178 protein-coding genes, 8 pseudogenes, 2 riboswitches and 1 other annotated feature (1 of these 189 running past the window's edge) are annotated in these 183,655 nt (G+C 34.9%); of the genes and pseudogenes, 103 read left to right on the plus strand and 83 right to left on the minus strand.

Features of this window, described 5'->3' with window-relative positions:
* From LZ480_RS11885 to LZ480_RS11905, 5 genes are all read left to right on the plus strand, one after another.
* Window positions 1–570: the 3' portion of a YpjP family protein gene (locus LZ480_RS11885; RefSeq protein ID WP_241369661.1), read on the plus strand. 27 nt of this gene lie to the left of the window's left edge; 570 of the gene's 597 nt are visible here — the last part of the coding sequence; the start codon falls outside the window, past its left edge; its stop codon occupies window positions 568–570.
* Window positions 571–885: 315 nt separating this feature from the next.
* Complete coding sequence (locus LZ480_RS11890; RefSeq protein WP_241369662.1) at window positions 886–1,077, plus strand: ABC transporter permease; 192 nt, start codon at window positions 886–888, stop codon at window positions 1,075–1,077.
* A 170-nt stretch (window positions 1,078–1,247) separates the two neighbouring features.
* A complete protein-coding gene (locus LZ480_RS11895; RefSeq protein ID WP_241369663.1) occupies window positions 1,248–1,964 on the plus strand; it encodes a class I SAM-dependent methyltransferase in 717 nt (238 codons plus the stop codon).
* A 149-nt stretch (window positions 1,965–2,113) separates the two neighbouring features.
* Window positions 2,114–3,094 carry a thymidylate synthase gene (locus LZ480_RS11900; RefSeq protein ID WP_241369664.1) on the plus strand — a complete coding sequence of 327 codons (981 nt, stop codon included), beginning with the start codon at window positions 2,114–2,116 and terminating at the stop codon, window positions 3,092–3,094.
* A 13-nt stretch (window positions 3,095–3,107) separates the two neighbouring features.
* Entirely contained in the window at window positions 3,108–3,578 is a 471-nt protein-coding gene (locus LZ480_RS11905; protein WP_241369665.1) for a dihydrofolate reductase, read from the plus strand.
* A 192-nt stretch (window positions 3,579–3,770) separates the two neighbouring features.
* Here LZ480_RS11905 and trhA read toward each other — a convergent pair whose 3' ends face one another.
* Window positions 3,771–4,412 (minus strand): PAQR family membrane homeostasis protein TrhA, encoded by a 642-nt coding sequence (gene trhA, locus LZ480_RS11910; RefSeq protein WP_241369666.1) that lies wholly within the window; start codon window positions 4,410–4,412, stop codon window positions 3,771–3,773.
* A 199-nt stretch (window positions 4,413–4,611) separates the two neighbouring features.
* Here trhA and LZ480_RS11915 point away from each other — a divergent pair, with 199 nt between their 5' ends.
* The 5 genes from LZ480_RS11915 to msrB all read left to right on the plus strand — a co-directional run bounded on the left by LZ480_RS11915 (window position 4,612) and on the right by msrB (window position 8,505).
* Entirely contained in the window at window positions 4,612–5,457 is an 846-nt protein-coding gene (locus LZ480_RS11915) for a DegV family protein (RefSeq protein WP_241369667.1), read from the plus strand.
* 586 nt (window positions 5,458–6,043) lie between these two features.
* Entirely contained in the window at window positions 6,044–6,958 is a 915-nt protein-coding gene (locus tag LZ480_RS11920) for a GDSL-type esterase/lipase family protein (protein ID WP_241369668.1), read from the plus strand.
* A 5-nt stretch (window positions 6,959–6,963) separates the two neighbouring features.
* Entirely contained in the window at window positions 6,964–7,536 is a 573-nt protein-coding gene (locus LZ480_RS11925) for a YpmS family protein (RefSeq protein ID WP_241369669.1), read from the plus strand.
* Window positions 7,537–7,546: 10 nt separating this feature from the next.
* A complete protein-coding gene (gene msrA / locus LZ480_RS11930; RefSeq protein ID WP_255731411.1) occupies window positions 7,547–8,077 on the plus strand; it encodes a peptide-methionine (S)-S-oxide reductase MsrA in 531 nt (176 codons plus the stop codon).
* Window positions 8,077–8,505 carry a peptide-methionine (R)-S-oxide reductase MsrB gene (gene msrB / locus LZ480_RS11935; RefSeq protein WP_241369670.1) on the plus strand — a complete coding sequence of 143 codons (429 nt, stop codon included), beginning with the start codon at window positions 8,077–8,079 and terminating at the stop codon, window positions 8,503–8,505. The genes msrA (LZ480_RS11930) and msrB overlap by 1 nt, the downstream gene beginning before the upstream one ends.
* A gap of 46 nt (window positions 8,506–8,551) precedes the next feature.
* Here the strand turns inward: msrB and LZ480_RS11940 are convergent, their stop codons facing one another.
* Window positions 8,552–10,204 carry a methyl-accepting chemotaxis protein gene (locus LZ480_RS11940; protein ID WP_241369835.1) on the minus strand — a complete coding sequence of 551 codons (1,653 nt, stop codon included), beginning with the start codon at window positions 10,202–10,204 and terminating at the stop codon, window positions 8,552–8,554.
* Between the two features lie 229 nt (window positions 10,205–10,433).
* Here LZ480_RS11940 and LZ480_RS11945 point away from each other — a divergent pair, with 229 nt between their 5' ends.
* Both LZ480_RS11945 and deoD read left to right on the plus strand, forming a co-directional pair.
* Window positions 10,434–10,658 carry a YozE family protein gene (locus LZ480_RS11945; protein ID WP_241369671.1) on the plus strand — a complete coding sequence of 75 codons (225 nt, stop codon included), beginning with the start codon at window positions 10,434–10,436 and terminating at the stop codon, window positions 10,656–10,658.
* A gap of 195 nt (window positions 10,659–10,853) precedes the next feature.
* Window positions 10,854–11,561, plus strand: coding sequence for a purine-nucleoside phosphorylase (gene deoD / locus LZ480_RS11950; protein WP_241369672.1), 708 nt, complete (start codon window positions 10,854–10,856; stop codon window positions 11,559–11,561).
* Between the two features lie 446 nt (window positions 11,562–12,007).
* Here deoD and LZ480_RS11955 read toward each other — a convergent pair whose 3' ends face one another.
* Window positions 12,008–12,556, minus strand: a complete 549-nt coding sequence (locus tag LZ480_RS11955) for a DinB family protein (protein ID WP_241369673.1) — start codon at window positions 12,554–12,556, stop codon at window positions 12,008–12,010.
* A gap of 165 nt (window positions 12,557–12,721) precedes the next feature.
* On the opposite strand from LZ480_RS11955, the pseudogene LZ480_RS11960 reads away from it, so the two are divergent.
* The 4 genes and pseudogenes from LZ480_RS11960 to LZ480_RS11975 all read left to right on the plus strand — a co-directional run.
* Window positions 12,722–12,847 (plus strand): annotated as a pseudogene (locus LZ480_RS11960) (purine-nucleoside phosphorylase); the annotation flags it as partial.
* 588 nt (window positions 12,848–13,435) lie between these two features.
* The gene (locus LZ480_RS11965) at window positions 13,436–14,953 is read left to right on the plus strand and encodes an SH3 domain-containing protein (RefSeq protein WP_241369674.1); all 1,518 of its coding nucleotides are present in this window, start codon (window positions 13,436–13,438) and stop codon (window positions 14,951–14,953) included.
* A 506-nt stretch (window positions 14,954–15,459) separates the two neighbouring features.
* Window positions 15,460–15,879: a pyridoxamine 5'-phosphate oxidase family protein gene (locus LZ480_RS11970; RefSeq protein ID WP_241369675.1), complete on the plus strand. Its 420-nt coding sequence runs from the start codon at window positions 15,460–15,462 to the stop codon at window positions 15,877–15,879.
* 376 nt (window positions 15,880–16,255) lie between these two features.
* Window positions 16,256–16,744 (plus strand): metal-dependent hydrolase, encoded by a 489-nt coding sequence (locus LZ480_RS11975; protein ID WP_241369676.1) that lies wholly within the window; start codon window positions 16,256–16,258, stop codon window positions 16,742–16,744.
* A gap of 170 nt (window positions 16,745–16,914) precedes the next feature.
* Here the strand turns inward: LZ480_RS11975 and LZ480_RS11980 are convergent, their stop codons facing one another.
* The 4 genes from LZ480_RS11980 to LZ480_RS11995 all read right to left on the minus strand — a co-directional run bounded on the left by LZ480_RS11980 (window position 16,915) and on the right by LZ480_RS11995 (window position 18,939).
* Complete coding sequence (locus LZ480_RS11980; protein ID WP_241369677.1) at window positions 16,915–17,529, minus strand: kinase; 615 nt, start codon at window positions 17,527–17,529, stop codon at window positions 16,915–16,917.
* A gap of 147 nt (window positions 17,530–17,676) precedes the next feature.
* Complete coding sequence (locus LZ480_RS11985) at window positions 17,677–17,982, minus strand: hypothetical protein (protein ID WP_241369836.1); 306 nt, start codon at window positions 17,980–17,982, stop codon at window positions 17,677–17,679.
* A 214-nt stretch (window positions 17,983–18,196) separates the two neighbouring features.
* Window positions 18,197–18,529, minus strand: a complete 333-nt coding sequence (locus LZ480_RS11990) for a hypothetical protein (RefSeq protein WP_241369678.1) — start codon at window positions 18,527–18,529, stop codon at window positions 18,197–18,199.
* Between the two features lie 206 nt (window positions 18,530–18,735).
* The gene (locus LZ480_RS11995) at window positions 18,736–18,939 is read right to left on the minus strand and encodes a DUF4083 family protein (protein ID WP_241369679.1); all 204 of its coding nucleotides are present in this window, start codon (window positions 18,937–18,939) and stop codon (window positions 18,736–18,738) included.
* Window positions 18,940–19,240: 301 nt separating this feature from the next.
* On the opposite strand from LZ480_RS11995, the gene LZ480_RS12000 reads away from it, so the two are divergent.
* The 8 genes from LZ480_RS12000 (at window position 19,241) to LZ480_RS12035 (ending at window position 27,828) form a co-directional block, all read left to right on the plus strand.
* Window positions 19,241–19,870 (plus strand): GNAT family N-acetyltransferase, encoded by a 630-nt coding sequence (locus LZ480_RS12000; RefSeq protein ID WP_241369680.1) that lies wholly within the window; start codon window positions 19,241–19,243, stop codon window positions 19,868–19,870.
* A 335-nt stretch (window positions 19,871–20,205) separates the two neighbouring features.
* A complete protein-coding gene (locus tag LZ480_RS12005; RefSeq protein WP_241369681.1) occupies window positions 20,206–20,532 on the plus strand; it encodes a nucleoside triphosphate pyrophosphohydrolase in 327 nt (108 codons plus the stop codon).
* A gap of 376 nt (window positions 20,533–20,908) precedes the next feature.
* Window positions 20,909–21,373: an RND transporter gene (locus LZ480_RS12010; RefSeq protein WP_241369682.1), complete on the plus strand. Its 465-nt coding sequence runs from the start codon at window positions 20,909–20,911 to the stop codon at window positions 21,371–21,373.
* A gap of 411 nt (window positions 21,374–21,784) precedes the next feature.
* On the plus strand, window positions 21,785–22,627 hold the full coding sequence (locus tag LZ480_RS12015) for a DUF6612 family protein (RefSeq protein WP_241369683.1): 843 nt from the start codon (window positions 21,785–21,787) through the stop codon (window positions 22,625–22,627).
* Between the two features lie 171 nt (window positions 22,628–22,798).
* On the plus strand, window positions 22,799–24,298 hold the full coding sequence (locus LZ480_RS12020; protein WP_241369684.1) for a lmo1851 family serine protease: 1,500 nt from the start codon (window positions 22,799–22,801) through the stop codon (window positions 24,296–24,298).
* 61 nt (window positions 24,299–24,359) lie between these two features.
* Entirely contained in the window at window positions 24,360–25,259 is a 900-nt protein-coding gene (locus LZ480_RS12025) for a CobW family GTP-binding protein (RefSeq protein ID WP_241369685.1), read from the plus strand.
* A gap of 178 nt (window positions 25,260–25,437) precedes the next feature.
* A complete protein-coding gene (locus tag LZ480_RS12030) occupies window positions 25,438–26,337 on the plus strand; it encodes a CAP domain-containing protein (RefSeq protein WP_241369686.1) in 900 nt (299 codons plus the stop codon).
* A 414-nt stretch (window positions 26,338–26,751) separates the two neighbouring features.
* Window positions 26,752–27,828, plus strand: a complete 1,077-nt coding sequence (locus LZ480_RS12035) for an undecaprenyldiphospho-muramoylpentapeptide beta-N-acetylglucosaminyltransferase (RefSeq protein WP_241369687.1) — start codon at window positions 26,752–26,754, stop codon at window positions 27,826–27,828.
* A 32-nt stretch (window positions 27,829–27,860) separates the two neighbouring features.
* Here LZ480_RS12035 and LZ480_RS12040 read toward each other — a convergent pair whose 3' ends face one another.
* Window positions 27,861–28,409 (minus strand): GNAT family N-acetyltransferase, encoded by a 549-nt coding sequence (locus tag LZ480_RS12040; protein WP_241369688.1) that lies wholly within the window; start codon window positions 28,407–28,409, stop codon window positions 27,861–27,863.
* Window positions 28,410–28,805: 396 nt separating this feature from the next.
* On the opposite strand from LZ480_RS12040, the gene dapF reads away from it, so the two are divergent.
* The 6 genes from dapF (at window position 28,806) to odhB (ending at window position 38,484) form a co-directional block, all read left to right on the plus strand.
* Window positions 28,806–29,762, plus strand: a complete 957-nt coding sequence (gene dapF / locus LZ480_RS12045) for a diaminopimelate epimerase (protein ID WP_241369689.1) — start codon at window positions 28,806–28,808, stop codon at window positions 29,760–29,762.
* Between the two features lie 26 nt (window positions 29,763–29,788).
* Window positions 29,789–31,831, plus strand: coding sequence for a sensor domain-containing diguanylate cyclase (locus LZ480_RS12050; protein WP_241369690.1), 2,043 nt, complete (start codon window positions 29,789–29,791; stop codon window positions 31,829–31,831).
* Window positions 31,832–31,938: 107 nt separating this feature from the next.
* Window positions 31,939–32,610, plus strand: coding sequence for a response regulator transcription factor (locus LZ480_RS12055; RefSeq protein WP_241369691.1), 672 nt, complete (start codon window positions 31,939–31,941; stop codon window positions 32,608–32,610).
* A complete protein-coding gene (locus tag LZ480_RS12060) occupies window positions 32,607–34,004 on the plus strand; it encodes a HAMP domain-containing sensor histidine kinase (protein WP_241369692.1) in 1,398 nt (465 codons plus the stop codon). Before LZ480_RS12055 ends, LZ480_RS12060 begins: the two co-directional genes overlap by 4 nt.
* A gap of 321 nt (window positions 34,005–34,325) precedes the next feature.
* Window positions 34,326–37,139, plus strand: coding sequence for a 2-oxoglutarate dehydrogenase E1 component (locus LZ480_RS12065; protein ID WP_241369693.1), 2,814 nt, complete (start codon window positions 34,326–34,328; stop codon window positions 37,137–37,139).
* Between the two features lie 91 nt (window positions 37,140–37,230).
* Window positions 37,231–38,484 carry a 2-oxoglutarate dehydrogenase complex dihydrolipoyllysine-residue succinyltransferase gene (gene odhB / locus LZ480_RS12070; RefSeq protein ID WP_241369694.1) on the plus strand — a complete coding sequence of 418 codons (1,254 nt, stop codon included), beginning with the start codon at window positions 37,231–37,233 and terminating at the stop codon, window positions 38,482–38,484.
* A 95-nt stretch (window positions 38,485–38,579) separates the two neighbouring features.
* On the opposite strand, the gene LZ480_RS12075 is transcribed toward odhB, so the two are convergent.
* Window positions 38,580–39,125, minus strand: coding sequence for a DUF7010 family protein (locus tag LZ480_RS12075; protein ID WP_241369695.1), 546 nt, complete (start codon window positions 39,123–39,125; stop codon window positions 38,580–38,582).
* 762 nt (window positions 39,126–39,887) lie between these two features.
* A riboswitch (Lysine riboswitch) is annotated at window positions 39,888–40,073 on the plus strand.
* Between the two features lie 114 nt (window positions 40,074–40,187).
* Between LZ480_RS12075 and LZ480_RS12080 the strand changes: the two genes are divergently transcribed.
* The 5 genes from LZ480_RS12080 to LZ480_RS12100 all read left to right on the plus strand — a co-directional run bounded on the left by LZ480_RS12080 (window position 40,188) and on the right by LZ480_RS12100 (window position 43,761).
* Window positions 40,188–41,018: a transporter substrate-binding domain-containing protein gene (locus LZ480_RS12080; protein ID WP_241369696.1), complete on the plus strand. Its 831-nt coding sequence runs from the start codon at window positions 40,188–40,190 to the stop codon at window positions 41,016–41,018.
* A gap of 109 nt (window positions 41,019–41,127) precedes the next feature.
* Window positions 41,128–41,874 carry an amino acid ABC transporter permease gene (locus tag LZ480_RS12085; RefSeq protein WP_241369697.1) on the plus strand — a complete coding sequence of 249 codons (747 nt, stop codon included), beginning with the start codon at window positions 41,128–41,130 and terminating at the stop codon, window positions 41,872–41,874.
* Between the two features lies 1 nt (window position 41,875).
* On the plus strand, window positions 41,876–42,610 hold the full coding sequence (locus tag LZ480_RS12090) for an amino acid ABC transporter ATP-binding protein (RefSeq protein ID WP_241369698.1): 735 nt from the start codon (window positions 41,876–41,878) through the stop codon (window positions 42,608–42,610).
* A 294-nt stretch (window positions 42,611–42,904) separates the two neighbouring features.
* Window positions 42,905–43,102, plus strand: a complete 198-nt coding sequence (locus tag LZ480_RS12095) for a DUF6501 family protein (RefSeq protein ID WP_241369699.1) — start codon at window positions 42,905–42,907, stop codon at window positions 43,100–43,102.
* Between the two features lie 296 nt (window positions 43,103–43,398).
* A complete protein-coding gene (locus LZ480_RS12100) occupies window positions 43,399–43,761 on the plus strand; it encodes a nuclear transport factor 2 family protein (RefSeq protein ID WP_241369700.1) in 363 nt (120 codons plus the stop codon).
* A 95-nt stretch (window positions 43,762–43,856) separates the two neighbouring features.
* Here LZ480_RS12100 and LZ480_RS12105 read toward each other — a convergent pair whose 3' ends face one another.
* From LZ480_RS12105 to LZ480_RS12115, 3 genes are all read right to left on the minus strand, one after another.
* Window positions 43,857–44,966 (minus strand): toxic anion resistance protein, encoded by a 1,110-nt coding sequence (locus LZ480_RS12105; protein WP_241369701.1) that lies wholly within the window; start codon window positions 44,964–44,966, stop codon window positions 43,857–43,859.
* Between the two features lie 3 nt (window positions 44,967–44,969).
* Entirely contained in the window at window positions 44,970–45,617 is a 648-nt protein-coding gene (locus LZ480_RS12110; protein WP_241369702.1) for a 5-bromo-4-chloroindolyl phosphate hydrolysis family protein, read from the minus strand.
* 252 nt (window positions 45,618–45,869) lie between these two features.
* Complete coding sequence (locus LZ480_RS12115; RefSeq protein WP_241369703.1) at window positions 45,870–47,597, minus strand: methyl-accepting chemotaxis protein; 1,728 nt, start codon at window positions 47,595–47,597, stop codon at window positions 45,870–45,872.
* A gap of 117 nt (window positions 47,598–47,714) precedes the next feature.
* Between LZ480_RS12115 and LZ480_RS12120 the strand changes: the two genes are divergently transcribed.
* The 3 genes from LZ480_RS12120 to LZ480_RS12130 all read left to right on the plus strand — a co-directional run bounded on the left by LZ480_RS12120 (window position 47,715) and on the right by LZ480_RS12130 (window position 50,452).
* Window positions 47,715–48,005, plus strand: a complete 291-nt coding sequence (locus LZ480_RS12120; RefSeq protein WP_241369704.1) for a DUF1033 family protein — start codon at window positions 47,715–47,717, stop codon at window positions 48,003–48,005.
* A gap of 347 nt (window positions 48,006–48,352) precedes the next feature.
* Entirely contained in the window at window positions 48,353–48,553 is a 201-nt protein-coding gene (locus LZ480_RS12125; protein ID WP_241369705.1) for a cold-shock protein, read from the plus strand.
* 99 nt (window positions 48,554–48,652) lie between these two features.
* Entirely contained in the window at window positions 48,653–50,452 is a 1,800-nt protein-coding gene (locus LZ480_RS12130) for a hypothetical protein (protein ID WP_241369706.1), read from the plus strand.
* 294 nt (window positions 50,453–50,746) lie between these two features.
* Here the strand turns inward: LZ480_RS12130 and LZ480_RS12135 are convergent, their stop codons facing one another.
* Window positions 50,747–52,351 (minus strand): ABC-F family ATP-binding cassette domain-containing protein, encoded by a 1,605-nt coding sequence (locus LZ480_RS12135; RefSeq protein WP_241369707.1) that lies wholly within the window; start codon window positions 52,349–52,351, stop codon window positions 50,747–50,749.
* A 487-nt stretch (window positions 52,352–52,838) separates the two neighbouring features.
* Entirely contained in the window at window positions 52,839–53,417 is a 579-nt protein-coding gene (locus LZ480_RS12140; protein WP_241369708.1) for a copper resistance CopC family protein, read from the minus strand.
* A 424-nt stretch (window positions 53,418–53,841) separates the two neighbouring features.
* On the opposite strand from LZ480_RS12140, the gene LZ480_RS12145 reads away from it, so the two are divergent.
* The 9 genes from LZ480_RS12145 (at window position 53,842) to LZ480_RS12185 (ending at window position 64,687) form a co-directional block, all read left to right on the plus strand.
* Entirely contained in the window at window positions 53,842–55,023 is a 1,182-nt protein-coding gene (locus LZ480_RS12145; RefSeq protein WP_241369709.1) for an MFS transporter, read from the plus strand.
* Window positions 55,024–55,106: 83 nt separating this feature from the next.
* Complete coding sequence (locus LZ480_RS12150; protein ID WP_241369710.1) at window positions 55,107–56,231, plus strand: hypothetical protein; 1,125 nt, start codon at window positions 55,107–55,109, stop codon at window positions 56,229–56,231.
* Window positions 56,232–56,435: 204 nt separating this feature from the next.
* Window positions 56,436–57,092 (plus strand): HAD hydrolase-like protein, encoded by a 657-nt coding sequence (locus LZ480_RS12155; protein WP_241369711.1) that lies wholly within the window; start codon window positions 56,436–56,438, stop codon window positions 57,090–57,092.
* 127 nt (window positions 57,093–57,219) lie between these two features.
* Window positions 57,220–58,212: a serine hydrolase domain-containing protein gene (locus LZ480_RS12160; RefSeq protein ID WP_241369712.1), complete on the plus strand. Its 993-nt coding sequence runs from the start codon at window positions 57,220–57,222 to the stop codon at window positions 58,210–58,212.
* 104 nt (window positions 58,213–58,316) lie between these two features.
* On the plus strand, window positions 58,317–58,736 hold the full coding sequence (locus LZ480_RS12165; protein WP_241369837.1) for an SRPBCC family protein: 420 nt from the start codon (window positions 58,317–58,319) through the stop codon (window positions 58,734–58,736).
* Window positions 58,737–59,111 (plus strand): ArsR/SmtB family transcription factor, encoded by a 375-nt coding sequence (locus LZ480_RS12170; protein WP_241369713.1) that lies wholly within the window; start codon window positions 58,737–58,739, stop codon window positions 59,109–59,111.
* A 325-nt stretch (window positions 59,112–59,436) separates the two neighbouring features.
* Entirely contained in the window at window positions 59,437–61,305 is a 1,869-nt protein-coding gene (locus LZ480_RS12175) for an FAD-dependent oxidoreductase (protein ID WP_241369714.1), read from the plus strand.
* A gap of 131 nt (window positions 61,306–61,436) precedes the next feature.
* Complete coding sequence (gene recQ / locus LZ480_RS12180) at window positions 61,437–63,200, plus strand: DNA helicase RecQ (protein WP_241369715.1); 1,764 nt, start codon at window positions 61,437–61,439, stop codon at window positions 63,198–63,200.
* A gap of 239 nt (window positions 63,201–63,439) precedes the next feature.
* Window positions 63,440–64,687: a helix-turn-helix domain-containing protein gene (locus LZ480_RS12185; protein ID WP_241369716.1), complete on the plus strand. Its 1,248-nt coding sequence runs from the start codon at window positions 63,440–63,442 to the stop codon at window positions 64,685–64,687.
* 43 nt (window positions 64,688–64,730) lie between these two features.
* Here the strand turns inward: LZ480_RS12185 and msrA (LZ480_RS12190) are convergent, their stop codons facing one another.
* Entirely contained in the window at window positions 64,731–65,246 is a 516-nt protein-coding gene (gene msrA / locus LZ480_RS12190; protein ID WP_241369717.1) for a peptide-methionine (S)-S-oxide reductase MsrA, read from the minus strand.
* 182 nt (window positions 65,247–65,428) lie between these two features.
* Between msrA (LZ480_RS12190) and LZ480_RS12195 the strand changes: the two genes are divergently transcribed.
* From LZ480_RS12195 to LZ480_RS12205, 3 genes are all read left to right on the plus strand, one after another.
* Window positions 65,429–66,367, plus strand: coding sequence for an LCP family protein (locus LZ480_RS12195; protein ID WP_241369718.1), 939 nt, complete (start codon window positions 65,429–65,431; stop codon window positions 66,365–66,367).
* 76 nt (window positions 66,368–66,443) lie between these two features.
* Window positions 66,444–67,673 (plus strand): AI-2E family transporter, encoded by a 1,230-nt coding sequence (locus LZ480_RS12200; protein ID WP_241369719.1) that lies wholly within the window; start codon window positions 66,444–66,446, stop codon window positions 67,671–67,673.
* Between the two features lie 203 nt (window positions 67,674–67,876).
* A complete protein-coding gene (locus LZ480_RS12205; RefSeq protein ID WP_241369720.1) occupies window positions 67,877–68,266 on the plus strand; it encodes a cysteine synthase in 390 nt (129 codons plus the stop codon).
* Between the two features lie 155 nt (window positions 68,267–68,421).
* Here LZ480_RS12205 and LZ480_RS12210 read toward each other — a convergent pair whose 3' ends face one another.
* On the minus strand, window positions 68,422–69,579 hold the full coding sequence (locus LZ480_RS12210) for an aminotransferase class I/II-fold pyridoxal phosphate-dependent enzyme (RefSeq protein ID WP_241369721.1): 1,158 nt from the start codon (window positions 69,577–69,579) through the stop codon (window positions 68,422–68,424).
* Window positions 69,580–69,736: 157 nt separating this feature from the next.
* Here LZ480_RS12210 and LZ480_RS12215 point away from each other — a divergent pair, with 157 nt between their 5' ends.
* The 3 genes from LZ480_RS12215 (at window position 69,737) to LZ480_RS12225 (ending at window position 72,648) form a co-directional block, all read left to right on the plus strand.
* On the plus strand, window positions 69,737–70,555 hold the full coding sequence (locus LZ480_RS12215) for a nucleoside/nucleotide kinase family protein (protein WP_241369722.1): 819 nt from the start codon (window positions 69,737–69,739) through the stop codon (window positions 70,553–70,555).
* Between the two features lie 90 nt (window positions 70,556–70,645).
* Window positions 70,646–72,115, plus strand: a complete 1,470-nt coding sequence (locus tag LZ480_RS12220; RefSeq protein ID WP_241369723.1) for an FAD-binding oxidoreductase — start codon at window positions 70,646–70,648, stop codon at window positions 72,113–72,115.
* Between the two features lie 11 nt (window positions 72,116–72,126).
* On the plus strand, window positions 72,127–72,648 hold the full coding sequence (locus LZ480_RS12225; protein WP_241369724.1) for a hypothetical protein: 522 nt from the start codon (window positions 72,127–72,129) through the stop codon (window positions 72,646–72,648).
* A 260-nt stretch (window positions 72,649–72,908) separates the two neighbouring features.
* On the opposite strand, the gene LZ480_RS12230 is transcribed toward LZ480_RS12225, so the two are convergent.
* Window positions 72,909–73,706: an enoyl-CoA hydratase/isomerase family protein gene (locus LZ480_RS12230; RefSeq protein WP_241369725.1), complete on the minus strand. Its 798-nt coding sequence runs from the start codon at window positions 73,704–73,706 to the stop codon at window positions 72,909–72,911.
* 325 nt (window positions 73,707–74,031) lie between these two features.
* Here LZ480_RS12230 and LZ480_RS12235 point away from each other — a divergent pair, with 325 nt between their 5' ends.
* The 6 genes from LZ480_RS12235 to LZ480_RS12260 all read left to right on the plus strand — a co-directional run bounded on the left by LZ480_RS12235 (window position 74,032) and on the right by LZ480_RS12260 (window position 81,137).
* Window positions 74,032–74,901, plus strand: coding sequence for a tyrosine-type recombinase/integrase (locus LZ480_RS12235; protein ID WP_241369726.1), 870 nt, complete (start codon window positions 74,032–74,034; stop codon window positions 74,899–74,901).
* A gap of 41 nt (window positions 74,902–74,942) precedes the next feature.
* Entirely contained in the window at window positions 74,943–75,344 is a 402-nt protein-coding gene (locus LZ480_RS12240) for a hypothetical protein (RefSeq protein WP_241369727.1), read from the plus strand.
* A 640-nt stretch (window positions 75,345–75,984) separates the two neighbouring features.
* Entirely contained in the window at window positions 75,985–76,929 is a 945-nt protein-coding gene (locus LZ480_RS12245) for a tyrosine recombinase XerC (RefSeq protein ID WP_241369728.1), read from the plus strand.
* A gap of 156 nt (window positions 76,930–77,085) precedes the next feature.
* Window positions 77,086–77,247, plus strand: coding sequence for a transcriptional regulator (locus tag LZ480_RS12250; protein ID WP_241369729.1), 162 nt, complete (start codon window positions 77,086–77,088; stop codon window positions 77,245–77,247).
* Between the two features lie 369 nt (window positions 77,248–77,616).
* Window positions 77,617–79,140 carry a methyl-accepting chemotaxis protein gene (locus LZ480_RS12255; protein ID WP_241369730.1) on the plus strand — a complete coding sequence of 508 codons (1,524 nt, stop codon included), beginning with the start codon at window positions 77,617–77,619 and terminating at the stop codon, window positions 79,138–79,140.
* Between the two features lie 290 nt (window positions 79,141–79,430).
* Window positions 79,431–81,137, plus strand: a complete 1,707-nt coding sequence (locus LZ480_RS12260) for a putative bifunctional diguanylate cyclase/phosphodiesterase (protein WP_241369731.1) — start codon at window positions 79,431–79,433, stop codon at window positions 81,135–81,137.
* A gap of 174 nt (window positions 81,138–81,311) precedes the next feature.
* Here LZ480_RS12260 and LZ480_RS12265 read toward each other — a convergent pair whose 3' ends face one another.
* Window positions 81,312–82,685: a nucleoside-diphosphate sugar epimerase gene (locus LZ480_RS12265; protein ID WP_241369732.1), complete on the minus strand. Its 1,374-nt coding sequence runs from the start codon at window positions 82,683–82,685 to the stop codon at window positions 81,312–81,314.
* A 232-nt stretch (window positions 82,686–82,917) separates the two neighbouring features.
* Between LZ480_RS12265 and LZ480_RS12270 the strand changes: the two genes are divergently transcribed.
* Entirely contained in the window at window positions 82,918–83,292 is a 375-nt protein-coding gene (locus LZ480_RS12270) for an rRNA methyltransferase (protein WP_241369733.1), read from the plus strand.
* A gap of 179 nt (window positions 83,293–83,471) precedes the next feature.
* Complete coding sequence (locus LZ480_RS12275; protein WP_241369734.1) at window positions 83,472–83,927, plus strand: GNAT family N-acetyltransferase; 456 nt, start codon at window positions 83,472–83,474, stop codon at window positions 83,925–83,927.
* Between the two features lie 335 nt (window positions 83,928–84,262).
* Here the strand turns inward: LZ480_RS12275 and LZ480_RS12280 are convergent, their stop codons facing one another.
* Window positions 84,263–84,403, minus strand: a complete 141-nt coding sequence (locus LZ480_RS12280; RefSeq protein ID WP_241369735.1) for a hypothetical protein — start codon at window positions 84,401–84,403, stop codon at window positions 84,263–84,265.
* Between the two features lie 379 nt (window positions 84,404–84,782).
* On the opposite strand from LZ480_RS12280, the gene LZ480_RS12285 reads away from it, so the two are divergent.
* The 6 genes from LZ480_RS12285 to LZ480_RS12310 all read left to right on the plus strand — a co-directional run bounded on the left by LZ480_RS12285 (window position 84,783) and on the right by LZ480_RS12310 (window position 91,360).
* On the plus strand, window positions 84,783–85,709 hold the full coding sequence (locus LZ480_RS12285) for an ABC transporter ATP-binding protein (RefSeq protein ID WP_241369736.1): 927 nt from the start codon (window positions 84,783–84,785) through the stop codon (window positions 85,707–85,709).
* Complete coding sequence (locus LZ480_RS12290) at window positions 85,700–86,596, plus strand: ABC transporter ATP-binding protein (protein ID WP_241369737.1); 897 nt, start codon at window positions 85,700–85,702, stop codon at window positions 86,594–86,596. The genes LZ480_RS12285 and LZ480_RS12290 overlap by 10 nt, the downstream gene beginning before the upstream one ends.
* A complete protein-coding gene (locus LZ480_RS12295; RefSeq protein WP_241369738.1) occupies window positions 86,589–87,374 on the plus strand; it encodes an ABC transporter permease subunit in 786 nt (261 codons plus the stop codon). Before LZ480_RS12290 ends, LZ480_RS12295 begins: the two co-directional genes overlap by 8 nt.
* A 395-nt stretch (window positions 87,375–87,769) precedes the next feature.
* Entirely contained in the window at window positions 87,770–88,963 is a 1,194-nt protein-coding gene (locus tag LZ480_RS12300) for an HD-GYP domain-containing protein (protein WP_241369739.1), read from the plus strand.
* Window positions 88,964–89,075: 112 nt separating this feature from the next.
* Complete coding sequence (locus LZ480_RS12305) at window positions 89,076–90,269, plus strand: PqqD family protein (protein WP_241369740.1); 1,194 nt, start codon at window positions 89,076–89,078, stop codon at window positions 90,267–90,269.
* 311 nt (window positions 90,270–90,580) lie between these two features.
* Window positions 90,581–91,360 (plus strand): alpha/beta fold hydrolase, encoded by a 780-nt coding sequence (locus LZ480_RS12310; protein ID WP_241369741.1) that lies wholly within the window; start codon window positions 90,581–90,583, stop codon window positions 91,358–91,360.
* Window positions 91,361–91,623: 263 nt separating this feature from the next.
* Here LZ480_RS12310 and LZ480_RS12315 read toward each other — a convergent pair.
* Together LZ480_RS12315 and LZ480_RS20095 are read right to left on the minus strand one after the other, a co-directional pair.
* A pseudogene (locus LZ480_RS12315) lies at window positions 91,624–92,152 on the minus strand (GyrI-like domain-containing protein); the annotation flags it as partial.
* Between the two features lie 459 nt (window positions 92,153–92,611).
* Window positions 92,612–92,733: pseudogene (locus LZ480_RS20095) on the minus strand (glutamate synthase); the annotation flags it as partial.
* Between the two features lie 105 nt (window positions 92,734–92,838).
* Here LZ480_RS20095 and LZ480_RS12320 point away from each other — a divergent pair.
* From LZ480_RS12320 to LZ480_RS12330, 3 genes are all read left to right on the plus strand, one after another.
* Window positions 92,839–93,552 carry a ZIP family metal transporter gene (locus LZ480_RS12320; RefSeq protein WP_241369742.1) on the plus strand — a complete coding sequence of 238 codons (714 nt, stop codon included), beginning with the start codon at window positions 92,839–92,841 and terminating at the stop codon, window positions 93,550–93,552.
* Between the two features lie 174 nt (window positions 93,553–93,726).
* Complete coding sequence (locus LZ480_RS12325) at window positions 93,727–94,068, plus strand: hypothetical protein (RefSeq protein WP_241369743.1); 342 nt, start codon at window positions 93,727–93,729, stop codon at window positions 94,066–94,068.
* A gap of 296 nt (window positions 94,069–94,364) precedes the next feature.
* Window positions 94,365–94,910 (plus strand): GNAT family N-acetyltransferase, encoded by a 546-nt coding sequence (locus LZ480_RS12330; protein ID WP_241369744.1) that lies wholly within the window; start codon window positions 94,365–94,367, stop codon window positions 94,908–94,910.
* Between the two features lie 74 nt (window positions 94,911–94,984).
* Here the strand turns inward: LZ480_RS12330 and LZ480_RS12335 are convergent, their stop codons facing one another.
* Window positions 94,985–96,409, minus strand: a complete 1,425-nt coding sequence (locus LZ480_RS12335; RefSeq protein WP_241369745.1) for an anion permease — start codon at window positions 96,407–96,409, stop codon at window positions 94,985–94,987.
* Between the two features lie 728 nt (window positions 96,410–97,137).
* Here LZ480_RS12335 and LZ480_RS12340 point away from each other — a divergent pair.
* The 3 genes from LZ480_RS12340 to LZ480_RS12350 all read left to right on the plus strand — a co-directional run bounded on the left by LZ480_RS12340 (window position 97,138) and on the right by LZ480_RS12350 (window position 98,662).
* Window positions 97,138–97,701, plus strand: coding sequence for a GNAT family N-acetyltransferase (locus LZ480_RS12340; protein WP_241369746.1), 564 nt, complete (start codon window positions 97,138–97,140; stop codon window positions 97,699–97,701).
* A 196-nt stretch (window positions 97,702–97,897) separates the two neighbouring features.
* The gene (locus LZ480_RS12345; RefSeq protein ID WP_241369747.1) at window positions 97,898–98,260 is read left to right on the plus strand and encodes a hypothetical protein; all 363 of its coding nucleotides are present in this window, start codon (window positions 97,898–97,900) and stop codon (window positions 98,258–98,260) included.
* A 183-nt stretch (window positions 98,261–98,443) separates the two neighbouring features.
* The gene (locus LZ480_RS12350) at window positions 98,444–98,662 is read left to right on the plus strand and encodes a hypothetical protein (RefSeq protein ID WP_099424292.1); all 219 of its coding nucleotides are present in this window, start codon (window positions 98,444–98,446) and stop codon (window positions 98,660–98,662) included.
* Between the two features lie 428 nt (window positions 98,663–99,090).
* Here the strand turns inward: LZ480_RS12350 and LZ480_RS12355 are convergent.
* Window positions 99,091–99,417, minus strand: a pseudogene (locus LZ480_RS12355) (flavoprotein); the annotation flags it as partial.
* Window positions 99,418–99,680: 263 nt separating this feature from the next.
* On the opposite strand from LZ480_RS12355, the gene LZ480_RS12360 reads away from it, so the two are divergent.
* The 5 genes from LZ480_RS12360 to LZ480_RS12380 all read left to right on the plus strand — a co-directional run bounded on the left by LZ480_RS12360 (window position 99,681) and on the right by LZ480_RS12380 (window position 104,046).
* Window positions 99,681–99,824, plus strand: a complete 144-nt coding sequence (locus tag LZ480_RS12360; RefSeq protein WP_241369748.1) for a hypothetical protein — start codon at window positions 99,681–99,683, stop codon at window positions 99,822–99,824.
* A 64-nt stretch (window positions 99,825–99,888) separates the two neighbouring features.
* Entirely contained in the window at window positions 99,889–100,647 is a 759-nt protein-coding gene (locus LZ480_RS12365; RefSeq protein ID WP_241369749.1) for a MerR family transcriptional regulator, read from the plus strand.
* 11 nt (window positions 100,648–100,658) lie between these two features.
* Window positions 100,659–101,315, plus strand: coding sequence for a GAP family protein (locus LZ480_RS12370; RefSeq protein ID WP_241369750.1), 657 nt, complete (start codon window positions 100,659–100,661; stop codon window positions 101,313–101,315).
* Window positions 101,316–101,391: 76 nt separating this feature from the next.
* Window positions 101,392–101,592, plus strand: coding sequence for a hypothetical protein (locus tag LZ480_RS12375; protein WP_241369751.1), 201 nt, complete (start codon window positions 101,392–101,394; stop codon window positions 101,590–101,592).
* A 345-nt stretch (window positions 101,593–101,937) separates the two neighbouring features.
* The gene (locus tag LZ480_RS12380) at window positions 101,938–104,046 is read left to right on the plus strand and encodes a transglycosylase domain-containing protein (RefSeq protein ID WP_241369838.1); all 2,109 of its coding nucleotides are present in this window, start codon (window positions 101,938–101,940) and stop codon (window positions 104,044–104,046) included.
* 168 nt (window positions 104,047–104,214) lie between these two features.
* Here LZ480_RS12380 and LZ480_RS12385 read toward each other — a convergent pair.
* The 5 genes and pseudogenes from LZ480_RS12385 to LZ480_RS12405 all read right to left on the minus strand — a co-directional run.
* Window positions 104,215–104,412, minus strand: a pseudogene (locus tag LZ480_RS12385) (flavoprotein); the annotation flags it as partial.
* Between the two features lie 324 nt (window positions 104,413–104,736).
* Window positions 104,737–106,254, minus strand: a complete 1,518-nt coding sequence (locus tag LZ480_RS12390; protein WP_241369752.1) for a transglutaminase domain-containing protein — start codon at window positions 106,252–106,254, stop codon at window positions 104,737–104,739.
* Window positions 106,255–106,399: 145 nt separating this feature from the next.
* Window positions 106,400–106,561, minus strand: a complete 162-nt coding sequence (locus LZ480_RS12395; protein WP_241369753.1) for a hypothetical protein — start codon at window positions 106,559–106,561, stop codon at window positions 106,400–106,402.
* 73 nt (window positions 106,562–106,634) lie between these two features.
* Window positions 106,635–107,828, minus strand: a complete 1,194-nt coding sequence (locus LZ480_RS12400; protein WP_241369754.1) for a chromate transporter — start codon at window positions 107,826–107,828, stop codon at window positions 106,635–106,637.
* A gap of 87 nt (window positions 107,829–107,915) precedes the next feature.
* Window positions 107,916–108,458, minus strand: coding sequence for a GNAT family N-acetyltransferase (locus LZ480_RS12405; protein WP_241369755.1), 543 nt, complete (start codon window positions 108,456–108,458; stop codon window positions 107,916–107,918).
* Window positions 108,459–108,999: 541 nt separating this feature from the next.
* Between LZ480_RS12405 and LZ480_RS12410 the strand changes: the two genes are divergently transcribed.
* The 6 genes from LZ480_RS12410 (at window position 109,000) to LZ480_RS12435 (ending at window position 114,674) form a co-directional block, all read left to right on the plus strand.
* Complete coding sequence (locus tag LZ480_RS12410; RefSeq protein ID WP_241369756.1) at window positions 109,000–109,338, plus strand: DUF485 domain-containing protein; 339 nt, start codon at window positions 109,000–109,002, stop codon at window positions 109,336–109,338.
* A 3-nt stretch (window positions 109,339–109,341) separates the two neighbouring features.
* Window positions 109,342–110,892 carry a solute symporter family protein gene (locus LZ480_RS12415; protein WP_241369757.1) on the plus strand — a complete coding sequence of 517 codons (1,551 nt, stop codon included), beginning with the start codon at window positions 109,342–109,344 and terminating at the stop codon, window positions 110,890–110,892.
* Window positions 110,893–111,325: 433 nt separating this feature from the next.
* Window positions 111,326–111,652 (plus strand): DUF485 domain-containing protein, encoded by a 327-nt coding sequence (locus tag LZ480_RS12420; RefSeq protein WP_241369758.1) that lies wholly within the window; start codon window positions 111,326–111,328, stop codon window positions 111,650–111,652.
* Window positions 111,649–113,193 carry a solute symporter family protein gene (locus tag LZ480_RS12425; protein WP_241369759.1) on the plus strand — a complete coding sequence of 515 codons (1,545 nt, stop codon included), beginning with the start codon at window positions 111,649–111,651 and terminating at the stop codon, window positions 113,191–113,193. Before LZ480_RS12420 ends, LZ480_RS12425 begins: the two co-directional genes overlap by 4 nt.
* A 118-nt stretch (window positions 113,194–113,311) precedes the next feature.
* Window positions 113,312–113,788: a hypothetical protein gene (locus LZ480_RS12430; RefSeq protein ID WP_241369760.1), complete on the plus strand. Its 477-nt coding sequence runs from the start codon at window positions 113,312–113,314 to the stop codon at window positions 113,786–113,788.
* A gap of 376 nt (window positions 113,789–114,164) precedes the next feature.
* Window positions 114,165–114,674: a hypothetical protein gene (locus LZ480_RS12435; protein ID WP_241369761.1), complete on the plus strand. Its 510-nt coding sequence runs from the start codon at window positions 114,165–114,167 to the stop codon at window positions 114,672–114,674.
* A 334-nt stretch (window positions 114,675–115,008) separates the two neighbouring features.
* On the opposite strand, the gene LZ480_RS12440 is transcribed toward LZ480_RS12435, so the two are convergent.
* From LZ480_RS12440 to parE, 4 genes are all read right to left on the minus strand, one after another.
* Window positions 115,009–115,695, minus strand: coding sequence for a DUF3600 domain-containing protein (locus LZ480_RS12440; protein ID WP_241369762.1), 687 nt, complete (start codon window positions 115,693–115,695; stop codon window positions 115,009–115,011).
* Window positions 115,688–116,212 (minus strand): sigma-70 family RNA polymerase sigma factor, encoded by a 525-nt coding sequence (locus tag LZ480_RS12445; RefSeq protein ID WP_241369763.1) that lies wholly within the window; start codon window positions 116,210–116,212, stop codon window positions 115,688–115,690. The genes LZ480_RS12440 and LZ480_RS12445 overlap by 8 nt, the downstream gene beginning before the upstream one ends.
* 396 nt (window positions 116,213–116,608) lie before the next feature.
* Window positions 116,609–119,038, minus strand: a complete 2,430-nt coding sequence (gene parC, locus LZ480_RS12450) for a DNA topoisomerase IV subunit A (RefSeq protein ID WP_241369764.1) — start codon at window positions 119,036–119,038, stop codon at window positions 116,609–116,611.
* Window positions 119,035–121,011, minus strand: a complete 1,977-nt coding sequence (gene parE, locus LZ480_RS12455; RefSeq protein ID WP_241369765.1) for a DNA topoisomerase IV subunit B — start codon at window positions 121,009–121,011, stop codon at window positions 119,035–119,037. The genes parC and parE overlap by 4 nt, the downstream gene beginning before the upstream one ends.
* A gap of 423 nt (window positions 121,012–121,434) precedes the next feature.
* On the opposite strand from parE, the gene plsY reads away from it, so the two are divergent.
* The 4 genes from plsY (at window position 121,435) to LZ480_RS12475 (ending at window position 124,147) form a co-directional block, all read left to right on the plus strand.
* Complete coding sequence (gene plsY / locus LZ480_RS12460; RefSeq protein WP_241369766.1) at window positions 121,435–122,037, plus strand: glycerol-3-phosphate 1-O-acyltransferase PlsY; 603 nt, start codon at window positions 121,435–121,437, stop codon at window positions 122,035–122,037.
* A gap of 102 nt (window positions 122,038–122,139) precedes the next feature.
* Complete coding sequence (locus LZ480_RS12465) at window positions 122,140–122,430, plus strand: HesB/YadR/YfhF family protein (protein ID WP_241369767.1); 291 nt, start codon at window positions 122,140–122,142, stop codon at window positions 122,428–122,430.
* A 72-nt stretch (window positions 122,431–122,502) separates the two neighbouring features.
* Window positions 122,503–123,156 carry a YczE/YyaS/YitT family protein gene (locus LZ480_RS12470; protein WP_408641616.1) on the plus strand — a complete coding sequence of 218 codons (654 nt, stop codon included), beginning with the start codon at window positions 122,503–122,505 and terminating at the stop codon, window positions 123,154–123,156.
* A gap of 220 nt (window positions 123,157–123,376) precedes the next feature.
* The gene (locus LZ480_RS12475; protein WP_241369769.1) at window positions 123,377–124,147 is read left to right on the plus strand and encodes an ABC transporter ATP-binding protein; all 771 of its coding nucleotides are present in this window, start codon (window positions 123,377–123,379) and stop codon (window positions 124,145–124,147) included.
* Window positions 124,148–124,548: 401 nt separating this feature from the next.
* On the opposite strand, the gene metA is transcribed toward LZ480_RS12475, so the two are convergent.
* From metA to LZ480_RS12510, 7 genes are all read right to left on the minus strand, one after another.
* On the minus strand, window positions 124,549–125,490 hold the full coding sequence (gene metA / locus LZ480_RS12480; RefSeq protein WP_241369770.1) for a homoserine O-acetyltransferase MetA: 942 nt from the start codon (window positions 125,488–125,490) through the stop codon (window positions 124,549–124,551).
* Between the two features lie 90 nt (window positions 125,491–125,580).
* Window positions 125,581–125,688: riboswitch (SAM riboswitch) on the minus strand.
* 60 nt (window positions 125,689–125,748) lie between these two features.
* Window positions 125,749–126,489, minus strand: coding sequence for a nucleoside-diphosphate sugar epimerase (locus LZ480_RS12485; protein ID WP_241369771.1), 741 nt, complete (start codon window positions 126,487–126,489; stop codon window positions 125,749–125,751).
* 257 nt (window positions 126,490–126,746) lie between these two features.
* The gene (locus LZ480_RS12490) at window positions 126,747–130,493 is read right to left on the minus strand and encodes an AAA domain-containing protein (protein ID WP_241369772.1); all 3,747 of its coding nucleotides are present in this window, start codon (window positions 130,491–130,493) and stop codon (window positions 126,747–126,749) included.
* A gap of 108 nt (window positions 130,494–130,601) precedes the next feature.
* Window positions 130,602–131,021 carry an acyl-CoA thioesterase gene (locus LZ480_RS12495; RefSeq protein WP_241369773.1) on the minus strand — a complete coding sequence of 140 codons (420 nt, stop codon included), beginning with the start codon at window positions 131,019–131,021 and terminating at the stop codon, window positions 130,602–130,604.
* A 1,170-nt stretch (window positions 131,022–132,191) separates the two neighbouring features.
* Entirely contained in the window at window positions 132,192–132,737 is a 546-nt protein-coding gene (locus tag LZ480_RS12500) for a hypothetical protein (RefSeq protein WP_241369774.1), read from the minus strand.
* A gap of 20 nt (window positions 132,738–132,757) precedes the next feature.
* Window positions 132,758–133,675, minus strand: coding sequence for a Kiwa anti-phage protein KwaB-like domain-containing protein (locus LZ480_RS12505; protein WP_241369775.1), 918 nt, complete (start codon window positions 133,673–133,675; stop codon window positions 132,758–132,760).
* 239 nt (window positions 133,676–133,914) lie between these two features.
* The gene (locus LZ480_RS12510) at window positions 133,915–134,064 is read right to left on the minus strand and encodes a hypothetical protein (RefSeq protein WP_241369776.1); all 150 of its coding nucleotides are present in this window, start codon (window positions 134,062–134,064) and stop codon (window positions 133,915–133,917) included.
* A 442-nt stretch (window positions 134,065–134,506) separates the two neighbouring features.
* Here LZ480_RS12510 and LZ480_RS12515 point away from each other — a divergent pair, with 442 nt between their 5' ends.
* A complete protein-coding gene (locus tag LZ480_RS12515; protein ID WP_241369777.1) occupies window positions 134,507–134,731 on the plus strand; it encodes a hypothetical protein in 225 nt (74 codons plus the stop codon).
* A gap of 143 nt (window positions 134,732–134,874) precedes the next feature.
* On the opposite strand, the pseudogene LZ480_RS20100 reads toward LZ480_RS12515, so the two are convergent.
* The 3 genes and pseudogenes from LZ480_RS20100 to LZ480_RS12525 form a co-directional block, all read right to left on the minus strand.
* Window positions 134,875–135,015, minus strand: a pseudogene (locus LZ480_RS20100) (RusA family crossover junction endodeoxyribonuclease); the annotation flags it as partial.
* A 439-nt stretch (window positions 135,016–135,454) separates the two neighbouring features.
* The gene (locus LZ480_RS12520) at window positions 135,455–135,673 is read right to left on the minus strand and encodes a DUF3955 domain-containing protein (protein ID WP_241369778.1); all 219 of its coding nucleotides are present in this window, start codon (window positions 135,671–135,673) and stop codon (window positions 135,455–135,457) included.
* Window positions 135,594–135,854 (minus strand): helix-turn-helix domain-containing protein, encoded by a 261-nt coding sequence (locus LZ480_RS12525; protein ID WP_241369779.1) that lies wholly within the window; start codon window positions 135,852–135,854, stop codon window positions 135,594–135,596. Before LZ480_RS12525 ends, LZ480_RS12520 begins: the two co-directional genes overlap by 80 nt.
* 708 nt (window positions 135,855–136,562) lie before the next feature.
* On the opposite strand from LZ480_RS12525, the gene LZ480_RS12530 reads away from it, so the two are divergent.
* Window positions 136,563–137,036, plus strand: a complete 474-nt coding sequence (locus LZ480_RS12530; RefSeq protein WP_241369780.1) for an NUDIX domain-containing protein — start codon at window positions 136,563–136,565, stop codon at window positions 137,034–137,036.
* Between the two features lie 208 nt (window positions 137,037–137,244).
* Window positions 137,245–137,775: a GNAT family N-acetyltransferase gene (locus tag LZ480_RS12535; RefSeq protein WP_241369781.1), complete on the plus strand. Its 531-nt coding sequence runs from the start codon at window positions 137,245–137,247 to the stop codon at window positions 137,773–137,775.
* Window positions 137,776–138,072: 297 nt separating this feature from the next.
* Here LZ480_RS12535 and LZ480_RS12540 read toward each other — a convergent pair whose 3' ends face one another.
* Window positions 138,073–138,564, minus strand: a complete 492-nt coding sequence (locus LZ480_RS12540; RefSeq protein ID WP_241369782.1) for an RrF2 family transcriptional regulator — start codon at window positions 138,562–138,564, stop codon at window positions 138,073–138,075.
* Window positions 138,565–138,760: 196 nt separating this feature from the next.
* Here LZ480_RS12540 and LZ480_RS12545 point away from each other — a divergent pair, with 196 nt between their 5' ends.
* The 4 genes and pseudogenes from LZ480_RS12545 (at window position 138,761) to LZ480_RS12560 (ending at window position 140,932) form a co-directional block, all read left to right on the plus strand.
* Entirely contained in the window at window positions 138,761–139,438 is a 678-nt protein-coding gene (locus LZ480_RS12545; protein ID WP_241369783.1) for an NAD(P)H-dependent oxidoreductase, read from the plus strand.
* Window positions 139,439–139,523: 85 nt separating this feature from the next.
* Window positions 139,524–139,968 (plus strand): annotated as a pseudogene (locus LZ480_RS12550) (carboxymuconolactone decarboxylase family protein).
* A 473-nt stretch (window positions 139,969–140,441) separates the two neighbouring features.
* Entirely contained in the window at window positions 140,442–140,609 is a 168-nt protein-coding gene (locus LZ480_RS12555; RefSeq protein WP_241369784.1) for a hypothetical protein, read from the plus strand.
* Entirely contained in the window at window positions 140,582–140,932 is a 351-nt protein-coding gene (locus tag LZ480_RS12560) for a GNAT family N-acetyltransferase (protein WP_241369785.1), read from the plus strand. Before LZ480_RS12555 ends, LZ480_RS12560 begins: the two co-directional genes overlap by 28 nt.
* A 587-nt stretch (window positions 140,933–141,519) precedes the next feature.
* Here LZ480_RS12560 and LZ480_RS12565 read toward each other — a convergent pair.
* The 8 genes from LZ480_RS12565 to LZ480_RS12600 form a co-directional block, all read right to left on the minus strand.
* A complete protein-coding gene (locus LZ480_RS12565; protein WP_241369786.1) occupies window positions 141,520–141,990 on the minus strand; it encodes a peptide-methionine (S)-S-oxide reductase in 471 nt (156 codons plus the stop codon).
* Window positions 141,991–142,260: 270 nt separating this feature from the next.
* On the minus strand, window positions 142,261–142,623 hold the full coding sequence (locus LZ480_RS12570; RefSeq protein ID WP_241369787.1) for a hypothetical protein: 363 nt from the start codon (window positions 142,621–142,623) through the stop codon (window positions 142,261–142,263).
* A gap of 270 nt (window positions 142,624–142,893) precedes the next feature.
* On the minus strand, window positions 142,894–143,646 hold the full coding sequence (locus LZ480_RS12575; protein ID WP_241369788.1) for a WecB/TagA/CpsF family glycosyltransferase: 753 nt from the start codon (window positions 143,644–143,646) through the stop codon (window positions 142,894–142,896).
* A gap of 365 nt (window positions 143,647–144,011) precedes the next feature.
* On the minus strand, window positions 144,012–144,350 hold the full coding sequence (locus LZ480_RS12580; RefSeq protein ID WP_241369789.1) for a hypothetical protein: 339 nt from the start codon (window positions 144,348–144,350) through the stop codon (window positions 144,012–144,014).
* Window positions 144,351–144,581: 231 nt separating this feature from the next.
* Entirely contained in the window at window positions 144,582–145,025 is a 444-nt protein-coding gene (locus LZ480_RS12585) for a GNAT family N-acetyltransferase (protein ID WP_241369790.1), read from the minus strand.
* Window positions 145,026–145,594: 569 nt separating this feature from the next.
* Complete coding sequence (locus tag LZ480_RS12590; RefSeq protein WP_241369791.1) at window positions 145,595–146,422, minus strand: DUF3888 domain-containing protein; 828 nt, start codon at window positions 146,420–146,422, stop codon at window positions 145,595–145,597.
* A 253-nt stretch (window positions 146,423–146,675) separates the two neighbouring features.
* On the minus strand, window positions 146,676–147,041 hold the full coding sequence (locus tag LZ480_RS12595) for a DUF5412 family protein (RefSeq protein ID WP_241369792.1): 366 nt from the start codon (window positions 147,039–147,041) through the stop codon (window positions 146,676–146,678).
* A gap of 229 nt (window positions 147,042–147,270) precedes the next feature.
* Window positions 147,271–147,498 carry a hypothetical protein gene (locus LZ480_RS12600; RefSeq protein ID WP_241369793.1) on the minus strand — a complete coding sequence of 76 codons (228 nt, stop codon included), beginning with the start codon at window positions 147,496–147,498 and terminating at the stop codon, window positions 147,271–147,273.
* A 426-nt stretch (window positions 147,499–147,924) separates the two neighbouring features.
* Between LZ480_RS12600 and LZ480_RS12605 the strand changes: the two genes are divergently transcribed.
* Complete coding sequence (locus LZ480_RS12605) at window positions 147,925–148,404, plus strand: hypothetical protein (RefSeq protein WP_241369794.1); 480 nt, start codon at window positions 147,925–147,927, stop codon at window positions 148,402–148,404.
* Between the two features lie 203 nt (window positions 148,405–148,607).
* On the opposite strand, the gene LZ480_RS12610 is transcribed toward LZ480_RS12605, so the two are convergent.
* The 16 genes from LZ480_RS12610 to LZ480_RS12685 form a co-directional block, all read right to left on the minus strand.
* Window positions 148,608–148,841, minus strand: a complete 234-nt coding sequence (locus LZ480_RS12610) for a hypothetical protein (RefSeq protein WP_241369795.1) — start codon at window positions 148,839–148,841, stop codon at window positions 148,608–148,610.
* A gap of 275 nt (window positions 148,842–149,116) precedes the next feature.
* Window positions 149,117–149,779 (minus strand): zf-HC2 domain-containing protein, encoded by a 663-nt coding sequence (locus LZ480_RS12615; RefSeq protein ID WP_241369796.1) that lies wholly within the window; start codon window positions 149,777–149,779, stop codon window positions 149,117–149,119.
* Window positions 149,780–149,783: 4 nt separating this feature from the next.
* Window positions 149,784–150,266: an RNA polymerase sigma factor gene (locus tag LZ480_RS12620; RefSeq protein ID WP_241369797.1), complete on the minus strand. Its 483-nt coding sequence runs from the start codon at window positions 150,264–150,266 to the stop codon at window positions 149,784–149,786.
* 249 nt (window positions 150,267–150,515) lie between these two features.
* On the minus strand, window positions 150,516–151,046 hold the full coding sequence (locus LZ480_RS12625) for a GNAT family N-acetyltransferase (RefSeq protein WP_408641619.1): 531 nt from the start codon (window positions 151,044–151,046) through the stop codon (window positions 150,516–150,518).
* 258 nt (window positions 151,047–151,304) lie between these two features.
* Window positions 151,305–151,535 carry a hypothetical protein gene (locus LZ480_RS12630; protein ID WP_241369799.1) on the minus strand — a complete coding sequence of 77 codons (231 nt, stop codon included), beginning with the start codon at window positions 151,533–151,535 and terminating at the stop codon, window positions 151,305–151,307.
* A 109-nt stretch (window positions 151,536–151,644) separates the two neighbouring features.
* Window positions 151,645–152,256 (minus strand): histidine phosphatase family protein, encoded by a 612-nt coding sequence (locus LZ480_RS12635; RefSeq protein ID WP_099424300.1) that lies wholly within the window; start codon window positions 152,254–152,256, stop codon window positions 151,645–151,647.
* 255 nt (window positions 152,257–152,511) lie between these two features.
* Window positions 152,512–153,066, minus strand: coding sequence for a hypothetical protein (locus LZ480_RS12640; RefSeq protein WP_241369800.1), 555 nt, complete (start codon window positions 153,064–153,066; stop codon window positions 152,512–152,514).
* Between the two features lie 153 nt (window positions 153,067–153,219).
* Window positions 153,220–153,504 carry a hypothetical protein gene (locus LZ480_RS12645; RefSeq protein WP_241369801.1) on the minus strand — a complete coding sequence of 95 codons (285 nt, stop codon included), beginning with the start codon at window positions 153,502–153,504 and terminating at the stop codon, window positions 153,220–153,222.
* Window positions 153,505–153,597: 93 nt separating this feature from the next.
* Window positions 153,598–154,188 (minus strand): histidine phosphatase family protein, encoded by a 591-nt coding sequence (locus tag LZ480_RS12650; protein ID WP_241369802.1) that lies wholly within the window; start codon window positions 154,186–154,188, stop codon window positions 153,598–153,600.
* 462 nt (window positions 154,189–154,650) lie between these two features.
* On the minus strand, window positions 154,651–155,376 hold the full coding sequence (locus tag LZ480_RS12655) for a hypothetical protein (protein WP_241369803.1): 726 nt from the start codon (window positions 155,374–155,376) through the stop codon (window positions 154,651–154,653).
* A gap of 77 nt (window positions 155,377–155,453) precedes the next feature.
* Window positions 155,454–156,542, minus strand: coding sequence for a P-loop NTPase fold protein (locus LZ480_RS12660; protein ID WP_241369804.1), 1,089 nt, complete (start codon window positions 156,540–156,542; stop codon window positions 155,454–155,456).
* A gap of 717 nt (window positions 156,543–157,259) precedes the next feature.
* Window positions 157,260–157,709 (minus strand): GNAT family N-acetyltransferase, encoded by a 450-nt coding sequence (locus tag LZ480_RS12665; protein ID WP_241369805.1) that lies wholly within the window; start codon window positions 157,707–157,709, stop codon window positions 157,260–157,262.
* Window positions 157,710–158,006: 297 nt separating this feature from the next.
* Window positions 158,007–158,624: a hypothetical protein gene (locus LZ480_RS12670; protein WP_241369806.1), complete on the minus strand. Its 618-nt coding sequence runs from the start codon at window positions 158,622–158,624 to the stop codon at window positions 158,007–158,009.
* A gap of 488 nt (window positions 158,625–159,112) precedes the next feature.
* Window positions 159,113–159,673: an AAA family ATPase gene (locus LZ480_RS12675; RefSeq protein WP_241369807.1), complete on the minus strand. Its 561-nt coding sequence runs from the start codon at window positions 159,671–159,673 to the stop codon at window positions 159,113–159,115.
* 350 nt (window positions 159,674–160,023) lie between these two features.
* On the minus strand, window positions 160,024–160,953 hold the full coding sequence (gene epsC / locus LZ480_RS12680) for a serine O-acetyltransferase EpsC (protein ID WP_241369808.1): 930 nt from the start codon (window positions 160,951–160,953) through the stop codon (window positions 160,024–160,026).
* Window positions 160,954–161,039: 86 nt separating this feature from the next.
* Window positions 161,040–161,486 (minus strand): Rrf2 family transcriptional regulator, encoded by a 447-nt coding sequence (locus tag LZ480_RS12685; RefSeq protein WP_241369809.1) that lies wholly within the window; start codon window positions 161,484–161,486, stop codon window positions 161,040–161,042.
* Window positions 161,487–161,643: 157 nt separating this feature from the next.
* Here LZ480_RS12685 and LZ480_RS12690 point away from each other — a divergent pair, with 157 nt between their 5' ends.
* Entirely contained in the window at window positions 161,644–162,279 is a 636-nt protein-coding gene (locus LZ480_RS12690; protein WP_241369810.1) for an NAD(P)-dependent oxidoreductase, read from the plus strand.
* Between the two features lie 122 nt (window positions 162,280–162,401).
* Here LZ480_RS12690 and LZ480_RS12695 read toward each other — a convergent pair whose 3' ends face one another.
* The 8 genes from LZ480_RS12695 to LZ480_RS12730 form a co-directional block, all read right to left on the minus strand.
* On the minus strand, window positions 162,402–163,247 hold the full coding sequence (locus tag LZ480_RS12695; RefSeq protein WP_241369811.1) for a MetQ/NlpA family ABC transporter substrate-binding protein: 846 nt from the start codon (window positions 163,245–163,247) through the stop codon (window positions 162,402–162,404).
* 10 nt (window positions 163,248–163,257) lie between these two features.
* On the minus strand, window positions 163,258–163,920 hold the full coding sequence (locus LZ480_RS12700) for a methionine ABC transporter permease (RefSeq protein ID WP_241369812.1): 663 nt from the start codon (window positions 163,918–163,920) through the stop codon (window positions 163,258–163,260).
* Window positions 163,921–164,658: a methionine ABC transporter ATP-binding protein gene (locus LZ480_RS12705; protein WP_241369813.1), complete on the minus strand. Its 738-nt coding sequence runs from the start codon at window positions 164,656–164,658 to the stop codon at window positions 163,921–163,923.
* 180 nt (window positions 164,659–164,838) lie between these two features.
* A complete protein-coding gene (locus tag LZ480_RS12710; RefSeq protein ID WP_241369814.1) occupies window positions 164,839–165,693 on the minus strand; it encodes a glycine betaine ABC transporter substrate-binding protein in 855 nt (284 codons plus the stop codon).
* 16 nt (window positions 165,694–165,709) lie between these two features.
* Entirely contained in the window at window positions 165,710–166,564 is an 855-nt protein-coding gene (locus LZ480_RS12715) for an ABC transporter permease (protein WP_241369815.1), read from the minus strand.
* Window positions 166,557–167,753 (minus strand): quaternary amine ABC transporter ATP-binding protein, encoded by a 1,197-nt coding sequence (locus LZ480_RS12720; protein WP_241369816.1) that lies wholly within the window; start codon window positions 167,751–167,753, stop codon window positions 166,557–166,559. Before LZ480_RS12720 ends, LZ480_RS12715 begins: the two co-directional genes overlap by 8 nt.
* A gap of 297 nt (window positions 167,754–168,050) precedes the next feature.
* Window positions 168,051–168,677, minus strand: coding sequence for a TrkA C-terminal domain-containing protein (locus tag LZ480_RS12725; RefSeq protein WP_241369817.1), 627 nt, complete (start codon window positions 168,675–168,677; stop codon window positions 168,051–168,053).
* A 655-nt stretch (window positions 168,678–169,332) separates the two neighbouring features.
* Window positions 169,333–169,470, minus strand: coding sequence for a hypothetical protein (locus LZ480_RS12730; protein ID WP_241369818.1), 138 nt, complete (start codon window positions 169,468–169,470; stop codon window positions 169,333–169,335).
* A 161-nt stretch (window positions 169,471–169,631) separates the two neighbouring features.
* Here LZ480_RS12730 and LZ480_RS12735 point away from each other — a divergent pair, with 161 nt between their 5' ends.
* Window positions 169,632–170,066, plus strand: a complete 435-nt coding sequence (locus LZ480_RS12735; protein WP_241369819.1) for a DUF4275 family protein — start codon at window positions 169,632–169,634, stop codon at window positions 170,064–170,066.
* Window positions 170,067–170,253: 187 nt separating this feature from the next.
* Here the strand turns inward: LZ480_RS12735 and LZ480_RS12740 are convergent, their stop codons facing one another.
* The gene (locus LZ480_RS12740) at window positions 170,254–170,571 is read right to left on the minus strand and encodes an RNHCP domain-containing protein (protein WP_241369821.1); all 318 of its coding nucleotides are present in this window, start codon (window positions 170,569–170,571) and stop codon (window positions 170,254–170,256) included.
* Window positions 170,572–171,014: 443 nt separating this feature from the next.
* Window positions 171,015–171,170: pseudogene (locus tag LZ480_RS12745) on the minus strand (HAD hydrolase family protein); the annotation flags it as partial.
* Between the two features lie 66 nt (window positions 171,171–171,236).
* Between LZ480_RS12745 and LZ480_RS12750 the strand changes: the two are divergent.
* On the plus strand, window positions 171,237–171,707 hold the full coding sequence (locus LZ480_RS12750; protein ID WP_241369823.1) for a DinB family protein: 471 nt from the start codon (window positions 171,237–171,239) through the stop codon (window positions 171,705–171,707).
* Between the two features lie 76 nt (window positions 171,708–171,783).
* Window positions 171,784–172,635 (plus strand): hypothetical protein, encoded by an 852-nt coding sequence (locus LZ480_RS12755; protein WP_241369824.1) that lies wholly within the window; start codon window positions 171,784–171,786, stop codon window positions 172,633–172,635.
* A 246-nt stretch (window positions 172,636–172,881) separates the two neighbouring features.
* Here the strand turns inward: LZ480_RS12755 and LZ480_RS12760 are convergent, their stop codons facing one another.
* The gene (locus LZ480_RS12760; protein WP_241369825.1) at window positions 172,882–173,655 is read right to left on the minus strand and encodes an alpha/beta fold hydrolase; all 774 of its coding nucleotides are present in this window, start codon (window positions 173,653–173,655) and stop codon (window positions 172,882–172,884) included.
* A gap of 480 nt (window positions 173,656–174,135) precedes the next feature.
* Here LZ480_RS12760 and LZ480_RS12765 point away from each other — a divergent pair, with 480 nt between their 5' ends.
* Both LZ480_RS12765 and LZ480_RS12770 read left to right on the plus strand, forming a co-directional pair.
* Window positions 174,136–174,690: a TVP38/TMEM64 family protein gene (locus LZ480_RS12765; protein ID WP_241369826.1), complete on the plus strand. Its 555-nt coding sequence runs from the start codon at window positions 174,136–174,138 to the stop codon at window positions 174,688–174,690.
* 158 nt (window positions 174,691–174,848) lie between these two features.
* Window positions 174,849–175,523 carry a serine/threonine protein kinase gene (locus LZ480_RS12770; protein ID WP_241369827.1) on the plus strand — a complete coding sequence of 225 codons (675 nt, stop codon included), beginning with the start codon at window positions 174,849–174,851 and terminating at the stop codon, window positions 175,521–175,523.
* 331 nt (window positions 175,524–175,854) lie between these two features.
* Here LZ480_RS12770 and LZ480_RS12775 read toward each other — a convergent pair whose 3' ends face one another.
* The 5 genes from LZ480_RS12775 to LZ480_RS12795 all read right to left on the minus strand — a co-directional run bounded on the left by LZ480_RS12775 (window position 175,855) and on the right by LZ480_RS12795 (window position 179,923).
* Window positions 175,855–176,463 (minus strand): CPBP family intramembrane glutamic endopeptidase, encoded by a 609-nt coding sequence (locus tag LZ480_RS12775; protein WP_241369828.1) that lies wholly within the window; start codon window positions 176,461–176,463, stop codon window positions 175,855–175,857.
* A 320-nt stretch (window positions 176,464–176,783) separates the two neighbouring features.
* Window positions 176,784–177,383: a rhomboid family intramembrane serine protease gene (locus LZ480_RS12780; protein WP_241369829.1), complete on the minus strand. Its 600-nt coding sequence runs from the start codon at window positions 177,381–177,383 to the stop codon at window positions 176,784–176,786.
* Between the two features lie 300 nt (window positions 177,384–177,683).
* Window positions 177,684–178,622, minus strand: a complete 939-nt coding sequence (locus tag LZ480_RS12785) for an anti sigma factor C-terminal domain-containing protein (protein ID WP_241369830.1) — start codon at window positions 178,620–178,622, stop codon at window positions 177,684–177,686.
* Window positions 178,615–179,121, minus strand: a complete 507-nt coding sequence (locus LZ480_RS12790) for an RNA polymerase sigma factor (protein ID WP_241369831.1) — start codon at window positions 179,119–179,121, stop codon at window positions 178,615–178,617. The genes LZ480_RS12785 and LZ480_RS12790 overlap by 8 nt, the downstream gene beginning before the upstream one ends.
* Before the next feature lie 280 nt (window positions 179,122–179,401).
* Window positions 179,402–179,923: a GNAT family N-acetyltransferase gene (locus LZ480_RS12795; protein ID WP_241369832.1), complete on the minus strand. Its 522-nt coding sequence runs from the start codon at window positions 179,921–179,923 to the stop codon at window positions 179,402–179,404.
* 236 nt (window positions 179,924–180,159) lie between these two features.
* Window positions 180,160–180,397 (plus strand) — a binding site (T-box leader).
* Between the two features lie 61 nt (window positions 180,398–180,458).
* On the opposite strand from LZ480_RS12795, the gene ileS reads away from it, so the two are divergent.
* The gene (gene ileS / locus LZ480_RS12800) at window positions 180,459–183,530 is read left to right on the plus strand and encodes an isoleucine--tRNA ligase (protein WP_305037325.1); all 3,072 of its coding nucleotides are present in this window, start codon (window positions 180,459–180,461) and stop codon (window positions 183,528–183,530) included.
* Window positions 183,531–183,655 lie beyond the last annotated feature (125 nt).

The raw sequence follows: 183,655 nt of genomic DNA on the forward strand, positions 1-183,655 counted from the left end.
GTAGCATCCGTTGCATTTTTAACATTAGGTCTGATAACGCCAAATCATGAAATTTGGGCAAATTTTGACGAAGACCGTGGTAATAACAAACCCATTATTGACCGCCAAACAGATAACCAAATTTCAGCAGCTTATCAGCTAGATGAAATCATTGTTGCCCAACAGCAATTACCGACTGTTGATACATTCATTGATGCAGCGAAAGAACAGTCATACATAAAATTTGGTACACGCATTGGGCCAGTAATTGAAGATGAATTTGAGACGAATATTTTCCCTAAAATCGAAGAAGCTATTGCTATGACAGTGGATCGACTTGGTGTAGAATCTCTATCCAACTTAAGTATTTCTGAAAAACCGAGTGGCGAGTATTCAGAGAAAATTTTCCACATTGTCAATAACGATTCAAAAAAGGATGTCATTCGCTTCCACGTGCGTACAGAAAACCGCCCGTTCGAAGGCTATTACTATAATTTCCATTACCACACAATTGAAGATAATTATCAAACGCACTACACCCTAGGGGATATATACTGGAGCAAAAACACTCCGCCTAAGTGGTTGTCATAATATTGATAGGTACTTTTATAAATAGTAAGTCGTATTATTACTAGAGAATCTGAAAAACAGACTAATTCACACGTTGAATGTAGTCTGTTTTTTCTTGTCTCAAAAATTAATGTATGGTGATTTTACTTAACAATGTGATGTCCCATCCATTCCCAAAGTGTATTTATAGAGCCAAAGTGTAAAAAATTTTTTTATCAAAAAGGAGGTTTTAGTAGTGAATTTTTTTGTGCAACGATGTAAAATAAGTGTATACACATTTTTGCAGTCGATTAATTATGCTGCAAAATGTAAAATTATACCAAAGGGGGACTGCCGATGATAACCGGTCAGTTAGAGCGAGCATTCCAATTAGCGGAAAAACATAAGCTCGACGTAAATACAATTTTAGAATTAAACAAAGTAATTGCAAAGGAAGTAAACAATTCAGTAAAAGTGGAGGAGAAGATTTTACTTCAAATCATTCAATTACTTGAAAACAACAAAACCATTCTTAGGGAGGCAACATAAAAATTGGAAAAAACAATTGAGCTATATGATGATTTAGACACATTTGATTAAAGGCGCTACTCAACCCATGTAAAACGAGTAGCGCCTTTAATTATGCAATTTTTTATACATATTGTATAAATTGTGGTAAAATATAACAAAAAATGTAGTACAAGAGAGTAGGTATTTAGATGATTCCATTAGTGTACGATCAAGTGAATAGCAGGGGGATAGATGAAGATTTCTATCTAGTTTTATTAAATAAAATTGATGTAAAAACGATTGCAGATTTGGGTTGTGGCACAGGAAGGTTGACTACAAAATTTGCGAAACAAGGCTATCAAATTACCGCAATTGACCCAAATGAAGAAGCGATTTCGTATGCAAAAAGTAAACCAAATGTAGGGAGTATTACGTGGATTGTTGGAGATAGCTCAAATTTACATACAGCAGCATATGACGCAGTGATCATGACGGCTAATGTTGCGCAAGTATTTCTTACAGATGAAAGTTGGCAACATGTAATTTCAGATGCATACCACGCATTAAAGCCTGGCGGACACTTCATTTTTGATACACGTAATCCACTAGCAAAAGCGTGGGAAGAGTGGCAGCTAGATGATACCCCTGATAGAGCAATAGACCCGTTGACTGGTAATCCACTTGAAATTTGGACGTCTTATGAAGGATTCACGGATGATGTTTTTACATATTATGAAACGGTGAAAAATGCACATACGAATAAAGAGATTATCCATCTAAAAATGCAACTAATATTTAGAGCGAAAGAAACAATCGAATCCTCGTTACAAAAAGTAGGCTTTAAAACAACGAATGTCTATGCAGATTGGGCATTGAAGCAAGCCACTTCAACAGCAAACTCTTTTATTTTCCACTGTATCAAGTAATTAGGCTTTAATTGATGAACTGTAGTGAAAGCATAGATGTTTTTTGCTATAGTTTTTTTCTGTTGAGAGATTCCCGACATAACTGCCTATACAAATTTGGGTACCATACTTATATAATAGAACGATACAGTTATCAAGGAGTGAACATTTTGACAAACCAAGCAGACCAAGAATATTTAAAGCTTCTTCAACACATTTTAGACAATGGCACAGACAAATCCGACCGCACAGGAACAGGTACGAGAAGCGTATTTGGCTATCAAATGCGTTTTGATTTATCTAAAGGCTTCCCGCTTTTAACAACAAAGCGTGTAGGTTTTAAGACTGTGGCAAGCGAACTATTATGGTTTATTAAAGGAGACACAAATATTCGCTATTTACTTCAAAATAAAAACCACATTTGGGACGAATGGGCATTCAAAAAATGGGTGGAATCAGATGAATATCAAGGTCCAGAGATGACAGATTTCGGCCGCCGTGCAATAGTCGACGAAGCATTTAACACTGAGTATCAAAAGGAGTTAGCTTCATTTTGCGAGCGCGTATTAAACGATGATGAATTCGCACGTAAATACGGTGATTTAGGAAATGTCTATGGTAAACAATGGCGCAATTGGACAACCTCAGAGGGGGAATCACTAGATCAGCTGCAAGATGCCATCAATCAAATTAAAAATAATCCTGATTCTCGCCGCATCATTGTCAATGCATGGAACCCAGAGGACGTAATTGATGCTGGGGCAAAGGGAAGTAAGGCAGCATTACCACCTTGTCATGCGATGTTCCAGTTTTATGTAACAAATGGCAAACTAAGCTGTATGTTAACACAACGTAGTGGTGATACTTTTTTAGGGATTCCATTTAATATTGCTAGCTACGCATTATTAACGCATTTAATCGCACATGAATGCGGCCTTGAAGTAGGGGAATTTGTTCACAGTATTGGAGATGCACATATTTACGCAAACCACTTTGAGCAAGTAAAAGAACAGCTAGCACGTGCACCTAAAACATTGCCAACATTAAAGCTAAACACAAACAAGCAATCGATTTTTGATTTTGAGTTAGAGGATGTTTCAGTGGAAGGTTATGACCCACATCCATCAATTAAAGCACCGATTGCCGTGTAAAGGAGGAAAAGCAATGATTTCATTAATCGTGGCACATGATAAAAACTATGTTATCGGCTATGAAAACGATATGCCTTGGCATTTACCGGGTGATTTACAGTACTTTAAAGAAATGACAATGGGGAAGCCAATCATTATGGGGCGTAAAACGTTTGAATCCATTGGTCGTGCATTACCTGGTCGTCGTAATATCGTGATTACGCGCAACGAAAATTACACTTCTGAAGGTATTGAAACAGTATCAAGTTTAAATGCCGCGTTGGAATTAGTACAAGATGCTTCAGAAATTATGATCATCGGCGGGGCACAAATTTTTGAGCAAGCAATGTCTATAGCTGAAAAATTATACATTACGCTAATTGACCATGAATTCAACGGGGATACATACTTCCCACGCTACGATGCCTGGCGCTTAACGTCTAGCCAAGAAGCAGTTGATTCTGGCAAAGGTTATACATTCCGTTATTGTATATTTGAGAAATAAGTAAAAGGCTGAACAAAAAGTGAATACTTTTTGTTCAGTCTTTTCACATGTATAAATAATCCGCAATAGACAGTGTTTCAATGGTTGCCTGCAATAGAATAGAAAATCACTACTTCCTGTGACAACGCATTGATACTTAGCGTCGAGCTAACCTCCATCCTTAGTGTAATATTGCCGTTATGTTTTCTTCATCTATAAATAAAAATACACACATCCAACCATGCAACCACAGCCCGCAATAACAAACAAATGCCAAATCGCATGATTATACGGTAGCTTTGTCCACATATAAAAAATCGAGCCAAACGTGAACAACACACCACCGGCAAGTAACAACATAAAGCCATCAAATGTTAAATAACTATAGAGAGGACGAATTAAAAAAATAATCAACCATCCCATCACTATGTACAATGCTAATGAAAACCTCTCAAAACGGTGGATAAACAAAAATTTAAATACAACACCCAAAATTGCTATTGTCCAAATCACACAAAGCATTACGATACCTAACACACCATCAATTGCAATTAGTAAAAAGGGCGTATACGTTCCAGCGATTAATATATAAATAGACGAATGATCTAAAATAGAGAAAACGCGTTTATATTTCTCTGGCATGCTATGTAAAAGTGTAGACATTAAGAATAATAAAATGAGTGACGCACCAAATATAGAAAAGGCCGTAATTTGTTTAGCCGAACCATTTTGTGCAGCATAAATAATAAGCAATATACAGATGGGAATATACAGTAATAGCCCAATTCCGTGTGTTATCGCATTCCAGCGCTCTTCTTTTAATGTTTTATAGTCAAATGCTTCAATTGTTTGCATATTTTTTCACACTCCTTACTTTCTTACAATAATTTAAATAGTGATTGTTTGCGAATGTGCATTGTCATTATGTTATACTGCAATATGTCATACATACAATATGATAATTAGAGTTTCGAAAGAATGACAAACGTCATATTGGTAAAAAAATAGTAATTCTTTATAATAGTAAAGAAGATTTAAAAAGGAAGTGTTTACTTTGACTCAAATCCATATTGTAACGGATTCTACATGTGATTTAACAGATGCAGAAATTAAAAAACACGACATTCATATGGTCCCATTATCAGTGCAAATTGATGACAAGACGTATACAGATCGTGTGAACTTACAGCCGGATACCTTTATTGAATTAATGAACAAAGCAGAAAATTTACCTAAAAGCTCTCAGCCAGCTCCAGGTGTATTTAAGGAAATTTATGATGAGCTAGGTAAGGACGGATCACAAATCATTTCTATTCACATGACTGGTGGTATGAGTGGTACATATCAATCAGCATGTCAAGCTGCGGAAATGTCTGATTCAAATGTGACGGTTGTAGACTCTCGTTATATTGCGTTTGGACTAGCATTCCAAATTCGTGAAGCGATTCGTTTACGTGATGCAGGTGCGAGCGTAGAGGAAATCGTAGCAAGTCTAAATCAAATTCGTGAAAATACACGCCTTTTCGTAGTGTTAGACACATTAGAAAACATGGTAAAAGGTGGGCGTATTGGTAAAGGGAAAGCAGTTGTCAGCTCATTACTAAACATTAAGCCAATTGGACATTTAGATATTGGCGAAGTGACAATTTGCGCTAAGCCTCGTAGCCACAAGCAAGTTGTGAAATTTTTAATCAGTGAATTTGAAAAAGATACAAAAGGTAAAGTAGTAAAATCTGTAGGTATTTCTCATGCCAATTCGTTGGATACGCTAGCAAATCCTTTAATTGAGCAACTACGTGCAACTGGCTATAATGGCGATGTTGAAATGGCTTTCACTTCACCTGTAATTAGTACACATACAGGTGAAGGTGCAATGGGCTTTGTCTATTTTACCGAGTAATTTCTATCGTGTACTGAGCTTAGTTTCAGCGCGCTTCTGTAATGTTGTTACAGTAAGATTGTTTGAAAAAAGTATAAATTAACAAAAGGGCTTGTTCAGAAAGTAATTTCCGGACAAGCCCTTCATTTGTCAACAATGTAAATTGTAGCGCACCCTTGAGCATTTCATAAAGGAAGTTTCTACAGCGTTTGTAATAGTCATTGTAATAGAGTGAACGAAAATATTAACTGTAACGCTTATTTTACGTTTCTTATTTCTTCGTTTTTTGTCACCGCACAACTCCATAGTTTAATGCATCGCTGTAAGCAACTTGAATCGTTTGGTGCTGTGGTGGTGATTTTGCTTCAAATTGAAATACAGTTGAATAAAAAGCATCTGAAATGGCGATGAAATAGATGAAGAATAAAAAATATTTGGTTCAATGTAACAAAAAAATCGTTTCTCCTTTTAAATAACAAAATGTACTAATACATACGATATAAAGTAAAAAAAAGATTCGTCTTTTAATAAATTTCTAGGCAAACAATTCCATTCTTTTTCACAAATATCTTATAATAGTATAATAAAGAACTAAAGGGGAGATTGTATGTGGCGTATATTACTAACGATTTGTCTCATCACGCTACTATCAGCATGTTCGGTATCAATTGACCCGGAAACTGAAGAAAAGCTACCTGTTGATCAATCCTCACAAAATGGGGTTACAATCATTTCAGACATTGCACCAAAAATAGAGGATGAAATATCGAGGACCGAGCGTATTAAAGAAATAATTAGTGATGTGTTTCATTTAGATTGGGAGGATCTAAAAGATGAATACGCACAAGATATTTTTTACTTAGCGCTTGGTGATTCTTTAACGCGCGGTGTAGGGGATGAAAAACAGGATTATGGCTATACTGTTCGATTACAGAAGCAATTAGAACAATGGTCAATGATCAAATCCGTAGAGCTAGATAATCGTGGCAAAAACGGCCGCCGCAGTAATCAGCTATTAGCATTATTGAAAAAAGGGCATTATGATGAGGAACTGGCAAAAGCCAATCTTGTTACAATAACCCTTGGTGGGAATGATGTCATGAAAATAGTGAAGAATAACTTGTTTACAATGGAACAATCGATGTTTGATAAAGAATTGCCTAAATTTATTAATCGTTATGATGAAATACTTCAAGAAATTCGTCTTCGTAATGCAGATGTACCGATCATTTTAATAGGCTTTTATAATCCGATGTCAATTGTGGTTGATGAAGTGACGCCATTTGAGTCCATCATATCAGAATGGAACACAGAAATAGATAACCTAAGCTTGGCATATAACAATGTATGTTTTGTGCCAGTAGAGGATTTATTTGTATCGAATGAAGATATGGTATATCATGTAGATTTCTTCCATCCGAATAGTACGGGTTATGATCGGATGGCAGAACGCGTAATTGAAACGATGCAATCCTGTGATATTGAGTCTATGTCGAATGGTTTATTAGGTTTTGGAGAGTGAGCAGCATGAATAAATGGAAAGTAGCATTTTTTGTTTTAGCAGGCGCGATAATTATGGTACTTGTTAGTATAGTGTATTTAGCAACTTCGGACGTTGAGCAATCCAGTTTGAGAGAGCCGACTGCGCTTGAGGGCAATATATTAACCGTTGAAACAACAGCGAAAGAATTCGAAGCAATCGCCAAGCAATATTTAATGGAGGCGATGAATAATTCACCGGTTCCAGTGGAGCTCGCTATCGAAGAAAAGATTTATTTATATAGTACGTTAACAGTATTTAATTTTGAACTTCCAATTCAAATGGATTTCAATCCCGTTGTAAGTGATGGGAATATTATTTTAAAACAGGATGCCGTCCATGTCGGCAAGATTAACATTCAACCGAAACAAGTGTTAAAGCTAATGAAGGATGCAGTAGAATTCCCATCTTGGATTACCGTGCAGCCAAACGATGAGCAAATTTATGTAGACTTATCACGCATTAACATTGCAAGCGGATCCCGTGTACGAGCACAAGAAATTGATTTAGAAAATGACAAGATTGTCTTACAAGTGGTCATTCCAAACGAAACAAAATAAGGGGCGAAATATGGTGGCATTACAAAAAGCAACATTTGCAGGTGGCTGTTTCTGGTGTATGGTTAAGCCGTTTGATACGCAGCCTGGCATTATTGAAGTTGTATCGGGCTATACAGGTGGACATGTTGATAAACCAACATATGAGCAAGTATGTAGTGAAACAACAGGCCATTTAGAAGCCGTACAAATTACGTTTGACCCAAGTATTTATCCATACGAAAAATTAGTAGAGCTGTACTGGACATTGATTGACCCTACCGATGCGGGTGGGCAGTTTTATGATCGAGGAGAATCGTACACAACAGCGATTTTTTATCATGACGAGGTTCAAAAGCAAATTGCAGAGTTATCAAAGGCAAAGCTAGAGGCATGCGGTAAATTCCGTGCACCAATCGCCGTGAAATTATTACCAGCAAAACCATTTTATGAAGCAGAGGACTATCATCAGCATTATTATAAGAAAAATCCTGCCCATTATGAGCGCTATTCTATAGGCTCAGGACGCACTGGATTTATCGAACAGCATTGGGGGAAACGTTAATGGATAAAAATGAACGCTTAAAACAGTTAACAGATATGCAATTGCATGTGACACAAAATCAAGGAACAGAACCACCGTTTCGCAATGAGTATTATGATGTTTTTGAAGACGGGATTTATGTTGATATCATATCAGGCAAAGCACTGTTTAGCTCAACAGACAAATTTGATGCTGGCTGCGGTTGGCCTTCATTTTCAAAACCTATTGATGTTCCAGAGGTAACTGAACATTTTGATACTTCACATGGAATGCGTCGCGTGGAAGTACGCAGTAAAACAGCGGATTCGCATTTGGGACATGTATTTCCAGATGGCCCGCGTGAATTAGGTGGCTTACGATACTGCATTAACTCAGCATCGTTACGCTTTGTGCCAATTGCAGATTTAGAAAAAGAGGGCTACGGAGAATATCTTTCATTATTCAAATAAAAAACTCGCTCTTGTTGTGAAATTCACAATGAGAGCGAGTTTTTGCTTATGTTTTAAATTCAGCGACGACACTGCGTAAATCATCTGCCTGTGCTGCGAGTTCAACCGCAGAAGCATTGATTTCTTGCATGGAGGCCGAACCTTGCGTAGCAGCTGTAGCACTAAGCTCGGTATTTGCTGCAGTATTCTCAGCTATGGCTGAAACATAGATGAACGAAGAAGTGACATCTTGAGAATGTTTTAATGTTTGTTCGATTTGAATGCCCATATAACTTAAAATTTCCGATGTTTTCTCCGTTTGTTGCAAGATGTTGTGTAAAGATTCGGTTGTTTCATTCGTTACTTCCACACCGCGAATTACTTTTTGAACTCCGGTTTCATTTTGCGTGATAATAGAGTTAACCTCAGTTTGAATAGATCGAACTATTGATGAAACTTCACTAGCAGCCTGTTGTGATTGTTCGGCTAACTTTCGAACTTCTTTTGCGACTACAGCAAAGCCTCGCCCATGTTCACCAGCGCGTGCAGCTTCAATTGCCGCGTTTAGGGCTAACAGGTTCGTTTGTTCAGCAATTGCTGTAATTGTGCTGATAATAGACGTAATATCATCCGATTTACGCCCTAATTTTTCAACGGTTGCCGAAGTAGAAGCCATTGTTTCCTCGATTTCAAGCATTACATTGGAAGATTGCGTGACTGAATTGCTTCCTAATTGTGCCGATTGTTGCATCGCAGTAGCTGCTAGTTGTACTTCAAATGCTTTGTTGTTTAATTCGTGAATCGAAATTTCAAGCTTATTCATTTCGTTTGCTGATTTACTAATGCTTGTCAAAATTTCGTTGCTGTCATTGGCGATATCTAGTGTTGAGTTTGCTATTGAGTCGATTGTGCGAGCATTTTCTTCTGCTAATCCCATTAACCCTTGAGAGCTGCTAGATACGTTTTCCGCTAGGTTCGACACACGTTTCACAAGCTTTGATATCGATTCGATTAAAATATTTGTAGAATATGCGATATGTGCGAATTCATCTTTCGTCTTTACTTCAACGCGACGTGTTAAATCACCACCGGCTTGTGCAATATCTAAAATCGAGTGATTAATAGCATTTGTATTACGGAGAATAGATTTCCATAAAATATAGCCTAAAGTCACGGAAATAAACAATGCGATCCCTGAAAGTACGAAAAATGAAATTTTCGAAGCAAGTGCAAACTGCTCAAGATCAGACAAAGTTTCCTCGTTACGCTGTTGTAGCATTTTAATAAGCTTAGATGTATTTTCATCGATATAGTTTTTAAAGCTTTGACTTCCACTTGTTTTAAACATGATTGCCGCGTTTTCATAGCCATACTTTTGACGGACTTCTATCGTCGATTTAGAATAAGATAAGTAATTGTCATAAAATTGCTGAATAAGCACTACTAACTTTATTTCCTCCTCTTGATTTTCAAGGGAGCTTTGTATGGTAGATAAATTTGCATTGATTGTTTCCTTCAAGTCTTCGTAGGATGTTAAATGATAATTATCACCAGTAATGATATACCCTTGTTCATGGCTAGAAAGCTTGGCGATATCAGTGACTAAGGTATTAATGAGCATTTGCTGTTCTAAATTTTCATCTGAAAACTCCCGTAGGTTATTTTGCAAATTCGTAATATTGATGTACGATAAAATTTGCATAGCAATTATAATAGTCATCAAAACTGAAAATGCGAGGACAATTCTTCCTCTAATGAGATGAATAAATTTGAAATTGGATTTTTTGCTTTTTTTCTCTTTTGCTTTTTTAGCTTCTATAGGTATTGAATTACTTCTTTTAAGCAAAATAATCACCAACTTTCTGAAAAATCAATTTTTTAATATTTTACTACATTGAGGATATTATTACACTATTAAATGGAAAATTTATAAAATAGGGGGAATTTTATTGAAAAAGTCATTTTATCATTATGCTTTGACGTTTAGAGGGGGAGATTGGAATGACAATAAAGTACGTTTTGCGGAAAGTATGTTTATAGATCATGGGTTTCCGAAAATGTCTGAAGATTTTCAAGAACTATCTGACTATATAGAAATGCAATCTGATGAGTATTTGACAACAGAAGCATTCGATTCGCTGTGGGCACTGTACGAGCTGAAATTCCAATGTTAATTTAGTATTTGCAGGATTTAATGAACAGTGGGTATAGTAGAATTAATATAATTCGTTCGAATAAATCAAAGTGAAATTAAGAAGTAGTGAACAAAAATGTTCGATTTTTTCAGTGAAGAAAGACGTCTAACGATTGAATATTTATACGAAACCGTTTACAATTAAATAGAATGATGATGAAAAGAGGTTATTTAAATGAGTGTTCATATTAGTGCCAAACAAGGCGAAATCGCAGAAATCGTATTATTACCAGGAGATCCCCTACGTGCAAAGTATATTGCTGAAACGTTTTTAGAAGACGTAGTACAATACAACGAAGTACGTAATATCTTAGGCTACACAGGTACTTACAAGGGCAAACGCATTTCAGTTCAAGGTACGGGAATGGGTGTACCTTCTATTTCAATTTACGCTACAGAGCTTATGCAAGAATACGGTGTACAAAAATTAATCCGTGTTGGTACTTGTGGTGCGATTCAAAAGGATGTAAAGGTTCGTGACGTAATCATCGCACAAACTTCATCTACTGACTCGAATTTAAACCGCGTAATTTTCGGCGGAAACATTGACTATGCACCAACTGCAGACTTTGATTTATTATTAAAAGCTTACAACGCTGCAAAAGAAGCAGAATTAAATGTACGTGTAGGTAACATCTTCACGGCAGATATGTTCTATTCAGATGAAGAACAAAACGAAAAATTAGCACAATACGGAGTACTAGCTGTTGAGATGGAAACAGCTGCGCTATATACTCTTGCTGCAAAGTTTGGACGTAAAGCATTAACTGTTCTAACAGTATCTGACCACATCATTACAGGTGAGGTAACAACTTCTGAAGAACGTCAAACGACTTTCAATGACATGATGCTAATTGCACTAGAAGCGGCGATCCAAGACTAGTCATAGCAATGGTTTGTGAGATGGGTATTTTAAACAAGTTTCCAAAAGTGCCCAAAACCTATTTTAGAAGTGCCTAACAAGTGAAAAAAACTTGTTAGGTGCTTTTTATTTTAGTGTGTCTAACAAGGTGCTTGCTAGTTCCTTTTGCTCCATTATCACATGCGAAAACATGTTTATATTTCTTAAGGTTAATAATGGTTTGAAGGCATACTTGTTTAAGTGTGCTATTTTTATTTCCAAAAGCTCAGTGCAAAACACATGAACCGTACTGAGGTGCAAGATATGGATGATTGGTTACGTGGATTAATCTCACAGAGCGATTCTAAGTAGCGTTCCTGTGAGTGTGTGAAGGGGAGCATAACAAAAGGACTTGCATATATGGAGTTTAATCATAAACACAAGTCCTGCACTTATTAGGCTAGTAATATCTTTATTATAAGTCAATATTAATGTAAATTATAATATTTTTTGCATAATAAAAAATGTTGTTTTTCATGTATACCTAATATGTTAATACATTGAATTAAATTTGGATAATGTGCTATTGGGTCGGGGTAACGTATATGTCCAGCTACGTTATCGCTAATATTAGAAAGCATTTTTTCTAAATACCTAGTTTCAATATCTAGCTCGTTTACTAACCATTTAAATGAAATTTTCTCTTTAATATTCTTTGGTGGCACTAAAACAAAAGGTGCTTTCATAGGTTTATTATGTTTTTCTTTATATTCAGTAAATATATCGTCACTCTTAATGTTGTACGGCTTTCCACTTCTTATAGTAGCAATAGGCTTAGAAATCGGTAAATATGATTTGTTTAACTGTCTAAATAGTCTAATCATTAAATATAAATGATAATAGGTTTCTCCAAAAGACCACTTATCATCTTGAGGACGTTCCCATTCTTTATCTTTAAAATCTTTTAGCACATTAGCAAATTCTTCTCGTTGCTCATATATGATGGTGAAATGATTTTTCATGTAACTACTTTCCATAACGTCACCTCTGAATATTATCTAATGTTTATTTATCATTAGTATAGTGTAACACATTTACAAATATTAGGGTATATCGGTGTGTATTACTAGTAAAAAAGATTGACTGTTCCCACAGACGATACGACAACGCCTAATCCGCTCTTTATTAATCTACTGTCATATCAAGCATTAACTGTTCTAACAGTATCTGACCACATCATTACAGGTGAGGTAACAACCTCTGAAGAACGTCAAACGACTTTCAATGACATGATGCTAATTGCACTAGAAGCGGCGATTCAAGACTAGCCATAGCAAAGGTTTGTGAGACTCCAAATTTTACAAAGGGACTAAAAAGGGGTTTTAACCTTTGAAATGTACATTTGATGCCTACTAAACGAGCAATTGTTTAGTAGGTTTTTTTAGTATAATGAATCAAATAAAGAGGTCGCATTTTGCTTCTGTTCTATTGTGACATGAGAATAAGTGTTAAGGTTGTTTAAACCATAATTTATAAGCATTGGAAAAGAACCAACTTTTAGTTGAAATTAAGTGTGTAGTAAAGCTCAACCGCTTCAATTTTTGAACAACAATCATAGCAAGCTCACAGAGCCATTTAACGAGCCTAAGAGTTGATAGATTTGGCTTGGGCTTTTTTCAATGGACTTTAGGAAACTTACTTATTTCACAAAAAGGTAAAAATCCAACAATCACTATTTACAACCCTTTAACCGAATCAATATTAAACAATATATGTGAGAAATATAATTTTTCACTCAATTCTGTTAAATTAAAGAAACATTGGATATTACCCCTATCTCAAATATTTGGTTTATGTTAACATATATCTGAATATCTAAAATTTAGGAGATATGAAAAGGAGTGTAATAATCAGATATGAAAAAGATATTGAAACCATTGATTAGTGTTATTGCGATTGGTGCCATCTCTCTATCTGTCAATACAGATAAAAATATATCTGCTAATAATATTGCAAATACATGTGAGTATGATTCGGCATCGAAAGGAAACCCTGATTATTCCACAATGAACTGTTTGTTAACCGAAACAGCATTGATTTATGATGTTCCTCCTGAAATTGTGAAGGCAATAGCGGAAGGTGAAAGTGGAAATTGGCGTCATTTCGATAAGAATGGTGAGGCGATTGTGACAGCTGATAATGGAATTGGCATTATGCAAATTACAAATCAAGCAGGCTACAATCAAGATAGACTAAAAAGTGATCTTGTCTATAATATTCAAGCTGGTGTAGAGACTCTAGATAAAATGTTTAAGCGGAAGGATTTGCCTAGCATCAACGGTGGGGAAAGAGATATACTGGAACATTGGTACTTCGCTGTCATGGCTTATAACGGTACTAAGCCAGTCAACAGTCCAATTGTCCAGGCAACTGGTGAAAGAAATGCAAATGCCTATCAAGAGAGAATTTTCAGGATTATCGAGGAAATGGGGCTAATTGACTTAACAGTGCTGCCATTTTCACGCGAACATTTTCAATATGACTCTAACAACAAGGAAAATATTAAATTTTCAGCGATGAACTATGATTTTGATTTACCAGTAAAAAAATCAAAGCACTTATTTGAAACAAATCAAAAAGTTAATACCACTACGAATGCAAATTTAAGGACAAGACCTACTACGGATAGTCCTTCTATGGGTACTTTACGTGAAGGTGAAACGATTACCATTACGGGTCCTTTTGAATATGATGAAGCGGCAACGAGGAAAAACCATTTTGTTTGGTATCCTGTGAAAAGAAGTGATGGGACAAAGGGGTATGTAGCATCAAGTTATTTAAACTACGCCGCTTCAACGCAAACACCTCCAGTTTCCACTACACCAGACTACTCAGCTTACGCTAAAAAGTTTGCTGACTTTAGTAGTACAGAATGGTGGGCAAATGATATGATTTGGGCAATCGAACGAGGTTTAATTAATGGTTATAGTGATGTATGGAATGCAAAAACAAAGAAATACGAAACACAATTACAACCGAACACACAATTAACTGAAGCTCACTTCCTAACAATCTTCTTCCGTTTCGCACAAAAAGATGAATTAGCAAATGTAAAAAACACAACGTCTTGGAACAAAAGTGGTTTATACAACATGGCGAAGAAATACAACATGCCTGTACTAGCAAATGAAGAATCCACAGCTTCTAAAGGTCTTGCGGATAAAGGCATTAGACGTGGTAAATTGGCACAACTGATGGCATCTTACTACTATGAGAAAACAGTAAGTGAAAACGAATCTATTCAATTTTTCATAGATAATGGGATTACCACAGCTACATCAATCGGTGGCTATACTCCTGATAAAATTTTAACTCGTTCTGAAATATCAGCGTTTATTCAAAGGTATGAATCATTGGAGTTAAAGCAAAATTAAATGAACTTAGAAAAGGGAGTGTCCGAGTTTTTCTGGGACACTCCCTTTGCGCCGAGGATGGTGAGAATTTATTCTGACCACCGCAGAAGCACCGCCTAAAGCGGATTATTACTACACGAGGTTTGCACTGTCCAAAAAGTTTTGACTTTTTGGACAGCCCCTTTTCTGATTTTACGGCTGAGGCAATTCAATAAAAGCTAAGTTGAATTAGCTTACCGTAATAATTGTTACAAGCTCACAGAGCCATTTATAGAGATTGTGAGCGTTAGACAGATTGTTACGAGCGATTATTTAGTGGGTTTTTTTAGTTAAAGGACTCGAATAATGAAGGTGGCATTTTCCTACTGCAACGGTTGCACAAGCTATCAAGTATGTATACCAAACCTTATTATCATAAAAATACATGTTTCATTTTTATTACATTCAGCTCTTATTTATCAAACAAAACTGTTTAATATGGAGAAGGAAGGGCAAGTTAATAGTGTAACTTGAAAGGATGGGGTGAAATGACTTCTGTACGTGATGAAATACTAGAGGTATTAAATCGTGAAAAAATTGGTACTATGGCAACTGTTCGGAATGGAAAACCGTATTCTCGTTATATGACATTTCAACATGAGGACTTCGTGTTATATACGGTAACAAGCAAACATTCTGAAAAAGTAGAAGAACTGCAACAAAATCCGTATACACATATTTTATATGGCTACGAAAATAATGGATTTGGTGATGCTTATGTAGAAATCGAAGGCAAAGTGACAGCGTTTGAAGATGAGAGCATAAAAAACAAGTTAGCGGAAATTTTTTCGGGTATTTTTACCGGATCAAAAGATGAAATGGTAACGCTGAAAATTGAGCCGATTCGCATGCGATTGATGAATAAAAAAGGCGAGCCACCGAAAGAATTAGAATTTACAGCTAAGTAGTTTAAACGAATTAATTTATGCGATGCTTTGACATAGTGAGAGAGGTGCTTGCATAACTTTAACTATCTCAGTAAATTTTTCTATAGTTTCATCTATTATAAAACATGCTACATTGCTTTTAATAAGAGTCATTTTAACCTTAAACTGGGGAAATGCTTTTATTAGGAATGTCGTATGTTTTTTTCTGTTTCTGTCATACGTTTTGAGCATTATGTCCACCGTATGTTTAACAAATCTTACTGTCATTTAAAGTGTACGATGTAAAATATTGATTTGCTTGTGAACATACGTTTGGAATGTATGTTCTCTTTTTGTTTAAATTATGATAAATTTAAAGTGTAATATTTATTTTATAGGCAAGGAGAATTAAAGACGAATGCTAGGGAACACACACATCGTAGGAGGCATCACAGCAAGTCTTGCTTTTGCACAAATTTCAAATGAAAATCCCCTCATATTGCTAGGGGCAGGCATTGTCGGTGCACTATTGCCGGACATATGCCACGGTGGGAGTAAAATGGGGAGGACGTTTCCCATTAGTTCGAAAATTGTCAATAAACTTTTTGGGCATCGGTCTTTCACTCATAGTTTGCTCTTTTTATTTTGTATAGCGGTACTGATGAATGCTTTCGTACCCTATAAGGCATTCACAATAGGGCTGCTCTTAGGAATGGTTAGTCATTTTATTCTTGATATGGGAACGAGACAGGGAATTAAGTTGTTTTTTCCGATAAATTTTAAAGTACGTTTCCCCCTCACAATCAAAACGGGTGGCAAAGTGGAAAAGTATATTTTCGCTGGGCTATGTTTGTTATCGTTGTATTTTGGTTTTGAAATTATTATTGGAATTGTGAATATTACGTAAAATCAACCCTGCATGTGGATAAATTCATGCAGGGATTTTTGTTATTCAAAATTAAAAAATTCTTTACCAAGGTGTACTGCTAATATTGAATATAGCTACATTGGGTTGGAATATTTGCCTAATGGGACATTAATATAAAAGGAGCTATAAAATTGCCTTTTTTAATGCTTCTAACAGTAGTGCATGATTGTATGAGCAAGCTTAAAAGGATTTTGCATTTTTAAATAATAGTCTTCTGCTACCCAATATCTATTTTGGTATTTCATTAATCGTTCTTCTAAATTACCGATGTATGTGTCACGGTGAAGTACACGCTCATATCTTACTTCTTTAGGGCAATCAAGGAAAATTATATAATCGTAAAATGCTTTCCATTCCTCTCTCAAAAGAAATATCCCCTCGATGATTACTATGCTTTTAGGTGGTATTTGAATTGATTTGCTTATATGGATATCTTTTTCTTTGTCGTAAAACGGCAAGTGTAACTGCTTTTCGTTTTGATGAAGTTTTTTATACAAACGTTCTTTTAGATAATTGGTATCCCATTGTAATTGATAATATTCAAACCACTCATCATGACCTGTGTTATATCTCATTTCTCTTTTAACAATATGGTCGTCAATATGAAGAATCACTACATTTTCAATTTCATTTACAAGTTGGTTTACAATCGTAGTTTTTCCTGCACCACTTAGTCCGTCGATAGCTACAATAAAAGGTCTATCTAAGTAATGCTTATTATATTCTTCTTCTATTTTTTGCTTTAAAGTACGGATCATTTCCATGTAAATTACCTTTCGTATATTGAATAAATTTCTATAAATGTAGCATGCAGTAGGACGAAATAAAAGGACTTGTGATTATGTATATGAAACAAAATCATAAGGCTATTTCTTATCGAATAAAAGCTACCTATAATGGAATAGAGGTTTTTATAAATAGCTATTCTTTTTATTTCCATAAATTTCATAAGCGAAATATCCAATTAATAAGCCAATCCCTGAACTGAAACTTAATGTGGATAATAATGAAATTGAGAAAAACATGCTAAGAAGCAAGCCTACTGTACAACCAAAAAGCATTCCAAGTGGTATTAAACTGTCTAATAAATTTTGAGCTGCTTTTGATTTTTTCTTACCTAATTTCCCTTGCTTATGTTTATGTTCGAGCCTTTTAACAATGAAGATCGCAATGCCTCCATTGAATCCAAGGGGGAGTATAATACCTACAAGTTCCATGAAAAACTCCAAGCTGTAATCTCCTTTCGTTTACATCCTATTACATTAATTACGTAATATTCAGTTATTTAGTGAAGTGTATCATAATTTTATTTTATAGCGCGGTATGTGTGTATATGAGATGCAGAACAAAAGGACTTACATACATGAAAAAAATTCATACATGCAAGTCCTATTTTAAATAATCATTAATACCGATCCTTCAATAAGCCATTTATTTCTTATGCACTTTTACATAAACACTTCCAAATAATCTATCTCCAATGTAAGCATCTAACCTCCACATTCCACTTTTAGACAACATCATATTTGTTGGAATGTGATGATTTGCTCCATTATTAGGGCTAAGAAAAGAAATTTCAACTTTTGGAACAATTATTATTTCCTCGTTACTGTTTTCATGAGTTCCTAAAACTTCAAAGTTACCAGTCAACTCGTCTTCTTTTCCCCAAAAATGCCACATGTACTTTTGTATTTTATTTGGATAGAATCTACTTTCTTCATTATCATCGTAAAGAAAGCCTAAATGCCCTTCTTCTCCAATCATTGTATAACCATCTGATTTAAAAAGGGGACTTTCATGCCATTTGTTTTGAAATAAGCAATTGAGATTTGACTTGATGGATAGTTGGTCACATGAAACGCTCTCAGGTCGGTTTGAGAACATAACAAAAGGACTTTCATATATGAAACCCAATCATACACGCAAGTCCTATTCTTATTAAACAAAATTGTACGTTATTTATATAGAAACTACTTTTTCTCTTTTAATAGTGAAATAATCTTTTCATTTTGTTCTATTAACATATCGAGTTTTTTTCCAATCTCATTAGCATTATTAGTTCTTGCTGAAGAATTTATTAGTAACTTTTTTATAAAGTGAGTAAAAGAAATAAAAAATAAAATAATAAGCCCAAATACAGCGATTATGGGGATTAGTTGTAGAATTGCTTCCATTGTATTCCCTCCTCATGATTCATATTAACCTGCATAATTGATTTAATGACTGAGTAATCAATCGTTTAGTTCAGTGTAACATATTTCCAAATATTGACGGTAGGTGAATGTGTAAGGCAAATGGGGCAGGATAGATGTGCGAAATGTTTCTAGCTTAAATAGAAATGGTCACATTACTAAGGTAAGGGCTAGAAAGTATTGTTGGAACTGAACAATCAGATTTAAGAATGAAGGGGATTCAGAAACCTTTATTGAATTAGTATTACAGGAATACATATTCTTAAAAAAGGATGAGACTCTTATGAAAATACAAAAGTATACACCAAAATATGAAGATAGCTGGCTCCGTTGTAGAGTGTTAGCGTATTTGTATACATCTATGTACGAAGATGTTGAAACTTCAAAACCAACATTTGAAGGGCGTCCTTCCATTGAGTTGATAGCAATAGAAGATGGGATTGTTGTCGGGCTGCTAGATATGGTACTTGATACAGAAGAATTAAAAACATCATTTTTAGCAAAAGGCTTAGGTGCGTTTTTAAAAGTCATTGCTGTTCATCCAGATTACCAATCTAAAGGAATTGGGCGTAAATTATATGAAACGGCTTTAAATGAACTCGAAAGTACTCCTATTGAATTCATAGAATTGTACACACGGGGAGATGAACAAGCTAATAATTTTTATAAAAAATTAGGGTTTGAATTATTAGCAGAAACATATGACGTATTTGGAGTGGAAAAAAGTTTAAGTAAACCTATTTCTATAAATGGAATAGAAAATAAAATGCTTAAGGCAACATATGAAAACGGTGAGCCGTGTGATTATATCCTAGTCGATGGTGTATATGAAGTATACGATTTAAAAGCATTAGATAATATTGAATATGACCGTTATTATCCAGCACGAGGATATTACAAAAAAGTAAAATAATTTATTTGATTTAAGTTTCATAAAACAATTCATTTGGCAATCTGAAACTGCAAATTACAGTGAATTGTCCGTAAAAGAATTTCATTTAATTAAGGAATATCACTCAAATAATCCTACTGTGTATTATAATTACTTTCCTAAATTTAAAAGATTAATGCTTGATACATAAGGTTTTATGGCAAGTTCAATACTTCTGATATAAGATATAAAATCATTTTTCATCAATCATTAATTAGTGATTTCAAAAATTTAATTAAATAAAAGCATGAAAACGAGTAATTATGGAGCTGTGAAAGATACATGCTATGAAAAGCTTGTTAAAGGAGCTAAAGGAAATGCCAGTGTATAATAAGTTAGTAAGAGATAAGATTTTAGAAATTATCGAAGCAGATGAGTTAGCTTATAACGCTCGAAAATTGGAGCATAATGAACTTTTATATGAAGTTAAGGCGAAAATGATTGAAGAAGCTAAAGAGTTTCATACGGCAAATACTACTCATGAGAGCGTTGAAGAATTAGCTGATGTATTAGAGTTAGTACATACAGCTCTTAGTGCATTAGGTGTGACCTTTGAAGAACTAGAAGTAGTGCGGCAGCAAAAAAAGGAAAAACGTGGAGGTTTTGAAAAAGCAATTTACTTGGTTGATGTAGAAGACAAGTAATTTGTGTCAAAGAGAAGTGTATATGAATAGTTACTTGGATAATGATAATTCTTAAGAATTTAGTTTCCATTGGAGATACTTGTTTAGTAGGAATGTTGCTATTCAAGTGTAGTCATAGCAAGGGTTTAAGCATTACATAATTTCAAAAGGGACATAAACTTATTTTATTGACCGTCCAAGCGCTCTAGACAAGAATTTGTTAAGTGTGCTTTTTTATGAATGGAAAAAATATAAGTTTTTAATGTAATCTATAAAATAATAACGGACTTGAAAAAAATCGGCAACTTCTATTGTATACGCGCCAAAAAATATTATTAATTAGATGTTATGGATTCTCCCTCTTCATCAAATAATGATGGAGAAGGAGATGAAAAAAATGAGTAAAGAAGTAGGGAAAATATTTGTAGAAAGATTAACGACGAATAGCGACCCATTATCAAATATTGTGACCGTGCACCTTTTTTGTGAAAATGCGATTAACTGCTTAATAAAAGCAAGGGCAATCGGTGTAGAAGATTATTCTAAAAGAAATAGAGGCGAAACCTACATCCCCATATTAGATTCAAATTATTCTACAAAATTATATTTCGTATTCTCGATGGGGTTCATTGATCAAAAACTGTATGATAATTTACGGTTGCTCAATCATTGGAGAAATAAAGCAGCCCACAATATACATGAAGAAATAAAAAAGCTACCCATGGATTTTCATATTTCGAGCGATAATGAGAAGAAAATTGCTCCGGAATCTACTGAAAATGAAATAGTGATTGGTGTCGCTTTTGCAACTTATGTTGAATTACATAAGTTTATTGAAGAAAACTATGATATCAAATTATAGATGTTTGTTAAAATATGCAAACAATTTTCTTTGCCAAGGTGACAACCTAAGACTCCCATACCATTAGAAAGCCCTCTACATTCATGTAAGAAGGGCTTTTCGTGTGCCGAAATATTGTGAATATACAATATTAGAATGGTATAAATTGCATCAACACCGTAACTGAATCACTTTGTGAGTGGATATTTGTGAATTTTAAAAGATAATTGCGAATACCCAAAAATATCCTTTTGTTAATGTGAATGTTCATGTACTTTCGCTCATGAAATATAATTGTATCTCTATTATATAATGACGAAACAGTAAAATATTAACCTACATAAAACTGTAATAAATTACACGCTTCTATAATACGATAATAATCTACGAAACCGCGTATTTTTATTTACTGATTAAAAGGAGTTGGCGTTTTTGAAGAAACGGTACACTCTCGCTATATTGGCGTTGGTTGTGTTTGTACTAGCTGCATTTGGTTATTTTGCGACATCACTTATTGACACGCAAGGAGAATCAAACTTAACACTCCATCAGGTTTTTAAAAAAGCAATTAAGCGTCAACAAACATTGAAAAATGTACATGCTGATGTTGATATGGAACAACAAACGGAAATGATTGTAGACGGGGTAATAGTTCAATTTTCAACTTCTTCTGATTTAGCAATGGAAATTCAGCAAAAACCAATGGCGATGTATACGAAGGGAACGGTCGCGATGGAGATGGAAGGCGAATCGATGGAAATGCCAATGGAAATGTATATGAGCGAATCTGATGGCTTTTATTTGTTAACTGGTGAAGAAAATCAATGGGCCAAAATTCCAGATAACGAATATGAACAAGTACTTGCGCAAACAGGAGCAAAAGCAGATGCGACAGCCCAGCTTAAAAAATTGAAGCGGTTCATTAATGATTTTGAGTTCAAACAAGACGATACGAGCTATTTATTAACACTGAATATTGAAGGGGATAAATTAAAAGAATTTATTGTCGGTCAACTTGGTTCGGTAATTGAGGGAACAGTTGAAATGACGAGTGAGACAGTAAAAGCTATGTCGTTCGAGGACTCGAAATATGAGCTTGTTATTAACAAAGAAACCTTTGATACAAACGAGATTAATATGGATATCACCATATTAATGGACATTGAAGACCAGCAAGCGCAAATTAAAAATGATGCATCTATTAAATACTCGAAATTTGATGAATTAGATGAAATTACTGTACCAAAAGAAGTAAAGGATAACGCGGTTTTTTAATAAGATAAGCAGTGCAGCAGTAGAAATTTACTAAAATGCACTGCTTTTTCCTTTGAAATGAAAAACTAAATAAAAAAGTTGGCGTCTATTCTTTTCTAGTGGCTTGGAAACTGCTATTATTGGTATATGTGTGAATCAGTCACGGCAAATATGAGAGTGGTGAAAATTTAAATGGATGATCAAAATCAAAATGGGCTACAACCCGAAAACAACGAGCAGCAAGTAAAAGTAAAACCTGCGGGGAAATATTTACGCATGAAGCCATTTGCGTTCATTATGCTCATTTTTTTAACAATTTTACTTACGGCAGCTTTAACAATCTTTGCGCTAACGTTTGGTGAGCAAAAGGTTGTTGAAGTAAAAGTTCCAGTGGAACGTACAGAGTTTAAACAGCTTTATGAAGCGTATGACGCATTAAAGGAAAAGTACTATGAAGATATTGATGAAGATCAAGTAATTCACGGTGCTATCAATGGATTATTCGATTCATTAGGCGACCCATATTCTGATTATATGGACAAAGAAGAAGCAACATCGTTCAACGATAGCTTATCATCAAGCTTCCAAGGCATTGGTGCTGAGATTTCGGCGCGAAACGGCTATATAATGATTGTTTCACCGATCAAAAACACACCTGCTGAAAAAGCAGGATTACAGCCTAAAGATATGGTACTTTCAGTAGACGGCAAAAGCGTAAAAGGCTTGAGCTCTACAGAAGCGGTATTATTAATTCGTGGTGAAAAAGGTACTGAGGTAACCTTATCTATTCAACGTGGGGAAGCAGAAGCGTTTGATGTAACAATCGAACGTGATGATATTCCAGTTGAAACGGTATATGGTGATATTGACGAAAATGGTATCGCACACTTCCAAATTACATCATTTAGCGAAAATACAGCTAAAGAGCTTGAGAAGCTACTTGAGGAATTTGAAAAACAAGGCATGACTTCTATCATTTTAGATGTGCGTCAAAATCCAGGTGGTTATTTAAAAGCTGCGATTGATATTTCAAACTTGTTTGTTGAATCTGGCAAACCAATTGTCCAAATTCAAGAAAAAGGTCAAGAACCATCAATTGTTGCGGCGGATAACCGTACAAAATACAACTTGCCGATAACAGTATTAATCGATGAAGGTAGTGCGTCAGCTTCGGAAATTTTAGCGGGTGCGTTAAAAGAATCAGTTGGTGCAAAACTTATTGGTTTAACATCATTCGGTAAAGGCACAATGCAAGAAGTTGTTTATATGGAAGATGGTGCAAACCTAAAATTCACAACAGGTAAATGGTTAACGCCAAATGGTAACTGGGTGAACGAAAAAGGAATTAAACCAGACGTTGAGGTAAAATACCCTGATTATGCGTCATTACCATATATAGATCCTTCACAAACATTTGAAGTTGGGGCAACAAATCCAATGATTCAAACAGCAGAACGTATATTAGAAGTGCTTGGCTACACTCCTGGTACAGTTGATACAACGTTCACGGAAGAATCAGCGGACGCGTTAAAACAATACCAACAAGATAATAAATTTGAAGTAACAGGTGTTTTAACGGGTGAAACAACGTTTGCATTAATGGATGCAATTAGCGAAAAGCTAAAAACGGATGATCCACAAATTTTAAAGGCAAAAGAATTATTAGGTACTACAGAAGCAACAAAAGAATAAAACTATTGGGCTGGTCTTGGGTATATCCTAAGCCAGCCCATTGTGTTAAGGACGTGACGATATGAAAGATGTATATTTATTTAGCGGATTTTTAGGGAGTGGCAAAACGTCGATGTTAACGGATGTCATTCGTCAATTGAAAGAAGCTGGTTTAAAGCCAGCTGTTATTATGAACGAGCTAGGTAAACTGCCATTTGATTCGCAAGCAGTAGAAGAAGACGTACCATTAAAAGAAATGTTGGAGGGCTGTATTTGTTGTAGCGGCGCTGAAAAAACAGAGGCTCAGATTCAATCATTATTACATGACCAAGAATTTGATGTATTAATTATTGAAACAACGGGCGCAGCTCACCCAGTTGAAGCATTAGATGCCGTGTATTCACCGTTATTTGCCGATAAATTAAATATTAAAGGCATTGTCACTGTAGCGGATAGTAAACTATGGCTAGACCGCGCAAGCTTAACTCCACAAGTGCGCTCATTATTTATGGAGCAAATTCGCCACGCACATTTACTATTAGCAAACAAATCTGATCTATTATCAGAATCAGAGCAAGCGCAAGTAGTATATGAATTACAAGGTTTTAACGCAAAAGCATTCATTTTACAAACGACGAACGGGCGCGTGCCATTAAAGCTTTTACAAAACATGCAGTCAACTGCGCAAATTTCTAAAGATGATATCGTGTCAGCACGCATTGGCGACAGCTTTAACTTAGGCTCACGTTTAATTGCGTTTCAAACAAGCTTCACCCAAGAGCAGTTCGAAAACTGGGTGCGCGACTTACCAGAAACAGTGTATCGTATGAAGGGCTATGTGCCGATTGAAGGAATTAAAAACCCGATGCTTTTCCAATATGCGTATGGAATGGTGCAATGGCTGCCAGAGTACGTGAAAATGGCACCGAATTTAGTGATGATTGGAGAAAATATTAAAGACGTTACGGTAATTGGTGAATAGTCGTCAATAGCTTTTTACATGAAAGTGTTGCGTAAGTTGGATAAATTTACGTAAATTATGTTCGAATAAACCCCTAATACAAGGCTTATAGATTGGTAGTTGGACAACTTACCAAATTATAGGCCGTTTTTTTGTGATTTTTTCATGTACGATGAAATCACGAAAGGAGATGTACCAAATGAAAAAATCAGTATTAACATTTTGTACAGTATTACTTTTAGCAACGCAAGCACCCGTTGCAAATGCAGAGGGGGGCAATACTGAAGCTAAAGCGAAATACTTCCAATCGGCTTCTGAATATCAATTGCAAATTAATGCAGCTAATTTTAAAATTCAATGGCCATTCGAAAATATTAAAATCGGGGATATAGAAACGATCATCAAGACATTCCCAAAACCAGAAGTTAAACCAGTGCCAAAGCCAGAAACAAAACCGGAAGTAAAACCAGTACCGAAACCGGAAACAAAACCAGAAGTTAAACCAGTGCCAAAGCCAGAAACAAAACCGGAAGTAAAACCAGTACCGAAACCGGAAACAAAGCCAGAAGTAAAACCAGTACCGAAACCGGAAACAAAACCGGAAGTAAAACCAGTACCAAAACCGGAAACAAAACCAGAGCAAAAACCAACAACGCCACCAAATCAAGTGACAGACTCAGAAAAACCAAATCAGCCAGGTAATAATACAAATGATGCTGATGTTGCTGCGATCGAAAAGCAAGTAGTTGAATTAACGAATAAAGAACGTGCGAAATTTGGTTTAGCAGCACTTGAAATGGATCAACCATTAATGGCTGCTGCTCGTGAAAAATCTCAAGATATGAAAAATAACAATTACTTCTCTCATACTTCGCCAACATTCGGTAGTCCATTCGATCGTATGAAAGCGTTAGGTATTTCTTATAAATCAGCTGGTGAAAATATTGCAAAAGGTCAAACAAGTGCGGCACAAGTTGTCGAAGCATGGATGAACTCAGAAGGCCACCGAGCTAATATTTTAAATAAAGACTTTACGCATATTGGTGTTGGTTATGTGAAGTCAGGTAATATTTGGACACAACAATTTATTAAAAAATAATGATATTACCTACCCTCTATTTAGGGTAGGTTTTTTATATGAATAAAGAACTCAATAAATAATATTATCCATATAATAATTTTTTTCTTTATTAGATAATAAGAAGATATGGATATCAAGTTTACAGTTGTGATTTTTAGATGAAATGTTTTCTAAGTTCATGAAATATGCTACAATAAACAGAGTAGTTCATATGTTTAAAATGAAATATTGTTTGATTTCACTAGGAGCTTATGTTTATACATAACTAATTCCTAAATTTAAAGAAAACATTACTATCATAAAAACATATCCTTACTTGATAAATTAATTATATAAATATAGTAAGTGACATTATGACAATAAAAGAAAATGCATGAAATGCAATGATGTTGCATAAAATGGAATACTCATATTGTTTGTTAGGAGAAACTTATGAAAGCAAAATCAATTATTTTAACCGGTGGGGGTACGGCTGGGCACGTCTCGTTAAATGAAGCGATTATCCCATCATTAATCGATGCAGACTATGATGTGCATTATATCGGATCACATGATGGCATCGAAAAAGAGTTAATCGGCAACGCATTCCCTGAGTTACCGTATCATAGTATTTCAAGTGGGAAATTACGTCGTTACTTTTCGATACAAAATTTTACGGATCCATTTAAAGTGTTAGTCGGCATAGGGCAAGCATTTTCAACTATTAAAAAGGTAAAGCCAAGCGTTATTTTTTCTAAAGGCGGCTTTGTTTCAGTACCGGTAGTGATTGCTGCAAAATTAGCAAATATTCCCGTTGTTGTTCATGAATCAGATGTAACGCCCGGATTAGCAAATAAAATTGCCCTGCCATTTGCATCACATATTTTTACGGTATTCAAGGAAACGGTCAAACATTTGCCAAGTGACAAAGCGACTTGTACCGGCTCGATTATTCGCCAGCAGTTATTTGAAGGCAATCGCGAACAAGGACTTGCCTGCTGCGACTTTACAACAGATAAAAAAGTGCTACTAATAATGGGCGGAAGCTTAGGGTCTGTTGTTGTAAACGATGCTGTGCGAGAGAACCTAACGAAATTACGTGAAAAATATCAAATTATCCATTTATGTGGTAAAGGGAATATAGATTCATCTTTGCTAAATTTAGAGGGCTATCGACAGTTTGAATATGTAACAGATGAATTACCTGATTTGCTATATGCAGCCGATTTCATTGTTTCACGTGCGGGTTCGAATTCAATTTTTGAATTTTTAGCGCTTCATAAACCGATGCTATTAATTCCATTATCAGCTGCAAAAAGTCGTGGTGACCAAATTTTAAACGCTCGTTTATTTAAGCAGCAGGGCTTTGCGCATGTACTTGATGAAGATACGATGACAAAAGAGTCATTTTACAGGGCGGTCGAAACACTAGCAGCTAATGCCGATGAAATGATCGACAAAATGCTAGATGTAGAACAGCCAAAGACACCGTCAGAAATGGTTTCATTAATCACACAATACGAAAAATAAAAATCGCCGAGGCAAAATGCCTTGGCGATTTTTTACATTGCTTGCTCTTCGTCTTCGCTTTGCGTATACGCAGTTGTTAAGTAGAACAAGTCTCTTGGGATTTTAAATAGAAGAAATTTCGTTTCACCTTGATTGATTTCATTAAATAATGATGGATTTGAGTGCTCAGCATCGACCACATAAGGTAATTTTAGCGCGGCAGCTTGAGAGCGAGCGTTTTCTTTGCGAATTCGTAAAAATACCGTACTAAAATTATAGTCATAAAACAACTCATTTAAAAAAGCTAACTTTGCTTTTTGGTTATAGCCAATGCCTTGGAAAGGTTGACCGATCCAAGTGCCTAAAAAGCCGGCACCATCTTGAATATCGAAAATACTAATTGTACCGATTGGCGTACCCCATTCATCGATAATCGTTCGTGATATTGTTAAGCCGTTTTGCTCTTCTTCCATTAACTGCTTCGTCATAAATAAATATTCTTCGGCAGATGTTGCTTTTTGACGTACATAAGGAAACACAGACGGATGACGTAGTAACTCGTACAGTTCTGCAGTTTCGTGAAGTTCTCTTTGTTTTAACATGAGAAACGCCTCCTTTTAAGAAGAAAATGGTAGAGCCTAATGTGAAAATTAAAAAACCTTATTCAAAAGGAAATGAAAAAGGTTTTATATCCAAAGGCAGCGGTCATTTCGAACTTGATTCAACCTAAAAGAATCTGACGTTAAACTATTTGTACGTTAGTCGTATGTCTCGCTCTAAACTAGACTATGAAAAGCAATATCGAAATAAATTTATTATCTACATTTTATTATAATAACTTCTATTTATGCAACATTCAAGCACGAAAAAAACATATTTTTCTCATTAATTGCATATTAATTCTGAACAATCTTAATATTCTCTTCTTTATTGTCAGAAGTAATTTTAGCGAAGTATAATAAACTAATCGATAGAGTAAAGAGGGAGCGTTTAAAACGATGAAACTACTAAAAGTACATGGCTCAAGCAATACATTTTATTTATTCGAAGCATTATATGATAATGAAGTAAATTATGTGCAATTAACAAAGTGGCTATGTGATAAATCCAATGAAGGTGGTGCAGATGGATTATTGTTAGTCCTTCCATCTCAAATAGCGGATGCAAAAATGCGGGTTATTAATGCAGATGGTTCAGAAGCATCTATGTGTGGCAATGGCCTTCGATGTGTTGCCCGTTATATTTGTGAAAAACTTGATATTGAAGAGGCGGTAATTGAAACGATGCATGCCAACTTACATGTGAAAAAAGCACAATCGATTTTTGAAGAGCTGCCAACCTATGCAGTCGAAATTTCACCCGTATCATTTGATTTAAATACATTGCCGATGCACTATGATGACAAAAACCAAATTCGACATGAAAATTTAGCGAAGTTTTCAGACGATATTTTATTTACAGCTGTATCAGTGCCGAACCCACATTTAGTAGGGATTGTGCAGTCTTCTCATATTATGGATACAACTCATCAACAACAACTGGCTTCATATTTGAACGGCAAAAATGATATTTGTCCGGATGGGGTAAATGTGTCCTATGTTTATCCGATTTCTGAGCATGAAATTTTCGTTCGTACATATGAACGAGGTGTAGGCTTTACAAATGCATGTGGTACAGCAATGACAGCATCTGCGTTAATTGCCAATGTTGAGAATTATGTAAGTAACCAGGTTGTGACGGTATACAATCCTGGTGGCTTCGTTCAATGCAGCGTTCAAATGTGTGAAAATCAATATGAATTATTATTAATCGGCAATGCGACAATTATCGGATATTATGAAGTTGAATCTAAAGCGGATAAATTTGAATTTATAAATTGTTTTTTAACAATAGAACCGTTACAATATGAAAAATGTAATATTTATGTAAAAGAAAAGTTAGGACAATATAATTAGCGTTAAATGCTATAGGGAGGGATTTCATGAGCTCGGTATTTTCCGTTGAGCAATTCGAGTTATTATTTGGCAAAAGTCATGATGCCGTGTTCTTTATGGAAAAAGTTAATGAGGATTATCGCTATGTCCATGTAAATGAAGTAGCGAAAAAACTAATTAACATGGAACCTACAGGGAAATTCGTTGGGCAAGTTGTGTCACCGCATATAGCGAAGAACATTTTACAGAATTATAACTTAACACTTCAAAACTGTGAGCAAGTGGATTTTGAGGATTATACCTATGCTGAAATGGAAGTACGAAAACAGCGCACATCAACAATTCCGATAATTGAAGCGGACAAGCAATATATTTTGGCCATTACAAAAGAAGTGCACTTGAGTCGAGATATGGAAGACAAATATTTGTTTATGCGCTCAGTATTTTTAAAATCGTTTTTATCGACGATTTTAATTTCAAATGAAATGTGTCTAATTGAGGCCGATCCGAAATTTGCTGATGATTTCAATTTAAGGCCAGAAATCATGAAGGGTAAAACCATTTTTGATATTCCATTTGTGGATGAAAAGACTGCACCACATTTGCGAGAATACTTACAGCTTGCGCAAAAAGGTGAAAATATTACATCAAAAATGTTGCATTTAATCGATAAAAATGGACAAACCCGCCATTATAGCGCTACTTTTTCTTCACTGACGAGCAATGATGAAATATTTGCGGTCTTTATTATTTTGCAAGAAATTACAAGTTTAATTAAACAAGGTCAGGCTTTAAAAACTGCATCGCACGGCTTAGAAACGTTTAAGAATGCGATTAGTTCGGTTGCAGATGTATTATTTACGAGTATAGATGGAACAATTTTGGATGTGAATGAGCGAGTTTTAAAAAATACTGGTTACCAACGTGAGGAACTAATTGGACATAATCACCGTATTTTCAACTCGGGGCATCATGAACCAGAATTTTTTGTGAAGCTTTGGGATACCATTAAAAACGGTTATATTTGGCGTAATGATGTATGTAATCGTAAAAAGAATGGTGATATTTACTGGATGGATATGACAATTATTCCGTTGAAAAATATAAAAGGTGAAATTGAACAATTTTTATCGATACACTACAACATTTCTTCAGAAAAACGTTTGATGTCTGAGCTTTATAAAATTGAACAGACATTCCGTGCGATTACAGAAAATACCAATGATTTTATTGTCATAACCAATCAATCTGGTGAAATCAAATATGCATCCCCATCCTATATGCGTAAGCTTGGTTACAGGTCCGACGAATTAATCGGATTGCCATATGAGTGCTTGCTAACTTCTGATAGTATTGATACTTGGCGTGATGTAATTGAACAGCCTCAACACAGTGCGATACAAGAACAAAAAATTGAATTACAACTGCGCTCAAAATTCAGTGGAGACATCTGGACAGAGGGCAACTACACAATTTCTTTAGAGCTGATGGAACAGGAAGTAGCTGAAATTGTCATGGTTTCGCGTGAAATTACAGAACGTAAGGAGTTAGAAACTCGCCTTACGTATTTAGCGTATCACGACAGTTTAACGCAATTGGGAAATAGACGTAAGCTATATAAAGAATTTCCAAAAATTGAAGAACGGGCAAAAGTTTCACAAACAAGCATAGCGATCTTCTATTTAGATGGTGACAATTTCAAGCGAATTAACGATCAGTATGGGCATGATGTAGGTGATGAATTTTTAAAGTGCTTTGGCCAATCTATAGTAAGTAGTGTGCGTCATGATGATTTAGTCATTCGATTAGGTGGCGATGAGTTTTTAATTGTTGTGACGGGCTTGTCTTTAGAGGAATTTGAGAGAATGGAACAAATCCAACACATTATTGACCGTATAAAAACCCAGTTAGCAATTGGTTGGAAAATTAATAACGTTCACTTTTCACCGACAATAACGATTGGTATATCGATTTTTCCAGATCATAGCTCGAGTTTAGATGAACTAATCGATTTAGCTGACCAAGCTTTATATGAAGCCAAACAAAAATCGAGAAATTCATTTCGACTATGCCAAGAATCTCAATTCTAATAAATTTCACGGATGCGATTATTTCGCATCCCTTTTTCGTGGGTTAATAGTAGCCCTCATGGTACACTGTAAATAAGTTTCATGTACAAAAGAAAGAAGGAGTTTTTTTGAAGCAAAAAATTTTAATTGTTGAAGATGAAAAAAGCATCGCTCGTTTTTTAGAGTTAGAATTGCAACATGAACAATTTGAAACGGCTCAGGCACATGATGGTCGAAGTGGGCTTGATGTTGCACTTTCACAAAATTTTGATTGTATTTTACTGGATGTAATGCTGCCAGAACTAAATGGAATCGAGGTTTGTCGACGTATTCGCAAAGTAAGCGATGTCCCAATTTTGCTATTGACAGCTCGTGATGCAGTCATGGATCGTGTGGCAGGTCTTGATGCAGGGGCAGATGATTACATCGTAAAACCATTTGCAATTGAGGAGCTTTTAGCGAGAATTCGTTCAATTTTGCGTCGTGTTAAACCAATAGAGCAAAAGGATATTCTTAAAATCCGAAATTTAGAAATGGATGTCAATGCCTATGAAGTCGTATTTGAAGGAAGAAAGCTGGAACTTACAAGAACAGAGTATGATTTACTAAAGCTACTTGTAGAAAATAATAACCACGTTTGCACGCGTGAATCGATTTTAGAACGTGTATGGGGCTTTGAAACGGAAGTTGAAACGAATGTTGTTGATGTGTATATTCGCCATTTACGGTCTAAACTACAAACTGACGATGAGCCATACATAGAGACGGTACGTGGGGTTGGCTATGTGGTACGTGTATGAAACGATTGGAGGAAAGCTTCTTAAAGACATCGTTAAAATCAAAGTGGATACTTGCAGTTGGTGCTACAATATTTATTAGCTACGCCATCATTTCGGTTGTACTCTATATTGCACTGCAAACGTGGCTATTAAACAATGAAGAAAAAAATGCAATGCGTACAGTAGATGATATGACGAGTTTTTTTTACGCGCAGGAAAGATCTGTTACAATACAGAATTTGCAAAATAATAGTGCACTGATGAAGGCGATTTTAACACAAGAACAAACGGTACGAATTTTTAATATGGACGGTATTGAAGTATTAAGCATTAATGACATTACGTCGGTTGCGGATTTTCCTAATAACGCTAATATCAATGAAACGAATATTAGTGAACAAACAGTAGATGGGAAAGATTCCTTTGTTGTCCATCAACTTGTACAAATTGGTCCATTCCAAGGGATTATGCAGCTTATTCATCCATTAACGACCTTCCATTCGATGATGAAGTATATATTAACTACTATTATTATTGTTGGGATAGGTGCGTTATTATTTTCGGTTTCAATTAGTTATTATTTGGCAAATCTATTAATGAAGCCGCTTGTGCAACTTCGAGATGCCATGAATTTAGTGCGTAATGACGGCTTCAAGGCACAACCAGAGTTTCAATATAAAGCCGACGATGAAATAGGAGACTTGCTTCATATGTATAGGACGTTAATGAATGAGCTCGAAATTTCGTTTACAAAGCAACAGCAATTTGTTGCCGATGCTTCACATGAGCTACGAACGCCAATCCAAGTAATTGAAGGTCATTTATCGCTTCTTTCGCGTTGGGGAAAGAATGACCCACAGGTGTTGGAAGAATCGTTACATACATCCCTTGCAGAAATTACACGTATGAAAAAAATGATTGAAGAGCTACTACAGCTTGCACGGAATGAAGAAGCAGATGAAACCAAAAGCGCGGATGTCGAAGTCGTCTATAACCAAGTAAGCAAAGAGTTGAAGCAACTTTATCCAAATGCAAATTTTGAATTAACTGTTATAGGGCAGATAGGAAATGCGGTTATAACTGAACATGCACTAACGCAAATCTTTAGAAATATTATGAGTAATGGAATTCGATATAACATTAACGAACCAATATTACAAACAACGATACAATATACAAAAAGCGCTATTTTTGTGACGATAGAGGATAACGGGATCGGCATCGCACAGGAGCATTTACCACATATCTTTGATCGTTTTTACCGTATTGACGCATCGCGAACAAACGCAATTTCGGGTACAGGGTTAGGATTGAGCATTACAAAAATGCTCCTAGAAAAATACCAAGGGGAGATTAATGTCGAAAGTACACTAAATAATGGCACGGCATTTGTAATTAAGTTATTTAAAAAATAGAGTGAATTTAGTGCATATTCGTGTAATTTTGATGGTTCAAGAAAAAAATTGCTTATTTTTATAAAAATAGTTGTATTTTTTGTGAAGAGTAGTAAGATTGAGATGGAAAAAATGTTCTTTAGCGCGCTCAAACAATGTGCTTTCAGTCTGCGATAAAGAATGGTAAAATATTATTTGATTTATTTTGGTAGATAAATAAAGAAATTCTTTATTATCGTCAGCAGATAAAACAACATTTGGGATAGTATTAATATTATTCAAATATGTTTTTCAAAGTAAATTATTGGAACAGCCATAAGGCGAAATTTGGAGGTTATTTTCATGTCGAACAATGTATTACCTGCAGGTTCTCCATGGTCAGCATTCTCTGGTCCTAACTTAGGTTACGTATTAGAGCAATATGACTTATTCCTGCAGTCTCCTGAAGAAGTTGAACCGGAATTAGTACAATTATTCCAAGCTTACGGTGGTCCTGTATTTGTGAATGGTCAAGCGCCAGTTGCAACGACTACTGCTGCAGTAGCAGGTTCTGGAGACTACAAAAAAGTATTAGCTGCAGTTAAACTAGCAGCGTCAATTCGTGAAAACGGTCACTTAGCTGCGGATTTATATCCACTTAAAAACCGAAAATTAGACACTACTCGCATTGAAGAAAGCGTATTCAATTTAACAGATGCAGACCTTGCTGCTATTCCTGCTGAAGTATTCTTTGCTACAGTACCAGCAGGTGTTACAAATGGTAAGCAAGCAATCGATTACTTAAAATCAGTTTATGCTGATAAAGTTGGTGTTGAAGTAGCTCACTTACAAAATGCTGAAGAGCGAGCTTGGATTGAAGCACAAGTTGAATCAGGTGCCTTTAAACAAACATTAGCTGCTGACCAAAAGAAAGCGGTTTTAGAGCGTTTAACTCGTATCGAAAACTTTGAAAAGTTTATTCACAAAACATTTGTAGGTCAAAAACGTTTCTCAGGTGAAGGTTTAGACTCTCAAATTATTTTATTAGATGAAATCATTAAGGGTTCAGAACAACAAGGCGTTAAAAATGTACGTATCGGTATGGCTCACCGTGGCCGTTTAAATGTATTAACACACGTATTAAACAAACCATATGACATGATGTTCTCTGACTTTGCACATGTTTCTAATGATCTTTTCTTACCAGAAGACGGTAAATTAGAAATTACAAAAGGTTGGACTGGCGACGTTAAATACCACATGGGTGCATCTTACACGTACGATTCTGGTTTAAACGTTAAATTAGCATACAACCCATCTCACTTAGAAGTGGGTAACCCATTAGTAATCGGTGGCGTTCGTGCTGCTCAAGATGATACTTCGGCACCAGGCTTTGCAAAACATGATGATTCTAAAGCTATGGGTATCTTATTACATGGTGATGCTGCTTTCGCAGGTCAAGGTATCGTAACTGAAGGCTTCAACTTCTCACAAGTTAATGGCTTCAAAACAGGTGGTACTGTACAAATTATCGCCAACAACATGATTGGTTTCACAACGGAATTATTCGATTCACGTTCTTCTAACTACGCATCTGACCCTGCAAAAGGTTATGATATCCCAGTAGTTCACGTGAATGCGGATAGCCCTGAAACTGTTGCTGCTGTTGGTCGCTTCGTAGCGGCATACCGTGCGAAGTTCAAAAAAGATATCGTAATCGACCTTATTGGTTACCGTCGTTATGGTCACAATGAAACAGATGATCCGACAGTAACAAACCCAGAAACATATAAATTAGTTTCTAAACACGAACCAATTCGTGCTTTATACGGTGCTGAGTTAGCAGCAGCAGGTGTATTATCAGCGGAGGAAGTAAAAGCTATAGATACTAAAATCTATGCTGAAATGCAAGCTTCTTACGATTACGTAAAAGCGATGGCAGAAAAAGACGAGCACAAATCGCTTGAAATGCCAGAAGAATTAAAAGTTGAATTCCCAGCAATCGACACGACTGTTACTGCTGAGCGTTTAGCAAAAGTGAATGAAGATTTACTTGTATTTGCTGATGGTTTCGAGCCACAAAACAAATTAGGTAAAATTTTAGAAAAACGTCGCGATGCATTTGCAACTGCGAAAATTGACTGGGGTCATGCTGAAACATTAGCATACGCTACAATTACGCAAGACGGCACACCAGTTCGTTTCACTGGTCAAGATGCACAACGTGGTACGTTCTCTCAACGACACTTAGTATTACATGACAAAAACAACGGTTCTGAGTTCACACCATTACACCATGTAGATGGCGTAAAAGCTTCATTCACAGTTTACAACTCGCCACTTACAGAAGCAGGGGTTGTAGGTTATGAATATGGCTACAACTTAGAAAACGAAAATATTTTATCTGTATGGGAAGCACAATTCGGTGACTTCGCGAACATGGCACAAGTAATGTTCGATAACTTTATCTCAAGTGCTCGTTCTAAGTGGGGTCAAAAATCTGGTTTCGTTCTTCTTTTACCACATGGTTATGAAGGTCAAGGCCCAGAACACTCATCTAGCCGTATGGAACGTTTCTTACAATTATCAGCTGAAAACAACTGGTTCGTAGCAAACTGTTCAAACGCAGGTAACTATTACCACTTATTACGTCGTCAAGCAGGTCTACTTTGTACTGAAGGCGTTCGTCCATTAGTAGTTGTTTCACCTAAATCGTTATTACGTCACCCATTAGCTGCAGCATCTGCTGAGCAACTTGCAACTGGTCGCTTCCAAGAAGTAATCGAGCAAGAAGGCTTAGGTAAAAACGTAAAAGCAGTAGAAAAAGTAGTACTTGGTTCAGGTAAAGTAATGATCGACCTTGCTGAACGTGTAAAAGATGGAGAAGGTTTGGACCACTTACACATCGTTCGTGTTGAACAAATCTATCCATTCCCAGCAGAGCAAGTGAAAGAAATCATCGCTCGTTTCCCTAACGTAAAAGAAATCGTTTGGGTACAAGAAGAGCCGAAAAACCAAGGTTCTTGGACATATGTTCTTGAAACATTATATGATATCGCTGAAGGTAAAAAAGTTCGCTATGTAGGTCGTCCTGCAATGAGCTCAACTTCTGAAGGTGATGGAGATTCACATAAAGCAGCTCAAGCTAAATTAGTGAATGAAGCACTTGAAAAATAATTCGTAATTACTTAATTGAAATACGGCTACTTCAAAAAAAGGAGTAGCCGGCTATACGAAATGTATAGCGTTATTAAAGGAGGATATTAACGTGGCTGATATTAAAGTCCCTGAGTTAGCAGAATCAATTACTGAAGGTACAATTGCCCAGTGGGTGAAAAAAGTTGGAGATCGCGTAGAAAAAGGCGAATTCATCGTAGAATTAGAAACAGATAAAGTAAACGCTGAAATTATCTCTGAAGAAGCAGGCGTATTAACACAAATTTTAGCTGAAGAAGGCGACACTGTACTTGTAGGTCAAGTAATCGCAGTAGTTGAAGCTGGCGAAGGCGCAGCACCTGCTCCAGCAGCACCAGCTAAAGAAGAAGCGGCTGCCCCAGCTCCAGCACAAGAAGCTCCAAAAGCAGCAGCACCTGCTCCAGTAGTAGTTGAAGAAACTTCTGGTGAGCGCGTAATCGCATCTCCAGCAGCTCGTAAATTAGCTCGTGAAAAAGGAATCGACTTAGCTGCGATCTCTCCAGTAGATCCACAAGGTCGCGTACGTGTACAAGATGTTGCAGCTCACGGTACAGCTCCAGTTGTACAAGCAGCTGCACCAGTAGCAGCTACAGCGGGTCCAATGATCTTCACGCCAGCTGGTGAAACTGACCGCGTAACAGTTGAAAAAATGTCTCGTCGTCGTCAAACAATTGCAAAACGTTTATTAGAAGTTAAACAATCAACTGCAATGTTAACTACATTCAACGAAATCGACATGACGAACATCATGGCATTACGTAAACGTAAACAAGACCAATTCGTGAAAGCAAACGACATCAAATTAGGTTTCATGTCATTCTTCACTAAAGCTGTAGTTGCAGCACTTAAAAAATATCCATACGTTAACGCTCAAATCAATGGTGATGAAATTCACTTAAACAACTTCTTCGATATCGGTATTGCGGTATCAACTGAAGAAGGTTTAGTAGTACCAGTGGTTCGTGATGCTAACGCTAAGAACTTCGCTGAAATCGAGAAAAACATTGCTGAATTAGCAGGTAAAGCTCGCGACAAAAAATTAGGCTTAAACGACATGGCTGGTGGATCATTCACTATCACAAACGGTGGTGTATTCGGTTCATTAATGTCTACACCAATCATGAACGGTACACAAGCTGGTATTTTAGGAATGCACTCAATCGTTAACCGCCCTGTAGCTGTAAACGGTGAAGTACAAATCCGTCCAATGATGTACGTGGCATTATCTTATGACCACCGTATTATCGATGGTAAAGATTCTGTAGGCTTCTTAAAAACAGTTAAAGAAATGATCGAAAACCCAGAAGATTTATTATTAAACTCATAATTAACACGGAACCCCACAAACACTGTAATATAAGTGTTTGTGGGGTTTTTTTGTTTGTTTTATAAAGGGGGAAAAAATCACCTAATAATAGGTGATTAAACAAGATTGATTTTAAGTTCTCTTTTAATTAAAAGCACTCCAGTACCATACACAATAGATATTGCAAAAGGTACAAGTATGAAAGCATGATCAACAAAGAAGCCACCTAATATTAGAGCAGAGAAACAGGTTCCTAAAGTAACAAATAAGTAAGATTTACTTTTATAAATCCATATATAAGGTAGAAAATGAGAGCCTGCAAGCAAACCAATTGTGAATGGAAGGTATTCAGGTATGTTCATATACACAATTATAAATACAGGTATATAAAAAGCTTGAGGAGCTGCAACTATTCCCCCTAAAGTGCCTAAAGGATTGTTAGTAGCGTTTAAATTAACGCCAAGAATTTTACTGATGAAAATGCCAAGAGGAAAAATGACACCTAAACCAAATATCCAAATTAAATGTACAATTTCTATTGGGAAAACAAAGTACATTAGCATGAAAATTAAAAAGACGACAGCTCCAGATAGCAAAATTGGGAATCCTTTTTTTGCTTCAAAAATAATTTCTTGTTGTAAACTATCAAGTGTTTTACTCATATACACATCACCTTTCTAAAAATTAGTAGATTGTCTAAATAATATAACTATTAACTAATATTACCATATATAAACGATTGATGGTAATTAATGTATTATCTTTTTTCGAAGGTTAAGAGGAATTTACAATAGAAGGGATATTTATGATTCATATAACTAATGTATTTCCAGATTCATTTTGCAGAATATTTAGAAAATATTGCGCGGGAAATAAGTATAGAAATTTCAAAATATTCTGTGCGAAAAATAAAATTCAATTTATTAAAGATAGCTACTACGGAACCGTAATGTGTACTTTATGTAAAAGACATTTAATAAAAGAATAGGTAAGATGATGAAGCAACAGTCTGTATTTTGCATGCAGTAGCTTTTTTTATGGTTAAAAACAGAATATTGAATTTCGCATAAAAATCTATTTCGATAGGAAATCGAAGTCGAACAATCATTGAATTCGATTCACGTAAAGCCTCGCAACAATGAGTGTCAGCACTTATTTTCGTATGACATTAGTATTGTCCGCAGTCAACACGCGATAATTTCGACTTTTGGCGTAATGCAATCGGGACATTTTTTTAAGTAGAGAAGCATAATGTATTAGAAGAAATATCGATTTCAAATGTAAGTGTTCATGAGCGCCGTATATTTAGTTGGGAAAATTGCGTATTCTTAGAAAATCGTTAACTATCTGAAAATTGCTTATTGACGGATATATAACATTAATGTAATATAAACATATCAATTTCATATCAAAACCTCACAAACTCGTGAGGTAGAGGCGCGATATTTATTAGTTTTTTATGGAGCCATTGAGCTGGCTAAGAAGTTTGAAAGAAGGAAATGTCGCCGAAGTGTTGTTAACGCTCGAATTAATAATGCTGGGTCTGTAGTGAATAATTGCAGAACTGTCTCAATCATCATCCCGGATGATTGAGTTGTGCTATCTCAAAATGGGAATGTAGAGGATTTGGGCTAACTGTACACGTATAACGACCTAAAGACTTCTTTTAGGTCGTTTTTAGTATCTGTAAAACCCAAAAATTATAAAAAAAGGAGAGATTTGCTATGAAAAAGAAATTATTAATTTTCCTAACAGCGATGATGACAATGCTAGTATTAGCAGCTTGTGGATCAGGTGATGAAAAAACAGGCGAATCAGGTAAAAAGGTTTTAAAAGTAGGGATGGAGGCAGCATATGCACCATTCAACTGGTCACAAAAAGATGATTCAAACGGCGGCGTAGCAATTAAAGACTCTAAAGAATATGCAGCAGGTTATGACGTAGAATTCGCGAAAAAAATCGCGGAAGGTTTAGATATGGAATTACAAATTGTTAAAACAGACTGGGACGGTTTAATCCCATCATTACAATCAGGTGCGATTGATGTAGTAATTGCAGGTATGTCACCAACAGCTGAACGTAAAGATACAATTGATTTTTCGGAAAACTATTATACCAGTGATTATGTAATCGTTGTAAAAGCAGATGGACCATATGCAAACGCCACATCATTAGCAGACTTCTCAGGTGCAAAAATTACAGGTCAGCAAGCTACAACACACTATGATGTAATTGACCAAATTCCTGGCGTAAAAAAACAAGTGGCAGGTACTGACTTTGGTGCAATGCGCGTACAATTACAATCAGGTGCAATTGATGCCTATGTATCAGAGCGTCCTGAAGGGATCTCTGCTGAAATGGCTCTTAAAAACATTAAATACATCGTACCAGAGCCAAACTTCGAAGCTGACCCATCTGCAACAGCTGTAGCAGTAGGTCTAAAAAAAGGCTCAGATTTAACGGAACAAATCAACAAAGTTTTAGCTGAAATTTCGGAAGAAGAGCGTCAAAAGATAATGGAAGACGCTATTGCAAACCAACCAGCAGCCGAGTAAGCTGCTAAACAAATAGGTTGTCTTGCCGGCAAACGAGCGAGACAGCCTTTTGTGATTTTTAGGTAAAATTTAATCATGTGAAGTGTGAAAGTATAAGGAGGACTACTCGATGGTATTTTTAGAGTCAGTATGGAGCTTGTTTACTAACAACTGGGATTTATTCCTACGCGGTGCATGGACAGCATTACTACTTGCAATTATCGGGACAATTTGTGGTACGTTGATCGGATTTTTCATTGGCATTATGCATACAATTCCACAGCGTAAACGCAATGCAAAAACAGTTATTATAAAAATCTTTAACTTTATTTTGACAGCGTATGTAGAAATTTTCCGTGGAACGCCAATGATGGTTCAAGCAATGGTAGTATTCTATGGTTTAGTATATTTAGGTGTTGATATTGACCGATTCTTAGCAGCGTCAATTGTAATTAGTTTAAACACAGGTGCCTATATGGCAGAGTATGTGCGCGGTGGGATTGTGTCAATCGACAAGGGGCAATTTGAAGCAGCACAAGCAATTGGTATGAATCACTTACAAACAATGATTCACATCGTTATTCCACAAGTTGCACGAAATATTTTACCGGCAACAGGGAACCAATTCGTAATGAATATTAAAGATTCCTCTGTATTAAGTGTTATCTCGGTTGTAGAGCTATTCTTCACAGCGAACTCAGTAGCCGGCAGTAACTACCGCTATATCGAATCATTTTTCATCGCAACGGTGCTATACTTCATTATGACGTTTGCTGTAACGCGTATTTTACTAATGTTCGAGAAGAAAATGGACGGTCCAGAGAGCTACAAAGTGGAGCTTATTACTGGGAACAAGCTAGAAAAGGGTGGTGAATAACATGTCAGTCGTTATTGATATTCAACATTTGAACAAAAAATTTGGTACAAACGAAGTATTAAAAGATATGAATTTCCAAGTAAACAAAGGTGAGGTAGTAACGTTAATTGGTTCATCAGGCTCTGGTAAATCAACACTTTTACGCTGCATTAACTTACTAGAAACTCCATCAGCTGGTTCGATTATTTACAATGGTGAAAACATCTTAAATGAAGGCCACAATATCGAAAATTACCGTACACATTTAGGCATGGTATTCCAGCAGTTCAACTTATTTAACAACTTAGATGTGTTAAACAACTGCATGGTTGGCCAAATGAAAGTATTAAAGCGTTCAAAAGAACAAGCTCAGCAAAATGCGATGAAATATCTTGAATTAGTGGGTATGTCTGCTTATAAAAATGCCAAGCCAAAGCATTTATCTGGTGGACAGAAGCAGCGTGTTGCAATCGCTCGTGCGCTTGCAATGGATCCAGATGTCATGTTGTTCGACGAGCCAACTTCAGCTCTTGACCCAGAAATGGTAGGGGAAGTATTAAAAGTAATGCGTCATTTAGCGGATCAGGGGAACACAATGTTAATTGTAACGCATGAAATGGAATTCGCAAAAGAAGTTTCAGACCGAATTGTTTTCATGGATAAGGGTGTAATTGTTGAAGAAGGTCATCCATATGACGTACTTGTAAACCCACAGCATGACCGTACAAAAGAATTCTTAAAACGAACATTACGGTAAAGTAATTCTAGCTAATATATTAATATAAATAAGCTCGCAAAATTGCGAGCTTATTTTCGTGAGTTGTATTCGCTTATAAGTATAAAAACAATTGCAAAGGCAATCGCAATGGCGAAAAACCACATCGGAAGGCTACCAAATGCCATTTAATATCCACCTCTCGCTTGTGAGTGTAACACGGAGTATAGAGCCAAATCAAACTTCCAAAAGTAAATTTGACTCTAGACTTTCATCTAGTATGAAAATCGTATAAAATAAGATAGAATTCATTTACGTAAAAGTGAGGTATTTTTAATGTTACATTTAAAATGGAAAGATGCACCGACAATCCGCACAGTAAAATGTGTCCACACGAACGCATCAAAATATTTAGTATCAAATGTATTAACAGTTGGTAAAGAGTATGCAGTAAAAAACGAAACAGAAGAGTTCGTATTCGTCATCGATAACACAGGCGAAGTTGGCGGTTATTACAAAGAATACTTCGCATAATGAAACGAAAAATAACACCATTTCTCAAATTTGAGGATTGGTGTTTTTTTAAATTCACTCTGTAGTTTTCCTTTAAAGTGAGTCTTGTCACGCACGCGTTGTGATATTTTTAGCATTCGTACTATTATTGCCTAGGTACAGCTCCAACATTTTCCTCGTACAGACACTTTTTATTGGATATTTATGTTAATGTTGTATTAAAGATTGTGAAGAAATTCCCTTAAACAAATCCAAGTAGGCTAGTTGCATTGAAGAGGACTAATATCAAAAATATTAACTGAAAAAGGTGACTATAAATGGCGTATAAATCTTTAAAAGAACAGTTATTACAACTAGAGGAAAAATTATTGAAACCAGAAATCAGGACATCAAAAGAAGAGCTATCTAATCTACTAGCAGACAATTTTTTTGAATTCGGAAGCTCAGGAAAAGTATTATACAAAGACGAAAACATTGGAGAGATGAGTCTTAGCGTAGTACAAATGAAGTTGAGTGATTTTGAAATTCATCCAATGTCAGAAGAAATCGTTTTAACAACCTATCGAATTTATAACGAAATGAATAACGAACATTCATTACGCAGTTCGATATGGAAATTAATTGACGGACATTGGAAGATGCATTTTCACCAAGGGACAAAAATTACTTCTTCGCTCTAATTAAAATAAGAGTTTAAAAAAGCCGAAACCTTGATAAATCAACATTTCGGCTTTTAGTAAAATTCAGGCTCAAACACCCTTTTTGGAGCATTCCCTTAATTGTGTTCCAAAATCGTATGCTCAATCTCGTTGCGTTTTTCGTCGGTGCTTACCTGCATGCGTAGGGTATCCTCAATATCTTGTAACAGTTGCATTTGGGTTGCTTTGAAGCGGTCTACGTCTGTATGTGATAGGGTAGGGCGCTTGCTGTTTTTTTGTACTTCAAGCATTTTTCCACCTTTGCGCATCATTTGTTCTGAAGCGTTCATTAAACGTTCTTGAGACTGCATAGCACGGCGTTGGTTGTTCATGCTAAGAAGCATACTAATTTGCTGCTGCCAGAGCGGGATAGTGGTCATAATCGACGTTTGAATCTTTTCAATAAGCATTTGATTGGTCTGCTGAATTAACCGGATTTGAGGAGCATATTGAATGGCCACCTCTCGTGATAATTCTAAATCATACATACGGCGGTCAAGCCATTCGATTTGCATTTGAATATCTTTTAATTCATGTTGCTTAAACGGATCAGCATCTTCAGAAATAGCTTTTTCAATAGATGGCAATACGACATCGGAAATATGCTGTTTTTTTATTTCTAATGTGGCGATGAAAACGTTGATTTCTTGAAAGTAGTCTTCGTTCATCGCATAAAGCTCATTTAGAAATTGGTAATCGCTTAGTAAGGCATGTTGGTTATGCTCGAGTTGGATGCTTAAACGGTCAATACGCTTAGAAAGCTTATTATATTGTGTCATCACTTCTTGAATCGATTGCTTTGGTCTACTGAAAATCTTTGCAAAAAAGCCCTTTTTCTGCTCAATTAACGCATCCGGATCAATGAGCTCTAAGTGGTGCAGTAAATCGTTTAACACATCGCCAACTTTGCGCACATCTTTTCGCTGTATGTAATTGAGCATTTGTGAGGTGAATTTTTTTAGCGCTTCTTGTGATGGTAGACCAAAAGCAAGCACATCTTCATATTGTTTAGGTTCTAAATGGAGTGCCAGCTTTAATGAACGCTGCTTCATATCGTTTGAAAGTGACGCGAAAAGCGGTGATGTTGCATTGTTCGCAACATTCACCGCAAAATGATCTTTACTAACTTGAATATCCACATTGTCACTTGTTGTGAACGCTTCAAATGGATTATGGTTATTTGTCATAGCTTATTCACCGCCGATTTTTAATCGATCTTTTCGCTTTTCGTTCGACATTTTTGCAAAATCTAACTCGATTTTTAAATTTTCAATGTCTGAAGATAGAGCGCTTTTTAAATCATCTTCTATTGTTACTTGTAGCTCTTTTAATGTTCTACGTGTATCTTCTAGTGCTAAATGAATATCTGTACCAGGAATTTGTTCTTTTGTAAGTAACGTATATTTATCAGAAAGCTGCACCGCTGATGGTAGGTGAGCATAGAAGAAATCTTCTACCGCATAAAATTTTTGCGGATTTGATTGTACGATATTGATGATGCGCTTTGCTAGTTTGGACATTTCGTTAATTTGTTTGAACGAACGAACTGAACGTACTCGTACATATTGTTGGTTCAGTGCTTGTACATGTGATTTTGCTTGTTTCAATTGGGCCTCGATTAACTTATACTCTGATTTCGAAAAGCCGATTTTTTTACTTTGGCTTGATTTTTGGATGAACAATGTAATTTTGTTACTTGCGTAGTATGCTACAATAGCAAGAGGTAGCGATAATAGGCTAGCCATGCTAGGTATATTAATAATCGCAACAACAAGTGCAGTAGTAGCTACTAAAAAGTTGAGTATGTGTCTTGTTAAAAAATTGGTAGGACCAAGCATTTTCGTACCTCCTTTACTGGTTACTAATTTTACGAATGAAACTGAAAAAGGTTTCGTTTTCCTATATCTATCGTAACAATTTTTTTCATGCGAAAAAAGTAAAAGGCTTAGGCCAACACGATGTTGGTCATCAGGCGTTGCCGCACGATGCGGCGTTCTTAGCCTGAGTTCCCCTATTCAGTCGGGGTTTGAACCCCACTGAATCAAGTTAAAAAGAAGCAAAACTATCCTGCTTTGCTTCTTTCATGAGTATTAATGCATTAAACGCTCTTTTTCAATTGCGGCAATTAAATCATTAATATAGCTAATTACTTGTTTTGAAGCAGCTTCAATATTATGTAGATGCTGTTCGGCCTTTCCTAAATTACCGGCGTTATACGCTTCAACTGCTGCTCTAGCAGAAATATGTACCTGTTCATGGTGATGATCTAATTCGTGGTAAGCATGGTGGTCGCTAAAGCGCAATTTCGTTTTTTCTGATGAATACCATTTACCTAGACGACAATCACGATGTGAAGAAACATCAGATGGTGAAAGCTTTTCTAAACCTAAGAACATGTTGTATACTCGCCATTTCCATAAAATATGGTCGGCTTTTGATAATAATAATAAAGAAATGCTAGATAGCTGTACGTTGGTCGATGTTGTTACTTCATTTCGGAAGCGTGTTATTTCTTGACCTAATTTATGAATGTCACGGGATGTGTCATTTCCGAAACCTCGAATATCTTCCTGTAAGTTAGAAATTTGTACCATGCGTACTGAAATTTCATCGATGGAAGCGGCTTGTTCTTGCGAAGCAGCGGCAGTTGTCGTGACATCCATATTGATGCTTTCAATAATTTCAACGATGGAATTGAGCAAAGGTAAAGATTCCTTTGCTTCACCTGTCGCTTCACGAATAATCGTTGTTGTTTCAGAAATGGATGATGCAACATTGTTTGAATACGATTTTAATGATTGAACATTCGCTGATACTTTAGTTAATGCTGAAACAGTGTTTTCTGCAAGCTTACGTACTTCCTGTGCTACAACCGCGAAGCCTTTACCATGATCACCTGCTCGGGCAGCCTCGATCGAAGCATTTAAAGCTAATAAATTTGTTTGATCTGCAATTTGGTTAATAAGTGTTACTACACTTTCAATATCGTCTACATGTTTTTGTAATTCTTTGAAGCTATGTACAATTTCAGTGAATGTTTCTTCGGTTGTGAAGATTTCCTGAAGGGCATGTTCGATGGCATGCTTACCTAGCGCGGCATTATTAACGGATTCATTTGTTTTTTCGGCAATATTCGATGAAGTACGGGCAATTTCTGCAATAGAAGCAGCTAGTTGTTGGGACGCTGCAGTCGAGCTAGCAATATCATCAGACTGTCTATCTAAGCGTTGAACTAAATCCTTCATATACATAATATTAGCGTTTGCATCGGTTAAGGAAGCTAATTCTTCAATGATATTTTCAAGTAAACGCTCTTGCATGACTTCAATTAATATTTCCTGCTCGATATTGACTGCTGCTGATACAGATTTCATATATTGGAATGCAACATGTGGCTTCATACCAAAATGATGCAGTACTAGCGTTGTAATGTAAAATGAAAATTGATTGAAGACAACAATTAATTTACCAGATTCAAATTTATTTTCACGTAGTAAATTGAAAAATTTTATTGTTTGGTCAACGTATTCATGGTTTCGCTCAGCTAAGAAGAAATTCTGTAAATAACGATCTATTTGACTATTTGAGATATTATTTTGGCCATTAGGTGAAATCTCGATTAAATACTTGTTGAATATTTCTTGCATTGTTGGTGATACATCCGCAACACGCTCAAATAAATTTTTTAAGTCTTCTTGATTTTTTAATTTGAAATTATTGAATGCTAATGTTTCTTTAAAACGGCCAGTAGCAGTTATATCTGTACCACGTTCAAATAAGTCATGTAATTCAGCTTTTGGTTTTAATGCAGAAAACATTGTAAATATCCTCCTTAGATTTGACACTCCCATAATTTTATCATACACAAATGTTCAATAATAGACATAATTGTTCGGGTTGTTTTAATATATAGGGAAGAAGAGGTGTTAGAAATTATGTATAAAATTATCTATATGAAAGCAGATTACGAGCCCTGGTGGCAGTTTGAGGGCTGGGAAGAGTTCATTGTTTCAGAGCAATTTTTTGAAACCGACGAACAGCTCCAAGCAACTTTACAGTCCACATTACAAAAGTTTCGTGCAAATTATGAAAATGAAACATGCAAAAATGAGCTCTTTTATGCCTTTTGGTCAGAAGATGAATGTGAATTTTGCGAGGCGTGTGATGAGGAAGCGCAAATTTATCATGGCATTATTGTACTTACACCGGAAAATATACAAATCTAAAATGATTTACGTTAAAATTGGTAGAATTCAAAATAATGTAATTGACATCCATAAAATTGGATTTTATACTTAATTTAACAATTTAAATTGCAATGCCGAACAAGTAGATTCACATATTACAAAAAGTAATCGATTTAGTTGAACGGTACTTTCTGTAATATGTGAATTTTTTATTTGCTTTTTAACTTGATTCAGCGGGGGGTCAAACCCCGGCTGAATCAAGTTAAGCCCCGGCGGATGTCACAGATTTTTTAGGTGAATTTTTCAAGCGAGCTTGAAAAAATCTGGACGCAATTACGCTGAGGCGTATTTGAATTGTTCACTTTTATTTTTGGGGGTTTTCACAAATGAAACAAGGTAAAGTAAAATGGTTTAACTCAGAAAAAGGTTTTGGCTTCATCGAAATTGAAGGAGAAAACGATGTATTCGTACATTTCTCAGCAATCCAAGGTGAAGGTTTCAAAACATTAGAAGAAGCACAACAAGTGGAATTCGAAGTGGTTGAAGGCAATCGTGGACCTCAAGCTGCTAACGTTACGAAATTATAATCCATATTAATTCAAAAGCCACACAAAAATGATTGTGTGGCTTTTTATAATATTGTAAAAAGTGTTTATAAATGCATTGGGGTGGGGGTATTGAATAATTTGAATAACAATGATCTTTTTTCAAAGGGGACATCGAAGCGAAATAAGCCTTTCATTTATATGGGCGTTATTGTGGTGTGTATTGTATTAGTGACTTTAACAATTACAAGGCAATCACAAGTAGTAAAACAAAATATTGAATCTGAACCAACGAAAGACGCTCAACCAGTCGTTGAAAATCCAATCAGCGAAATTTATTTAAATATTGCCCAATATGAATACTTTTATCGAAATTGGGTAATAGAGTCAAAAGAATCGGCTACATTCAATGCACTCAGTCAGGGAATTCGGATGTATTCACTATTCGATTACCTTAAACAGCAAGGTATTGAACTATCCTCAGAAAAAGAGCAATTACAGCGAAAACTTATAGCAGAACAGCTATCCTATGATTTACAAGATCCGCAATTTAAAGCATATTTCGATACAATGCTTGCAAAATTAAAAATAAAAGAACAGGATTACATAGATCATTACTTGTTTATTGATAAAAAGTATGAAATTTTAGAACGTGAAATGTTTGAAACAGGGAAAGGTCTAACTGATGATGGTTCAGGATTTATGAGCTATCCAAGTGGCGAGCAAGAAGAAAAATTCAAAAATAAAGTAGGCATATCCATTGATTATTTAGAATATTTAGTGCTACAAAAACCAATCCGCCTTCAGCCTATGGAGCCACAACCAGCACTTATGTCTGGCGGACATCGATTTGAGTTTGCAAGAGGTAAGAATGGTGAACTTATTTTTACGACAGAGGAATTTCCTCCGATGAATTTTCCTGATGCACAAAGAGATTTGTTATTAGAACTGAAATATCAGCATTCATTAACGGATTTATCGAGATATAATTATAAGCAGTATCAAGAACTGCTAGAACAAATAGCCGAAACAAATGATCAGCAATCAGTAATTGCCAAAGATATACTTGTTTTATTTGATATTGCGCATGATATATTAGAGATGGATTTTGGTCAGCCTGTAACATATCATTTCGATGAAATTCCTACATTTGATAAAAATACATTGAGAAAGCATAAAGAAATAACGCTCAAAATCTATGAACATGAATATTTATTCCGAACGGAAGGTATTCCTCAGCAATTTTATGCTTACCGAATGGCCAATGAGCAAATGGTTGAGATATATGGTTTATTTAATTATTTGGAACAAAATTTTGACGTCACATTAGATGAAGAAACGGTAGATGCGCTTCGTGTAAAGGCAAATGAAACTCTACAACAGCAAATGCAAAATGCATATTTTAAAAAGTATATCGAGGCATTACTAACTAAGTTTGACATAACTATTGATACTTATATTGATGATTACTTATTAGTTCTGGCAGAATACGAAACACTTAAAGAAAAGATGTATGAGCAACATATTGGTCTTGATATAAAGGGGCGTTACAATATTGGGGAAGTATATGCTAGTTACCGGAATGCAGCGAACTTTTCTTGGAAAGAGCTGTATTCAACAATGGATACGCTCAATAACGCTGAATTGATTGAAGCACTCGATCCACAGCCTGAACTGCCATTTGACTTACCTGAATATCCATTACAAGTAGGGATTAATGCAAAAGGGGATTATGTATTTATTGGCGTAGATACACTAGAAATGTGGTTAACAGAGCAGCAGCTACAATTTTTAAAAGAGCTTGTTACAAACAACTCACTACCACCTTTATCACGCTACTCAATCCAGCAATATCAAGATGTATTAAAACAAATGGATCCAAACAATACGATGAGAAATCAACTTATAGAAATTTTGGGTATCTATAGTAATTCGATATAAGATGCCTAATACTAAAAGGATTTTTAGAAATAGGTTTGGAAACTTGTTAATGCTGCTGTCTGTAACTTGCAGGCAGCAGCTTTTTTAGATTTATGAAGAAGATAAACAATGAATGAAGCATGGTGTTCGAGTGTTTAAAATAGCTAACTATCCTAATAAAAGTTAGTTTACCATTCGTAGTTCGTACCGTAAAGATGTGCTATTTTTGATTCGGGTTTTACTTACCTTTGAACGAAATAAAAATCCCCCAAATATCCCTAAAATTAGGGCATTTGGAGGATTTGAGAGCAGTGATTATTTTAAGCCTTGCTCATCTTTCCAGTCTAGGAATTCATCGTAAGTTAATTGCTTATCTAAAATTGAACCGTCTTCACGGATTTCAATTACGCGGTTTGCAATTGTTTGAATGAATTGGTGGTCATGAGATGTGAAAATCATCGCACCTTTGAAACGGATTAAGCCTTCATTTAGCGCTTGAATTGATTCAAGGTCTAAGTGGTTCGTAGGCTCATCTAATAATAATACGTTCGAGTTCGATAACATCATTTTAGAAAGCATGCATCGTACTTTTTCGCCTCCTGAAAGAACTGCAGGTGACTTTTTCACTTCTTCACCAGAGAATAACATACGACCTAAGAAGCCACGTAAGAAGCTTTCTGTTTCGTCTTCAGGTGAATATGGGCGTAACCAGTCTACTAATGATTTCTCGCTTCCAGTGAAGTATTGGTCATGATCCATTTCGAAGTAGCTTTGAGAAGTCGTAACACCCCATTTGAATGTACCAGCTTCAGCTTGTTGGTTTTCTGTTAAGATGTCCATTAATGTAGACTTCGCAATTGTGTTACCTATTAAAATGATTTTGTCATCTTTGTTCAATGAGAAACGAATGTCTTTGAATAACGTTGCGCCTTCGTGTGAAGCAGTTAAACCATCAACTGTTAATACGTCGTTACCGATTTCACGACCGATTTGGAAGTTGATGAATGGATATTTACGGCTTGATGGTTGGATATCATCTAGTTCAATTTTATCTAACATCTTTTTACGAGATGTTGCTTGAGAAGATTTTGATGCGTTTGCAGAGAAACGTGCAACGAATTCTTTTAACTCTTTAATTTTTTCTTCTTTTTTCGCATTTTGGTCAGCCATTAACTTTTGTGCTAATTGAGAAGACTCATACCAAAAGTCATAGTTACCAACATATAGCTTAATTTTACCGAAGTCTAAGTCAGCGATATGTGTACATACTTTGTTTAAGAAGTGACGGTCATGCGAAACAACGATTACAGTGTTTTCGAAGTTCATTAAGAACTCTTCTAACCATTTGATTGCCTTAATGTCTAAGTGGTTGGTAGGCTCATCCAGTAAAAGAACATCTGGTTGACCAAATAAAGCTTGAGCAAGTAATATTTTTACTTTGTCAGAACCTTCTAAGTCAGCCATTTGCATATAGTGTAACTCATCGCCAATACCTAAACCGTTTAATAATGAAGCTGCATCTGATTCAGCTTCCCAACCGTTCATGTCTGCGAATTCGCCTTCAAGTTCAGCAGCACGCATCCCATCTTCATCTGTCATTTCTGGCAGCATGTAGATGGCATCTTTTTCTGCTTTTACTTTCCATAGACGTTTGTTACCCATAACAACAGTATCAAGTACTGTGAACTCATCGTACTCGAAGTGGTTTTGGCGTAATACAGATAAACGCTCATCTTTACCCATTGATACGTTACCTTCTTGCGCCTCGATATCACCAGCTAAGATTTTTAAGAATGTTGATTTACCAGCACCGTTTGCTCCGATTAAGCCGTAACAGTTCCCTGGATTAAATTTAATATTTACATCGTCAAATAATTTACGGTCACCATATCGTAGACCAACGCCTGATACTTGAATCATGTAAGTACCTCCCAATAATTTTCGTTTAAATTTTAGATTGCTTTCAAAAGGAGATTTCTCTTTTGCACACAATGTTTCTATTATAGCACGTCCACTTGCTAAATTAAATAACAGTTGCTAGTTAAAAGTGGTGAAATGTTAATGAAAGGATTGACTTTTTAGTTATCTGAGGTAAAAGAATGTGAAAGAATGAACTGTTTAAATGGTATAAAGGTGAGTGAGGGTAAGAGAAGGCTCATTTCATCATATATTGTAAGATAGTGCTATTGATTGCTAAATAAATATCACTATTATTCTCCTCCTCCTATAGGGACATATTAGTTATTGCAACGCTTGTAGGATTTGTAATTAAAAAAAGGAAGATCGACAAATAGAAAAAGGGAATACCATCAGTTAAAAAAGGCATTCCGCAATTAGATTAATTGAAAAACTTGATGAAATAATATAGGCAAAGATATAGAAAAAATTGGCTTATTTCGAAAAAAGATTATTTATTTTTCTTGCGCTTTACATAAGTTCTCTTATAGCTATAGATAGTTACAACAGTTATTATAAGTAAAATAATAGTTATGACAATTATTAGTGACCATATAGAATTTCCATCTTCAGAATCGGTTTCAGTTTTTAATGTATCTACAATTTTTGTTACATCTGATGCTATTTGCTTACTGGTATCTGCTCCTGGAACCGTTTCGTTATTAGTATCAGAAGCAACCGCATTTATTGTAAATGAAAATGAACCTGATAATGGGTGTCCGTCTTCACTAATACTATCCCATTCAACCTTATAGGTGTCATTAGGAAGGGGAGAAGCTAATGTACCAGTTAATACACTATCATTTATAATAAATGATTCCATTGCCATTTCGGCCCCATCACTTGCAAGTACTTTAAAGATACTGCCTTCTTCAATTTTACCTGAATAGTTTAAATCAATCTTTTGTATTTCCTCTGTTATTGTCGCGCCATCTGTAGGATTTGTTGAATCTAAGTACGTGTGTGCGTAAGTCTTAGGAACAAAGAATAAAAATGCAGCAACAAGCGTAAATAATAGTTGTTTCAACATTCGAATAACTTCCCTTCATAATCATTTTTACTCACTCCTAAATGTAGAGATAATGCCACTTTTACACATTTGGAAAAATAATTTCTTGTGAAGGAGTGATAATTTTAGTATGACCCAAAATATGTAGAAATATTTGGGGACACTATTCTATGAACGGAAGTGGTTTTTATCTTTAAAGTTAAGAAAAATCTAAATCAATTTTTTATCCCTTTTTTGTATCCTTACTTCAAGCACCCCAAAAAGTAACCTGTTTCATACCAACTTTTTTAAAGCTGTGTTGCTATAATGGCAACATAGCTTTATTTATGTATGCGGTATGAAGCCATGCTAAAAGAGGTGTTCTTTAAATAATCTTTTTAATTGTCAGACATCTAAGGGTTATGTTTTACTAACTAACATAGGAATAAGAGAAAGAGGATATACGATGAATCAGAAAAATATAAGAAGTATACTACTTATTTTAATAGCAATCTTTCTGGTATCTATAAACTTGCGACCTTCTGTAACATCTGTTGGACCAATTTTATCTACAATTAGTGAGGCACTTAATGTTTCAAGCACACAAATAAGCTTATTAACGTCAATCCCAGTTTTCTGCATGGGGTTATTTGCACCACTTGCTGTACCATTTCAAAAAAAATTCGGTTATAAATGGTCGATTACACTATTATTAGCGTTGATCGGTGTTGCAACGTCAGCACGTATCTTTTTTTCAAGCTATAGCGCACTGGTAATTACAAGCTTTTTAGCTGGTTTTGCAATTGCGATAATTAGTCCGATGATCAATGCTTTCATAAAAGAAAAATTTCCAACAAAAATAGCGCCGGTAATTGGGCTATATTCATTTGCGATTGGCTTTGGTGCGACATTAAGCTCAGGCTTTACCGGAATTTTTTACGAAAGTTTTGAAGGTAACTGGGCATTAGCGCTTGGAGTATGGGGCGTACTTGCAGTTGTCGCAATGATTAGCTGGTTACTTACGGTCGATTCAGGACAAGCGAAACTGGCGCAAGAAGCTTCTACAGAGCCTGCACGTAATCCATGGAAAAACGGGCTTGCCTGGACAATATTAATATACTTTGGTTTTCAAACGTCGCTGTTCTTTAGCTTAACGACATGGTTAGTATCGATTGCAGAAGAGCAGGGGATGAGCTTACTTACAGCAGGTTCTGTATTAACATTAATGACGATAGTGCAATTAGTTGGTAATATTGTAATTCCATCAATGATTAACAAATTCCCAAATCGTATTGCGTGGCTATTTGGATTAGTCTTTATGGGATTAATTGGCTCAGTATTCTTCTTTATCGATGTTAATTGGGCGATTTGGGTTGGCACGGTTATTTACGGGGCAGTTTTAAGTGGATTATTTCCAATTGGCTTAATGCTGCCACTTGATGAAGCGAAAAATAATCAAGAGGCAAATGAATGGAGTTCAATGGTGCTTTCAGGCGGCTTTATGATGAGCGCGGTTATACCTCTTGTCATTGGCTATGTATTCGACATAACTGGAAATCACTTTATAACTAAGCTAATTTTCGTAACTTTATTCATTCTGATGTCAATTTCGATTTTCGTAATGCAAAAAATGAAGAAATCCTTATAATGAGTAAGTAGTCGAGTATTCGGCTACTTTTTATTTGAATAGAGTTAAGTTTACATAATCTTATTATTGTAAAGGAGTACATTGTGAAAAAATTCATATTAATTTGTATTGTGTTGCTTCTTGCTGCCTGTTCGGATTCAACTGAAAAGGCAACATGGGTAGCACAAAATATCCCGAACGAAAAAAAGGACCTTGCACCGACGTATCCAGATGAAGTAGCTGTCTATTCACCAAATGTAAACACAACTGGACAGGTCATTAAGCAAAAAGAGCGCGAAAAATGGATTTTAGTAAATGCACAAGAGGTTGCAGGGCATCCAAATGTTCTTGTACATAATAAAATGCTTACACTTGGAGAAGTTGTAGCGGTTGATGCGGTCAACAATATTTCACTCATCCATATCCGAAATAGTACTAAATATGAAGTTGCAGAAATTGTGCCATTTACAACAACAAGAAAAGGTGAGCAAGTTACGGCAACCTCTCAGCAAATTGAAGCACTCCTTCAACAAGCAATAGATGAGCCGATTGACTGGCAACAGCGCTATGAGAAAAACCGCACTCTGCTTGAAGGATTAGAGCGGAAGACGCATGAGAATTTTACAACGTACTATAGCAAAAACTTATTTACGTATAATAGCGATGAACTAAAGTATGCCGCAATGCAGCTTATCGACACGCTTAATAAAGCTATTAATCAACATCATTTTGATGAGCTTAATCTACTTATTAGTTCAGATGATGTGAAAGAGGAAATGACGTATGTAACAAACCCAATTAATGGTTTTAAAATTAAAGAAGCGAAAAGAGATGGTGTCTATTATTTTGTAAATGGAGTGGATGAAAACAAAGAAGATGTTCGATTAACTTTTATTCTTGAAGACCAATTATACAAACTAATTGGCGCGAATATTATCAACACAGATGACATAATAGATGAAAAAATTGTTACGATTGACGTTATCGAACAAAAAAAGCTGAGTGAAGTACCAGCACTTGAAATGTTTGCAAACAAACATCTTACAAATATCAAAATTAAAACACCAGACTTAACTTGGCAACTTTCGTATAAAGATAACAAAATTGCAGTTCAAAAAGATGGCAAAGCAAGCTATAGCTGTAGTGAGGCCAAAATTCAGAACAATGTACTCACTTTAATCGGCTGTGGACCACAAAATGTGAGCGTACCGCTTGTGAAATTGAAGTAAAACCAGGAGAGATTTGCTACATTGCAAGTCTCTTTAATCATTTGTAACATATTATCAGACACTATATATTATTGATTAATAAATTATAATAAGCCAACAAGGCAATAACAAATCAACATGAACTAATCAAATATATGGAACTTTATTTGGAAATTTTAGTTACACTATATAGATACAAGAAAAAACAAAAGGGGCGTATACAAATTGAACATTGCTATCATTTTTGATATGGACGGAACATTATTTCAAACAAATCGAATTTTAGAACCTGCACTTGAAGTCACTTTTCAGCAATTACGTGAAATGGAATTATGGGAAGGCATTACTCCAATAGAAAAATATCGTGACATTATGGGCGTGCCACTAACAGTCGTGTGGGAAACTTTATGTCCACAGCACACAGATGAAATGCGTGAAAATACTAATCGTATTTTCCAAAGTGCACTTATTAAACTGATTGAAAATGGAAATGGCGCATTGTATGAAGGTATCGAATATACACTAGAAAAATTAGAGCAAGACTATCCATTATTCATTGCTAGCAATGGACAAACAGCTTATTTACAAGCAATTGTCGAATACTACCAATTATCACGTTGGATTAAAGGGGTTTATAGTATTGATCGTATCGCATCAGGTAACAAATCTGAGCTTGTAGCGCTTGTCATAAAAGAACATAGTATCAAACAAGGATTTGTAATTGGAGACCGAGCATCTGATATTAAAGCTGCTGCAGACAATCAACTAACATCAATTGGCGTAGATTTTGATTTTGCCCAGGAAAATGAACTGCAAAAGGCTGACTTTGTAGTGAAACGATTTGAAGAAATTAATACTATCGTAAAAGATAAAACAAGCTAAGATTAATATAAAAAAGTAGATATCAAATGTTAAATAAAGAGTTGAGAAGGATATCGAAGTAAATGGCTTACCAAGTTCATTTGATCTAGGAGGGTCATTTTTATCGGGAATCGGGAGGATGAGCGATTTGGTTAAAGAAATAATAAAGGCAGTTGAAAATACATACAAAACATTAAATTGTACTGGTGCAGCACTAATTCTATATCAAAATAATGAATTGAAAATAGAAAAATATTGGGGCTATCAAAGTGCAAAAGAGGATGCGAGAGCGGTTCAAGCAGATACGAAATTCCATCTTGCATCATGCCGTAAAAGTTATGTAGCTTTTGCTGTGGCCTATGCGTTACATGGAGGTTTTATCCGTTCTCTAGATGATGAAATACTTCAATATCTACCATCTAATCAACAGCTTACCGTGTATAAGGGAACAACGATTCGCCATCTTGTTACACATTCACATGGTTTAAATGACAATACTGGAGAAGTAATAAGAGAGTTCAATTCAGGTACTAGCTGGGCTTATCGCGGTATAAACGTTGAGTTAATCTCACAAATTATTCAACATTCGACTAAACGCACGATAGCTGAAATCCTGCAAACAGAAGTATTTTTGCCATTAAGTTTAAAAGAAACAAATTGGCACAACACATATGACAAAACATTTGTCGAAGTAATCGGAATAGATACAAATCCACATTGGTCAGCATCTCAAAATGTAGATGGTAGTAAAATGAATATGTATGCCTCTGCTAGGGATTTTGCACAGTGGGGCTTACTGCATATTAACGAGGGAAGTTACGACGGACAAGCTATTATAAATCCAGAATTATTAAAGCTCGCGACAACGATACAAAGCCCGAGGTTTTCAAACAAGGAACTACCAGAGAATGGAATCTTCTGGTTTGTAAAAGGTTCTCAAGTAGCTGCATCTGAAATCGGTGAAAATGTTCCAAATGATGCTTATCAAATACTTGGTTATACAACCGTTACGCTACTAGTAATTCCAAGCGAAAATATTGTAGCAGTACGTGCGTTTAATAGCTTTGGTAATCCAAAAGGCTATGATTATCTACGTGATGTGAAAGACTTTGGAAACGTAATTGTACAATGTTTTCAATAGATAGGTGGAGGCAAATTATTATTGACATGAAACCAAATGGTTTTATATAATGTGGGAAGTGAAACCAAATGGTTTTATATTCGAAGAGAAAAGTAGGGGAATTAATGGAAAAAACATTACAAGATATAAAACAGACTGTTGTCATTGAAGCACAGATTCAAAAGGTATGGGAACAAGTATCTACTGCTGAGGGCATTGCAGCATGGTTCATGCCTAATGATTTTCTAGCACAAGTAGGACATGAATTCCATTTTCAATCACCTTTTGGACCTTCTCCTTGTAAAGTGATAGAAATCCAGCCGCCAAATCGTCTTTCTTTTTCATGGGATGTGGAAGGATGGTTTGTTACCTTTATTTTAAAAGAGCTGGGAGAAAAGACTGAGTTCACACTTATTCATGGAGGTTGGAAACAGTCAGATGAACTAATAGGGAAAGCGAACGAAAAGGCTTCGGTTATTCACGATAGAATGTCTGGTGGCTGGATTAACATTATCGGAAATCTTCGTAAGTCATTGGAGAGCTAAATGTCCGCATCTCAACAAAAGTATGATGTATTTCAAGCGATTGCTGACCCAACGCGAAGAGAAGTTCTAAGATTACTTGCAGTTAAAGAATTACCTATTTCAGAAATTACATCCCATTTTCCAATCAGTCGTACCGCAATCGCCAAACATCTCCGCATCCTTTCAGAAGCTGAACTAGTAAGTGGACATAAGGTAGGAAGAGAAAAAATATTCCGACTGCATCCTGAGCCGTTAACGGAACTAAAGCAATGGCTTGCTTTTTACGAGCAATTTTGGGAAAACAAACTTTCTATATTGAAGCATATTGTGGAAGGTCACGGGGAAAATAGGCTAAAAGTGATAAAATCTGAATCTACAGGAGACCGTCATATTTAATTGCCGGTCTTCTTTATGTATCAAATAGAAGAATGGGTTTCCGCCGAAAATAAGTAACACTGAGTAAATTCATCTTTTGTAACGGATTTCCTCAGAGTTGGATATTAATAAAATTAAGTTTACATAATCTTATTATGGATTATTCTCATTCTTATTCTTGATGGCTATCATTATGAAATGGCAGCAACGATATGAAAAGATTGGTTATTACTTGAAGTTGTCAAATCAATTTACTTATACAAAAGTAACTTTCTCAACATATCCATAGAATTTCTTCTGTACTAATGTATAATTTGAAAAGAGATAACATTCAACAGGGGGCATCATGAAAAATAAAAAACTACTCTTATCTATCGCTATTATAGCCGTAATCATCACAGCAATATATGTTATTTATGTCATTACCAAACCAAAAATATTAAAACAATCATACGAAACGCCGATCACACTTCAAACATTTGATAACGAATATGATGTCATTGTTATTGGGGGGGAACCAGAGGGCGTTGCTGCAGCGGTAATGGCTGCCCGTAGTGGTTCGAAGACATTGCTCATCGAAAAGCGCGAAGATTTAGGCGGCCTGTTTACATTTGGTATGCTCAATTTTTTAGATATTCCCAAAAGCAAAAACGAAAGAAACATAAGCAGAGGCGTATTTGAGGATTGGCATGAATTAGTTGGGAACGGTAACGGATTTGATATTCAAGATGCAAAGGCAGCTTTTAAACAACTCGTTTATGCTGAAGAAAATTTAACATTAGCAGTTAATACAACTGTTAATAATGCAATGATGCACAATAATACCGTAACCGGGGTCGAAGTTGAAAATCAATATGGAGCTTTTCCAATTAAAGGCAAGGTGTTTATCGATGCCACTCAAGATGCAGATTTTGCAGTAATGGCACAGGCACCATACTTTGTAGGTGGTAGAGATATTGGCATAGAAGATAAAAAAATGGCTGTCACTTTAATGCTTCATTTGAAAAATATTGAATGGCGTGGCGTTAAAAAGGCCGCGAAATCTGAAAAGTTTGGTCCTGCAACGGTAACACGTTCTGTTGCTTGGGGGTTTTCGGATCTACATAGTATGTATCAGCCTGTAGAAAGCAATACACGCTTACGGGGATTGAATTTAGTAAAACAAGGCGAGGATTATTATATTAATGCATTACAAATTTTTGATGTCGATGGGCTGGATGAAGCAGCTAAAGTAGCAGCGATTGAAAAAGGAAAACGCGAGACGCTACATATTGTCGATTATTTGCGCAAAGAATTTAGTGGATTTGAAAATGCTGAAATTGTCAGTAATCCAACTGAGTTATACGTTCGTGAAACGAGACATATTTTAGCAGAATACCAACTTCAGATGTCAGATATTTGGACAAACATGGATCATTGGGACAATATAGGGTATGGTGCTTATCCAGTAGATGTCCAAGCACAAACTCCACAGGATTATGGCTATGTCTTATCAACACCAGAGCAATATGCGATTCCGTTTCGTTCGCTAGTGCCATTAGAAATTGATGGACTACTTGTTGTAGGACGTTCTTCAGGCTATTCGTCTCTAGCAGCGGGGAGTGCACGAATTGTCCCAACTGGAATGGTGACAGGCGATGCAGCTGGTATTGCAGCTTCACTTGCTATTCATGAAGGGATTACGGTCAGAGAATTAAGTAAGGATGAAGAGTTAATTGAACAGTTGCGCACCAATTTGAAGCAGCAAGGTGCATTTGTCGATCATATAACTTCTACTTACCCTTATCAGGATGAATGGTTCGATCAATCTATTCAATTGTTAATGGATTATGGATTAGTAGTTGCAGGCTATCAAAATGAATTGCCCATTGAAAAAGAAGTAACCATGCATAATTTTATGAATATGCTGATGAGCGCATCGAAACGAATGGCATTAGAAAATTCAGCAGCTTTCAGTGACCAGCTACAAATAAGCTATGATGTCATGTATAGTAAAGAAAATAGAGTGCTTGATTTACAGGAAGCAAGTGACGTAATAGCATTTATTTTTCTAAATGAATCAACGTCAAAAGACAATTGGGCTAGCCTAATTGATGCCGAAATAATTAGTGAAAAAACCGCAAAACATATCGAATTAACAAAGCATCCTTTAACTATGAAGGAGCTTTACGCAATTTGTGCAGATGTAATGCGCTACATGGAATCTCACGAGTAAAAACTTATACGAAATGCCACAAACATTGATTTAACTTGATTAAAGTTTGTGGCTTTTTTATTGTTTCTGAACGCTTTTACGAACAAGTATTTCCATGTATAATAAGCTAACAGCACTATTCGGGAGGTATTATGAATACACAAGCATTGCTACATTTAAAAACATATTTTGGTTATGACTCATTTCGACCTGGCCAAACACAAATAATTGAAAACGTACTAGAAAGCAAAGATACGCTCGTGATCATGCCTACTGGTGGTGGGAAATCATTATGCTATCAAATCCCAGCACTATGTCTAGATGGGACAACACTTGTTATTTCTCCACTTATTTCACTTATGAAAGACCAAGTAGATATGCTTACGAATAGTGGAATTCCAGCAGCATTTATTAATAGCTCGCTAAGCTTTGATGAAGTACAAGACGTTTTATACGCGGTACGTAGCGGCAAAATTAAGCTATTATATATTGCACCAGAGCGTTTAGAAAATGAGCGCTTTTGTATGGAATTATCGCAAATAAAAGTACCACTATTAGCCATTGATGAAGCGCATTGTATTTCGCAATGGGGACATGATTTCCGCCCAAGCTATCGAACGATTCAAGGATTAGCAAATTTATGGGAGCAAAAGCCAACTGTGATTGCACTTACAGCAACGGCTACTGAAGAGGTAAGTGCGGATATACAACAACTGCTGTCAATTGACAAAGAAAATACCTTCATTACAGGCTTTGCACGTGAAAATTTAGCGTTTTCGGTATTGCTTGGTGAAAATAAAGAAGCCTATGTGAAGCAATATGTAAAAGCAAATTCCAATGAAGCCGGTATCATTTACGCAGCTACGCGAAAATCAGTAGAAGCCGTTTATGAAATGCTATCACGTGCAGGAGTTGCTGTTGCAAAATATCATGGAGGGATGTTTGAGGAAGACCGCACATATGAACAAAATCGCTTTTTAAACGATGAAGTACAAGTAATGGTCGCAACAAACGCCTTTGGAATGGGTATTAATAAAACGAACGTGCGTTATGTGCTTCACTACAATATGCCACGCAATATGGAAAGCTATTATCAAGAGGCTGGTCGTGCAGGGCGAGATGGTTTAGAAAGTGAATGTATACTGCTTTATGCATCATCTGATGAGCAAACGCAGCGCTTTTTAATCGATCAAGCGCAGGACCGTTCCCGCATTCCGTTAGAGCTAGAGAAGCTACATAAGATGATTGATTATTGTCATACTGAGCGTTGTTTACAAAGCTATATTATCGATTATTTTAGTGATCCAACGAGCTCAAATTGCGGTAAATGTGGCAACTGTACGGATGATCGGCCACAGCAAGATGTCACAACTGATGCACAAAAGGTTTTATCGTGTATTGTCCGCATGGGGCAAAAATTTGGTAAGCAGCTAACTGCCTCTGTTTTAGCTGGTTCACGAAGTAAGAAGGTAACAGACTTCAATTTTCACAAGCTACCGACATACGGTATTTTAAAAACGATGAATGCAAAGGAAATTGCCAACTTTATTGAATTTTTGATTGCAGAAAAGTTAATTATTGTTCATAACGGTCAATTTCCGACACTTGCAATATCAGATTTAGGGAAGGATGTATTACTTGGCAAACACGCCGTACTCCGAAAACAGGCGCGTATTATTAAAGCACAAGTAGATACTAATGATCCACTATTTGAAGTGCTACGCCAAATCCGTAAAGAAATCGCTGACCGTGAAAAAGTACCTCCTTTTGTTGTATTCTCGGATAAATCACTTAAAGATATGTGTATGCGCCGTCCAAAAAACAGCTCGCAATTTTTAGAAGTGAGCGGCGTTGGGGAAAGTAAACTCGAAAAATACGGGAAAACATTTATCGACGCTATTATTGCAAATTCGTAACACTATATTAAACATTTTATTGAACGATTAAACTTATATATATACTTCTAAATTTTTGTAGAAAAAGAAAATATACCCTTATTCATAAAGCCATCTTATTTTAATATTATTTTACAATACCAATTCGTAAATACTTCACCGAGTTTTCTGTATATTCATTAAACTTTAAGTTAAGCTATTGTAAAAAAGTTGCATTCATAGTTTAATTAAAATATTCAGAAAAGAAGTGTGGTGTGGATTTGGAGACTTTAGGTACTCGTATCAAAAGGCTTAGAAAACAAAAGAAATTAACGCAAACTGAGCTAGCAAAAGACCGTTTAACAAAGGGAATGCTTAGTTTAATTGAAAATGATAAAGCAAAGCCTTCGATGGAAAGCCTACGCTTCATTGCCCAACAGTTAAATGTTGAGGTAAGCTACTTAATAGACGATGGAACTTTAGCTCGGCTGCGAGAATTGTACTTAGATATAGAAGAAGATATGGAACGTAGAAAGATCATTCGTGATCCAGATGAGCTACAGTCTTTAACGGTTAAGATGATTGAAAAAATCGAACCGCACTTAGCGCAAATTCAAGGGACTAATTATGAGCAAATTCGTTTACGAGAAGTCTACTTTTTAATGAACCGTACGATTAATAATGCAAAATCACTTGATGAATATTGGAAGTTTATTGATCAATATGAGGCGATACATGTATATAGTAGAATGTTGCGTTGTTATTTCTATTTATGTTCAGCCGCAATAGAACAGCGAAATTATGCAAAAACACTAGCTATTCTAAAACAGGGCGAGGAACGTATTATGCCCTATGAGCTAATTATTGACCCGATTGTTCGTTTAGATTTGTATTACAATTTGACGATTTCTTATTCGGCTGTAGATGATGTTAAAATGTCGAATTATTATTTGCAAAAAGCTTTAGAACTGGCTCAGAAAAAACAAATCTTATATCGTATGGACCGCTTTTACGAAATTTTATTTGTACAATCTGTTGCAAATGAAGAGTATGAGAAGAGCAAGCTATATATCGAAAAGCTGAGCTTATTATCGCAATTTGCGGATGAACCGTCCATTACTATTCATTATGTGTATAATTACTTACATTATTTAAACAATGTCGAATTACAGTTCGAAACAGTTGAGCCAATGATTGAGCGTACAAAAGAAAAATTTAAGGCAAGCTTATTTTTATTTAAAAACCCTATTTTTCTTGGTGAACAAATGTACGCTCAATATCAAATGCAAAACTTTGAGAAAGTGATCGAAATTGGTACTAATTTTGAAATTCCTTCTTATTTACATCATCCAATTGACTTAGCGAAATATTATCGTTATTTTGCAATACGCGCTTTAACATATTTCCATTTACACGATGAAGTAGCTGCAAAACGAGATATAATTTTTGCAAAAAATGGGGTAGAAGATTACCCTGAAACCATTTACAAAAAATTTATTTACGAAGCATTCCATACTATTTTCAAATAAAAAGATAGCAGCGCCCTGGAGGGAACGTTGCTATCCGATTTAATTATTTCCAATGTGTATCAATAAACGAATCTCGGCCCGATTTTTCACGATCTTCTTTATAATGCGCTTGTTCTTTTTTATAATAATCTTGGTGATAGTCTTCAGCTGGCCAAAATGTAGCCGCCTCCTGAATTTCTGTAACAATTGGCTTTTTAAAACGACCACTATCAGCTAGTTGCTGCTTGGACTTATGAGCAGCCTCATGTTGCTGATTACTATGTGTAAAAATTACAGTTTTATAAGATTCACCGCGGTCGTGGAATTGACCACCTGCATCAGTTGGATCAATTTGCATCCAATAAATTTCAAGCAAACGCTCATAACTAAATATTGTTGGCTCAAATTCAATTTGAACAACCTCAGCATGGCCGGAATCACCGCGCTTTACATCTTCATATGTTGGGTTTTCAATATGGCCACCCATATAACCACTTGTTACTTTATTTATACCATCCCACTCTACAAATGGCTTAACCATACACCAAAAACAGCCACCAGCAAATGTTGCTTTTTTCATCTAAACACACTCCCAGTTGCTAATAAATATAGTTATTGTATCCTGTTCAAGTCATTCAAGCAATGAATTTTTTGAAAGTAATACAAGTGAATTCATAATAATTGTTGCCATTCATAGAGATTTGCAACTAATTCCATCATTATTCGTCTATACTTCATGTAAATAGAAAGGAAGTTTTTTTTATGGAAGAGCAACCACGTCAAGCGCGCTATCAAAAGAAACGGTTAAGGAAAGGGCGAACACTGTTTGTTGCCTTATTAATTATTATTATCGGTTTATCAACCTATAGTTATTTCCAATACAAAAGCGGTTATAATTTAGCATCTGAAACTAAAATTCCCGTAGAGCAATTTGAACCCGATGAAAACCATCGAACAGTTGAAAATTACCTTATTGCTGGGGTAGATAGTCGTGGGGAAGAGCATTCTCGATCAGATACGATGATGTTATTGTCATGGAACCGTGATACGAACGATATGAAACTCGTTTCATTCATGCGTGATATTTATGCAGATATTCCAGAATACAAATCATATAAGCTAAATACAGCATATTATTTAGGTGGCATCTCCTTATTAAAGGAAACGTTAAACAATATGTTCGATGTACCAATCCATCATTATGCAATTATTGACTTTAAAAGCTTCGAAACATTAATCGATATTTTAGCGCCAAACGGTATCGAAATGGATGTTGAAAAGGACATGAGTGGGGACATTAAAGTCGAATTAGAAAAAGGATTGCAACATCTAAACGGGAAAGAATTACTTGGCTATGCCCGTTTCCGTTCAGATGCTGAAGGGGACTTTGGGCGTGTAGCACGTCAACAAAAAGTCATTGAAGCATTGAAGGAGGAACTAATATCTCCGAAAAACATCTTGAACATGCCAAAATTCGTCGGTGCAGCTGAGGGTTATATCACAACAGATTTAACAAGTAAAGAGCAATTATCAACGGTTTTAAAAGCTGTTTCTGGTGGAACAATGAATATAGAGAAGATGACAATACCAGCTGAGGGGACATACAGCTTTGGAAGTTATCGACATGCAGGTTCTGTATTAGAAATTGATGTTGACCAAAATAAACAATTATTACACGATTTTTTAAATTTAACCGAGTAACCATTAGTTCATAAGTTAATATTCATGCTAAAATAATGGATATAGTTTAATTTTGTCGATATATTGGGGTGGTCTTTTGGAAAAAGAAAGAGAAATAGACAGAGCTAATAAATTACCGCAAGAAAAATCAAACTTTTTTGCATCACATTTTATACGTTTTTTAGGTGGGAAAAATTTATTATTCTTGCTTGTGATCATCCTACTCGTTGGATGTATCATCTTTATGTACGATAAAATTTCTTTCATTTTTGAACCATTAAACGTCTTATTTGAAATGATTATTTTACCTGGTGTTCTCGGCGTCATATTATTTTATTTATTGCGTCCACCATTAAAGTTATTATTGCGTTGGAAGATACCTCGTGCATTAGCGATTTTATTATTATACCTAATCGTTATTGCGCTGATGGTGTTACTCGTTATTTTAGTTTTCCCTTTCCTACGTGATCAATTTACCAACTTAGTGCAAGAATTCCCGGTCGTATTAATGACTTTTGCAAATGATATATTGACCTTTTTAAATAACTCGCAATTTGATGAGTATTTTGCAAAAATTAACTTTGATTATAATCAAATTTTGACGGACTTTACGGATGACTTTATTAATACGGTAAAGGATACTTTGGCTGCTGTTGCAACAAGTATTGCGACAGGTATTACTGGATTTGTATCTGCTGTGACGGGCTTTGTGCTATCACTTGTCATTGTTCCATTTATTACTTTTTACTTATTATATGAAGGCGAAAAAATGCCGCGCTTCATCTTGCTTTTATTCCCACCGCGCATGCGTGAGGAAATTGGTGAAGTATTACATGATATGGATAAGCAAATTAGTTCATATATTCAAGGGCAAATTTTAGTGTCGTTTTGTATTGGGGTCATGATGACAATTGGCTTCGTAATTATTGGTATGCCATATGCGCTTTTACTAGGGTTCTTGGCCATGATTACAAGCGTTGTACCATATTTAGGTCCAATGATTGCTGCAACACCCGCTGCTATTATCGCCATCGTTAATTCACCATGGCTACTTTTAAAGTTAGCGATTGTGTGGACAATTGTTCAATTAATCGAAGGTAAGTTTATTTCTCCACAAATTATGGGGAAATCACTAAGCATCCACCCAATCTCAATTATTTTCGTATTATTAACTTCTGGCGCATTATTTGGTGTTCCTGGAGTTGTCCTTGGTATTCCTGGTTATGCCATTATTAAAGTGATCGTAACCCATCTATATCGCTTATTTAAAGTACGCTACAATCGGTTCCAAACAGACGAATCAAATCGTTATGAAAAAATTAATTAAACTTTTAGCTGTGCCAAAATGAATTTTTGGTACAGTTTTTTTTGAAAAATTATGTGGTTTTGACCATTATTTCTAACTTCTACCACATTAGGTTTAACATCTGAAGTAGCTAGGGAAAAATATAGAAGTAATTGTATAAATAAAATCTAGCTGAATATGTTAATAACAAACACATATTAGGCAAAACAATCGGGGGAGTATTTATGTTAAGCAAATGGTTAATCACCATTGAGGAAAATGGCGTAAAGGTAGAAACTGTAATAGAAAAAACAGAGCTTGTTGAAGGGGGAACTTTAAATGGTTCTGTATATATTACGACTGAAGATGAAAATGATTTCGATAAGATTGATTTCATTGCATTAAATGTATTAATTGTGCAGGCAAATGGTGTGCAAAATATTATTGCAAAACATTCTTTTCAATTAGTAGGCAACATTCATTCGAAAGATGCTGAAATTGTTCCTTTTGAACTTATTCCAGACGATCGATGGATTTGTAATGAGGATGAGCACTTAATATTCAAAACGAAGGTTGTATTTTTAGACGGTAATGAATTTGAAGAGCAAGGATTTATTTATTATCATATGGAATAGGGAAGGGAGTGTCCGAGTAGTATTTCTGGGACACTCCCTTTACGCCGAGGATGGAGTCCACCACGAAGCTGGTCATGAATGCGTTGTCACACGATGTGACGATTTTAGCATTCGTTCCTATTCTGACCACCGCGAAAAGCAGCCTCTTTCTTTATTTATAATGTAGCTAAACGTGCTACCGCTTTTTGTAACATTTCGACAGGCTGTACTAATGCTAAACGCATATAGCCTTCACCTTCAGAACCAAATACTGTTCCAGGGACCATGACAACTCCTGTCTCTTCGATGGCTTTAAAAGCAAAATCTACACAGTTCATATCTTGAGGATATTGCGCCCATACGAACATTCCTCCGTCACTCGGCGCTACCTCCCACCCAATTGACTGTAAGCCTTCCATTAATGCATTATGGCGCGCTGAGAACGTTTTACGAAGCTCTGCTGTTACATCTTCAGCATTATCAAGTGCTAGTGCAGCTACTTGCTGGATTGGCTCAAAAATACCGAAGTCCAAGTTTGATTTTAATTGCTTCATAATGCTAACTAGCTCAGCATTCCCAACGATGTAGGCAATACGAGTACCAGCTAAACTAAAACTTTTTGATAATGAGTTGATTTCAAGCCCAACTTCTTTTGCGCCAGGAGTTGCTAAGAAGCTAATCGGTGCATCGCCTTTGAAATAGAACTCTGAATATGCAGCATCATGTAACACGATGATGTTATAATTTTTCGCAAATGCTACGACTTCTTCAAAATATTCTAAGGAAGGCATTGCAGGTACTGGGTTACCTGGTAGGTTTAAAATTAGTAATTTTGCATTCTGTAAAACATCTTCAGGAACTGCTTTTAAATCTGGTAAATAGTTATTTTCTTTTGTTAATGGCATGTAGTAAGGTATAGCACCCGCTAAATGAATACCAGCATCATAAGCAACATACGCAGGGTTTGTAGTTAAAACAATATCTCCTGGATCACAGAAAGCGACTGGTAAATGTACTAAGCCTTCTTGTGAGCCAATTGTTTGTACAACTTCAGTTTCTGGTATTAAATCCACACCATTTACGCGTTTATAATAGCGACAAACAGCTTCATTAAAAGTTTGAATACCCGTTAGTGTATAGCCGTAAGAAGATGAAAGCGCTGTTAACTCTGACATCTTTTTGCGTAAGTTTTCAGCAGGTGGAATATCAGGGCTACCTAAGCTAAGGTCGATTAATTCCATTCCTTTTTGCTGCTGTAATTTTGCATGATTTTTTAAGTCTCCAAAAATAGCAGGTGCAAATAGAGACATCTTTTTTGATGGTTGGATATTCAATGTAAAACACTCCTTAAAAACTTTCAAATGTAAGCCCCATTTTATCACACTCATACAGTATAATGGGGATGAAATCAGAAAACAGAATTAATTTACTACACAAAAGCGTTAAAGTGAGATAGAAGAGCAAATTTCTACGTTTTAAAGGGGAATCATTATGGAAATATATTCATTAAGTGGAGCAAGTGGCACAGGAAAAAGCACGAGTGCGCTTCAATTTGCGCACAACCATCATATACATGCGATCATTGACGATGGTTTACTAATTATTGATGGAGAAAAGGTAGCTGGTACTTCGGCAAAATTCGAAAAATCTGTATTACGCGCAGTGCGGCGTGCAATTTTTGACGAAGAAGCTCATCGAACGGAAGTACTTAACGCTTTACAAAAATTCGAACTCCCTTCAATTTTACTTATCGGTACATCTACAAAAATGACGAAGAAAATTGCCGAACGCTTAGCATTAGGTCAAATTAAGTATTTTTATAAGGTAGAGGATGTTCGCAGTGAAAAAGATATTGAACGTGCACGCTTTGTTCGTGAAATTCAAGGACAGCATCTAATGCCTGTTCCTTTTCGCCAAGTGGAGCAAAACTTTTTCAAACGCTTTATACAGCGCGGTATGGATATTATTGCACCAAATCGTGTTAAGATTGGTGAAACGACACTGGTTCGTCCAGATTTCCATCAGCAAACGATTACCATTGCAAAATCGGTTTATACGGACATTGTAAAGCATGTTGTTGAATCCAATTCATTGGTTACACGCATTCAGCATTTACAATGCATTGTCAAACAAGTGCCGCGTATATCATTCGAAATTTATTTAGCGGCTCCGGTAAATTATTCGATACCAGAGCAAATATTGGCGTTGCAGCAAGCCATAGCAAATAGCTTTTCAGTGCATTTCCACATGGAACCTGAACAAATTAATATTCATGTAATAGGAATAGAAAGGAAAACGCACTATAGTTAGGGGTATCGCCAACATTTTCCGAAATGTTGACGATACCCCTTAAAGCCTATGAAATACTGATGACATACGGTTTATAATAAAGGAGTTAATATGCAAGCAATAAAGGAATTATCTAAAAAACCATGGTTTCTTGGGAGTCTAGTTTTTGTTTTTGTTGTCGTGATTTTATGGAACATCCCGATTGAGAAAAGAAAATACGGACTCTCTCAAGGTAATTTGGCAACGGACTATACAGGTCTTCTTCCAGAACGTGTTGAACGAGTAGTTAAAGCGGAAAATCGTATTGAATTACAAAAGATTGTAAAACAAGCAAACAAGAATGGCCAGCAAATATCAGTTGCTGGATTACAGCACTCACAAGGTGGCCATACGTATTTCAAAAATGGTGTTGTTCTTGATATGCGGACATTCAATGAGGTGTTAGAAATTGATAAGCAGGAAAAAACCATCCGTGTAGAAGGTGGAGCAACATGGGAAGATGTTCAAGAAGCCATAACACCTTATGGTTTGGCATTAAAAGTAACCCAATCTCAGTCAATTTTTTCAGTAGGAGGTTCTCTTTCAGTAAATGCGCACGGGCGAGATATTCGCTTTGGCTCAATGGCGAGTACAGTAAAAGAAATGACGTTATTAACCCCTATAGGAGAAATCAAGAAAGTAACCCGAGATAACTCAGAGGAATGGATGAAATACGTATTTGGCGGATATGGATTATTCGGTGTGATTTTAGATGTGACATTGGAATTAACGGAAAATGACGTATATACAATCCATACAGAAGAATTGAAAACAGATGAGTATGAATCCTACTTTAATAATTTATTAGATCATAATAATACAGCATTGCACTATGCAAGGCTTAGTGTTGCTCCAAATACCTTTTTAGACGAAATGTATGTGATTGATTACAATTACACAGGAAAACAGGATCATAATTCGTCACTCAAAGGAGAACAAGGTGTACATCTTAGTAAGCTGGCGCTTGATCTTGGACGACAAGGCGGATTCTTTGAGGATGTTTTTTGGGAAACTCAAAAACTATATATTGATTCAATCGACGGTAATACGATTACAAGAAATAACGCTATGCGCTCGGAATCTACATTCATGGAATTTACAAAACCTGGTCGAATCGAAGTGTTGCAAGAGTTTTTTGTTCCAGTCAATTCTTACGAAGAATACATAAATGATGTAAAGCAGTTGCTCTCACCTGACGACAAAAATGAAGATTTTAAAGTCCATAATATTACGGTGCGATATGTTGCTCAAGACAACCTCACCAGTTTGAACTATGCCAAGGAAGATATGTTTGGTCTAGTCATTTTGATTCAACATGGATTAAAAGAAAAAGAGATTGCTAATGCCCAAGAAATTATCCAAGATTGGACCAGTTTAACCCTTGAACATGGAGGAACCTATTACCTTCCTTATTATCGTTATCAATCAAAAGAACAATTCATAAAGTCTTATCCTGAATGGGGAAAGTTCCAGGAAGAAAAATTACGAAGAGATCCAAATGAAGTCTTTCAAAATTTGTTTTATGACTATTACATCAAGTGAAGGAGCACAACATGAAAAATAGAAGTGAAGAGTATATCCCTCTTGTTGTAACTGTTGGACAGGTCGCTATTTCCCCATATTATATTGTTTGGTTAAAAGAAGTATCTTTGACCTTCACATTATTTGCATGGTTATTTGCCGCATTTTCTTTTGCGGCTGCTTGGGGCTATCGAGTCTTTCAATCGAAAAAGAATAAGAACAATTCTTATATGCCTTTTATTTATGTAGGAATGGGAATTGTATACATACTAGTTGGTTGTATAAAGAATTCATTTGAAATCCTTCTCTATGCTGTACTCCTATTGCAAGTCATCTTAGGGTTTTTACAGGGTTTCTTTCGTGCATGGCATATTGAGCAGAAGGCCTATCATTTACAAACTGTTCACCATTATTTAATTGTCGGTGTTACCATGATTGGGCTTTCATTTGTAAAAATAATTTCCCCTGTTGTCTTTGTTACATTTTTTGGAATATTGTTGTGTGCGTGTGGATTTTGGACTCTTATTAGAAAAAAGGAAGCTGAACTTATCTAGGAGGTAGACTACGTTAATATTTTTCCTACAGGCGTTTAAGTACTTTAATCAAAAGTACTAGCTTTCTTCAATAATCGAGCGCTTTAAAGGAATAAAGAAGCGCCCTTATTGCATTAGGCGATGGTTAAGATTTTCAAAGAAGAATATTCTGAAATAGACCTTTTCAAGGGGGTGGAAAAAACACTCATATTATATTTAGTAAATGAATCACTACCAAAAAATCCACTCAAGCATTTTCGTGCGTTAAGTGGATTTTTCGTTTATTTTAATTTACGTGTAAATTGTGGTTGACGTTTTTCAACAAATGCTCGAACACCTTCTGCAAAATCTGTTTGAGATACAAACGGTGAAGAACCTTCCCATAAGGCTGGTGTTGATTCGATACATTCTTTCACGGAGCGCTTTACGGCTAATAATGAATCAGGAGACATACCTGCAACCAGTTTACCCATACGGATAGCAAAGCGATTTAAATCCTTTTCTGCGACTAAATAGTTTAACATACCGGCTTTATAGGCTTCTTCGGCTTTATACATACGGCCGGTAAAGACAAAATCCTTCGTTGCAGATGGGCCAACTAAATCCACAAGGCGTTTTGCAAATTTATTGTTTAATGTAATTCCTAATTTACCAACAGGAATCCCCATTTTTGCCTTATCAGAACCGATTCGGATATCACATGCGAGCGCTAATTCTAAGCCAGCGCCCATTGCGGGACCATTTATAACACCAATAACCGGAATAGACAAGTTTTCGATTGTTGAAATCGTACGTTCCATATGAATAAATGCTTCCTCGGCTTTTTCTAATGAAATAGAATTGAATTCTTTAATATCTGAGCCTGCTGTGAAGTTCTCACCTGAGCCACGCAATAATAACACTTTGTTTTTTGGATTTTCTAATGTGCGCAGTGCAATTTTTGCCAGCTGATCCCACATATTTGCTGTTAATGCATTTTTTAATTGTGGACGATGAATTGTAATAATTGCAATGCCCGCTGTTTCCTGATAAATAATTTTCGCTTCTTCTGCTTCTAGTCTTGTCGTTCGTACTTGCATAGTTTTTCCCCCTAAACTTACCTGTTATCCCGCATTAAGGGACAGTAAGACGCTCATTTCAAGCTGGTAAGTGAAATGAACTAGCTTAGTGGGCCATCCACTGTCCCTAAAAGCCCAATTGGTGAAGCAAATGCTTAGTGGAGGATGTGGAAAACCCTCACTGAGCAAAGATTGACTTTATCGCTCATTATAGCCTAATTCAACAATAAGAGACATGGATTTAGAATTTTTAAGTAAAAAAGTGTAATGTTTAGCATTTTTGTTTAATCTTTTTTCTAACAATAGTGCTGAACATGCTACAATAAAGGCAAAGGAGTGAAGAAGCATGCTAGATTTCACACCGAATGTTAAAGCGTTTGAAGCTTATCTAAAATCGTTGAATAAATCCTTTCATACAGTAAAACAATATACAATTGACGCCAATCAATTCGCAATAATTACCAAAAATATCGAGGATATAAATGAAGCAGTAAAACGTTATACAATAGAAATTCAAACATTGTATCCATCTACGAACTCCGTGAATCGCAAATTTGCAGCGATTCGTCAATTTTTATCGTTTTTGCATTCACGGGGTGTCATTCCAGTTTACAATGAACAATATTTGCAAAAGCTAACAAAAGAACCGACACCGCTTGTTGTATTGAAAAAAAAACAGTTGCAAAAGGCATTAAGCTTTTGGCCGCATCAATATGAAATTGCACTAACTGAAGAACATGCCTGGCTAGCATTACGCAACACAGCAATTGTCTATATTATTGCTGAACTCGCTCTGAAACCGGCCGAGGTTGTGCGCATGCAATGGAGACATATAGACGCGACCACAAATGAATTAACAGTAATAGCGTCAAAATCTTTTCGTATTTTATCTATTACAAAAGAACTATTTGCGCTGTTGCTGCGTTATCAACAGCATACAAACACATTTATGCCGCTAACTGAGTATTCACCGTATGTTTGGCTTGGTGTTGGTAATAAGCTAGGGGAACCGATTAGTGTAAAAACAATAGAGCGGATATACAAAGCGATGTCCGAACAACTTGGTTTTAAAGTAACCGCTACAAATATGCGTTATCATGCAATTCAAAAAGAATTGAAAAATTCTGAGGATCTGGATCTATACAAACAATTTGGCTATGCTCGGAAATGGGTATTAGATGAACGCGGTCAAAGATTTAATCAAAAGGAAAAATAATTATGCTACAATTGAATAAAATACCTAAAGGGGAACAGAAAATGGCGATTTCAATGATGGAAGCATACGGGATTGAACTATTAAAAGCGAATGGCATTTCGTTTGAACAATTAAGTGAGCAATTTAAGCAAAATAAGAGTGCATTTAATATTGATGAAAACTTTGACTTTACAGAACTCAAATCACTTTATGACACGGATTTTGTCACATTCAAACAAGCATACACGGATATTTATACCGTAAAATTTATGACAATCAACGGCTTGCGTAATATTATGCGTATGCGCTTTAATATCCCGATTGAGCAATATGAAACATTAGAAACGGGCAACGGATTAAGAAATGTGCCCGCATCAGAAAGTATTGAACAGCAAATTCGAACAATCGTTTCCTCAAATTGGAACGTGGAGCGTAACGATAAGACGTTAACGTTATTCGTATAAATGGAAGTAATTATTCTATTAATTTTGTTGTTTATTTTCATTCCGCTTATTTTTAAAATTGTTAGTAAAGTTTTAAAATATACACTGATTATTATCGTGTTATATATTTTATATAAAATGTTTATAGGTCAATAATGAAAGCAGCTTCGTTTTAAGAAACGAGGCTGCTTTATTTTTGTCTTAGTGCACGGTGTTTGCTTCCAGTATCGCTTGTTAATCGATTATGAATTTGTTTGCCAACTTGTAGGGCAGAATTGGTAAGACCAACAATAGTTAAAATAATAGTAACCCGCAAAAAATGAAAACGACCACCTATTAACAAAATGGATACTTTAATGACTTTCCGCCGACTTCATAGACATTATCCACCTCAAAATACCCCTAATAATCCCCCAAAAAAACCCCTTATCCACTATCTGCAAAATCGACTTGAGACGAATCGAGATGCATAACTACCCACAAACAATAATTTCACTTCGTCTGAATGCGAAATCAAAAACACAGAACGAATGTTCTTAATTATGCCTATTTCACCTTGAAATTAGCTGAAAATAGCCCAATTTATTAAAAAGGTTCCCAAATTTATATTTGGGAACCTTTTTTATGCTATAATTGGTCTTAGAAAGGGAGATTTGCGTCTATGAAACTGCCAAAGTATTTACGAGACTTTTTAATTTACTTGACGACGATTACGGGGAAATCTCCTCGCACTCGAAAAGAATACGAATATGATTTAATATTATTTTTCCGTTTTATCAAGGCAATGGAACAAGACCTTGATATTAAGACTATACATACGATTGATATTTCTGAAATTACGATTGATAGCATAAAGGATGTAACTCTAGAGGATTTATATTTATTTATGGAATATTGTGAAATGCAGCGCGGAAATTCGGCAGCATCACGCGCTCGCAAGGTAGCAACGTTAAAGGCCTTTTTCAAATATTTAAAAGGGAAACGTCGACTGATTGAGGATAATCCTGCCGAGCATTTAGAAACTCCAAAAATCGGAAAACGGCAGCCCGTATATTTAAATTTCCAAGAAGCACAACAATTTATTGAAGCTGTTGAATTTCAGCATTATAGCTCACGTGATTATTGTATGATGATATTCTTTTTGAATTTAGGAATTCGTGTTTCTGAGCTTTGTTCACTGAATATAGACTCGATAAATGATCGCATGCTAACGGTTATTGGAAAAGGGGATAAGGAGCGCAAAGTCTATTTGAACGATGCGTGTTTGGCCGCGCTTGAAAATTATATGCAGGAGCGTAAAGTCTATAAAGGGGAAGGATCACAGCCATTATTTGTTTCGCAAAAAGGAACCCGTTTTGCTCGTCAAACAATCGCAAAAATTGTTAAGAAAATCAATCGAAACAGCATTACACCAAAGGATAAATTAACACCACATAAACTAAGACATACCTCGGCAACGATGATGTACAAGGCTGGCGCGGATATCCGAAGCTTACAAGCGATTTTAGGTCACTCCAGTGTAGCAACGACCCAAATTTATACGCATATTGAAGATGAACAAATTCAAGAAGTATTAAAGAACAATCCGTTCAATAGTTTTAAATAATAAGATTATGTAAACTCAAAAACGCATTTCGAGGTATTATGACTCAAAAAGCGTTTTTTATTTTTTTCAGAAAATTTGTTGACACTGCACCACAACTGTTATATATTTAATTCACAAAATAAAAACTGTTATAGTACAAAAAGGGGATGACGAACAATGACAATGTTTCAACAAGGATATGAAGTATATGTAAAAAAATGCGAGCAGTTCGGATTAGAGCCAGTTAATTTCCGATATTATGTAATGCAATTATCATCGGAGCAGCTTCAAGCGTATAATACTTATGCATCAGAAAGGGAGATGAAAAACGAATGTTAGATTACCGAGGTGGCTTCGAATATTACAAAGAAGCTTGCGAACGACATGATATAGAACCTGTTAATATCCATTACTTTATTATAAATTTATCTCAAGATCAGTTACTCGCCTATAATGATCGTGCCTGTCAGAATAGGGGGCAAAATGAATTTGCAACTCCATAATTTCAGATAAATCATTTTACCTATTAGAAGTGTAAAATGGTTTTTTTTGTTTTTATTTTTTTATTTTTTTATAAGAATATATATTTTAATTTAGAATAAAAAGCACTTTACTTATAAAAGATAAATTAGTAATATGTAAAAGTGATAAATTTTACCTAAACAAGAAAATAATTGTAAAATACTATTGTAAAAGAAGGTGGAACAATTGAATTCCAAACGTAACAACTCGAAAACAATGCTAATTCTCACAACATTTGTTGTCTTATTATCAATCTTTGCCCATCTATTACATCGTCAATTTCATTTTTTAGATGGCTATTTATTGCTGCAAGGCATTTCAAATGTTGTTGGTGGTCTGTATGTTATGATGAATGTTCTATTTGTTATTCCAGTAGTTTTATTAGTAATCACTTTTTTGCTATACAGAAAACAGCATGATGCTCTGCAATTATTCATGACACTATCGTTAACATTTAGTAGTATTTCCATCATCGCTGGTGGTGACGGCTTAACGGAATATCATTTCTCCATTTTTATGGTTGTAGCGATGATCGCTAGTTTCCAACAAGTTAGGTACATTATTATTAGTACGGCTATTTTTACTGTACACCATTTAACTGGCTATTTTTTCTTTCCACAGCTGTTATGTGGAACCGAAGATTATAGCTTTGCATTACTCATGATTCATGCGATTTTCTTAGTGATGACGGCTGTTTCTACAAGCATTGTTATTATATCAACTCGCAAAGTGGAAACACGTTTAGCAGCAGATAATGATATAGCAGAGCAGCAATTGCAACAATTATTACGTCAAATTAATGAAGAAAGTAATCATTTACACGAGTTATCGGCACAAATTGCAATCGACTCTTCCGCTTCTTTTGATTCAAGTCAGAATATTACCAATGCATTATCAAAATTCCAGCAAAATGCAGAAAATGAAGCGAATTCATTAACCGTAAGTGTACGCAAAAACGAGGAAAGTATCCAGCAATTAGCAAGTATTCATGAACGTACTGAAAATGTAACGCAAAATGCGAAACACAGCCTAGAACGTGCAGCTCTTGGTAAAGAGAAAGTAAATGCCGTAACAAACCAAATGCTTGTCATTACCGATACGGTTGCATCGATTAAGCATCTAATCGAAATATTAGAATCACAATCGATAAATATTTCAAACTCCTTAATGGTCGTTCATAACATTTCTGAACAAACAAAGCTACTGGCACTCAATGCATCTATTGAAGCTGCACGTGCAGGGGATGCAGGAAAAGGCTTTTCTGTCGTTGCAAGTGAAATTCGAAATTTAGCATCTAGTACACAAGAATCTGTAGTAAAAATGGATAGTGTACTTGAAGGGATTCAACTTCAAATCGGTAAAGTTGCACAACAGATGCAAATCGGTATGGAAGAAATTTATAAGGGTGATCAGTTTATTCGTGAAAGTGAGCACGCTTTTGAAACAATCTTAAAGACGATTTCAACATTAGAACAAGATATTGATCATATTTCAAATGCTACAAAAGATGTCGTTAACCAGACGCAGTTATCGAGTTCATTATTCAGTGAAATTGCTAATATGAATGGGCAATCACTTCAAACCGTTAGTATTATTACTGATTCTGCCCGTCAGCAACAAACAGCATCGCAAAGTTTAGGACAAGTAATCACCCAATTAAACGCTGTAACCACTCAGTTAAAAGCGTTAACAGATCAAATGCATTCCTAAGGCCAAATGGGCATTACAAATCGCTAGTGAATAATTACTACTTTTATCACACAATTTATTTCTCATCCTATAAAACCATTTTAAAAGCCTCCCTTTCGAAATGGTTTTTTACTATTTTCAGGGTATTTTTGACCTATTAACATATGATGAAATTGTGAATGTTTCATAGTAGCCTATGAAATATTAATACTATTTTGCAGAAAAAGTTGGCTAAAACAGGGAAACCAATTTATAATTTTTAGATAAGAACATTGTAATTTTTATAATCCAAATGAATTGGAGAGGTTATCATGACCAAAATGACAGAATCAAAAATTCTTGAATCAATGGAATTATCATACGAACAGCTTGTCGATTTAAAAGCTGCACTCGATAAAACTTCAATTGTAGCAGTAACAGATAAAAAAGGGCTAATTTTGCAAGTGAATGATCAATTTTGCGAGATTTCAAAATATAATCGTGAAGAACTAATAGGCCAAGACCACCGCATTTTAAATTCAGGCTATCATCCGAAGTCATTTTTCAAAGAAATGTGGCGCGCGATTGGCAACGGTGAAACATGGCAAGCTGATGTTTGTAACCGTGCGAAAGACGGATCACTGTATTGGGTAAAAACAACAATTGTTCCGTTCATAGGGGCAAATGGTAAACCAGAGCGTTATATATCAATTCGAACTGATATTACAGCACAAAAGAACATAAAAAAAATTGCACATATCGCATATCATGATGATTTAACTGGTCTACCAAACCGTCGCAGTCTTTCAAAACGTATTGAAAACGAAATATCAAATGGCTTACGTAATAAAGATCAATTTGCTGTATTTTTCTTTGACGTAAATCGTTTTAAAAATATTAATGACAGTTTAGGACATAAAATAGGCGACTTATTTTTAATCGAATTAGCGAAGCGTTTAACTGATATAGATACGCAATCAAATTCGTTCTACCGCATGAATGGCGACGAATTTGTTTATATTTTAGAAGACGTAAAATTTGTAAACGAAATGGCTGAGAAAATTTTAGATGTCTTTAAAGCAAGCTTTGTCTTTGACGAATATGAGTTTTACGCCAGCATTAGCTTAGGTATTAGTGTTTATCCGGATCACGGGGAAAATGTATCGAAGTTATTAAAAACAGCAGATATTGCAATGTACGCAGCGAAAGCGAAAAAAGGCAATAGCTATAGTGTCTACAGAAAATTAATGCGCGGTTCAAATGATCAATTTTTAGTGTTAGAAACAAAGCTACATAAAGCATTACGTGAAAACATTTTTGAGCTACGATTCCAGCCAACATATAACCTACAATCAGGAAAAATCATTGGTACAGAATCGATTATTTATTGGCATGACGAAGATTACGGTGAAATGAATCCGGTTGAATTTATGCCATTTGCATCCCAATGCGGCTTAATTATTGAAATTGATCAATACGTATTAAAAAATTCGATTCAACATATGGTACAGCTAAAGCCGCATGTCGATGATGACTTCAAAATTTCTGTGAATTTATCGACAGATTATTTAAAAGATGCGAACTTTATTGTTGATTTAACAACTTATTTAGAAGAAGCTCAGCTTGATTCTAAGTATATTGAAATTGAAATCTCTGAGTTATGTTTACTAGATACGGATTTACAGTTGTACGATAAAATCAATCAAATTCATGAATTGGGCGTTACAATTTCAATTGATGATTTCGGTATGGGTTACTCGTCACTAAGCTATTTACGTGAAGTGCCAATCAGTTTATTAAAAATTGATCAATCATTTACTCATGAGCTAAACCTTGTACCCGCAAATGCCAAAATGGTAGCGGCGATTATTTCACTGGCAAGCGCACTGAACTTACAAGTGGTAGCGACTAAAGTGGAAAATGGTGAAGACCTAGCTATTTTAAAAGAGTTAAACTGCTCATTCGTTCAAGGGTTATATTTAAATGATTTGCTTCCTTTACAAGATCTCATCGCATTTATTGAAGAAAAAAATAATTAAACGTTCATTTACGCCTCGGCATAATTGCGTCCAGATTTTTTTCGTGCTTGCTTTAATAACTTCACTGAAAAATCTGTGACATCTGCCAGAGGCTTTAACTTGCTTCAGCAGGGGTTGGAACCTCACTGAAGCAAATTAAAAGGAGTGTCCCGTAGCTAGTGGGACACTCCTTCTTTAATTATTCAAATGACTTTCAATTCGGGCAAACTCATCTAAATCAATGCTTTCGATATATTTGTAAAGCACATCGATATTGACTTGAATTTGGTCCTTATGTGACAAATAGAAATCCTCGGTTAAATGACGAATAATTAATGGCACAACTTTGGAATGATTAAAACGATGCATATACTTTTCTAAAAAGTCGGTATTGACCGCTATATCTGTATTTTGGCCTAGTGCTTCAAAATCTATATATTTTATATGGGCCATTAAAAACTCTTCTGTTAAATGCTCATTATACTGACAGACATACGACCAATCGATTTCGTTTTTGTAGCGATTAATCCAGTGTAATTCTGATACAGCCGTAAATAACTTTTGCTGTGTTTTTGACATGATCGTAAACTTGTCGTCCATCTCGCTATTCGTTAATCGCTTATCGCCATAACGGTCGTATCTTTGACTTTTTAATGACGGGATACCTTTCACTAAATGCTCGCTACCTGGCCATTTATAATTTCCACGGTCATATTCGAAATATTGTAAGTCCATGACTGGAATTTCATCTGATTCTGGTAAGTAGACAATGTCAAATGATCGATAAAAGATATTACTTTCGATAAAATCGTCTATTTGATCTACAAAATCTGGATGAATATGCTTTTTATTTTTTAATAGCTCATCGATTAAAAAACGTTTGAAGCTCGTTGTAAGACGATTTAATACACTTTTATTATGCTGAAGTGCTTCTAAGTTCACTGCTTGTAGATGTTCAATTAAAAACTGCTCCGATAATAATGGGTTCTTATAACAAATGTACGTAAACGGAATATAGCCTAAATAAGGTAGTAGCTTACTATAGTGCTGCTTGGCGGCTAAATGCAGCCAGTTGTAATATGAATTAATAAACGCGCGGTCATACGGTAATATTTCATAAACCGCTTCATCATTAGATTCTAATGCCCGGATTACAGATAATGAATCAAAATGAGCCACGTCGAAGTCATTAGGAAACGGAATGGCCTCAAACGCCTTTTTTATATGGATTTGAACTTTCGGCTTTGTTGAAAGGAAGCTATATGTACCTATTGCGCCGCGCTCTTCCAGTAAAATATATGCAAGTTCCTGGCGTTCTTCATTCGTTAGTTCGCAACCCTTTGGAAACTTCACTGATGCAAAATATTGGGCTTTTGCTAAATCGTAAAAGAATTTATAGTCTCCTGCTTTTGTATAGGGCTCTTCAGAATTGTTTTGCTGCCAATAGAGAAGGGCGCCATTTATCGTTTCATAATTCGAAAACGTAATATTCGCGATGGAAAAAATATTTTGTGCTAATGCATCATCATACAATACTTTCATAAATTCTATTTTTTTAATTTTAAGCATAAGGCACCTCCAGTCCTTCTATTATAAACGTTCTTTAGATATTTCTAAACGAAAACTAGCTTATTATAAATAGGTTTAATTATTTTTATGGGTGGTATAGTAATTATAGTAAAGTTACGGTCATATAATAAGAACAATCGACCGTAACTTTACACTTTACACTCCTTATCCCATAAGGAGTGTTTTTCCTGCTATAATGAATCATAATCTTTACAACAATAGGAGCGTGCCTATGTGGAAAATACATAACGGAAAACTTATTCAAACAGCCGATGAATCGCGCATGCGTTATAAAACCCGCATTAGCGCAGGTCTGGTCGAGCAGCTCAAACAAATGGCTGAAACACATGACTCTCATATTAGCTACTTGCTCGAAAACGGCTATAGTAATTTACTAGAAACAGGCGTTATTACCTTCAACAAAAAAAATCGCCCAAAAGATCGCATTGAATTTCGTACAACATGCGATAAGGAGCTTTTGCAATGCCTAAAAGACTTTGCACACGCAAAGGACTTAAATTTAAACGATTGTATTGAGGCGAGCATCGCACATATTAATGTCAATGATGTCAAGCATGCCAATTGGCGTTATCGTATTGAAAGTTAGTGAATAAGCGTTCCACTGTTCAGAAAGATTGTCGAACGCTCTTATTTTAAGAATCAAGTAATAATATAATAGTCTTCAATTATTGTATTTTAATGAGAAACATTAAGTTCTGAGCATCTTATCAAAATATATGAATCAAAATCATATTGTTTGTAAAAAAATGCAAGTAGAAGGGACGTATGAAAATGTTACATTTAAAACCGATTACAAAAGATAATTGGATTGCTGCGATTAAACTAAAGGTAGCCAAGGATCAAAATCACTTTGTAGCTACAAATGCCGTATCATTAGCGCAATTAAATTTCCTTGAAAACTTTTATGCACATGGTATTTATGAGGATGAAACGATGGTAGGCTTCACGTTATTTGGTATTGATGAAGAAGACCATGAATTTTGGATATATCGTTTGATGATTGATAAGAACTATCAGGGCAAAGGATATGGAAAAGAAGCCGTTAACCTTATTATTAAAGCCATTCATACAATGAAAGCGCCACAGCATCAGTTGATACATATCTCATATGAACCAGAAAATATCGTAGCGCAGCAAGTCTACAAAAATGCTGGATTCTATGAGATAGAAGGATTGATTAGTGATGGTGAGCAAGTCGCGCGGTATGATTTTGCGGAATAGGCGTAAGGAATTATTTTTGGTTTCAGTAGGAAAGAAGAATACTACGGCAAAATAAAGACAATAACATTTGAATTAAAAAACAACAATATCCTATTACAGAACCAAATGATTAAATTACTTTGATGAAAAAAGCATAAATGACCCTTCATGTTGAATATAATATAAGCATTCATTGACTTTTGCCATTTAAAAGCATACAATGAAGGCAGAAAGATTCTTGTCGTGAAGAATCGTATGCAGTGCAACGTCTGGTTTGGTCACCAGACGTTTTTTATATGGCTGAAAACAAAAAGAGGCGTTGATTCTAATTGGAATCAACGTCTCTTTTTGTGTTTTTACAACATCATACGAAAGAATCGATACAATGTATCAAATAAACGGAATAGATCCGTTGCGTATCGAAAGATGGTCAGTCCTTCTTCACGCTTTTTCTCTCGCTCAGCCTTTACTCTTTCTTGTCGTGATAACTTCGGCATGCAGTGCACCTCCTTTCGAAAAAGGAGTCAGCTGTGATGCTGCCTCAATATTGTAGCATGAAAATTACTATTTTTATGGCAGAATTCAAAATAAAGTCATATAAAAATCAAAAGTTTAAGAATGTAGGTTTTATTGAATATTCATCATTAAATCTAAATAGAAAGAAATCATTCTATAAAAATTATAATTCTCAATTCATAGAATAAGCAATATCAACAGTCAATACAACAAATGTAATATATTTGCATATAGCTTCTTTATTTCCAATATTTTATACTTATAACAACATCGTTTCAGAAAAGGGCAAAATAAAAAACAAATCAAGACAATATTATAGCTACAAGAACTAAACCCTTAAACGATTCAAGGAGTGAGAAGATGACGGTTATTTCATTGCAACATGTCACAAAGGATTATGGACATGGACGGGGGATTTTTGATGTTTCATTTAATGTTGAACAAGGTACTGTATATGGATTTCTAGGACCAAATGGGGCTGGAAAAACAACTGCCATTCGTCACATTATGGGATTTTCAAAACCAGAGAAAGGGATCGTAACAGTAAATGGTCTAGATTGTTGGACAAATGCTAAAACTATCCAAGAAAACCTTGGCTATTTGCCTGGCGAAGTAGCATTACCTGAAAATTTAACAGGCAAACAATTCATTCAAATGATGATGGATTTGCGAAAAGTTAAAGATGATACCCATTGTAAAAAACTAATGGAATTCTTTGACCTTGATGCTTCAGGAAAGGTAAAACGTATGTCACTTGGTATGAAGAGAAAATTAGCAATTGTGACGGCATTCATGCATGATCCGGATGTACTCGTCCTAGATGAGCCTACAAGCGGTTTAGATCCGATTATGCAGCAACGTTTTATCGACTTTGTAAAATTAGAGAAAAAGCGCGGCAAAACAATATTACTTTCAAGCCATATTTTCACTGAAATTGATGCTACTTGTGATGAAATTTCGATTATTAAAGATGGTTACTTGATTTCTTCATTTAACAAACAAGAACTCTTAAAAATGACAGAAAAGGTCTTTAATTTGACAGTTCAAAACGCAATGCATTATATGCAGCTTGTGCAAATGATTGAATCGAATGGCTTTAATCTACTCTTTAAAAATGAACAAACAAATGAACTTCAAATCGGCTGTTATCCAAATGATTTATCAAAGCTCATTAAAATACTAGCTGATTTTCCTATTTCTAGTTTCAACGAAGTGCCGTTTAGTTTAGAAAAGCATTTCATGGAATTTTATGATCGACGGGTAGGGGGGGAAATCCAGTGGCAATAATCGAATTACAAAATGTAACGAAAGATTACGGAGATCGTCGAGGTATTTTTAATATCGATCTTTCAATAGAATCGGGTGAAGCATTTGGATTTGTCGGCACAAACGGGGCTGGCAAAACAACGACAATTCGGCACCTTATGGGATTTTTAAAACCACATATCGGAACAGTGAAAATTAAGAACCTTGATGCATGGCATGATGCGGCGGAAATCAAACAGTGGATTGGCTATATTCCAGGTGAAATTGCCTTTCCTGATGTAAAAACGGGTTGGGATTTCATCCATCAGCAAGCAGATCTGTTACAACTAATGGATTTAAGCTTTGCAAACGAGTTAATTGAACGACTTCAACTCGACCCTTCAGCAAATATTAAACGGATGTCAAAGGGAATGAAGCAAAAAACAGCCATTGTTGTCGCATTGATGGCCAACGCTCCAATTCTTATTTTAGATGAACCTACAACGGGACTTGATCCATTGATGCGAGCAGAGTTTATACAAATTATTAAAGACGAAAAAGCAAAGGGCAAAACAATTTTTATGTCTAGCCACATGTTCGAAGAAATCGAGGAAACTTGTGATAAGGTGGCGATGATTAAAGAAGGGAAGATCATTACAATCAAATCGATATCAACGATTATGTCAAATGATAATCAACAATTTATCATCGAGTTTAGTAATGAACAAGAATGTACGCGCTTTATGCAAGAAAAGATTGATTCTGTAGCTATTAGCAACACAACTGCTTCTGTAAATATTGAAAACAATACATTAAATAAATTTTTAGCTATTTTATCAACATATCAATTCGATAATTTAACAGAACAAAAACATACACTTCAAGAGCAGTTCTATCATATATATTCAGGAGGCCCATCCCATGATTAATGGTACGATATTTAAACAAACCTTACGGAATAATGTAAAGCTTTGGCTTATTTTTACTTTAGTATTAATTTTACTACAAGTAATTATGGTTGCTGTATTTGATGATAGTACATTGACAGATATTAGTCATTTAGTAGAGGGTACACCACTTGCAGGAATGCTCGGACAAACGACATTACTAAGTATGCTTGCTTCAACATTCTATTCTATTCATGGTGTCATATTCCCAATTATATTCATAATTATGACAGCAAATAGTTTAATAGCCACTCAAGTGGATCGTGGTTCTATGGCATACTTATTATCAACACCAACCAAACGTTCTACAATTATCGTTACGCAAGCCTTTTACTTAATAGTATCTTTAGTAGTGATGTTCTTTATTGAAACAGTGGCTGGTTTTATCGCAATTCAAGTGTTTCAATCTGAGACGGACATCGTGATAGCTGATTTTATTATGCTGAATGTTGGTTTATTTTTATTAATGTTTGCTATTAGTAGTATTTCGTTCTTTTTCTCAAGCTACTGCAATTTAACGAAAAACTCCCTTGCTTTTGGTGCTGGTATTCCGATTGCCTTCTTTTTATTTCAGCTAATAAGCTCCGTTGACGATAGTCTTGACGTACTAAGCTACTTCACAATAAATGCATTGTTTGATACGACGGCAATTCTAGAAGGGGAAAACTATTGGTGGAAGCTAGGTCTTCTTTTAGGTATTGGCATCGTTCTCTATATAGCTAGTTTAGAAGTATTTAAACGGAAGGACCTTCCACTTTAATCTATATAAAAACGAGCATGCAAATTATTAGACTTGCATGCTCGTTTTTTTCTATTAAGCACTACGAGAAGATGGGGAAGAGATGTATACGCTATTAGAGGATATAGCGCGTTATATTAAAAGAGTTGTAATTGATTATTGTTGTGTAGAATTAAATACAGTGCAACGTTTGATATAGTCACCAGTCGTTTTTATTTGGCTTAAAACTAAAGAAGCATTGATTTCATTGGTGCACTTTTTACTTAGCAACCATATTCGAGTGTCCACTAGACAAAATAGAGCAGCTTTTTCAAAAGTTTTTTCCTTGCATAAAGCCCGTGATATATATAGAACTAACTTCCAATCTCGTGTTATAATAAGGTCTATTAATTGGTAAATAAATTGCGAGGTGAAAAATGAAGAAAACGTCTTTGTTACAAGAAGAAAAGCATTCAACAATACTGTTTTTATGGCTATTTTATGTTGTATTTTTTGTATATGAAATATTGTATAATAACCTTTTCCCAGCATTTCCATGGAGCGATGCTAATGCAAAGAGTACAATATGGTACGATTTTATGTTTGTTAAATATGGAGTTATGATTGCACTCATCCCTTTATCTATTTATTTGATTAAAAAGGAGCAAACAGAATCTGTAAAATACATATTATTTTTCGGTTATTTTTTAACTAATGTAATTTCAGATATATTGTATTATAAAGACAGTACGCTTACTTACACTAGCGGAAACATGGTAGAACTTGTAGTTGTACTTTTCGCTCCAATCTTTGTAAACAAGAAATTTACATATTTTATAACAGTTGGTTTATTACTAAAATATATTTTGGTTGGTATATTTATACAGGATCCATTGATTTTGTTTCCAATTAGTATATTGATAGTGCTGTCATTTATTTCCTTTGTACTACTTCATCGTTTTTTAAATTATATAAAAGCGTTGAAGTACTCATATGACGAACAATTGGAAGGTATTGTTAAAGGAGTCATTGCAATACTGGAGTTAAAGGATCCGTATACTCGTGGACATAGTGAACGAGTTGCTGCATATGCAATGAACATGGCAGAAGCTACTGAAAAATTTAAACCGTCCGAGTTAAATTATTTTTATTATGCCTGTCTATTACATGATATTGGGAAAGTTAATATACCGGACTCGATTTTGACAAAGTCTGGTAGATTGACAGATGAAGAATATAGTATAATTAAGACGCATCCGGTTGTTGGAGCCGAAGCGATTCGAGATGTCGATGGGATTGCTGATAATATTGAAGTGATTTACCATCATCATGAAAGATGGGACGGCAAAGGGTATCCAGATGGACTGGCCGGGGGAGATATTCCTTTTTTAGCCAGAATTACGGCGGTTGCCGATGCTTTTGATGCGATGACTTCATCCAGGTCCTATCGTCCGGCACTTCAATTTGAAGAAGCATATAAACGAATTCTCGATGGACAAGGGAGTCAGTTCGATCCACAACTGATCGAATTATTTAAACAAGTTTACCCTCAATGGATGCAAATTTCTAAAACATATCGAAAGGGTATGTACATGAGAGGAGGAGAAAAACGTGAAAATTCGCAAACTTAATAAAATTAAAGTGACTTGCTGGTGGTGTTGGTTAATTCCGAAATGATTAGTAAGTACTTATAGGATGCTGTAATTTCAGCATCCTATTTTAATTTATAGAGGAGGCTATATATTGAAAGTATCCTTACAATCCAAAATAACGTTATATCCGCTATCCATTCAAAAAGATAAAAAAAATTATATCGTGGAGGAGCCGATTTCTGGTGATTTCTTTGAATTACCTGAGATAAGTGTTGATGCAATTAAACGATTGGACAAAGGTGAAGGTCTAGCTGCGATTGAAAAGACACTAAAAGATTCTTATCCCGAGGAAGAAGTGGATATCATTGAATTTGTAGATCAATTGGTAGAGTTAGGCCTTGTTCAAGATGTGGATGGGGTTCGAGTTAATAGAGATAAAGAGAAGCAGGCTAAATCTGTATCAAATGCAGGTGGTTTCTTATGGATCCCACACTGGGTTGGACATTTGTTTTTTAATGGAACGATGAACAAGGTTTACTTGCTTCTGCTAGTATCGAACGTATTAATTCTTATTCTAAATCCAGAACTATTGCCCCATTACAAAGACATATTCCTATTCGATTCCATGGTGTTAAATGTAATTAATTATCTATTAATTTCTATAGTATTAATTTTAATTCATGAATTTGGGCATGTCTTGGCCATTCGATCGTATGATTTACCTGCTAAACTAAGTATCGGACACCGGCTGATTTTTATTGTTTTTGAAACTGACCTGACTCAAGCGTGGAAGCTCGATCCTAAACAGAGGAATATCCTGTATCTTGCTGGCATGTCTTTTGAGCAGATCATTCTTTTCCTTTCATTCGGTTTTATGCTTCTTTTTCCAGATGCAAATTTTGTAGGAATTCTTAGCATCATCGTGTTAGATATTTTTATTAAATCAATATATCAATGCTGTTTCTATATGAAAACAGATGTATATTATGTTGTAGAAAATGTAACAGGATGTTATAACCTGATGGAGAGTGGCAAAATATATTTAAGTTCATTCCTTAAGAGACATCAGAAATCAGGGAAGAATCATAAAGAGATGTTCCAGAATGAATGGAATTTGATTCGTATATATAGCGCATTTTACATAGTTGGAGTTTTTTTAACGTTACTTTTGACAGTTTTGTATTTTTTACCACAGCTCTATTATATGTTTAGTACAATATATTTTAATATTCTGGGAGCAGGAGATCGTGCAGCGCTTTGGGATGCTATTGTATTTTTAGTACAGACAACGTTCATGCTTGTCTTGTTGGTTTATTTGGCAAGAAAAGAAAGGCGTAAGAATTAATAAACGATTCTATAATATTTATTGGGGTATTTAAACAATTTCACAATAAAAGAGGGCACAAAGCTGAATTCAATAGGTTTGCATCGATTAAAAAATGATTTCAAAGCAAACTCATATTTAGGAATTACTCAAGTTGATAATCATGCAATGAAAAAAATAATGCTTTCAAATGGCTGCATTCAAAGTGAAAGTACAATATTTTCATTAGAATATTATGCTGAACAGTAGATATTGTACTTCAAGGAATAGTATTGTTCTTGAAGATACATACTACTAAGCAACATAATAGTATTTGTTTGAGGTGATTAGGATTGCCAATGTTAGATGTTGAAAGTTGTAGCTTATACTATCAAGCAAAGGGTGAAGGAACCCCAATTGTCTTTATTCATCCTCCATTACTTACCTGCACAAACTTTGTTTATCAATTAGAACAATTATCTAAAATATATAAAGTAATCACCTTTGATATTAGAGGTCATGGAAGAAGTGTGTATTCCAAACAAGCGATCACATACCCACTCATTGTTAATGATATTGTTAATTTATTAAATCATTTAGGTATAGAGAAAGCGTTTATTTGTGGATATTCAGCAGGTGGCTCTATTTTATTAGAGTTTTTATTGACGAATCCCAGTAGGGCATTAGGTGGTATTTTAATTAGCGGAATGTCTGAAGTGAACGATATTTATTTAAAGCAGCGAATTTCTTTAGCAATCAAACTAGCAAATAAAAAAGCCATTTCTATTCTAACACTTGCCATTACATGGGGGAATTCCAAGACTCGAAAAATATTTAGTAAACTTTACAAAGATGCAACCTATGGAGACGCACGAAATATCCAGCAGTTTTACCGTTATAGCCTACACTATAATTGTACAAGTCGTCTTCAAGAGATTGATTCACCGCTTTTGCTTGTGTTTGGTACGAAAGACAAATCATTTCATCAATATGCTCGCATACTGCATGAAAAATTGCCAAATAGTGAATTAACGTTTTTAGAAAAAGAAAAACACCAAATTCCGACTAAAGCAGCAATTAAATTAAACGAAACGATTGATGAGTTTATCCAGAATCAGCAGGATGTAAATTGAGGAAATAACAGTGGGTAGAACTTCAATTCCCAAAAATAAGTACCTTTTTTAACAAGGAAAGTTGTTTTAAATCACTAAAATAAACAAAAGCCTTACTATGTTCATATGTAGTAAGGCTTATAAAAGTTGTTAAAAACCGAATTGATCTAAAAGAATTTTACTGCATAAAAGGATAGTAAAGTCATATAATTCTTTTTTAACCAAAGCACGATAACTGGAAGCTCCATTCTTTTACGTCTAATACCCTAATTATTATTATGAAGTTATTTAGGAATTACAGGAACCCAAAGTTCGTTTCTTGGTTTATGCTTTGGTGGATAATAACATTCGATACAAGGTATATCAGCCAGTTCATATCCAGAATTTGGAGCCCATTCTGTGTATAATTGCTTCCACGCATTCGCTATTCCTGGAAAAACAGCCCAAGTACGGTGAGTAATGAATAGCGTTTCCATATCACTGGTTACCTCTCCATCATATCGGACCCCCATAAAGTAATTAAATTCTTCATCCATAATGGTTGACTCTTTTCCACAAACACCTAAAAGACTCTCAAGAGTGCATTTTGGTTCTTCCCAGGACATATCAATCAAATGTTGCATAAATCCATCTTTTTTAGCACTACTCCAAAGCGTTGGAATTGTTTTAAAGGCTCCACTTGTTTTGACTAGCTTACCTTTTCCTATAACTTTTAAATCAAAATCAAGATTCTCAATCCGATAATCCATTTGGCATCCCCTTTATCATGTTTTGGAGGAAAATTCCTGTAAAAACTTTTAACCTTTGCGTTTTTATAGCTAAATACATACTTGCCATTTACTCTTGTTTCATAATCAGAAATATTAGTAGAGTATTCACCATTTCAGTTGTCACTTTCTCCTGAACAAGAAAAGGTTTTATCATTACAACCAATAATCAACAAAATAAAAGGAAACAAAAAATAGCAAGCGTTTCACATTGCGACCTCCCGTTAACCTCATTCTCTATTTTATTCTACTTTCAAAAGACTCTATCCTTCTTCCGCTAGACTACCCAATAGGTACATAAGGATTTGTAAATCATTCAACTTTATTATCTCTTTACAAAATAAAGTATCGTCCTAAATTCTAAATATTAAGTTTATAGGTAAGAGGTTTGCAGATCAGAACGAAAAAGCAGCACACTCGTAAAATTAACGAATGTACTACTTTATTTTTTTATATTTAACAACAAGCTAACTATGTATTAGATGCGCTTAGGTCTAAGCTACATAGGATGAAGTAATTCTAATTCACCTTGTGGACGAACAGTACCACAGCTAAGCTCGTTTGGATCAATAGTAGGATTCATGCTTTGATACTTTCTACAGCAGTATCAATCGATAAGTGAATTTCTTATAAGAAAGAGAAGTCTGGATTGTATTTATCTAAAGGTTTTTTCATAAATCATCTGGAATAACCATACCACTAATTATACTCATTGAAAGGTGATAATGTGAAATGTGGTTATTAGGTTTTTTATGTACTTCTTCAGGAATATTCATAGGCGGCATGATAGCATGGCATTTTAAGGGATTACAGCAGAGGGTAGACATCATTTATGGACTCTGTGCAGGTATAATCTTAGGCTTAATTAGTTTTGAAATTTTTCCAGAAGCAATTGAATTAGGCGGGTGGTTAAGTACTATTATTGGATTTACTATTGGAATGATTATATTCGAAGTATTACATAATAGTTTGCATAATAACCAGGGGAAAAATAGTACTTCAAAGAAAAAATTGTATATACGTACAGGTTTAACATTAATGTTTAGTTTCTCGGTTCACAATTTACCTATAGGACTTATTTTAGCGACAAATCAAGAATCTGATTTTACAATGACTTTATTGCAAACACTCTTATTCCATAGTATCCCCGAAGGAATTATTTTGTTTACACCTTTGATTTTGGCAGGTATAAATATCTTTATTGTTTTATTAATTTCCATTATTGTATCGATACCAGTCTCATTAGGCTTCTTTATTGGCGGTTATTTAGGATTTGATCTCCAGTTAATAAATACCATCTTAATTAGTGTTACTATAGGAATTATTTTTATGGTTACAATATCAGAAATTCTATACCCAGTATTAATCAAATCTTCAACATTTAAAGTTTTATTTTGGGTCCTAATAGGATTAGGAATAATAGTATTTTATCTAAAATTATTATAAGTTAATACTTTTCCTTTTAGGATTTACATTATTTTTCAACCCCTAATATGTTGAAAAAGTCAAAATATCTGAACAACTGCGAATGATAGTTGTTGATGGATAAGAACAATCTCAGTTGGATAAAATATTTGTGAACTTAAAAAGTTCACATTTTAAGGATTGGGAGGACTAATTATGTCATCTGAAATGGGAGAAATACATCGTACAGGTCGAGACATTAACAACGAAATAGTACATTTTGGTGGGCAAGCTGAGAGTGTTTTTAGTTCCTTGGCTGAACAAGGCCGACTTTCAATACAAAAGAAAGCAGACGAGTTAGCTGCACAGTATCTTGAAAGTAATCCTAATCCAGACTATTATGATTGTGTAAAAATTGTAGCAGAGGGAGTTTTGACAGCAGGGAACGAAATCAAGGCTAGCAGTGGTTCTTGGGGAGAATCAGTAGATGCAGCACTTGGTGCTGGTGTTGAAGTTCCAGCAGCAAAAATAGCTTGTAAAAGAATATCGATGTCTTAATATTAATTCTTGAAAAGCGTAGGCGTATAAAGCTTATGCTTTTTGATATTTATTGATTTTTTTAGCTGAGCTACATGAGCAATAAGAGGAGTCCATCTCTAATAAGAGGTGGATTTTTTCTATTGTCAGATAAAACGATAGGGAAGTTCGATTATTTTAATAAAGATTGTGAAGAACTGTACTTAAACTAACGCAGCACGTTAGTGCAATAAGAATTTACATTAAAATAGTAATATACATCATACACTTTTATTAAATTAAATAAAATGGTTGTAAAAAGAAATTGGGGGGGTACTATGAAGCTAATAGGGGAACAAATTTATCTCCGACTTTACAAAATTTCTGACGCAAGCGAGTTAGCTAGCTTGCATAATAGAAATCGCGAATTTTTTCAACGAGTTAGCCCATTACTTCCAGAAGCCTTTTATACAGAGGAATTTCAAAAACAACGCCTTCAACAGGCATTGAAAAAGTCAGATGAAGGGCAATTATATCCCTTTGGAATCTTTTTAAAAGCAACTGATAAACTTATCGGAGACATTTCATTAAATCAAATTTCAAGGGGAGACCTACAAAGCTGTTATACGGGATTTACTTTAGATAAGGGGTATAATGGAAAGGGTTATACAACGGAGGCTCTTAAAATTGTTGTAGACTTTGCTTTTCAAGAATTAAAACTCCATAGAATTGAGGCAGGAGCTATGCCTGACAACATAGCATCCATTCGTGTATTAGAAAAAGTAGGATTTGAAAAAGAAGGTATAGCTAAAGAAAATCTGAAGATTAATGGCAAATGGACAGATCATCAAATATTGGCTATCATCAACAGCTTGGATGTGTAAGCTCTTTTCACTTCATTTACTTGAGCGCGGCTAAAAAGACTTTTTGTCCTTGTGAAGCCGTGCTCAAATCAATCTTACCAATAGCCAAGTAGTTTCCACCATAAGCCGCCGATTATAACAAAAATGAGAATCGTAACGATAGAAACAATAAAACCTACCGTCCACCATTTTTTCTGTTCAATATAACCTGCGCCAAAGAATACAGGAGCAGGACCAGAACCGTAATGAGTTGTCGCACCAAATAAATTACTGAATGCTGCTAATAGGATTACCGAAAGCATGGCTGGTGCCCCAGCTTGAAGCATAACAGATAGAAACGCGGCATACATGGCACTAATATGCGCTGTAGAACTTGCAAAGAAATAGTGTGAATAGAAATAGATAAGTGCTAATATCAATACCGCAAACATCCAATTATAGCCAGACACAAACGAACTGACCTCTTTACTAAACCACGGAATCAGTCCAAGCTTGTTCATGTAAGAGGCCATCATAAAGAGCGTCGCAAACCAAACAAGCGTATCCCAGGCTCCTTGTTCATTTTTAATATCTGACCATGTTAGTACTTCTAATAATAAAAGTAAGGAAAGCCCTATTAAAGCAGCAGTTGTGGCACCAATGCCTAAAGAATCCCCACCAATCCAAAGTCCTAAAATAACAATAAACACTGCAATCATGCGTTTCTCAGAGCTTTTTAATGGCCCAAACTCATCTAATTTCTCTTTGGCAATTCGACTTGCTTCTGGAGTTTGTTTAATCTCTGGAGGAAAAATCTTATAGATAATAAATGGAACAACAATCAATGCTACTAATCCTGGAGCAATCATAGCAGTTGCCCACCCAAACCACGTTATTGTCACACCAGCCGTATCACTTGCTAGCTTAACAATTAAAGGATTGGCTGCCATAGCTGTCATAAACATAGCTGATGTAATCAAGTTCCCTTGAAATCCTACCGTCAAAAGAAAGGCTCCCATTTTACGTTCTGTACCATCTTCTGGTTTAGAACCAAATGTATGTGATAAGGATTGGATAATAGGAAAAATCACACCACCTGCACGTGCCGTATTACTCGGAATAGCAGGTGCCAAAATTAAATCGCTTAGCAATAAAGAATACGACAAGCTTAAAGTTTTCTTTCCAAATAACCGAACAAATACATAAGCTATACGTTCACCTAACCCCGTCTTAATAAATCCACGCGAAATAAAGAACGCAATAACGATAAGCCAAATAGTCGAATTACCAAACCCACTTAGCGTTTCTTCAATTGTTAGCGTGTTAGTCACCGCGATCACTGCCATAGCAATAATTGAAATAGCTCCCATAGGTAATGGTTTTGAAATAAAACCGACAATTGTCGCAACAAACACAGCAAACAAATGCCATGCACTTTCTTCCACTCCAGCAGGTGCCGGTATAAACCAAATAATAATACCAATTGCAATGGTAATGAAGAAAGGAATCCATTTTATCGTACTTCCTGATGTTTCTTTCATGCCAACAAACTCCTTTTATGTGGATCTTCAATAACAATTATGTCCTCTGTCTAACATTTCACCTTCATTAGTTACTCACATTGAGTTTAACCAATTTAAATTGTTAACTATGCACCACATTTACTTGAAAAATAAAATTTTATAACTAGATCGTGTCCTAATGATAAGAATTTTTTCATCATTCGATGTATTTTCTTTGGATCTCACCAAAACTCGAAGTTAGAAAGATCACAATAGACTTACTCATTCATTAATTCATTCGTCTCGTGAACTGTAGCTTTGTAAAAAAGACGATCGTTTATAACAAAGATAGATAAAATTTATAATTCTTGATGGAGTCTTGATTTTTACCTGTTAAACTCAAGTCACTAAAGGTGAAAAGGAGATATTTTATTTATGAATGATGAGTATATCTTGCAAACTAGACAGCTAACTAAGAAATACAAAAGAACCTCAATTTTAAATACTATATCAATCAATGTAAGGAAGAACACCATTTATGGTCTTTTGGGTCCAAATGGGGCAGGGAAGTTATATCTAAAACAATGAGTATGGTTCCGATAGTGACCAAAATAACAGCTCTTTTTTTCTTTTTGAATTAACGTGGCAGGATAGTTGAATAAGAAGGTATATTTTAAAGACTGTCGAAATATTAAAGACGTAAAGAGTTAACGTTGTTCATCTAAGAATAAACGTTCCTAATTTAGTTATCATAAGGAGTGCTTAAATTGACTGTACATAGTAAATTCCCTAATTTAGAAACTGAAAGATTGATTTTACGGAATGTGGGAAATGAGGATATTGACTTTATTTATCGACTCTTCAGCAACGAAAAAGTATGTGAATTTTTATATGATGAAGAATTGTTTACGACTAGAAATGAAGCTACAAAGTTTGTTGAATGGAATTCAAATCCTGAAGAGAAAGGATTTAATCGGTGGATATTAGTCGAAAAAAGTAATGATCAACAACTTGGAACGTGTGGATTTCATTGTTGGGATAGAACGAACAATATAGCGGAGATCGGCTATGATTTATGGCACGAATATTGGGGACAGGGATATATGAAAGAGGGATTGATAAGTGCTATTGAAATTGGCTTTAATAATATGGCACTGAATAGAATTAACGCATTTGTAGCTTTGGAAAATGTCAATTCTATAAAATTATTAGAAAAGCTAGGATTTAAGAATGAAGGGGTTTACAGAGATAAGCATTTATTTAGAGGTAAGTATTATGACCACTACTCTTTTTCTTTGTTAAAAAGAGACTGGAATCAAATCAAAGGTTAATTCAACAATTCGATTGACGGTCCCTTTAGTATGTGAATGATTGCACTTAAACTAACAGGGGCTTAAGTGCAACAAGTGTTTCAAAAAAATTTTCCCAAACGACGCTTTGGGAACCTCTTTGGACATTTTATATAAATATTCATTGGAATATAGGATAGTAGATGTATATATTAAGGTAAAACCAGGGAGGTGTAATATGCCTTACGTTCACGAGTTTGGAATAGTTGCTTGTATAGAAAAAGATAAAGAATATAATCATTATGAACCTGAAAAATATGATTGCATAATTGTGGATGGTGATTTCCTTGATGAACTAAGGTCTAAGGATTTTGGTAAAAAAATGCTTCAGTTAGATACATTCGCACATAACACAAATTTCCCTTATAAAAGCCTTGTCTATTTTGGTATAACATTGATACCACCGAGTTCTCATAAACAGTTTTTACATATTGTTAATGAAGCAAACGGCAAATACAAATCAGAAGAACTAGAAGAATTGATGAAAAAAATAACCGAGGCAATAAAAGGGGATAAATGGATGATTCACTTTGGTGTATAACTTTGTTAATCAATACTCAATGTGCAACATACACCCATTATTCAAATAACGTTCCCAAATGAAACTTTGGTTACTTTATGTAAAAAAGTCTCCAAATATCAAAAGGTAATTAATTCTAATTTAATTTAGTAGGAAATGTATAATTGAATTATTAGAATTCTTTAATACGAAGGTGGTAAAATAATGAATTTCCCAGAACATTCTCAAATACGTTTCCCAAAGTTAATATTACACTCATTTTTATTACTCATCTTTTTGACACTAATATCTATAATTACCCAAGGCTTGATTAAGTGGATATTTAATATAAATTTCTCTTCAGTAAAAGGACCTACTACAACCTTAGTTATGATTTGGATTTTCTTTGCTATTCAGAATAAAAAATATCAGAAAGATGCTTAGTTTAAATGGGTATAACGCTATAATTTTACGAATAGCTTATGCATCTCATAGTTAAATAACGTTCCCAAATAAAAGTTTTGGGACGAAATAATACACTTAAAACGTTGTCATACCAATGTATTAAGTGTTTTTCTGTACTTCATTCATATACACTTTTTTATGCACTATCGTTTGAACTTAGATACAACAAAGCTTTCAATGCTGTTCAAAAGAAATTGCACTGGATCATATTTTGAATAAAATCTTGCATATACAGCGAACTTTATTCAAAAGCTACAAATCCCTTAGCGTTGTATGACTGCTATCGTTGTAACTGTCAGACTATCCACCGCTATTACTAAGTCTGTACCTCGTCTACATATGCATTATTCCAAATATTGTGCTACTTGATAAATAAACAAATCCCCTTGAAAATTGCTTCAAGGGGATTATTTTTTACAGCAAGTGGTCTTATTACTACTATTTAAATCTAAACCACATACACCTGTTTCAGGTAAGTCTAACTCTACTTTACGAGCAGCCTCCAAATCACCTGTTAAATACGCTACAATGGAACGCACTTGCTCATAGCCAGTTGCCATTAAAAATGTAGGTTCGCGTCCGTAGCTTTTCATTCCAACAACGTAGAATCCAGTTTTAGGGTGACGTAATTCTAGCTCACCGTGTGGACGAACGGTTCCACAGCTATGTTCATTTGGATCAATTAATGGTGCCAATGCTTCGACACTTTCAACAGAAGCGTCAATCGATAATCTTCACTTTCCCCACCTTCCAAACATGCACTTAAAAACATTATAGTAAGAAGAACCCACATAACAATACAGTATTTCTTCATTTTCTCATTCCTCTCTTTGGATACCATTATAGAAGGTGACCCCTCGGCAGTTTCAAGGTTTATATAGATTAATTAAGAATAGTCAAAAAAACACTTGAAGCTAACGTTACGTCATTTTGTATACTGTTTAAGAACTACTTTTTTTTGCAATATCTAGATTATTCAGAAAAATAGGGGGATTAGATGAAACAGGGAGATATTATAATTTATGGTTGTGTCATTATAGGTGCTGGTGTTGGACTGACTCTGGATAATTCATTTCCTGGTGTACTGATTGGCTTGGGAGCAGGGTACTTACTTAAAACTTTTTTTCGTAAAGAAGAATAAAAGTGGAATGAATAAAACAGTTGTTAACGATAAGGTCTTACGAACAGGAAGGTAGGTTAATCAGTTGATACACATTAACAAAGTCGGAGAGCTGACAGGTGTTACAGTAAGAACACTACGTTACTACGATAAAATCGGATTATTGAAACCAACATCTAAAACAGAAGGTGGTCATCGTTTATATACGAATAAAGAAATAAAAAAACTACAGCAGGTTCAATTTTTAAAAAAGATTGGATTTCGCTTAAATGAGATTAAGAATATGCTCGCTTCCAGTGAGTGGGATTGGTCGGATAGTTTAAAGAGTCAATTATCTTTTGTAATAGAAGAACAGGAAAATTTAAAGAAAATAGAGCAGTCTTTACGGGAATTGATACATGGAATTGCTATAGAAGGAGATGAAAACTGGATTGCGATTCAGAAGATTATGCAATTATCCAGTAAAGATAAAGAAATACAGCAGAATTATCGCGAATCTGTATTTAAAGAAAGAGAAATAAAGCTATGGAAAAAGGTTCCCAATATGACAAGTGACAGTTCTGACTCACTAGAATGGATTGCACTAATAGGTCAGTTAAAACGTTATATCAAGGACGGTCCAAAAGCAATAAAAGTTCAAAATATCATTAGAAGAATGGATGAAAAGCGTTTAGAGGAATTTGCTGGTGAAAATGAATTTTTAGATAAGCTGTGGAAAATAAGGATGTCGCAAAAACAGTCAGAGAAACTGGGATTATATCCGATTGATCAGGATGTGCTTGAGTTGATGAACCAGGCATATGTATTCTTTATGTCTGAAAAGAATAAACCTCAACCGGAATAAGGGGGGAAATGATGAGTACAGAACTAATTCTCCTGATAGGATGTTTGGCTTTAATGGATACGTTAAGCCCTGCCACATTAGGGGTAACGGTGTATCTACTTTTAACAGACAAAGAGAAACTTACCAAACGTTTATTGGTATATTTATTGACGGTTGCAGGATTTTATTTTGCTGTTGGAGTTTCACTCATGTTAGGACTAGTTTTTTTACTTGAGATTATTTCTGGCGTATTTCAAAATCGAATCGTAAGCTGGACAGTCTTTATTATTGGAGCAATCTTGTTCATTACAAGTTTTTATGTTCCAACAAAGAAAAATTCAGACCTACCTTCACCAAAATCAAAAAGCATTCTTTCAATGGTTGCTCTGGGATTCACTACTTCATTAATAGAAGTAGGTACAGCATTTCCATATTTTGCAGCAATCGGAATAATGACTACTTCTAACCTATCATGGATGGAATGGTCTTCTATTTTAGCTGGATACAATCTTATCATGGTGATGCCTTCCATCTTGTTGTTTCTCTTTTATCTCCTGTTTGGTCGGAGGATGCAAAAACCTCTTAAGAAACTTCGGGTGAAAATAGCTGATAATACAGGATCTGCTCTTTCTTGGATAATGTGTATTGTTGGAATCATCCTAATTTTTAATAGTCTGGATTACTTGTAGGTTACAATTCATGCTTAAGAAGAAAATGGTCAGCTCGGCTTAGTTTTACTTGGCTACGAGCAATCAAGTTGCTAGTATGCGTGTACAGCACTCAAGTACATTAACAGTTCCTTATTTCTTAAGTTATGCACAGCTTGTCATGAAGAGTCGAGAACTATCGGTAGAAGAAAAAAAACAGTTTATTGAAGAGTTTTTCTTTAAAGGAGATCCATTTGTTTACGGAAAGGCAATACGCCAACAATTTTTACAAGCAATGGCTGAGCTACATGAGCAATAAGAGGAGTCCATCTCTAATAAGAGGTGGATTTTTTCTATTGTCAGATAATACGTTAGGAATAGTAATTTACTAAGGGGCTTCAATATGAGTTCAAAAGAATCCTGTAGCCTTTTAATTAAGATTGATAATTTATAATAAAGTTCGATAATTTTAATAAAGATTGTTAAAAATTATCTCCCTTCTAGATAATCGGGCCATTTAATGGAGTAAGGCTTATCTACAATTGGGTAAAGGAATAAATTTATAATGTTAATTTTTTATTATGTATTGACTTAAAATATTAGATATTTAACAATAAAGCAATGTGTATTAATAAGCTTGAAGGTGGGAATAGAAGTGGGAAGAATGGAAAGAAGACAACAACGCAAATTGTCTAGGAATACTGTATGGAATAAGATACAATCTAAAAGTTTTGTAGTTAAGTTAGTATTGGCAGGTATAACGTTAGTCTTAATTAGTTTATTTATTTTTAATATCTTTATCTGGAAAAGTGATGTTAGTAAATTAGAAAATCCGGTTCCACAGCCAACTATTATATATGATCAAAACGGAGACATTGCAAGCAAGATATCTAATTCAAATATTGAAGGAGTTAGTATAGAAGAAATACCAAAAGAAGTCATACAAGCTGTTATATCAACAGAGGACCAGCGTTTTTATAAGCATAATGGTGTTAATTATATAGGTATCATTCGGGCATTTTTTCAAAACTTGATAAGTGGAGAAGTTGTTGCAGGCGGAAGCACAATTACACAGCAGTTAGCAAAAAATGTTTTTCTAACACATGAACGTACCTTTACAAGAAAGATAAAAGAATTAATTCTAACTAAAAAAATTGAACGAACTTACACCAAAGATGAAATCCTTGAACGATACTTAAATCAAATTTATTTCGGTGAGGGAGCTTGGGGCATTCAACGTGCTGCTCAAACTTATTTTGGAAAAGACGTAAGTGAATTGTCGTTAAGTGAATCTACAATTCTTGCTGGTTTAATTAAGGCACCTTCCGTTCTGTCACCTATAAAAAATTTAGATAAGGCTGTTGAAAGAAGAAATATAGTCTTAACACTAATGAAAAATGAGGGATATATTGACCAAAGTGATGTTGAAAAGGCGAAGAAACAGACTATTGTATTAGAAAGTAAGAAAGTCGATGACAAGTACAAAGGTAAATACCCTTATTATGTAGATCATATCATCGAGGAGGCTATTCAAAAATATGATCTGACAGAAAATGAAGTACTTTCTGGTGGTCTTCATTTTTATACTGAATTAAATCCTACTATTCAGAATGCTACTGAAGAAGTATATGGAAATGGAAACATGTTTCCAGAAAGTCAGTCGGATCAGTTGATCCAAAGTGGAGGTATCTTTATTAATCCTTCAACCGGTGGAATTAACGCACTTGTTGGTGGAAGAGGCGAACATACTTTTCGTGGTTTCAATCATGCCACACAATTAATACGCCAGCCTGGATCAACAATGAAACCATTAGCAGTGTATACACCAGCTTTGGAACAGGGATATGATACATTTGATTTGTTAGAGGATAACCCCCTTAATATAGATGGATATCAACCGACTAACTATGATAAGCAATACCGTGGTCAAGTGACGATGTATGATGCCGTTGTTAACTCATATAATGTACCAGCAGTTTGGTTATTAAACAAAATGGGATTGGATTACGGGATAAATGCAGTGGAGCGTTTCGGTATCCCATTAAATGAAGAAGATCATGGACTTGGGTTAGCTCTAGGAGGAATGTCTAAAGGAACATCACCATTATTAATGGCACAAGCATTCTCGACATTTGCCAATAATGGATTAATGGTAGAGGCACATGCCATTCAAAAAATAGAGGATGCAAATGGGAATCTACTTGGAGAATGGCAGAAAAATGCGACGCGAGTTACTGAACCAGATGTTGCTCAAAAAATGACATATATGCTTAAAGGTGTTGTAAATGAAGGTTCAGGGATAAAGGCTCAGGTTGAAGGTATAGAAATAGCAGGGAAAACAGGAACAACACAGCTCCCATTTCTGGCAGATGGAGGAGCAAAAGATCATTGGTTTGTCGGATATACCCCTCAATTAGTCGGTGCGATATGGTTAGGGTATGATAAAACAGATCAAGATCACTATCTTTTATCAACTAGCAGTGGAACTACGACAGTAATTTTTAAAGAAATAATATCAAAGTCTGCATCGGAGATTTCCAATAAAGATTTTGACTTAACTTTGATTGAGAACAAATACAAACAAGAGTTGAAGAAGAAAAAATATGAAGAGGAAAGGAAAGAAGAGGAAAAGGAAAAGGAAAGAAGAGATGAGAGAAAAGAAAGAAAAGAAGCGGAAAAAGAAAGGAAAGAAGAGGAAAAGAAAAAGCAAAAGGAAAGGAAGGAAGAAGAAAAAGATAGAAATAGTAAAGATAAAAAGGAAGATGAGGACTAAGTAAAGACATCGGAATAATCAATCTTTATTATTAAAACCAAACTAGATAAATGAAAAACCAACTGTTTTGATCATAATTTGTTTCAAAAAAGTTGGTTTTTTTCTGTATAAATCAGCGTTTTCAACTTACTTTTTATCGATTTTTATTCAAAAGGTACAGATACTTTTTTAACAACAATTTGTTTTGTTATTATTGCTACTTAAATCTAAGCTACATACACCTGTTTCTGGTAAGTCTAACTCTACTTTACGAGCAGCCTCCAAATCACCTGTTAAATACGCTACAATGGAGCGCACTTGCTCATAGCCAGTTGCCATTAAGAATGTAGGTGCGCGTCCGTAGCTTTTCATACCAACAACGTAGAAGCCGGGATTCTATGTTACATGAAATACATTAAAAATTTGAACTTCTAGTCCATATTCATTTATACAAAAGACAAGAAACTCTTGTCCAAAATTTAGTCAGGACATAAAAATAAAATGTACAAATTTTATAGGGAATTTAATGGATAACCTCTTTATGGAATTAGATTTTAGGGACACGGTCATAATATATATTATAGGAAGTTGTGTATCATCTCAAAAGTATACTTAAAATAGTGAGACGAAACACAAAAAAATCATTAGATCTGTAAAATGCATTCAAAAAAATCCTATGTTACTTTTTCACATAGGATTTCCATTACATATTTATCTCTTAATTTGCACATGTAAACTTCGACTTACTTCAAGTATCACGGTACGTTCCTTTACAACTAATTGTTCAGCAAATTGCTTTTGTAATGCTTGTAAATCCTTTGCAACTAGCTGAATCGGTACTATTAATTTTGCTGCTTGTTCAAATTGGACTTGCTTTCGATTCGCTGTCATTTGCAGTTGGATCCCTTTATCTAGCTCTAATGATACTGTTAATTGCTTTACTGGCTCATTTATGAATAACTCCACACCGTCCGCGCTTTTCAATGCAACAAATATCTCTGAAGTCTCATCAAATGTTGCTAGCCAGCTATCTCCAAACGACATCATCGCAACTTCCGTATATTGCTTTTCATCCAATTCATTCACAGTAATCGTTTTCGCATCAATCGTTTGTGAAATATGCTCCAGTTCAATATATTTCGTTCTATCGTTATCATACGTAACAACAACTTGATTCAAATCTCTAGCAATTGACTTAACTTTATCCGCGCTCAGTTTCGTTATTTCAGCGGTCTCAATATGATACGAATACAAAGTTTCTCCATCCGAGTAATTACTCACATACACAATCCCATTCGCAAATGTACATTGCTGCACACTAATGTCAGCAAGTTTCCTAGCCTTTAACTTTTTTAGGGACATCGCCGTTAAACAAGCCGTTTTCGGATGCGGATAAATAAGTTCATCACCCACAATACATGCATCATACAAATGATGTAGCATATGAAAATGATCACTTGTACATGGTGGATACAAATCCAAATCCCATTGATGATTGTTGGCAATTTGATCATCCGTCAATAAAAAATAGCGATAACGAATTTCATGATGCTCATACGCATGGCCAATATCATCCCACGTCACATCCACATGATACCAATCCACATCAAGCTTCACTATATTCCAAGCATGACCGGCATCTCCTTCCCCATCTGCCTTCCCTATTACGTAATAACAAGGAATATCGAGCATATCCATCATTTTCTCAAATAATAACGCATACGCCATACAAACACCGCGCTTTTCTGCCATAAATGTTGACACCGCAAATGGCGAACCTTTTGTGTGCATTTCATAGCTATAGGTACGCACAATATAATCATGCACCGCAACAATCTTTTGTAACGTAGACATCGCTGGTGTTGTAATCCGCGCTAGTACCTCAGTAATTTCTGCAAGCATGTCCTTTTCCTGCGTCCGATTCATGCGATAACTAAGTGTGAAATCCACTTTCACACGATTTTTAGACAAACTCCGGTAACGATAGCTCCGATTGGCACAATGCTGCGTGTAAAACGCCTTATACAAATGACTTTGCTCAAACGCGTCGTCTAAAATTTCATGCAAAGGCTTTGGTAAATGACCATTAATCGTTAACGAAAACTGCTTATCCAAACGCTCCATATGCATCGTTAACACCGCTAACAGCTCTTCATATGTAATTGTTGAAGATTTAATGGAACCACCTTTTGCTTTAAAATCTTCATAACTTATAAAATAACTTTTCATATCAAGCTTCCTCAAATCATTTTCATTTCTATGATATATAGTTTAACAAATTTCTCTACTGCAATTAAAAGGTATGCCTCAGCTAAAGAATGCGTATCAAACGGTGAAAAGGTTTGTGACTGTTCAAATCTCCACTTGACGCCATCTAGCTGCGTTGTATAAAAATCATATTGCTGCCTTTTTTCCCCTCTATTTCTGCCAACCAATATAGCCGCGCAATACTTAAAGGTGAAAGTCCTTGTAAAATATTTCTGTCCTCAGACGTTTTAAGCGCTTCATATGCAGTTAATTCTTGTTCAATTTCCACTTTAAACTAAAAAACCCCTTAATTTGATAATACGTATTAAGAGGTTTGCGAATCCTATTCAACTATTTAATAATTACATAAACGAAATAGCCCATCCGCCAACCGCTCCGGTTAACACAATGACCCAGGGCGATAACTTACAGAACACAAGCAAACTAAATAAAATCGCAGCTAAAGCAAAATCAATTGGCTGTAAGATGGCACTCGTCCAAATCGGATGATAGAATGCCGCAATTAAAATGCCTACTACCGCAGCGTTGATGCCCATAAATGCGCCTTTGATTTTCGAGTTGCTTCTTAGTTGATTCCAAAATGGTAATGTTCCTAAAATAAGTAGAAACGCTGGTAAAAAAATAGCGACCGTTGCCAATACCCCACCTTGCCAACCGCCAATAATTGTCCCAATATATGCTGCAAATGTAAATAACGGTCCAGGTACAGCTTGCGTAACACCGTAACCTGCTAAAAATGTCGCTTCATCAATTAACCCTGTATGGACAAATTCATTCTCTAACAATGGTAGAACTACATGACCTCCACCAAAAACTAATGCTCCTGCGCGATAAAAAGAATCCACCATCGTAATCCATTTAAATGCAGTCACATTACTTAATATCGGCAAAACCACAAGTAAACTGAAAAATAACGATAAACATACATAGCCAACCTTTTTAGAAATGAAATGTACGCCATTCGGTCCATTCGTTTCGGCATCATCTTTATATAGAAGATAACCAAGTAAACTAGCGATTAAGATAATGACAACTTGAGTAAAAGTCGATTGAACTAATAATGCAGCGACTAACGCCAATAATGCGATTGCTTTCCGCTTGATATCGGGTGCTAAATTTTTTGCCATACCTATAATCGCATGCGCTACAACAACAACCGCCACTATTTTTAACCCGTGAAGCCAACTAAAATTGTCTATGTTCGCACCATGTAATAGGAGTGCAAAACCCATTAATGCTAAAACAGATGGCAATGTGAAGCCGATAAAGGAGACAATCCCACCTACAATACCAGCTCGCATAACACCAATGCCAATCCCTACTTGACTACTTGCAGGACCAGGCAAAAACTGACATAAGGCAACTAAGTCCACATAGCTTTTTTCATCAATCCATTGCCGTTTTCGGACATATTCTTCATGGAAATAGCCTAAATGTGCAACTGGGCCACCAAACGATGTTAAACCAAGACGAGTTGAAACGAAGAGCAGTTCTAATAATATTATTAATTTACTTTGCTGTGAGATTTTTTGCATATTGAAAGACCTTTCTTGTTCATTCCCCACAATGTAGCATTGAATCATAGCGAATACAATTTGTTGCATACAGATTTTACAAAATCTTTAGATCGAGTAGGTATCTTCTTCGTAATCAATCTCATTCTCAATTACATAGATTTCTACCTCTTTCCCCTCCATCTGAATGACTTTTTCTAGCTGCATACCATTTTTTAAAGCAATACGTTTTGAACCTTCATTCCCAACCTGAATGGCCGAAACATAGCGTTCTAAATACAACGTTTCATCTGCATAGATTTTTAAGGCATGCGCGGCTTCGTACCCATATCCTTGCTGCCAAAATTCTGGCTTTATCCAATAGCCTAACTCTATCTCAAAGGCATCATCAATAATTTGTGCAACTAAGCCAGCATGACCAATCACTTCATCCGTTTCTTTGAGTACAAGTTTATGTAATCCATAATCTCCGAAATTTTTATATTGCTCTAGCATACGTTCAATTAAATTTTCTGCATATGGTATCCCCTTTATTTGACCATCACCAATATAGTTCATGACATCTGGATTCGAGACCAATTCCAAAACGAAAGCTATATCCTCTTTCGTATAACGTTCGAACCAAAACCTTTTTGTTGTTAAATTTAACATGAAATCACCCTCTTTTTGATAATTATTTGCTTCAAGTATAAAAAAACACGGGTTATGACAACTAAAAAATCAAATTAATATCATTTTACAATGAATACCATAAAATTTCCTGCTTCCCATTGAATTTATTTTAACATTTAATGTTAAGAAATTTTAAATATTTTTTAATATCAAATTTTTATTATTTTTTAATTGTTATAGTACAAAGATGACTTAATGCGAAAATATACAAAAAATCATGATATTAGCGAGTCGAAATATTATATCGTACTTAATGTATCTTATTTTCTATTAAAATATATTATTTTGTACTAAATTAAATTGGAATAATATTGCATATAACAATTCTATATAATTAGCATCGTTATTTTCTTAAAAAAACCTAATAATTCTGCTTCAAACAAAATCAAACAATTAAAAGTTTTCAGAAAAAATGTTATTGCATTATAAAGAATTCCCCCTTACAATCAAATTTATCAGCGGAATCAAACAGTAATATTCCGTTTAAAACAGAATAATAATTCTTAAGGGGGAATTAATAATGAGTAGTTTAGAGGGAAAACACTCAAAAAACCAACAAACAATCAACTATGATAAGATTGATCGTATGGATTCATTCAATACATTTGTAAGGAAGAAAAACACGTTTTTATTCGGTATAACTTTTACATTTTTGACATTTTACATTCTATTACCGATATTAGCGTTCACTCCTGTGTTACAACAGAAGGCAATTGGAAGTATTACTTGGGTTTGGGTATACTCGCTTGCCCTATTCATTATGACAATTGTGCTTTGTACGGTTTATGTCAAAATGGCATCTAAGTTCGACAAAGCGGCTGCGGCTGTATTAAGTGAATATGAAAAGGCAGGTGCTTAATTCATGAATTTAGTTTCTATTGGTTTCTTCTTAGGTATAGTTGGATTAACATTAATCGTTACATACATCGCGGCAAAACGAACTTCTTCGGCAAGCGATTTCTATACAGCTGGCGGTGGATTAAAAGGTTGGCAAAATGGTTTTGCGATTGCTGGTGACTACTTATCAGCAGCAGCATTTTTAGGGGTATCCGGAGCGATTGCACTAACAGGGTTTGATGGCTTCTTCTTCTCAGTAGGTTATGTAGTAGCAAACTTAGTTCTTCTATATATTATTGCTGAACCAATGCGTAATTTAGGACGTTTCACATTAGCAGATATGTTAACAGCACGTTTCAATGAAAAACGTATTCGTGGTGTTGCAGCAACAGGAACAATTATTATCGTTATTTTATATATGATTGCGCAATTAGTAGGTGCTGGGGCACTTATCAAATTATTATTCGGAATTGAATACTGGATGGCGGTATTAATCGTAGGTGTGATGATGACAACTTACGTATTATTCGGTGGTATGACGGCTACATCTTGGGTTCAAATTATTAAAGCCGGTTTACTATTATTTGGTACTACCCTATTAGCATTTTTAGTATTTGCAAAATTTGATTTTAATTTAGTAAACATGTTTGACACAATTAGCACAAATTATGGTGAAGAATATTTAGTACCAGGAATTAAGTACACTTCTTCTATTGATTCTGTATCAATGATGTTAGCTTTAGTTTTAGGTACATCGGGCTTACCACATATTTTAATGCGCTTCTTTACAGTAAAAGATGCGAAAACAGCTCGTTCATCTATTTCTTGGACAACTTGGATTACGGCGATTTTCTTCTCATTAACAATTTTCTTAGGTTTTGGTGCAATGCATTTCGTAGGTATTGATGCGATTAAAGCAGAAAATGCTGCGGGGAATACAGCCGCACCATTACTTGCTGAATTTTTAGGTGGTAACATTTTATTATCATTTATTTGTGCAGTAGCCTTTGCAACAATTTTAGCAGTAGTATCAGGCTTAGTATTAACAGGTGCGTCTGCCATTTCACATGATATATATGGTGAAATTTTAAATGATGGTAAATTAACTGAAAAACAACAAGTTTTAGCTGCGCGTATCGGATCGATTTCAATTGCGATTGTGTCAATCACTTTAGCTTTATTCGCACAAAGCTTAAACGTATCATTCTTAGTATCATTCGCCTTCTGTATCGGAGCATCTGCAAACTTACCAGTAATTCTATACACAATTTACTGGAAAAAATTCAATTCAAACGGCGCCGTTGCGGCCATGGTTACAGGTTTAGTATCATGTTTAGTATTAGGTGCAATGGGTCCAAACATCTGGAGCCCAACTGGTAACGCTATTTTCGTAGGTGAACCATTAGTAAATCTAGCAGTACCAGCAATTATTACTATTCCACTTAGCTTCATTGCAGGCTACTTAGGATCCGTATTAACAACTAGTAAAGTAGAACAAGCTGAAGCAGAGCGTATTTACAAAGAAATTCGCGTAAAAGCACATACAGGAGTTTCAGTACAAGACGTATCACACTAATTTCTAGAGAAAAAGGAGGTTTTACCCCCTACTTTTTCTCTTTTTTATTGCAGTAAATTTACAATAATAAGGAAAAAAATTGTTTTCTTGTAAAACAATTCGCTTTATTAAATTTATTATTGTGACAAAATTTGAATAATAATTCTGTACTAAAATTTCTCGTAAAAGCAAAAATGTTCTCTCCCGATAATTCCGAAAAAGTTGATATATCAAGGCTTACCGCTGATATATAACATAAAAATAGCGTTTTTTTAGTTGTTAATGCACTATATTTTCTCTCTTAAACTTATATTTACAAAAAATTTATTTGCATAATTTTCAGAAAAAGTATTGCAATTTTGTTACAGCTAAAATAGAATGAAAATGTAAAATCCTTGAAAGAGAATTTTGCACACATAAAGTAGAAAAAATAAACACAATTGGGGGTATGTTTATGGAAAAAAACAAAAAACCAGTCATTGATTATGACAAAATTGCTTCACAGCCTTCTTTCAAGCAGCTAGCGAAAAAGAAAAATTCATTTCTGTGGACTATGACATTTATTTTCCTAGCACTTTATATGTTATTACCGATTTTAACGTCATACACAGACATTCTTCACCAAAAAGCAATTGGGGATATCACTTGGGTTTGGGTTTATTCAGCTGGGTTATTTATTATGACTTGGGGCTTAGCTCACTTCTACGTTTCAAAAGCAAACAAATACGACTCAGATGCAAAAGATATTATTGCAGAGTATGAAGGAGGTCGTGCGAAATGAGTTTCACAGCTATATCCTTCTTCGTAGCAATCGTAGGTTTAACATTAATTATTACTTGGTGGGCATCTAAACGTACATCAAGTGCATCTGATTTCTATACAGCTGGTGGAGGTTTAACTGGTTGGCAAAATGGACTAGCTATCGCGGGTGACTACTTATCAGCAGCTTCATTCTTAGGGATCGCTGGTTCAATCGCATTATTCGGTTTCGATGGATTCTTCTTCTCTATCGGTTACTTAGTAGCCTATTTAGTAGTTCTTTACATCGTTGCTGAGCCATTACGTAACTTAGGTCGTTTCACTTTAGCAGATATGATCACTGCTCGTTTCGACAAAGCAAAAGTTCGTGGTACAGCGGCATTATCTACAATTACAATCGTATTATTCTACATGATTGCACAATTAGTAGGTGCAGGTGCTTTAATCCAATTATTATTAGGTATTGAATATTGGATGGCCGTTCTTCTAGTTGGTGTCATGATGACTATTTACGTATTATTCGGTGGTATGACTGCAACATCTTGGGTACAAATTATTAAAGCTTGTTTATTAATGGTTGGTACAGTTATTATTTCATTCTTAGTATTAGCAAAATTCGACTTCTCTATCGCGACCATGTTCACGCAAATGGCGACGGAAACTGAGCATGGCGCAGCATACTTAAATCCAGGTTTACGTTACTCGAACGGTATTGATACAATCTCAGTGCTTATCGCGTTAGTACTTGGTACAGCGGGTCTTCCGCACATCTTAATGCGTTTCTTCACAGTAAAAGATGCGCAAACAGCTCGTTCTTCAGTAATTTGGGCTACTTGGATTGTTGGTCTGTTTTACGTATTAACAATCTTCTTAGGATTCGGTGCTGCGGCATTCGTAGGTAAAGAAGCAATTGTTGCCGCTAACCCTGCTGGTAACATGGCTGCTCCACTTCTTGCAAAAGCACTTGGTGGCGACATTTTATTCTCATTCGTGTGTGCTGTAGCATTCGCGACAATCTTAGCGGTAGTAGCTGGTTTAGTACTTTCAGGTGCATCAGCATTATCACATGACATTTATGGTCAAATCATTAAAAAAGGTAAAATCACTGAAAAAGAAGCGGTTAAGGCTGCTCGTATCGGTTCTATCATTATCTCTGTAATATCTATTTTATTAGCATTAGGTGCACAAACATTAAACGTTGCATTTTTAGTATCTTTAGCATTCTGTATCGCAGGTTCTGCAAACTTACCAGTAATTATCTACACAATTTACTGGAAAAAATTCAACACAAATGGTGCAGTAACTGCAATGTTAACTGGTTTAATTTCTGCATTAGTTTTAGTAGCAATTTCTCCAAACGTTTGGAACCCAGAGGCAGGTAAAGCAATTTTCGTTGGTGAGCCATTAATTATGTTAACAAACCCAGCGATTATCTCAGTTCCACTTGGTTTCCTAGGTGGATTTATCGGTACATTGTTATCGAAAGAAACTGACGAAGCGAAATACCGTGAAGTTGAAGTAAAAGCGCAAACAGGTATCTCAGTTCAAGACGTTTCTCACTAAGAACCTCCAATTTTTTGGACAAACTATATCAGCTTCTAACAACTGTTAGAGGCTGATTTTTTTATCCATTTAAAAGCGTTCTCTCCCCTATTCTTTTTAGATGAAGGAAGTGATCAGGTTGACTTTTGGACAGCATGTTCGTGTATTGATTTGCGTTGTCATTATGGGCTGTATTGTTGGCTATGTACTAACAGCTTCAGAAATTGAAACCGACTCGCCATATATTGGCTTTATAAAAGCGCAGCAACTCCCCCTTACAGAAGGAAAAATCATTGGTGATGTCTTTGCCGATTATTATGAACTGACCTATTGGGAATACTTTACCGCGCGTAAAGGTGAGCATGTCGTACAATTCACAGGTACACACGGTAAGCAGCAACTGATTTTTCAATTTATCATTTCAGAGGATCGTTCGAGCTTTGAACTCGGCGCGATTAAGCAAAATAATATTGTGCTATCATCTGAGGCAAAATGGGATTATGTGCGACAATTAACAAACCAAAAGAACCGAGTAAAAGCGGGATATACGCTCTTGCTCGGTTTTTTATGCTATAAATCATTTAATACGTCATGTAACGCCGTTTTTCGCAGATAGGTCGTGCGTAAATAGTGGGTTAGTTCTCGTCCCTTTTCTTCATAGCCTAATATGAATAAGCGCTCTAATATATTGGCTAACTCCTGAATTACGACTTTTTCAATGTCGATTCAAGTCCTTCACAAAGTCCCCTATACTGAAGCACACTATTTGTCTTTACGGGCACGTTAGTTGTAGCCTTATTAATAAGTTTGATCTTTTATAATAAATTTTGATTAAAAACATCTTACCTCTATAGATTTTTAGCGGTGGGGTTTTTATTGGAAATTTATGATAATATCACTATAGAGATACTTGTAATGATCAACGTGGGCATACTTTATTAAATTTATCTCTTCCAAAATACAAGTATATAAAATCTTGGAGAGTGATGGAGATGGGTGGGTTGAAAAACCTTGGAAGGGTCTTAGTTCTGACAGCTTTATGTGGACTTATTTGGTGGACCTATTCGGCAAAAGAACAAGTAAACCAAATGGAAAGAGAAATAAGCAATCAATACTTTTATGCAAACTCATTACTGAGGAATACAGTTGATGAACTTTTAGAATGGAATTTCAGTCAACCCTTAACCGATGCGGTTGAAGACAAAGATTATTTATACGAGCTTTTCGCTGAACTGGATAACACAACGAGCCTGATTTTTAGTGGGTATGTGGTGCATCACGAATGGAGAAGTCGAATGTATGATATCCTGAATTATATCCATCGTTATATAATGGATTCTTCCCTTTCAGAAGAAGATGTTGCTGATTTACATCAGGCACTGCGGGCAACTCTTTTTATCACTATGGATTTAAAAGATACTAACGACTATTATGAAGCTATGCATGATGAAAAACATGAAATGGTCAAACAAGTTAAAAGTCGCCTAAACGCACAATATTAATCCTATTCTCCATATTAAGATAACGGGGTGCTATAATTGAAAATTCACATCCCGAAATAATCAATTATTATGACCAAAATAAAGAAAGAACCAACTGTTTTAATCAAACTTTGTTTCAAAACAGTTGGTTTCTTTCTGTATAAAATCAGCATTTGCAACTTACTTTATATCAAACTTTATCCAAAAAACTACATTTTTGGCACAATATAGGTAGAAAATGACCCGGATTTTTTAGTGAATTTAAACCCAATGAAAAAGAATCCACTTTGACTAATGTTTTGTCAAAACGGATTCTTGTGATTTATTTTAAGTTGAGCTGTCTTCCATCAATCATTCAGTTTCCAATTTGTTTTTCATTCACATAAATTAAGTATTGTTGCGCTTCAGAGAATTCCTCTTGAAGCTCTGTAGGAATTACCCCGATCTCAGGAACACTTGATACTCCTGCTTTTGCCATAATTGATTCATAGGTCATAAGGGCTTGAATATATTTTTCAAATTCTTCAGCTGTTAAAACCTCTTGGCTTGATGGGAGTCCATTTAATTTATCAAAGTATGCTTGAATTTCGTACATAGCTACTTTAATTTTTTCTAATGATTCTGCAGGGACTTGAGAATAATCTATATTTCCATTGCTATCACCATATTCAAGTTTCGCACTTGTAAATACATTTAATAACTCTTTAAATTGCTTAAACTCTTCTTTACTTAGATCGCCTTTTGCTTGATTCAGTTTTGCGTCAAATAATAAGTAGCTCTCCATAGTTAAACTTGCCACATGTTTTTTGAGATTATCAAAAGAACCATATAAATCATCGGCCAATAACGCTTGATAAGCAAATACACCGGTTGGAACCATTAAACAAGCCGAAATTACCGCTATAGCCAATCGTTTTTTAAAAAAACGATTCATTTTGCCTCCCATTTCAGATTTTGCTTTCGTAATGCCCCGCTTACTTCTTTCATGAATCTCCACAGGGATTTCGATGTTTGATAACTCTTCCTTAAGATGGTTATGCATAGTTATCTACCTCCTTTAAATTTTGGCGAAGTTTATCTAAAGCGCGGTATAACACTGACTTTGCGGTTCCTAGTGGGATATCTAATATCTCTGAAATTTCCTTTAATGTACGATCATCGTAATATTTTAGTAAAATTACACTCTTCTCATCCTCTTTCAAAGTATCAATCAGCTTATGTAAAGACAATGTAAGTGCAACATCTTTATCTTCTGACCCTGTAAACACTTCAAAGTCTACATTTAGTGGGATGATCTTTTTATTTTTATTGATTAAGTTCAGTGCACAATTGATCGTAATTTTCATAAGCCATGTCTTGAAATATTCTGGGTTTTCCAATGTACGGATTTTCTTAAAAGACTGATAGGCCACTTCTTGAACAAGATCTAATGCATCTTCTTTATTTTTTACATAAACATAGGCCATTCGATAAATATCTGCTTCGTACTGCTGGAAAAGCATTAAATAAGCTTTATCATTTCCTTTTTGTGCTTTCTTTACTAAACGTTCAAGTTTCATCTTAATTCCTCCTTTCGTTTTGGTTGTACATCTATTAGACAAACGGGAAGGTAATTTGGCTTAAATTTTTTTAAAAATTTTTATGTATTTCAATGTGTTAGGTTTAATAATGAATGTAGGCTTTGTAAAAATAACACATAATTGTATTTAGTAGTAGAGAATAATCCCCATTTGATATATTGGTTCTGATGCGAAATAATGCTTTAAAAAGGTAAATTGATCACCCCTTACTTAATTGTATAAGAAAATTCTTTACTTGCGGAGAATTGGAGACAAAAGAAAAGCAAACAATCGTTGATATATCAGTGATTGTTTGCTTTATCAATTTTAGGACATAGCCACCTAATGGCATAGCGACATCTTAAAAGTTCTTCAACTTTAATAATTTTCTATATGTTACTCCATTTTCTCCACAAATGCGCGGATAATGGCACCGTCACCATCAGTATCAATACGTAACGAGCCATTTGAATAACGGTCAGCACGCGTTAAATTCGTCACAGCAATGGATTCTTGTACACCTTTTTCTGTTTCGATTGTAATCGTATTTCTAAAGTTGACAACTAAAATCGTGTAAATGCGATGTGGATTAGTTTTTAACTCTTTTAAAATCACAACGCCGCGTTTCGCACGGTTACCTATTTCAATTTCACCAACAAGCATGCGTTTTACAGCACCGCGCTGGGTCACGATTATTAACTCTTGATCTTGTTCAGGGTTTAAAATAACTACACCAGCCAACTGTTCGCCTTCTTTAATAACCATCCCTTTCACACCGGCAGTTCTCACACCAGTAACAGGTAAATCATCCATCGGGAAGCGAATAGTATAGCTTGTATTCGTAGATAATAATACTTCTTCATTTTCCTTCACAAGTTGGGCGAAAATCATCTCGTCATCGCCTTTTAGGTTCATCGTCTTAATTGGCTTCGAATAACGAGTTACAACGTAATCTGCTAGCGCTGAACGCTTTATTTGACCATCTTTAGTTGCAGTAAATACATAAACATCTTTTTGTTCAAACGTTTCAATGCCTATGACTTCAATGATTACTTCGTTTTGCTCGAGCGGCACAATACTTGAAATATGCTGGCCTAAATCTTTCCAACGAATATCCGGTAATTCATGCACCGGCTGATAAATATAATTGCCTCGATTTGTAAATAGCAGTAAGTGATGCTGCGTATTGGAATGCGCTTCGTATAAGAGATAATCAGATTCCTTCATTGCAAAATCTTTACCATTTGACGCGTTATGTGAGCGCAGGCTTGTACGTTTGACATAGCCATCTTTTGTCACCGTTACAACAACTTCTTCACTTGGTACTAACACATCACGTGTAATTTTAATTTCTTCAATTTCTGCTTCAATTGTAGAAACACGTGGTAATGCAAAACGTTTTTTAATGTCGGCAAGCTCCGATTTAATAACACGAATCAATTTCTTCTCATCCTCTAAAATCGCAGTAAACTTCACAATTTGCTTGTTCAGTTCATCTTGCTCTTCCTGAAGTTGTGTAATATCGGTATTTGTTAAGCGGTACAGTTGTAAGCTCACAATTGCTTCAGCTTGCACCTCTGTAAAGCCAAATTTATCGATAATATTATTTTTGGCATCGCGTTTGTCTTTTGACGCACGAATGGTTTCAATGACTTGATCTAAAATCGATAATGCCTTCATTAGCCCTTCGACAATATGTAAACGGTCCTTGGCACGTTTTAAATCAAATGCTGTACGACGGCGCACTATTTCCTTTTGGTGGTCGATATAGGCATCAAGCATCAACGGTAAAGTCATCATCATTGGACGACGATTATGGATCGCAATCATATTAAAGTTGTACGATACTTGTAAGTCCGTTGATTTTAATAAGAAATGGAGAATTCCCTGTGCTTGTACGTCTTTTTTCAATTCAATAACAATACGTAGTCCTTCGCGGTCTGATTCATCTCGAATTTCAGAAATGCCATCTAATCGGCGGTCACTAACACGTAACTCGTCCATTTTACGAATCATATTGGCTTTATTCACTTCAAACGGAATTTCGGTAATGACGATTTGCTCTTTATTGCCCTTTAACTGCTCAATTTCGGTACGAGAGCGCACAATAATTTTGCCTTTTCCTGTTTCGTAAGCTTTTTTAATCCCGTCAATCCCCTGAATAATCCCACCTGTCGGGAAATCTGGCCCCTTAATAACCGTCATCAGCTCGTCAACCGTACAGTTTGTATTATCTAATCGCATTAGCACCGCATCAAGCGCTTCGTCTAAGTTATGTGGTGGAATATCCGTCGCATAACCAGCAGAAATCCCTGTTGCCCCGTTTACTAAAAGGTTTGGAAAACGTGATGGTAATACAGTTGGCTCCATGTCCTGATCATCAAAGTTTGGCACAAAATCAACTGTATCCTTGTTTAAATCACGTAATAGCTCGCCTGCAATGGATGATAACCGAGCTTCCGTATAACGCATCGCAGCTGGTGGGTCACCATCAACCGAACCGTTATTTCCGTGCATTTCGACTAACATATGACGCGTTTTCCAGTCCTGACTCATACGCACCATCGCTTCATATACCGATGAATCTCCGTGTGGATGGTAGTTACCGATAACGTTACCAACTGTTTTGGCTGATTTACGGAACGGCTTGTCATTCGTGTTGCCTTCGTTAAACATCGCAAATAATATGCGGCGTTGAACTGGCTTTAACCCGTCACGTGTATCTGGTAACGCACGGTCTTGGATAATATATTTTGAATAGCGACCAAAACGGTCACCCATGACTTCTTCTAATGGTAAGTCTTGAAATTTTTCTACAGAGCTCATTTGTCACTACCCTCCTCATGCTGGATGAATTCATTTTCTAAAATGCTTGCATCCTCTTCCATGCCGAAGTTGACATTTGATTCAATCCATTTACGGCGCGGCTCTACCTTATCACCCATTAACGTTGTCACACGGCGTTCTGCACGTGCTCCGTCTTCGATTTTTACACGAATTAACGTACGAGTTTCTGGATTCATCGTTGTGTCCCATAATTGGTCGGCGTTCATTTCACCAAGACCTTTATAGCGTTGGATGATATAGCCTTTACCGATTTTTTTAATCGCTGCATCTAGTTCATTTTCAGTCCAAGCATATACAAGTTCTTGCTTTTTACCAGAACCTTTTGACACTTTATATAGAGGTGGTAACGCGATATATACTTTACCGGCCTCGATTAATGGTCGCATGTAACGATAGAAGAATGTTAATAGTAACACCTGGATATGCGCACCATCCGTATCGGCATCGGTCATAATCACGACTTTGTCATATGCCGTATCCTCTACTGTAAAATCCGCTCCAACACCAGCACCGATTGTATGAATAATCGTCGAAATCTCTTCGTTTTTCATAATGTCTTGGAGCTTTGCTTTTTCCGTGTTAATAACTTTTCCGCGCAATGGTAAAATCGCTTGGAACGTACGGTCACGCCCTTGCTTAGCCGAACCACCGGCAGAGTCACCCTCTACTAAATAGAGCTCGTTTTTCGCTGCATTTTTTGATTGTGCAGGCGTTAATTTTCCTGACAATAACGTGCTCGATTTTTTCTTTTTGCCGTTTCGTGCATCATCACGTGCTTTGCGCGCTGCTTCACGAACTTGTTGTGCACGTATTGCTTTACGAACAAGAGAAGATGATAATTCAGCGTTTTCTTCCAGTACATACATGAGCTTTTCCGAAACAACGGTATCTACCGCTGAACGCGCTTCTGAAGTACCTAGCTTACCCTTCGTTTGCCCTTCGAATTGTAATAAATGCTCTGGAATTCGAACGGAAATAATCGCAGTTAAGCCTTCGCGAATATCAGCGCCTTCTAAGTTTTTATCTTTTTCTTTTAGCAAGCCTATTTTTCGTGCATAATCGTTAAATACACGTGTCATAGCTGCTTTAGCACCTGTTTCATGGGTACCACCATCTCGCGTACGCACGTTATTTACGAATGACAAAATCGTTTCAGAATACCCATCGTTAAACTGGAACGCAAATTCAACCTCTATTTCTTGCAAATCACCCTCAACATATTTAACTGGATGCAATACATCTTTTTCTTCGTTTAAATACGTGACGAATGCTTCGATACCGCTTTCGTAATGGAAAATCTCGTGCTTACCTTCACCGCGCTCATCAATAAGCTCAATTTTTAAGCCTTTTAATAAAAATGCAGACTCACGTAAACGCTCTGCTAATGTATCATAATTATATTTCGTTACTGAAAAAATCGTTGGATCTGGTAAGAAATGCACTAATGTACCATTTTCTTTTGTTTTTCCGATAATATCTAACGAAGTAGCAGGCTTTCCACCGTTTTCGAAACGTTGTTTATATATTTGTCCATCACGATGAATCGTTACTTCTAAAAACGTAGACAGGGCATTTACGACCGATGAACCTACACCATGTAACCCGCCACTTGTTTTATAGCCTCCCTGACCAAATTTACCACCGGCATGCAGCACGGTGAAAATAATTTCAGGCGTCGGCTTACCCATTTTATGCATCCCCGTAGGCATACCGCGACCGTGATCACGTACACTAATACTATTATCTTCATGAATTTTCACGATGATATGATTCCCAAATCCAGCAAGTGCTTCATCCACAGCATTATCTACAATTTCATAAACTAAGTGGTGAAGACCTCGGCTATCCGTGGAACCAATATACATCCCTGGTCGTTTTCGTACGGCTTCTAAACCTTCTAATACTTGAATGGCATCTTCATTATAAGAAACACCCGTTTGGTTTTTTACCAAATGTAATCCCCTCCAAAAATACAAACAAACGTTCTATTTCTATCTAATCGTACCGCCAAAATCGCACTCTGTCAATGTTTGGAGCGGTTTTTTAGTCTTTGCAAAGACTAATTGTATCATCAAAAATGTCCCTTTAAAAGCATATCCTCTAATACTTTTTCTCTAAATGTAACTATTTTCCTGTAAATTTCGTTGGATTCGGTAAATTGACATAGATAAATAAAAAATGTTGTATTACTTTTCAATACGTTATATTATCAATTGCATATTTATTTTTTTCACTGAATGTTATAGCCATATACATATTATCACTCAATTCCATTTTTTATTTCTTCTTTTCTTCTAATTGAAAACGGTGTAGAATATTCATTACATACTATTAGTACCAACTAATAATTCTGAATTTCGAAAGGAGCACAACTCTTGTTTAACGCTTTTATTATTATTTGTGCTTATTTAATCGGTTCGATTCCATCGGCTTTATGGATCGGCAAAATTTTTTACAAAACAGACATTCGCCAGCAAGGCAGTGGTAACTTAGGAACGACAAATACATTTCGCGTATTAGGTAAGAAACCTGGTATTGCTGTCATGCTGATTGATATTTTAAAAGGGACAGCTGCTGTTCTATTGCCACTATTACCATTATTCGCAGATAGCACGGTGCATCCTCTTACTTTAGGGATTATTGCAGTAGCGGGCCATATGTTCCCTATTTTCGCAAAGTTCCGTGGCGGTAAAGCAGTCGCAACAAGTGCAGGTGTTATTTTGGGCTATAACTTACCTTTATTTTTAGTGTTATTAGCTGTATTTTTAATCTCATTAAAAACAACAAAAATGGTAAGCTTAACTTCAATGATTACCGCAACGGCTGCGATGATTTATGTTACTATTTTCTGGATTGTAACGGGAAACTTTGCCTTATTTATTTTAATCTCATTTTTGGCTAGCTTTATTTTCTACCGCCATCGTGAGAACATTAAACGAATCAAAAATGGTACTGAACCAAAAATTAAAGGCTTTTAAATAGCGTGCTGGAAGTGTAAAAACTTTCAGCATGCTTTTTTTATCGTTATAATGAATGTGCACTGGAAGTTTTACGCCAAAAAGAATTTTGAGGTGAATCATATGGAAATTAAACTATCAAAAGAAGCAATCGGTTGGTTCAAGCAAGAAATGGAAGCAGAATCTGGAGATTATATTCGCTTTTATGCACGATACGGAGGCTCTTCTCCATTTCACGAGGGGTTTTCACTTGGGATGAATCGCGAACAACCACATGAAATTGCTGTTGAAACAGTGGTAGACAGCATTCATTTTTATATTGAAAAGGCAGATGAATGGTTTTTCAATGAGCATCATTTAATTGTAAATGTTGATACGAATACCGATGAACTAAGTTATACCTATGAAAAATAGTTTAAATTTTTTAAATATATTGTAATCCCTGTTTTGGCATTTTGACTCGTTATAATAAACAAGTCGAATTTTATGAACAATGAGGGATTACAATTGAATGTAAAACAGGGTTTTTATTGGCGCTGCGTATTTTTTATTACCGGCATTATTATTTTATCACTTGGCATCGCATTAACAATTAAGGGGCAAATTCTAGGTGTTGGCTCTTGGGACGTGCTTCACATTGGCTTACAGAAGAACTTAGGCTTAACCGTAGGAACATGGTCGATTATTATAGGTCTAACCATTTTAGCGATTGATGCAATTTTCACTAAACGATTACCGAAAATCGGAACATATTTAGATATGTTTTTAGCTGGGATTTTTGTCGATATCTTTTTGTACACACTACCTGATCTACATAATCTATTTGAACAAACATTGGCATTTGTCATTGGCATTGTTCTATTAGGCTTTGGTTGTGGGATGTATATGGTCGCAAATTTAGGGATTGGCCCACGTGACACATTGATGTTACTACTTGTCCGTCGCTTCGGCTGGACTGTTAACCGTGCGCGGACAACGATGGAAGTTTCAGTTGCAGTTATTGGTTTTTTATTAGGTGGTCCTGTTGGTGTAGGTACCGTCTTTATGGCATTTGGTTTAGGGCCTGTTGTTCAATGGGCATTACGATTAAATGAAAAACTATTTTTCCGTGCTTCTGGTATGGAAAGTGCTGTTTTATAATAAATTTAGGGATTGTAACTTGATGTGTAAGTGATTCCTTAAAATTAGCGCTAATATATTTTTTAACTGGCTAGCTTGAATGCAGTGTATCACTAAATTCATGCTAGCCTTTTTCTATTCGCTTAACGGTTACCATCATTTGCATAAATAACAAGAAAATTCAAAAAATACTTTTCGTTTCAATCAAAAAGGTGCATAGTTATATTGGAGGTGTATTCATATGATACATATCGAAAACATAGAACTTTACCGTAATGAAAAGCGTATATTACATCAATTGAATTGGCATGTCGAAAAAAATCAGCATTGGGCAATTTTAGGCTTAAATGGCTCTGGCAAAACGACTTTATTAAAGGTCATTAATGGCTATATCTGGCCAAACGAAGGCAAAGTACAAGTATTAGGCGAAACCTATGGCGAGTCATATATTCCGAAGCTACGTCGTCGAATTGGTTGGGTAAGCAATGCAATGATTGATAATTTAAACTGGCAGGATAATGCCATTGAAATTGTTTTAAGCGGCAAATTTGGCGCATTACGCTTATTTGAGGAAGTTAGTGAAGCGGAAATTGAAGAAGCAGTGCGGATTATGAAGCATTTTAACTGTGATCACTTGGCGAATAAAACATTCGAATATTTATCACAAGGTGAACGTCAACGGGTTCAGATTTCACGCGCAATCATGTCCGATCCTGAAATCCTAATTTTAGATGAACCTTGTGGTGGCTTAGATATCATTGAGCGAGAAAATTTACTACAAACAATCGAACAAATTGCAGGTCGTGACAACTGCACAACGTTGATCTATGTAACACATCATGTAGAAGAAATATTGCCCTGCTTTAATCATGTTTTATTGATGAAAGATGGTAAAGATGTCGCTGCTGGTACGCGTGAACAAATTTTAACCACGCCAGTATTAAGCGACTTTTTCGGTCGCGAAGTAAGCCTACAAATCGAACGTGACCGCGCTTGGGTTGCGGTGAAATAAGCGAATAATTAAAAACGTACTCAAACGAATTGAATGAGTATGTACCCATCTTGCGTCCATTTCAATTCGTCTGAGCTGCGAATTAGATATATCACTTACGCCTCGGCGTAAGTGCGTCCAGATTTTATTGAGCTTGGGGCCACAGGATGTGGGTCAGTCAGCCGTTGTCACACGATGTGACGTCGTTAGGCTGACTTCCTCTTAAAAATCCCTCTAAAAATCTGTGACATCTGCCATAGGCTTTGGGCCAACACGATGTTGGTCACTTAGGCTTTGCCGCACGATGCGGCGCACTTAGCATAAGTTCATCTATTAAGCCAGAGTTTGAACCCCACTTAATATAGGATATCCTTGTAATTCATCCCCCTATTATAGAAGTGCAGGATGAATGCTGAAGCAAGTTAAATGTGAAACTCAATTTGCTCATCTACAAAATGCCAATCATACGGTGTTTCTTGATAAACGTAGTAATTTAACCAATTGTAAAATAATAAATGCGAGTGCGCACGCCAAACATTTTTAGGTGCTTGTTGTGGGTCATTACTTGGGAAGTAATTAACCGGAACTTCCGTATTTTCTGGATCCTTTGCAATATCGCGGAAATATTCGTCAGATAGCGTCGTCGCATCATATTCAAGATGCCCTGTAATCATAATATGCTTATTATTTTTCGATTGCGCAATAAATACCCCAGCATCATCTGAATAGCTAAGTAAGCGTAAATCAGGATGCGCTCTTACTTCATCAATAGACACAGTCGTATGTCGTGAATGCGGTGCTACATATTCATCACTAAAACCTCGCACTAAATCAACTGTTAAATCGGTGATAACATGAGAATAAACACCCGAACATTTTTTCGGAAGTTCAAACTTACCAATGCCAAAGTGGTGGTATAACGCTGCTTGTGCGCCCCAACAGATGTACATAATCGATGTTACATTTTTATCTGCCCAATCCATTACCTTCGTAATCTCTTGCCAATAGCCAACTTCTTCAAATTCCATTTTTTCAACCGGCGCCCCTGTGATAATTAATCCATCATAGCGACGGTGCTTAATTTCATCAAATGTTTGATAAAATGTATCCAAATGCGATTTTGACACATTTTTCGATTCATAGGTAGCCGTATTTAAAAATGTAACATCAACTTGAAGTGGCGTATTCCCTAGTAAACGTAATAACTGTAGCTCCGTTTTCTCTTTTTCAGGCATTAAGTTAAACACCAAAATATTTAATGGTCGGATTTGTTGTGTTTTCGCACGGTCCTCTTCCATCACGAAAATTTTCTCTTGTCTTAATAGCTCACCAGCCGGTAAACTTTTTGGAATATTAATTGGCATCGCTTGTTCCCCCTAGTTTTTTCTCCATTTTACACAAATCAAAAAGCCCCTCATTTCCAGCGTAAACAGAAAGGAGGGGCTTTTAAACCGAACTTATCTGCCAAGGGAAGTCCCTTGCTGGAATTAGCACCTTTCTAACCATGTTAGAGGTTGCTGAAACATCAAAGGGCCAAGTCCCTCCGTTTCTCTTGATAAGGCATATGAAATTGTCATAAGTGTACCATGTTAAGATAAATTATGCAATAATTCTAATAATAATTATATTGCCTTTTCAAACTCAAACAATAATGCTTCTAGCTTTGCATCCCACTCACCCGTTAGCGTATTATACACACGGGCAAACTGTTGATTTTCCGCATCGTTATGTGCCATAAAGCAAATGACCGGCACATCATTAATTTGTACAGATAATGAACTCACAACACTTGAAATCGATGATGGCACTTCACCTTCAGCTAAAGGCTGCTCTGATAATTGTTGTTGAATATACTGTACCAGTATAGCTTCATCCATTTCTTCAATCTCTTCAGAATCTATTGTCGGAAATACTTCCGGAAACTGCTCCAATTCTTCAAATTGCTCTAAATCTCCCTCTAAAATGGCTTCATGCAAGGGGCTATATTGTACAAAATAGCTTGTTTCATCAAGCTCCTCTTCAAAAATACCACTTGCTAATTGTGCCTCACCTTTAGCAGTTAGTGAGAAAGCCTCTTCTTTTTTAATCATACCTAGGCTCAGCATTTTATTCGTTAAATCATGAATAAATAGCGGTTCTACAAGTAAAATATCCGCTAAAAGCTCTGCATTTGTAAGCCTTGCTTTGTTTAATGAAATCAGCATCATCTTCATCAAAATATCCATCGCATTACGCATGACAGGGTGGTAAATGACTTCAAGTGTATGCACTGGAATGGAAAAGATCATTTGCTTTTCTATCGATACATCCTTTTGCTGCAAAATTTGTTGCTGCAATTTATCTGTTAAGCTTTGTAAATCCATAGGTTACTCCTTATCAATTACGCCGAGGCGTAATTGCGTCTAGATTTTTTTTGAGCTTGGGGCCACAGGTCGTGGGTCAGTCAGCCGTTGTCACACGATGTGACGTCGTTAGGCTGACTTCCTATTTAAAATCCCCTCTAAAAATCTGTGACATCCGCCGGGGGGTTGGGCCAACACGATGTTGGTCACTCAGGCGTTGCCGCACGACGCGGTGTTCTTAGCCTGAGTTCATCTGCTTCACCCTCTTCTGAAGCAAGTTAAACCGCGTAATATCCGTTTTGCTGCTTTACGGTATCTAATACATGCCCATACATTGTACGTACTTTTTCAGCTTTCGGGCGCTCGGTAAACATTTTACTACTACCAATCATAATAAGTAGTTCACGCGCGCGCGATAATGCAACATTTAAACGACGATAATCCTTCGCGAATCCGATATCACCGCGCTCATTTTCATGATTCCTCACCATACTAACGAGTATTACATCCATCTCCATTCCTTGGAACTTATCGACAGAACCTGTTCGAATGTGTAAATGTGGCACATGAAGCTCCTGCTCAATTAATCGATTAACTCGCTTTACTTGTTCAGCGTAGAATGAGATTACACCAACTGATTTACATGCATCTGGTGCGATTAAACCGTCTGCCTTCGCTTGTGCAGTAGCATCATTTATTTCGATTAACTGCGCTTTAATTTGAGCTAGCTCAGCTTCATTATATAAACTCGAACCTTCTTTCATACGTTGTTCAAAGTTTGCCTGCTCATTCGCAATATCGAGCCATAGTAAATGATGATGGCGTGAAATTTTTGGAGTCGATAAATAATGATCACGTACTGCATCGGAATCATCTAAACCGCATTGCAAGCGTTCAGATTCCTGCTCGTAAAATGGAGTAATGGTTTCCATAATATTCGCATGCATACGATATTGTAACGCTAACATCGTTTTGTTTTGCTGCGGTAAGTTATTATATAATCGCTCAAATAATGATTCTTCAAGTAACTTTTCAAGCTCTCGTTTTTCTTCAAATGTCGTACTTTCCTTCACGACTTGCTCTAATGTTTCCTCAAATGTAGCATCACCGACAAGTGGTGGTAGCTGATGATGATCTCCTACTAGGATAATTTTTGCCCCTTTTAGCATTGGTAAGAGTAGTTCAGGTGGCGTTGCTTTTGACACTTCATCAATAATAACTACATCAAATGTTGGATAATTATCCATGAACTCTTTATTGGCAGACGCTACACATGTTGTACCAATCACATTTGCATGTTTTACATACAGCTTGCGAATTTCGTCTAAATCATGCTCGTTTGCTTCGTTTAATAAACCATGCCATTCATTTTGTAGCTCTGCTGTTACAGGTAATAAGTCGATTTTCACTTGCAATGTGGCAATCATTTCTTGTAAACGTTCGATTTGTGCATTTACTTCGAGAATCGCTTGCTCTGGATTGGATTTTGTTAATTGCTCCAATTCTGCGCGACGTTTTTCATGTTGTACGCCATCACTATTGAAATGTTTAAAACGAGTTGTCATCTCTTCGACTGTTGTTGTACCGAGTGCAATTTGTTCGTTGAGCACAGAAAGTTCTTGTGATTTTTTTGCAAATTGAGTATCAAGCTTTTCGCGGTTTTGGCGCTGCGTTTCCACTTTCACTTGCTCAAGTTCATTTGATGCCAACGTTTCTTGTAATTGTGCCAACGTTTGCGTAATGTCGATTGAACCGTTGATGCGATCTTTTAGCGCTTGCAATTGATTGTCATACGTTGTCGCTTCAGTTTGTAACTTTGTTAATAGCTCCACCTTCACGTCATTTTGCTCTTTAAATTGTAAAATGATTTCTTCTTTTAGCTTTTCAAAAATAAGCACGGTTTCACGAATAGCGTCCATATATTTTTCGTTTAGCTGTTCCATGTATTGCATACGTAAATGAATGCCCTGTATCGAACGCGCACCATTTTGCACATTGACTTTACGTTCAGCAAATGCTCGGCTTAGCTTCGATAAAAATTCCTGTACCTCGTCTAATGAATAATGGTGATTCATCGCTAACTTCTCGGCATTAACATGAATACCTAGCGCGGTCTCACTATATTTTAACGCCTTTTCTAGTCGTTCTATTACGTCTTTAATCGGCTTGTATTGTTCCATTTGCGGCTGAATGCGGTCGAGCGCTGTCAGTAATCGGTCCATCGCATAATTTCGGCGTATATCATACTGCTGCATAAATTCTTCAATTTCATACACCTTTTTAAGTGAAGCTATTTTTTCAATAAGTGGATCAACATTTGCTGTTTCATTTGCACGCTCAATTTTTACCATCACTGTTTGTTTCCGAGATTGGAATTGTTCAATTTGAGCACGGAGCTGACTTTGCTCAATATGCAGCTTCATTTCGATTTGTTGTTCAGTTAATTGCTGTTCTTTTTCATCTAATTGCGCCAATGTTAAGCTGTCCGTTCGCTGCTGTTCAAAATTACTTACTGCTTCCGCAACAGATAGATGTGTTTGCTGTAGCTTTTCTAGCTTGCGTTCATTCTCTTCTAGCTCTTTTTTACATGCTGTGAGCTCTTTTTTTAACGCGTTAATTTTTTCGGCTAACACATGAAGCTCGGCTTTAGCGGCTTCTTTTTGCTCGATTTGCTGTTGTAGCGCTGTTTGTTCTTGTTCTAGTGCTGTAATTTCTGTTGTTTTTTCATCAATCTCGGCGAATAATAATTGCTCTTTTTGCGTGTGTAATGAGATTTCGTGACCTATTGCCTCAAATGTTTGCTGTTGCCAATAACTCGCTACATTTTCCTCGATGAATTTCTTGCCTTCTTCTTCAATACTTTCCGTTCGACCATAACGTAAAATGCGAATGTCTTTATTTGATAGGAGACGACTTAGTGCGTTATCAACTGCTAAGTTGGACTGCGAGGCGACAAGCGTCTTCAAACCAGCCTTAGCATTTTGATAGCAAATTTCTGAAATCACGGTAGTTTTCCCAGTACCTGGTGGGCCTTGAATCACATATAAATCCTCAGCGCTCATTGCACCTTCAACTGCCTGCTGCTGATATTCATTCAGTCGATTATGAAAATCAAGTGGAATGGTTGATTTCCGATCGGCAATGGTTGGCTTGTCTTCAAATAATATCGTTTCTAAATTGGCATTTGCAGCTAAGCCTTCTTTTAAACGCTCAAAACCTTTCAATAATCGCTTTAACTGCGATTTCGTTGCTGCATTTGAAAATTCAATGTCTTCCGATTGGAATTGTAATTCATTTCTACGTGCTAAATTACTATAAAACGGCTTCAATGCAATTTCGACTGTATTTTCATTGCGGCGAACTTTCGCTACATCGCCGATTTCTTGAATATAGCCGCGCAAACGAGCACTCAATCCATCTAACTGCTTCCATTGCTTATTGTCTAATGTCGAAATACGAAATGTCGCATGGCTAAAGTCAGCATCATAAGTGACATTAGAAAAACGCGCATGAATATCTTCTATATCCGCGTTTTTATTTAACACTTTTAAATACCCTTCCCAGCTCGAAATACGTTTATTTACATAGTCAAAACGTTCCTGTGCAATTGGTAACTCATCTAGAACTTTCATAAAAGATTCATTGTATGTATGACCACTAATGCGTGATGCAACAAAATGTAGTTTCATCGTAGCACGACGATTTGTGACAACAGGTGTGCCTTTACCACGAGTACGGAAGCTTTTTGCAACAAGTCCATTTTTTTTATCAAAAACGCAGTCCATTATGACAACACGTTCATCAAATTTGTTTTTTAGTTTTAAGTTTTTATCATTGTCGAAATAAATTGTTACGTGTAGTTGCTCATCTTCAACGGAAACTTTTTCAATTGCAACAATGAAATATTGCTGTAAATTAAAAAAGGCGTGTTCATCTGGAACATGCTCCTTCATCGCTTCACGCGCGGTATTTGTAAGTAAAATGTGACATCTGGTTTGCACTGTGGCGATTATTTTCGGTGCCATGAACACACCTCCTCGTTGTTTTAGTCATAACGTTTATTATAACAACTTTACAAGTTTCTATAAAGGAAAAATGCCCTGTTTATTTAAAACAGGACATGTTTGATCATACTAAAATTTTGCAACTTCTGCGTATTTGGCATCCCAATCTGGGTCTATTTTCTTTAATGCTACTGGACGGAAATTTTCTTTTTTCACTAAAATATGAACCGATTTCGCTGTAACCGCAACTGTGCCATCTTCATGTGAAATTTCATAGCCATATGTAGTACGTAAATTTGTGTGTTCTTCAATCCACGTACGAACTGTTGCTGTTTGACCGTAACGCATTGCCGCCTTGTATTGAATTGAAAAATCCATTACCGGCGATAAAAAGCCATCATCTTCAAGTTTTGCATAATCAAAACCCAAATCCTTCACAATTTTCGTACGCCCTAGCTCGCACCAAATTAAATAATTGGCATGATACACAACACCCATCTGATCTGTCTCGGCATATCGTACATCTACTGTTGTTTCTGAAATAAACATTTCTTTCACCTCTAGGGGTATTATAGCGTGAAAAACGTTGGTATGTAATGATTTTTGGTGAAAACTTTTTTGTATAGCTTTTACCGCCAGCAAAATACAGACAGCAGCTTCAACAAGTTATGACTTTTACAAAGGATACATGGTACATATTAAAGTCTACCTAAAGCTCTTTACGAAAGAACACATTAGTTTTTAATCATTTTGGTTAATAAAGAGCGTTGTATAGAAGTATAAAATAGTATAACTACGATTGGGCAAATAATTAAAAATATAACCAAATTAATTGCATTCAGTTCTTGCATCAGTGAGAACTCCCCCCACTCCAAAATAATCCTAACAAGTAACCCAATTAGATTAATAATAAATGTTAAAACTAGAACTAATAAAGGGCGATACTTATAGAATGCGACGAAAACATAACTTACGAAAAAGTAACTCATAACAGTTAGTATCACTAATGGGAAAAAATTGGATAGGTTAATTGGGAATATTAGCGCTCCAATAAATACAAGGTATGAAAAAACAATATATTTAATAAATTTATTTTTTTCTATCATTTCGAGATCAGCAGTCATGATTTAAATTCCCCTTTCATAGTAATTTTTTATTTCTACAATTTAGTATTTGTATAGTCTGTTTCACTCTAATATAATTTTTCTAATATTTTGTCAAGTTTGCTGAAAGTCCTTCCGAAATTTCTTCAAGATCTCCATTTAAGTAATCATAAATACTTGAAGGAAACCCCTTTTCTCCATTTGCTGATGACTATTTGCTACTAAAACAATTTGGTATGCATCTGTAATGTGACCGCTAAAAGTTAGACACGGTTATTTCATCTAGGCAGCTTGGGTAAACTGAGTTCGGTAATGCACCGGATTCAATTTTAATTTTGCCTTAATCCGTTTCGTGTTGGAAGGGCTAATCTCTCCCACCCCTTATTTCCATTTTATCGTAAATATAAGGCAATTCTATAACACTTTTCTGCCTTCAATAGTACGCACCCTCTCTTAACTGCGAAAGAATTAAGTGCTCATCACCCTTAGGATTTCTAGGTTTAGCCATATCTTCTAACCACACCTCCAACATTTGTTTGTTTTGTAAACACCCCATTATGCTAGTTGCATAGTGAAAATAAAAAACACCCCTAGGGATGTTTGAAAAAAATCTATATTATTTTCTGTGTAAATAAATATTGATACCTAGTTGCTTTACAGCTAATTCCTTGTTTCCTCTTTCCATTCTAATAAAATAATCTGGATTTTCTTTAGAAATTATAATCCTTCCGAGTTCGTCCTCGTATATATTCCAACCAAACAATAAAAAAGTTATGTTGATATGAAGCATGTTTGATTTCACATATAAAAAACCAATTAAAGTAAACAAAATAGCATTTGTTATCAGCGTGCTTATTTCTTCCATCTTTATAGCCAATAACGGTACTATATATGTAACTAAATAACTTAAAGTCTCTTCGTTTTTTCTTGAAACCCTTTTACTAACGATATCATCGTTACATTCACATTTATTTATATACACCAATGGTAAAAATGACAGTATAAATAATACAATTAAAATTATATAAACCGTCAGATCAACCTTATCCTGAATAATCGAATTTATATCAAAATTTTTATAGGGTAGTATTGAAAGTGCCACTATCAAGTATAAGGGCGAATATGACGAAATAAAAAGAAACATTTTAAATAAATTTGTCAATTTCCCCTCCCCTTCCACAATTACCTTAAATCATCTCTTCCTTTTTCACCACTTAATACGGTTTTATAATACGCATCGTTAAGTAACTTTACAATATCATTTAATTGTTTTTTATCTGTATATTTTATTTTGGTTTTATCATCGTTCAATTCAATATTCAAATCAAATTCTGTAATAATTTCTTCTACCTTTATGAAGTTTTCAACAAATCTCGTCATCCTTTCGGGTTTTGTCATTAGTCTTGAAATCCGCTTTACTATATTTCCATCTTCAATGCTATCAACTTTAAATTGATCAAAACCTTCTATTTTATGTGTTTCTTCAAAAGAATTTAAGACAGTACTAGCATTTTGAATATATTTTGTTTTTAAATCAAAAATCCTTTGCATGGATACATTATTAATAATAAGAATTTCGTTTTCATAAATAAGTAAGTCAAAATTCGGTTCAATTCCAATAAATGAATCAGAAACTTTTCTAAAAGTAGAGTCCGCCAATGTTCCCCAAAGACCCTTTGAAAATTTTTTAAATTGTGGAATACGATTAATTAGATAACAGTACTTCCCTGTTTCTATTTCTATTTTTATACAATAAATATCTTTCTTAACATCGTCATTTACATTCTCACCAGGTTCATTCAAACTATTTAATAAATTATTAAACGTTATTCCTACATAGGACTGTTCACAGTATTCTACGACCCCATTTGGTCGGCCGTTTTCGTTGTATTCAATTTGTTCTTTTTCAATCAATTTATTAATCGTCGGTTGAACAATCTCAACTATTTCTTTTTGTAAAGAACGACTTAAAGATAGTTTATGTGCAAAATAATCCAATGCATCATCAGTTTTAATCTTTTCAATTATAAACAAGTTTAATTTTGGTGTATTACTTATTAACAGTTCTATAAGCTTGCTATTAATAATATCGATATTCAACTTTGTAATCCCCCTTTAGCTATATGATTTTAACACTAAAATTATACAGTATATGATTACTTCAATCATATTATCAATCAGAACACTTGTTCTATATCGATATTATTTCTCCTTTTCTAGAAATTCAAGAAAAAAGTCCGTCTAAAAAATAATTTCTTACTACTTCCTTAATATAACTAAATCTTTTGTGATTTTTAGCATATTCCAAAGAGGATCAATAATGCTTACTGTTCAAAGTATCACTCCAACTCCACATGAATCTCACCACCATAAGAACACGTCTTTTCATATTCCTTCTTCACTTCTGTATGTGTGCTCTTTTCAGCTTTCGTCACACTAATCAACTGCGCTGGTCGCTTACAATCCTCACATTGTAATACATAATTCATCCGCTCATTCCTTTCCAAAAGAAAAAGAGTGCCGCATTCATAAACGGCACTCTCACACAAAATCATTATTCAGTTGTAATTGTTTGAATAGTGTAGACTCGCATCCAAAATGTTCGTTTTTCTGACTTGAGTGGATGCTCAGGTTTTTTTACATTTATTTCCCGTGCAATATTTTCAGAATATTCAGCAACATGAATGTTTAAACTTCCTTTTTGACGAAATGTTGATTAAAGAATTTGGTATTATTTTTAATATAAATTGTATTGGAGTTAATCAATATGTTATTTGCAAATACACCCCCTCCCCCTTACTATGCTGTTATTTTTACCTCGCAAAGAAGTAATAACGATCCTGAAGTTGTGCATTAATCTTATTTTTCTAAAGCCAGACAGGCACTTGCTAAATACATAGTTAATATTATGTATTTGAAGGGGTGATGACGATGCCGTGGCATCAAAAAATTGGTTATTTAATTGGTCAACCTGTTGGAATTTCATTAATAAATGGCCAAGGAACTTCCGGGGTATTATGTGGTACATCCAATGGAAAACTTCTTGTCATTGAATATTTATATCAAGCACAATTCGCCTTGAAGCAATATGATTTTCATATGATTCAAGATATAAATGGATTTCCACCTTGCCAGGACCACCGACAACTATATTAATACCACCCCTCTTTTATAGAGGGATTTTTTGCTCACGTCTTTTTATTCCACTTACTTCACATTTTGTTTCAAATGCTTAGTAATTAATTTAATTAACCGATCCAAAAATAAATACGTAATCAAAATTCGAATTTTCTTCCGCATCAAATCTCCTCCACTTTAACCTCTGCCCTCGGCTGCATCGCGTAAAATTTACGCACCACCAGCCCCACAATTTGTTCATCATCCACCCAGATAATTTTTGACATGCCATCTTTAATGCCCTTAACTAATTTATCCGTATCAGGCTTTGTCTTTGGACGTTATTCACCACTTGCGATAAGCGCCAGTTTTGGCTTTGTGTGGTACTTTTTCGGTGGAACTAGATAAACATCTACCTCTAGCTATAACGCGCCTTGTAATGGCTCCTGTGGTTTATTCTCCCCCATGCTACGATCTTGACCAACTCTTTATAAGCACGAGACTTCGGGGCATCGTGTGTTTTGACACCCCTACCAACGCGACTAAAGGGTAGTCGTTCCTGCGCTTGTGTAGCACCAGGTATTGTAAATTGAATCATTGCACAAACCAGTTATTTTTGGAAATAAAAAAGAACAGGCTCCAAATTAATTGGCACCTGAACCTAAAAGAAATATTTTTTACTAAAAGTAGAGAGTTGACAGACAATCTAATTTTAATTCAAAAATCATTTTTTTCTCATGATGTTACGGTCAATCATATCTTTTAATTAAAAATTTGTGTTTTTTTAAACGCAGAGATTATCGCTATGCAAACTAAAGAGATAATTCCAATGAAAAACATTAAGAAGCCTATTGGAATTAAAAAGAATGCCGGTTCCACTAAAGTACCATCTTCTGCTATGCTACTTCCAATTACAGTGCTCACAATAAAACAAATAACCCCTATTAGAATCGGTGTAGAAGCAATTAGATATTTTTTCATTATATATTTTCCTCCATTTATTTTTTATTTTTTTTTCCAAAGTTGAAAATTTAACAGTTTTCGCCTTGTCATTTTTCAATATAGAAACGTTAGCTATTGTTATACATAGATGTTCCGATAATTCTGTAACACTCATTTTTCTTTTGGCTAACAAGACGTCGGGATTTACAATTATCACCATAATTAATTGCACCTTATATCGTTAGTTCATTATCTTGTTTTATCTCACTTACTTTGCTTACTAAATATGAAAGCATGGTAGTATAAACAGCAATAATGACTGCGAAAAATAGAATGTGTAGCAGAACAACTATGATATTGGGTTATAGATTTCAACGACGAAAAAGTAAAGAAGTGCAGTTACACTAAAAGACCTTTTCCAGTTACAGGTCCAACATAGATAAAAAACAGTAAACCAAACAATCCACAAAACACAATTATCAATTTTAACCATTTCAATAAATCTTTTTCTTTAATAAAGTACCTCCTTATCTTCTATTGGTAGGATAACCATAAATATATCTTAAGTCAATTATTTTTTATCGAAAAACAATAAATATTTATTTAAACTCAAAAGTTATATATACAATTTTTAATATAATTAATTATTGTTTTCACAAAAAACAAACTCGGCTAACGATGAATAAACGCGAAAAAGCCCGCCACCACTGTACTTAAGAGAGATGACGGGCTTTGATTAAACTAAACGCTTAGATACAATAATACCTTTATGCAATACGGTTTGGGATTATTTGCACATCAATTAAGATGTAGGACAGTTCATAAGAATTAAAAAAGGATATTATGATTTAACGTTGAATTTTATAAATAAACAAAGTGCAGTTCCCATGGTATAGGAGCAAATTGAAAATAAAGGATGTGTAATTAATTGTCGTTTCATATTAGAATACGAGCAGGTGCAATAATAATAGAAAATAATAAAATTTTATTAACAGTGTATAACGACCCCAAAAGAGGTATCATTTATGATTTACCTGCTGGTGGAGCAGAACCAAATGAATCTATTACAGATACAGTTAAAAGAGAAGCCAAAGAAGAAGCTTCTATAGATGTAGAAGTAGGCCCTCTAGCCTTTGTTTATGAATACACACCTCATCTTAATTTTGAAAAGTTTGGGGAAATACATACATTAGTTATGATGTTTGAATGTAAAATAAAAAATCACAGCACGCCAAAATTCCCAGAGAACCCAGACTCAAATCAAATAGACGTTAAATGGCTCCCTATTTCAGAATTACAAAATATTGAAATGTATGCGAATATCGGTCTTTATTTACAGGAATATATGCTAAATCCTAGAAACATTGATTTGATAGAAGAACATAAACTAAATCTAAATTAAATTAAATTAAATGTATTTGAAATTGAATTATTCAACTAACAGAACTTTAGGTATTCCCTTTAATGATTACCAAACACCGCATTGGTAACTTTTGTACTTAAACTAACGAGCATTTTAGTTGTAAAAGAATAATTTTTATAAAAGGTTATCTTTATCTTTATATCAAAACAAGGAAAATAAGAGTAGTCTTATAGATGGAGGTTTGCAAATGTACATTAAAACTAAAAGGTTATTGATACGCAAATTTGAATCCAAGGATTTGCAAGCTGTATATGAATATACATCAGATATTAATGTTATGAAATATATTCCCGAAGGTGTTTTTACTGAAGAAGTTGCAAAGGAGTTTATAAATCAAAATATGGGTGATAAAGCTGAAAAGTTTCCTGTCGTTTTGATAGACGAAAATATTCTTATTGGGCACATCTTTTTTGATAAATATTTTGGTGAACATACATACGAGATTGGATGGGTGTTCAACCCGAAATATTACAATAAAGGGTATGCTTCTGAAGCAGCAAAAGCAATCTTAGAATATGGTTTTGAAAAAATGAAGTTACATAGGATTATTGCAACTTGTCAGCCTCAAAATATTCCATCGTATCGAGTAATGGAAAAGATTGGAATGAGAAGAGAAGGCTACTTTAAAAAATGTATTCCAAACGGCATTGAGTGGTGGGATGAATATTATTACGCTATTTTAGAAGAAGAATGGAAATCTACTACAATAAATAATTAAGTAGTATAAAGTATACAAAATAAACCTAATAACGTTCTCGAATGTAATTTTAGTGACAAACACAATTGCAATAGTAATGTGTAAAAAATATAAGAAATTATACCTCTCACTTTAACTACATGTATTTAACGCATTCAAATCAAATTAAAAATCCTGTGTTGAACGCAGGATTTTTAATTGTTTCACAAACGGGCCATATTCTGAAGTAAGGCTGTTTTAATTATCAATAGACAATTGAAAGATACGTTTCCTCTCACCTCTCTAAATTCCTCTTTAAGGAATTTCATGAGAGGTTTTTTATATGCTACTTTTTGAAAAATATGCCTGGGTATCTTTACGTATTTGTTTGGGCAAGACTTGATCAAGTTCCTCATTTAACCATGAAAGGGTTTTGCTACGTAGATAATCACGCATTTTTTCTTCTGCTTCGAGCATAACTAAATTGATGGTGCAATAAGAGGGAACTGAACAGCATCCTTCTCGATATAAATACCCATTATCTTTAATATTTTTACATTGAAAGATGGGTTTAGGACCTTCAACTGCTTCCACTACATCCCAGAAGGTAACATCTTTTGGAGATTTAGCAAGTTTATATCCACCCTTCACACCAGGGACTGAACTAACAATACCTGCCTTAGATAATTTACCGAAAACTTTTGAAAGAAATGTCTCGGAAAGTCCTTGGAACTCTGACAAATCCTTTATTCCAACACTTTCATTGGAAGGAACATCAATTAAATAAACCAGACAATGTAAAGCATATTCTACGCCGACACTATATTGCATTAAAATCACCTACTCTTTGTTTAAGGATATCCAAACTGAATCTTAAGAGTATTTATTGCTTTAGTCAAATAATAGAAACCTCTCCCTTATGGAAAAAATTTTTCATTTGACAAAACTAATTATCACACATATTATAGACAATGTTAATCGTCGATTAACTTAATCTTTAATCACAACCTATGTAGGAGGAAATAAATTGAAACTTCAAAATAATCAAACTAGTAGAGGTGGAACAATGAATATTTTACAGTTAATGGCTCATCCTGATTACGACAATCAAAAAAGAACAGCAAACCGTTTAGCAGATGTTGGATTAAAAACTTTACAAGAAAAATTAAATGGTCAAGGAATAATCGAAGTATTAAATATTTACGATCCAAATAATTTTATCCCACAAGTTACTGCTGACACTTTAAATTTTAATAATCCTAAAGAAATGCCTGCTGAACGATTAATAAAACATGAAGCACAATATAAATTAATTAAACAATGGAAGTCAGCAGACTATATTTATATTTACATGCCTTTGCATAACTGGAATGTACCTGCAAAGTTTAAGGACTATCTCGATAATATTCTAACAGCAAGAGAAACATTCAAATACACTAAAACTGGTTCAGTTGGATTAATGTCGGACGAAACTACAAAGATAACATTTATCCTCACAAGTGGAAGTGAATATGATACTGATTACCGATATGTAAACTTAGATATTGCGCCACAATATATGCGTGGAGTACTGCACATGATGGGAATTAACCAAATGAAATTAATACGTGCTCAAGGGTTAGACATGAGCACTAACAACAAAGAAGAAATAATAAAATCAGCTGAAAAAGAATTAGTAGAATATATTAATTCACTATCTTTCTAAACTAGAAAAATCAGCAACCTTTTGAATTAAAGGGAAAGGTATTAAAATGCATAGTTTACTAAGCTTTTTAAGGAGGTAATTAAAATTGGAACAACGAATAGATTATTACAATGTAGCACCAGAAGCACTTAAAATCATGATGGAAATGGAGAAGTATACGAAAAATACAGGGTATAGACCGTAAACTTCGTGAACTTATAAAAATTCGATCTTCTCAAATAAATGGTTGTGCATACTGTATTAATATGCACACGGCAGATGCTAGAAAATTGGGAGAAACGGAACAACGTTTATATTGTATTAGTGCTTGGAGTGAGTGTACATTTTATTCAAATGCAGAAAAAGTAGCTCTTGAGTTGACAGAATACGTAACTTTAATCCCGACAAAACGTGTGCCAGATGAGCTTTATCAACGAGTACGTGAACATTTTGACGAAAGACAATATGTTGATCTTGTTCTAATTATCAATCAGATCAACAGTTGGAATAGAATTTCTATTGCAATGGGCAATACAGCAACCGAAAAATAATAACTCTCGGCGACATCTTATTGTGATTTCGGATTCAATTAATAATATTGCTTATCTTCAGCATTCTGCTACGATTGTTTAACAACTTAGGTAGAAAATGATTAAATTTTTTTATAAAAATCAAACCTAAACCTGCTGAATAAGAATCCTTTTGATCAATCATTTTTCAAAAGGGATATGTTAAACTTATAGTGAAGTATAGGTTTGTGAGATATTTTTAATCAAACTTTAAAAGCTGGTTTGGCTAAACAAGAAAAGTAAAATCTCAGGTTACAATTTCACTTCTATATTGAATTTAGATAAAAATCTTAAGAGAAACATTGCTGCTATAATAACTTGCCATGTATTTTTTTAATTGTTTGTTCTCCTCTTCTATTCTTTTAATAGTTCATTTTCTTCAACTAAGATGGATAATATTTATTTTTATAGAAGTAAATATAATATTATTAAAATAAAAATGAGGTGTATCAACGGTGGTAATAATTAGAAATCTTAAAAAAAGTGAATTTGATTTTTTGACAGATATGCTTTATGAATCTATTCATATTCCTCAAAATAAACCTAACAAAGAAGATTTGATTAACTCAACACATATAAAAAAATATCATGAAGGTTGGGGAGAAATGGCGATACAGCATTAATAGCATTAAATACTAATAATCAAGCAGTGGGGGCTGTCTGGTATCGATTGTTTAACGAATTTAATAAGGGATATGGTTATGTAGACAATAACACTGCTGAATTAGGAATAGCAGTTACTGAAGAAGCAAGAGGAACGGGAGTAGGAACTTTGCTAATGAAGAAGATAATTCACCAAGCAATCTGCGAGGGGTATAATTCAATTTCGCTAAGTGTAGACCCTGAAAATAGTAATGCAGTTCATATTTATAAGAAATTGGGTTTTGAAGATTATGGAGTATCAGGAACATCTATTACTATGGTGTATAGAGTTAATGAACAATAAATGTATTTTGTTCTACTATAGTGCTACCAGCATTTACAAAGCATACAAAATTAAACCAATAAACGTTCTCGAATGTAAATTTGGAGGCTTACGAAAAATCCACGAATGTTGTAAAAATCAACGTTTCGTGGATTTTTTTCGAACATTTTCTATACAGTATCTTATGCACTCTCTTTAAAATTAATCAATGCAACGGCTGAGAGCATTTCTAAAACAGTTACATCATCTGCTAAATTGAGCAAAATCGTGCATTTTATCAGTGTTGTAAGTCCACATAAAACTGACGATTTCCTTGTTGCACTAAAGCACCCCCTTAGCTTAATAAGAACTGAGACACTTAATAAACAATTGCGCCCGATTGTTAAAGAACGTTATTTAACAAAAGCATCCCTTCCTTTAAGAAGGTGCTGCCCTTAGACCAAATATTATGAATGCTGATCTATATTTCACAGAGAATTTCACAATCTATGGGTACATATCCACGTATTATGTCAATATGATGTTCAAAACAAGCGAAAGAATAGTGTTTTACATTCTTGTCTTCCAACTTAAACACCTAAGATAACTTGATTTTTCAAAATTCTTCATTACTTATATCTACTTATTATTTCTTCGGGAATATGACAATAATCGTTTGGACATCTGGCTAACCTATCTTGATGTTCTTCTGCACTTCTCACATAGTTTGTAAGAGGTATTACTTCAACAACTATAAGGTCATAATCATTTCTCTCAGCAAGAAATGCCTTCGCTTCTTTTAAGTGCTCTTTATTTTCACTATATACCCCTGTTCTGTATTTCTCACCTACATCCTGTCCTTGTTTATTCAGACTGTACGGATCAATAATTTCAAAAAAATAGCCCATTAATTTTTTGATATTAACCACCGTTGGATCAAATCCGGTTTTTACACATTCGGCATAACCATCATAATCACCCTCGAGCGTGTCACTTGTTCCATTAGCTCTTCCTGCTTCTGTAAATTTGACTCCAGGCAAGGTTTTTATAAAAGCTTGTACGCCCCATAAACATCCACCTGCAAAATATACTATTTCCATATGGTTCTCTCCCTTATGCAGCAAATTCGCCTAACACTCTCAGAATGGCGTCAAGTTCTAGTACAGGGTTGTCTTCTTAAACTAACCTGCTAAGTTAGTTGAATAAAAAACGCACCCAAAGCGTCGTTTGGTCACATTTCTTAACTTAGCGTTGTAAATCCCCATAATTGTGAAGGTACTCCTTGTTGCACTAAACTGCCCCGTTATCACAAGAAGCGATTGCTCTAATCGAACAATCACCTCTTAGCTTACATGTATGTATTGACAAAATTAAACACCAAAATGAATCAACCATCTATCTTCTTCTATTGCTTCAGCTATTTTTTTCATCAATTCTTCAAGTTCTTCTGATTTGTACTCGACGTTTGCTTTACTAACCATATTAAAAAAATGTTTATGAGAACTCGGCGGTATCAATGTTATTCCAAAATAGGCGAGGCTTTTATAAGGTCTATTTGTGTTATGTGCAAATGTTTCTAGATGATTCATTTTTTCACCAAAATCCTTAGACATAAGTTCATCAAAAAGGTCCCCATCTACACCTATGCAATTATATTTTTCAGGTTCATAACTAACATACTCTTTATTTTTTTCAATACATTCAACTATTCCAAACTCGTGAATATAAGCCAAATTAACACATCTCCTAAGTCTTCATTTTCTCACATTATTTTACAACACTTTCTTGTTCGTTTTTCAACTAACCTGCCCCTTTAGTTAAATAAGAAAAAAGAGTTGCCTAAGCAACTCAATGTTCTTAAAGTAAAGCCCCCGTTAGTTGAATAAGAACAGAGACGCTTATTCAACAATCGCGCCCGATTGTTGAAGATCAAATAGTGATTTCTTCCTTTTCCTTGTTAAAACTAAGCATCCTATAGTTGAACAACTAGCAGCCTTGTTTTTCTATCTATCCTTGAACAATACCTGCAGTATAAATCTTGGTATTGCTATTTGTCTTAACCACCTTGATTTCTGGCCTTTAGCAACAGGTACAGTTATTAATCTGTGAAACCATTCCATATTTAATTTCTTCCAAATTTCTGGTGTAACTTTTACTTTACCAGCTAGTACATCTAAACTACCTCCAACACCAAACACAACCTTTATTTTTAACAGCTCATCTTTATACTTATAAATCCATTTGTCTGAATAAGGCGCACCCATAGCTACAATTAAAATATCTGGATTCGAAATCTTGATAGATTCAATAATTAAAGGTTCTTCTGCCTTTGTGAAAAATCCGTGATGTCTTCCTACTATTGAAACATTTGGATAAAGTTTTTCAATTTGTTTAACAGCATTATTATTTGTTTGTTCATCTGTTCCCAAAAAGTAAAAACGCCAACCTTGTTGATTACCTTTTTGTAATAAACACTGTAGCAAATCAAACCCTGTTACTCTTTCAGGAATTGGGACTTTTTTAAGTTTAGATGCTAATACGATGCCTATGCCATCAGGTGTAATTAAGTCAGCTTCTTTGATGATTTTTCGAAATTCTCCATCAGACTGTGCAGTTATTGAGATTTCTGGATTTATCGTAATAAGATGTAAAAGTTTTGATTGTTCTTCTTCTAGATGTTTTTCTAAAAAGTCAGTTGTTTCATTTAATGTCATATTCGAAAACGGAATTCCTAATATTTCAACTGTTTTTTCCATAAAGTCACCTCAGTATATGCTTTCTATCGATGATTAATATAACTATAATTTTCCAACTTTAGTGCATTTATTCTAATTACTCTTATATATTAACATAAATATCCATAAATTTATTGCTGAGTGTTATTCCATAAAATGGCCCGATTGATGAACAAAAGTTGAACTACGCTCTTCAACTAATCCGCCCCGTTAGTTCAATATGAAAAGGCTGCCCTTTAGGCAGCCTTGTTCTGTTACAGCCCCCGTTAGCCTTCCATGAAGCGCAAAAATCACACTTCACCACAGAAAATGAAAGATTATTACGTTCTTTCATGGGAGTTGAAGAAGGATTATCAGATTACCAGTTGCTTTTTGAATATTTATTTTTATTGAGTATCAACTATGTTCTTTCTGATAGATGAAAAATTTATTAAACCAAATAGTAAAAATAACATACTAACTGCCCATAAAACCCCTGCAATTCCAAGACGTAGAGAAATTTCTTCAGATGCCATTGGATGATTAACATCAAAACGGATTGCATTTAATGCCTTGCTTATTGCCCAACTAAAAAATACAAAGAAACCAATTACCAATCCATAAGCCACTCTATATGGCTTTCGTTTTTTTGAAAACATTAGCAGTAATACAACAATAAAAGCTATACCCATTATGATTGAAAATCCACCTATTAGCATATCCATTGTTTCTTGTTCCAACGGCATATTTCTTCACTCCCCCAAAAAAACTTCCTTACGCAATTCACAAATATTAACTTATTCGATATCATTCTAAAAAAACCTTCTTATTCAACTAAACTGCCCCGTTAGTTAAATAAGAAAAAAGAGCTGCCTAAGCAACTCAATGTTCTTCAAGTAATGCCCCCCGTTAGTGAAACAAGAACGCTTATGAAACAATCGCGCCCGTTTATGGAAATGGGTTCCATTTTCATATACTCAGACATATTTTTCTGGTATGTACAACCGCATATAAAGATAACCATCCTCCATATCGTCTGTTATTTCAAAGCCTATGTTGCTCCAAAATTTTTGTGCGGTTATATTTTCTAGATTAACTGGTAAGGAAATCCTACTTGCATTGTATTCTTTCCACAAATATTCAACACAAAGCCTAGCTGCTGCTGTTCCATAGCCTCTTTTTTGAAAACGGTTATCTATCATAAAATTTATGATTTGGGGGTTATTTTCGCCAATATACATTAAAACATAGCCCACCATCACATTATCGGCATAAATTGCAAAGGGGCGTGCACCATCATAAAGCACCCAAGCTTCGGCTAAAGACCACGCTACAGAGTCTACAAAGCCCTCATTGATAGCAGTTGTATGCAAGTTTAAACATTCTTCATAATTGTCCTGATTAATTGTTCTTAACTCCACCAAAAAATATCACCTTCCAAATATAGTTAAGGATGTTTAATGTAAATAATTCAACTTTTGAAAAGTGGAATTAGCAAATAAATCTTAATACAACCTGGAAATCCTAGAACTTAATGCTCCAATTGATTTTGAATCAGTTCTCCTTGATAATAGTCAAAGAGAAAAAAAGCCTTCCAAAGCGTGGGTGGTGGTTGATTCCCTAACTTCCATTTGGGAACGTTTATTTGTATGTATTCAATGAAAGGTGTTTTTATTTGTCTCATGTTATTAGGTCAGTGCCCAACTCAATGATCTTCAAGTAAAGCCCCCGTTAGTTTAAGTACATTGCTTCACAAACTCAATTAAACTTTAACATAAATATCCAAATATTTCTTGATGAGAGTTATTCAATTAGCTAGTTTATTAAAACAAGCGCTGTTCCTTGTTACAGAATCGCGCCCGATTGCTGAATACTAATTGAGTACGGGTATCTTTCAATTTCGCTAAAAATCCATTTAGAATACCAGATCAAATACAACAAAACACTGAAGCATTATACATTCATTTTATATTATAAAAAACCTACTGGATTAATCAGTAGGCTTATTTTTTTCCCATATATACCACGGTAATTTATAATCCATTTTCTTACCCTGTGTACTATTTTTATCTGTTACTATCCAATTGCCATCTTTCTTTTGTACTTTATAAATTACATTTGTCCCATCAGACTTTTTAAAGAGCATATAACCAGTGTTGTCTTTTATAAAGGTTACAGGGTCAATAACATTTTTATTTGGTATCTTTCTCTCAGGAAACAATATGTTGGTTGCTATTTCTTCTGCAATATTAAAAAGAGATTTAAATTCATTATTTATGTCTGCTTGGTATTGCAATTGATCGTATGTGTAAGAAGAGTAAGATCCTAAATTCAAATTAAAAGACTGTATTATATCTGAAAGTGTTGCTTTATAAAATTCATTTATATCCTTTTCTAATTGATCGCCCTCATGTTGAAAGCTAATGGTTTTAACCTCCAAGGGACTTATATTAAAAGTCATTGTTTCCTTACCATAAGGAGGATCATGTGCATGTTCAAAAGTTGTGACTTGGACTTCTACATTAAAACCGCCCTCATGCTCTCTCGTAATACTCAGAATTTTTTCATCCTCAAATTGTTTGGGATAGCCATAATAATTAATAACTTCTTTAATTATGGATGGGAATAGTGTTGTAATTAAAGTATCATAAATAAGTTTATAATCAGGTTGCTCACTTTGGGAAATAAGATTTCCTGAAGTTGTTAACAAAGCATCTTTGTATAAGTCTTCATTCGGGGGTTTTTCTGTAACCATTTCATGGCTAGTAAAAAAGATACTAAGAAGAACAAAAGATAATATTCCCAGGACAATCTTCATCGAATACTCCTTTAATATAGAGTTAATTAATGAGTATTTTCCCCTGAAATCATATAATTATTCTTCAACAATATGGCCCGATTGTTGAACAACGCTATTGAACTAACCTGCCCCGTTAGTTTAAGTGTAACACTTCACAATGGATCACCGAAGCCTACTTGATGTTTTAGACATAAAAATAGACCATCGAAATGATGGTCTTGTTTATCTAAAGCACCACGTTAGCTTAATAAGGATTCTCTATTTCTATTTATTATTCATTCCTAAAGTCATAGGTATCATCAATAGCAATTTCTATACCATTAACAATAATCGTTCCATTATTTATCCATCGAACCTCTTTAACATTTGGCATCACTAGAAAAATATTCTTTCTCAAACCAGAGTTAAAATCTTCTAGCACCCCGACATATGTTACGTCGTTATGGAATATTAAACCTCCGTTAAAATAAACCGTTATACTTTTCTCCCCATCTGGTGAAATATAAATACCTTCTTCATTATTCTCATTCACTTGAATCTGATTTAGCGTTGGGTTTAATGTTTGATAAAAAAATAATATGCCAAACAAAGTAATGATTGCAAAAACTAATAATAAAATTTTTATTAACTTACTCATTTTATTCATCGTCTCCCTAAAATCATTAATATTAGTATTTCGATACAAATATTTCACCTATTTTGAGGACGTAATCAACACTGTTGAAGTTCGAATTTTCTTTCAACTCATAGCGAATTTCTAAAATTTCTTATTCAACTAACCTGCCAGTTAGTTTAATAAAAAAATGCATCCAAAACGGTGTTTGGGGACTTCTTGAAACGTTTGTTGCACTAAAGCACCAGATAGTTTAATTACCTTTCTTGAAAGACAGAATAAATAAGACGATACCAACAAGAAAAAATAGCCATGTAAAATGGTTATCGGATAACGGCATTGTTTGTGGAATAGTATCCCACGTTCCAGTATGAATTTGTGCTGACCAATATACATATGCAGTTAAGCGTTCAATCGTAAAAATTAGTCCACTAGTTAAAATGAATAACGATCCTAAAATTAGACTTGTTTTTTTATCCAAAAGATTACCTCCTATGTACTACATTATTAGTTGAAGTATAACCTTCCCAAAACCTCGTGGAAACATTTCACAAAAGAATGTTATTCAACAATATGGCCCTTTAATGAAAACGAACGCTGATACTTATTACAGAATCGCGCCCGATTGTGGAAGATCGTTTTTCAACTAAAGCCCCCGTAATTGAAGTATAGGAAATAAAAAAAGCAGGTTTACACCGTAATAGATTGTCTCTATATACAGTTTTTTTCAGATAACACACTCTGCAAAATCTCGAAAAGTCCTATCGTAGCTATGTTTATATAGCTTCGCATAAAAAGCTGTATAAACAATATTCAAAGGAAAACCCAAACTTTCATTTGGGACGATTTTCTGTATAGAAGTGCATTTAAATATATGGTTAGGTAAAATACAATGAAGGGGGAATGCATGATGAAAAAATTAACTTTATTATTGTTGATGGTCATTTCGGTTATTGGATTGAGTGCCTGTCAAAAAGATAAAAGTGTAAGTGAAGATGATATAAAGGCTTTTTTAAAAGAGTATAAAACTATAATTTATACAGCAGATTCACAGAACCCGACAGACTATTCAAAGCTTTTAGAGGACGTAAAACCTTACGTAAATGAAGAAGTGTATGAAAAACATGAAAAGAACGGAATTTTTAATTTTCCAAATCACTTTGCCACTGAAAACCAAACAGATGTGAAGTTAAACGATGTCAAAATTGATACTATCAAAGAAAAAGATAATAATTTCGAAATCGCATATACAATGTTTGTGACAATTGGTAAGCAAAATGTTGAAAAAACAGGTGAAATGACCATTCTCAACGAAGAAGATAACAAGTTCATCGTTACTTATGATTGGGAAAATCCTGTTACAGTAGATAATAAAAAATTCAAGTAAGCAAATACCCCTTTGCGTTTTAATTTTAGGCTGTTTTCGTAAAGATTGTTACTTATACGAATTTGATAAATGTCCAATCTAATTAGCCACAAAAGAGCATTAAGATAAAAAAGAAGCGAACCTCAATGTGCGATTTGCTTCTTTTAATTAGGCTCTTTTCTCGATAATTGTTGCTTATGTTGTCCTGTAAAAAAAGCTCGTTATTAATTGGTAATTATTAATATAACAAAAACTAAAGTCAATACAATAATACTGATTAAGGATGCAACTTTTATATAACGAATAGCACCCTCGGAAATTTCTGGTTCTTCTTTATACATCCATCTTTTTCCCCGTAGTAAACTTTCTTCTGGACAGAAATAGCTCCAAATTAGTACCCCGTACAAGGGAATTAATAAAATAAAAATGATAAATAATTCTCCCAGCTTCTCCACCATCTTTACGTCCCCCTAGATATACCCTATTAATGACCTTATATATAATTTCTGTTTGTTTTGAAGTGATGCGTCATTCGTTCAATAGCAACAATCTTTTAGAAAACAGCCTAATTTTATAATAAATAATATGTTCCAAAACGGAAATAGCTCCAAAATAATCCATACCAAGTTAATTATACTACTTCAACTAAACTGCTCCGTTAGTTGAACAAGAAAAGTGAAGCTTATTCAACAATCGCGCCCGTTTGCGGTATAACTTCTATCCCATTTTTAAATCATTCAGCATCGTTACCTTTATCATATAAATCTTTTATGGGTATTACATCGGTTTTATCTTTATATTGAATAGTTACCTTATCTTCATCCGTTAGTTTCTTCTTCTTCCCATTGTACAGTATTAATGTGTTTTCATCTGCAAATGTGAAAGAAATACCACTCCCATTTTTTAGGAGTTTCGCTGAGGTAGAGAAATCGTTCCTTTTTTCATACACAAATATAGTATCTGTATATCCCTCATCTGTTTTTGCATCCGTTAAAATTATATAATGATTGTCCTTTTCTGCTTTGAATAAGAGCGTAGCCATCGCGCCCTGACTCTGAATGTTTGTTTCAACATTACTGGAACTTGCTTGCCACATATTTACAAACACAAAGTAATAAGCAGTTATCAGAACAAGAAACATTGCTAGTAGTGATGATACGATAACTAAGATCTTTTTTCTATTTTTGGAGCGTACCTTTTTGAAATAATCAATGTTCCTTTTATCTTTTCTTCTCTCATTTTCATCTTCTGAAAATAAATCTCCCTTCATTTTGTTTAAATAATTTCGGCATTCTTCACATTGATCCATATGTTTTTCTATCTGTTCGTTTGTTTCTTCACTTGTTAATTTATCAACATAAGCAGGAGCCAAATCCTTAAATACACTATGTTTCATAACCCTACTCACCCTTTCTGATTTCAAGTTTTGCTCTATAAAAAGTCACTCTTGCCCAGTTTTCTGTCCTTTCAAAAATTGAACCAATTTCTTTGAACGATAAGTCACCCAACAATCTTAAATAAAGTATTTCTCGTTTATCCTCACTGAGTTGATGAGCCTTTTTAAAAAACATAACTTTATCCTCGTTTTTTATATACTCATCTTCCAAGTCGTAAAATGTTGTGCTTTCACTTTTTAGTGAGTCCTTCAATTGTTGGTTTTTATTTTTATGGTTTAATTCTTGCAGCCATACGTTTTTAGCAATTGCACAGAGCCACGTGGAAAACTTGGCTTTACCATTATCGTGAAAGTTATTAATGGATTTAATCGCTTGATAAAATGTTTCTTGAGTTAGCTCCTCTGCTAAATCAAGGTTGTTTGTTAAAGTTAACAAGTATTTAAAAATAAAATCCCCATAATCTTTGTATATATTGTCCTTATCCACTGCCACCCTCCCTTTTCCGTCTGGCCATTCACCTATGTATCACAAAATTATTGATTTCGTTACAACATTAAAAAAAAATGCATCTTAATAACAGATGCAGATATTCACTTATTCAATTAAATGGCCCGATTGTTGAACACAAGTTAAACAACGCTATTCAACTAACCTGCTGCGTTAGCACAATAAGGAAAAAAAGCTGTCTATGCATCTCATTGATCTTGAACTAACGCACTCGTTGTTTTAAAAGGGTTAAACCAATTTATACATAAGAATGTCATCTACATATAAGTCATCGCTAAACTTAACTTCTTTAATTTTACGTCCTTCCTCTACAAATCCCACACTTTTGTATAAGGCTATTGCCCTCTGATTTGTTGATAAAACCCCTAAACTTACTTTCTCAATGAAAGGATTCTGTTCTGCCCAGTTTAAAAGTTCTTTAATAAGGAGTTTTCCAATACCCATATCTCGATAATCTTTCTTTACCATTGTCGTAAAATAACCAGTATGAGCAATCCTTTTGTTATTTTTTGACCGAAATACAATCAAACCAATAACTTTCCCTTTAATTTCTGCCACAATTATTGTTTCTCTTTTATTTTCTAAAATTTTCTGTATCCAACTTCTTTGTTGCTCCGTTGTCTCTTCAAATTCTTCTGAAACAGAAATCATAAATTCGTTTTCTGAAACAACTTCCCTTTGAATTTCTAACACGGCTTCTGCATCATCTAAATCTCCTGTTCTTAGAGAGACTTGAATATTATTTTTTTTCATCATTATTAGCCCCTTCCCCCCTACATTTATTAATAGTAATTCCATAAATAGTTTTAGATACCTTTTTTCATCAACCCGCTCCGTTAGTTTAAGTGTAACATTTCACAATGGATCACCGAAGCCTACTTGATGTTTTAGACATAAAAATAGACCATCGAAATGATGGTCTTGATTAACTAAAGCCCCCGTTAGTTCAACAACGGGAAAAATGATTTAACTATTTTATTCAAATAAATTAGTCGAAAAAATACCAACGACAATTAACTAAGATATGCTCCAAAATATTAAACTTACAAAACGGCTATTGAGTGCATGAATTGTCAGTGCTAAAGATGGTAAGTATATAGCAATGGCTAGGAGCATCATAGGATTAAGTAACGTCCCTTGAAGCCAATGTTCATTTAACTCATAATTCATTTTAATTAATAAAGCAGCTACTACACTTAAAATTACAGCAATGATGCCACTTAAAGAGCGTTTTGCTACTCTCATCATTCTTCACCTCAATTACTTATTAAGCAATCCTGCTCCGTTAGTCCAATAAGTAAGTTAAAGATACGTAACATTTTGAGATTCATACGAAAACTCGAAAATTGGATTGGATTTAATAAAAGTCGTCGAATTCTGAGCTTATTTTCTGAATTTCTTTGTTTGATAATTCAAAGAAAACATCTTGAGATACTTCTAATTTGAGAGCATCGTCTTTTTGCATACCAGAGTAAATTCCGCGTAATATCCTCCCAGTCAATCCATGGGAAATGGCGATCACTTTAGGTTCATTTTTCACACTATCAAGCCAAGCAGTCAATCGGTTCTCAACAGCTTCATAACTTTCTCCATCAGGCGAATTAAAAAACCAACCATATAAATCTGTGTTATTAAATAGGTTGGGCCAAGATAACTCGATTTCTTTAGATGTTAATCCAGCCCATGATCCTACAGCAACCTCACTTAAGCGATTATCCTTTTCCACCTTTTTAATATCGTATCCTATTGTTTCACAGATAATTTCGGTACTCTGTAAAGCTCTCCCCAGTGGACTAGAAACAATTCTCCACTCATTTGGATCTCCAATAATAATTTTTAATAATTTTGCATTTCGTTCAACTTGTTCTATCCCATTGTCGGTTAATGGGGAATTTAATTCCCCTTGATACCGACCTTGGGTATTAAAAACCGTTTCTCCATGACGAAGTAGGTATATTATTTGACTCAAATTGATCCCTCCCCTCTAAATAATAATATAAACCAAGTTAAATCGGAATCTAAAAAATCTATTTATAAATTCTTGTTATACTCCACATAATGCGACAATGTTCAACAAAAAAGCCAACAAATTGTTGACTTATCTTGTTAAACTAAACTGCTGCGTTAGTTCAAGAAGAAGAAGAAGAGCCTAAGCGGCGCACCAAGTTTCCATTAAAGAACCCGTAGATAAATTATGATAATGCTAATACTGCTGTATCTTTAATTAAAACTTATCCGATTCAAAAAAAGGCTCAATACCTATTTCTTTCAACAAGTATTTAAATAGGCTATGTTTTTCGGCTAAATGTTTTTTAGGAATCAATATTTCTTCTCTTAATCGCTTAAACATGTTCGGGTTATGTTCAGGAAACCAATCTTCATAACTAATCCCTTTTTCTTTCTCAATGTTTATCAAACAGAAGATAATATGTTCAAACATATAAGGAAATTCTTTTTCGATCTGTTCGTGATGTTCTAACAATGCATATACATAATCTTTAAAGCGATAAAAACGTATTTGATTTGAGGGATGTGAGCTACTTTGTTTTAATTCTTCCCATTCTTTTATTGGCTGAAATACCCGGCAATAACCTGTTTCCCAAGTACCCAACATACAAGTAAATGCAGCGATTGAATATTTTCTAGTTTCAAAATCTGGGTCTCCAAAATATTTATAATATTCCTCTTGATACCTACCATAATGTCCGCTAGTATGGAAAAAACCGATTGCAAAACCTTTCAAGCCACGTTTTGCTTGTTCGATAATAATATTTGTCAACGTAACTCCCCCCCATAATTCAACTAACCTGCTCCGTTAGTTTAATAAGAAAAAAAAGCTGCAAATGCAACTCAATGATCTTCAAGTAAAGCCCCCGTTAGTTATACATAAAGACTTACACAATAATTGCATATTAAGTGATGTGACAATAAGTCATTGTTTCTTACCTTTTCGTTCTAAAAGTATAGGTGCTATATTTAGTAAGATAGAAACAATTGTTAAAAACCATAACGCTCTGCCATAATTAGGTACTTCACCTAAAAGTGACCAATCTTCCTTTTTTACCCACTCCGAGACAAGACTATATTCTGAACAAAGTGTTAATGCTGTAAATGATAACCCCATTGCCATCGCAAGTTTGTAATCTTTACCTGTTGCATACAAATAAAGATTTATAAAAGTTGTTACTATAGCAATTAGTCCTAATATTACCCACATAATGATACCTCCATTATACTTCCGTTATTTAATATAGACATAAATTGTAATTATATGGTTCCCAAAGCGATGTTGAAGAACAAGAAATATTTTTTATTGGTTATTATCGCTAATACTTACATCCCACACTCTTTGAACGTTCAGTAATTCCTGTTCATTAAATTCCATTCTATAAATATCGGGTTTTGATGTGCTATATAAAAAATTCAAGTCATAGGAGCTATCGAAATATCCCATCATCAAAGTCATAATAGCCCCGTGAGTTCCTATCACTACTTTTTTATTTTTCAAAGTATCTAATAGTTCTTTTAAAACTTTTATAGCTCTTTTTTGACAATCAGCATTTGATTCTCCTCCATCTAAGGAAAAATTTGAATCGAAAAATGACTTTTCCAAAATCTGAATTAATTCCTCATCAGCTAATCTTTTGTTCTTGGAAGAAAATACCATCTCCTTTAAATCTTCAAGGACTAAAACTTCTTGTCCTATTTGTTGAGCTATCTTTTCAACAGTCAATATTGAACGTATGTATGGACTTGAAACAACTGCATCAATTTTTTCATCTTTAAATATGTCAGTTACTCGTTGAGCATCTAAATACCCTTTTTCCGTTAATCCTCTGGTTCTTTCATTGCCTTCTTTTGGTGATTCACCATGTCTCACCATATAAACAACTGTACTCAATATATTTCCCCCAATATGGTTCGCTTATTTTCCAGCTTCAACTCTACTGCCTTGTTAGCTGAAGTGCGATCCTTCCTAAACCATCGTTCAGTAACATTGCATAAAAGACTGTTACTCCACAATATGGTCCGATTGTTGAACACAAGTTAAACAACACTATTAAACTAACCTGCTTCGTTAGTTTAAGTGTAACATTTCACAATGGATCACCGAAGCCTACTTGATGTTTTAGACATAAAAATAGACCATCGAAATGATGGTCTTGTTTAACTAAAGCCCCCGTTAGTTGAAGAAGCAAATTTAATGAAATGCTATCATTAACCACCATGAAAACGTACCAAAAGTAGTGGGCTTCGCATTTTGAAAGACACTGTTCTTATGTTTACTTTCCCCTATGCGAGTACCTCTAAATTGAATAGCTTAATATTTTTCTTGGCTTTTCCATGTTTATTGTTTTTCAGATTATTCATCTTTTGCAGGCTTGCTAATATGGGATACTGCTTCTTTTAAAGTTGATAAAAGCTCATTAAGATTGTCTCGTTTTAATTTATCAATATCTGAATTACCAATATTCACTTGAAGATTAGCAATAAATTTATTTATTTCATTAATCTCATACTGATATACTTCATTTGCATTTGTAATTCTTAAATAACGATTATCAATAAATGAAATAAAAGACCATATTACCTTATTAGTTGACTCAACTATCGTTTTACTAAATGAATTTTTATTAATTAATAAAAACAGGTTCTTTTCATGTTCGATGTCCTTATAGGTTTCAGCTATATTGCTAGTACCTAAAGAATTTAAGAACTCTTGTACTTGGTACTCTTTAGTTTCCTCGATATATCCATTTCTTACTTGTTTTATAAAAAGTACGAGGTTCTGATAATTAGTATCTTGAATGGTATTATCGAAGTTTCTATCAAATTTCAAATCGAAAATGTCATGACCTCCGAATTTATCAAATGAACTCTTTATTACACTTTCTACTATGTTAAATATTTCAGTCATATTAATACTATAATAACCTTTTTCATTAATTTCACTTAATACTTGATAGATTGAAGGTAGTTTAGTAGCTGCATAGTTAACTTCTTCTAAGTGTCGAATAACAACTTTAACGGTTTCTTCTATTTCGTTATGCTCTAATCTTTCATAACTCCTAATTGTTCTTAATGCCAATTCACTTTCCTCTTCAAACGGAATATACCTATTTATTTCTTTTTTCAATTCTTCCTGATTTATTATGCCATCAATGATTAGCAAACCAACACTAGGATAGTATTATAGTATTTGTAGAATTCCTTTAGAATTGAGTAACCAAATTCTTCTTTAAAATACTTTTTAATAAAACTATTTTCATATTCTTCATTCAACTCAACACCATTTTGTTGCTTCTCTTTATCTCTTGAATTAAAAAAAAGTAAACTAAAACTATCAAATTCAAGTTTTTTCAGGGTATCTATATCTTTAATTTTACCCTCTTTATGTTCATTTGAAATAATTACATTAAAAACGAATAGGTTTCGAAGCACGACTTTTTGATTTTTTTGTAACCACACATTTTGTTGGAAAAAGGTGTTATCTAAAGAATTAAAAATACTACTAAAGTTGTCTAATGCGAACCTAAGCGTTCTTAAATTAACAATTCCAGATACATCCATAGTTTTCTTAATAAACGAAATTTCGCTATTCAGATATTTGAGGTAATCACCTTTATAAATATCGGCTAAATATCTTCCCAAAATATTAGTAATAGGTCTATTAAATGTTAATGTTCTACCTATTACTTTCTCCTTTATCAAATTAAAGGTGTCTCCCTTAACAAGCTTGTCTTGATTAGACACAAAAATAGTTTTTAAATTTTCATGTTCCACAAAGTTGGTATTAATATACCCAAGCACCTCTTCAATATTAACCGAAGGGTCAATCCTCTCTAAATCATCGAAGCATAAAACCATCTTTTTTAAATCAAGTTTTTTAAATCCTTTACTTTGGATTTCAGTTTGAATATTTTGACCAACTTCAGTAATAGGTGCTGCCCCAGGGATTAACGATGCAAGTTTAAATATGGATTTTGTAATCGCAAACCCAGTCTCTAATTTACTGTAATTTGATAAAAGTATTTTTTCTCCTATTTCATCGACATTCTTTAAACCATTTAAGGATATGTATATAAATTTATAATAATTTTCTTCACTCTCTTCCTGTTGCTTCTCCTTATCAAGATTGAGTTCTTTACTCTCAATATATTGCTTTACCTCATTTAAAACAAAATGGGTTTTCCCAATGCCCCATTCACCATTTATTTGCAAAGCATAGTCTGTTTTATTTAAATCTAAATACATTCATATTAACATTAACATAAATATCCAATAAAAAATTCATCACTCTACAATAAAATCTCTATGGGAGCGATAATTTTAATTAATAGGCTATATCACCTTTATAAGTTTATAGAATAAAATACATTTATATAGGATTTTTTCTAATAATCAAACATAAAATTTCCGTAAAAAAATAAAGCATAAGCTTTCCATTTGGAAAATTTATACTTTACGTCACGATTTGATTATAGGCTTTCTTTTTAAGTATAATCTTGCCTAAAATAAAATTAAGTATATCTCTGCCAATGCGGCAAAGATATACTTAAAATTACAACACTGTATGAAATCATATGATTTCGGTATATGGAGACGGCGGGAGTCGAATCCACGTCCAAATGATGTGACCAAGTGCCTTATGAATAAAGCGGTAATTATTGTAGGTTACCCTTTTTAAATGTTACGACAATAAAATATATTTCACTTTGAGTTATTTGAAGCAGATCACTTGCTCTCCAAAATGCTCACACATTTGCTCACATAATTATTTTCTTGAGTTAATTTTATTTAACACAGTTGTTTTTAGAATTGTTTAAAGTCTTGATAAATTAGACTTAATCATTCAAGATTCACTGAGTTTAACTAGGTTGATTTAGTTACTTTATCCTTCTTGGATCAACGCCCCCAGCAGTTGAAAAATAACTCTAACTTTTTTATCACTAAAATAACTGATTACATCATTTATTGGAATATCCATTCATATTGAATATCAGGTAATTTTTCTTCATTTTCATGACCTCTACCTATAACTTCAAATCCATGTTTTTCATAAAATCGTTGTGCATTTTCATTTACTTCAAATGTGTACAATGTTAATCTTCCACTTGATTGTGCTTTAACTTTATCTAGTAATTTTTGACCTATTCCGATTCCTTGATAATCTACATGAATATATAGTTGGCTTATTTCCCGTTCATTATATGCAATCACTCCAACTACCTTTTCATCAATTAACGCTAAATCTATTTGAAACTGTTCAGGTAATATATGATCTAAAAAGTAAACGTGATTTTCAAAACTGTGAATTTCTTTTTGACCAATAGCCTGTTCCTTACTATCTCGCCACATATCCACTGTTTGTTCAGCGTATTTGGAGTTATACTGAGTAATTTTCATTTTGTGTTGGTTCACTACAATACCTCCCCAAGTTTTGTTTACTGCTTTATATGTTGTTTTCTTGTTCTATATTCGATGAATACTACCTATTGCAGGTATTTTAGCTTTTAAAAAGTTTCTTCCTATCCACCTTCAATAACCTGGTGTGTAAGTACATTAAAAGTTAAAAAAGAGCGTTAATCCTTCTTCAATCAACGCCCCCGTTAGTTTAAGTGAAAATAATCACAATCCTTTTTACCAACAAAATCTAATCCCTTAATGTGTAGGGGCATATTTTTTCGCTGTAAAGTACTATCTCACTTTTTAAGTTATTTATTTCGGGACGATACCTAGCAATCTTCTACCCATTAACCATATTGCCAGACCAGTTCCCCACAAGATCAGGGCAGAGCCAAAGCCTACCACAGACATAAATGCATTTATTTGATGTTCCCCTAGTGTGACCTTCACAGGCACAAACAGTAATGTAATTATAGCAAGTAAACAAAGGAGTGCACCTGTAAAATAATAGAGTCTAACTTGAAACAGAGGGGCCAATGGGATAAAATGAACACCAACAATAATAGCTATTAAGACAGGTATAAGTTCAGTGTGACGAGTTGCGTTACAGACACCAATCGTAATTGCTATGGCCAAACCCTCTGCCGCGAAAATAATGTTAAACCAAAACCTAATACGCTTCCCACGACTTAAATCTGTTTTTGAAACTTGTTCCGTTAAATCTCGCGATGCACTTAATAATGAAACACCCCCGAAGAACAGAGCTATACCGATGATAACAATAACAACTAACAACAATGGAACTCCCCAGCCTTGCACTCCCATAATTCCTGTGTACGCCCACAGAGTACCGAAAAACGCCATGAAAAATACACCAGATGCCGTTCCGTGTACTGCGGATTTAGGAATAGTACTTGATGTTTGAGTCACAAATAAAAACCTCCTTTTAACTTAAGTATTTGTTCATTGCAACCGCATATCAACTTACCTTAGTATAAGAAAGTTTATTCGTAAAAAAATCCGATTTACCCTTTTATATTTATATTCAGGTGGGTAAATTACTGAACTATTTTACCCCTTTACCTCTATATGCCTTATTTACTATATGGCCCGATTGTTGTACAAAGATCAACCAGTACTCTTCCACTAAACTGCCTCGTTAGTTCAATAATTCTTCAAGTAAAGCATCCCGTTAGTTTAAGTACAATTATTCACAAACTATATGTAATCGTTAGTCGAACTTTTGAATTAACCCTAAAAAGGATGCCAGTCTCATTTAAACAATTTAAAAAAGTAGGAATCATATTAAGTAGTTCAAATAACACGGAGAATAACCAAAATAACAGATTAATTAGCAGTATACTTAGCAAAAAAAAACATTGGGATATACCAAACTTATATATACATCACTTACTTCCCTATAAATGAAATTTTTCCTTAACTATCTTGGCTACTTCTTCAGCACTTAAGTTTGTATTGTTAATCTTGATATAGTTTTGGAATGTGACTTCACCCTCTAAAGAATTTAATCTATGTTTCTCCATTGTGCTTTTTAAGTCATTCTCAGACCATTCAATATCTCTTTTTTTAGGCTTGTGTTCAAGCCTATTTGGTGTTTTATTTCGCTCAAGTCTCTCTTCTAAGTCAGCCTCTAATTCTACATAGTAAACAGTGCCTCCCCTGGACTCGAAAAGCTGGGAGAGTCGCTTAACATAATCCCAATCCGACTCCTGATTAAACATCCAGACATATGTAAAGACCATTCCATACAGATCACTCTTTGAAACCTCTTCAAAAATCTCCTGACGAAACAAATTTACTAATCTTTTCCCTTCTTTTGTACTGTAATCAAAAAAATGATTAACTAAATCAATCGTCATATGGTTATGAAAAAGTTTCAAATCTGTTATTTTTGCTAGCTCCTGCCCTACTGTCATTTTACCAACCGCTTGTGGTCCAAATATATGAACAAATTTCATAAACTCCCTCCTAAGAAAATATTAAATAACTTCTGCAATTCAATTGTGCTTATTAGGCAATCCTGCCCCTTTAACTCTATTGCAAAAGCTATTTATTTTATTAATTCTCTTTCAAAAGTAAAAAACCTTTTTCCACTAACCTGCTGCGCTTGTTTAAGTAATTTTTTCACAACCTTCAAGCCGACACTAAAATAAATATCCAGTAAATAGAATAAACAATTTCGAAAAAAGCCCTCTACCACTCAGGTAAATAGGCTTAAGACCAATTGAAACGAGATTACTTACTAAATTTCGAAATTACACAAAAAAACAACCAAAGCACCCAGAAAGCACTTTGATTGCCTGCTCAATTAAATTTCATAATCAGGAACATACTCTTTACTCACGCTAATATTTGGTGATGGCTGTGAATTATAGACACGTGAATAAGGCGGTACGGTATGCGTTAACCAAATATTACTCCCTAGCACTGTATCATGACCAATTGTTGTTTTACCACCTAAAATCGTCGCCCCTGCATAAATCACAACATTGTCTTCAATATTTGGGTGACGTTTAATGCCTTTAATCGGATTGCCGGACTCGTCTAGCGGGAAGCTAAGTGCCCCCAGCGTAACACCTTGATAAATTTTCACATTATCGCCAATCGTACACGTTTCCCCTACTACAACACCTGTACCATGGTCAATGAAGAACGAACGGCCAATTGACGCACCTGGATGAATATCAATTCCTGTTAGCTGATGTGCATATTCAGACATAATACGTGGCACAATCGTCACTTTTAATCGATACAGCTCATGCGCAATACGGTGAATAAACACCGCGCGAATCGAAGGATAGCTTAATAATATTTCTTCTGTCGAAGTCGCGGCTGGATCTCCATTGTATGCAGCTTCAATATCTGATTGAATCATTTCACGAATTTTTGGAAAACGATTCACTAGCTCCATGACAACAGTATCCGCACTTTCACGGCATTGCCCATTACAATTATCTACATTTTGATAGATCAATACTTTTTCAATAATATCACGTAAATCTAAAGAAGCCTGACGCAATTTATCATTCACAACGACTTGTGTACGCACTTTATCAGAATTACCTTGATCATACATCGCTGGGAATAAAACCTCATGAAAGCTTTGTAATATGACATGTACTTTATCACGACCAACAAAGCCAATCGATTTTTCTATTTCTACATGCTGCTCATTATATGCCATTAATTCGCTAGCAATTTTTACAGTTTCTTTGTTTAACCAATCTTCCATTTTCATGTATTTGATACTCCTTTACAATCTCAAAATATACATAATAAATACCTATGAACTCATTATACCTGGTGCTGTTTAGAAAGAAATCTTTATTTCATTTTTTGCTCAATTGATTCCTTCTCTTGAACACTGTGCACTATATCTTGCAACGTAACATGTAGAAGTACTTTTTCAAGCGCATGCTGTGCTGTTATAAATATTGGCGCTATCGCCTGTTCAATATTTCTCCCCACTGGACAATCAGGGTTCGGATACTCATGTAGACTGAATAATTCATTTTCTTCAACAACATTTACGGCCTTATATACATCAAATAGTGTAATTTTTGCGTGTTCTTTTGCTAACTTTGCTCCAGCAATACCTGGTTGCACCTGAATCAGCTCCGCCTTTTTTAACATTCCCATAATTTTTCGAACGACTACAGGATTTGTTTTCACGCTCCCTGCAATGAATTCAGATGTATTTGTCCCTTCTTTATTGACTTCTAATAACGTTAATATGTGAATCGCAACAGAAAAGCGACTACTAATTGACATGGCCTACTCCTTCTTTCTTTAAACTTTCATTAATATATCTATATTATTTTAACAAAAAAACCTTTAGATTTGACAATAATCACAGTTGTAACTATTATAGTTACAGGTAACCGAATTGGTTACAATATATATTTTATCATATTTGGAGGTTTTATTCATGGAAGTAGGTATTATTGGTGCAAATGGTAAGGCAGGTCATTATATTTTAGAGGAAGCAATTCAACGAGGACATGATGTAACAGCGATTGTTCGAAATCAGGAAAAATTCACAAAAGCAAATGTCTCTGTTATTGAAAAGGATATTTTTCAAATAACTTCCAAGGATATAGCACCTTTTGATGTTGTAGTCAATGCTTTCGGTGCGGCTATTGGCGAAGAACAAGCTCATGTAGATGCTGGTCATGCATTAATTAAAGCTGCTACAGGTACAGATACACGTATTATTGTCGTTGGTGGAGCTGGTAGCTTATATGTTGATGATGCTAAATCCCTACAATTAATAGACACACCAGAATTTCCAGAGATTTTTAAACCAACAGCAAAGGGACAAGCGCGTAATCTTATGGAGCTACAACAAACAAAGGACATTACATGGACATTCGTCAGCCCGTCTGCATTTTTTGATTTCGAAGGGGCAAAAACAGGTACTTATACAATCGGAGGAGACCATCTTCTTGTAAACTCACAAGGTGAAAGCTATATTAGCTATGCAGATTTTGCACTAGCCATTGTAGACGAAATCGAACAAGCAACGCATATTAACCAACGCTTTACAGTTGTTGGCGAAAAATAGAAATTATAAAAAGCACCAAGTTTCTTTTATAATGACTCGGTGCTTTTATATTGGCATTCGAAATAAATACGAAAAAGTGCGTCCGAAAATATACTTCGGAACACACTTTTGACAATTAATTATTAAAATGCTGGGATCGATGTATCTTTATAATTTTCTTCTAAAAACTTACGAACTTCTTCACTCGTAACTGCTTCTTTTAGCTTTTGAATTGCTTCATCATTTTGATTATCTTCACGCGTTACGAGTTGAATTGCAAAATCATTTCCTGGTAGCTCTTGTAGTAACGCATCTTCGCTTGGAGTTAAACCAAGTGGCGCAGCATATGCTGGATACATTGCTACAATATCCGCTTCGTCATACATACGGGCTAACATTAATAAGTCTACTTCTTTGAATTGTAGATTTTTTGGATTATCTGTGATGTCTTTTAATGTGTAATAGGTATCTTGTTTTTCACCTAAAGTAAGCACTTTATTTTGCACTAATAATTGTAAAGTACGATCGATATTTGAGGCATCATTTGCAATTGCTAATGTTGCACCTACAGGTAACTCGTCCCAATTTTTATAATTCTTTGAGTAAATGCTGAAGTTCGGGTAGTAAATTGGCTGAATAGCAGTTAATTTTGAACCGTTTGCTTTATTGAATTCCGTCATAAACGGTTTGTGTTGGAATAAATTGGCGTCAACTTCACCAGCAGCTAATGCTGAGTTTGGCTGCACATTGTCACCGAGAATAACAATTTCTAAATCAATGTTTTGCTCAGCTAAAATCGGTTTCGCAATTTCTAAAATATTGGTCATTGGTGGGATTAAAGATGCCACCTTTAAAGTTGTACGTTCTGTTGTTGCATCAGATGATGGTTTTTCTTCTTGTGTGCTGTTGTTTTGCTTTGCATCATCGTTGCCACATGCAGCTAAAAGGAATACTGACAGCATGGCAAAAAGCATAACTAGTTTTTTCATGTTTCTACCCCTAACGTTTATCTATTTTTCTTGCAACAGTTGTTCCAATAATTTGAATGAACTGTACAAAAATTATCATAATGATGATCATATACATCATTAGATCCGTTTTAAATTGCTGATAGCCGTATCGAATGGCAAAATCCCCGATACCACCGCCACCAACGACACCCATAATTGTTGAATATGAAATAAAACTAATTGTTGAAGTCGTCAACCCAAGCACAAGCCCTGAACGCGCTTCAACATAGAGAAATTTAAAAATAATCGCTTTTACGGTAGCCCCCATTGAAATGGCTGCTTCTATTACGCCTCTAGGCACTTCTAACAATGATTGCTCTACTAAACGAGCATAATGTGCAATGGCAATTATCGCAAGCGGTACACATGCTGCAGCTGTTCCGATTGCCGAACCAACTATAAGACGCGTAAATGGAATTAAAAATACAACTAATAATAAAAACGGGAATGAACGAATAATATTGACAACCAAATTAAACGAATTATATAATGCTTTATTTTCAAGGATTCGGCCTTTACTCGTTAAAAATAATAATGTTCCTACAGGAAGACCGACTAAAATAGCAGCTAAAATCGACACCCCAACCATAATAGCAGTTTGGATAATCGAAGTCATAATTTCTGCTTGATATTGTACGAGCACCTCTGGCATTTAGTGGCCCTCCTTCGTCAATTCACGCACGAATGTTTGTGGATTAGGATCAATTTTCATCACTCCTGTTGGCACAATAGATACCGTTTCATACACTTCACCATCAGCTAACACACATACCCGCTGGCAAATGCTTTTAATAACTTCCATTTCGTGACTTACAATTACGATGGTTACACCTAATGTTTTATTAATCGATTCTAGTACAGCCAAAATTTCTGCCGTTGTTGTTGGATCGAGCGAAGATGTTGGTTCATCGCATAATAAGACATTTGGTTTTGTCGCTAATGCACGTGCGATTGCCACACGTTGTTTTTGCCCACCACTTAGCTGCGCGGGAAATTTACTAGCCATCGATTCTAAACCTACAAACCTTAAGCATTCTTCAATACGCGCTTTTCGTTCATTTTTTCTGAAATCCGCCAACTCTAATGCAATTTCGACATTTTCATAAACAGTTTTGTTTGCAAGCAAATTAAAATGTTGAAAAATCATTCCAATGGATTTACGTACATTGCGCAGCTGTTTTTGCGTGCTGGTCGTTAAATTTTGATCGGCAACAACTACATCACCACTTGTCGGCACTTCAAGCAAATTCATTATTCGTAAAATCGTCGACTTGCCTGCACCACTAGGACCTATTAAGCCAAAAATTTCACCTCTATTAACTGTAAGGGAAATGTTACGGACAGCATTAAAATGGTCATATTGTTTACTAACATTGCAGAGTTTAATCATTGATATGCCTCCTACTTGTTCAAAAAGCTGTCACAATGTTTTTTAGTATACTTCATTTAATAATTACTTGAAAGATGTTTTGAACATTTTTATTCGTTAAAATAATAAATTTGTGCTATTTTAAAAAAACAACAAAAAAAGCGTTGGCAAAAAATAAATTACCAACACTTTTCAACACTATTACTTTTTCCAACTTTCAACTAGCTCACTATTATCTTTTACCCATTTTTCAGCAGCTTCTTTTGGGCTTGTGCCATCTTGAATATCAAGCATAACCTCTTCCATATCTTCTACTGTCCAAGAAAACGCATCTAATACTTTATACGCTTCTGCATGGTCTTCTGCTAGCCCTTTATGAGCAAATGTATGGATATTTTCTGCTCCACCATAAATACCTTTAGGGTCTTCTAAATATTTCAAATCATAAGAGGCAAATTTCCAGTGTGGACTCCAGCCTGTAACAATAATTTCTTCGTTATTTTTAATCGCTTGATCCAATGCAACAGTCATGGCACCAGATGAAGCAGATTGTAATGTCCAGCCTTCTAAATTGCTATACTCTTTTAAAGCGTTTTCTGATGCACTCATAATACCTGCACCTGGTTCAATTCCTGTGATTGTTTTTTTCGCTTCATCTGAAAGATCTTCAATTGAATTAACGTCCATATAAGAAGGTACAACTAAACCAATTTTTGCGCCTTCCAAGTTCGCACCTAAATCTTCTAGGTCAGCACCATATTTTTCAAGCTGTGCTGCATGAGTCGCTGGCAACCATCCTGCTACCATCGCATCTGCTTCGCCCTTTGAAACAGCTTCCCACATTATTGCATTATCAAGCGGTGTTAACGTAACATCATATCCCATATCTTCTAACACGTGGGCAACTACATGTGTTGAAGCCACTTCTGTATCCCATTCAACATAAGCTAAGTTAATTTCCCCTAAACTTTCAGACGAATCCTCTCCTCCACAGGCACTTAATAATAATGTAGCTGCCATTGCAACAGATCCTAACATCCATTTACTCTTTATCATGTGAATTCCCCCCTAATTATTGTTCGTTATTTTTGTTTATACTTTGTGTTAATCGGTCAACAATAATCGCAAAAATTACTAAGCTAATTCCGGCAACAAAGCCATTGCCGACTTGTGCGCGTTGTAGGGCAGATAATACTTCTCTCCCTAACCCAGGTGCACCAATCATTGAAGCGATTACTACCATTGAAAGTGATAATAATACCGTTTGGTTAATCCCCGCCATAATTGTTGATTTAGCCAATGGTACTTCTACTTTAAAAAGCTTTTGAGTAGCGGTACTTCCATAGGAATCAGATGCTTCGATTAAATCTTTCGGTACTTGTCGTATACCTAAATTTGTAAAACGAACTGTTGGTGGTAAAGCAAAAATGACCGATGCAAAAACACCAGGAACAACACCAATTCCGAAAAAGGCAACTGCTGGAATTAAATAAACAAATCCAGGCATCGTTTGCATAAAGTCTAATATAGGTTTAACAATTTGCTCAAACGTAGTATTCTTTGACATAAGAATCCCAGTTGGAATCCCGATGATAATGGCGAGTAGACTAGAAAAAATTACAAGTGTAAATGTATTCATTAATTGCTCCCATAAACCTTGGTTATTAATGAATAACAATCCAAGTAGCGAGAACAAAGCCAAGCCAAATTTTCTTCCTGTTGCAAAAAAGGAAATGATAGCAACAAGAACAATGAAAAGTATTGGTGGTATCGCGACTAATAAATCGGTTGTACCAAGCATTATATCTTCACCGGTATCTTGAACAAATTTAAATAATCCGGAAAAAGTATCTGTAATAATATCCATTAATTTTTCAACTTGATTGGCAACATCTAACTTGGGAATCACATCTAACCAACTATTCATTTCGCTCACCTCCATCTGATGAGGCAAGTGATTGTAAAATTACCCCTCGAATTAATACCCCTTTTAATTTATTGTCTAATACGACTGCGATTGGTGTTGGAGAATCAGAAATGGTTGATAAAATATCTTGTAATACGGTATCCGGCGTAACTCTCGGCATATCCTGACGCAAAATCGGTTGTAAATTTTTATCTCCACTTTTCACTAACGCAACAGCATCCTCCGCTGTGATATACCCAAGGAAATTGCGGTGTTTATCAATAGCTAACAAGACACTAACCTCTTCTTCACGCATTCGTTGTAGTGCAACTTTTGGTCCGTCATGCTCGATATTAATCGTCACTGGACGAATCATCGCATTTTCAGCAGTTAATACTTTTGAGCGATCAACATCCTCTAAAAATGTTTGAACATAATCATTGGATGGATTCGTTAAAATTTCTTCACCCGTTCCAACTTGAACAATATGACCATCTTTCATAATGGCTATGCGATCACCAATACGTAACGCTTCATTCAAATCATGTGTAATAAATACAATAGTTTTTTGTAAGTTTACTTGTAAATCTAATAATTCGTCTTGCATTTCTTTACGAATAAGCGGATCGAGCGCAGAAAAAGCTTCATCCATTAAAATGATTTCAGTATCATTTGCTAGTGCTCGTGCCAATCCGACACGTTGCTGCATCCCACCAGATAATTGGCGCGGGAATTGGTCTTTGTATGCTAATAGACCTGCATTTTGTAAAGCTTTTTCTGCTTTCAATCTTCGTTCTGCCTTTGGAACCCCTCTTATTTCCAAACCGTATTCTGCATTTTCTATAATCGTACGATGTGGGAACAATGCAAAATTTTGAAAGACCATACTCATTTTTTGTCGACGAACTTCTTGTAAATCCTTCTTTTTTAAGTTTGTAATTACTTTGCCATCAATTCGAATTTCACCCGATGTCGGCTCAATTAATCGATTCAGTAATCGAATTAATGTGGATTTCCCACTACCAGAGAGCCCCATTATGACGAATATTTCGCCTTCTTCTATTTCAAGGTTTGCATTATAAACCCCTACTGTGGATCCTGTTTTCTTTAAAATTTCCTCTTTTGAAAAGTTTTCATGCACCAGTTTTAATGCCTGCGCATTGTTCTTACCAAAAATTTTGGTGACATTGCTAATTTCTATTTTTGCCATCGCTCTCACTTCCCATAATATATTTAAAGTAACAACTGTTCTCAAGTTAGAGGTTGTTACTTCCAACCACTTAATTGTTGCACACAAGTTGTTACTTTGTCAAACGAATGACAAATATTACAAAAAAAATCACCCTATTTGTGATAGGGTGATTGAAAGATGAATTACGCTTCGGTGTAATTGTGTCTGGATTCGGCTTTACGCTCGCGCATAGAACTCCTTTCCGAATACATGACATACGCAGGAGGCTTTAATTTCTTTCAATGGGTGTTCAAGCACCTACTGAAGGAAATTAAACTAACTATTTAAAAATTGTTGTACTACTGAATAACTTTGCTCATTGCCAATAAAATATAGCACATCTCCTGCTTGTAATATTGCATAAGGTCCAGGTGATAATACAAGCTCTGTTTCTTTCTTTATAGCAATAATTGTAGCACCAGTTTGTTGCCAAAAAAGAAGTTCTCCAATATTTTTATTCAAAAATAAACAATGACTTGTGACTTCTATTTGAAATGGAATAAACGGGTTAATCGATTGTAGGCGATTCGTGCGATTAATGAATTCAAAAAGTGTAGATTGGATGTCTTCAAGCTCTTTTTTCTGTCTTTCAATACTATTCTCAAGCTCATTTTGTAAAATGCGCACGCTTTTAACATCTTTTAAACGATGTACAAATTCCACCGCTCGTTCATAGGATTGAATGATTACTCCACTCCCCTTTGTTGCCTCTACAATATTTAGATCTTGTAAAACTGCAATGGCACGGCGAGCGGTTTCAGCCGATACGCCATATTGTGTAGCAATCGATGAACGCGCATAAATTTTTTCGCCTACTTCATATTTACCTTCGACAATTTTCCCTGCTATATCCTCTGCAATTAATTGATATTTAGGTTGTTTCACTGGTAGCTTTTTTTCCATGTAAACTAACTCCCTTTCTTCATAACATTTATTGTACTATGGAAATTTAAAAACGCTATCTTATATTATTTACTATTGCAGAAAAATGAAAACTCAGATGAGGATTTTGCGGAAAACTTACTGGAAGAATTTATTACAGCTAGGCTGAATAGTGAAGAACTAGTTACAAAGATTAAAGAGGCGAAGCAAATAGTGCTGAATGGGGAAAATCAATGAATACATTAAAGCACTTGTTAATTAAAGTGGTAATAATTAATAAATGCAGATTTACATTAATAATAAATTGTCTATATATGCACGTTTTTATTCAGATAGCATATCTACAGCTTTTTCAGCAAAATCTTAATAAGCCTTAATGTAGCTATGTTCTAATTCCTTTGCATAAAGACTGTATATAAATGAAACAAAAAAACCAATCAAAACATTAATATGACAACGTTTTAATTATTTTGTTGTGTCCCCAAACATTTATTTGGGAGCGTTATTTTATTAAATTATGTATTCGCATACAAATTTTATTTATTAAGTATTTCTTTAAGCTGTTTTCTCTGTCTTTCTCTGTCATTATATAAATTGTATGGGTGTTATTTACGTTCATAACATAACCTTCTTCTTCATTACCTAAACTCGAATACCTACTTCGTTCGTTATAAAACTACACAATATAGTTTTCCACCAGCTTTTTACCTTCTTGAAAGGTCACGATTGTCTGACGGTGAATCAGCTCTTTTAAAATCGTAGAACGGAAGGCTTCAATACACACATTATCGCTTGGTGTCCCTTTTCGATGCATACTTCAACGCTTCTTCAATCAATGTCGTTTCCATATGATTCGCCATAGCCCAAGCCGACGATTTTTCGTGTACCGACATCCATTAATGTCGATTGTTACTAGTAAAAATATCCTTTAACATCCATAATAGTATTATATTCATTAAAGGATTGGTGTAGCAAATGAACTATTTAATCGAACAGCTTCAAAGCAAAAATATAAAATTTAAGAACATTCCATATTGGGGCATCTATTTTCGAAAGCGCTGGGAAGAAGCTTTTGTGAGTCATTTAAAACAAAGTGAAAAAGAAAAAATGTATCTATATGGGGACCGTTATACTTGTGGTTATTTGTGGCATGTATTTAGCTATGAAAAAAGACCTTACCTCCTTCAAACTGCTGCAAGTGACGCGTTTAACGCCTTAAAAAAATCGAAATGCTACATTTTTTATCAGCATTCAGCTGACATTTTAATGGTAGAACATGCATCTACATTAAAAGCAGCTCATTTTGCAAATGAGGATGATGTCTATGTTGTAGATGAGAATTTCACATGGACATACGTTGTGACACATGAAAGTTATATTGGTCCATATTTTAGTAAAGTAGATAGCTGATAGTCGATTTACATAAAAAAACTTATTAACAATTGTTCAACTACATTTTTGTGAGGAGTAATTGACCGAATGAATAATAAACTTTACACCTGCCCTTGCTGCGGTTACAAAACGTTAGAAGAAAAAATATTTCTCCATAATTAAAATTGCCCCTTTTAACATGAAAGATAAAGGGGGCGGAAATAATTTAATAGTGTGCGATTGATGTCATAAATGTTAAAACATTGTCTTCCTGTGCTGAATCTACTGCGATTTTATTACGCTGTATTTTCCCACAAGTAATACATTCGTGTACAATTTGATATCCTTTCTTCCCAGAATAATCAAGTTGTATCGGTTTCATTAAGCCTTTACAATCACTTAAACGATCACCAGGTTTCTGATCCAAATGCTTTGAAAATAAACACTGAGGACAGTGATTTCTAAAGCTCCCATTTGTTAATGGTTCTACAAATTCATGACAGTTTTCACATTGAAATGCGGTATTTTCAGTTTTTCTACTCAACGTATCTTCCTCCAAGATGAATGATTTCATCTGAAGAAAGGGTTCCGTTTGACTTTCCTAACTAATTAGATAGTTTCAGGCTTTTAAAGGCTAGTGACAAATTCACCGTTCTGTTTTGCAAAACGATTACTTCTAGTTCCTGCTTCACAAAAGCATCTTTCATCTTTTGATCCGGACCACGATTGACTTTGTGTATTTGTATCAACCACTGTAAGACAGACTGCTCCACCTTCCACTAGTATGTGTTCTCCTCTAATCACTGACATCGGCATTCGTCCCCTAGAAGACACGTTTAATTTTATTCAGTTGGTACAAAAAAACACTCCATTCCATTCTTATTTCCAATAACAATTATAAATCATTTCTTTTGAAAAGGAATATTTTTCTATTTTTCATTAAATATTCTTATAAATATATGGATTGAATGAGCTAAAAAATTAAATTTATTCAATCCCTAATTCAGCAATTTCATCACATATTGATGAGGGTCTGCCAGTTGCTGCAACCACATGAAATCCGTTGTCTAACAAACTGTTAATCGCTTGTTTTGTACTTCGTGAATTGGTTCCATCTACGTCAAAAATATGATTCAATGTTCCATATAAGTCTACGTTAAGCTATAATTTTCTTACTATTAATAATATTCAAACAGAAGGAGTTGCACAATGTTATCTTTATTTCAATATAATTGGCAAGTACGTGAAGATTGGTTAAATTGGTGTCAATCAATATCTGAAGAAGAATTTCATAAAGACCGCATAGGTGGTATGAAAAGTATAAAGGAAACACTCATACATATAATAGATTGTGAATTACTTTGGTTAAATTCAATGGTTGAAAAAACCATATTTTGTGAAACACGGAATTCAATTAATCAATTGAAAGATATAAGGGCATACTCTGCCTTTGTAAAATCGCATACTAAGTACTTTATTGAACAATTAACTTCAGAAAATGAAAATAGAATAATAGAAGTAAAACGTCGTGATGGTACTATTTTACACTTTACTCAAAAAAAGATATTAGCGCATATGATTACTCACGAAGTTCATCACATAGGGCAATTATCTATTTGGGCTAGAGAACTGCAGCTCAAACCGATTTCTTCGGATTTAATTATAAGAAATTATGATTAGTCACATTGATAATTGAACTTTTAAGTTAATTTTTTTAAAGTATATTCTGTTTACAATCTCTTAGGGGGAAGCTGCATTGAAAATAATCGATTACGTTACACCTTTTTTAGAAAAATACGAAGCAACGCCTGAATATTATGAGACCTATTTCCAAAAACACCGAGAAACATTTGAATTTTATTTTCGATTTCATTGTAAAAATAAAGAAGAAAAGCTATGCAATGCTTTACAGCAGCATCCACATAAACTTGAAGACATGAACTTTGTAAAAGAACGAATTTTAATGAACATAAGTGAAATTACAGCCAACTATGAAAAAATGTTCGATATCACTTTTACAGAAGCTGTACGTATATTTGTAGGATTAGGTGGCTCAAATGCTTATACGACGCATTCTATGAATCCTGAAGTAGCATTTTGTGTAGAGCGAATGCCAGCTTTAGAAACCGGTATTCGTGCGTTAATTGCTCATGAATTCGGCCATGCTGTGCACCATATTGTAACACTTCGGAATGGTGTGAAGATTGGCCAAATTGATTGGAATAACCCATATACATGGCTTATACAAGAAGGAATCGCAACGTATTTATCTACACAAGTTGTTGATGCATCTAAGGATATTTATTTCGCATTTGAGAGGGATGAAGTATGGCTAAATTATGCTCGTATGAATAAAGCAAATATTATTGCTTCATTTCAACAGGATTTAGAGCAGCTGTCTTCACAAGAAATTTTTAAAGAATGGTTTTCAATTAATGGAGGAGGGCTTTTTGGTTATGCCCGTTTAGCTTACTATATTGGTTATGAAGTCGTTCAAGAGTTGGTTGAACAAATCGGCATCGGGGACACTATATTATTTTGGCTTCAACCAAATTTTAAAGAACAAATGAATGGTTTATTAAATGAATTTGCAAACAATAATGAGTAAAATCCATATCAATATGATTCTTTGTGTTTCAAAGGTTACATTAATAATTTATTGTTAAGGTTTGATTGAATAACATATACTGAAAACGAGCTGTTCCAAATTCAATTGGATAGCTCGTTTTATTGTGTAGGTAAGAAAAATAAATATCTCGCTATGTTACAATCGGTGATATTTTGAATACATAGTGAAAAAGGAGAAAAGTTTTTATAAAAAACCTTCCATTCGTTGCACGGTTTTAACTGCTTATTAGTCCAATGCATTTGCTAAAAATTGCATCGATACTTCGTTAAATTGTGCTGCTTGATCCACATTACAAACATGCCCACAATTTTTTAATATGACTAATTGACTTGATGAATGTTTCTTCACTAATCGCTTCACTGGTTCTAAAAATACGTAATCTTCATCCCCCATAATATATAGTGATGTGATTTTTGTATCTTTTTCATTGATTTTCACTAAATGTTTGGCGATACCACCCGTTAATGTAAGCCAGCGTAAAAATTCTCGATGTTTTATTTTTTTCGCCTCTTGAATAAAGAGATTGCGTGAAGATTTATGCGTTTTTTTGGGCATCAAAATCCAAGCAAATAATTTATATAACCACATAAACGGGATTATTTTTTTAAATAGATTGGCTAAGCCAAGTAAAAAGTGGAGCTTGGGTGTAATACGTATTACTGCACCAGCAAGGACCATTGTATGAAATCTCTCTGGGTTCGATTCGGCTAATTGACGAATTAACATGGTCCCTAGTGAAATCCCAACAAAATGAGCCTTCTCAATATCTAATGAATCTAACACTCCTAGAATATCTTGACTTACTAAATCAAGTGTATATTTTGTGGGACTATTCTCTATTTCACAAGCACCATGACCTCGTAAATCAACTACCAACACATTGAAATGCTTGCGGTATGCACGAATTTGCTTATACCAAATCGTTGAGCTTCCACCAGCTCCATGGACTAATACAACCCACTCTTTGTGCTGTTGACTATAAATTTTATAATGTAACAACTTCTACTCATCCTTTGATTATATAACGTCTATTATCAATACGAAAAGTAGCACGTGATGGTTTCGTGAATATCATATATTTACAACTTTCTTACCTAAATACAAGAAAAACGGCCCTCTTTAACCAATAAGGATACGCATTATACAGTACTATCTAAAAAATCATTCTATTTTCAATATTAGACTTTCTTAGTTAGTTGCTATAAAAATACAAGAAAGGCTTTCAATAACACTACAATTCCTACAATGTCTCGATCTAAAAGTCGCGAAAATTATTAAGACGCCAACCATTTAAATTGTTTTCTCACCTCTAAATAGGAATATTAAATGGCGGTGCATGCATCTTTTTTAATAAAGTATTCGTCTCATTAGGGTCAATTAAAAGAGCTTTTCGTTTGAATCAATGCTTAAAAGCTAGGTTTTATTTTTTTAATAACCAAATCAATATACTATTAACTACAAGAATTTAAAGGATAAAATATGGAACATCTATTTTTAGATTTCGTACAAAATGAAAAACCCTTTGCATGGCTTTATCAATTTTTAATAATGGTATTGGTTTCTATGATTCCATTTGCCCCCATTCCCGTACTGGCTGCCTTTATTGCCAGTAATCATGATTTCCTACCAGGATTACTCATTAATATGCTTGGTACAATGATCGGATCGCTCCTGTTATATTTACTAAGTAAAAGATTGTTACGACGTGTGGCACTGAAATATTTAACCAAGCGACAATATTTGACGAAATACTTTGAGTTAATCGAAACACATGGTTTTTTAGCGGTTTTACTTGGCAGGATTATTCCGATTTTGCCTTCTGCAGGTATTAATTTAATTGCTGGTATATCGAATGTGAGTTTCGTTGCCTTTATTGCGGCAACTTTTCTCGGTAAACTACCAACCATCTTAGCTTTTTCACTTGTAGGTCATCAAATGGCAGCAGGTAACTGGGACACTGTGTTAATTATTGCACTATACTTATTCGCTTTATTTTTACTTGGAAAAAAATTAAAACATAAATGGAGCCGTTAATTAAAACTTTACAAGTGTTTTAGCTTGTAAAACGTTATTATTCAATAGGAAAAATTAACACAACGCCCCCCTGTTTCGAGCTATTTTGCCTAGTCAATGTTCATACCACACTAAAAACCACCCTATCTCACAATTTCAATTATGAAAGGATAGATGATGTGAGTAATGAATGGGAAAAAGATATAGGCTCTCTTTCAAATATAAAAGTTTACTCAAACCCAAATAACGCTCCTGTAACGATAAGTGGTGACGCTGCAAATTTGAAATGTATAGGTGTAGGGACAGATGCAGCCGTTTTTCAATCACTTACTGCTCCCGCTTATGCATTTAAAGTATATGCCCAGGACAAATTAGACAAGGTAAAAAATGAAGCAAATGCTTATAAACAATTAGGTGATTCCCCTTTCTTTCCAACTTGTTTTGCTTCATATGACGAGTATCTGGTATTAAGTTACGAAGAAGGAAAAACTCTCTATGACTGTGTTCTACAAGGCATACACATTCCAGAGCGGGTGGTAAATGAAGTGGAGGAGGCAAGAGCGTATATTCGGAGTAAAGGTCTTAACCCACGTGATATCCATTTAAAAAACATTATACTTCAAAATGGAAAAGTAAAAATAATTGATGTCTCTGAGTACACAGTCCCAGGTAATGATTTTCGATGGGAACATTTAAAAAAAGGATATGAGCAATACTATCATTTAATAGATGGAAATTCTGTACCATACTGGATAGTTGCAACAATTCAAAAATGGTATTATCAGCGAAGAAAAAATTCTTTTTCATATGAAGAGTTTACAAAAACTATTATAAAGCTGCTGTATATAAAATAGTTGAACGAACGAGGATTTTTGTTGTATAGCCAATACTCATAAAATAAGACATGAAACGTTGATATGAGTGTATTTCGTGCCTTTTTATGTCTGATCAAACTTTTAATTGTCTCCTTTTTAGTCCTAATATAGGATTAACAAATTAAGATGACTAGAAATAGTCACTTCAATATATTGACCTTTCAGAAATTTTGTTTTCTACTTTACAAAAAATAAAAAGGAAACTAAGCAGATGCATTTGGGAACGTTATTAGATTTATTTATGTATACGTTATAAATCCTTGTTTCACTAAAGCACCTGTTAGTTAAATTGTCCTTCTTAAATGTATCATCACATCAAATTAAATAAAGCCCATGTTGAAGAGATAGTATTAACAATCCCATGTATTAGCCAGCTTGAAATAATTGACCCGTTTGATTGTTTCTCATTTATCCAGCCAAGCAAATATCCTCCGACTCCAGTAATTAGTATAATAATTATTAGTTGTATTGGATTAAGTAGCATCATAAAAATTGCACCATGCATTAATCCAAATAGAAAACCTTGTATAGAATTACCGAGTTGAAAACCGAATTTAAAAATTAATCTTTTAGTTAGAAAACCACGGAAAAATATTTCTTCTGATAGTCCAGTTTGCAAAAAGGCATAGATTAGAGCTGGAATAAATGCTGAAAGCCCTTTACCTGAAAACTGTGAGGTTGCCATTGCCGAATCATCCATAAATAAAATAACTGCTATATAAGCAGGTATTACTAAAATAATCATAACGAGTAAAAATGAAGCCATATAAGTTTGATAGTTTCTGATTTTTATTTTTTTAATTCCTAACCAAGTTAAAAGTCTAGTTTCTTTTCTAGCAGTAACCAGCCACCAAACGAATGGAATTATCGAAAAAAGCAATACTTGAAAAATTGCACTAATTAACAAATTAATTATCATTTTTCACCCACCTTTCTAATCATTTCTACATTCACAACTTCAATAAACTTATTACTTTGATACGTTTGGAATAATTTAAAGTTTCATATTTTTGTAAATAAATTATTTGAAATTGACAAAATACACCATTAACCATCCATGTAGCGATACAACAGTGCTGCACCACAGAAAATGAAAGTGAGGATGGTTCCTTTCATGGAAGTTGAATAAATAATTTTCCCAAAGCGTCGTTTGGTAACCTAATGAAATAAAAAGCAGCTAAGACTGGTTGAAAATCTTAGCTGCTGGATTGAACGTTCCCTATGTTTTATTTGGGAGCGTTATTTTGTATGTAAATGTATGGAAAATCTATTCTTTATTTTTTGCTTATACAAGAATAGAAGGGTAAAAATTGAGCCTATCCCAAATCCAATAATATGTACAATTAAACCATCCATACCTACAAGATTCGCTAAAATAAAATAATAAAAAGTATAATTCACTGGCCAATTACCGAATTGCAATTTAATGAAGCTTCGATTATGTAAAAATAAAATTACAATACAGGCAATAAGTGCATATATTCCAGGTGATGCACCGTTACCACCTGTATAAGAAAATATTAGCGAATAAATGATACTCGTCCCTACGGTTCCTAAAAAGTAAATAAATAAGAAAGTCCAACTACCAATCTTATTTTCTAAAATCATTCCAACAAAATAAAGAGCTAATGAATTACCTAATAAATGTAATACACTGTGATGAAAAAAAGAACCTGTAATTAGCCTATACCAGTTGTTAAATTCCATACTATCAAAACTTTTGCCACTGCCAATTTCCCAAAGTTCACCTTTAAAAATCACCAAATCTAACAGAAATATCCATACGTATAATAAAATTAAAATACAAGTGAATTTCGGTAATTGTTTAATGTTATTCATTTTCACTTCCCCTTTTATAGACTATTTTGCTACATTAATTAAGAGAAAATAATCTATTCGCTATTCACCTCTCTATTATAGAATATTTTTCCTTTTTTAATTATAGGAATAAACAAAAAATGGCCCCAAAGCGTCGTTTGGTAACCTTCATAAAATAAAGATATTCAATAAAATGGCCCTTTAACTAAAGAAGGCACATTTCTTTTTCAAGAATCGCGCCATTTTCTGGAATAACGGCCAGCTTCTATTAGCTGGCTTGTTTAATACTCGATAATGCAAAACAATATTATTTATATTATCCTAATAATTCTCAATGACTCCTCCAAGTGAAGATGCTTTAATGTTAGGATTCTCAAGGATTTCTTCTAATTCTTCCTTCGTTCCATAAACGACTACCCCTAAAATTTCTACATCCTCTAACTTAATATCTTTCATCTTGTTAAACGCATTCTGGTGATCAGAGGAAATACTCATTGGCAGTAATTCTAAAAATTCTTCATACTCACCTTTTAAATCATGGATTGAAATATAAGGCCTGTTTATAGAGAAGCCTAACGCATCTTTTTCTCCAATAAACGTTGAAGACCAATCGTTTTCTTTTGCCACTTGTTGAAATTCATTTAATTGTTCACTACTATAAGTGTCTATCCAAAACCATGTCATTTCGGGAAGCTGTATGAACAGTTCCCTTGGTTTGTAAGGCTGATCAAAGGAAAGTGCCACTTCATAAATTTTATCCCCTTGCATACGCTCAATCAGTTCTTCATCATCCTTATATTTTTTATAGGATACATTCGGATGGAAAAACATCATTTCTCGCCAACCATTTTCTTTATAGCCAAATTGCCAATCTTCACCTTTACTACCTATCTTGCTACCTGAGAATCTAGATGTTAAAACAGGTGAATTCAGACCAAATGAGTATTGTTTTCGTTCGATAACAACCGGTTTGATTTTAAAGTCTTTCGAAATTTCATAGTTACTTGTTCCACCTAGTATCCCTTTAGAATCGACAGTTTCACTTATGTATCCGTTTGGCGTGCTGAGACGGACATAAGCATCCCACTGCTTAAATGCCTTTTCACTATAATGTGCTGAAATGGTAGTATTCGCTATGTTTAAAACTACGAATACTACGATAGAAATCATAATAACCGTAATGATTATCTTCAATTTCCCTCTTCTTACTGCTTTCTTGATCTTCTTTTCATCAAAAAGATCATCTGAAAAATCATTCATGTAGCTCCCTCCACTTCTTTTGAAATTCTTTTCTTGCCCGAAACAAATAAGTCCTAACCGTTTCTTCCTTCATGCCCAGTAACAAAGCAATCTCCTTATAACTAAGTTCCAGCTCATATTTTAGTAGTAAAAGCTGCTTAAAGATTTCTTGAATACGGTCTAAAACAAGTGCGATTTCATGATTCATTTCGTTCGTTAATACACTCAGTTCCGTATCCTGATCATTAGCAAAATTGTTCCAAAAATGAGCATCGTCAATCGAAATGGATTGTTCCTTGCCCCGTTTCCTTAACAGTTTTTTAAATTCATTCATAGAAATCGTAAAAATATAGGAAAGTGCTTTATCGGAAGGAACACTACTGCTATAAGCAATGAATTTCGTATAGCTTTCATGAACAATATCTTCTGCATCTTCATGACTACAGCCGTTCTTTTTTAAATAATAATAAATCAACTTTGCTTGCTTTCTGTAGATTTCCAACAATAGATGCGAATCCATAGGCACTCCTTTCTAAAGCCTTCACTAATACAGAGTCCATTTGGAACAAAAAGTTTACAATAAAATGAGAAATAAATTTTCGTTGGACGAACCGTGTATAAGGGGGCTACGCTTAAACATTGGAATTAATGATTGTGTACTAGTTAATTCTCTTATGAGAATACGCTTTTGGATAAAATAAAAAAAGCTACTCTTCTATTGAAGATAGCCTTCGTTAGTTGAAGTAGAAAAAATGGGCTTATTCAATAATTGCGCCCGATTGTTGAAAATCATTATTTAACTATTCAACAGCGTTAAATGTTGTTTTACTAGCGATTTTATAATTTTTATTAACATGGGATTTTTCATAAAACACTATTGTTATTTTGTCACTTATTTCCTTTGTTTCACCTGTTTTTTTATAACCTAACTTTTCATACAGGTAACAAAGCCCTACTTCTTGGATTATGGTGTCCAACTTCCATAATTTTGCATCACGGTATATATGTTCTATTTTTGCAAAGACTTCTTGAGCTATTCCTTTTCCTTGATGTTCTGGCAATATAAATATAGGGCTAACACGATAAGATTTATTCCTCATCTTGACAACTCTAATACCACCAATTGTATCTTCAAAATGTTTGATTAAATAATAATCTGTAAAAGGTTGATTAAACCGAGTAATAATTCTATCTAGGGATTCATTGGCAGGGTTTGTATCATAATCTTGATATTTTTCTAGTAAGGGCATAAATGCTTTGACTTGCATTTCATGAATCGTAGCGGCATCATCTAAGTTTGCTTTACATAATGAAACTTCCATAAAAAATAAACCTCCCTCTATAAATGTTGATATTTCAATTTATATTAACACGATTATCCAAATTAGCATAAACAATACTTCTAAAGCATCGTTTGGTAACCTTCATAAAAGAATGTTATTCAACAATATGGCCCTTTAGCTAAAGATGGCACATTTCTTTTTCAAGAATTGCGCCCGACAATTCAAATTATTGACAAAATATTTTGATTTTGTTACGATTCTTTCAATAAAAGCATACAAATTCGTTGATGAGAAAAAGTAATGTTTCTTCTTGTTCCCCAGAGAGCTGATAAATTGGTGCAAGTCAGTGTTCAAGTGTTACATGAAAATCCTCTCTGAGAAGGTTAGCTGAAATCAGTAAGCGAACCCGGGTGTCTACCGTTAAAAAGAACGCGTATGATTGTACGTTGCTAAGTGCTATTGGATCGCCTTCAATAGAATTAGGGTGGTATCGCGGTTAACCCCGTCCCTTACTTGGGACGGGGTTTTTTGTATGCCTTTTATACAAAATGGTATAGGAGGAATTGATATATTTATGGAAAAAGAAACAATGCAACAAAGAGAACAAAGAATTCGACTATTTTGGACTGCATCGAATATCTTTGAAAAATCCATTAAAAATCGTCAAGAAAGCACACCGTTTGTATTTTATGAAGGACCACCGACTGCTAATGGATTGCCACATGTAGGACATGCTTTAGGGAGAACGGTTAAGGATGTTGTTGCTCGTTATAAAACGATGCAGGGTTTTCTAGTTGAACGTAAAGCTGGTTGGGATACTCATGGCCTGCCTGTTGAATTAGGCGTTGAAAAGCAGCTTGGAATTTCCGGAAAACAAGAAATTGAAAGTTATGGCATAGGACAATTTGTTGAAAAATGTAAAGAAAGTGTATTCACATATGAGAAAATTTGGCGTGCATTTACAGAAGAATTAGGCTATTGGGTAGATTTGGATTCACCCTATTTAACTTTAAGTAATGAGTACATCGAAAGTGTATGGAATATCCTAAGTAAAGTACATCAAGACAAGTTACTTTATAAAGGTCATAGAGTATCACCGTACTGTCCTAGTTGTCAAACATCTTTAAGTTCACATGAGGTAGCACAGGGTTATAAAGATGTTAAGGATTTATCAGCAACTGTAAAATTTAAACGTACAGATTGTAATGAGTTCTTCCTTGGCTGGACAACAACACCTTGGACATTACCTGCGAATGTTGCCCTTGCGATGCATTCAGATTTAACCTATGTAAAAGCTGAACAAAATGGAGAAACATATATCGTGGCAAAATCTCTTGTGTCAAAGATACTTGACTCCGAAGCTAAAATTATTAGTGAGCACAAAGGAATTGAATTTGAAGGTGTTGCATATCACCCTCCATTTAATTATGTAAAAATAGAAAAAGGTCATATTGTAGTGATGGCTGACTATGTAACTGAAACAAGCGGAACAGGTATTGTTCATATTGCGCCTGCATACGGTGAAGATGACTATCGAACTGTAACTCAAAACGATCTTTCGTTTGTCAATGTGGTAAATCAGCAAGGCAGATATACTGAAGCAGTTTCCGATTTAGCTGGTCAATTTGTAAAAGATTGTGATGTTGAAATCATTAAACTATTAGCAAATTCAAATTTACTTTTCCATAAAGAAAAAAATGAACACAGCTATCCATATTGCTGGCGCTGTGATTCACCACTACTCTATTATGCAAATGATAGTTGGTTTATCAAAATGTCATCATTAAAGACCAAACTACTTGAAAATAATGCAACTGTAACATGGTATCCAGAACATATTAAAGAAGGTCGATTTGGAAATTTCCTTGAAAATGTAGTCGATTGGAATATTAGCCGAAATCGTTACTGGGGAACTCCTTTAAATGTATGGATTTGTACATCTTGTGGACATGAAGAAGCACCTGAAAGTATAGAAAAATTAAAAAGCTTAGCAATGAAATCTCTCCCAGAAAACTTAGAGTTGCATAAACCATATATTGACGAAGTAATCTTTAGTTGTCCAGTGTGTCAAGATGAAATGAAGCGTACATCAGAAGTAATCGACGTGTGGTTCGACAGTGGTTCTATGCCATTTGCTCAACATCACTATCCATTTGAACTAGAAGCATTCAAAAAACAGTTTCCTGCAGATGTAGTTATTGAAGGTATTGATCAAACTAGAGGGTTTTTCTATAGTTTGTTAGCTGTTTCGGCGCTTTATACGGGAAGAGCACCTTATAAAAATGTTTTATCGTTAGGACATGTTTTAGATGAGCATGGGCAAAAAATGTCGAAAAGTAAGGGGAATGCTCTAGATCCCTTAGAATTAATGCATGATTATGGCGCAGATGCATTACGTTGGGCCTTGCTAGTAGATAGTTCACCGTGGAATCCTAAACGCTTTTCAACAAAAATTGTACAGGAAGCTAAGTCGAAGTTTTTAGATACACTTGAAAATACCTTTAGTTTTTATCACTTGTATGCGTCCATCGATGGATATAAATTCAACTCAACTCTACCTGGAAAACAAACAAAGATGGATGAATGGATGTTATCACGCCTTCATAGCACAATTGATAAAGTAACAACATTCATGGATGATTATCAATTTACACAGTCAAGTCGTGAAATTGCCAAGTTAATTGATGATGTAAGTAATTGGTATATACGCAGATCCAGACAACGCTTTTGGGCTTCTGGTTTCTCAGAAGATAAACGTGCAGCTTTTAATACATTGCATGAAGTACTCAGTACAGTCTGCAAATTATTAGCACCTTTTACACCATTTATAGCTGAACATATTTATATGCAATTGCATGATGAAAGTGTTCATTTACAGGACTATCCAAAACCAAATAAAGTAGTAATAAATGACAGTCTTGAACAAGAAATGAAAGATGTTGTCAAAATTGTTGAACTTGGTCGTAGTATACGAAATGCTGAAAGTCTAAAAGTAAAACAGCCCTTAGCTGAAATGGTTATTTGTTCAAACGGGCATTTCGATGCATATCAAAGCATTATTCAAGATGAACTAAATGTTAAGAAAATACACTGGACAGAAAACTTAGCTGGTTTAGCAGATGTATCATTAAAACTAAACTTTAAAACAGCTGGTGCTGTATTTGGAAAACATGTAAATGATCTGAAGAAGTATGTTGAAAATATATCTTTAAATGAAAAAGAAACGCTAATAAGCGAAGGAAAACTGGAAGTACAATTATCTGGTCAAAGCTTTAAATTAGACAAGACACACGTTTTAACAGAAACACACGTGAAGGATGGTTATACTCTCGCCAAAGAAGGAACTTTAACAGTACTATTGTGTACCCAATTAACACGTGAACTGATTGATGAAGGATATATCCGTGACTTTATTCGCTGTATCCAAGATAACCGTAAAAAGTTTAAATATCCAATTGAACAATATATTGACCTTCATATTCTTTGCACATCAGAATGTCAGGAGTTAATTGTTAAATTTATAAAATTAATTAAGGCAAGTGTATTGGTTCAAGATATAGTATTTGTTTCAACTTTTGATTCACAACATGTTATAAAATATGAGTTAGATAAAAATAGTTTAGAATTTACTATGAATTTAAAATAAAGTTTGAATTAAACGCATTTTACGCGATCACTGTAAAATGCGTTTTTTACAAGTTTATAAAATTTTCATGACCTTTAATTATCTCAAAGCTCTATCAGTAATCGTAAGAAAGGGCTGCATATGCA

It is taken from the genome of Solibacillus palustris (genome assembly GCF_022549215.1).
Classification (GTDB): domain Bacteria; phylum Bacillota; class Bacilli; order Bacillales_A; family Planococcaceae; genus Solibacillus; species Solibacillus daqui.

Bases quoted from the DNA above. Each gene is read 5' to 3' on its own strand.
- LZ480_RS12065 (WP_241369693.1), top strand. From the start codon at position 34,326: ATGTCGAACAATGTATTACCTGCAGGTTCTCCATGGTCAGCATTCTCT.
- LZ480_RS11965 (WP_241369674.1), top strand. From the start codon at position 13,436: ATGAAAAAGATATTGAAACCATTGATTAGTGTTATTGCGATTGGTGCC.
- LZ480_RS12110 (WP_241369702.1), bottom strand. From the start codon at position 45,617: ATGCTTGGTCCTACCAATTTTTTAACAAGACACATACTCAACTTTTTA.
- LZ480_RS12025 (WP_241369685.1), top strand. From the start codon at position 24,360: ATGAAAGATGTATATTTATTTAGCGGATTTTTAGGGAGTGGCAAAACG.
- LZ480_RS12320 (WP_241369742.1), top strand. From the start codon at position 92,839: ATGTGGTTATTAGGTTTTTTATGTACTTCTTCAGGAATATTCATAGGC.
- LZ480_RS12695 (WP_241369811.1), bottom strand. From the start codon at position 163,247: ATGAAAAAACTAGTTATGCTTTTTGCCATGCTGTCAGTATTCCTTTTA.
- LZ480_RS12720 (WP_241369816.1), bottom strand. From the start codon at position 167,753: ATGGCAAAAATAGAAATTAGCAATGTCACCAAAATTTTTGGTAAGAAC.
- LZ480_RS12605 (WP_241369794.1), top strand. From the start codon at position 147,925: ATGATGAAAAAATTAACTTTATTATTGTTGATGGTCATTTCGGTTATT.
- LZ480_RS12685 (WP_241369809.1), bottom strand. From the start codon at position 161,486: ATGTCAATTAGTAGTCGCTTTTCTGTTGCGATTCACATATTAACGTTA.
- LZ480_RS12360 (WP_241369748.1), top strand. From the start codon at position 99,681: ATGAAACAGGGAGATATTATAATTTATGGTTGTGTCATTATAGGTGCT.
- LZ480_RS12405 (WP_241369755.1), bottom strand. From the start codon at position 108,458: ATGTTAAATTTAACAACAAAAAGGTTTTGGTTCGAACGTTATACGAAA.
- LZ480_RS12475 (WP_241369769.1), top strand. From the start codon at position 123,377: ATGATACATATCGAAAACATAGAACTTTACCGTAATGAAAAGCGTATA.
- LZ480_RS12205 (WP_241369720.1), top strand. From the start codon at position 67,877: ATGTTAAGCAAATGGTTAATCACCATTGAGGAAAATGGCGTAAAGGTA.
- LZ480_RS12675 (WP_241369807.1), bottom strand. From the start codon at position 159,673: ATGAAATTTGTTCATATATTTGGACCACAAGCGGTTGGTAAAATGACA.
- LZ480_RS12535 (WP_241369781.1), top strand. From the start codon at position 137,245: ATGTACATTAAAACTAAAAGGTTATTGATACGCAAATTTGAATCCAAG.
- LZ480_RS12645 (WP_241369801.1), bottom strand. From the start codon at position 153,504: ATGTGGGTAATATTAGGACTAATTGCTATAGTAACAACTTTTATAAAT.
- msrA (WP_255731411.1), top strand. From the start codon at position 7,547: ATGGTGGCATTACAAAAAGCAACATTTGCAGGTGGCTGTTTCTGGTGT.
- LZ480_RS11895 (WP_241369663.1), top strand. From the start codon at position 1,248: ATGATTCCATTAGTGTACGATCAAGTGAATAGCAGGGGGATAGATGAA.
- LZ480_RS12165 (WP_241369837.1), top strand. From the start codon at position 58,317: ATGGAAAAAACATTACAAGATATAAAACAGACTGTTGTCATTGAAGCA.
- LZ480_RS11980 (WP_241369677.1), bottom strand. From the start codon at position 17,529: ATGGAAATGATCCGTACTTTAAAGCAAAAAATAGAAGAAGAATATAAT.
- LZ480_RS12725 (WP_241369817.1), bottom strand. From the start codon at position 168,677: ATGGAAAAAAAGCTACCAGTGAAACAACCTAAATATCAATTAATTGCA.
- LZ480_RS12115 (WP_241369703.1), bottom strand. From the start codon at position 47,597: ATGTTTTCTGCATTAAAACCAAAAGCTGAATTACATGACTTATTTGAA.
- LZ480_RS12080 (WP_241369696.1), top strand. From the start codon at position 40,188: ATGAAAAAGAAATTATTAATTTTCCTAACAGCGATGATGACAATGCTA.
- LZ480_RS12495 (WP_241369773.1), bottom strand. From the start codon at position 131,021: ATGTTTATTTCAGAAACAACAGTAGATGTACGATATGCCGAGACAGAT.
- LZ480_RS12060 (WP_241369692.1), top strand. From the start codon at position 32,607: ATGAAACGATTGGAGGAAAGCTTCTTAAAGACATCGTTAAAATCAAAG.
- LZ480_RS12510 (WP_241369776.1), bottom strand. From the start codon at position 134,064: ATGAATTATGTATTACAATGTGAGGATTGTAAGCGACCAGCGCAGTTG.
- LZ480_RS12220 (WP_241369723.1), top strand. From the start codon at position 70,646: ATGCAAGCAATAAAGGAATTATCTAAAAAACCATGGTTTCTTGGGAGT.
- LZ480_RS12590 (WP_241369791.1), bottom strand. From the start codon at position 146,422: ATGAAGATTGTCCTGGGAATATTATCTTTTGTTCTTCTTAGTATCTTT.
- metA (WP_241369770.1), bottom strand. From the start codon at position 125,490: ATGCCAATTAATATTCCAAAAAGTTTACCGGCTGGTGAGCTATTAAGA.
- LZ480_RS12020 (WP_241369684.1), top strand. From the start codon at position 22,799: ATGGATGATCAAAATCAAAATGGGCTACAACCCGAAAACAACGAGCAG.
- LZ480_RS11995 (WP_241369679.1), bottom strand. From the start codon at position 18,939: ATGGAAGCAATTCTACAACTAATCCCCATAATCGCTGTATTTGGGCTT.
- LZ480_RS11940 (WP_241369835.1), bottom strand. From the start codon at position 10,204: ATGACTATTATAATTGCTATGCAAATTTTATCGTACATCAATATTACG.
- LZ480_RS12380 (WP_241369838.1), top strand. From the start codon at position 101,938: ATGGAAAGAAGACAACAACGCAAATTGTCTAGGAATACTGTATGGAAT.
- LZ480_RS12440 (WP_241369762.1), bottom strand. From the start codon at position 115,695: ATGCATAACCATCTTAAGGAAGAGTTATCAAACATCGAAATCCCTGTG.
- LZ480_RS12300 (WP_241369739.1), top strand. From the start codon at position 87,770: ATGAAGAAAACGTCTTTGTTACAAGAAGAAAAGCATTCAACAATACTG.
- LZ480_RS12350 (WP_099424292.1), top strand. From the start codon at position 98,444: ATGAATTTCCCAGAACATTCTCAAATACGTTTCCCAAAGTTAATATTA.
- LZ480_RS12415 (WP_241369757.1), top strand. From the start codon at position 109,342: ATGAATTTAGTTTCTATTGGTTTCTTCTTAGGTATAGTTGGATTAACA.
- deoD (WP_241369672.1), top strand. From the start codon at position 10,854: ATGAGTGTTCATATTAGTGCCAAACAAGGCGAAATCGCAGAAATCGTA.
- LZ480_RS11975 (WP_241369676.1), top strand. From the start codon at position 16,256: ATGCTAGGGAACACACACATCGTAGGAGGCATCACAGCAAGTCTTGCT.
- LZ480_RS12580 (WP_241369789.1), bottom strand. From the start codon at position 144,350: ATGCCGTTGGAACAAGAAACAATGGATATGCTAATAGGTGGATTTTCA.
- LZ480_RS11920 (WP_241369668.1), top strand. From the start codon at position 6,044: ATGTGGCGTATATTACTAACGATTTGTCTCATCACGCTACTATCAGCA.
- LZ480_RS12095 (WP_241369699.1), top strand. From the start codon at position 42,905: ATGTTACATTTAAAATGGAAAGATGCACCGACAATCCGCACAGTAAAA.
- LZ480_RS12790 (WP_241369831.1), bottom strand. From the start codon at position 179,121: ATGGATTCGCATCTATTGTTGGAAATCTACAGAAAGCAAGCAAAGTTG.
- LZ480_RS12270 (WP_241369733.1), top strand. From the start codon at position 82,918: ATGTGGAAAATACATAACGGAAAACTTATTCAAACAGCCGATGAATCG.
- LZ480_RS12485 (WP_241369771.1), bottom strand. From the start codon at position 126,489: ATGGATTTACAAAGCTTAACAGATAAATTGCAGCAACAAATTTTGCAG.
- LZ480_RS12085 (WP_241369697.1), top strand. From the start codon at position 41,128: ATGGTATTTTTAGAGTCAGTATGGAGCTTGTTTACTAACAACTGGGAT.
- LZ480_RS12595 (WP_241369792.1), bottom strand. From the start codon at position 147,041: ATGAGTAAGTTAATAAAAATTTTATTATTAGTTTTTGCAATCATTACT.
- LZ480_RS12375 (WP_241369751.1), top strand. From the start codon at position 101,392: ATGCGTGTACAGCACTCAAGTACATTAACAGTTCCTTATTTCTTAAGT.
- LZ480_RS12230 (WP_241369725.1), bottom strand. From the start codon at position 73,706: ATGCAAGTACGAACGACAAGACTAGAAGCAGAAGAAGCGAAAATTATT.
- LZ480_RS12660 (WP_241369804.1), bottom strand. From the start codon at position 156,542: ATGTATTTAGATTTAAATAAAACAGACTATGCTTTGCAAATAAATGGT.
- LZ480_RS12105 (WP_241369701.1), bottom strand. From the start codon at position 44,966: ATGACAAATAACCATAATCCATTTGAAGCGTTCACAACAAGTGACAAT.
- LZ480_RS12710 (WP_241369814.1), bottom strand. From the start codon at position 165,693: ATGATAAAGAGTAAATGGATGTTAGGATCTGTTGCAATGGCAGCTACA.
- LZ480_RS12035 (WP_241369687.1), top strand. From the start codon at position 26,752: ATGAAAGCAAAATCAATTATTTTAACCGGTGGGGGTACGGCTGGGCAC.
- LZ480_RS12785 (WP_241369830.1), bottom strand. From the start codon at position 178,622: ATGAATGATTTTTCAGATGATCTTTTTGATGAAAAGAAGATCAAGAAA.
- LZ480_RS12425 (WP_241369759.1), top strand. From the start codon at position 111,649: ATGAGTTTCACAGCTATATCCTTCTTCGTAGCAATCGTAGGTTTAACA.
- LZ480_RS12520 (WP_241369778.1), bottom strand. From the start codon at position 135,673: ATGAAAAAATATCTAATTGCTTCTACACCGATTCTAATAGGGGTTATT.
- LZ480_RS12215 (WP_241369722.1), top strand. From the start codon at position 69,737: ATGGAAATATATTCATTAAGTGGAGCAAGTGGCACAGGAAAAAGCACG.
- trhA (WP_241369666.1), bottom strand. From the start codon at position 4,412: ATGCAAACAATTGAAGCATTTGACTATAAAACATTAAAAGAAGAGCGC.
- LZ480_RS12260 (WP_241369731.1), top strand. From the start codon at position 79,431: ATGACCAAAATGACAGAATCAAAAATTCTTGAATCAATGGAATTATCA.
- LZ480_RS12630 (WP_241369799.1), bottom strand. From the start codon at position 151,535: ATGATGAGAGTAGCAAAACGCTCTTTAAGTGGCATCATTGCTGTAATT.
- LZ480_RS12445 (WP_241369763.1), bottom strand. From the start codon at position 116,212: ATGAAACTTGAACGTTTAGTAAAGAAAGCACAAAAAGGAAATGATAAA.
- LZ480_RS12515 (WP_241369777.1), top strand. From the start codon at position 134,507: ATGCCGTGGCATCAAAAAATTGGTTATTTAATTGGTCAACCTGTTGGA.
- LZ480_RS12795 (WP_241369832.1), bottom strand. From the start codon at position 179,923: ATGGAAGTTTCATTATGTAAAGCAAACTTAGATGATGCCGCTACGATT.
- msrA (WP_241369717.1), bottom strand. From the start codon at position 65,246: ATGAAAAAAGCAACATTTGCTGGTGGCTGTTTTTGGTGTATGGTTAAG.
- LZ480_RS12250 (WP_241369729.1), top strand. From the start codon at position 77,086: ATGACAATGTTTCAACAAGGATATGAAGTATATGTAAAAAAATGCGAG.
- LZ480_RS12400 (WP_241369754.1), bottom strand. From the start codon at position 107,828: ATGCAAAAAATCTCACAGCAAAGTAAATTAATAATATTATTAGAACTG.
- LZ480_RS11955 (WP_241369673.1), bottom strand. From the start codon at position 12,556: ATGGAAAGTAGTTACATGAAAAATCATTTCACCATCATATATGAGCAA.
- LZ480_RS12175 (WP_241369714.1), top strand. From the start codon at position 59,437: ATGAAAAATAAAAAACTACTCTTATCTATCGCTATTATAGCCGTAATC.
- LZ480_RS12050 (WP_241369690.1), top strand. From the start codon at position 29,789: ATGAGCTCGGTATTTTCCGTTGAGCAATTCGAGTTATTATTTGGCAAA.
- LZ480_RS12465 (WP_241369767.1), top strand. From the start codon at position 122,140: ATGGAAATTAAACTATCAAAAGAAGCAATCGGTTGGTTCAAGCAAGAA.
- epsC (WP_241369808.1), bottom strand. From the start codon at position 160,953: ATGAAAATGGAAGATTGGTTAAACAAAGAAACTGTAAAAATTGCTAGC.
- LZ480_RS12125 (WP_241369705.1), top strand. From the start codon at position 48,353: ATGAAACAAGGTAAAGTAAAATGGTTTAACTCAGAAAAAGGTTTTGGC.
- LZ480_RS12000 (WP_241369680.1), top strand. From the start codon at position 19,241: ATGAAAATACAAAAGTATACACCAAAATATGAAGATAGCTGGCTCCGT.
- LZ480_RS12265 (WP_241369732.1), bottom strand. From the start codon at position 82,685: ATGCTTAAAATTAAAAAAATAGAATTTATGAAAGTATTGTATGATGAT.
- LZ480_RS12195 (WP_241369718.1), top strand. From the start codon at position 65,429: ATGGAAGAGCAACCACGTCAAGCGCGCTATCAAAAGAAACGGTTAAGG.
- LZ480_RS12575 (WP_241369788.1), bottom strand. From the start codon at position 143,646: ATGGAAAAAACAGTTGAAATATTAGGAATTCCGTTTTCGAATATGACA.
- msrB (WP_241369670.1), top strand. From the start codon at position 8,077: ATGGATAAAAATGAACGCTTAAAACAGTTAACAGATATGCAATTGCAT.
- LZ480_RS12470 (WP_408641616.1), top strand. From the start codon at position 122,503: ATGAACAATGAGGGATTACAATTGAATGTAAAACAGGGTTTTTATTGG.
- LZ480_RS12010 (WP_241369682.1), top strand. From the start codon at position 20,909: ATGAGTAAAGAAGTAGGGAAAATATTTGTAGAAAGATTAACGACGAAT.
- dapF (WP_241369689.1), top strand. From the start codon at position 28,806: ATGAAACTACTAAAAGTACATGGCTCAAGCAATACATTTTATTTATTC.
- LZ480_RS12565 (WP_241369786.1), bottom strand. From the start codon at position 141,990: ATGGAAATAGTATATTTTGCAGGTGGATGTTTATGGGGCGTACAAGCT.
- LZ480_RS12715 (WP_241369815.1), bottom strand. From the start codon at position 166,564: ATGAATAGTTGGTTAGATGTGATTCCCAAGTTAGATGTTGCCAATCAA.
- LZ480_RS12245 (WP_241369728.1), top strand. From the start codon at position 75,985: ATGAAACTGCCAAAGTATTTACGAGACTTTTTAATTTACTTGACGACG.
- LZ480_RS12610 (WP_241369795.1), bottom strand. From the start codon at position 148,841: ATGGTGGAGAAGCTGGGAGAATTATTTATCATTTTTATTTTATTAATT.
- LZ480_RS12705 (WP_241369813.1), bottom strand. From the start codon at position 164,658: ATGATTAAACTCTGCAATGTTAGTAAACAATATGACCATTTTAATGCT.
- recQ (WP_241369715.1), top strand. From the start codon at position 61,437: ATGAATACACAAGCATTGCTACATTTAAAAACATATTTTGGTTATGAC.
- parC (WP_241369764.1), bottom strand. From the start codon at position 119,038: ATGAGCTCTGTAGAAAAATTTCAAGACTTACCATTAGAAGAAGTCATG.
- LZ480_RS12235 (WP_241369726.1), top strand. From the start codon at position 74,032: ATGCTAGATTTCACACCGAATGTTAAAGCGTTTGAAGCTTATCTAAAA.
- LZ480_RS12390 (WP_241369752.1), bottom strand. From the start codon at position 106,254: ATGAAAAGTTATTTTATAAGTTATGAAGATTTTAAAGCAAAAGGTGGT.
- LZ480_RS12420 (WP_241369758.1), top strand. From the start codon at position 111,326: ATGGAAAAAAACAAAAAACCAGTCATTGATTATGACAAAATTGCTTCA.
- LZ480_RS11985 (WP_241369836.1), bottom strand. From the start codon at position 17,982: ATGGAACTTGTAGGTATTATACTCCCCCTTGGATTCAATGGAGGCATT.
- LZ480_RS12295 (WP_241369738.1), top strand. From the start codon at position 86,589: ATGATTAATGGTACGATATTTAAACAAACCTTACGGAATAATGTAAAG.
- LZ480_RS11990 (WP_241369678.1), bottom strand. From the start codon at position 18,529: ATGATTGGAGAAGAAGGGCATTTAGGCTTTCTTTACGATGATAATGAA.
- LZ480_RS12005 (WP_241369681.1), top strand. From the start codon at position 20,206: ATGCCAGTGTATAATAAGTTAGTAAGAGATAAGATTTTAGAAATTATC.
- LZ480_RS11905 (WP_241369665.1), top strand. From the start codon at position 3,108: ATGATTTCATTAATCGTGGCACATGATAAAAACTATGTTATCGGCTAT.
- LZ480_RS12730 (WP_241369818.1), bottom strand. From the start codon at position 169,470: ATGCATCGAAAAGGGACACCAAGCGATAATGTGTGTATTGAAGCCTTC.
- LZ480_RS12615 (WP_241369796.1), bottom strand. From the start codon at position 149,779: ATGAAACATAGTGTATTTAAGGATTTGGCTCCTGCTTATGTTGATAAA.
- LZ480_RS12100 (WP_241369700.1), top strand. From the start codon at position 43,399: ATGGCGTATAAATCTTTAAAAGAACAGTTATTACAACTAGAGGAAAAA.
- LZ480_RS12765 (WP_241369826.1), top strand. From the start codon at position 174,136: ATGGAACATCTATTTTTAGATTTCGTACAAAATGAAAAACCCTTTGCA.
- LZ480_RS12540 (WP_241369782.1), bottom strand. From the start codon at position 138,564: ATGCAATATAGTGTCGGCGTAGAATATGCTTTACATTGTCTGGTTTAT.
- LZ480_RS12275 (WP_241369734.1), top strand. From the start codon at position 83,472: ATGAAAATGTTACATTTAAAACCGATTACAAAAGATAATTGGATTGCT.
- LZ480_RS12030 (WP_241369686.1), top strand. From the start codon at position 25,438: ATGAAAAAATCAGTATTAACATTTTGTACAGTATTACTTTTAGCAACG.
- LZ480_RS12040 (WP_241369688.1), bottom strand. From the start codon at position 28,409: ATGTTAAAACAAAGAGAACTTCACGAAACTGCAGAACTGTACGAGTTA.
- LZ480_RS12280 (WP_241369735.1), bottom strand. From the start codon at position 84,403: ATGCCGAAGTTATCACGACAAGAAAGAGTAAAGGCTGAGCGAGAGAAA.
- LZ480_RS12370 (WP_241369750.1), top strand. From the start codon at position 100,659: ATGAGTACAGAACTAATTCTCCTGATAGGATGTTTGGCTTTAATGGAT.
- LZ480_RS12330 (WP_241369744.1), top strand. From the start codon at position 94,365: ATGAAGCTAATAGGGGAACAAATTTATCTCCGACTTTACAAAATTTCT.
- LZ480_RS12490 (WP_241369772.1), bottom strand. From the start codon at position 130,493: ATGGCACCGAAAATAATCGCCACAGTGCAAACCAGATGTCACATTTTA.
- LZ480_RS12225 (WP_241369724.1), top strand. From the start codon at position 72,127: ATGAAAAATAGAAGTGAAGAGTATATCCCTCTTGTTGTAACTGTTGGA.
- LZ480_RS12145 (WP_241369709.1), top strand. From the start codon at position 53,842: ATGAATCAGAAAAATATAAGAAGTATACTACTTATTTTAATAGCAATC.
- LZ480_RS12700 (WP_241369812.1), bottom strand. From the start codon at position 163,920: ATGCCAGAGGTGCTCGTACAATATCAAGCAGAAATTATGACTTCGATT.
- LZ480_RS12120 (WP_241369704.1), top strand. From the start codon at position 47,715: ATGTATAAAATTATCTATATGAAAGCAGATTACGAGCCCTGGTGGCAG.
- LZ480_RS12285 (WP_241369736.1), top strand. From the start codon at position 84,783: ATGACGGTTATTTCATTGCAACATGTCACAAAGGATTATGGACATGGA.
- LZ480_RS12345 (WP_241369747.1), top strand. From the start codon at position 97,898: ATGCCTTACGTTCACGAGTTTGGAATAGTTGCTTGTATAGAAAAAGAT.
- LZ480_RS12750 (WP_241369823.1), top strand. From the start codon at position 171,237: ATGTTATCTTTATTTCAATATAATTGGCAAGTACGTGAAGATTGGTTA.
- LZ480_RS12435 (WP_241369761.1), top strand. From the start codon at position 114,165: ATGGGTGGGTTGAAAAACCTTGGAAGGGTCTTAGTTCTGACAGCTTTA.
- LZ480_RS12140 (WP_241369708.1), bottom strand. From the start codon at position 53,417: ATGTTGAAACAACTATTATTTACGCTTGTTGCTGCATTTTTATTCTTT.
- LZ480_RS12075 (WP_241369695.1), bottom strand. From the start codon at position 39,125: ATGAGTAAAACACTTGATAGTTTACAACAAGAAATTATTTTTGAAGCA.
- LZ480_RS12525 (WP_241369779.1), bottom strand. From the start codon at position 135,854: ATGGTGATAATTGTAAATCCCGACGTCTTGTTAGCCAAAAGAAAAATG.
- LZ480_RS12690 (WP_241369810.1), top strand. From the start codon at position 161,644: ATGGAAGTAGGTATTATTGGTGCAAATGGTAAGGCAGGTCATTATATT.
- ileS (WP_305037325.1), top strand. From the start codon at position 180,459: ATGGAAAAAGAAACAATGCAACAAAGAGAACAAAGAATTCGACTATTT.
- LZ480_RS12775 (WP_241369828.1), bottom strand. From the start codon at position 176,463: ATGATAATTAATTTGTTAATTAGTGCAATTTTTCAAGTATTGCTTTTT.
- LZ480_RS12090 (WP_241369698.1), top strand. From the start codon at position 41,876: ATGTCAGTCGTTATTGATATTCAACATTTGAACAAAAAATTTGGTACA.
- LZ480_RS12780 (WP_241369829.1), bottom strand. From the start codon at position 177,383: ATGAATAACATTAAACAATTACCGAAATTCACTTGTATTTTAATTTTA.
- LZ480_RS11970 (WP_241369675.1), top strand. From the start codon at position 15,460: ATGACTTCTGTACGTGATGAAATACTAGAGGTATTAAATCGTGAAAAA.
- LZ480_RS11890 (WP_241369662.1), top strand. From the start codon at position 886: ATGATAACCGGTCAGTTAGAGCGAGCATTCCAATTAGCGGAAAAACAT.
- LZ480_RS12735 (WP_241369819.1), top strand. From the start codon at position 169,632: ATGAACTATTTAATCGAACAGCTTCAAAGCAAAAATATAAAATTTAAG.
- LZ480_RS12335 (WP_241369745.1), bottom strand. From the start codon at position 96,409: ATGAAAGAAACATCAGGAAGTACGATAAAATGGATTCCTTTCTTCATT.
- LZ480_RS12325 (WP_241369743.1), top strand. From the start codon at position 93,727: ATGTCATCTGAAATGGGAGAAATACATCGTACAGGTCGAGACATTAAC.
- LZ480_RS12240 (WP_241369727.1), top strand. From the start codon at position 74,943: ATGGCGATTTCAATGATGGAAGCATACGGGATTGAACTATTAAAAGCG.
- LZ480_RS12410 (WP_241369756.1), top strand. From the start codon at position 109,000: ATGAGTAGTTTAGAGGGAAAACACTCAAAAAACCAACAAACAATCAAC.
- LZ480_RS12170 (WP_241369713.1), top strand. From the start codon at position 58,737: ATGTCCGCATCTCAACAAAAGTATGATGTATTTCAAGCGATTGCTGAC.
- LZ480_RS12135 (WP_241369707.1), bottom strand. From the start codon at position 52,351: ATGATTCAAGTATCAGGCGTTGGTCTACGATATGGTGACCGTAAATTA.
- LZ480_RS11925 (WP_241369669.1), top strand. From the start codon at position 6,964: ATGAATAAATGGAAAGTAGCATTTTTTGTTTTAGCAGGCGCGATAATT.